This window comes from Acinetobacter sp. TR11, from assembly GCF_027105035.1.
In the GTDB taxonomy this organism is placed as follows: domain Bacteria; phylum Pseudomonadota; class Gammaproteobacteria; order Pseudomonadales; family Moraxellaceae; genus Acinetobacter.
Window position 1 is genome coordinate 2651166 of record NZ_CP114256.1, and the last position, 230686, is coordinate 2881851.

Annotated in this window: 242 protein-coding genes, 3 tRNA genes, 3 rRNA genes and 9 pseudogenes (1 of these 257 running past the window's edge); 119 read left to right on the forward strand and 138 right to left on the reverse strand. The window is 39.5% G+C overall.

The window, feature by feature from the left end:
* The 3 genes from O1450_RS12710 to O1450_RS12720 form a co-directional block, all read right to left on the reverse strand.
* Positions 1–199 carry the beginning of a sensor histidine kinase gene (locus tag O1450_RS12710; protein WP_269228720.1) on the reverse strand. 1079 nt of this gene lie to the left of the window's left edge, so the window shows 199 of its 1278 coding nt (coding positions 1–199); the start codon lies at positions 197–199; its stop codon lies beyond the left edge, outside the window.
* A 1502-nt stretch (positions 200–1701) separates the two neighbouring features.
* The gene (locus O1450_RS12715) at positions 1702–2775 is read right to left on the reverse strand and encodes a phage portal protein (protein ID WP_269228721.1); all 1074 of its coding nucleotides are present in this window, start codon (positions 2773–2775) and stop codon (positions 1702–1704) included.
* Positions 2772–4586 (reverse strand): terminase large subunit domain-containing protein, encoded by a 1815-nt coding sequence (locus O1450_RS12720; RefSeq protein WP_269228722.1) that lies wholly within the window; start codon positions 4584–4586, stop codon positions 2772–2774. Before O1450_RS12720 ends, O1450_RS12715 begins: the two co-directional genes overlap by 4 nt.
* 146 nt (positions 4587–4732) lie before the next feature.
* On the opposite strand from O1450_RS12720, the gene O1450_RS12725 reads away from it, so the two are divergent.
* The 26 genes from O1450_RS12725 to O1450_RS12845 all read left to right on the forward strand — a co-directional run bounded on the left by O1450_RS12725 (position 4733) and on the right by O1450_RS12845 (position 23375).
* Entirely contained in the window at positions 4733–5647 is a 915-nt protein-coding gene (locus tag O1450_RS12725; protein WP_269228723.1) for a GPO family capsid scaffolding protein, read from the forward strand.
* Positions 5648–5702: 55 nt separating this feature from the next.
* Positions 5703–6740 carry a phage major capsid protein, P2 family gene (locus tag O1450_RS12730; protein ID WP_269228724.1) on the forward strand — a complete coding sequence of 346 codons (1038 nt, stop codon included), beginning with the start codon at positions 5703–5705 and terminating at the stop codon, positions 6738–6740.
* Positions 6740–7651: a phage terminase small subunit gene (gpM, locus tag O1450_RS12735; RefSeq protein WP_269228725.1), complete on the forward strand. Its 912-nt coding sequence runs from the start codon at positions 6740–6742 to the stop codon at positions 7649–7651. Before O1450_RS12730 ends, gpM begins: the two co-directional genes overlap by 1 nt.
* Before the next feature lie 7 nt (positions 7652–7658).
* A complete protein-coding gene (locus tag O1450_RS12740) occupies positions 7659–8069 on the forward strand; it encodes a head completion/stabilization protein (protein WP_269228726.1) in 411 nt (136 codons plus the stop codon).
* Positions 8066–8272 (forward strand): tail protein X, encoded by a 207-nt coding sequence (locus O1450_RS12745; protein WP_269228727.1) that lies wholly within the window; start codon positions 8066–8068, stop codon positions 8270–8272. The genes O1450_RS12740 and O1450_RS12745 overlap by 4 nt, the downstream gene beginning before the upstream one ends.
* A 14-nt stretch (positions 8273–8286) precedes the next feature.
* Positions 8287–8622: a phage holin family protein gene (locus tag O1450_RS12750; RefSeq protein ID WP_269228728.1), complete on the forward strand. Its 336-nt coding sequence runs from the start codon at positions 8287–8289 to the stop codon at positions 8620–8622.
* Positions 8619–9164 carry a glycoside hydrolase family 108 protein gene (locus O1450_RS12755; protein ID WP_269228729.1) on the forward strand — a complete coding sequence of 182 codons (546 nt, stop codon included), beginning with the start codon at positions 8619–8621 and terminating at the stop codon, positions 9162–9164. The genes O1450_RS12750 and O1450_RS12755 overlap by 4 nt, the downstream gene beginning before the upstream one ends.
* An 11-nt stretch (positions 9165–9175) precedes the next feature.
* Positions 9176–9562: a phage tail protein gene (locus tag O1450_RS12760; RefSeq protein ID WP_269228730.1), complete on the forward strand. Its 387-nt coding sequence runs from the start codon at positions 9176–9178 to the stop codon at positions 9560–9562.
* On the forward strand, positions 9559–9996 hold the full coding sequence (locus O1450_RS12765; protein WP_269228731.1) for a phage virion morphogenesis protein: 438 nt from the start codon (positions 9559–9561) through the stop codon (positions 9994–9996). The genes O1450_RS12760 and O1450_RS12765 overlap by 4 nt, the downstream gene beginning before the upstream one ends.
* On the forward strand, positions 9996–10202 hold the full coding sequence (locus O1450_RS16570) for a Com family DNA-binding transcriptional regulator (protein WP_442865259.1): 207 nt from the start codon (positions 9996–9998) through the stop codon (positions 10200–10202). The genes O1450_RS12765 and O1450_RS16570 overlap by 1 nt, the downstream gene beginning before the upstream one ends.
* Positions 10153–10989, forward strand: a complete 837-nt coding sequence (locus tag O1450_RS12770) for a DNA adenine methylase (RefSeq protein ID WP_269228732.1) — start codon at positions 10153–10155, stop codon at positions 10987–10989. The genes O1450_RS16570 and O1450_RS12770 overlap by 50 nt, the downstream gene beginning before the upstream one ends.
* A 92-nt stretch (positions 10990–11081) precedes the next feature.
* Positions 11082–11597 (forward strand): phage baseplate assembly protein V, encoded by a 516-nt coding sequence (locus tag O1450_RS12775; RefSeq protein WP_269228733.1) that lies wholly within the window; start codon positions 11082–11084, stop codon positions 11595–11597.
* Positions 11594–11959, forward strand: a complete 366-nt coding sequence (locus O1450_RS12780) for a GPW/gp25 family protein (protein ID WP_269228734.1) — start codon at positions 11594–11596, stop codon at positions 11957–11959. Before O1450_RS12775 ends, O1450_RS12780 begins: the two co-directional genes overlap by 4 nt.
* Positions 11956–12855, forward strand: coding sequence for a baseplate assembly protein (locus O1450_RS12785; protein ID WP_269228735.1), 900 nt, complete (start codon positions 11956–11958; stop codon positions 12853–12855). Before O1450_RS12780 ends, O1450_RS12785 begins: the two co-directional genes overlap by 4 nt.
* Positions 12848–13372 carry a phage tail protein I gene (locus O1450_RS12790; RefSeq protein WP_269228736.1) on the forward strand — a complete coding sequence of 175 codons (525 nt, stop codon included), beginning with the start codon at positions 12848–12850 and terminating at the stop codon, positions 13370–13372. Before O1450_RS12785 ends, O1450_RS12790 begins: the two co-directional genes overlap by 8 nt.
* 18 nt (positions 13373–13390) lie before the next feature.
* A complete protein-coding gene (locus tag O1450_RS12795; protein ID WP_269228737.1) occupies positions 13391–14362 on the forward strand; it encodes a hypothetical protein in 972 nt (323 codons plus the stop codon).
* The gene (locus O1450_RS12800; RefSeq protein ID WP_269228738.1) at positions 14363–15895 is read left to right on the forward strand and encodes a phage tail-collar fiber domain-containing protein; all 1533 of its coding nucleotides are present in this window, start codon (positions 14363–14365) and stop codon (positions 15893–15895) included.
* 29 nt (positions 15896–15924) lie between these two features.
* Positions 15925–16554 (forward strand): hypothetical protein, encoded by a 630-nt coding sequence (locus O1450_RS12805; RefSeq protein WP_269228739.1) that lies wholly within the window; start codon positions 15925–15927, stop codon positions 16552–16554.
* An 8-nt stretch (positions 16555–16562) separates the two neighbouring features.
* Positions 16563–17603, forward strand: coding sequence for a LamG-like jellyroll fold domain-containing protein (locus O1450_RS12810; RefSeq protein WP_269228740.1), 1041 nt, complete (start codon positions 16563–16565; stop codon positions 17601–17603).
* A gap of 27 nt (positions 17604–17630) precedes the next feature.
* Positions 17631–18275 carry a phage tail sheath C-terminal domain-containing protein gene (locus O1450_RS12815; RefSeq protein WP_269228741.1) on the forward strand — a complete coding sequence of 215 codons (645 nt, stop codon included), beginning with the start codon at positions 17631–17633 and terminating at the stop codon, positions 18273–18275.
* The gene (locus O1450_RS12820; protein WP_269228742.1) at positions 18276–18782 is read left to right on the forward strand and encodes a phage major tail tube protein; all 507 of its coding nucleotides are present in this window, start codon (positions 18276–18278) and stop codon (positions 18780–18782) included.
* A gap of 44 nt (positions 18783–18826) precedes the next feature.
* Positions 18827–19168 carry a phage tail assembly protein gene (locus tag O1450_RS12825; protein ID WP_269228743.1) on the forward strand — a complete coding sequence of 114 codons (342 nt, stop codon included), beginning with the start codon at positions 18827–18829 and terminating at the stop codon, positions 19166–19168.
* 29 nt (positions 19169–19197) lie between these two features.
* Positions 19198–19287 (forward strand): GpE family phage tail protein, encoded by a 90-nt coding sequence (locus tag O1450_RS12830; protein ID WP_269228744.1) that lies wholly within the window; start codon positions 19198–19200, stop codon positions 19285–19287.
* An 8-nt stretch (positions 19288–19295) separates the two neighbouring features.
* Entirely contained in the window at positions 19296–21971 is a 2676-nt protein-coding gene (locus O1450_RS12835; protein ID WP_269228745.1) for a phage tail tape measure protein, read from the forward strand.
* A gap of 10 nt (positions 21972–21981) precedes the next feature.
* Positions 21982–22368 (forward strand): phage tail protein, encoded by a 387-nt coding sequence (locus tag O1450_RS12840; protein ID WP_269228746.1) that lies wholly within the window; start codon positions 21982–21984, stop codon positions 22366–22368.
* On the forward strand, positions 22365–23375 hold the full coding sequence (locus tag O1450_RS12845; RefSeq protein ID WP_269228747.1) for a contractile injection system protein, VgrG/Pvc8 family: 1011 nt from the start codon (positions 22365–22367) through the stop codon (positions 23373–23375). The genes O1450_RS12840 and O1450_RS12845 overlap by 4 nt, the downstream gene beginning before the upstream one ends.
* On the opposite strand, the gene O1450_RS12850 is transcribed toward O1450_RS12845, so the two are convergent.
* From O1450_RS12850 to O1450_RS12865, 4 genes are all read right to left on the reverse strand, one after another.
* Positions 23372–23539, reverse strand: coding sequence for a hypothetical protein (locus tag O1450_RS12850; protein ID WP_269228748.1), 168 nt, complete (start codon positions 23537–23539; stop codon positions 23372–23374). The two genes, O1450_RS12845 and O1450_RS12850, sit on opposite strands and share 4 nt — an antisense overlap.
* 58 nt (positions 23540–23597) lie before the next feature.
* Entirely contained in the window at positions 23598–23777 is a 180-nt protein-coding gene (locus O1450_RS12855) for a hypothetical protein (RefSeq protein ID WP_269228749.1), read from the reverse strand.
* 149 nt (positions 23778–23926) lie between these two features.
* The gene (locus O1450_RS12860; RefSeq protein ID WP_269228750.1) at positions 23927–24220 is read right to left on the reverse strand and encodes a hypothetical protein; all 294 of its coding nucleotides are present in this window, start codon (positions 24218–24220) and stop codon (positions 23927–23929) included.
* Between the two features lie 150 nt (positions 24221–24370).
* On the reverse strand, positions 24371–24670 hold the full coding sequence (locus O1450_RS12865) for a hypothetical protein (RefSeq protein ID WP_269228751.1): 300 nt from the start codon (positions 24668–24670) through the stop codon (positions 24371–24373).
* Between the two features lie 433 nt (positions 24671–25103).
* On the opposite strand from O1450_RS12865, the gene O1450_RS12870 reads away from it, so the two are divergent.
* On the forward strand, positions 25104–25298 hold the full coding sequence (locus O1450_RS12870; RefSeq protein ID WP_269228752.1) for a hypothetical protein: 195 nt from the start codon (positions 25104–25106) through the stop codon (positions 25296–25298).
* Between the two features lie 206 nt (positions 25299–25504).
* Here O1450_RS12870 and O1450_RS12875 read toward each other — a convergent pair whose 3' ends face one another.
* Positions 25505–26056, reverse strand: a complete 552-nt coding sequence (locus tag O1450_RS12875) for a hypothetical protein (RefSeq protein ID WP_269228753.1) — start codon at positions 26054–26056, stop codon at positions 25505–25507.
* A gap of 345 nt (positions 26057–26401) precedes the next feature.
* On the opposite strand from O1450_RS12875, the gene O1450_RS12880 reads away from it, so the two are divergent.
* Genes O1450_RS12880 through O1450_RS12895 form a run of 4 tightly spaced genes read left to right on the forward strand, consistent with a single transcriptional unit; the run spans position 26402 to position 27829 of the window.
* Positions 26402–26587 (forward strand): hypothetical protein, encoded by a 186-nt coding sequence (locus tag O1450_RS12880; protein ID WP_269228754.1) that lies wholly within the window; start codon positions 26402–26404, stop codon positions 26585–26587.
* Between the two features lie 10 nt (positions 26588–26597).
* Positions 26598–27293 (forward strand): hypothetical protein, encoded by a 696-nt coding sequence (locus O1450_RS12885; RefSeq protein WP_269228755.1) that lies wholly within the window; start codon positions 26598–26600, stop codon positions 27291–27293.
* On the forward strand, positions 27290–27622 hold the full coding sequence (locus O1450_RS12890) for a hypothetical protein (RefSeq protein WP_269228756.1): 333 nt from the start codon (positions 27290–27292) through the stop codon (positions 27620–27622). Before O1450_RS12885 ends, O1450_RS12890 begins: the two co-directional genes overlap by 4 nt.
* Before the next feature lie 9 nt (positions 27623–27631).
* Positions 27632–27829: a hypothetical protein gene (locus tag O1450_RS12895; RefSeq protein WP_269228757.1), complete on the forward strand. Its 198-nt coding sequence runs from the start codon at positions 27632–27634 to the stop codon at positions 27827–27829.
* Here O1450_RS12895 and O1450_RS12900 read toward each other — a convergent pair.
* The gene (locus tag O1450_RS12900; RefSeq protein ID WP_269228758.1) at positions 27777–28130 is read right to left on the reverse strand and encodes a helix-turn-helix domain-containing protein; all 354 of its coding nucleotides are present in this window, start codon (positions 28128–28130) and stop codon (positions 27777–27779) included. The genes O1450_RS12895 and O1450_RS12900 overlap by 53 nt on opposite strands.
* 136 nt (positions 28131–28266) lie before the next feature.
* On the opposite strand from O1450_RS12900, the gene O1450_RS12905 reads away from it, so the two are divergent.
* The 10 genes from O1450_RS12905 (at position 28267) to O1450_RS12950 (ending at position 34983) form a co-directional block, all read left to right on the forward strand.
* Positions 28267–28458, forward strand: a complete 192-nt coding sequence (locus O1450_RS12905; protein ID WP_269228759.1) for a hypothetical protein — start codon at positions 28267–28269, stop codon at positions 28456–28458.
* A gap of 271 nt (positions 28459–28729) precedes the next feature.
* On the forward strand, positions 28730–29137 hold the full coding sequence (locus O1450_RS12910; protein ID WP_269228760.1) for an ogr/Delta-like zinc finger family protein: 408 nt from the start codon (positions 28730–28732) through the stop codon (positions 29135–29137).
* Positions 29134–31860, forward strand: a complete 2727-nt coding sequence (locus tag O1450_RS12915; protein ID WP_269228761.1) for a toprim domain-containing protein — start codon at positions 29134–29136, stop codon at positions 31858–31860. The genes O1450_RS12910 and O1450_RS12915 overlap by 4 nt, the downstream gene beginning before the upstream one ends.
* Before the next feature lie 8 nt (positions 31861–31868).
* A complete protein-coding gene (locus O1450_RS12920) occupies positions 31869–32084 on the forward strand; it encodes a hypothetical protein (RefSeq protein WP_269228762.1) in 216 nt (71 codons plus the stop codon).
* A 65-nt stretch (positions 32085–32149) separates the two neighbouring features.
* Entirely contained in the window at positions 32150–32581 is a 432-nt protein-coding gene (locus tag O1450_RS12925) for a DUF2528 family protein (RefSeq protein ID WP_269228763.1), read from the forward strand.
* 3 nt (positions 32582–32584) lie between these two features.
* Positions 32585–33025, forward strand: coding sequence for a hypothetical protein (locus O1450_RS12930; protein ID WP_269228764.1), 441 nt, complete (start codon positions 32585–32587; stop codon positions 33023–33025).
* The gene (locus O1450_RS12935) at positions 33022–33420 is read left to right on the forward strand and encodes a hypothetical protein (protein WP_269228765.1); all 399 of its coding nucleotides are present in this window, start codon (positions 33022–33024) and stop codon (positions 33418–33420) included. The genes O1450_RS12930 and O1450_RS12935 overlap by 4 nt, the downstream gene beginning before the upstream one ends.
* Positions 33417–33770: a single-stranded DNA-binding protein gene (gene ssb / locus O1450_RS12940; protein ID WP_269228766.1), complete on the forward strand. Its 354-nt coding sequence runs from the start codon at positions 33417–33419 to the stop codon at positions 33768–33770. The genes O1450_RS12935 and ssb overlap by 4 nt, the downstream gene beginning before the upstream one ends.
* Before the next feature lie 215 nt (positions 33771–33985).
* Positions 33986–34696 carry a 3'-5' exonuclease gene (locus O1450_RS12945; protein ID WP_269228767.1) on the forward strand — a complete coding sequence of 237 codons (711 nt, stop codon included), beginning with the start codon at positions 33986–33988 and terminating at the stop codon, positions 34694–34696.
* Entirely contained in the window at positions 34693–34983 is a 291-nt protein-coding gene (locus O1450_RS12950) for a hypothetical protein (protein ID WP_269228768.1), read from the forward strand. The genes O1450_RS12945 and O1450_RS12950 overlap by 4 nt, the downstream gene beginning before the upstream one ends.
* A gap of 28 nt (positions 34984–35011) precedes the next feature.
* Here the strand turns inward: O1450_RS12950 and O1450_RS12955 are convergent, their stop codons facing one another.
* Together O1450_RS12955 and O1450_RS12960 are read right to left on the reverse strand one after the other, a co-directional pair.
* On the reverse strand, positions 35012–36070 hold the full coding sequence (locus tag O1450_RS12955; RefSeq protein ID WP_269228769.1) for a tyrosine-type recombinase/integrase: 1059 nt from the start codon (positions 36068–36070) through the stop codon (positions 35012–35014).
* A gap of 162 nt (positions 36071–36232) precedes the next feature.
* Positions 36233–36319: transfer RNA gene (locus O1450_RS12960), tRNA-Leu, on the reverse strand.
* A 181-nt stretch (positions 36320–36500) separates the two neighbouring features.
* Here O1450_RS12960 and queA point away from each other — a divergent pair.
* From queA to secF, 7 genes are all read left to right on the forward strand, one after another.
* A complete protein-coding gene (gene queA, locus O1450_RS12965) occupies positions 36501–37538 on the forward strand; it encodes a tRNA preQ1(34) S-adenosylmethionine ribosyltransferase-isomerase QueA (RefSeq protein ID WP_269228770.1) in 1038 nt (345 codons plus the stop codon).
* Between the two features lie 13 nt (positions 37539–37551).
* Positions 37552–38580, forward strand: a complete 1029-nt coding sequence (locus tag O1450_RS12970; RefSeq protein WP_269228771.1) for a hypothetical protein — start codon at positions 37552–37554, stop codon at positions 38578–38580.
* 31 nt (positions 38581–38611) lie between these two features.
* Positions 38612–39181 (forward strand): LemA family protein, encoded by a 570-nt coding sequence (locus O1450_RS12975; RefSeq protein WP_005193124.1) that lies wholly within the window; start codon positions 38612–38614, stop codon positions 39179–39181.
* A gap of 335 nt (positions 39182–39516) precedes the next feature.
* Complete coding sequence (gene tgt / locus O1450_RS12980; protein ID WP_269228772.1) at positions 39517–40647, forward strand: tRNA guanosine(34) transglycosylase Tgt; 1131 nt, start codon at positions 39517–39519, stop codon at positions 40645–40647.
* A gap of 108 nt (positions 40648–40755) precedes the next feature.
* Positions 40756–41088 (forward strand): preprotein translocase subunit YajC, encoded by a 333-nt coding sequence (gene yajC / locus O1450_RS12985; protein ID WP_269228773.1) that lies wholly within the window; start codon positions 40756–40758, stop codon positions 41086–41088.
* A gap of 51 nt (positions 41089–41139) precedes the next feature.
* Positions 41140–43041, forward strand: coding sequence for a protein translocase subunit SecD (gene secD / locus O1450_RS12990; RefSeq protein ID WP_269228774.1), 1902 nt, complete (start codon positions 41140–41142; stop codon positions 43039–43041).
* A 10-nt stretch (positions 43042–43051) separates the two neighbouring features.
* Complete coding sequence (secF, locus tag O1450_RS12995; protein WP_269228775.1) at positions 43052–44020, forward strand: protein translocase subunit SecF; 969 nt, start codon at positions 43052–43054, stop codon at positions 44018–44020.
* Between the two features lie 94 nt (positions 44021–44114).
* Here the strand turns inward: secF and O1450_RS13000 are convergent, their stop codons facing one another.
* The 17 genes from O1450_RS13000 to O1450_RS13080 form a co-directional block, all read right to left on the reverse strand.
* Positions 44115–44768 (reverse strand): 4'-phosphopantetheinyl transferase family protein, encoded by a 654-nt coding sequence (locus tag O1450_RS13000; protein ID WP_269228776.1) that lies wholly within the window; start codon positions 44766–44768, stop codon positions 44115–44117.
* Between the two features lie 196 nt (positions 44769–44964).
* Positions 44965–46374 carry a ribosome biogenesis GTPase Der gene (gene der / locus O1450_RS13005; protein WP_269228777.1) on the reverse strand — a complete coding sequence of 470 codons (1410 nt, stop codon included), beginning with the start codon at positions 46372–46374 and terminating at the stop codon, positions 44965–44967.
* A 176-nt stretch (positions 46375–46550) separates the two neighbouring features.
* A complete protein-coding gene (gene bamB / locus O1450_RS13010; RefSeq protein WP_269228778.1) occupies positions 46551–47693 on the reverse strand; it encodes an outer membrane protein assembly factor BamB in 1143 nt (380 codons plus the stop codon).
* A complete protein-coding gene (locus O1450_RS13015; protein WP_269228779.1) occupies positions 47693–48391 on the reverse strand; it encodes a YfgM family protein in 699 nt (232 codons plus the stop codon). The genes bamB and O1450_RS13015 overlap by 1 nt, the downstream gene beginning before the upstream one ends.
* 31 nt (positions 48392–48422) lie before the next feature.
* The gene (gene hisS / locus O1450_RS13020; protein ID WP_269228780.1) at positions 48423–49715 is read right to left on the reverse strand and encodes a histidine--tRNA ligase; all 1293 of its coding nucleotides are present in this window, start codon (positions 49713–49715) and stop codon (positions 48423–48425) included.
* Positions 49712–50827, reverse strand: a complete 1116-nt coding sequence (gene ispG, locus O1450_RS13025; RefSeq protein ID WP_004664888.1) for a flavodoxin-dependent (E)-4-hydroxy-3-methylbut-2-enyl-diphosphate synthase — start codon at positions 50825–50827, stop codon at positions 49712–49714. Before ispG ends, hisS begins: the two co-directional genes overlap by 4 nt.
* Positions 50828–50849: 22 nt before the next feature.
* Complete coding sequence (locus tag O1450_RS13030; protein WP_269228781.1) at positions 50850–51650, reverse strand: helix-turn-helix domain-containing protein; 801 nt, start codon at positions 51648–51650, stop codon at positions 50850–50852.
* On the reverse strand, positions 51641–52444 hold the full coding sequence (gene pilW, locus O1450_RS13035; protein WP_269228782.1) for a type IV pilus biogenesis/stability protein PilW: 804 nt from the start codon (positions 52442–52444) through the stop codon (positions 51641–51643). The genes O1450_RS13030 and pilW overlap by 10 nt, the downstream gene beginning before the upstream one ends.
* Before the next feature lie 17 nt (positions 52445–52461).
* Positions 52462–53697, reverse strand: a complete 1236-nt coding sequence (gene rlmN, locus O1450_RS13040; protein ID WP_269228783.1) for a 23S rRNA (adenine(2503)-C(2))-methyltransferase RlmN — start codon at positions 53695–53697, stop codon at positions 52462–52464.
* A 121-nt stretch (positions 53698–53818) separates the two neighbouring features.
* Positions 53819–54250 (reverse strand): nucleoside-diphosphate kinase, encoded by a 432-nt coding sequence (ndk, locus tag O1450_RS13045; RefSeq protein WP_003654870.1) that lies wholly within the window; start codon positions 54248–54250, stop codon positions 53819–53821.
* Between the two features lie 108 nt (positions 54251–54358).
* Positions 54359–54559, reverse strand: a complete 201-nt coding sequence (gene iscX / locus O1450_RS13050; RefSeq protein WP_004664895.1) for a Fe-S cluster assembly protein IscX — start codon at positions 54557–54559, stop codon at positions 54359–54361.
* A 94-nt stretch (positions 54560–54653) separates the two neighbouring features.
* Complete coding sequence (locus tag O1450_RS13055; RefSeq protein WP_269228784.1) at positions 54654–55205, reverse strand: phosphatase PAP2 family protein; 552 nt, start codon at positions 55203–55205, stop codon at positions 54654–54656.
* Between the two features lie 24 nt (positions 55206–55229).
* Positions 55230–56546 (reverse strand): glycosyltransferase family 4 protein, encoded by a 1317-nt coding sequence (locus tag O1450_RS13060; protein ID WP_269228785.1) that lies wholly within the window; start codon positions 56544–56546, stop codon positions 55230–55232.
* Positions 56547–56672: 126 nt separating this feature from the next.
* Positions 56673–57512, reverse strand: coding sequence for a symmetrical bis(5'-nucleosyl)-tetraphosphatase (locus tag O1450_RS13065; protein WP_269228786.1), 840 nt, complete (start codon positions 57510–57512; stop codon positions 56673–56675).
* Entirely contained in the window at positions 57512–58324 is an 813-nt protein-coding gene (gene rsmA, locus O1450_RS13070) for a 16S rRNA (adenine(1518)-N(6)/adenine(1519)-N(6))-dimethyltransferase RsmA (RefSeq protein WP_269228787.1), read from the reverse strand. The genes O1450_RS13065 and rsmA overlap by 1 nt, the downstream gene beginning before the upstream one ends.
* Before the next feature lie 32 nt (positions 58325–58356).
* A complete protein-coding gene (gene pdxA, locus O1450_RS13075; protein ID WP_269228788.1) occupies positions 58357–59325 on the reverse strand; it encodes a 4-hydroxythreonine-4-phosphate dehydrogenase PdxA in 969 nt (322 codons plus the stop codon).
* Between the two features lie 428 nt (positions 59326–59753).
* Entirely contained in the window at positions 59754–60383 is a 630-nt protein-coding gene (locus O1450_RS13080; protein ID WP_269228789.1) for a hypothetical protein, read from the reverse strand.
* Positions 60384–60646: 263 nt separating this feature from the next.
* Between O1450_RS13080 and rplM the strand changes: the two genes are divergently transcribed.
* Positions 60647–61075 (forward strand): 50S ribosomal protein L13, encoded by a 429-nt coding sequence (rplM, locus tag O1450_RS13085; RefSeq protein ID WP_004664909.1) that lies wholly within the window; start codon positions 60647–60649, stop codon positions 61073–61075.
* Positions 61076–61087: 12 nt separating this feature from the next.
* Positions 61088–61474, forward strand: coding sequence for a 30S ribosomal protein S9 (rpsI, locus tag O1450_RS13090; protein WP_004640839.1), 387 nt, complete (start codon positions 61088–61090; stop codon positions 61472–61474).
* A 67-nt stretch (positions 61475–61541) separates the two neighbouring features.
* Here rpsI and O1450_RS13095 read toward each other — a convergent pair whose 3' ends face one another.
* Complete coding sequence (locus tag O1450_RS13095) at positions 61542–62012, reverse strand: hypothetical protein (RefSeq protein WP_269228790.1); 471 nt, start codon at positions 62010–62012, stop codon at positions 61542–61544.
* Positions 62013–62232: 220 nt separating this feature from the next.
* Between O1450_RS13095 and O1450_RS13100 the strand changes: the two genes are divergently transcribed.
* From O1450_RS13100 to O1450_RS13145, 10 genes are all read left to right on the forward strand, one after another.
* A complete protein-coding gene (locus O1450_RS13100; protein WP_269228791.1) occupies positions 62233–62889 on the forward strand; it encodes a glutathione S-transferase N-terminal domain-containing protein in 657 nt (218 codons plus the stop codon).
* 11 nt (positions 62890–62900) lie between these two features.
* Entirely contained in the window at positions 62901–63326 is a 426-nt protein-coding gene (locus O1450_RS13105) for a ClpXP protease specificity-enhancing factor (RefSeq protein ID WP_004664913.1), read from the forward strand.
* A 17-nt stretch (positions 63327–63343) separates the two neighbouring features.
* Positions 63344–63991, forward strand: coding sequence for a hypothetical protein (locus O1450_RS13110; protein ID WP_269228792.1), 648 nt, complete (start codon positions 63344–63346; stop codon positions 63989–63991).
* A 380-nt stretch (positions 63992–64371) separates the two neighbouring features.
* Entirely contained in the window at positions 64372–64731 is a 360-nt protein-coding gene (locus O1450_RS13115; protein ID WP_256415301.1) for a roadblock/LC7 domain-containing protein, read from the forward strand.
* 146 nt (positions 64732–64877) lie between these two features.
* Complete coding sequence (locus O1450_RS13120; RefSeq protein ID WP_269228793.1) at positions 64878–65837, forward strand: hypothetical protein; 960 nt, start codon at positions 64878–64880, stop codon at positions 65835–65837.
* 8 nt (positions 65838–65845) lie between these two features.
* Entirely contained in the window at positions 65846–66388 is a 543-nt protein-coding gene (locus O1450_RS13125) for a GTP-binding protein (RefSeq protein WP_269228794.1), read from the forward strand.
* A gap of 32 nt (positions 66389–66420) precedes the next feature.
* Entirely contained in the window at positions 66421–66840 is a 420-nt protein-coding gene (locus tag O1450_RS13130; RefSeq protein WP_269228795.1) for a roadblock/LC7 domain-containing protein, read from the forward strand.
* A gap of 455 nt (positions 66841–67295) precedes the next feature.
* A complete protein-coding gene (locus tag O1450_RS13135; protein WP_269228796.1) occupies positions 67296–68642 on the forward strand; it encodes a sphingomyelin phosphodiesterase in 1347 nt (448 codons plus the stop codon).
* A gap of 14 nt (positions 68643–68656) precedes the next feature.
* Positions 68657–69586, forward strand: coding sequence for a lipase secretion chaperone (locus O1450_RS13140; RefSeq protein ID WP_269228797.1), 930 nt, complete (start codon positions 68657–68659; stop codon positions 69584–69586).
* Positions 69587–69701: 115 nt separating this feature from the next.
* Positions 69702–70169 (forward strand): hypothetical protein, encoded by a 468-nt coding sequence (locus O1450_RS13145; protein ID WP_269228798.1) that lies wholly within the window; start codon positions 69702–69704, stop codon positions 70167–70169.
* A gap of 32 nt (positions 70170–70201) precedes the next feature.
* On the opposite strand, the gene O1450_RS13150 is transcribed toward O1450_RS13145, so the two are convergent.
* The 6 genes from O1450_RS13150 to O1450_RS13175 all read right to left on the reverse strand — a co-directional run bounded on the left by O1450_RS13150 (position 70202) and on the right by O1450_RS13175 (position 78675).
* Positions 70202–72148 (reverse strand): acetyl/propionyl/methylcrotonyl-CoA carboxylase subunit alpha, encoded by a 1947-nt coding sequence (locus O1450_RS13150; protein ID WP_269228799.1) that lies wholly within the window; start codon positions 72146–72148, stop codon positions 70202–70204.
* Between the two features lie 76 nt (positions 72149–72224).
* Positions 72225–73055: an enoyl-CoA hydratase/isomerase family protein gene (locus O1450_RS13155; RefSeq protein WP_269228800.1), complete on the reverse strand. Its 831-nt coding sequence runs from the start codon at positions 73053–73055 to the stop codon at positions 72225–72227.
* A gap of 10 nt (positions 73056–73065) precedes the next feature.
* Positions 73066–74226: an acyl-CoA dehydrogenase family protein gene (locus O1450_RS13160; protein ID WP_050041381.1), complete on the reverse strand. Its 1161-nt coding sequence runs from the start codon at positions 74224–74226 to the stop codon at positions 73066–73068.
* Between the two features lie 88 nt (positions 74227–74314).
* Entirely contained in the window at positions 74315–75928 is a 1614-nt protein-coding gene (locus O1450_RS13165) for an acyl-CoA carboxylase subunit beta (protein WP_269228801.1), read from the reverse strand.
* Between the two features lie 3 nt (positions 75929–75931).
* The gene (locus O1450_RS13170) at positions 75932–76852 is read right to left on the reverse strand and encodes an SDR family oxidoreductase (RefSeq protein ID WP_269228802.1); all 921 of its coding nucleotides are present in this window, start codon (positions 76850–76852) and stop codon (positions 75932–75934) included.
* Positions 76853–76866: 14 nt separating this feature from the next.
* Entirely contained in the window at positions 76867–78675 is a 1809-nt protein-coding gene (locus O1450_RS13175; protein ID WP_269228803.1) for an acyclic terpene utilization AtuA family protein, read from the reverse strand.
* Positions 78676–78869: 194 nt separating this feature from the next.
* Between O1450_RS13175 and O1450_RS13180 the strand changes: the two genes are divergently transcribed.
* The 4 genes from O1450_RS13180 (at position 78870) to O1450_RS13195 (ending at position 81365) form a co-directional block, all read left to right on the forward strand.
* On the forward strand, positions 78870–79469 hold the full coding sequence (locus O1450_RS13180) for a TetR/AcrR family transcriptional regulator (RefSeq protein ID WP_269228804.1): 600 nt from the start codon (positions 78870–78872) through the stop codon (positions 79467–79469).
* Positions 79470–79477: 8 nt separating this feature from the next.
* Positions 79478–79861: a DUF2750 domain-containing protein gene (locus O1450_RS13185; RefSeq protein WP_269228805.1), complete on the forward strand. Its 384-nt coding sequence runs from the start codon at positions 79478–79480 to the stop codon at positions 79859–79861.
* 131 nt (positions 79862–79992) lie between these two features.
* Positions 79993–80610, forward strand: a complete 618-nt coding sequence (locus tag O1450_RS13190; protein WP_269228806.1) for a DUF6915 family protein — start codon at positions 79993–79995, stop codon at positions 80608–80610.
* Between the two features lie 17 nt (positions 80611–80627).
* Positions 80628–81365, forward strand: a complete 738-nt coding sequence (locus O1450_RS13195) for a hypothetical protein (RefSeq protein ID WP_269228807.1) — start codon at positions 80628–80630, stop codon at positions 81363–81365.
* A 55-nt stretch (positions 81366–81420) separates the two neighbouring features.
* On the opposite strand, the gene O1450_RS13200 is transcribed toward O1450_RS13195, so the two are convergent.
* The 14 genes and pseudogenes from O1450_RS13200 to O1450_RS13265 all read right to left on the reverse strand — a co-directional run bounded on the left by O1450_RS13200 (position 81421) and on the right by O1450_RS13265 (position 94521).
* The gene (locus O1450_RS13200) at positions 81421–82593 is read right to left on the reverse strand and encodes an acyl-CoA dehydrogenase family protein (protein ID WP_269228808.1); all 1173 of its coding nucleotides are present in this window, start codon (positions 82591–82593) and stop codon (positions 81421–81423) included.
* 93 nt (positions 82594–82686) lie between these two features.
* Positions 82687–83850, reverse strand: a complete 1164-nt coding sequence (locus O1450_RS13205) for an acyl-CoA dehydrogenase family protein (RefSeq protein ID WP_269228809.1) — start codon at positions 83848–83850, stop codon at positions 82687–82689.
* A 137-nt stretch (positions 83851–83987) separates the two neighbouring features.
* Positions 83988–84550 (reverse strand): annotated as a pseudogene (locus tag O1450_RS13210) (DUF4256 domain-containing protein).
* Between the two features lie 22 nt (positions 84551–84572).
* Positions 84573–84914: pseudogene (locus O1450_RS13215) on the reverse strand (GFA family protein).
* Positions 84915–84991: 77 nt separating this feature from the next.
* A pseudogene (locus O1450_RS13220) lies at positions 84992–85374 on the reverse strand (hypothetical protein).
* 83 nt (positions 85375–85457) lie between these two features.
* Positions 85458–85850: a putative signal transducing protein gene (locus O1450_RS13225; RefSeq protein WP_269228810.1), complete on the reverse strand. Its 393-nt coding sequence runs from the start codon at positions 85848–85850 to the stop codon at positions 85458–85460.
* A 92-nt stretch (positions 85851–85942) separates the two neighbouring features.
* Positions 85943–86057: ribosomal RNA gene (gene rrf / locus O1450_RS13230) — 5S ribosomal RNA — on the reverse strand.
* Between the two features lie 174 nt (positions 86058–86231).
* Positions 86232–89122: ribosomal RNA gene (locus tag O1450_RS13235) — 23S ribosomal RNA — on the reverse strand.
* Between the two features lie 385 nt (positions 89123–89507).
* Positions 89508–89583: transfer RNA gene (locus O1450_RS13240), tRNA-Ala, on the reverse strand.
* Positions 89584–89619: 36 nt separating this feature from the next.
* Positions 89620–89696 (reverse strand) — tRNA-Ile (locus O1450_RS13245).
* Positions 89697–89755: 59 nt separating this feature from the next.
* Positions 89756–91293, reverse strand: a 16S ribosomal RNA gene (locus O1450_RS13250).
* Together the 16S, 23S and 5S rRNA genes with 2 tRNA genes alongside form the textbook arrangement of a ribosomal RNA operon.
* A 409-nt stretch (positions 91294–91702) precedes the next feature.
* Positions 91703–92764 carry a DUF6670 family protein gene (locus O1450_RS13255; RefSeq protein WP_269228811.1) on the reverse strand — a complete coding sequence of 354 codons (1062 nt, stop codon included), beginning with the start codon at positions 92762–92764 and terminating at the stop codon, positions 91703–91705.
* A gap of 16 nt (positions 92765–92780) precedes the next feature.
* Complete coding sequence (gene pssA, locus O1450_RS13260; protein ID WP_269228812.1) at positions 92781–93614, reverse strand: CDP-diacylglycerol--serine O-phosphatidyltransferase; 834 nt, start codon at positions 93612–93614, stop codon at positions 92781–92783.
* A 49-nt stretch (positions 93615–93663) separates the two neighbouring features.
* A complete protein-coding gene (locus O1450_RS13265; protein ID WP_004658904.1) occupies positions 93664–94521 on the reverse strand; it encodes a 23S rRNA (adenine(2030)-N(6))-methyltransferase RlmJ in 858 nt (285 codons plus the stop codon).
* 119 nt (positions 94522–94640) lie between these two features.
* Between O1450_RS13265 and O1450_RS13270 the strand changes: the two genes are divergently transcribed.
* Positions 94641–95261, forward strand: a complete 621-nt coding sequence (locus O1450_RS13270) for a 2OG-Fe(II) oxygenase (RefSeq protein ID WP_269228813.1) — start codon at positions 94641–94643, stop codon at positions 95259–95261.
* A 55-nt stretch (positions 95262–95316) separates the two neighbouring features.
* Positions 95317–95844: a hypothetical protein gene (locus O1450_RS13275; protein WP_034600662.1), complete on the forward strand. Its 528-nt coding sequence runs from the start codon at positions 95317–95319 to the stop codon at positions 95842–95844.
* A gap of 25 nt (positions 95845–95869) precedes the next feature.
* Here O1450_RS13275 and O1450_RS13280 read toward each other — a convergent pair whose 3' ends face one another.
* The 4 genes from O1450_RS13280 to O1450_RS13295 all read right to left on the reverse strand — a co-directional run bounded on the left by O1450_RS13280 (position 95870) and on the right by O1450_RS13295 (position 100046).
* Positions 95870–96112: a DUF2789 family protein gene (locus tag O1450_RS13280; protein WP_241283369.1), complete on the reverse strand. Its 243-nt coding sequence runs from the start codon at positions 96110–96112 to the stop codon at positions 95870–95872.
* A gap of 158 nt (positions 96113–96270) precedes the next feature.
* Positions 96271–97257 (reverse strand): malate dehydrogenase, encoded by a 987-nt coding sequence (locus O1450_RS13285; RefSeq protein WP_269228814.1) that lies wholly within the window; start codon positions 97255–97257, stop codon positions 96271–96273.
* 167 nt (positions 97258–97424) lie between these two features.
* Positions 97425–98111, reverse strand: coding sequence for a ribonuclease T2 family protein (locus O1450_RS13290; RefSeq protein WP_004658910.1), 687 nt, complete (start codon positions 98109–98111; stop codon positions 97425–97427).
* Between the two features lie 27 nt (positions 98112–98138).
* The gene (locus O1450_RS13295; RefSeq protein WP_420002393.1) at positions 98139–100046 is read right to left on the reverse strand and encodes a lytic transglycosylase domain-containing protein; all 1908 of its coding nucleotides are present in this window, start codon (positions 100044–100046) and stop codon (positions 98139–98141) included.
* Between the two features lie 299 nt (positions 100047–100345).
* Here O1450_RS13295 and miaB point away from each other — a divergent pair, with 299 nt between their 5' ends.
* From miaB to O1450_RS13315, 4 genes are all read left to right on the forward strand, one after another.
* Positions 100346–101797 (forward strand): tRNA (N6-isopentenyl adenosine(37)-C2)-methylthiotransferase MiaB, encoded by a 1452-nt coding sequence (miaB, locus tag O1450_RS13300; RefSeq protein ID WP_269228815.1) that lies wholly within the window; start codon positions 100346–100348, stop codon positions 101795–101797.
* A gap of 39 nt (positions 101798–101836) precedes the next feature.
* The gene (locus O1450_RS13305) at positions 101837–102913 is read left to right on the forward strand and encodes a PhoH family protein (protein ID WP_005218240.1); all 1077 of its coding nucleotides are present in this window, start codon (positions 101837–101839) and stop codon (positions 102911–102913) included.
* Between the two features lie 72 nt (positions 102914–102985).
* Entirely contained in the window at positions 102986–103471 is a 486-nt protein-coding gene (gene ybeY / locus O1450_RS13310) for an rRNA maturation RNase YbeY (RefSeq protein ID WP_087537278.1), read from the forward strand.
* An 11-nt stretch (positions 103472–103482) separates the two neighbouring features.
* On the forward strand, positions 103483–103782 hold the full coding sequence (locus tag O1450_RS13315) for an antibiotic biosynthesis monooxygenase family protein (RefSeq protein WP_269228816.1): 300 nt from the start codon (positions 103483–103485) through the stop codon (positions 103780–103782).
* A gap of 72 nt (positions 103783–103854) precedes the next feature.
* Here the strand turns inward: O1450_RS13315 and O1450_RS13320 are convergent, their stop codons facing one another.
* Positions 103855–106047 (reverse strand): TonB-dependent siderophore receptor, encoded by a 2193-nt coding sequence (locus O1450_RS13320; protein ID WP_269228817.1) that lies wholly within the window; start codon positions 106045–106047, stop codon positions 103855–103857.
* A 278-nt stretch (positions 106048–106325) separates the two neighbouring features.
* Positions 106326–107213 (reverse strand): energy transducer TonB, encoded by an 888-nt coding sequence (locus O1450_RS13325; RefSeq protein ID WP_269228818.1) that lies wholly within the window; start codon positions 107211–107213, stop codon positions 106326–106328.
* 287 nt (positions 107214–107500) lie between these two features.
* Between O1450_RS13325 and O1450_RS13330 the strand changes: the two genes are divergently transcribed.
* The 3 genes from O1450_RS13330 (at position 107501) to O1450_RS13340 (ending at position 109745) form a co-directional block, all read left to right on the forward strand.
* Complete coding sequence (locus O1450_RS13330; RefSeq protein WP_004658922.1) at positions 107501–108181, forward strand: hypothetical protein; 681 nt, start codon at positions 107501–107503, stop codon at positions 108179–108181.
* 195 nt (positions 108182–108376) lie between these two features.
* Positions 108377–109081: a DUF3108 domain-containing protein gene (locus O1450_RS13335; protein ID WP_420001492.1), complete on the forward strand. Its 705-nt coding sequence runs from the start codon at positions 108377–108379 to the stop codon at positions 109079–109081.
* Positions 109082–109169: 88 nt separating this feature from the next.
* Positions 109170–109745 carry a xanthine phosphoribosyltransferase gene (locus O1450_RS13340; protein ID WP_269228819.1) on the forward strand — a complete coding sequence of 192 codons (576 nt, stop codon included), beginning with the start codon at positions 109170–109172 and terminating at the stop codon, positions 109743–109745.
* A 45-nt stretch (positions 109746–109790) separates the two neighbouring features.
* Here O1450_RS13340 and O1450_RS13345 read toward each other — a convergent pair whose 3' ends face one another.
* Positions 109791–110615, reverse strand: coding sequence for a YwqG family protein (locus tag O1450_RS13345; protein WP_269228820.1), 825 nt, complete (start codon positions 110613–110615; stop codon positions 109791–109793).
* 171 nt (positions 110616–110786) lie between these two features.
* On the opposite strand from O1450_RS13345, the gene thyA reads away from it, so the two are divergent.
* From thyA to msrA, 4 genes are all read left to right on the forward strand, one after another.
* Positions 110787–111629: a thymidylate synthase gene (gene thyA / locus O1450_RS13350; protein ID WP_046738249.1), complete on the forward strand. Its 843-nt coding sequence runs from the start codon at positions 110787–110789 to the stop codon at positions 111627–111629.
* Between the two features lie 21 nt (positions 111630–111650).
* Positions 111651–112160, forward strand: coding sequence for a dihydrofolate reductase (locus tag O1450_RS13355; protein WP_018677325.1), 510 nt, complete (start codon positions 111651–111653; stop codon positions 112158–112160).
* Positions 112161–112180: 20 nt separating this feature from the next.
* The gene (locus O1450_RS13360; RefSeq protein WP_269228821.1) at positions 112181–113236 is read left to right on the forward strand and encodes an Lnb N-terminal periplasmic domain-containing protein; all 1056 of its coding nucleotides are present in this window, start codon (positions 112181–112183) and stop codon (positions 113234–113236) included.
* Positions 113237–113574: 338 nt separating this feature from the next.
* Positions 113575–114099 carry a peptide-methionine (S)-S-oxide reductase MsrA gene (msrA, locus tag O1450_RS13365; RefSeq protein WP_269228822.1) on the forward strand — a complete coding sequence of 175 codons (525 nt, stop codon included), beginning with the start codon at positions 113575–113577 and terminating at the stop codon, positions 114097–114099.
* 47 nt (positions 114100–114146) lie between these two features.
* Here msrA and O1450_RS13370 read toward each other — a convergent pair whose 3' ends face one another.
* The 5 genes from O1450_RS13370 to O1450_RS13390 all read right to left on the reverse strand — a co-directional run bounded on the left by O1450_RS13370 (position 114147) and on the right by O1450_RS13390 (position 117862).
* Positions 114147–114551 (reverse strand): ExbD/TolR family protein, encoded by a 405-nt coding sequence (locus tag O1450_RS13370; protein ID WP_046738246.1) that lies wholly within the window; start codon positions 114549–114551, stop codon positions 114147–114149.
* A 1-nt stretch (position 114552) separates the two neighbouring features.
* Entirely contained in the window at positions 114553–115173 is a 621-nt protein-coding gene (locus O1450_RS13375; RefSeq protein WP_269228823.1) for a MotA/TolQ/ExbB proton channel family protein, read from the reverse strand.
* 42 nt (positions 115174–115215) lie between these two features.
* Entirely contained in the window at positions 115216–115965 is a 750-nt protein-coding gene (locus O1450_RS13380; RefSeq protein ID WP_269228824.1) for an energy transducer TonB, read from the reverse strand.
* Between the two features lie 245 nt (positions 115966–116210).
* Positions 116211–117074, reverse strand: coding sequence for a formyltetrahydrofolate deformylase (gene purU, locus O1450_RS13385; protein ID WP_269228825.1), 864 nt, complete (start codon positions 117072–117074; stop codon positions 116211–116213).
* 86 nt (positions 117075–117160) lie between these two features.
* Positions 117161–117862 carry a TetR/AcrR family transcriptional regulator gene (locus O1450_RS13390; RefSeq protein ID WP_269228826.1) on the reverse strand — a complete coding sequence of 234 codons (702 nt, stop codon included), beginning with the start codon at positions 117860–117862 and terminating at the stop codon, positions 117161–117163.
* Positions 117863–117983: 121 nt separating this feature from the next.
* Here O1450_RS13390 and O1450_RS13395 point away from each other — a divergent pair, with 121 nt between their 5' ends.
* The 4 genes from O1450_RS13395 (at position 117984) to O1450_RS13410 (ending at position 121952) form a co-directional block, all read left to right on the forward strand.
* Positions 117984–119438 carry a coniferyl aldehyde dehydrogenase gene (locus O1450_RS13395; RefSeq protein WP_269228827.1) on the forward strand — a complete coding sequence of 485 codons (1455 nt, stop codon included), beginning with the start codon at positions 117984–117986 and terminating at the stop codon, positions 119436–119438.
* A 168-nt stretch (positions 119439–119606) separates the two neighbouring features.
* A complete protein-coding gene (gene rpmB / locus O1450_RS13400) occupies positions 119607–119843 on the forward strand; it encodes a 50S ribosomal protein L28 (protein ID WP_004649871.1) in 237 nt (78 codons plus the stop codon).
* Between the two features lie 12 nt (positions 119844–119855).
* The gene (gene rpmG, locus O1450_RS13405; protein WP_003654787.1) at positions 119856–120011 is read left to right on the forward strand and encodes a 50S ribosomal protein L33; all 156 of its coding nucleotides are present in this window, start codon (positions 119856–119858) and stop codon (positions 120009–120011) included.
* A 225-nt stretch (positions 120012–120236) separates the two neighbouring features.
* On the forward strand, positions 120237–121952 hold the full coding sequence (locus tag O1450_RS13410; protein ID WP_269228828.1) for a cation:proton antiporter: 1716 nt from the start codon (positions 120237–120239) through the stop codon (positions 121950–121952).
* A 113-nt stretch (positions 121953–122065) separates the two neighbouring features.
* On the opposite strand, the gene O1450_RS13415 is transcribed toward O1450_RS13410, so the two are convergent.
* The 5 genes from O1450_RS13415 to O1450_RS13435 form a co-directional block, all read right to left on the reverse strand.
* Positions 122066–122245 carry a zf-HC2 domain-containing protein gene (locus tag O1450_RS13415; protein ID WP_050041726.1) on the reverse strand — a complete coding sequence of 60 codons (180 nt, stop codon included), beginning with the start codon at positions 122243–122245 and terminating at the stop codon, positions 122066–122068.
* Positions 122239–122859, reverse strand: a complete 621-nt coding sequence (locus O1450_RS13420) for an RNA polymerase factor sigma-70 (RefSeq protein ID WP_269228829.1) — start codon at positions 122857–122859, stop codon at positions 122239–122241. The genes O1450_RS13415 and O1450_RS13420 overlap by 7 nt, the downstream gene beginning before the upstream one ends.
* 2 nt (positions 122860–122861) lie before the next feature.
* Positions 122862–123614 (reverse strand): HvfC family RiPP maturation protein, encoded by a 753-nt coding sequence (locus O1450_RS13425; protein WP_269228830.1) that lies wholly within the window; start codon positions 123612–123614, stop codon positions 122862–122864.
* Positions 123565–124428 (reverse strand): HvfB family MNIO-type RiPP peptide maturase, encoded by an 864-nt coding sequence (locus O1450_RS13430; RefSeq protein ID WP_269228831.1) that lies wholly within the window; start codon positions 124426–124428, stop codon positions 123565–123567. Before O1450_RS13430 ends, O1450_RS13425 begins: the two co-directional genes overlap by 50 nt.
* 66 nt (positions 124429–124494) lie before the next feature.
* The gene (locus tag O1450_RS13435; RefSeq protein WP_005218272.1) at positions 124495–124803 is read right to left on the reverse strand and encodes an HvfA family oxazolone/thioamide-modified RiPP metallophore; all 309 of its coding nucleotides are present in this window, start codon (positions 124801–124803) and stop codon (positions 124495–124497) included.
* A gap of 160 nt (positions 124804–124963) precedes the next feature.
* Here O1450_RS13435 and O1450_RS13440 point away from each other — a divergent pair, with 160 nt between their 5' ends.
* Positions 124964–125575, forward strand: coding sequence for an HvfX family Cu-binding RiPP maturation protein (locus O1450_RS13440; RefSeq protein WP_269228832.1), 612 nt, complete (start codon positions 124964–124966; stop codon positions 125573–125575).
* A gap of 64 nt (positions 125576–125639) precedes the next feature.
* Here the strand turns inward: O1450_RS13440 and O1450_RS13445 are convergent.
* Positions 125640–126176 (reverse strand): annotated as a pseudogene (locus O1450_RS13445) (peptide synthetase); the annotation flags it as partial.
* 74 nt (positions 126177–126250) lie between these two features.
* Here O1450_RS13445 and O1450_RS13450 point away from each other — a divergent pair.
* Positions 126251–127410 (forward strand): IS3 family transposase gene (locus tag O1450_RS13450; protein ID WP_269228833.1). Its coding sequence is split into 2 segments (ribosomal slippage): positions 126251–126485 and positions 126485–127410, totalling 1161 coding nucleotides; the frame shifts between segments, so codons are not numbered across the junction.
* Here the strand turns inward: O1450_RS13450 and O1450_RS13455 are convergent.
* The 31 genes from O1450_RS13455 to O1450_RS13605 all read right to left on the reverse strand — a co-directional run bounded on the left by O1450_RS13455 (position 127370) and on the right by O1450_RS13605 (position 155210).
* Complete coding sequence (locus tag O1450_RS13455; RefSeq protein ID WP_269228834.1) at positions 127370–127759, reverse strand: hypothetical protein; 390 nt, start codon at positions 127757–127759, stop codon at positions 127370–127372. The genes O1450_RS13450 and O1450_RS13455 overlap by 41 nt on opposite strands.
* 696 nt (positions 127760–128455) lie before the next feature.
* Positions 128456–128719, reverse strand: a complete 264-nt coding sequence (locus O1450_RS13460) for a hypothetical protein (protein ID WP_269228835.1) — start codon at positions 128717–128719, stop codon at positions 128456–128458.
* A gap of 3 nt (positions 128720–128722) precedes the next feature.
* Positions 128723–129469 carry an N-acetylmuramoyl-L-alanine amidase gene (locus O1450_RS13465; protein ID WP_269228836.1) on the reverse strand — a complete coding sequence of 249 codons (747 nt, stop codon included), beginning with the start codon at positions 129467–129469 and terminating at the stop codon, positions 128723–128725.
* Positions 129466–129822, reverse strand: a complete 357-nt coding sequence (locus tag O1450_RS13470; RefSeq protein ID WP_269228837.1) for a hypothetical protein — start codon at positions 129820–129822, stop codon at positions 129466–129468. Before O1450_RS13470 ends, O1450_RS13465 begins: the two co-directional genes overlap by 4 nt.
* Positions 129823–129882: 60 nt before the next feature.
* Positions 129883–132372, reverse strand: a complete 2490-nt coding sequence (locus O1450_RS13475; RefSeq protein WP_269228838.1) for a phage tail protein — start codon at positions 132370–132372, stop codon at positions 129883–129885.
* 1 nt (position 132373) lies between these two features.
* Positions 132374–132790 carry an NlpC/P60 family protein gene (locus O1450_RS13480; protein ID WP_269228839.1) on the reverse strand — a complete coding sequence of 139 codons (417 nt, stop codon included), beginning with the start codon at positions 132788–132790 and terminating at the stop codon, positions 132374–132376.
* A 1-nt stretch (position 132791) separates the two neighbouring features.
* Positions 132792–135506: a hypothetical protein gene (locus O1450_RS13485; RefSeq protein ID WP_269228840.1), complete on the reverse strand. Its 2715-nt coding sequence runs from the start codon at positions 135504–135506 to the stop codon at positions 132792–132794.
* Positions 135507–135563: 57 nt separating this feature from the next.
* Entirely contained in the window at positions 135564–136421 is an 858-nt protein-coding gene (locus O1450_RS13490) for a DUF2163 domain-containing protein (protein ID WP_269228841.1), read from the reverse strand.
* Complete coding sequence (locus tag O1450_RS13495; protein WP_269228842.1) at positions 136418–137047, reverse strand: DUF2460 domain-containing protein; 630 nt, start codon at positions 137045–137047, stop codon at positions 136418–136420. The genes O1450_RS13490 and O1450_RS13495 overlap by 4 nt, the downstream gene beginning before the upstream one ends.
* 3 nt (positions 137048–137050) lie before the next feature.
* Complete coding sequence (locus O1450_RS13500) at positions 137051–139540, reverse strand: hypothetical protein (RefSeq protein ID WP_269228843.1); 2490 nt, start codon at positions 139538–139540, stop codon at positions 137051–137053.
* 66 nt (positions 139541–139606) lie between these two features.
* Positions 139607–140068: a zinc ribbon domain-containing protein gene (locus O1450_RS13505; RefSeq protein WP_269228844.1), complete on the reverse strand. Its 462-nt coding sequence runs from the start codon at positions 140066–140068 to the stop codon at positions 139607–139609.
* A 50-nt stretch (positions 140069–140118) separates the two neighbouring features.
* Positions 140119–140913, reverse strand: coding sequence for a phage antirepressor N-terminal domain-containing protein (locus O1450_RS13510; RefSeq protein ID WP_269228845.1), 795 nt, complete (start codon positions 140911–140913; stop codon positions 140119–140121).
* A 352-nt stretch (positions 140914–141265) separates the two neighbouring features.
* The gene (locus tag O1450_RS13515) at positions 141266–141568 is read right to left on the reverse strand and encodes a phage tail assembly protein T (protein WP_180031455.1); all 303 of its coding nucleotides are present in this window, start codon (positions 141566–141568) and stop codon (positions 141266–141268) included.
* A gap of 5 nt (positions 141569–141573) precedes the next feature.
* Complete coding sequence (locus O1450_RS13520) at positions 141574–141960, reverse strand: hypothetical protein (RefSeq protein WP_269228846.1); 387 nt, start codon at positions 141958–141960, stop codon at positions 141574–141576.
* Between the two features lie 74 nt (positions 141961–142034).
* Positions 142035–142508 (reverse strand): hypothetical protein, encoded by a 474-nt coding sequence (locus tag O1450_RS13525; RefSeq protein WP_269228847.1) that lies wholly within the window; start codon positions 142506–142508, stop codon positions 142035–142037.
* 8 nt (positions 142509–142516) lie between these two features.
* Positions 142517–142882 carry a hypothetical protein gene (locus tag O1450_RS13530; protein ID WP_180045031.1) on the reverse strand — a complete coding sequence of 122 codons (366 nt, stop codon included), beginning with the start codon at positions 142880–142882 and terminating at the stop codon, positions 142517–142519.
* Complete coding sequence (locus tag O1450_RS13535) at positions 142869–143348, reverse strand: HK97-gp10 family putative phage morphogenesis protein (RefSeq protein ID WP_269228848.1); 480 nt, start codon at positions 143346–143348, stop codon at positions 142869–142871. Before O1450_RS13535 ends, O1450_RS13530 begins: the two co-directional genes overlap by 14 nt.
* On the reverse strand, positions 143345–143671 hold the full coding sequence (locus O1450_RS13540) for a phage head completion protein (RefSeq protein ID WP_269228849.1): 327 nt from the start codon (positions 143669–143671) through the stop codon (positions 143345–143347). Before O1450_RS13540 ends, O1450_RS13535 begins: the two co-directional genes overlap by 4 nt.
* 261 nt (positions 143672–143932) lie before the next feature.
* Positions 143933–144229 (reverse strand): head-tail connector protein, encoded by a 297-nt coding sequence (locus tag O1450_RS13545; protein WP_269228850.1) that lies wholly within the window; start codon positions 144227–144229, stop codon positions 143933–143935.
* A 75-nt stretch (positions 144230–144304) separates the two neighbouring features.
* Complete coding sequence (locus O1450_RS13550; protein WP_269228851.1) at positions 144305–145606, reverse strand: phage major capsid protein; 1302 nt, start codon at positions 145604–145606, stop codon at positions 144305–144307.
* A 63-nt stretch (positions 145607–145669) separates the two neighbouring features.
* Entirely contained in the window at positions 145670–146419 is a 750-nt protein-coding gene (locus tag O1450_RS13555) for an HK97 family phage prohead protease (RefSeq protein WP_269228852.1), read from the reverse strand.
* Positions 146409–147662 (reverse strand): phage portal protein, encoded by a 1254-nt coding sequence (locus O1450_RS13560; protein ID WP_269228853.1) that lies wholly within the window; start codon positions 147660–147662, stop codon positions 146409–146411. Before O1450_RS13560 ends, O1450_RS13555 begins: the two co-directional genes overlap by 11 nt.
* A complete protein-coding gene (locus O1450_RS13565; protein ID WP_269228854.1) occupies positions 147659–149419 on the reverse strand; it encodes a terminase large subunit in 1761 nt (586 codons plus the stop codon). Before O1450_RS13565 ends, O1450_RS13560 begins: the two co-directional genes overlap by 4 nt.
* Positions 149416–149895, reverse strand: coding sequence for a P27 family phage terminase small subunit (locus O1450_RS13570; RefSeq protein WP_075167502.1), 480 nt, complete (start codon positions 149893–149895; stop codon positions 149416–149418). Before O1450_RS13570 ends, O1450_RS13565 begins: the two co-directional genes overlap by 4 nt.
* Positions 149896–149982: 87 nt before the next feature.
* Positions 149983–150489 (reverse strand): HNH endonuclease signature motif containing protein, encoded by a 507-nt coding sequence (locus tag O1450_RS13575; protein WP_331276165.1) that lies wholly within the window; start codon positions 150487–150489, stop codon positions 149983–149985.
* 73 nt (positions 150490–150562) lie between these two features.
* Positions 150563–150754, reverse strand: a complete 192-nt coding sequence (locus O1450_RS13580) for a hypothetical protein (RefSeq protein ID WP_269228856.1) — start codon at positions 150752–150754, stop codon at positions 150563–150565.
* Positions 150755–150936: 182 nt separating this feature from the next.
* Positions 150937–151404 carry a hypothetical protein gene (locus O1450_RS13585; protein ID WP_269228857.1) on the reverse strand — a complete coding sequence of 156 codons (468 nt, stop codon included), beginning with the start codon at positions 151402–151404 and terminating at the stop codon, positions 150937–150939.
* A gap of 354 nt (positions 151405–151758) precedes the next feature.
* The gene (locus O1450_RS13590; protein ID WP_269228858.1) at positions 151759–153525 is read right to left on the reverse strand and encodes a DUF5906 domain-containing protein; all 1767 of its coding nucleotides are present in this window, start codon (positions 153523–153525) and stop codon (positions 151759–151761) included.
* Positions 153522–154454, reverse strand: a complete 933-nt coding sequence (locus O1450_RS13595) for a primase-helicase zinc-binding domain-containing protein (RefSeq protein WP_269228859.1) — start codon at positions 154452–154454, stop codon at positions 153522–153524. Before O1450_RS13595 ends, O1450_RS13590 begins: the two co-directional genes overlap by 4 nt.
* Positions 154451–154936, reverse strand: coding sequence for a phage regulatory CII family protein (locus tag O1450_RS13600; RefSeq protein WP_269228860.1), 486 nt, complete (start codon positions 154934–154936; stop codon positions 154451–154453). The genes O1450_RS13595 and O1450_RS13600 overlap by 4 nt, the downstream gene beginning before the upstream one ends.
* 46 nt (positions 154937–154982) lie before the next feature.
* Positions 154983–155210 (reverse strand): hypothetical protein, encoded by a 228-nt coding sequence (locus O1450_RS13605; protein ID WP_179997242.1) that lies wholly within the window; start codon positions 155208–155210, stop codon positions 154983–154985.
* A gap of 228 nt (positions 155211–155438) precedes the next feature.
* Here O1450_RS13605 and O1450_RS13610 point away from each other — a divergent pair, with 228 nt between their 5' ends.
* From O1450_RS13610 to O1450_RS13660, 11 genes are all read left to right on the forward strand, one after another.
* Positions 155439–156158: a hypothetical protein gene (locus tag O1450_RS13610; protein ID WP_180078653.1), complete on the forward strand. Its 720-nt coding sequence runs from the start codon at positions 155439–155441 to the stop codon at positions 156156–156158.
* Positions 156159–156493: 335 nt separating this feature from the next.
* Positions 156494–156691 (forward strand): hypothetical protein, encoded by a 198-nt coding sequence (locus tag O1450_RS13615; RefSeq protein ID WP_269228861.1) that lies wholly within the window; start codon positions 156494–156496, stop codon positions 156689–156691.
* A complete protein-coding gene (locus O1450_RS13620) occupies positions 156688–156915 on the forward strand; it encodes a hypothetical protein (RefSeq protein ID WP_269228862.1) in 228 nt (75 codons plus the stop codon). Before O1450_RS13615 ends, O1450_RS13620 begins: the two co-directional genes overlap by 4 nt.
* Entirely contained in the window at positions 156912–157064 is a 153-nt protein-coding gene (locus tag O1450_RS13625; protein ID WP_164836591.1) for a hypothetical protein, read from the forward strand. Before O1450_RS13620 ends, O1450_RS13625 begins: the two co-directional genes overlap by 4 nt.
* On the forward strand, positions 157048–157239 hold the full coding sequence (locus tag O1450_RS13630; RefSeq protein WP_126038133.1) for a hypothetical protein: 192 nt from the start codon (positions 157048–157050) through the stop codon (positions 157237–157239). The genes O1450_RS13625 and O1450_RS13630 overlap by 17 nt, the downstream gene beginning before the upstream one ends.
* Before the next feature lie 53 nt (positions 157240–157292).
* Entirely contained in the window at positions 157293–157532 is a 240-nt protein-coding gene (locus tag O1450_RS13635) for a pyocin activator PrtN family protein (RefSeq protein ID WP_269228863.1), read from the forward strand.
* Positions 157522–157965, forward strand: coding sequence for a hypothetical protein (locus O1450_RS13640; protein WP_269228864.1), 444 nt, complete (start codon positions 157522–157524; stop codon positions 157963–157965). Before O1450_RS13635 ends, O1450_RS13640 begins: the two co-directional genes overlap by 11 nt.
* Entirely contained in the window at positions 157962–158597 is a 636-nt protein-coding gene (locus O1450_RS13645; RefSeq protein ID WP_269228865.1) for a 3'-5' exonuclease, read from the forward strand. The genes O1450_RS13640 and O1450_RS13645 overlap by 4 nt, the downstream gene beginning before the upstream one ends.
* A gap of 57 nt (positions 158598–158654) precedes the next feature.
* A complete protein-coding gene (locus O1450_RS13650) occupies positions 158655–159023 on the forward strand; it encodes a hypothetical protein (protein ID WP_000764236.1) in 369 nt (122 codons plus the stop codon).
* On the forward strand, positions 159023–159292 hold the full coding sequence (locus O1450_RS13655; RefSeq protein ID WP_269228866.1) for a hypothetical protein: 270 nt from the start codon (positions 159023–159025) through the stop codon (positions 159290–159292). The genes O1450_RS13650 and O1450_RS13655 overlap by 1 nt, the downstream gene beginning before the upstream one ends.
* The gene (locus O1450_RS13660; RefSeq protein ID WP_269228867.1) at positions 159292–159666 is read left to right on the forward strand and encodes a hypothetical protein; all 375 of its coding nucleotides are present in this window, start codon (positions 159292–159294) and stop codon (positions 159664–159666) included. The genes O1450_RS13655 and O1450_RS13660 overlap by 1 nt, the downstream gene beginning before the upstream one ends.
* On the opposite strand, the gene O1450_RS13665 is transcribed toward O1450_RS13660, so the two are convergent.
* Positions 159663–160856 (reverse strand): site-specific integrase, encoded by a 1194-nt coding sequence (locus O1450_RS13665; RefSeq protein ID WP_269228868.1) that lies wholly within the window; start codon positions 160854–160856, stop codon positions 159663–159665. The two genes, O1450_RS13660 and O1450_RS13665, sit on opposite strands and share 4 nt — an antisense overlap.
* A gap of 119 nt (positions 160857–160975) precedes the next feature.
* On the opposite strand from O1450_RS13665, the gene dusA reads away from it, so the two are divergent.
* Positions 160976–161995: a tRNA dihydrouridine(20/20a) synthase DusA gene (gene dusA, locus O1450_RS13670; protein ID WP_269228869.1), complete on the forward strand. Its 1020-nt coding sequence runs from the start codon at positions 160976–160978 to the stop codon at positions 161993–161995.
* Positions 161996–162004: 9 nt separating this feature from the next.
* Here the strand turns inward: dusA and O1450_RS13675 are convergent, their stop codons facing one another.
* Positions 162005–162400 carry a GNAT family N-acetyltransferase gene (locus O1450_RS13675; protein WP_269228870.1) on the reverse strand — a complete coding sequence of 132 codons (396 nt, stop codon included), beginning with the start codon at positions 162398–162400 and terminating at the stop codon, positions 162005–162007.
* Between the two features lie 336 nt (positions 162401–162736).
* On the opposite strand from O1450_RS13675, the gene O1450_RS13680 reads away from it, so the two are divergent.
* The gene (locus tag O1450_RS13680; RefSeq protein ID WP_004658972.1) at positions 162737–163219 is read left to right on the forward strand and encodes a hypothetical protein; all 483 of its coding nucleotides are present in this window, start codon (positions 162737–162739) and stop codon (positions 163217–163219) included.
* 30 nt (positions 163220–163249) lie between these two features.
* Here O1450_RS13680 and O1450_RS13685 read toward each other — a convergent pair whose 3' ends face one another.
* The 7 genes from O1450_RS13685 to O1450_RS13715 form a co-directional block, all read right to left on the reverse strand.
* On the reverse strand, positions 163250–164020 hold the full coding sequence (locus O1450_RS13685) for a tRNA threonylcarbamoyladenosine dehydratase (protein ID WP_269230475.1): 771 nt from the start codon (positions 164018–164020) through the stop codon (positions 163250–163252).
* A gap of 61 nt (positions 164021–164081) precedes the next feature.
* Entirely contained in the window at positions 164082–165269 is a 1188-nt protein-coding gene (locus tag O1450_RS13690) for an MFS transporter (protein ID WP_269228871.1), read from the reverse strand.
* Between the two features lie 110 nt (positions 165270–165379).
* Positions 165380–168136: an aconitate hydratase AcnA gene (gene acnA / locus O1450_RS13695; protein ID WP_269228872.1), complete on the reverse strand. Its 2757-nt coding sequence runs from the start codon at positions 168134–168136 to the stop codon at positions 165380–165382.
* Positions 168137–168263: 127 nt separating this feature from the next.
* Entirely contained in the window at positions 168264–169079 is an 816-nt protein-coding gene (locus O1450_RS13700) for a TatD family hydrolase (RefSeq protein ID WP_269228873.1), read from the reverse strand.
* Entirely contained in the window at positions 169079–169993 is a 915-nt protein-coding gene (locus O1450_RS13705; protein WP_269228874.1) for an RsiV family protein, read from the reverse strand. The genes O1450_RS13700 and O1450_RS13705 overlap by 1 nt, the downstream gene beginning before the upstream one ends.
* A 108-nt stretch (positions 169994–170101) precedes the next feature.
* Positions 170102–170929, reverse strand: a complete 828-nt coding sequence (locus O1450_RS13710) for a hypothetical protein (protein ID WP_046738517.1) — start codon at positions 170927–170929, stop codon at positions 170102–170104.
* A gap of 162 nt (positions 170930–171091) precedes the next feature.
* A complete protein-coding gene (locus tag O1450_RS13715; RefSeq protein ID WP_005218358.1) occupies positions 171092–172684 on the reverse strand; it encodes a peptide chain release factor 3 in 1593 nt (530 codons plus the stop codon).
* Positions 172685–172910: 226 nt separating this feature from the next.
* Between O1450_RS13715 and O1450_RS13720 the strand changes: the two are divergent.
* Together O1450_RS13720 and O1450_RS13725 are read left to right on the forward strand one after the other, a co-directional pair.
* Positions 172911–173822: pseudogene (locus tag O1450_RS13720) on the forward strand (IS5 family transposase).
* 187 nt (positions 173823–174009) lie between these two features.
* Complete coding sequence (locus tag O1450_RS13725; protein ID WP_269228875.1) at positions 174010–176235, forward strand: TonB-dependent receptor; 2226 nt, start codon at positions 174010–174012, stop codon at positions 176233–176235.
* Between the two features lie 127 nt (positions 176236–176362).
* On the opposite strand, the pseudogene O1450_RS13730 reads toward O1450_RS13725, so the two are convergent.
* From O1450_RS13730 to arsC, 5 genes and pseudogenes are all read right to left on the reverse strand, one after another.
* Positions 176363–176563 (reverse strand): annotated as a pseudogene (locus tag O1450_RS13730) (arsenical resistance protein ArsH); the annotation flags it as partial.
* 5 nt (positions 176564–176568) lie between these two features.
* Entirely contained in the window at positions 176569–177609 is a 1041-nt protein-coding gene (gene arsB, locus O1450_RS13735) for an ACR3 family arsenite efflux transporter (RefSeq protein ID WP_269228876.1), read from the reverse strand.
* Positions 177610–177616: 7 nt separating this feature from the next.
* On the reverse strand, positions 177617–178090 hold the full coding sequence (locus tag O1450_RS13740) for an arsenate reductase ArsC (protein ID WP_269228877.1): 474 nt from the start codon (positions 178088–178090) through the stop codon (positions 177617–177619).
* A 6-nt stretch (positions 178091–178096) separates the two neighbouring features.
* The gene (locus O1450_RS13745; protein WP_046738165.1) at positions 178097–178417 is read right to left on the reverse strand and encodes a metalloregulator ArsR/SmtB family transcription factor; all 321 of its coding nucleotides are present in this window, start codon (positions 178415–178417) and stop codon (positions 178097–178099) included.
* A gap of 58 nt (positions 178418–178475) precedes the next feature.
* On the reverse strand, positions 178476–178910 hold the full coding sequence (arsC, locus tag O1450_RS13750) for an arsenate reductase (glutaredoxin) (protein ID WP_269228878.1): 435 nt from the start codon (positions 178908–178910) through the stop codon (positions 178476–178478).
* A 260-nt stretch (positions 178911–179170) separates the two neighbouring features.
* Here arsC and O1450_RS13755 point away from each other — a divergent pair, with 260 nt between their 5' ends.
* Positions 179171–180319 carry an alpha/beta fold hydrolase gene (locus O1450_RS13755; protein WP_269228879.1) on the forward strand — a complete coding sequence of 383 codons (1149 nt, stop codon included), beginning with the start codon at positions 179171–179173 and terminating at the stop codon, positions 180317–180319.
* 109 nt (positions 180320–180428) lie between these two features.
* Here O1450_RS13755 and O1450_RS13760 read toward each other — a convergent pair whose 3' ends face one another.
* The 4 genes from O1450_RS13760 to O1450_RS13775 all read right to left on the reverse strand — a co-directional run bounded on the left by O1450_RS13760 (position 180429) and on the right by O1450_RS13775 (position 186508).
* Positions 180429–182489, reverse strand: coding sequence for an EAL domain-containing protein (locus tag O1450_RS13760; RefSeq protein ID WP_269228880.1), 2061 nt, complete (start codon positions 182487–182489; stop codon positions 180429–180431).
* A gap of 682 nt (positions 182490–183171) precedes the next feature.
* The gene (gene ilvC, locus O1450_RS13765; protein ID WP_004655853.1) at positions 183172–184188 is read right to left on the reverse strand and encodes a ketol-acid reductoisomerase; all 1017 of its coding nucleotides are present in this window, start codon (positions 184186–184188) and stop codon (positions 183172–183174) included.
* 104 nt (positions 184189–184292) lie between these two features.
* A complete protein-coding gene (ilvN, locus tag O1450_RS13770) occupies positions 184293–184784 on the reverse strand; it encodes an acetolactate synthase small subunit (protein WP_005162601.1) in 492 nt (163 codons plus the stop codon).
* Positions 184781–186508 (reverse strand): acetolactate synthase 3 large subunit, encoded by a 1728-nt coding sequence (locus O1450_RS13775; RefSeq protein ID WP_269228881.1) that lies wholly within the window; start codon positions 186506–186508, stop codon positions 184781–184783. The genes ilvN and O1450_RS13775 overlap by 4 nt, the downstream gene beginning before the upstream one ends.
* 507 nt (positions 186509–187015) lie before the next feature.
* Between O1450_RS13775 and O1450_RS13780 the strand changes: the two genes are divergently transcribed.
* The 4 genes from O1450_RS13780 (at position 187016) to holA (ending at position 192072) form a co-directional block, all read left to right on the forward strand.
* The gene (locus O1450_RS13780; RefSeq protein WP_269228882.1) at positions 187016–187384 is read left to right on the forward strand and encodes a DUF4124 domain-containing protein; all 369 of its coding nucleotides are present in this window, start codon (positions 187016–187018) and stop codon (positions 187382–187384) included.
* Between the two features lie 328 nt (positions 187385–187712).
* Complete coding sequence (gene leuS / locus O1450_RS13785; protein ID WP_269228883.1) at positions 187713–190352, forward strand: leucine--tRNA ligase; 2640 nt, start codon at positions 187713–187715, stop codon at positions 190350–190352.
* Positions 190353–190563: 211 nt separating this feature from the next.
* Entirely contained in the window at positions 190564–191073 is a 510-nt protein-coding gene (locus tag O1450_RS13790; protein ID WP_269228884.1) for an LPS-assembly lipoprotein LptE, read from the forward strand.
* A gap of 9 nt (positions 191074–191082) precedes the next feature.
* Positions 191083–192072 (forward strand): DNA polymerase III subunit delta, encoded by a 990-nt coding sequence (holA, locus tag O1450_RS13795; protein ID WP_269228885.1) that lies wholly within the window; start codon positions 191083–191085, stop codon positions 192070–192072.
* 2 nt (positions 192073–192074) lie between these two features.
* On the opposite strand, the gene O1450_RS13800 is transcribed toward holA, so the two are convergent.
* Positions 192075–192524 (reverse strand): bacteriohemerythrin, encoded by a 450-nt coding sequence (locus O1450_RS13800; protein WP_269228886.1) that lies wholly within the window; start codon positions 192522–192524, stop codon positions 192075–192077.
* 485 nt (positions 192525–193009) lie between these two features.
* Between O1450_RS13800 and O1450_RS13805 the strand changes: the two genes are divergently transcribed.
* From O1450_RS13805 to O1450_RS13825, 5 genes are all read left to right on the forward strand, one after another.
* Positions 193010–193837: an SIR2 family NAD-dependent protein deacylase gene (locus tag O1450_RS13805; RefSeq protein ID WP_269228887.1), complete on the forward strand. Its 828-nt coding sequence runs from the start codon at positions 193010–193012 to the stop codon at positions 193835–193837.
* Between the two features lie 107 nt (positions 193838–193944).
* Entirely contained in the window at positions 193945–195279 is a 1335-nt protein-coding gene (locus tag O1450_RS13810; RefSeq protein ID WP_269228888.1) for an efflux RND transporter periplasmic adaptor subunit, read from the forward strand.
* A 1-nt stretch (position 195280) separates the two neighbouring features.
* The gene (locus tag O1450_RS13815; protein WP_269228889.1) at positions 195281–197272 is read left to right on the forward strand and encodes a MacB family efflux pump subunit; all 1992 of its coding nucleotides are present in this window, start codon (positions 195281–195283) and stop codon (positions 197270–197272) included.
* 258 nt (positions 197273–197530) lie between these two features.
* Positions 197531–198928, forward strand: a complete 1398-nt coding sequence (locus O1450_RS13820; protein WP_269228890.1) for an efflux transporter outer membrane subunit — start codon at positions 197531–197533, stop codon at positions 198926–198928.
* A 49-nt stretch (positions 198929–198977) separates the two neighbouring features.
* The gene (locus tag O1450_RS13825) at positions 198978–199505 is read left to right on the forward strand and encodes a CbrC family protein (protein ID WP_269228891.1); all 528 of its coding nucleotides are present in this window, start codon (positions 198978–198980) and stop codon (positions 199503–199505) included.
* A gap of 146 nt (positions 199506–199651) precedes the next feature.
* Here the strand turns inward: O1450_RS13825 and O1450_RS13830 are convergent, their stop codons facing one another.
* From O1450_RS13830 to O1450_RS13890, 13 genes and pseudogenes are all read right to left on the reverse strand, one after another.
* The gene (locus O1450_RS13830) at positions 199652–200455 is read right to left on the reverse strand and encodes an enoyl-ACP reductase FabI (RefSeq protein WP_269228892.1); all 804 of its coding nucleotides are present in this window, start codon (positions 200453–200455) and stop codon (positions 199652–199654) included.
* A gap of 138 nt (positions 200456–200593) precedes the next feature.
* Positions 200594–201328, reverse strand: coding sequence for a Bax inhibitor-1/YccA family protein (locus O1450_RS13835; RefSeq protein ID WP_269228893.1), 735 nt, complete (start codon positions 201326–201328; stop codon positions 200594–200596).
* 370 nt (positions 201329–201698) lie between these two features.
* Positions 201699–201977, reverse strand: coding sequence for a hypothetical protein (locus O1450_RS13840; RefSeq protein WP_005162636.1), 279 nt, complete (start codon positions 201975–201977; stop codon positions 201699–201701).
* A 112-nt stretch (positions 201978–202089) separates the two neighbouring features.
* On the reverse strand, positions 202090–202593 hold the full coding sequence (locus O1450_RS13845; protein WP_269228894.1) for a DUF6586 family protein: 504 nt from the start codon (positions 202591–202593) through the stop codon (positions 202090–202092).
* A 72-nt stretch (positions 202594–202665) separates the two neighbouring features.
* Positions 202666–202998: pseudogene (locus O1450_RS13850) on the reverse strand (ASCH domain-containing protein).
* 33 nt (positions 202999–203031) lie between these two features.
* Positions 203032–203277, reverse strand: coding sequence for an RNA recognition motif domain-containing protein (locus O1450_RS13855; RefSeq protein ID WP_269228895.1), 246 nt, complete (start codon positions 203275–203277; stop codon positions 203032–203034).
* Positions 203278–203341: 64 nt separating this feature from the next.
* The gene (locus tag O1450_RS13860; RefSeq protein ID WP_269228896.1) at positions 203342–205321 is read right to left on the reverse strand and encodes an ATP-dependent helicase; all 1980 of its coding nucleotides are present in this window, start codon (positions 205319–205321) and stop codon (positions 203342–203344) included.
* 118 nt (positions 205322–205439) lie between these two features.
* Positions 205440–206012 carry an HdeD family acid-resistance protein gene (locus O1450_RS13865; protein ID WP_269228897.1) on the reverse strand — a complete coding sequence of 191 codons (573 nt, stop codon included), beginning with the start codon at positions 206010–206012 and terminating at the stop codon, positions 205440–205442.
* 146 nt (positions 206013–206158) lie between these two features.
* Positions 206159–207187: an IS701 family transposase gene (locus O1450_RS13870; RefSeq protein ID WP_269230406.1), complete on the reverse strand. Its 1029-nt coding sequence runs from the start codon at positions 207185–207187 to the stop codon at positions 206159–206161.
* Between the two features lie 107 nt (positions 207188–207294).
* Complete coding sequence (locus O1450_RS13875) at positions 207295–208053, reverse strand: hypothetical protein (RefSeq protein ID WP_269228898.1); 759 nt, start codon at positions 208051–208053, stop codon at positions 207295–207297.
* A gap of 91 nt (positions 208054–208144) precedes the next feature.
* Positions 208145–210784 carry a type I DNA topoisomerase gene (topA, locus tag O1450_RS13880; RefSeq protein ID WP_269228899.1) on the reverse strand — a complete coding sequence of 880 codons (2640 nt, stop codon included), beginning with the start codon at positions 210782–210784 and terminating at the stop codon, positions 208145–208147.
* A 33-nt stretch (positions 210785–210817) separates the two neighbouring features.
* Positions 210818–211267, reverse strand: a complete 450-nt coding sequence (locus tag O1450_RS13885) for a hypothetical protein (RefSeq protein ID WP_004659081.1) — start codon at positions 211265–211267, stop codon at positions 210818–210820.
* Between the two features lie 204 nt (positions 211268–211471).
* Complete coding sequence (locus tag O1450_RS13890; RefSeq protein ID WP_018677344.1) at positions 211472–211717, reverse strand: SlyX family protein; 246 nt, start codon at positions 211715–211717, stop codon at positions 211472–211474.
* 32 nt (positions 211718–211749) lie between these two features.
* Between O1450_RS13890 and O1450_RS13895 the strand changes: the two genes are divergently transcribed.
* Complete coding sequence (locus O1450_RS13895; protein WP_005051278.1) at positions 211750–213660, forward strand: ATP-binding cassette domain-containing protein; 1911 nt, start codon at positions 211750–211752, stop codon at positions 213658–213660.
* Positions 213661–213718: 58 nt separating this feature from the next.
* Here the strand turns inward: O1450_RS13895 and O1450_RS13900 are convergent, their stop codons facing one another.
* The gene (locus tag O1450_RS13900; RefSeq protein WP_269228900.1) at positions 213719–214246 is read right to left on the reverse strand and encodes an O-acetyl-ADP-ribose deacetylase; all 528 of its coding nucleotides are present in this window, start codon (positions 214244–214246) and stop codon (positions 213719–213721) included.
* 137 nt (positions 214247–214383) lie between these two features.
* Between O1450_RS13900 and O1450_RS13905 the strand changes: the two genes are divergently transcribed.
* The gene (locus tag O1450_RS13905; protein WP_269228901.1) at positions 214384–215322 is read left to right on the forward strand and encodes an LpxL/LpxP family acyltransferase; all 939 of its coding nucleotides are present in this window, start codon (positions 214384–214386) and stop codon (positions 215320–215322) included.
* A 272-nt stretch (positions 215323–215594) separates the two neighbouring features.
* On the opposite strand, the gene O1450_RS13910 is transcribed toward O1450_RS13905, so the two are convergent.
* Positions 215595–216704, reverse strand: a complete 1110-nt coding sequence (locus tag O1450_RS13910; RefSeq protein ID WP_269228902.1) for an endonuclease/exonuclease/phosphatase family protein — start codon at positions 216702–216704, stop codon at positions 215595–215597.
* A gap of 189 nt (positions 216705–216893) precedes the next feature.
* Between O1450_RS13910 and asd the strand changes: the two genes are divergently transcribed.
* From asd to truA, 5 genes are all read left to right on the forward strand, one after another.
* Positions 216894–218012: an aspartate-semialdehyde dehydrogenase gene (gene asd / locus O1450_RS13915; protein WP_004659097.1), complete on the forward strand. Its 1119-nt coding sequence runs from the start codon at positions 216894–216896 to the stop codon at positions 218010–218012.
* Positions 218013–218153: 141 nt separating this feature from the next.
* Positions 218154–219656: a FimV/HubP-related protein gene (locus O1450_RS13920; RefSeq protein WP_269228903.1), complete on the forward strand. Its 1503-nt coding sequence runs from the start codon at positions 218154–218156 to the stop codon at positions 219654–219656.
* Between the two features lie 61 nt (positions 219657–219717).
* Positions 219718–220896 (forward strand): FimV domain-containing protein, encoded by a 1179-nt coding sequence (locus O1450_RS13925; RefSeq protein ID WP_269228904.1) that lies wholly within the window; start codon positions 219718–219720, stop codon positions 220894–220896.
* Positions 220897–220940: 44 nt separating this feature from the next.
* A complete protein-coding gene (locus tag O1450_RS13930) occupies positions 220941–221909 on the forward strand; it encodes an asparaginase domain-containing protein (protein WP_269228905.1) in 969 nt (322 codons plus the stop codon).
* 16 nt (positions 221910–221925) lie between these two features.
* Positions 221926–222723, forward strand: coding sequence for a tRNA pseudouridine(38-40) synthase TruA (truA, locus tag O1450_RS13935; RefSeq protein ID WP_269228906.1), 798 nt, complete (start codon positions 221926–221928; stop codon positions 222721–222723).
* Between the two features lie 41 nt (positions 222724–222764).
* Here truA and O1450_RS13940 read toward each other — a convergent pair whose 3' ends face one another.
* Positions 222765–223772, reverse strand: a complete 1008-nt coding sequence (locus O1450_RS13940) for an AraC family transcriptional regulator (protein WP_004659105.1) — start codon at positions 223770–223772, stop codon at positions 222765–222767.
* Positions 223773–224001: 229 nt separating this feature from the next.
* Between O1450_RS13940 and infA the strand changes: the two genes are divergently transcribed.
* On the forward strand, positions 224002–224223 hold the full coding sequence (infA, locus tag O1450_RS13945; protein WP_001284370.1) for a translation initiation factor IF-1: 222 nt from the start codon (positions 224002–224004) through the stop codon (positions 224221–224223).
* 61 nt (positions 224224–224284) lie between these two features.
* On the opposite strand, the gene O1450_RS13950 is transcribed toward infA, so the two are convergent.
* Complete coding sequence (locus O1450_RS13950; protein ID WP_269228907.1) at positions 224285–224656, reverse strand: lysozyme inhibitor LprI family protein; 372 nt, start codon at positions 224654–224656, stop codon at positions 224285–224287.
* A 163-nt stretch (positions 224657–224819) separates the two neighbouring features.
* On the opposite strand from O1450_RS13950, the pseudogene O1450_RS16575 reads away from it, so the two are divergent.
* Positions 224820–225215, forward strand: a pseudogene (locus O1450_RS16575) (hypothetical protein).
* A 66-nt stretch (positions 225216–225281) separates the two neighbouring features.
* Here O1450_RS16575 and leuB read toward each other — a convergent pair.
* The 4 genes from leuB to leuC form a co-directional block, all read right to left on the reverse strand.
* Positions 225282–226361: a 3-isopropylmalate dehydrogenase gene (gene leuB, locus O1450_RS13955; protein WP_269228908.1), complete on the reverse strand. Its 1080-nt coding sequence runs from the start codon at positions 226359–226361 to the stop codon at positions 225282–225284.
* A 45-nt stretch (positions 226362–226406) separates the two neighbouring features.
* A complete protein-coding gene (locus tag O1450_RS13960; RefSeq protein WP_269228909.1) occupies positions 226407–226982 on the reverse strand; it encodes a hypothetical protein in 576 nt (191 codons plus the stop codon).
* Positions 226983–227128: 146 nt separating this feature from the next.
* A complete protein-coding gene (gene leuD, locus O1450_RS13965) occupies positions 227129–227776 on the reverse strand; it encodes a 3-isopropylmalate dehydratase small subunit (RefSeq protein WP_269228910.1) in 648 nt (215 codons plus the stop codon).
* A gap of 12 nt (positions 227777–227788) precedes the next feature.
* The gene (gene leuC, locus O1450_RS13970) at positions 227789–229207 is read right to left on the reverse strand and encodes a 3-isopropylmalate dehydratase large subunit (RefSeq protein WP_269228911.1); all 1419 of its coding nucleotides are present in this window, start codon (positions 229205–229207) and stop codon (positions 227789–227791) included.
* Positions 229208–229489: 282 nt separating this feature from the next.
* Between leuC and O1450_RS13975 the strand changes: the two genes are divergently transcribed.
* Both O1450_RS13975 and O1450_RS13980 read left to right on the forward strand, forming a co-directional pair.
* Entirely contained in the window at positions 229490–230155 is a 666-nt protein-coding gene (locus O1450_RS13975; protein WP_269228912.1) for a hypothetical protein, read from the forward strand.
* A 177-nt stretch (positions 230156–230332) separates the two neighbouring features.
* Positions 230333–230458 (forward strand): annotated as a pseudogene (locus O1450_RS13980) (helix-turn-helix domain-containing protein); the annotation flags it as partial.
* Between the last annotated feature and the right edge of the window lie 228 nt (positions 230459–230686).

Sequence of the window (230686 nt, forward strand, 5' to 3'; positions counted from 1 at the left end):
GCAAATTTTCTGCACAACAATGCCAAAGGTAGGGTTCCTGATGGAATGCGAGCAAAGCAGTATCTACTTGCATCAATTTACGGTTAAACTGTAAAAATTGTTCAAGTAAATTTTGCTCAGAATTCAAGCCTAAAGAAAGCGAAATTTTACAAGCACTTAACTTATCGGCTTGCTCTAATTCTAATAATTGAATAGCCATGCTCGCCTCTCGTATATTATCGTTATACGGTTATTTACAAATCACTAAGAAAAATGTCAAAACCATCACTTACTCTTAACAAACTTTAACATAAAAGGCAATCCATTATGGAACCAATTCGCAACAAAACGTGAACTTTCATGAAATTTAAACTTAAATTAAATTTCAAGAGAAGGGTTAGTTTCTAGGGACATACTGTACTTTTAAGTCATCATAAATCTCAATCAATGCATCCACGCTCAAAAATAATATTCCTGAAATAAAAGCTACGAAAATTCCAATAATAAGTGCCGCCAATATTCCTTTTTAAAGAAGCCAAGAATCAACATTAAATGCTTTAGAAACAATTATGATTTAAAATATATAAAGAATTCAAAATTATAAATGCTTCTAATATGAAATCTAAGATTTAACTCTTTGTTATCCTTTATTGTTAATAACATAATTTTTAATTAAAAAATTATAAGCATTAAAAAACCCCAAGCCTTTAGTACTAGCTTGGGGTTTTTGAATCTTGGTCCCGAGGGTCTGCACTTCAAAATTCTTATAAAACAACAAGCTATAGTTTTTTGTGTGGGTCTATGTGAGTGCCTATATAATTACAGTTAATTTAAGGATACTTGATGCGTTGGCAATACTATCAAAATAGGGGGAAAAATGACAGGCGTTTCAAAGTTGAAGTATCATTTAGAACTAGGTTACAAAGGTTATGAAATTTAATATATATACCTAACTATCTATAAATTAATAAGAAATATTGACTTTTAAAAGGTTACATAAAGGTTATTTATTGGTTACATGTAACCTAAAAAAAAGGTTACAAGGCATAACCTCATAAGCTAATGTTTTATAAAGAGATTATAGGGTTTTTATAACTTTCATAACCTCATGTAACCAATAAAAGGTTATAAATTAAATATATAAATATCAAAAACTTAATTAAAAAATATGAGTAAAATAAGGGTGTGTAACCTAAATCCATTTTTTGATTCTTTTCAATAAATCCATTCTTTTTGTGAGTATTTTTTATTCAATATTATGACTTTGATTCCCAAGTTTGGACTCGTAGTACTGATATGATGATTTCTCTGCATCAGTGCGCATCAAACTGCATCACTTCTGTTGAGTTATTTTCCGCATCTAAGCCACAGCACGTCTCCCTTTCAGGTAGTGATGCAATTGCATCTGTTTTGCTATATTTAGTGGGCAGGTGTGGCGTGGAGACAATTGCGCGCGCACAGTGACCAGACCAGTGCTTTATTTGAAAACTTCAACGCTTAAGACTTAGTGATCAGTGCTTCAGCCTAGTAGCTTGGGATTAGGGATTAGGGATTAGGGATTAGGGATTAGGGATTAGGGATTAGGGATTAGGGATTAGGGATTAGTTTCTTTTTGATATGCAATTAATACAATAAAATTAAATAGATAGGATAAATTAATGCTATAATTGGATGTCCAAACTCCATGTGTAATATAGGCAAAATACTTAAAAAAAATCCAGCTTAAGCTGGATTCTTCAGTGTATCAATCAAAGCATAATCATCAAACTTAACTACTTCAAAGCCAACTCGATCATTAATTGACTTCAGCATGTTTTGGTAATACAGGATCTCGTTGTAATAAAAAACCTTTGCTGCCTTTTCAATATCACCAAACCCACCAGCATTTTGAGGTACTACCCCAATTAATTGTGGTGGCGTTCGATGCCCTGCAAGTTGATCATCACGGCTTGCAATCTTGATATTATAAAATTCATCTTTAGCAGCAACTTCAGCAATCGGAATCACTTTTACACCATCTTTATTTCCACCAGGTGTATAGAGTAATAAATTCCTAAAATTCCCTGCTCCTTTTGAATTTTCCATTGCATATTCCAGATCGTCCACATCTTCTTGAGTCTGTAAAGCATCTGTCATATGTAGAATAAAACCAGCATGAGCACCATTTTTATAATAACGACGACGAAATAGAGTGGCAGCTTCATTCAGCAAAATTGCATTCACTGAACTTAAATAGTCTGGAACTCCATAAACTTCTTGTTGTGTGTCTGGCTCATAAATATGAATAATATCTTCGGGAGCAAATTCAAATTGCTTATTAATATACTGTGTAACTTGGAAGTAACGGTTGAGATCAAGACCTCGACGCATTGCTAAAGTAGGTCGTGCTGTAATCTTAATTATTCCGTTAAATCTATTTCGTTCTAGATGAGCATAAGTGTTTGCATAAAGTAATAAGTTCAACGCCAAAGCATTAAACTGCTGTCGACTCAATAATGGGTGTGGAATGAAAGTACTGCTTAAAATATTACGCTTAACAATCAAAGCACTGGTGTGATGACTTGTAGCTCTGAACAGTCTTGATGTTGCTTCAATATCATATGGAAGCTCATACCATTCTTGCCACTGGGGACAATGGCCGTACTGAAATAAAGTTTGACCATCTAATACAGGCTCAGGATCTCCAAAATTACCCATGATAATTTTTCTATTTGGAGGCTCTATATTGACTGGTGTTCGATCTTGAAAGAACCCAATTTTCTGGAGTGGCTGTTTAATTAAACTTGGTAGATTCATGATTGATATACCTTGATCCTTGTTTTCTTAGCTTTACTGATATTCACATCTGTGATGTCAATAATCGGTGCTTTTTCGAGTCCATTCATGATTGCCCAAGCAATGTCTCCATGACCTGTTTCGGCTGATCGAGTTGTCACAAGTGTTTTATGACCTTGCCCACTTGTAAGAGCTTTCTTAATTGATAAAAAAGATTTAGCAATTACTAATTTTCCAGCATCAAATTGCAATCGTCTTCTTTCTAGCAGTTCCTTAGCACGTAGTCCCATTCTGATTTTTAGTTCAGGGTTATAGTTAAGTCGTTTTAGACTAGGGAAGAAATTTGAGACATGTTCTGCAACAGAAATACCATTCCCTGTATTATCGATACCAATAAACACCACATTATAACGCTCGCAAATCTTCTTGATTTTTAATGCCTGTTCACTGGCTTTTAAACCTTTGAATTGATGTATTTCAAGAATACGATACGGACTTAAAGATGTTTTCGGTGGAGCAATAACTGCCAGTGCTGCATTGTCACCAGTGAACGAAGGGTCATAACCTAACCAGACTTCACCCTCATATGGCTTAGGTTGGAATGGATAAAAATCTTTCCAGACATTCCAAGAATCAACCATGTTTGTTTCAACGATTGACATCGGAAAGTATGATCCAGTGTCATCAATAAACTGGCATTCAAACAAATTCTGGAATTCATCATCAGGATATCTGCGTTTCAATGCTTCACGATTGAACCGGTCATATCCTGCATTTTCTGCATCAGTTAGCGTCACGATTTGGCGGATCTTGCCATCAGGACATACCTGAGGTCGTTTTAGTGCAGAATGACTAACATCAATTTCAACTCTATTTTTCCGATTACCATCTGTTCCAGCCCAGAATGCATAAGCATCATGCAGAATGCTCGAGGGCGTTGAAATGTATATTTCTTTATACATTTTCTGAGATGCCATCGCTCCAGCAACCTTTTGGAAAGTTGCAAACTTACGAATCCAGAAAAACTCATCAATGACAACATCACCATGACGGCCTTGTGCAGTTAGAGCATTTGTCCCCAAATAATAAATTGTCGCTTGACCTTGTGGGCCGTTAATTACAATCGGATCACCAGTTAATTCAAGCTCGATAGTTTCAAGAACAAAAGCACGGATATATTCGATAAACTGGAATGCTTGAGCTTTTGACGCTGATAAGAAAATCTTGTTTTTACCAGTTTTTAATAAGTCGATTAATGCCCATAAAGCAAAATAGAAAGTTGCACCAATCTGTCGTGACTTCAACATCATAAATATTTCAGCTTCCGATTTTTCAATCGTGTTGCCCCATTCATGCTGGAAGTCAAAGAAAATCTCTTTGAATGTATTTTCGAGGATCTCGAATTGTTCTTGTGTGATTTGGTTCTTCAGTTTCTTTTTACGTGATTTGGCATCTTTGTTACGATTTGCCAATTTCGGATTCAGATCAACTTCATTACCTTCACCCGACCGATAACGTTCAATCTTTGCAGATCGCTCAAGCATTCGCATAAGGAAGTCCATTTCCTTATAATTAGCATTGCTTTTGTTCTCTTTAAAAATTAACGTAAGAAAGCGAGCACGTAACCCAAGAGTTACATCATCGAAAATATCTGCTTTTTCCCAACCATCTCGTTGTTTCCAACTTTCAACAGTTGATCGCTTTTCGCTAATATAAGTAGAAATTTCGGAGACAGATAAGCCTTGAGCGAACAAAAGTCGCCCTTTCTGGCGTGATGTCATTGCATCAAAAAATGAGGGTGCCCCATCCGTGGGACTTAATAGTGTTTCCATAACGTTATTAAACGTTAATGCTAGTTTTCTAACTAAAGTATGAAGTCCGAATATGTTCTATTCGGACTTTTGACATTTGCAAAGCCTTTCACCAAAACATCAAACTTAAAGCCTATTCAAAGCACTCAGAATTTAATGGAGTAAAGATGACTGCTTTACCAGGCGAAGGCCGTGTTGAAAAACGTTTCAGAGTTGCAAGAGAAGGACAAACCGTTGATGGTCGCCCTTTAGAACGCCAAGAATTACTTGAAATGGCATCAACCTACAATATTGAATACTACGGTGGGCGCATCAATGTTGAGCATATTAAAGGTTGGTCTCCAGAACCTCCTTTTAATGCTTACGGTGACATCATCAGCGTGGAAGCAGTTGAAGAGAACGGATTGATGTGTTTATACAACACAATTTCAGCTCTCCCGAATCTTATTTCACTGAACAAAGCTGGTCAGAAAATTTACCCATCAATCGAGTTCTATCGAAACTTTGCTAATTCTGGCAAAGCGTATCAAGTTGGTTTAGGACTTACGGATGATCCTAACTGTCTCAATACTGAAGCAATCAAATTTTCAGCAAACAAAAATGTCGTAAAAACCTCACCAGATAAGGAAATCTTCATGAGTGAACAAAATACGCAAGATGAAAATAAAGGACTCTTGCAGCAAATTAAGGAACTGATGTCGCCTAAACCGAAACCAGTTGAAACACAAGATGATACAGTTGCTCAAGGTGTTCTTGTTGCATTAAAGGCAGTTACAGATCTTGCTAATGGGTTTGCAGAATTTAAAGTCGAAATTACGCAAAAACTAGATGGTCTTTCTACCCATACTGCGCAACCCCCAGCAACTGTTCCAAGTCCTGCTCCAGCTCCAGCTGTTCCGCCATCAACACCACCAGAACCTCAAAATTTTTCTAATCCAGCTGATGCATTTAATCAAGCATTACAACCATTACAACAACAGCTCAATACCCTGCAACAGTCGTTACAAACGCTTTCAACAACGCCAGTCAATACACCTCCTCCTGCACCAGGTAATGTTCAAGGTGGTGCTACACCTTACTAACTTTTCAGGATGAAAATTAGTAACAAACGCAATGAAATAAAAGGACTTAATTAACATGGCACGAGTTGTATTAAACGCATTAACGAAAGCAATATTCACTCAATATCAAAATGATATTGCTGGTTTAAATGGCGTTCCGAATGTTCGTGAAAATTTCACGGTTATCCCTGCTGTTGAACAACGCATCATTGCAGCTTATCAAGAAAGCGATGACTTCCTTCGTCAAATCAATATTTATCCAGTCGATAATCAAGCTGGTGAAAAAATTGGAATGGGCGTTGGTACAACCATTGCAAGCACAACCGATACTCGAACAGGACCTCGACGTCCAATTTCTGTTGGTGAAACAAAACATCTAGATTCTTATTTGTGTACGCAAACGAACTATGATGTTGCGTATAAATGGTCACTACTAAATGCATGGCGCCACCGTCCCGAATTTAAAAAGAATCTTGCTGTAATGGTCACAAATGCGATTGCTCTAGACAAGATTACTATCGGCTTTAATGGTATTTATCGAGCAGCCAATTCAGATCGTGAAGCTTTTCCACTCTTACAGGATGTAAAACGTGGTTGGTTGCAACGCATCCGTGAAGTTGCTCCTGAACAAGTTTATTCAGGTATCACGCCAGATGGGAATGGTGGTCATAAAATTACTGTCGGTCCAAATGGTGAATACAAGACATTAGATGGCTTAGTTGAAACTGCCATTCAAACGTTTATTGCACCTCAATATCGTCGACGCAAAGATTTAGTCGCGATTACTGGTAGTGGTGTTATTGCTGAGAAATACTTACCTCTTCTCGATCGCACACAAGATCCTACAGAACAAATTGCTGCACGTACAATTTACGCAAATCAAATTTTGGGTACCTTGCAACCAGTTTTACCACCGCAATTTCCTGAAAATACCATCTTTATCACAACATTAAAGAATTTATCTATTTACCTCCAATCAGGAACATTGGTGCGTAGCATTGTTGTAGAACCAGCTTGGGATCGTGATGTCGACTATCAATCGATTAATGAAGATTATGTCGTTGAAGATTACGACCTCTGCGTATTGTTAGAAAATATTGAGGTACAAGCCTAATGGGTCGTGATATTGGTTTGAATATGCGCCAACACCGTGAAAAACAATTGGTGTTGAAAGCTCAGCGAGAACGTGAAGCTCAACGTCCTTCACATCTTTTTAAAAAATCTCAACAGCAAATTGCCGTGGATCTCGCTTCAGGTTCTGATCAAACTGTTGAATCACTTGTTCAGCAGAATACGGATGGCTCTGTTTCAATTATTGAACAGAATATTGAACTTCGATTGCAAAGCTATTTAGATCAACTTAGCAATATTCGTGCTGTTGATAAAAAAGTGGAATTCAAGAAGCTGTGGCTTCCTGAATTTCAGGGTTTTATTGATGCTTCACTGGCTCAATCACCAGCCGAGCAAAATACTGCATTGATGTATTTAATGGCATGGGCTATTGATACTGACAATTTCAAACTAGCACTTCAAATTGGTCAGCATGGAATTTTGAATGGCATGGTTATGCCTGAAAAATTCAAACGCACCGTCGCTGAAGTACTTGCAGAAAATGTCGCTGAAGCTTGCATTAAAGATGTAGAGCTTGGCGTAGAAAATGCATCAGTTCTAGAATCCATTACTGAGCTGGTTCGTGGTGAAGATATTGTAAATGAAGCACATGCCAAAATTTACAAAGCATTTGGTCTAGCCATTTCAGAATCTCGACCAGCCGAAGCTTTAGAAGCATTTAAAAATGCATTACGTTTGCATGACAAATCAGGTGTTAAGAAAAATATCGAACAACTGGAGCGTCTACTTAAACGTAATACAACCGAGTCGTCCCACGACAAACCGAGCGACTCACAGGACGTAACAACAACTTCGGTTGATGCGACGACTCCTGTGTCCACCGCTCCCAATGTTATGGATACGCATTCAACAGATGGTTCATCATCTGATAGCTCACCAACTTCAAGCGAATAGGTGAACTATGCTGCTCAATAATTCATTGTCTGAAACCGTAGTTCAAAACCCACGTGAAGGCTATCCAAGCATTAGTGTGACTGAACTACTCAGCGAAGTACGTCTAGATGCATCAAAAGGCAATGAATTATTAGCTTCAAACATCGAAGCTGCAATGGACACGGTCAATAACCAATTAATCGGTAAACATTACCTCGTTGCACCTTTAACTGTAGACCAAACACGATTTTATAAACGTGCTGTTTGTAATGAAGCTGCTGCTGTGATCGCTGAAGATAATAAAGACTTTGATACAAGTTCTACAGGTCAAATACGTGGCGAAAATGGTCTGGATAAGGTAACGAGTCTTCGTCGCAATGTGAATTATGCGATTGCTGATTTGACAAATCGCAAACGTAACCGAGTGAGATTGCTATGACACGGATCGTCAAAGCAATGCAGAACGACACACTTGATACTGTTGCATATCGTGAATATGGCGATAAATCTGCACTCTATTTACCTGAAATCATGGAACTCAATCCACGTTTACACCATGTAATTTTAGCAACCCATCAACAAGTCTTATTGCCCGACTATATCAAGGCAGCAACGAACGAAACCCTAAAACTTTGGGACTAGATAAAGGAATATCTATGCCGTGGAAAAACCAAACATTTTTTGAGTGGTTGTATACCATTCTCATGAGTTACTGGTGGATCTTTGCCAGCTTTATTTTGACTGTACTTATCGCAGTTTTTCGTACAGCAAAAAAATATGGAAAGGTCGATTGGCTGGAAGCCATTATTTGTGGACTTCTGACGATTGCGATTTCAAGCAGTTTATCCTGGATAAATTTGCCCAATGAAGTTGGCATTTTTTTAGGCGGTGTCATCGGATTTAAAGGCACAAAATGGGTCGATCAGAAGTTTTCTGAAAAATATGATCAGACTTTTGGATCAAATTATCAAAATGACAAGGATGAGTCATGAATATAGATAAGCTTCTCGCAGATTTGATTGATCGTGAAGGTGGTTATGTCAATAATCCAGCAGATCGTGGTGGTGCTACAAAATACGGTATTACAGAATCAGTCGCTCGTTCATTCGGCTATAAAGGATCTATGCAAGATTTACCACGTACTCTTGCTGAACAGATCTATAAAAAAATTTATTGGCTCAATCCACGATTTGATCAAATCAATAATATTTCACCAGAAGTGGCTGAAGAATTGTTAGATACAGGTGTAAATTGTGGCGTTGGCTTTGCAAAGCCATTGTTACAACGTGCGCTCAATCTTTTAAATAATCAAGGTAAAGGCGGATGGGCTGATTTGACCATTGATGGAATTTATGGTGAAGCGACTCTGGCTGCATTACGCACCTACTTAAATAAACGTGGTACAGAAGGTACAGCTACGATCTGCAAAGTTCTGAATATTTTGCAAGGTAACCGCTACATTGAAATCTGTGAACGCAATCCATCCCAAGAACAATTCTTTTTCGGTTGGATTGCCAATCGTGTAGTCATTTAAGGATATGACGCATGAAAAAACTAGCCGAGCTAAAAAGTTATATTACAGACAAACAGCCTATTTTGACTGACGATAAAATACATATTTTTATTATCAACGGCAGCTATGTTGGTGGCTATTTAAACTATACAGCTCGGCTATTATTTCTTGATTGTCGTATAGATCCAATTCTCATACTTGCCTTAATTAAAAACTGGCTCAGAGAAAACAATCGACACCTTGATACAACCCAAATAAATGAAATTGAACTAAGTTTCAGCAGCGAAGTTATTGATACAAACACATTCGATCTTGAAATTGACTTTCCGCAAAGAGAGAAATTAAACGTAACACCAGAAACATATTCAATATGCCCAACACCTGTTTGGGATGATCAGCATGGATTTGTGGAAAAATGAATTTTTCAGCCTTAAACCATTGGTTAGATAGTCTTGCATTATCCCTCAGCTCAACAGAAATGCGAATGCTGATGCGAGTCATAGCACAAGGCTTACGAACACGTATGCGTGACCGTATAAAACAACAACAAAATCCAGATGGTACAAAATTCATTCCTCGTAAACGTGATCAGATCGGGAATATCCGCAGAACTGGAGCTATGTTCCAGCGAATCAATGCATATATAAAAACAGATTATTCAAAAGATCATGCAGCAGTTGGTTTTGCACACCGTACTGCCAAGATTGCACGAATCCACCAGTACGCACTCACTCGACGACCATCACCGATTGCAAAACCTGTAGCTTACGCAAAACGAGAACTTGTTGGTTTCAGTGATGATGACGTGAGCTGGATCAAAACCACTATCCTTGATTTTATGAGTAAAAAATAATGCGAGATTTTAGATGCACATGCGGAAGACTACTCGCACAAGTTGAAGATAAACCTATAACAATTATTATTAAATGCCCTCGATGTAAGGTGCTAAATCACTGGAACGCCTCGAGCGTCAGGTCAGACAGCCAAGAGCTGCAAACGGAGACAGTAAATGTCAGCAGCAAAGGTAAACAACCAGAACGAAAGCAATGTCACTTATAACCCATCTGGACGCTCATTCAGTGGCTGGCTTGGCGGTAAATCACAATTGGCTCGTACCATTATCGAACTTATGCCCGAACATCGATATTATTGCGAAGTTTTCGCTGGAGCAGCGTGGGTATTATTTAAGAAGACACCGAGTTACGGTGAAACTATTAATGATATTAATGGCGATCTAATCAACTTATACCGTGTTTTCAAATATCATCCCGATGCTTTGGTGAAAGAATTTGAAACGCAATTGATTTGTCGAGATGAGTTTTTACGTGCAAGATCTGAAGAATCGAAATCACTGACTGACATTCAACGAGCAGCTCGCTTTTATTATTTATTGCGAACCTGTTATGGTGCACGTATTCATAACCCAAGTTTTAGCTCCCATACGATCAGACCAGGTAATCTAAAACTTGGAGAAGATCTTCGAGAGTTTTTACAAACGATTCATCAGCGTTTGCAACGAGTTACGATCGAAAATCTATCATATGATCATTTGATCTTACAAAAAGATCATAAAGACATGCTGTTTTATTTAGATCCACCCTATTATCAGTGTGAAAAATATTATGGTAATGACATTTTCAGTCGTGATGATTTCATCAAACTTCGTGACATTTTAAAGAACATTGAAGGAAAATTTATTCTCAGCTTGAATGATGTACCTCAGGTCAGAGAAATTTTTGCAGACTTTTATTTCATTGAAAAGAAAATCCGCTGGTCTGTAAATGCGACTTCAACAAATGAGCAATTGGGTAATGAACTGATCATTACCAACTTTGCACCTAAGTAGTCCGAATACGTTCTATTCGGACTTTGGACATTAGAAATATTTTTTCAAAAAGCCCATGATCATTTTCATGGGTTTTTTTTTGATTTTTGAATATGTCAGATTCCGAAAATGCACGTTTGCTAAACAATGTAGCGAGTACAGGGACTGTTCTCGAAGTTGATGCTGCAAATAAAAAAATGCGTTTAGAGATAGGCGAAAATCAAACGGACTGGGTGAAAATTCCTGCGCTTGCTTGGGGTGCTCTGAAAATTTGGAGATGCCCATCTAAGGGCGAGCAGTTTGCCATTATTTCCGAGTCAGGAAATTTAGGAAATGCAGTTCCCATTATTGCAATTCCAACTGATTACGATGGCATATCTGGTACTGAAGATGAAATTATTGTGGACTTCCCTGCTGGTTCACTTTTGATTGATCAACAGACTGGGGAAGCAACATTCAAACTAAAAAAACTCACTTTCGATGTTGAAGAAGTTGAATTTACAGGCAAGGTACGTGCTCAGGATGAGATTAGCTCTGACAAGGATGTCAAAGCTGGCAGTATCAGTTTGAAAAATCACAAAACATCGGGAATTCGTAGTGGTAACGAAGTTAGTGGAGTACCACAATGATAGGGATGTCACGCACGACAGGGCGCAGCATCGATGATGCTACGCCCTACCTTTTACACATCAGACAATCAATTCAAGACATTTTGACCACACTCGTCGGCACAAGGATTTGCAGACGAAATTACGGCTCAATCGTTCCAGACTTAATTGATCAGCCCTGTAATGAAGCAACAAAGGTTCGTTTGTTTAGTGCAACGGCTACAGCTTTGATTCGATTTGAACCAAGAGTAAAAATTTCTAAAATTCAAATTATAAAGTTTGAAGATGTGGGTATTTGGGAACTCGAACTCGTCGGCACAACAACATTTAATCAGCGTGTCATTAACTATGTTGATCGCTTTGAATTGAGAGCAGCTGCATGAGCAATATTACTCGCGTCGATTTATCAAATTTGCCATACCCGAATGTATTGCAAGCTTTGGATTTTGAAGCCGAACTTGCGTTATGCAAAGCTGACTTTTTAGAACGTTATCCAGCAATGGCTGAAACGATCAATCTTGAAAGTGAACCAGTGGTGAAGCTGCTTGAAACGTTCGCATATCGTATTTTACTGAAAACACATGAAATTAATTCAAAAGCAAAAGCACTTACACTTGCTTATGCGGTTGGTTCTGATTTGGATCATTTGGCTGCTAATCGCGATGTCTATCGTCTACTTATACAGCCAGCAAATTCAAATGTTGTACCTCCCACCGAAGCTATTTATGAATCAGATGATGCGCTTCGTCGTCGTGTGCAATTAGCACCAGAACGAGCTGCTGCTGGATCAACAGGCGCATATCAATACTGGGCCCTTTCTGCGGATGGTGATGTAAGAGATATCAGCTTAATTACAAACAATGCTGGTCAAGTCGAAGTTTGGGTACAAAGTCATTCATCTGTAATTGCACCGCAAGCCTTGTTAAATCAAGTTGATGCTGCATTAGATCCAGAAACAAAACGACCAGCAACAGATGAAGTTTTAGTAAAAGCATCTGAGCCATTCGACTTCAGTATCAATGCGACACTCGTTTTATTTTCGGGTCCAGACTCTGCTGTTGTACTAGCTGAGTCAAATAAGCAGCTCAATAAATATCTAGAGCAAGTCAGCTATAACGGCTTCGATGTGACACGCAGCGGAATTTATGGGGCACTACATCAAGCTGGTGTTCAACGAGTAATTTTAGACTCCCCTCTTCAGGATATTGTCATTCCAAATAGCCGTTATGGGCGTTGTGTAAGTCGAAATATCCAAGCAGCGGAGTTTAGAGATGTCTAGCTTACTGCCACCGAATTCGACCAAGCTTGAAAAAAGCCTTGAATACAGTTCTGCTCGAGTTGAAACATTAGCTGTTCCATTTATTGAGCTAAATCGCTTCAGCGATTGCCCAGAATCACATTTGCCGTGGCTTGCATGGGAACACAGAGTCGAGTATTGGCAGCCAAACTGGACAGAACAACAAAAGCGAAAAGCCATTCAAGATGCAAAGATTTTTAATGCGCAGCGTGGCACAAGAGCATCGTTAAAAGCATTAATCAATACTGTCATTTCTGATTATGAAATTGTTGCTTGGCATCAACAAACACCAAAAGGACAGCCATATACATTCGTCATTAATGTTTCTGAAACCACGATCATAAGTATCGATCAACTTGCCCAGCTCCATACAGCAGTCGACTCAACTAAGTCGCAGCGCGATCTTTATGGTGTCAATGCAAATGTAAAAACAACAGGCAATTTCATCATCGCTGGTGCAGTTATAACTGGCGAACAAGTTTTATTAACAAGTCAATAATTAATAAGGAATATTAATATGACAGCAATGCAATCTCTAATTGATCAATTTGCAAATACTGAAGAAAAAATTGTTCAAATTGGATCATTTCAACCGCACACACTTGTGTGTGTACATCACAATCCAACGGATCTCGTTCTAAGCAATGAACATGATCATACGATCGCATCTGCAACAGTTGTATTACTCAATGATGGGCTTGAGCGAAGTGGTCTGAAGTTCAAACCAAATATTAGTAATATTTCACAAGAACATAATTCATTAAAATTGATTCTTGCTTCAACGATTAATCAAAGTATTTCTATTGAATACTCAAATTACCCAGCGAAGTTGGTGAATCTTGAAGCCAATAAACCAGTGATCATGAATATTGGTTCGATTTTTGGTATTCCAATGCTTGAGAGTACTACTAATTTTTTTGATTTAGCCGTTGATGGTAATCAACCAAGTAACGGCTGGACACTGACAAATGCAACGCTCAACGATGGCGTACTCACTTACACAGGCGGTTTGATTGAACAGCCAAACCAAACCCCTGTTGAATCCATTCCATCACTATTTGTATCTCGTACATTAAATATCGGTGAAACAGTTTCGATCGACATTAATCTGGCTTTAGTTGGTTTAACTCGACTTATGCTTTGTGCTGACTATGGTCAACGAGTCGGAAGTTGGAGTGACGATAGTGCAACTATTTTTCATTTTCAAAATAATGATAGCGTTATTTTATTTAGTGGTCGCTCATTAGGTGCTCAAACTAGTATCACAACTTTAGGTACAGGCTATACAGCTTCAATCACCAAAGTTTCTGCATCTGTCGTCAATTTAAGCATTATCAAAGAAGGTCAAATCGTATTAACACAAGATGCTGATTTTTCTAGTTATGGTTATGAAGGTCAATTTTCGCGGATTTGGCTTGAAATTGCCTTTGCTGATACAACGACCCAATTCAATGCTCAATTAGATGTTAAAGCACAAGGTATGCAATAAATGGCAGCCGTATATTATGTAACACCTACAGATTACGGCTTATCGCTCATCGCTGAAGCCCATGCGACTGAAAGCATTACGCTTTCAGGTTTCGTCATGGGCGATGCCAATGGCTCACCTTATGACCCTATTTCAAACAAAAGCCGAACAGCTCTAATTAACCAGCGAGCAGCAGTAGCTATTCAAAGTGTTCAAAGAGTCGGTACTAAAGTTGAAGTACGTGTGCTTGTTGGCAATAACGTTGGTGGTTTTAATGTTCATGAAATTGGTTTAACTGACTCAACAGGCAAGCTTGTCTATATTGGAAATTATCATGGTGGTTATAAACCACAATTAGCTGAAGGAGCAGCTGGTGAGATTCAGTACATTATTGTTATTCAACCAGACCAGGGCAGCCAAGTTTTAGTTCAAGCAATAAATCCAGTATCGGCTAGTCAGAGCTGGGTACTTGAGCAAATCACACTACATACCTCAGCAGCAGATCCACATCCGCAATATGCAACTGATATCGTGCTTGATGAATCTATAAATTATTTATTGGGTTTACTCTTACAGCATGCAACTGCTGCCAACCCACATCCTCAATACCTTTTAGCATCAACTTTTGGCGTAGACCTCCCCATGTCAGCCAGTGCAAACACGGCTATTGATGATAAAAATTGTGTTTTTGGTTGGAATGGTGAATCAGGCGCCAACTCGATGTTTAACAAAAGCATACGTTGGTGGAACGTGCATGACGAAACGGCAACCTTTAAACCCTTTAGAGCTTATGGATATTTCCTCCTAGCAATTTATTGTCAACCTGAGGGTGATGGTTATTTAGAGTTACGCATCTTCGATAAAAATGACGTAATGATCGCTGAGACTTTGATTTGGGAACGTCATGACACTAGTTTCGCTGAATATGTAAAACACATTTTTTATTTGCGTAAAGGAGACTATGCACAAGTCCGCATTCACGGTAAACCGTGGAATGATAGTTATGCCGAATATCGTGGTTCAGTTTATGTTGATGATCGTGTGAAAACCTTTAGCCCTGTCGGATATCAGTCTTCTGTTAATGCAGCCAATTCATCAGAGAATGGTTCTGTCTCAACAGAAACACCAATTGATTATTCTACTTTCCCAGCTTCTGAGTGGTCATACTTAAATGGTGACACCGCGCTTTATATCGCACTCAACTCGGATACAACCTTTGCTACACCTGAAAATCACGTCCCACATTACCATCGTGCTTTGTTTGCTGATCATCCTAACACTGAGCTTTGGATTGCGATTGAAGTCGGTAAACAGACGATTGAAACGCCAAGTGATTATGTGGTTTCAACGTCTTCAGTCGTGCGAGGTGATATTGATGCGACAGGCAATATCGTTACTCAAATTCCTTTCTCGATGCGAACCATCGAAGCAGCGAGTAACGAAACCATTATTTATCAAGTCGCTTACTATTTATCGGCAGTAACCAAAACGCATGGCTCTCCGTTTCCCGCTGGAAGCATCGATGGCATACACAAAATTTATGTTAAGCGATAATTTTTAACTGTTAGTTCAAAGGATTGAATATGACATTTCATCACGGTGTAACAGGAAATGAACCAAGTTCAGGACTTGTATATGTAAAAGAGACTGCGACTGCAGTCATCGGTTTAGTCGCATTTGCAGATGATGCAGATCCAGACTTTTTCCCAGCGAATACACCAGTTCGTCTCGGTAATATGAATGCTGGAATTGCAAAAGCTGGATATGAGGGGAATTTACGTCGAACTCTTGAGACTTTTCAAGCGATCGTCAATACAACTGTTGTCGTTGTTCGTATTCCAGATCCATTCACAATTGATGGCGATGAAATCTCATTAGATGATAGTAAAGTTATTGGCAGCACACTGCCTTCAGGTCAACGTACAGGCATTCAAGCACTTTTAACAGCGAAGTCTATTCTTGGCATTACGCCAAAAATTAACATTGCTCCAGATGTCGAAACGCCAGATGTAGTTCAAGCATTAATTTCAGTGAATAAAAAGTTGCGTGGCTTTAGCTATGTAACCCCACGTGATGCAAATGGAAACATTCTTGCAACGAAGGAAGCAGCTGTAGCTTATCGTGACTCTTTGGGTGAACGTGAATTAATGATTCTTTACCCTGAACTAATTAGTGGCAATGTATTGCTTGGAGTTGAAGACTCGGGGGAGTAATTCCCCCCATGGCTATAAGCTGTGAGGGGGCAACAAACGTAATGAATTTTAGTTACATCGCAGGTAACTGGAACATTTTTGTTGATGATATGGAGATACCTGTAGCGACTGGGAGTATTGGTCCTGCTTTAAGTCAAGTTTTGACCCAATACGGCAGCAAGCTAACTGGTGACTATGATGGGGTCATGACTATTCAGAATATTGATAATATTCCTCATCGAATAAAATTGGTTCCTGTTTCTGCTACAAGTTTTACTGCAAATACTGAAGAGAACCCAACATTCCTAGAACATAATGATGGAAGCTTAACATTCTGTTTAGCTTCAATTGATCAGGATCTATATACACCAGCAGTTCTTGCATTAAATCCTGTCGCTTATTACTTGATGGATGAAACTGAAGGTTCAGTTCTTAATGATTCTTCAGGTTCAGTTCTTAATGGAGAGATTCAAAAAACATCATTAATCAACTATCGAGGCGACATTTTAAGAAAAGGTTCAAAAGGTGGATTAGGTTTTAATCTAAGTTCAGCATCAGGAACAGCTCAATGCTATGTAAGTGATACAGTTGCAGGCGATACCTTTCGAAAATTAGCTGGTAATGGTAAGTCTTGTACAATCGCATTTTGGTGTAAACCAATAAGTGCAAAGCAATATAACTGGCTAGTTACATACGTATTAAACTCAACAATGGGTTACAACAACTTTAGATTGATCGCGTACGGAAATGACCCACTACTAGCGCACTCACCAGAAAGTGAGAATCAAACTTTTTCCGAAAATTTTGGACAAATGGTTGGAAAATCTAATTTTATTGTTTGGCGGAAAAATGCTGATGAAAACACATACTCGCTAACAGTTAATGGTGTGGTGAATACAGTTCATGGTGAATCATCGCCAGAACAAGTTGGTGAAGGTTTCTTTTTCCCAATGTCAAATGACTATAGCAGCTATGGATTGCGTGGTTATATGTCTGATATGTCAGTTTTCGACTATGCACTAACAGATGCACAAATCGCTAACTTGTACTCAAATGGAATGATCATTTAGATCTAATTAGTAACAAGGAGAAGGCTTATGCCTGAAGTTACACCAAAGCCAATTTATGGAGATGGCATCCTAAATGCTGCTGCTGTAGCAGCTGCAACCCGTGCCCATCTTGATAAAACAATCGGTTGGCATAAATCAATTTCAAACGTTGTTCTTATCGGCCCAACTGGTATTAGCCAAGTTGTCACATGGGATTTAGAAGATCCAGATACAGATGCTGGATATCTAAATAGTCATGAAATCACGACGATGATCCAACATAACGGTATCCGCTTCTGGGGCAACCGTACTCCTTCAGCAGACCCAAATTTTGCTTTTGAAGTTTTCGTTCGTACAGCTCAAGTGATTAAAGATAGCATCATCGAAGCATGCTTCCCTTTTATTGATCAAGTGCTTACACCATTTTTGGCAAAAGACATCATCGATTCAATCGATGCATTCTTACGTCGACTCTCAACAGGTAAAGAACGTCGTTTAATGGGCGGATCTGTTTGGTTCGATCCATCATTAAACCCTACTGAAAGTTTAATGAACGGAATGCTGTGCATTGACTATGACTACACGCCGATTCCACCTTTGGAGAACTTAAAATTGAATCAACGTATTACAGGCCGTTTTATGATTGATTTCAGTAAATTAATCACTGGTTCGGGCATTGAGGAGGCTGCATAAATGCTACCACGTACGCTTTATAACTTTAACGTCTTTACAAATTCAGTATCTTGGGCTGGTATTGCTTCAGAAGTAACACTGCCAAAAATTACAAAGAAAACTGAAGACCACCGTGCTGCTGGCATGATCGGTGATGTTGCCTTAACACTAGGCTATGAAAAAATGGAATGTGAAATCACATACGCTGGTTTCGATCCACTTCAGTATAGCCAACTGGGGATTTGTGGTGCTTCAGATCTGCCGATTCGATTTGTTGGTATCTACGAACGACAAGATACGTGCACAAAACAAAATGTAGAGATTTACATGCGAGGAAATGCGCATGAGTTTGATCCAGGCAATACCAAAAATGGCGAAAAAACTGAACATAAAATTAAATATGGAGTCAGCTATTATCGTCTCGAAGTCGATGGTCAAGTTACTTGTGAACTCGATTTCATCAATGGCATTGAACGATTTGGCGATAATGACTTAGGTCAACAACTCAAAAACTTACTTGGCTTGTAATCACAAGCCAACTTTTACTTTATTTTTTTTCTAAGGATAGAAAAATGGAAAAGACAAAAACTCAAATCGAAAACGCACGAGCGATCGAAAACCCAAATCATCGTTCAGTAACACTAGATCAACCGATTGACCGTGCTGGCACAATCATCACATCTGTTTCAATCATTAAACCGCTATCTGGAACGCTGCGAGGTCTAAGCCTTCAATCTGTATTGCAATGGGATGTGGACACTCTATTTAAACTTTTACCACGTATCACCCACCCATCACTAAATGAAACCGAGCTTAACAATCTCGAAGTGTCTGACTTAACAGCACTCACACTGGAAGTGACAAATTTTTTGCTGAGTGCAAAACAAAAATCCCAACTTCCGTCGACGATGTAATCGCCGATTTAGCAGTAACGTTTTATTGGATGCCTGTTCCTGTAGATCAACTTGACCTTCAGGAACTAATGCAATGGCATGAACGTGCAAGGATTCGCACACAAGCCGAGCAAGACTAAGGATAGTCATGAGCCAACTTAATTTAAGTGCTGTATTACAAATTGTGGATGAAGCTACACGTCCACTAAAGCAAATACAAAACCAATCAGAACTCAATAACGATAGTATTGAAAAGTTGACTCATACTATCAAGCAACTCAATCAAACGATGAGCTCTGGTCGGAACAATCAATACAACAATTCACTGCGACAACAACGCAGTGAATTTCAGCTTGTTAAAACAGCAGCCACACTTGTTAATAATGAATATCAGCGTATAACCAGAACGTTGGCTACACTCCACCAGAAAACACAACAGGTCAACAATAGTTTAAAAGAACATCGTGCAACTCTACGCCAAGATGCAAAAAGTATGGCAATTGGTGCAATTGGTGCTGGATATGCAGCTTCTATTCCATTAAAAGCCTTTGCAGATGCCGAAGATGCATCTATGAAGCTCAAAGTCTCTATGATGGATACCAGTGGGCAAGTTGCATCCGAGTTCAAACAAATTAATGAACTCGCAACTAAACTCGGATCACGATTACCAGGCACTAATGCCGATTTCCAATTGATGATGGCAACGCTAGTCCAACAAGGTATTAGCTTTAAATCAATTCTGGGAGGGACTGGAGAAGCAGCTGGTAATTTAGCAGTACTTCTCAAAATGCCATTCGATCAAGCAGCCGAATTTGCAGCAAAAATGCAAGATGCAACACAAACTGCCGAAAAAGACATGCTCAGTTTAATGGATACAATCCAGCGCACATCATACTTAGGTGTCGATCCAAGCAATATGTTAGGTGGTTTTGCTAAGTTAGGAGCTGGCATGAAAACCATCAAGCAACTTGGTTTAGAGGGTGCAAATGCAATGGCACCGCTTTTAGTCATGGCAGATCAAAGTGGTATGTCAGATTTAAGTAGTGCTGGAAATGCCCTTAGTAAAACATTCAAAGCCATGCTTGATCAGGGAAAAATCGACAAAGCACTCGCTGGCACAAAACTAAAAATGGATTTTAGTGATGGCAAAGGTGAATTTGGCGGTCTCGACAAAATGTTCAAAGAGTTGGAGAAATTAAAGAATTTCTCAACCCAAGACAGACTACCGATCATCTCTGATATTTTTGGTAATGATGCAGAAAATATCCAAATTCTGAACTTGTTGATTGACAAAGGACAGGCTGGTTATAACGACACTATTGCAAAGATGAAACGTCAGGCTAACTTGCAGACTCGTATCAATGCACAGTTAAGTACACTGACAAATCTATGGGATCAAGCCAAAGGTGCTGGCACAAATGCAATGGTATCTATTGTTGAAGCCATCGCTCCAGACATCAAAGAAGTGGTCAATCGTATTAGTGAAATTGCAGAAAAAGTTAGCACATGGGCTAAAGCAAATCCTGAATTAATCAGGCAGATTGCCAACATTATCAAAAAGCTAATTATTCTAAAATTAGCAACAATGGGAATAAGCTACACATTCAGTTTAATGTTTAGTGGAATATTTGCAATCATTCTAGGCATCACCAAACTGGGTGTTGCATTCTTTGTGTTGAATGCAATTGCAGATAAATTTGGTGTGAAATTACCAACAAAGTTCAGAGCTTACTGGACAGCAATCAAATACCTAACACGTCATATTTTTATTTTAATTCGCAGTGCATTTCCATTACTTGGTGTTGCAATTCGATTACTCGTCATGTCGCTTTTAACAAATCCATTCACACTTTGGATTGCTGGACTAGCGATTGTAATACGTCTGATCTATCAATTTAGACAGCCTATTGGTGCATTCATCACAGGTTTTGTACAAGGCTTTCAAGATGGTTTTGCAACAACGCAGCAAATCATTTCTGATTTTTGGGAGACTTTGAAAGCAAAATTTACTCCATTGCAAACACTTGTAAACTGGCTCAGTGAAGCATTTACAACATTCAAAGGTGTCATCAATGAAATTCTAACACCGATGCAAGCAACAAATGAGCAGCTTAATAACGCAAACAACTACGGTCATACAATGGGGATGTGGCTCAGCATCGTTGTTGCAGCATTAATTGCAATGAAAACAGCACTCACAGCCGTTGCAGCAGTACAAAGCATCTTGGTCTTTTTAAATGCTCTAAGAATCGTTTTTATTGGCAATGCTATCGCAGCATGGGCTTTTGTCGCACCATTTGCGCCGATTCTACTTGCGATTGGATTGCTTGCCGTTGCAGCATTCCTAATCATTAAAAATTGGCAACCAATCTCTGCTTTCTTTCAGAACTTGTGGGCAGGAATCAAAGAACGGTTTACTGGTGCAATTGATGCAATCAAATCAAAACTACAAGAATGGGGAACAGCTTTTAGTAATTTCTTCACATCAAAAATTCAAGCTGCGATTGAGAAGATCAATCTGTTGATCGGACTGGCAAACAAAATACCTGGTATCAATATTCCACAAATTTCGAATATTAATACCACAAATACAAGTAATGCTGGAACAACACAGACTAAGCCTTTAAAAGCACAAGTCATTCCACCGCTAAAAGCTGCTGGAGCTGCTGCTGCACCTGTAACTAACCATTTTGCAGCACCCAATATCACCATCACAGGCGTAACAGATCCGAAGCAAGTCGGACAAATCGTTGAGCAAAAACTGAAACTACAACAAAGTGCTCAAGCAGCTGCTCAACGACGAACATTCAGTGATAGAACGTAAGGACTAAAAAATGTTAATGGCATTAGGACAATTCCTGTTTACGACTGACGTTCTCAGCTTTGATGCACTACAACGTCAACGCCAATGGAAATATGCAAGCAATCAAGTCGCTAGAGGACGAGATGCTGTGCAATTTATGGGTGTGGGTGATGACGTTGTCACGCTGAAAGGAAAAATCTATGAAGAACACGGCTTTGGTAAACGACAAAGCATTGATGAATTGGCAGCGATGGCAGATCAAGGTCATGGTTATGTTTTGATAGATGGCAGCGGTTATATTTATGGTGTCTACAAAATTGATTCTATTGACGAAGACAAAGACACCTTTATCGATGTCGGTGTTTCCCGAAAAATTGACTTCAGTATCAAACTAACACATACGGATGATCAACCATGAGAACACCAATCTGCATACTAACAGCCAACGACAAGCCATTAAATGCACTTATTACAGCTCGAATCATATCTGTCAAAGTCACAGATAATCGTGCGGATGAAGCAGATCAGTTAGAAATATCACTCGATGACAGTGATGGCGCATTAGACTTTCCAAAACGAGGGGTAAAAATCAACTGTAAATTCGGGTGGCGTGGACATTCCATGCATGACAAAGGCGATTTTATTGTTGATGAATGTGGCTGGGGTGGGCCTGCTGATACACTGACTATTCGAGCTTCAGCAGCAAATTTTAAAAGCAACATCAAGACTGAAAAAAGCAAATCATTTCATCAAAAAAAATTAGGTGAAATTGCAAAAAGTATTGCTAGTGCAAATAATCTCAAACTCAATATAAATAATGAGCTTGCAAAAATTAACATTCAGCACATTGATCAAACCAATGAATCAGACTTGAACTTTCTCAGACGTTTGGCACAACAAAATGGTGCTGAAATGACAGTTAAGAAGGGACAACTACTTATATTCAAAGCAGGTTCAGGACTAACCGCTTCAGGAAAGAAACTTCCCAGCATCACAATCACTAAAAATGATGGTGATCAATATGATTACAGTGAGGAAGATAGAGATAGCGACTATACAGGCGTTTCAGCACGTTATACAGATCATGGAAAAGCAACAAAAAAACGAGTCACTTCAGGAAATCCAGAAGTGAAAGGCGGTGGTGATGATGCAAATACAAAGACAAAAGTATTAAAAGGAACATTTGCATCGAAAGATGAAGCACAGCGAGCAGCTGACGCAGAAATGTCAAAGAAACAACGCCAGAAAGCAAAATTTACTTTCAATACAGCATACGGTATTCCAGAAGTTTCAACTGAAACCCCTGTTACTTTACTTGGTTTCAAAAAACAGATAGATCAGCTTAAATGGATCGTTTCTAAAGCAACACATGATTACAGCTCAAGTGGATTCAAAACTGACCTTGAACTTGAAGCCAGCGTTTAAGTTTTAGCTTTGCTTTGCTCAAGCTTATCAGCATCAATAATTAGTTGGTTGATGGTCTCACTAGGTCGACCAGATTGCCCCATCAATCGTATGAGAGCTGCTCTAGATTCATCGCTAAGATAGACTTGAATACGTTTATTTAAAATCACTTTTTCATCTTTCATAAAACTCTCCAGTACGGAACGCAAAAAACCCACTTCCGTGGGTTATTTCTAAATTAATCTATTGGTCTAAAAACTGAATAATCTTGATTAGCTCATTATTAACATGTGTAAAACAAATTTCGTGAGCTTTACAGTGATGCTCGCATTCTTCAATTTCACTAACTAATTTTTTAATATCTTCTAGTTTATCATTAATACGTTTAACTTGATTTTTAACAATAATAGTTGATTCTGACATCTTAAATCTCCTACGCATCTAGGCGTTTTTGGTTGATTTACAAGGCTTTGCATTATTGCTTACCGTGAACACATATTCGCTCTGTACGTGAACAAAAGCAAGTTCTATTTAAAATAAATGATAATAAAAAACCCCTTTCGGGGTTTTATTTAATACTCTTTATTATTTCTAAAATACTCATCAGCCACTTTAACTAATTTTTTAATTTCACTATTCTGATAGCCTGAATTCATGTTTTGAACTTCTCTTAATATACTTTGCAAAGCACAAACTCCTTCTTTCGCTTCTCTACAATCAATATCTGTTGCAATTACGGCATCTTCAAACAAGTTATTTAACTCTGGAATAATATTTTTTGATTCATCGTTAAGTTTTTTAAACTTATCTCTGATCTCCATTAAATTATCTAACTGATCATAAATTTTTTCTAAGTTATTTAACATCTTAAATCTCCTACGCATCTAGGCGTTTTTGGTTGATTTTCAAAGGCTTGCACTATTGCTTACCGTGAACACATATTCGCTCCATTCAAGATTGAAAGCAAGCTCTATTTAAAATAAATGATAATAAAAAACCCCTTTCGGGGTTTTATTTTATATATCTATTATATCATTTAATGTTTCCTTATCTCGCTCAACTTGCTTAATAAGATCATTCCATTCTGAATAATATGTGTTATCTCCTAAATCTAATAATCTATCTAAGATACTTACAGCATTTTCTACTTCAACTCGTTTCTCTTTAATCATTCGTTTAAATGCGTGCTGAGCTTCATCTAAAAATGATATTGAGCCTACAAGCTCCTCAGTTATATCATCAGATATATCATTTAAATCACTTAAAGCTGAGTCAATTTCGTTTTTGATTTCGATTAATTCACGTAATACTGACATTCTAAAATTCCCTACGCATCTAGGCGTTTTTGGTTAATTTTCAAAGGTTTGCGTTATTGCTTACCGTGAACACATATTCGCTCTGTGTGCGAACGAAAGCAAGCGAATTATTATATTTTTCTATAAAAAAATTAATAAAAAAAGCCCATATAAATATGAGCTTTTTTCAAAATAAATCTTGCATTTTATTATAGGTGCACCTATAATATGATTATCAAGTGAGGTACTTGATAGACAACCTAGCAGTCTTAGATGCTAGTAACTCTTGGAGAGATGAGATGGGAACTTTAGTAAAAATCATCATCATCATCCTCTTAGTGTTGATCAGCAGATCAGCTAACTAAGAGAACGGGTTAGGTAGTTACAGCTACCTAGCCTCTCCAAGTTAAATCAATTTTAGAACATTATTTGGTACGAAGCAACAGAGGTATATATGGCTAAAACTCCTACGCAATTACAGAAAGAAAGTGATACAAAACGAGGTCTAAAACCCAAAGGCTACAAACTCAAGGAGACACTTATTGATGATATAAGTAAGTATTCAAAAGAGTTTGATATGTCACAAGGTGACTTAATTGAAGCAGCTATAAAGCTTTATGTAGAACATAGAAAAGGGAATCATAACTGATTCCCTTTTTTGTTAAGTAATTGTTTTATATCATTAGCTCATTATGAAACGATCAATGAGATCATAGTGAACTGATCAAATGAGTCAAAAAGAACTTTTCTTCTATAATAGAAATAATGAATAGAATAATAAATATATTAGTCTCGAAATATATAAATTTAAAAAATAAAAAAAGCACTTAAATAAGTGCTTTTAATACCATCTAATCAACGATCTATTTTCAATACACACATACCACCGATACAATTTGACACCGATGCTCTATAGCCTTTCAGCGTCACAGTTTCACCATCACCGCCAGCTGTGACCTTATCAACCAATTGAACAGCTTCATCACCAAGCAATGAATTAGCTAGACGCTGGGCAATTCTGACGCTCTCAGCACTTTTAACCTTTGCTGACTCGGTATCATTTGCAACAATCCAGCCAATGATAATCTCATCTTTGCTCAATTCTAATTGAGTACCGAAATCTGCAAATTTATAAATCTTTTTAGGCTTATTATTTGAATCTGTGCTGTCTATAGTTTTAAGCACTGGAACTCCAGCACTATTAATAATTTCCTTATCGCTATGTATATCAACCTGTTTAAATGACTCTTCTTTATTTTCAATTGGTGATACTTCAATAACGCCATCATGTTGAGTAACTTTTGTATTTTCATCAGAAAACTGCTCAGCATTGACTTGAGGATTGGACTGATCTGAACAACCAATAAACAAAAAAATGCAAAAAACTGGAAAAATTAATCTATTCATTTTCTTTAACCTATTAATAAAAATACTAAATTTTATTGTTTTTATATTCTCTCATCTTGTTATTGACTTAACAACTCAACAAAGTTACATTGTTAACAGCTTAACAAAAAAGGTTAAGTGCAGGCGTGGAAACCTGAAAATTACAAACAGGCGCATAAAAGTCCGCCATTGGGCTATTTTTTTGCGTAGAATTCGGCTTATGCCTTTTTTGGCAGGCTGAATAGGGTGCTCTTCGGAGCAGCCGTAACTGTTTGTACGGTAAATTTCCACCCCTATTCAGTCTGTCACCATCATTGTGGAAAGTGGTGGTGTCAGGTTTAAAAACTTGTCAAACAGGACAAAGCTATGAACATACGTTCTCTTGGTGCGAACACACGCACGTCTCAATCTCAAATTATCGAACACACACCAGTACACGATCCAGTCGCCTATCAGCTTCGCCAGAAGCAACTTCTCAATCGAAAAAAATTATTAGATACATTGGGTTTTCTAGCCTTCGTATTCACGGCACTTATCCTTTTAAAAGTATAAGGGTCTGCTCATGGCTAAAAATAACTTACTTCTAGAAATAGAAAATGAGTTCAATATGATTGCCTCGCCTACGCTTGCAAAAGCGTATGGCATGGCAGCAGCGACCTTTATTCAAAAGCTTCATTACATCTTGCTCAATCAAGCTAAAGTCGAACACAACAAGAAAAAATATTGGTATCACACCCTAGATGAATGGGTGAAATGCATCGGCTTTTATAGTGTTTCTACGATTAAAAGAGTCATTAAAAAGCTTGAAGTGGAAGGCATTCTGATTATTCAAAAACTAAATGACTGTAAGTGGACACGTACCAACTATTACAGCATCGACTATAAAAAGCTTCAGCAAATTTTTGCACCACAAGTAACTGAAGACATACCAAAGCAACCACCAGCCAAAGTTGCCAAAGAGCCACTTCCAGCACCAATAACACCTGAAAAAACCATCACTGGAGCTGCTCAACCACAACATGCTCCAGCTGCTGAAGCAGATCTATTGCACTACCCACTCGAATACCAACGTTTCTATAAATCACTACGACAAGCAAAGCTAGATATCGCTTTAGATGACCCACGGATTAAGCAATGGATAAAGCATTCTGCTAATGTAATTCGACAAATCTATTACGTGCGACAAGGCAGCATAACGCCAGCGTACTGGCATACGCCTGAACAATTAAAAATTATATTTATGGATGATAAACAATGAAAAATGATATTAATAAGATTCAATTCAATGTTTTTAAAGGAAAACTTACTAGATTTAGGTTTGCAAATGATTCAAAACGAAGAATTGGAATGACAGCTAGAAATCTTTACATAATGTTACAGTGCGATATAACATACAAACAATTCTGTATGAGCATAAAAGAATCACATTTACGCATTGATACTGACTACCAGTTCACGGATAAAAACGTACTTTTAAGCCTAAGTTCAGTGCAAGCGATCCTTGTTATGAGCAATTCAGAATTAAGCTGGCAGCTACATCATGCCCTTACCGACCTCATACATAACGGTTTTTCAGATTTGAATTAAGGGGTAACAATGGACATCGATTTACAACTAAGCCAACTTGTGGGTCAGTTAAATTTATTGGTGGATCTTACTGAAGATGCAAATGGTCAGCTAACGACTAGCTCCCGTGCATTGGCATCGACATTCCAAAACCTTTTACAGCAAGTTGAGAATATTAATCAGCAATATCAGAAGGAAATGAGGAAGCGAAACTCTGCGCCATCGTAAACAGCGCTTCGCGCTGGTTGACGTTAGTTTGCTTATATAACGCCAGCCAGTCTTTATCTCGTTGTGTTAAATGGTTAGCTGAATCACTGTTCTTCCCAGACAATATAAAAATCACATCAAAACCTAGTCCGAGCAATTTTTGTAAGTCATCAATTTTCATCATTCTTTTATCGTTTTCATAACGATAAACCGTTTGTTTGTCTAAATCGAGTTTTTCAGCCAATTCTAATTGTGTGAACCCGAACCTCAATCGCTCTTTTCCTAAACGAGAGCCGATACTATCGTTATTTTCTATATCCATTTAGTCTATTACCACTATGTTAAAATAGTCCAAATGGACTATTATTAAATCTAACAAGTTAACATCTCAACATATTAACAAAGTTAATTTTCCAAACACAGCTATAAAGCTGTAATTCTCATAGGAGTCGTCGACCATGACAACACTAGCACCTTCAGACGAAAAAAGAGTGCAGATTAGCTTCCGTGCACCTGAATCTCGTCGTAAACAAATCCGTATTGAAGCAGCACTTGTGGGACTAAACCCTAACGAATGGTTAGATCGTTTAGTCGTCAGAGAGCTAGAAGATTTGGATAAGAAAAAACCGAAAAATCAGGAAGCGCAATAATCGCATAAAAACCATAAATAAAAGCAAAGTCATCAAACAAATTTATAACTTCAAGCGGTACAAGAAATATGGGTAAGCGGTCTCAGGAAGTGCATGTCAAGGATGACAAATTAATTTGTAGTACATGCAATACACCTCTCCAGCTGCACGGAAGCGCAGCGATAAAGAATGAAGATCATCAATTCATTAGCGAATGTACCACTTGTAAGACTGTTATTCGCTTGAAGATTGAGGTCGTCAGAGTATTCAGCAAAAAGGCGGTGCTAGTGCTATGAGTAGATCTATTGGTATTTATTGCCCACATTGTGGCACACGTATGTACGTCAATGGACGTAAACAACCCTCTCCTGTTTTACATAAACTTGTTGTTTCATGCAAAAACCAACGCTGTTTAGCAAGTTACAACGCACACGTTGAAATTGTATCAGCGATACAAAAAAGCTTAACCCCTTCAGATGAAGTCAGTTCGATCCAAAACTTACACCCATGGTTCAAAGAGCTTGAGTTCCTTGTACAAAGTATTGAAGTCAATCCAAGTGCAGCAAAAGATTCAATTGGTCATATCAAAGGCTTTATTCAAGCACTACAGATTTGCAGCTTGATCGATCTATCAGAAGCACAGCGATATACACGACGAATTAACAATCTTTCACTATTTCCAACGGATATGACTCAATGAGCATTCAACAAAAAATTGATAGGCATCTAAATGACATCTTTCAGTTCAAGCTTGTAAAAGGTTGGTATCGTGAAGGTAGATGTCCACAATGCAACAAAAAATCTTGCTATACCCATGCTGAAAAACCACGCATCATTAAATGTAACCACCAAAATAATTGTGGTTACGAAGAGCACGTAAAAGAAATTTGTGCAGACTTATTTAAAGACTGGACAGCGGAATTCCCTAAAACGAAGGAAAATCCAACCGCCAGTGCCGATGCATACTTGGTTGAAGCACGAGGCTTGGACATTACAAAACTCAAAGGCATGTACACCCAAGAGATATTTAACAACGACAAAAAATATCCTGGTCAATACAGTGCCACAGTCCGTTTTAAACTCGCAGGGGCTGACAATGTTTATTGGGAACGCTTGATTGACCGTACCGAACGCTTTGGCAGTCAAAAAGCTAATATCATCAATAAATTCACAGGACTTTATTGGACCTATCACCAAAAATTTGATGACCTTTGTATCAGCAAGGAAGTATGGCTACCTGAAGGGATTTTTAACAGCATTGCACTCAGCTTTAATAATATTGTCAGTGCAGCAACCATCTCATCAAATAACTATCCAACTAAGCTCCTCGAGCAGATCAAACAACGTTGTGAAGTGCTTCAAGTTCCCCTCCCAACACTGGTATGGGCATTTGACAATGATGACGCAGGCAGAAAGGCAACTCGTAAATTTCACGACCGTGCAGTCGAAGATGGCTGGGACTCAACCGCAGCATTCCCAATACTTGCAAAAGATTCTGACCTTGACTGGAACGACTTACACGAACGTGGGCTTTTGACTGAAGCGGATGACCTTAAACGCTACCGCCATTTTGGACAGCTCCATATTGCAAAAAGTGAATATGAAGCGGCTCACCTCATTTACAACTACCACAACCAAAAGAAAAATACCTTCAGCTTTACACACCAATATCAAACCTATTGGTTCAGTTTAGACAATGATAAATATCAAAAAGAATATGACGTTCAACTACAGATAAAAGACTCAGCAAAAGAAGCAGAAGAAGAGGCACTGAAACAAGCAGGCAAAGTTGAACTGGTCTGTAAAGCCATCATCAAAGGGCTCTACTTTCAACGCAACACAATTACTGACGAATCATGGTACTACTTCAAGATCATTGATGGCATTAGTGATCCAGTCAATGCCACATTTACCACTGAACAATTCACATCAAAACAAAACTTTACCAACCGTCTACTCAATATTAGCAAAGGGGCTTGGTGGCTTGGTAATGACAAACAGCTTCAAACCATCATGCTCCGTGAAACGGATAAACGATATATCAAAGAAGTTAAAACCATTGATTTTATTGGCTATAGCAAAGAATACCGTGCCTATATTTTCAATAAACATGCTGTTTATAAAGGGAAAGTTATCCACATTAATGATCAGGATTTCTACAGAACAGGCAAAGTCGACGTAAAAACTTTATCAAACAGTCCAGTTGTACAATTGAATCCTGAACCATTCCAACCAACTTGGTGGCAAGACTTTTACCAAATTAACCGAGAAAAAGGACTGATTTTATTGGCATGGTGGACTGGATCATTTTTTGCAGAGCAGATCCGTGAAAAACACTATTCATACCCTTTTATGGAATATGTTGGTCAAGCTGGTGCTGGTAAATCATCTTTAATTGATTTTTTCTGGAAACTATCAGCACGAGTTGGCGCAAAAGAAGGTATCAATCCGAACAGCTCCTCTCCAGCAGCGATTCACCGTTCAATGGCACAGGTTTCTAATTTACCTGTGGTATTTATTGAGGGTGACCGCAAAACAGACCAAAAACAAGCAAAGCAGAAGTTTGATTGGGACGAACTTAAAGATGCATTCAATGGACAGAACATTCGCTCACGTGGTCTAAAAACATCAGGCAACGATACCTATGAGCCACCATTTCGTGGTGCGATCTTGATCAGCCAAAACGATCCAATTAATGCGACTGAAGCAATTCTCAGCCGTACATTACATATCTATGTTGATATGCAAGGGCATACATATGAAAAGAAACTGATTGCAAACCGTTTATATGGGATCGAATTTTCAGAAGCTGCAAAATACATGACGCATTGTCTAAAACAAGAAGACAATATTTTAAAAACGTTTTTTGAGAAGTTCGGAGAAATCGAAAAGGAATTTCACCAAAGTGGCATTTCACATACTCGTATTGCCCTATGTCATGCACAGATCTCAGCGATGATCGACGCACTCGCAGCGCATGTTTTAAAAGACACAATTGATCTAGAAGAAATATGCGATGCCAAACGCATGCTTGAAGAAATGGCACGTTCACGCATGAATGACTTATCAGATGATCATGTTCAAGTGAAGCAGTTCTGGGAAGTTTACGAATACTTAAATGGTATCAAACGCAACGCCAATTTCTCACTCAACCATCACAACCATAACGATCCGAACATTGCGATCAATTTAAACGAAATCTACAAAGCAGCATCAATGAATTATCAGGCATTACCTGACATTAACGACATGCGCACTCTGCTCAAATCAAGCAAAAAATACAAATTCATAGAGATGAATAAACAAGTTCGCTCAACCAGTTTCCCTGTTGATGAAGGCAAAAATGTAAGTGCCGACATCGCAACACCACGCAACGTCAAATGCTGGATTTTCAGCAATCCTAACCAGTTCAAACCACAGTAGAGGAATTTATGAATCAATCTTGTAATGATGGTCGCAACATAACTGAAGCTATTCTTCAGGTTCATGTATGTATTGCTACTTTAAAACAGCACAAAACAAAACAAGTCACAAAAGAGGCAAAAAAAGTTTTAACAGTAATTCGAAAAAACCTGAATTGGGAAAACTCCCCAGAACTGAGTCAGAAAGTCCATTTGTTACAAGGCATGCTTTATAAAGCAGTTTGATCACTAGCACACATACAGAAGCTGTCACTTCTGTATGTGTCACACAATCACAACGGAGCGCAATTATGCAAAACGATTCTACAGTAGAAACAGAACAAGCGGAAATCCCTGTCCATTTACAGTGCGAACCACGTACTTTTAAGGTCACTTATGACAAATTCAGCGATGTATGTGAACTGGAATTCACCATCATCATTAAATGTACTGACGAAATGCTCCATGAACACAATAATTTTTGGGCTGGTTATAACGATCGACTAAATGAAAATAATGGAGATATTGTCGCTGTCATGCTGAAAATGATAGCTAGAGATGTCTTTTATGCCTGTTATGAAGACAAAGCAAATGTAGGTATACCACCATATAAATGGGGAATAAATACTATTTTTCAGGAGGAAGGTTGGGATTGCAACAGTTTTGAAATAACCAAACTTCATTTTGAAAGTTATGTAAATGGCGATGATTTTGAAATCACACCTATTTCGGTTGAGGGATAAATCATGAATGTATCTACTAAAATTCGTGCAGACTATTCATCAGACATAGCTAAATTCGTAAAAAATGGCGGTGTAATTCATAAAGCAGTTAATACGAACAAATGTGAATTTAATCATTTTAATGCAGATAAGGCTGCAAAAAATGCAGAAAAGCCCAATAGTTTTCAAAATTCAATACTGCGTAAACGTGCAGAAAAGGAATCAAAAAAAAGTTATGTACCAATTGCAGCTTGCCGATCTTGCCTAACATCAGAGCGATCAGTTAAGTCAAATGCCTGTTTAGAATGTGATAGAAGAAGATTTAGAGCAAAAACACAGTTCAATGAAACCAAACTAAGTCAAATTATTGAATACCTTTATCAAACTAAACAATCAATCCTATTTAAAAAAGATGGGAAGACTTTTATTTTAAAAATTGAAGAACAAGGAGAGCCATCACAATGAATATGGCCGTATCAAATTTTAAAAAATCGGGTCGACCAATTAAGTTAAAAAGCACATATGGACCGTGGTGGGATTCTGAATTAATCGTTTTAGAAAGCATGCTAGAAGAGCATAAAACATTTACAGAAATTGCAGATGTGCTTGATTGCACACCTCATCGAGTACGACAAAAAGTTGAAATTCTAAAATCAAAAGGTCTACCACCAACAAAAGGTGGGCGACCTCGCCATCAATTCCGTCGTACTAGAGGCAGTTGGTGGGACTGTGAAGTAACAGTTTTAAAAGCGATGCTTCAGGATAAATTCAAAGTTCCATACATTTCTGAAGTACTGGATCGAGATACAAATTGTGTGCATACAAAAATTAAATACTTACAAATGAAGGGTGAACTATGAGAGGCGTAAATAAAGTTATTTTAGTCGGTTCTCTTGGTGCAGATCCGCAGAAAAAAGGTTTTCCAAATGGCGGATCATATGCCCAATTTTCAATAGCAACATCTGAAAGTTGGCAAGATAAGCAAACTGGGGAATGGAAAGAAAATACAGAATGGCATCGCATTGTTGCCAACGGGAGATTGGGCGATATCGCTGCACAATATCTAAAAAAAGGTTCAAAAGTTTATGTCGAGGGTTCTCTCCGAACACGATTGTGGAAAGACCAGAATAATGTTGAACGCTATATCACTGAAGTGAAGCTCAACAGCATGCAGATGCTCGACTCAGCCCCACAAGCAAACCCATATTAAGTGAGAATAATGAAAATGAACTTCGAACAAGTTGTGATTGCACGTGAAGCAATAACCGATAAACACGGTGCAGAAAAACCAGTTAAAAATGTCCAGGACTCTATGATTTGCCCAATTTGCAAAACTGGGGAGCTAAATTACAAAATTATGAGTTATAACGGGCACATACATGCCAGATGTACAACCGAAAATTGTGTCTGCTGGATGGAATAATTATGAGTTCAATCATTTTTGATACCGAAACAAATAAGCTACACGGTGACATCATCCAAGCTGCTTACATCAATATTCAAATTGATGATGGTGAGGTCAGCAATAGTGGTTCATTTATGCTGCAAAACTTCAAACCGAACGAAGCCATTGATTTCGAAGCAATGGCAGTTCACAACATCATCGCGGACGATCTTAAAGATTGCCCATCATTTACACAATGCTGCATCCCAAAAGTTGAGTATGTGATCGGACATTCTATCGATTACGACATGGAAGCTTTACAGCGAGCTGGTCAATTTGAACCGTTTATGAAACGTATATGTACACTTGCGATCATGCGTTACCTATATCCACAATTGAAGAGTCATAAGCTCGGAGTACTGTGCTATCAATTTTCTGAAAATTTGTCTGAAACAAGGGAGTTAAATAAATATAGTCACAATGCACTTACAGACTGCTATTTAACACAAGTTATTGTCGAGAATATCGTTAAAACTCAAGCTATTAAAACGATTGATGAGCTACACCAACTTTCAGAAAAGGCACGGTACCCTACTCATTTTTATTGGGGAAAATTTAAAGGTAGGAAAATTTCGGATATTGATTCAGTAGATTTAATCGAGATACTAAACAAAGAAAGCGATCGTTATGTATTAACGGCCATCGAAGAAGAGTTATATATTCGAGACCAATTGGAGCTTAAATTAGGATGACTGACTTAGCAATATTGGAAAAATTCTTCCTAAAAATGATGAAAAAAGTCGAGGAAAAACCAATTGTCCCGATGGAATATCAGCTTTGGGACGAACATGACATCGCTGCATATTTTAAATACTCATTGGAATATGCAAAACGTCACATCATTAGCAACGACAAATTTCCACCGAGTCGGGATTTACCTACTTCAGCTACGAACGATCGTACGGTACCACGCTGGAAAGCTATGGACGTGATCAAATTTGCAATGGCGTTTGATAAAAACACGCTGACATACCATTAAAAAAAGCCACCGAAAGGTGGCTTTTTTATTATTCCAATATTTTATTCTGAGTCTGATCCAGCTCGTCTACAATCTCATCATTGGTTGGGTTGTAATAAACAAGTGCAAACTTAGGGTCTTTCCAGCCGAACACTTTGCAAAGCGTTAATGCATTCTTTAAACGTCGAGCCATCAGAGATGCAGCTTCATGACGTGAATCATGGAAAGTGAGATCCACGCCATCCAGTCCAGCCTGTTTTCTTGCTTTTCTAAACAATGCATCTCTAGAGGAATCGCTGACTGTAAAAACTTTTGGAGATGCTTTTCGATCAATCTTCATAGCCAAAGTCCAAAGCTCAACAGCAAACGTATCTAATGGGACTTTACGTACGGTGCCATTCTTTGTATCGGGTAAAATGACCAGCCTCTTAGCCAGAAGTACTTCCCTCGGCAAACGATTTACAATTTCGCCAGATCTCATACCAGTTGCCAATGCTATCAGCCAAATTAATGCGACTTCCTGCATTTTTGTCTGTGGAATTGCACCAGGTATATATTTTAATGCAGCCAACATCTTTTCAATTTCAAGCTGCTCGATACGACGTTCACGATTTACAGGCTTCGGAGGCAATTTAACTTCAGAAACAAGATTATGTTGAATCCACTTTTTCTCTCTGCACCATGAAAAAAATGAAGACAACAAGGAAAAGTCTCGTCTAACAGTACTTGGCTTTAACGGTTTTATCGACCGCTTCATTACTTCGTCACGATAATCAGCTAAAAATTCGGACTTGTATTTCACTAACGGCCAATCAATATTTTTCAAAGTATTTTTGAAATACTCGATACGTTGTTTTTCTTTTTTTCCTGTTTTTTTATGTGCTGAGACTTCATTAGAATAACGAGTCAATGCTTCAGATAATGTAAGTACGACATCGGATCTCAATGCAGCTAAAGTCTGATTATTTAAAATAATGTCACGTTCAATTTGCTTCGCCCAATTCTTAGCAGCAAATTCACTTTGATGAACTTTGGTTTTACGAACATCGTCGACCTTTACTTCAGCTCGCCATTTCCCATTTTTAAGTTGATAAACAGACCTATACATACATACAAAACCAGTGTGGGGCGTGTGGGCATCGTGTGGGTGGGTATCCACAAAAATACCTAAAAATACTTAAAAAAAACGTAAACGTCAGAAACGACAAAGCCCCAAGTTCTTGTTTTATAAGAACTTGGGGCTTTGAGATAATCTGTTTAAGCTATCTAATGGTCCCGAGGGTCGGACTCGAACCGACACGTCATCTCTGACAGCGGATTTTGAGTCCGCCGCGTCTACCAATTTCACCACCTCGGGAAGAGTGCGATGCTTTGTGTTGCGTATCATAACCTGTTTGATTTTATTGTCAAACACTAACTATCGCTTATTGCTCACTTTTAAATCACTCAGATATTTTTCTGCTTATAAACACGTGAACTCAGCGATAAAATACAAAAAAGACTATACTACACCCAATTTTTTGCAATGTTTTAGATGTATGCAACTCTCCGACTTTTCATTTGATCTTCCTGATGAACTTATTGCTCGCTACCCACTAGATAGTCGTAGCGCATCTCGCCTACTCCATATTGATACTCAAGGTCAATATCACGATTATGTTTTCACTGATATTCTTGATTTACTAGAAGAAGGTGACTTGCTTGTACTAAATGATACTAAAGTCATGAAAGCACGATTAAAAGGCAACCGCGCTACAGGTGGCGCAATCGAAGTACTGGTTGAGCGCATGCTGGACACCCACACCGCACATTGCCATATCAAATCAAGCAATTCGCCTAAAGCAGGTGCAGAATTATATATCGGTGAAGATGCCGTTCCTGTCACCGTACAAGGTCGCCATGAAAATCTGTTTGTCGTAAAGTTTTCACAACCAATTTTGTCGGTACTGGATCAATACGGTCAACTCCCTATTCCACCATATTTCAATCGTGAAGCCGAAGAGATTGATACTGAGCGTTATCAAACTGTATTTCATGATCCTGAAAAAATTGCCAGTGTTGCTGCCCCGACTGCAAGCTTACATTTCGACCAAGACTTATTAGAAAAGTTAGCCGCTAAAGGCGTGCAAAAAACGTTTGTGACTTTGCATGTGGGCGCAGGAACTTTTATGCCTGTTCGTACCACGGACATTAGCAACCACATTATGCACAGTGAATGGTGTGACGTACCACAAGCCACGATTGATCTCATCTTAGAGACCAAGGCACGTGGTAATAAAGTGATTGCGGTGGGAACAACTGCGACCCGTGCCTTAGAGAGTGCTGCGCAAGCTAATCAAGGACAAATTGCGGCTTGGACAGGTGATACGCAAATCTTTATTTATCCAGGTTATCAATTCTGTATCGTAGATCGTTTGATTACTAATTTCCATTTACCAGAATCAACTTTGCTGATGCTGGTTTCTGCATTATCAAATCGAGACCACATTTTAGCGGCTTATCAACATGCTGTTGAACAACGCTATCGTTTCTTTAGCTATGGTGATGCTATGCTAGTGGATAAATTAAACAACTGATTTAAATAGAACAATGCCGATCGATACTGTAGAACAAGCCTTACATATAAGACGAAAAAAAAATGCGCAGGTTTTCCGCAATATTGCTCGGCTTTGGGATATAGGGCAAAAATCACATAGTGATCAAGATTTGCTGGATGCTTTACATCCGTGGCGTGATGATCATAGCTTATGCTTTTTTAATGTATTGCCTTTTATTTTAGGCATTGTGAGCGTCTGCACATTAGTATTTGGCTATTTTTTTCACCCACATATTCAGTATATCTTTAGCCTTCTCGCTGCCTTTTTGACTGGCTTTTTAGCGTATTTACTGTATGAGCCGAAAGAGCCACTCACACAGGTCATTACATATCTCGAACAACGCATGACCGTCTTACGCTATGGTCTGCAATTTCAACAGCTACCCGCTTATTTACCCATTCAAGCACAACCATTATTGGTGATCAGTAAATTAAAGCAATTCTTTCCATTGTTTAATCGTGGCACTGAATCTAACGAAATCACCCAATTTGCTTCAACTACATGGCATGATGGTACGACAGAACATCAAGTTTTATTGTTTCAATATCACTATGTCAGTGAACTACCCATTTTTCAGGAAGAAAATAGCAATCAGAAAATTGCCAAAGAAATTCACAAAGATCTATGGGGCGCTTTTATTTTTCAAATACCTGCTTCAGGAATCGCAGTCAGCAATAAACGTTCACGTTTTTTTGAACCATATACCAGTTCATGGCAAAGCAGCGATATTTTAATTAATCAAGAATTGAATATTTTTGGGGTCGATCAACATCAGTTGGCAAAAGAAATTAGCCCGAGTTTGACCTTAAAGCTACATGATTTTTTTCAACATTTTACTGGTGATTTAATTTATCATCATGAAGAGCAAATTTTGTGTTACCTCGGCGAACAAAACCTTTTCCAAACCGCCAGTAAACGTAGTGAAATCCATGATATTTCAGCATTACGTGGACATTTACGTACCATGACCATGCCGCAATATCAAAAGTTTCAACAGCTCATGCTGAATTTAATTAGCTAATCATTTAGCGATAACAATAAGGGGAATAGCGATGACAGGTTTACTGATTTTTTTGGGGATTTTTGTGGTGCTGATCGTATGGGGCGTTTCTATTCGCAACAATATCGTACGGTATTTTAATGCCACCAAACGGGCATGGTCAGAAGTTGCTAACTTTGAGCGTCAAAAAGTAAAGACTTTAGAGGCATTGGAAGCAACATTAGATCAATATACTCAGTTTGAAAAATCAACTTTGGAAAAAGTAACTGAATTACGCCAACAAATTCTGAATCTGAATGTCAATGATACCGATATTTCTCAATTACAACAGATTGAGAAAATGAGTAAGGAACTGATTCGTAGCCTCAATGTAGTGGTGGAAAACTATCCTGAACTGAAAGCTGATGCACTGTATAGCAAAATGATGGATGATATTCAGGAGCAAAACGAAAATGTTGGTGCAGCAATCACGATCTTTAACCGCAATGTTGAGTTATTTAATAACCAAATCGAAGTATTCCCAAATAACTTGATTAACACCCTAACCTTATCTAAAAAAGCCATTCGCCCATTTAAGGATAATCTTGCAACTGAAAATTTTGACTATAAACCGAATTTTTAAATATCAAACAAAGCCCTCCTCTTATCGTCATAAGGTATTCGCTATCGTGAAGCGGCATGGATGCCGCTGGTAGGGCTGCGGTATATGGATATACCGTCAGCCCTACAAAGGATTTTTGTTACTTTTCATCCTTGAAAAGTAAGGTCTACCTATACAAAAGATATCTTTTCTTGGAAAAATATTGAGGTTATGCCTTTTTTTAATTATCGGAAAGAAAATTAAAATTTTATCAATTTCATTTCTAGCTACATTTAGTAGTAGAACTACACGCCATAATCAAGGAAAATAGCCGCTTTTGATCAGCGAACTGTTTTTTCGCCTTGATGGATAGTGTCATGAAATTTGAAAAATTAGGTCAGTCGGGACGTGCCCGTCGTGGTCGACTTACGTTAGAGCATGGTGTGGTTGAAACACCTGTGTTTATGCCCGTGGGTACTTACGGTACGGTTAAGGGTATGTTACCTCGTGACATTGAAGAAATTCAGGCACAAATTATCTTAGGTAACACCTTCCATTTATATTTACGTCCAGGCTTGGAAGTGATTAAAGAGCATGGCGGTTTACACGAGTTTATCCAATGGGATAAACCAATTTTAACCGATTCAGGCGGTTTCCAAGTATTTAGCTTGGGTGCAATGCGTAAAATCAAAGAAGAAGGTGTTACCTTCCGCTCTCCTATTGATGGCTCAAAAGTGTTTTTGTCTCCAGAAATTTCAATGGAGATTCAACATGTACTCAATTCAGATATCGTGATGATCTTTGATGAATGTACCCCTTACCCTGCAACACATGAAGAAGCGCAAAAATCTTTGCAACTGTCTTTACGTTGGGCAAAACGTTGTAAAACCCACCACCATGATGAGCTTAAGAATAAAAATGCCTTATTCGGTATTATTCAAGGCGGTATGTATGAAGATCTTCGTGATGAATCACTTAAAGGTTTATTAGAAGTTGGCTTTGATGGCTATGCAATTGGTGGCTTATCGGTGGGTGAACCCAAAGATGAAATGATCAAAGTACTTGATTATTTACCAAACAAAATGCCACAGGACAAACCACGTTATTTGATGGGTGTTGGTAAACCAGAAGACATCGTTGAGGCAGTTCGCCGTGGTGTCGATATGTTCGACTGCGTCATGCCAACCCGTAATGCACGTAATGGTCATTATTTTGTCACGGATGGTCTGGTAAGAATCCGTAATAGTAAATATCGCCATGATAAAGGACCTTTAGACCCTCATTGTGATTGCTACACTTGTAAAAACTTTACGCGTGCATATTTATATCATTTAGAGAAGTGTGGTGAGATGTTGGCATCAATGCTCGGCACTATCCATAACTTGCGTTACTACCAACGCCTCACGCAAGGGATGCGTGATGCATTGGATAATGGCACATTTGATGAATATGTTCAGGACTTTTATGCACGTCGTGGCTTAGACGTTCCAGCGTGCCCTGAAGACTAATGTGAATGAATTGCATCAAGATTTGCGCCTGACCGCAAGACAAGGTACATTGCAAAACGAATTGGAATTTATTATTAATTTTTGACTTTTTAATTTTAGGAAATCGAAATGAGCTTTTTAATTTCTACTGCTCACGCTGCTCCTGCGGCAGCTCAACCTGCTGGCGGTATGGCAATGCAATTTGTCATGATTGCAGTATTTATCGCAATTTTCTACTTTTTGATCTGGAGACCTCAAGCGAAACGTGCCAAAGAACACCGTTCTTTAATCGAAAGCTTAGGTGTGGGCAGTGAAATCGTATTTGCTGGCGGTTTGATGGGAAAAATCACCAAACTTGATGGTGACTTTGCAGTCGTTGAACTCAGCCGTGGTGTCGATGTAAAAATTCAACGTGCGAGTGTCATTTCAGTATTACCTGAAGGCACACTAAATAACCTTTAATCATAAGATAGTCGTGCCTCAGCACGACTTTTTCATTTAAGAAGAAAGCGAATGCGTTACCCTGCATGGAAATATTTACTGATCCTTGTGGTACTTGTGATCAGTACGTTATATGCACTTCCTAGTTTGTATCCAGATGAACCTGCTGTCCAAATTTCAGGCGCGAAAGCAGGCACAAAAATAGATCAAACCATTGTGCAAAAAGCGGAGCAGATTTTAAAAACTGCCAACATTAGCAGTCACGACAATAGCTTCACCAATAATGCGGCATTATTACGATTAAACTCTTCAGAAGCACAGTTAAAAGCCAAAGAAGTGTTGCGCCGTGACTTAGGTGATGACTATGTGGTTGCACTCAACCTTGCACCAACAACACCAGAATGGTTGCGAAAGATTGGGGCTAAACCGATGAAACTCGGTTTGGACTTACGTGGCGGTGTACATTTCTTGCTTGAAGTCGACATGGATAAAGCGATTGGTCAGCGTATGGAAACATCTGCGACTGATTTGCGTCGTCAATTTCGTGACAACAAAATTAAATTTAATAACCTTGCTTTAAGTAATAACACCATTACGATCCAATTTGCTGACAATGCAGATCGTGATGCCGCGGCAGATTTTTTACGTCGTAACGGTAATGAGTTTACTCAACAAGCCGTTGCAACGACATCTGGCGCGACTCTAAAACTGAATTATACAGATACTCGTCGTCAAGAAATTCAGTCTTATGCAGTCAACCAAAACTTAACTACACTACGTAATCGTATTAACGAACTTGGTGTAGCAGAAGCATTGGTACAAACGCAAGGTAGTAACCGTATCGTGGTTGAGCTACCGGGTGTCCAAGATACTGCTGAAGCAAAACGTGTATTAGGTCGTACCGCGAACTTAGAATTCCGTTTAGTTGCTGACAGTAATGATCAATATATTGATCAATACACAGGCAAATATGATGGTCAACCACTTCCACCGGGTACTGAGGTTTTTGCTTATCAATCTCTGGACAGCGGTCGTCAACTTCTTTTACAACGTAATCGTATTTTGACAGGTGAGCGTGTTCAAAATGCAAGCTCTGGTTTTAGTCAAGATTCTGGCGGCGCTGAAGTAAATATTACCCTAGATACCGCTGGTGGTAAGCTCATGGCAGATGCAACACGTAATGCCGTGGGTAAACGTATGGCGGTATTGTTTATTGAAAATAAACAAAAGATCTCTTATGTTGCTGATCCTAAGACGGGTGCTCAAACTGAAGTACGCACACCATATACAGAATCTGTGGTCATCAATGCAGCAACCATTCAAGCTGTATTGGGCTCACAATTCCGTATCACTGGCTTAGATTCACCTCAAGAGGCAGCAGAACTTGCCTTGATGCTTCGAGCGGGCGCTTTAGCTGCACCAATGTACTTTGTTGAAGAGCGTGTCGTTGGTCCAAGTCTTGGTCAAGAAAATATTGATAAAGGGGTGTTATCTACCCAAATTGGTTTCTTGCTCGTTGCGATTTGGATGATCGTATTCTTCCGTCTCTTTGGCTTAATCGCAAACTTTGCCTTGGTGTTCAACCTTGCCATGATTTTGACTTTCATGTCATGGATTGGTGCTTCCCTCACCTTACCAGGTATTGCGGGGATCGTCATTGGTATTGGTATGGCAGTCGATGCCAACGTACTGATCTGCGAACGTATCCGAGAAGAAATGCTCTGGGGTGCATCACCGAAACAAGCCATTATCGCGGGTTATGATCGGGCCTATAACACCATTTTTGACTCGAACTTAACCACTTTCATCGTGGCATTTATCTTGTTTGCGATTGGTACTGGCCCAATCAAAGGCTTTGCGGTTACCTTGATGATCGGTATCGTATGTTCAATGTTTACTGCGATTACTGTGACACGTGCTGTCGTACAGCTCATTTATGGCAAACGCCGTAATTTGACTAAGTTGAGTATTTAAGGAGATTCACATGACTGATCTGACTCAACAAGACTCAAAACAATACGGTCGCCCAGATGATCTAAAAATCATTCCATTTATGAAGATTGCTAAGCCTGCTGCAATCTTCTCAATCTTGATTACCCTTGCGAGTGTTTTCTTTATTGTGACCAAAGGCTTAAACCTCGGTTTGGACTTTACAGGTGGTGTGTCTGCCGAGTTGAACTATAAACAAGCAGTTCAACCAGCTCAAGTTGCTCAAGCACTCGATAAAGCAGGCTTTAAAGATGCCGTTGTACAAACATTAGGAAGTAATAAAGACCTGATTGTACGTATGCCAGTGCAAGAAGATCTTAAAGTTGAAGATCTAAACGATACCATCACTAAAGCAGTCCAATTGCCAAATAACCAAGCAGAAGTTCATAAAGTTGACTCTGTTGGCGGTCAAGTAGGTAATGAGCTTTATATCCGCTCTGCAGGTGCGCTTGCACTTGCTTTGATCTTAATGCTGATCTACGTCACCATTCGTTTCGAGTTTAAACTTGCAATGGGTGCCGTAATTTCATTATTTCACGATATTGTAATTATCATCGGAACGTTTGCATTGTTCCAATGGCAATTTGATTTAACCGTGCTTGCAGCAATACTTGCGGTAATGGGTTTCTCACTCAACGATAATATCGTTGTATCGGATCGTATCCGTGAGAACTTCCGTAAAATTCGTGGAGCAACACCACGTGAAATTGTAGATATCGCATTAACAGAGACCTTGCGTCGTACAATCCATACCTCAATGACTCTATTACTTGTGGTTCTTGCCATGATGTTCTGGGGAGGTGATGGTTTACATTGGTTCTCAATTGCTATGTGTGTAGGTGTCTTTATCGGTACGTACTCATCTATTTATATTGGTACTGCATTTGCTTTATGGCGTGGTTTAAATCGTCAAGATTTTATTGTCCAAGTTAAACCTGAATTTGATGAAGAAGAAATTCCTTAAATCTAAATCATCGTAAAGTTCAAATCAAAAAAGCCAGCATAATGCTGGCTTTTTTGATTAAGATTAGAGCATGGGGTTGTACGTTCTTCATTTATCAATGTTGAATAATTTGAATCTGTGGAAACTGAAATCCGCGACAAGACTGCTCTGCACGCCATGCGATAGTCAGCACGATCTTCTGATTTAAAACAAAATTTTGATAAGCAAATGTTCCAATCAAAGGATGAGTACACATTCCACCATCATTTGATGGATGAACTTGTGTATTTAGACTATTTAAATCCAGTCTAATTCCAAAACCTGATGCCTTTAAAACCGCCTCTTTAGTGGTCCATACACGTAGCCAATATTCCGGATCTTGATCTTGTTGCTGCCAAGTTTGATATTCTTCAGGATGAAAGGCATGTTGAGCCAAGGCATCAAAACGGACTTTACGATCCAGCTCTTCCACATCAACACCAATCTCTTTCATACGTTCACTCATCGCCAAAGCATAGTATTGCTGACTATGTGAATGGTTAAATTCCAAGGTATGAGAGCTTAAAAATGGCTTGCCATATTCATGTTTTGAAAACTGTAAATCCTTAGTTAAACAATTTAATTGATCTGCCAAAAGTTGATTGCGATAGGCTTTGATCTGTTGTTTTTGATAATCATTAAACGATCTAAAATCTGAGAAATCTGCTTTATCTCGTTCAAGAAGTGAAGCCAATGCTTGAATATGTACTTCAATTTTACGTGCCACCATCAGCTTCACTCAACAAAACATCGTTCAATATAAACCTGATTGTATAAAAATTTAGAATATTATAATCAAGCTTATTTCGTTTAATCACCTATCTTAAGACTTCATTAATAAGTGCATGAGCAACTTATCTCATGACTCACATTTAAAGGCATAAAAAAACCCAAAACAATGTTTGGGTTTTAACAGCAAAATCAGCTTAACGCTTGAATTTTTTCTCAGCCTTTTTAAATTTCTGTACATAACGACGTTTACGTGCTGCAACACGCTCATCAACTTGAGATTTGCGACCTTCAAATGGGTTTTCTGAGGTTTTAAAATCAATACGCACAGGTGTACCTTCAAGCTTGTACACTTTACGGAACACATTTTCCAAATAGCGACGATAATCAGCAGGGGTTTTATCCACTTTGTTACCGTGAACCACGATTGTTGGTGGATTTTGTCCGCCCATATGTGCATAACGCATTTTAATACGCTTACCACTAATCATAGGTGGTTGATGCGCGTCAGTCGCGTCATTCAAAATCTGCGTTAATTTTGCTGGTGAAACTTTTAAATGCGATGAATCATAAGCACGATGGATAGTTGGGTATAAATCACCCACACCAGTTCCATGTAATGCAGAGATTAAATGTACTTTCGCCCAAGGAATAAAGTCAAAACGACGATCAACATCAAGCTTACATTGCTTACGATCATATTCGGTCATGTTGTCCCATTTATTAATGGCAATCACCATGGCACGACCAGCTTCTAATGCATAACCAATTAAATGTAGATCTTGCTCAACGACCCCTTCACGCGCATCGAGCACAACAACAATCACGTGAGCATCTTTGATCGCTTGTAATGTTTTCACGATTGAGAACTTCTCAATCATTTCATCAACTTTACCTTTACGACGTACGCCAGCGGTATCAATCAACGTATATTGACGACCATCACGCTCATAAGGAATATAAATTGAGTCACGCGTAGTACCAGGCTGGTCAAATGCAACTACACGCTCTTCGCCAAGCAAGCGGTTGACTAAAGTCGACTTACCCACGTTTGGACGACCAATAATCGCCAAACGCAAACCTGTATTTTTGTTATGTTCTTCAGGATTTTCATCTTCTGGCACTTCAGCTAATACTTCCTCAAGCATTTGCTGTACACCACGACCATGGCTGGCTGCAACTTGAATAGGTTCTCCCATACCAAGTTTATAGAATTCAACTAGCGCGGCTTCTGCATGAACACCATCAACCTTATTGGCAACTAAATAGACTTTCTTACCTAAGGTACGTAATTCACGAGCAATCTGTTCATCTGATGCCAACAAACCTGCACGCGCATCCACAACAAAAACAATAATGTCTGCTTCATGGATGGCAGTTTTTGACTGCTCCGCCATGTATGAGTCAATACCACCTTCATTCTCACCAATACCGCCCGTATCAACGACAATAAATGATTTATTTTGATACACCGCATCGCCATATTTGCGGTCACGAGTTAAACCAGCGAAGTCAGCAACCAAAGCATCACGACTTTTAGTGATTTGGTTAAATAGCGTTGATTTTCCGACGTTTGGACGACCAATAAGCGCGATAACGGGTTTCATAAATTAACCTTAATTCAGACGAGCCATCGTTGATGACATCGTATCAGAAACAGTATGGAAGATTTTGGTGATCAAATAATCACAATAAAAATTCGGGGTTTTGTTCAAACAAATACCCCGATCATTCTTTTATTAGCATTTGCTAATTAAACATTTTACCACAAGCTAAGGCAAAATTAACGATTCTGCCAAATGCTTAATGCACCTTTTCGAGTTGCAACGTAAAGCTGATTATCAATTACACGCAGTGAACGGACTTCACCACTGGTTTTCGCACGACCAATCAACTTCCCTGTATTTGGATCAATCAAATGAATAACTCCATCTAAATCGCCAACCACAAGGTTCTGTCCAAGCATCACAGGATTACTCAATTGACGGTTAAGTAATTCCTCATTCTGCCAAAGAAGTTCGCCTGTCGCTAAATTATAAGCTTTCAATTTTCCATCTGCAGTCGAGATAAAAACTTTATCACCTGAAACTTCAGCGCTATTGGTACTACTTGCTTCCTCACTCCACACCACACGCTGTGTTGCAAGATCAGTAGTTGTGACTTGTCCTTGGAAACTGGTTGTTACCAGATATTGGCCTGCAACAACTGGGTCACCGACAACATCAATCAGACGTTGAATATCCGAACGACCATCACTTACTGCAACTCGACGTTGGAAACGCGGCACGCCACTAATTACATCCAATGCATAAACATAAGCATTCGCGGATGCAACAACAACAGTGCGTTCATCTAAACGAACGGGTGCAGGTTGACCACGTAAACTAAACTGAACATTTGGTAATTTATATGCCCACACCTGCTGTCCAGTAACAGCATCATGCGCAAATACAGTCCCGTCATTTGCAATCGTAATAACCCGTCCCGATTGAATGAGTGAAGGAGACAAAATCGCACCAGATAATTTGGCAGACCATTTTTGGCTACCAGTAGCCTGATCTAAAGCAAATAACTCACCTTTACGATTACCAATAATGACAATACCCTCACCCGCTTCTACACCGGCAGTGAGTTCTTGCTTAGTAACCTTACTTTTCCAAAGACGCTGCTTATCTTTATAAGCAGAAACCTGACCATCTGGATCAATCGCAAAAATTACACCGTTATCTGTATCTAACTGCAAGCGCAAAGCTTCTGCTGCATTTGTTGACGAAACACTTTGAGAAAAGACCAGATTTAAGCCTTGCTGTTGCGTAATTTTTGGCAACGGATTCGGTTTCACTTCTTTTACTTTATTGGTTGAACATCCAATTAATAAAGCTGAAGCAATTGCAATTGCCAAAGGTAATTTTAGTTTGTTCTGCATTAAGACTCATCCACTTTGGTATCTAAGATCGGGCGCTCAATTTCAGGATCATCTACTAAAATACCAACGCTTTCGAGTTTAATTTGTAAAAGCTGACGCTCTTGTTTACGTTCAATAAGGCTATCCCAAGCACTTTGATATGCTTTTCGCGCCGATGCAGTATCTTTCTTTGCAACAAAAATATCACCACGTAACTCTTCTGCAGTTGCTTTAAACGCTGGTTCAGTCACGTTTGATAAGGTTTTCAGCGCCTCATCATATTTCTTTTGTGCTAATTGTGAATCCGCTAAACGTATTTTTACAATTTGCAGCAAACCCGCATCTTTAACTTTTGAGTTTTCAACTTTCTTTAATGCTTTTTCAGCTGCAGCATAGTCTTGTTTATCATAAGCAAGCTTCGCCAAGATAAATTGGGTCTGAATCGCCTGAACCGAGTTAGCATCATCTTTCACAATTTTATCTGCTGCTTCAGATACTGTAGCGAAAGCATTTGGTTGACCTGATGCAGCCTTAGCTTCGTCCATCAATTTTTGTACTTTCGCCGTTTGGCTCTGTGCCTCAGCTAAATTTTTCTTTTGCCAATACTCCCATCCGAAAAAGGCAATCAAGGCAATCAGAATCCCGCTAATCATGGCAGAACCATATTTTTTGCCAAAAGACTTTAATTGGTCGAGCTGTTCTTCATCACTTAAACTCATGTGATTGTCCTTTCCCTAAATATTGTGCAATTTATTGTTTAAATTTTTCGATAAAAAAAGATGTCAGCTCAGTTAAAGCGACCTGCGCCTGCTCACCCGTTGCTAGCTTTTTGACCAAAAGCTGTTGTGATTCCCACTCGCGCTCACCCAAAATCACTGCATAGATTGCACCCGATTGATCAGCCTTTTTCATTTGGCTTTTCATACTGCCTTGTGAACCTGTTTTCAGACGAATTGAGCTGCTTGCTGCTTCTAACTGGTCACGGATTTGCTCTGCTAATACTAAAGCTTTAGCTTGAAATGCAGGCTCAGCCAATAAGAAAACTTCACAATCACGTACTTCTTGGGCTTGTTCAACCTGCTCAAGCAACAACAGTAAACGTTCCATACCCATTGCAAAACCAACTGCAGGTACAGATTGATCTGCTTTACCTTTCAGTTGTCCTACCAAGCCATCGTAACGACCGCCTGCACAAACCGTTCCTTGTGAACCCAACATCGTTGTCGTCCATTCAAATACAGTTTTGTTGTAGTAGTCCAAACCACGCACTAACTTCTGATTAATTACAAACTCAACGCCTGCATCAGTGAGGTACTGTTGTAACTGTTGGAAATGATTGATCGAATCTTCTTTTAAGAAATCATGCAACTTTGGTGCATTTTCTAAAATCTTTTGTGTTGATTCAATTTTAGAGTCTAAAATACGTAATGGATTAGTACTTAAACGACGTTGTGAGTCTTCATCTAATGCATCTTTGTGCTGATTTAAAAACTCAACCAAAGCAGCACGATATTCCGCACGCTCATCCGTCTCACCTAAAGTATTGAGTTCTAGACGAACATTTGCTGCTACACCCATACGTTTCCATAGGCGAGCCGTCATTAAAATGATTTCTGCATCAATATCTGGCGTTGCCACACCAAAAGTTTCAACACCAAATTGATGGAACTGGCGATAGCGACCTTTTTGTGGCTTTTCATAGCGGAACATTGGACCCACATACCAAACACGCGGTGTTGCGCCACGCAATAAGTTATGTTCCAACATCGCACGCACACATCCAGCCGTACCTTCTGGACGCAAAGTTAGCGATTCAGGCGGAGTACCTTTATCAAAAAAGGTATACATTTCCTTTTCAACGATATCGGTTGCATCACCAATGGCACGCTTAAACAAACCCGTTTGTTCAACGATCGGTAAACGGATTTGTTGATAGCCATAAGCATCCATTAAAGATGCTAATTGTTGTTCCAGACTTCTCCAAGCAGCAGTTTGTGTTGGAAGGGTGTCATTAAAACCTTTGATCGCGACAATTGAACTCATGATGAACTACGAATAATTTCTTTAGATTTAGCTTCTTCAAGCTCTTGAACACGTTGACGAACCATTGTTTCAATTTCATCAACCAACTGATTTGTGTCAATTAAATGACTTTTTTCACCATTACGATAGACCAGTGAACGTGGTGATGCGCCAACGATACCGATATCCGCCTCTTTAGCTTCACCAGGACCATTCACTTTACATCCAATCACAGATAAATCCATCGGTGTACGGATATCTTCTAGGCGCTCTTCCAAAGCCTGCATCACTTGAATCACATTAAATTCTTGACGTGAGCAGCTTGGGCAAGCAATAAAGTTAATCCCATTTGAGCGTAAGCCCAACGATTTTAAAATATCAAAACCGATTTTAATTTCATCCTCAGGTTCAGCCGCGAGCGAAATACGCATGGTATCGCCAATGCCTTCCATCAACAGTCCGCCCAAGGCAATTGCTGATTTGACTGTACCCGTACGGTAAATACCTGCTTCAGTCACACCAAGATGCAGTGGATTATCTATCTGTTGAGACAGCAAACGATAAGCATCCATGGTTAAAAACACATTGGATGCTTTAACACTGACTTTAAACTCATGGAAATCTAAACGATCTAGAATATCAATATGACGCATTGCAGATTCAAGCAAAGCTTGTCCTGTTGGCTCACCATATTTCACTTGTAAATCTTTTTCCAATGATCCTGCATTGACCCCAATACGAATCGAAATACCATGATGTTTTGCCGCAGCAACAACTTCACGTACTTTCTGATCCGAACCAATATTGCCTGGATTAATGCGCAAACAATCTGCGCCATAGTCCGCAACTGCTAAAGCAATACGATGATCAAAGTGAATATCGGCAACTAATGGTACAGAGACTCGTTTTCGAATTGCCCCAAAAGCTTCTGCTGCTTCCATTGACGGTACAGAAACACGCATGATATCCGCACCTGCATCTGCACAGCGCTGGATTTGCGCTACAGTTGCATCCACATCACAGGTTTCAGTATTGGTCATACTTTGAACACTGATCGGGGCATCACCACCGACATACACTGAACCAACACGAATTTTACGTGTCGGACGGCGTTTAATTGGATTCACAATCATCGTATAGCTCTACTCTTTGGCATTAACGAGACAAACGGAATTCTGCTTTTCCATTAACCGTATATGGAGACAAAGATATTTGCTCCTGATTCAAGGTCAAGGATACAGCTGTTGCATCATCTAAACGAATTTGGAATGGTGATTCACCGCTCAAAGTTAACGTAGATGCTTGACGACCTGTTGCCAATACTTTACCTGTTGCATCAACAATATGCACAGATGTTGGTCGACTAAAGTTCAAAACTAACTGATCGCCAGAAGTTGTGTTCGTTGCCGTTCCCATCGGTATAATTTCGACATCAGAACTTTTTGCTTTCGGCGCTTCAACTTCAGCATTATCTTTGTGGCTAGATGTCCAATTTTGTACAGCCATCACTGCCAACCAACCTAAAACTAAAACAGCAGCTAAAATAGCAATACGCTTCAACCATTTACGGTTACGTACACTTTTCGAACCAGATAGTTTACCCATGATCTTGATAGGAGAATTATTCAAGGCATGGTTTGCTTTAAGGCCAGTATCATTAACATAAATTTCATCAAAACGCTGAATAATCACACTTGCGTCTGCATGTAAATATTTTGCATAAGCTCGATAGTAACCTTTGATAAAGGTCGCCTCAGGTAATGATTTATAATCATCTTGCTCTAATGCCGTTAATGTTTTAACGGGCATATTCAATACGCTTGCAATTTCTTCAAGTTCTTTCTTTTGTGCAATACGAATTTGACGCAAATACTCACCAGGTCGTTGAATATTTCCTAACGTTGACGATGGCGAGGTTGAGCCAGTTGGCTGATGTGAATTTGGATTTATTTCCATACGGCCTCAGTACTGTACTGTAATTGCAAATAACGTTGATATTCTGGACTATCAGGAAATAATGCTCGTAATTGATTCACTAACACTTGCATTCCTAATTGATCCGCACTCGATCGAGCAATGCGTATACCAATCCAAAGTGCACGCGCACCTTGGTTTTTTTGCCCCACATTACGAACATACTGTTCGTATAGTTGCGATGCATCTCTATTATTCTGTTGCAAATAGAAAATTTCTGCCAACTCTAACATTGAAATAGTTGCGTTACGATTTGCTTGTAGCGCTTGTTTGAATGCTTTTTCAGCATTCGCAACATCGCCTAACTTTAAATAGATTCGCCCTAAGTTTTCCAACGATTGAAATCGCTGTTCATAACCTAAGGTTGCACCTGCACGGGTAAATTGCTCAATCGCTTCATTATAACGTTGCATTTGATACAAATATGTACCGTAATTATTACGAGCTTGTGCATTATCTGGTTCTGAAGAAATCGCACGCTTAAAATAAGCATCTGCTTTTTCCATATTGGACTTACTGCCTTCTTGTTGCAGTAGAATCCCCATCATCATATTGGCGTTTGCATCACGCGAATCAATATTTAAAGCTTGATCAAGAGAACGTTTAGCGGAATCCAAATCACCTGTACGAATATATTCAGCAGCCAGTTGAGAACGAACTTGCACTGCCTTTTCTGGATCTTTTTTTAATCCTGTAGCAGATTGGCAAGCAGTTAACCCTAGTACTGTAAACACAACAGTTGGCACTATAATCGTTTTTAGTCGAGTTGTATTCAACGCTATATCCCCAAGTTTTATCCTTGTGTGCGCAAAATTTCTTGTCGTTGCGCCACTTTCTTCTTCCACTGTTCCGCACGACGCGTACGGTCAGCAACCTGTCCTACCAATTGACCACATGCAGCATCGATATCATCGCCACGTGTCTGACGAATCGTACACACAAATCCAGCGTCAGACAAAGTTTTTTGGAATGCAATAATTCGATTACGACTTGAACGCCCATAAGGTGCATGTGGAAATGGATTAAATGGAATCAGATTGATTTTACTTGGCAAGTTTTTCAATAATTTTAATAACTGTTGTGCATGCTCAGGGTGATCATTTACACCCTCCAACATCACATATTCAATCGTGACATGGCGACGTGAGCTTTCATTACCATCTTTAGCTAAATAACGTTGGCACGCAGCAATAAGTTGCTGTAATGGATATTTTTTATTAATAGGAACAAGTTCATTACGAAGTTCATCATTTGGCGCATGTAACGAAATTGCCAATGCAACATCAATATCTTGTGCCAATTGGTCAATTTTCGGAACAACACCAGATGTTGATAAGGTCACACGGCGTTTAGACATACCATAGGCAAAATCATCTAGCATCAATTGCATTGAGCTGAGTACTGCATCGTAATTAAGTAAAGGTTCACCCATACCCATCATGACCACATTGGTCACGGTACGCTCACGTTCTGCAACGGGCACATCTTCCATATAGGAATAATTTGCCATCCAAAGTTGACCAATAATTTCTGCGGGAGTTAGATCACGTTGGAAACCTTGCTTTCCAGTCGAACAAAATGAACAATCCAACGCACAGCCCACTTGCGAAGAAATACATAAGGTTTTACGCGCACCTGTTTTATCTTCTGCGGGAATCAGTACCGTCTCGACTAAAGAGCCTTCCCCGTCACCAACACGGAACACCCACTTACGCGTACCATCTTTAGAATAATTACGGTGTACCACTTCAGGCGCTTTAACTTCACAAATCTTTTCTAATTTTTCACGTAACTTGCCTGAAATATTACTCATTTCAGCAAAATCAGTGACGAAAAACTGGTGTATCCACTTCATGACTTGACTCGCACGAAACTTCTTTTCGCCCAAATCTTCAAAGAATTTTTCTAGTTCAGCCCGCGACATGCCAAGTAAATTTACTTTCTTATCGGCAGCTTGAACGACAGACGTAGTTAAAGACTGTTGTTTTTCATCTAAATTTTCTGATGAAACGACCACTACAGAACTCATGTATATTTACCTAAACGATATCAGCGCTAGAAAATGCTGTGTATTTTTCACACAACTCAATCTATAAAAAATAAAAAACCAGATAAGTAGTATACCACTTATCTGGCTTGAATACTTTGGATTAACGAGTGCGTGGGCAGATCTCGTTATCAGCAAAGAAGTAAGCGATTTCACGCTCAGCAGAAGCAACTGAGTCAGAACCGTGAGCAGCATTTTCGTCGATGCTTACAGCGAAATCAGCGCGGATTGTACCTGGAGCCGCTTCTTTAGGGTTTGTAGCACCTAAGATTTCACGGTGAGCAAGAACTGCGTTTTCGCCTTCAAGAACTGAAACAACAACTGGACCAGAAGTCATGAATGCAACTAAGTCACCAAAGAAACCACGTTCTTTGTGCTCAGCATAGAAACCTTCAGCATCAGCTTGAGAAAGGTGTTTCATTTTAGTCGCAACAATTTTTAAACCCGCTTTTTCAAAACGAGCAAAAATGTCACCAATGTGGTTTTTAGAAACTGCATCTGGTTTTACGATAGATAAAGTACGTTCAATCGCCATGATTGACTCCTATTTATGGTGTAAACTAAAAAATTTGCCGCATTATACCGATGTCATCGCTAATAATCAGCTTGAATCTGTAAAAGTTCAGTGATTTCTGATGTTTTTTTAACGAACTTCATCCAACCAAGCCATTTGAATCGCTTCAAGCAAACCTTCCGTCGACTTATTTGGGTCATCATTAAAGTCTGGTAATGCACAAACCCAAGCATGTAAATCAGTAAAACGAATCCATTGAGGATCTACATCTGGGTGTGCTTCAGTAAGTTCGATTGCGATATCAATCGTATCTGTCCAACGTAAGCCCATTTGATAACCTAATTAACAGTTTGTGATTGAGCGTACTTTAACAAATCCCAATATTTAAAAAATAGTCTTCTATCATTAAAACCCATTAAATTATTTAAAGAATGATATTGAAGCTTGGTGCCAACAAAATAATACAGCTAGCAACGGATGCACCAATCACAGCACCCACGATCACATCACTTGGATAATGTAATCCTAAAATCATGCGGGACAATGCAACCAGAATCGTAAATGGCAACATCAAGATTAATAACAACGGTTGGATATAGCCTAATGTAATGGTAACCATGACTGCATGCAAAGTATGACCTGATGGAAAGCTAAAGTGGTCTAGCGGTCGCTCGCCCAGTACAATCACTTGGTGAACTTGATAAGGACGTGGTCGAGTCGTTTTATGCTTTAAAAACTTATAAATCCCCGTACCAACAGAACCTGCAACGAGCAAATATAGAATTTGCAGACCGTATGCCAAACCTTGTGCGATCCATACTGATAACAACATGGCATACCAAAATGGTCCATCACCCAAACGACTAATCGTTTTAAAAAATAAGGCAATACGTTGTGACTGGGAGAGATGATTAAGGTATACACAGCCTTTTAGGTCTAAATCGAGCATTTTTATTTTTGCATTTTGAAATTTCATACTTTTCTCCTTTCTGAGGATACTTTAGGTAGAGTTCATAAGAGGTTCCTTCGCTACCTGATAAAGTGCTTGCTCTAGTTGTTGTACAGGAAATTGCCAACTGGTCTCTTGTACAGTTTCACTTGCTAATAAACCCATTTGTCTCAGTTCTGGGAGAGCTGGCAAATGACAAATGGATTGGGTTAAATCTGCGGTCTGCCCTAGAGGACTCAACCAGCCTGTAACACCGTGTTTGACATGCTGATGTGCACATACGTAGTCATAAGCAATCACTGGTAATCCGCTAGCAATTGCTTCTAGCACTACATTTCCAAACGTATCAGCTTGACTAGCAAATGCGAAAACATCTGCACTTGCATAAGCGGCTGAAAGATTCTTACCACTTAAGCTACCAGTAAAAATAATATCTTCTGATGTCGCTAATTTACTCAAACGAATACGATCAGGCCCATCTCCAACAATTACAAATTTTGTATTTGCACCTTGCTGTCTCTGCCAAGCATGGAAAGCTTTAATTAAGACATCAATTTCTTTTTCTGGCGATAAACGCCCGACATACAACATTACACGGGTATCAGCATCCCCCCCCCATTGTTGGCGTAATTGCTGTGAACGATGTTTTGGGGAAAACTTCGCAGTATCCACACCCCGTCCAACAACAACTAAAGGACAAGTCACACCAAATCCACGTAGTGCTTGTTCCGTGTATTGACTGGGTACACACGTGACATCTGTACTGTTATGGAACCATGTTAAGTAACGTTGAATCGGTTTGACTAAAAAAGCCAAGTCAAAGAAACGGCTAAAATCTTGGAAAGCTGAATGGAATCCACTCGATACTGCGATTTTTTTTGACTTTGCAGCTTGTAGCGCTGTTAAACCTAATGGACCTTCAGTCACAATATGCACCACGTCAGGTGCGAACTGCTCAAATGCTTTAGAGACTTTAAGATATTGTGGCCAACCAAATTGAACACTTGGGTATTTTGGAATAGGCTGAGACATCACCAAGCATTCTTGTTCAGGTAAAAATTCTGTACAAATCGCTTTTTGTATAGGTCTGACCAATAGAATTTTATGTCCAAGCCGTTGTAGCCCCTGACATAATTGCATCATAGATAATGCTACACCATTAATTTCTGGTGGCCATGTTTCAGTGACGATTGCGATTCTTAAACGTGGACGAACTAAATCACGAAGTTCAGCCAATTCATTTTGTTTATTTTTAAGTTGTTTCCTTTTAAAATGAAACTTAAAACTTTCTGGAAACGGTTCTTGCTTTAATAGAGATGTCGCGTATGTACTTTGCATATCGCCATCCATTTGTGTCGTTATTTTCATGCTGTTAGCTTATAAGTATTTTTTGACACTTTAATGATCAGCACATGACAGTTTTCTGACAGTCTTAAAATAAAAAATGCCCGATTTCAATATAAAAATGGGCATTTAAAAGAGATCACAGGTTGATCAAGCCAAAGGATTATCCACTGCGAAAAGTTGTTGATCTTCTAAACGATAGGCCACCAGTTGTTGCCCCCAAACACAGCCACCATCGATATTTTGAATTTTCTGGCTAATGGTTTTACCCTGCAACGCAGCCCAATGCCCAAAGATCAGTTGATGGGTTTGGGCTGCTTGGCTTTCAAACTCAAACCAGGGCTTAAACCCTGTTGGCATCGGTGCGTCTAACGCATCTTTAAATTCAAACTCTAGCCGCCCATCAACATCCGTCAAACGCATACGTGTTAAATAGTTGGTGATACAACGTAAACGAGCTGAGCCTGTTAAATCATCCGACCACAAATCAGGTTGAGCACCATACATTTCAACCAAAAATGCATCTAAAACAGATAAATCCTCATGTCCTACCGCGTGTTGAACTTCCTGAGCAAGCGCAATAGTTTTTTCGGCATTCCAAATACACGGCACACCTGCATGAGTAATTAAGGTCTGTGCATTTGGAGTTAGGCTTAACGGCTGTTTACGCAACCAATCAATCAACTCATCGCCATCAATCGCATCGATCACGTCCTGAGTACGATCTTTGGCTTTGGCTTTCTTAAATCCACGGGCGCAAGCAATCAAGGTCAGGTCATGATTACCCAGTACAGCTGCTGCAGCGCCACGATCAGCCAGTTTTTTAATAAAGCGTAATGCACCGACCGAATTTTCGCCACGTGCAACCAAATCACCCGCAAACCATAAAAAGTCTTGGTCTGGGTCAAAACGTATTTCTTTCAATAACGCTTTCAATGCCTCGAAACAGCCTTGCACATCACCAATGACATAGTTATAGCGTTTAGACATTAAGACACCATCTGATCAGAAAGTGCGACAAAATCAGCCAAACTCAAGGTTTCTGGTCGTGCCATCGGATCAACACCAGCTTTTTCAAAACCATCTTCAGCCAACATACCTTTTAAGCTATTGCGTAAAGTTTTACGACGCTGGGTAAAAACATGTCCAACCAAGCGAGCTAATGCCTTTTCATCTTTTGCTACGATCGGTTTAACGTCATAAGGTTCCAAACGAAATACGGCTGATGTCACTTTGGGTGGCGGATTAAATGAACCTGGTGGCACTTCAAATAAGAAAGTTGGTTTACAGTAATACTGGATCATCACCGATAAACGACCATATTCTTTCGTATTGGGTACAGCCGTAATACGATCAACCACTTCCTTTTGCAACATGAAATGCATGTCTTTAACTTTGTCGCCAAACTCCAAGAGATGGAACAACAAAGGCGTAGAAATGTTATAAGGCAGATTACCAACGACACGAAGTGGATGACCGTCTTGAAATAATTGCGTGAAATCGTATTTTAATGCATCAGCTTCGATAATGGTTAGACGTTCAGGATGTGGCACACGACCTGGTAAACCTGCTGCTAAATCACGGTCAAGTTCAACCACAGTCAGAGCGTCACACTCGCCAATTAAAGGTGAAGTCAATGCGGCTAAACCCGGTCCGATTTCGACAATATTCTCGCCCGCACGCGGATTCACTGAACGTACAATTTTGGCAATCACACGTTGATCATGTAAAAAGTTTTGACCAAAACGTTTTCGAGCCTGATGCCCTTCATCTTTAGGGTTTAGGGCATTAATTTGATACATAATAATTCCAACGTGAATAATTTACCCGCCCATTACTGACGGGCTAAATCAAGTGCTAAATCCACTGCAACATGCAAACTTGATGCTTTTGCCTGTCCAGTGCCTGCAAGAGAAAGTGCTGTACCATGATCGACCGAAGTTCGAATAAATGGCAAGCCTAATGTAATGTTTACTGCTTCACCAAAGCCTTGTGATTTTAACACAGGTAAACCTTGATCGTGATACATTGCTAAAACAGCATCCGCATCTTTTAGATTTTCTGGGGTAAATAAGGTATCTGCAGGCAAACAAAGACTCATCCCTATACCTTGTGCACGATAGCTTTCTAGCACTGGATTAATCACCTCGATTTCTTCTCGACCTAAATAACCATCTTCACCTGCATGTGGATTTAAGCCACAGACTAGAATGCGTGGTTGTGCGATTTTAAATTTGCTTTTTAAGTCTTGAATCAGAATATCAATCACTTGATGCAAACGCTCTTTAGTAATCGCATCAGGTACATCCCGCAACGGTAAATGTGTGGTTGCCAACGCAACACGCAATGTTTTAGTCGCCAACATCATTACCACACGATCCACACTTGCAAACTCTTGGTAATACTCAGTATGTCCACTAAATAGAATGCCTGCATTATTAATAATCGACTTTTGCACTGGCGCTGTAGCAACCCCTACACTCCGCCCTGACAAGGCATAGTCAGCTGAACGGCGTAATTGCTCTAACACATAAGCTGCATTGGCTGAATCTAACTGACCTAGAATAACAGGTTTTGCTAAAGGCACATGCTCAACGAAAAGCTGCCCTGCTAAATTCGACTTTTTCTCGCCTTGAAATGGAATGAGTTCAACATCAATATTTAACTGTTTGGCGCGCTGTTGCAACATCTGGATATCAGCCAGAATAACGATCGGTCGCTCATCAACACGGTTTGCTAGACTTAGACAAATATCTGGTCCAATTCCAGCTGGCTCGCCAGAAGTGACATACAAAGGCAACATGACTCACCAATTCTAATTTAAGCATTACATTATAGTTTACCGAAAGTTTTTTATTTAGAAAGTTTTGCAAATGTATACCCATAAGATTGGCTAAATATCCAATAGACAAACCAACACCAATAAAAAACAATCCACTAAACATATAAGCAAAAGTTTTTGAAAAAATATGAAGTAAAATTTACAAGCTGATAAACAATAAATTTATTTTTATCAATAAATACAGCAACATAAACTATAAAAATAAAATTTAAATACGAATAAAGAAAATAAATAGGAATAACATTAGAGCGATTAGATGCCCAACATAACGCTGATGAAGCACTTGAAATAATTATTCATCAAATTCTACTCTCGCTCAGCACGCCCCTCCTACATAAGAAACAATAAACAAAGAGAATAAAATTAAAATACTGAACAATTTAAAATTTTTAAGGCTTTTTCGTTTTAGGCAAATTTTCAGGCACTAGATTAGAAGGCACAAATTCAACTTGACGAGTCCACGGGTTAATTTTTGGTTGTACCTTTTTCTCAGGTTGAACAACCGCTATCTCTTGTTTCTTTTCTACCGCAACAACCACAGCACTACTCGGCTTCTCTACAAATGGATTTGCAATCGGCTCTTTTTTGTCTATAGGTTGCGGCTGCTGTACGAGTTGTGGTTCTTTCTTCTCTGGTAATGGAGCTGTATTTACTGGATGAGAAGTATAAGGAGAAGCGATTGCACCTTGTTTTACCACAGTCTGCGATGATTGTTGATGTACTTGAGGATTTGGCTGAACCGACGAACTTGGTGATTGAGCTAAAGGATTCGTCTGATCATCAGGAATTTCAATCGCTTTCATTTCAGCAGTCACCATCATGGCGGGATCAACATGCTCGCCACGACTTTCCAAGACTTCAACTTTACGACTTTCCCCCTCTTTAGGTTGAAATTCTGAATAATTGGTCACACTCCCCTGATCGACCCATTTATATAAACGTCGTGCGTTCGCTTGTGTAGAACTAACACCTATTAATATGACAACTACAACAATTTTTGTAGAAAACGATAAATTCATCAAATTCCCCAAAAGAAGAGGTAAATACTTCTATTTATTTCAAATAATTGATTCAAAAATAATAGGTCAAATACCACCGCCTCTCAAGCCAAAAAATGTAGCTCAAAATTAACGGTTATATAGTTACAAAATCAGTCACATTGCAGCAAAATATGACATTAACAATGAATTGTTCTTGTATGGTTTTAGAAATTCATATAGAATTCGGTCTCCTTTTGTTTGGGCGATTCCTTGCTCAAACCAACTATAATAGGTAGTGGTTAATGAAAACTCTCAGCGCTAAGCCTGCTGAAGTTCAACACGACTGGTATGTTGTTGATGCTTCTGGCAAAACTTTAGGTCGCCTTGCGACTGAAATCGCTCGTCGTTTACGCGGTAAGCACAAAACTTCTTATACTCCTCACGTTGACACTGGTGACTACATCGTTGTGATCAATGCTGAACACGTTCAAGTGACTGGTAATAAATCACTTGATAAGAAATACTATCGCCATACTGGTTTCCCTGGTGGTATCCGTGAGACTAACTTTGAAAAGTTAATCGCTCACAAACCTGAAGCAGTTTTAGAAAAAGCTGTTAAAGGTATGTTACCAAAAGGTCCTCTTGGTTATGCAATGATCAAAAAAATGAAAGTGTACGCTGGTAGCGAGCATCCTCATACTGCTCAACAGCCACAAGTTTTGGACATCTAAGGGATACAGCACATGGCTACTAATTATGGTACAGGTCGCCGTAAGACCGCAACTGCACGTGTTTTCTTATCAGCTGGTACAGGCAAACTCGTAATCAACAATCGTACTTTAGAGCAATATTTCGGTCGTGAAACTGCTCGTATGGTTGTACGTCAGCCTTTAGAGCTTTTAGAAGTTACTGAAAAATTTGACCTTTACATCACTGTTAAAGGTGGTGGTATTGGTGGTCAAGCTGGCGCTATCCGTCACGGTATTACTCGTGCATTGATCGCTGCTGACGAAACTTTAAAACCTGCTCTTCGTCAAGCTGGTTTCGTTACTCGTGATGCTCGTGAAGTTGAACGTAAGAAACTTGGTTTACGTAAAGCTCGTAAACGTCCTCAATTCTCTAAACGTTAATCGTTTTACGAATTGGACAAAAAACCTCGGATTTATCCGAGGTTTTTTTATTGACCTAATCATCATATTAAATTTCTACATAAATCTCATAAACACACTTCAATTGATCATGTTGCCCAGTCTGCTCATCTATACTTTTCAATTCTTCAATATAGTATGAGATGTGAATTTCCTTTCCGACTCGATAATATTTTTTTTGCGACTTAACATTTAGATGCATCCATTCCATAAAAATCTCATTCGACCCATCGACTTTGATATCAATAACATTTGGTTTACGGCATCCATCCATATTATTGGTTGCATAAACTCTTACAATACGCCCCATAATTGTCTGTCGTGGAATCACACCCTTCTTGAGATTAGATATCCACACGTCGGAACCAAATAAACCAAAAGTGCCTTTTAAGCCCACGTCAGGAAATTCAGGATCCAATGTTAATTCTTGGGCACCTTTCACATATTCAGGATCCTGCTCAATACAGGGAATAGCTGAATACAGTTGTTTTATTGTTTTTGACATGTTTTTAATTGGCATAAAATTTATCTGAGTATAATTTTTTATCACTCAAAATTATAGATCAAAGAGATATAGTCAAACCACTTTATTATCCATACATGATTCGAAAAAAACTCGAAATAACTCATCGACTGAGTTGTATTAGTTTTATAATGATTTGACTATATCATTAAAGTCCCAGTGATTTTACTGCTCAGTTTTAGTATTCTATCCGATTGACTCAGCTCAATTTTGGTAAATGAACATCGAAAATACGCCTATTCAAGGCATTACGCTTTACAGTCATGCAGATGATTTCCGCTCACACTGGATTCGTTTCTTATTAGCAGAAAAACAAATTAAATATCAGCTCATTATCACTGATCATGAAGATGAAGATTTGGCTGATCTCAACCCTTACAATCAACTTCCTATGTTGATTGAACAAAATCTAAAACTTTTTTCAACAAATATCATTAGTGAATATCTGGATGATCGCTATCGTCAAAATAAGCTTTATGCGGATGCTCCAATGGCCAGAGCGGAGCAACGTCAATATATTTGGCGTTTTGAACAAGATTGGTTCAAGCTTGCAGATCAAATGCTTAGACATGCCGATACGCTGAACCCGCAAGAAAAACAAAAAGCCCAGAAAGAACTTAGAGATACGCTTATTTCACTTACCCCATTATTTCAACATTTTCCTTTTTTTATGTCTGAGACATTTTCAATCTTAGATTGTGTACTGGCACCAATTTTTCTCAGATTAAAAAGTATGGGAATTGAACTTCCACCGCAACATTGCCGACCTATTTTTTTATATTGTCATCGTGTTTTCAGTCGCCCATCTTTCATTAAATCAATGACAGCTCAAGAAAAAAACAGCTACAATGATTTAATTCCTATGATTAAATAAGCTTGTAAATTATGTCAGATCAATTAAATGTTACGCCCACACGCCCTTATCTTGCACGTGCCATTTATGAATGGATTTGTGATAACCAATTGACGCCTTATTTACTCGTTGATGCAACACAACAACACACAGATGTTCCTCAACAATTTGTAAAAGATGGACAAATCGTTTTAAATCTAGCACCACATGCAATCCATCAATTTCATATGGATAATGATGCTATTTCATTTTCTGCTCGTTTCGGTGGGGTCGCAAAAGATATTTATGTACCTATTCGCGCTGTTTTAGGGCTCTATGCTAGAGAAAATGGACAAGGTTTATTTTTTGATCCAAGCGAATATGGTGATATTCAAGAGACTATAGAAACTCCAATAGAAGATAAAAAGCAAGAAGCCGAACCAAATAAGAAAAAACCTTCTCTCAGGATTCTAGATTAAAAGCGAGGAAATGCACGATGGCATTTGACTTAGTTCAATACTTTTCTGAACAAATTAAACTCCAAAAACCACAGCTCTTTGATCAATACTCATCAAAAGAAAGACTTTATTTTATTGATGAAGTGAATATGCTTGCTCTTGGACAGTTGGTCAGTCTTTGGAAAAAAGATAATAAAAAACTTTATCAGGAAATAAAAGCATCTGATCCCCTTTATATCCAAGGAATAGCTAGACATCTTACAACCTCTGCATATAATCAATCCGCTTTAAGCGCTTCTGAGTTAGAGTCAAGTATTTCAGAAATACTCACTTTACAATTCGTAGAATTAAATCAATTAGACCAAACAGGTAGCTTTGGTCAAACAGGTTTAAGTGAGCTTCTCTTAGGTCAAATAGAACATCTATCTGGACAAGCAGAAGATTGGGTTTGGTCAACCAACCAACTCACTGAACTTTTAGGTTCAAAACCAGTCATACAGCAAGAAGTTTCTCTAGAGACAACGATACAGGAATTTAATCAAATGGTACATCAAGCACAACATACTGAAGAAATTTCAACTCCAGAACCAACTACACCGACATGGTCTTTTATTATTGCACCTATAACAGCACTTATTATTTTATTATTTTTATATTGCAGCTACATTCAGCTGACGACTATTTAAACATATTAAAAATGATAAAGAAAGTATATTACTTTCTTTATCAAGTACTTAAATATATTTAAATCATACTAAAATAACAGAAACTATATAATTATAAAGATTTACATTTATTTACAATCAAAAAAATAATTTAAACCACCCTATTTTTGTGACAAAAATCACGTTTTTTCTTTAAAATATGGTTTTATATACGTTTTTGATTTATTTTTTTGACAAAAACTGTCATTTATTACCAATTGTATTATTTTAAGTCTGTTTAAGTATTATTGATTTAATAAAAGAGTTTCCTATAATAAGGTTATCTACTTTTGAAAACGAATCAAAAGCAAAAGTAGGGAATATAAATTCATAAACAAGATGTATTAAGTAGAGATAAAATCATGGCTAAAATTTCATTAGAAAGCTTAACAAATATTGATGGTTTCGTTGCAGCAGCGTTGGTAGATACAGAAAGCGGTTTGGCGCTGGCAACTCAAGGCGGGGGCGCACTTGATTTAGAATTGGCGGCTGCGGGTAACACTGAGGTTGTTCGAGCAAAACGTCGTGTTGCAAACTCACTCAAACTTAATGATGACATTGAAGATATTCTAATTACACTTGGTAAAGCATATCACCTAATTCGACCATTAGAGAGTAACGGAAATTTATTTCTTTACCTTGTATTAGATCGTAGCAAATCAAACTTAGCAATGGCACGCCACGAATTAAAAACGTTCGAAAAAGAATTAGACTTTGCTTAATTAAAATCTTAAGTTTTTTTAAAATTAGACTTCTTATATTTATTTTAATTATAAAAATTAGAATTATATAAGAGGTCTTTTATCATTCTTAAGTAAAAGTATAATTTCGTTCAATGCAATATTTTATAAAACATTAAAGTGATACTATGAATGGACATTGCATTAATATCGCAATTTCAGGTATAAGTTTAAAAGTTTCAGATGAACTAAAAATAGAACTTAGAAAAACAATACCTCATGAATTTGGCATTAATTGGATTAACATTGCCGATCCAAATATCGACTTACTACTCATAAACGAAAATTTTTTTGATACTGAAGGTATACAACGTATTATTCAACAAAAACAATTACCATGTTTAAAAATTTCTAAGGGGCAAGGTTCTTGCCAAATCGAGGAGGACAACACACTCTACCTTCCCGTTCAACAAACGGATGCCTTAAAGAATTGGATACAGCTTAGATTGCTAAGTTATATTTCTAATCAACAACCTAAAAATGATTTTCTATCTAATCATAACGCTGTAAGTGAAAAGTTTTTAAAGGATATGCTAAACCCTGAAAATGCTCGTCTTCATCTTTTTGATGATCATGGGACTTTAGCGATCATTGATACGCGTAGTCAGATTGCATGGTTAGAACCAACTCGCATACACACGCAAACCAATCATAGCTTTAAATATGAATTTGCCACCACTTTTGATTTCACAAAAGTTTCTCGTAAAGTTGAATATGACTTACAGGATTGGTTATGGAATTTATTTTGGCATTCTTTAGAGTTTCAAAAACTTGCGCCGAATGAAAATGAATATTTTAAAATTGAACATTGGCCTCAACCTAGTCAAAGTGCGGATCGAAAAATTACACTTTTGCTTTCAGCATGTTTTATACAAGGAGCCCAACTTTCACAAGTTGCAACGCAATTAAAAATCCCAATTCAAACGGTTCAACAATTTATTGCTGCCTGCATCATTTCAAATAATGGAGACATTATTCCAGCAACAGAAAGTCATTATTTGAAATCAGAAGCAACCGAACAGCCTGTTGAACAACACAACTTTTTTAATAAATTTTTCGGCAAAATTAGACGCCGATTTGGGCTTTAAGGAATTATATGATTTTACAACAATATAAGATTGTATTTGCTGGAAGTATGGGTGCTGGAAAAACTGAAGCGATAAGATCACTTTCTGAAGTTCCAGTACTCGCAACTGAAGCATTCAATACAGATAGTCAGGCTCATAATAAAATGCAAACTACGGTTGGCATTGATTATGGTGAAATTACCTTAGATGATGGTGTCAAAATCGGACTATATGGCACACCTGGTCAAGCCCGTTTTGATTTTATATGGCCAGTTATTTGCCAAGGTGCTCTTGGTGTTATTATTTTAGTAGATCATAATAGTAAACTCCCACTTGATGAACTTGAGGGATATTTAGATACATTTAAAGACTATACAAAAAATATATCAATTGGTATTACTCATATTGATGAGAACAAAGGTCAAACAACTTCAATTTATAGAGATTGGTTGATTCAAAATGAATATCAATACCCTTTGTTTTTTATCGATGCCCGAAAACAAGAACACATATTGCTGATGGTTGAATCCTTAATTGCAGCATTGGAAGTCAATCTCAAAGCAACGAACTAAATGACTTAATAACTTTAATAAAGAGAAAAATTATGTTCAGTATCCCAAGCCAACAACGCACTGCGCCAAAAGAACTCATTCAATTAGCAAAAACACAGGCGAATGACATTTTAACGAATATCCGTGGTATTGATTACATTATGCTTTGTTCTACGGATGGCTTTGAATTGGCATCAATCTATAAAAAGAATCCTTATAACAGCACCAAGTTAGCTGCTGTAAGTAGTTCAATTTTAGCAATGGTTAGTGCATTTTTAAATGAAATTCAATTGAATGGATGTCTGAGTATCACGCTTGATGCTGAAAATGGTAAAGCAATCCTAACTTCGATTCCTGCACCACACCATCCAATGGTGATGGTGACATTAAGTAATAAAGATGTTCTTTTAGGACAGTTACTTTATAGCTTAAAGCAGGCTAGTGCAGCAATTATGGATGCAGATCAAGCTTAATTTTTCTTCTAAAAAATCTGAAAGTGAGATGCACTTTCAGATTTTTATTTTCAAAATCGAAAATACTTGCCTCACTCGCCTACTCTATCCATATGATTAAAAAATACCATTGATAAATTTATGCATTCACTTGCTTAATTTTTAATTATATATTTTTATAAAATTTTTTTTCATAGAGATAAAAAATACTATTTTTTCAATAAATAAAAAAATAGCACCAAAATAAATCATTTTTTTAAGCACTTATTTGATAAAAATCACATTTATATAATTTAAAATGAATCAATTATCAATAAGTTCAGATAAATGGTTGGTTTTTTACATGCGTTGGCAATATATTTTCATTATTATAAATTTCGAACAAATAACAATCATTAAATTTTCGAAAATGAATGTTTTATAATTATTGATTGTCCTTTGTTCATTTATCATTATGCACTATGGAGAGATGTATTATGGGGCTGAGAAGCTTAAAGTTTGGCGCAGGGTTTGCACTACTTTTAGGAGGTCTTGCTTCGCAAGATGCAGTTGCTGATTCTTATGTATTTGTAACCAATACCACACCACAAACTGTTTCTGTTCAAATTAATCAAACAGGGACACATATTTTACAACAAGGAAATGAATGGGCACAGGAAGCAACACAAATTGCCCCATACGAAACTAAACGCGTACTTCGTATCAATCGCTATACGGGTCTAAAATCAGGAAAAACCTATAATTTCGATACAGTTGTAAGTACAGGTAATTCACAAGTCACGTTGAAACAAACAATGACGGGAACTTGGTCAGGTAGTACGATTAAGCATGGTATTCAAACGGCGACTACTACTTCACCATGGTATTCAGACCGTGATATTCACCGAATCAATACAACTTACGCTGGTTTATCTGCACAAGCCGCAGTAAAAGCTGAATATACTGGAGGCTATGATGATTTCCATTACACCATTCACCAAAATACAGTTCAAGAACCTGTTTCAAGCAACGCCAATGAACTAAAAGTACTGACTTATAATGTATATGCTCTGCCAATGGTTGCAAGCAAGATCAGTGAACGTTTGGCTGAGTTACCAAATCATTTAAATGGCTATGATGTGATTATGATGCAAGAAGCTTTTGCTTCTTCTCGTACAGGTATGCTGAATCAATTAGCACAACAATATCCATATCAAACTCATATCCCTGTTGGTTCAGGTTATAACTTATTTGATAGTGGTCTCGTCATCGTCAGTCGTTATCCAATCGTCAAAACTGCACAATTGATCTATCCAGATTGTACAGGAACGGATTGTTTTGCTGATAAAGGCGTGTTGTATGCTGAAATCATTAAAAATGGTAAAGCCTATCATGTGACTTCAACACACACTGCATCATTTGATACCGATGAAGCACGTGCCCTTCGCCAAGTCCAATTCAAGCAAATTCGCCAGTTAGTCAATCAACAAAATATTCCAAGTTTTGATGCAGTGTTGATGGGCGGTGATTTCAATGTCAATAAACTGTTATGGCCTCAAGATTACCAAAATATGCTGACTAATCTCAACGCAACAGCAGCGCCAAGTACAGGTTATACCGCATCGACATTTGATCCACGTGTCAATAAATTAGCGGGCGCGGCTGGTTCAGGTGGCACTGCCGTTGAATATTTAGATTATGTGGTGGCTTCAAATACACATCGCCAACCTACACAATCTCGTAACGATGTGCGTATTTTACGTACCACAGCAGATCCTTTGTATATGACTTGGGATCTCTCAGACCATTTCCCAGTCATGGGACAATTTAATTACAGTCCATAACAACGGAACGCTGTATGAACAAAAGACTATTGCTGACAATTATTATTGTTTTAGTGGTCTTGGTCGGAATTGTAGTTTGGAAGAGCACCGCCTCTTCCGCTGCAATTCAGCAAACCAAATCCACCTCATCATCTGAAAACTCATCTATACAGATGAACGATCCAAATATCTCAAATAAAAATAAGGATGAATTGCTGCAAGACGCTTTATTAAAGCAACTGAAAGTATTACAGCAGCAGCCTGGCAATATCACAGAATTCCTTAATAATTTTAAGGCGAATTGTACAGTGACTGATTGTAATGCAGCTTTAGCAAAAGCCTTAGCGAATTACCCTGATCAGAAATTTGCGCATTTAGTTGAAAATTTACTTAAGCGTATGCCGCAATACGAGCAACAAATGCAAAGTACAGTCTTATCGACTTCTTTATCGCCTAAACAACGTTTCGAAGCATTGTGGAAACTCAGAGAACAGACTTTAGGGCAAGCCGAAGCGATGCTTGGTTTTGGGCAAGAACGTAATTATGCAGACTATCGTTTTGCCTATAATGATTTAGCTCAGAATCAAAGATTGAGTGCGGAACAGCGTCTAAAAGCTTTTGAGGAATTACAGCGTCAATATCCTGATGCAACGAAACAGGAAAGCAAAATGGGGCTTTATGAACAAGCGATTCAATTACTGAATCAAAGTTCAAATAATCCTGCTGAGATTGCAAGTTTGAAACAGAAATTGCAGCAGCAGTATTTAACCGAACAAGAACGACAAGATATTCAACTTCGTGATCAACGTGAAGTTCAACAGCAGCAGCAGGTCAATCAATATCAGCAAGCCGTGCAACAGCTCCAACAACAAATGCAGCCGTTAAAATTGCAGCTTTCAGATGCAGAATGGCAAAAACAATATGAAACCCGTTTGCAAGATTTACGTCTCAAAATGTTTTCTTAATCATCATTTTTAAAACCATCTGTATCATGAACACAGATGGTTGAATATACGTTTTAATCAAATATTGTGGTATTTATAAAAATGAAAATGAAGATTATTGATGGAAATCAAAGGAATGAACTATCCAAAATTTCAACATGACTTAAATATTGCACTGGAATCAGAAATCTTAGGAGAATTAATTTTTCTGAATGCTGCTCAACATGCTCGTTCCATAGAACAACAGCAAAAATGGAAAAGATTGGCACAACTGGAAACTCAAACGCTTCAACGGTTAGAAGATTTCTTAGCGCAACAGGGTCAGACTGCTTCAATTCGACCACACATTAAGTTGCAAGCGAAAGTATCAGGTATCGCGATGGCAAAGCTTCCTTGGAAAATTGCGATGCATTTACTCAAACAAGGTACAAAACCTTTTATGGAAACGTTTGAGAGAATGAATCAACATGCCAATGCAACGACTCAAGAATTTCTTCGATACTTATGGGTACATGAACAAGCATTAGCTGAATTTGCAACCCAAGAATTAAAGGGAAATTCCTCACACTCACTCGTCGCGGTTGAAAAGCTATTAAAAAGCTAGGCGTAGATCCTAGCTTTTTAATTTACACATTTTTATGCAATCGCGACATTTAACAGTAATTGTCGTTTTTTCACTTGTTGACCGACTTGACCAATCAGCTCATCAACGACACCATCTACATCAGATTTAATCTGTTGCTGGATTTTCATCGCCTCCAAGATCAATAAGGTTTGTCCCTTAACAACTGTGTCTCCAGCATTAACCAATAGATTCACAATCGCCCCATCCATCGGCGCACGAATTTTACCATCCCCTACCACTTCAGCAGCTTCAGGTGCGGCATAGGTGATATTTTCAATCACTAAATTACCATTCGCTGTATCTAAATAGAGTTGATTTTGATCAAGTACATAACTCAACTTTCGACGCACACCATCAACGTTATAAATGATCTGAGTATCAGTTATTTCTACAACCTGAATCGTACAGTGTTGATCACATAATCGCACGGTGACTTGCTGTTGATCCATTTCGACTTGTAGTGACAGTTGTTGATCTGCACATTTCAATTTTAATGGTAGTGGCGTTGCAATACCTGTTTGCCATGCCGTTTTTGAAGCCTTGTATTGCGCAAATAGTGTTGCTGCAATCGCTAGACTTTCAAGAGTTGGAACTTGTTGATGTAGGCTGACGTCATCCTGAAAATGCTGCTGGATAAATGCAGTATTGGTATCACCCGCCACAATAATCGGATGACGCAATAAATTCACCAAAAATTGTTTATTGCTATTTACACCAAGCAATACACAATCATCAACAGCACGCGCCAATAGACGAATAGCATCTTCACGGGTTTTACCATAGGCAATCACCTTCGCCACCATTGGATCGTAGAATGGGCTAATTTCGCCCGCCTCTAACATACCATGATCAATACGGACATTAGGCAACGCCGCAGGCTGCCAACGTAATACTTTTCCCGTTTGTGGTAAGAAATCCTGACGTGGATCTTCTGCGTATAACCGCACTTCGATCGCATGTCCATTTAAACTAAGTTCATGCTGCTGCAAAGGTAAAGTTTCACCATTGGCGACACGGAGTTGCCACTCGACCAAATCTAGTCCCGTAATCATTTCTGTCACAGGATGCTCAACTTGTAAACGAGTATTCATTTCAAGGAAATAAAACTCACCAGACTGATCCAGTAAAAATTCAACTGTACCTGCGCCGATATAATCACAGGATTTTGCCGCTGCAACGGCTGCTTCTCCCATTTTTTGGCGTAATTCAGGTGTCATCACTGGACAAGGTGCTTCTTCCACCACTTTTTGATGACGGCGTTGAATTGAACAATCTCGTTCAAATAGATAAACATAGTTACCATGCGTATCACCAAAGACTTGGATTTCCACATGACGAGGAGCAATTACCGCTTTTTCAATGATCAGCTCACCTGAACCGAAGGCATTTTCAGCCTCTGAGCGTGCGGTTTTTAAAGCTTCCAACAAATCAACAGACTGATGCACCAAACGCATACCACGTCCACCACCACCAGCAGATGCTTTGACCATCAATGGAAAACCAATTTTTTCCGCTTGCTCAGCCAAGTATTCAATATCTTGTTGATCACCCTCATAACCAGGTACACATGGCACACCTGCCTCAATCATGGCAATTTTAGATAAGCGCTTGCTGCCCATTAAATGAATCGCAGCGGCGTTTGGCCCAATAAAGGTGATACCGTTGTCGCTACAAGCTTGGGCAAAATCGGTATTTTCAGACAAGAAACCATAACCAGGATGGACCGCATCTGCGCCTGTCTTTTTGCAGGCTTGAATAATATTGGTGATCGACAGATAGGATTCTGAAACTTTGGACGCACCGATGTAAACTGCTTCATCTGCAACCTTAACATGGCGGGCATTGGCATCTGCATCTGAATATACCGCTACCGTCTGATAACCCATCGCTTTGGTCGTTTGCATCACACGCACGGCGATTTCACCACGATTTGCGACTAAAACTTTTGAAAATTTCATTTTTAAATCTCCCCTAGCCCCTCTTTAACAAAGAGGGGAACAATGGTACTTAATCAAATCCCTATTGTGGGAGATCTCAGTTAAACCAACTCGGATTACGTTTTTGAATAAATGCCATCGTGCCTTCTTGACCTTCTACGCCGCCAACCGCTTGAGCAAACTGCTGTGCAGCATCATCAAGTAAAGAATCTAGAGGCTCATTTAACGTCCGATGTAGCAATGCTTTGGTATTTCGAGATGCCAACGGCGCAGCACGTTTGATCTGTTGAATAGTATCCGTAAGCAATTGCTCAAGCTCAATATCATCACGCACAACTTCGTGTATCACACCTAACTTCTGTGCAGTCTCACCATTAAAACGTGAACCTAACAATGCCAAACGACGGGCTTGGGTCAACCCAATCCGTTTCACTACGAACGGTGCAATTTGTGCAGGTAATACCCCAAGCCCTGTTTCAGGTAGACCAAATTGAGCATTATCACGGCTAATCGCAACATCCGAGACACAGGCTAAGCCAAAACCACCGCCGAGCACTGCCCCTTCTAAAATTGCAACAACCGTTTGCGGAGCTTGATCAACTTGCTCAATCATCGCACCAAAACGGCGGTTAAAATCTACATAGGGTTGCAAGCTACCTACATTGGCTGCTTCAACACGCAAAGCTGCCATATCTTTAATATCACCACCCGCACAGAAATGCCCGCCTTTACCACGCAAAATTACCGCACGAATAGACACATCATCAGCAATAACAGCAAAGACCTGTTGAATCGCATTGACCATGTTTAGACTCATGGCATTACGGCTTTCAGGTCGATTCAGCCACAGCGTTAAAATACTGCCTTGTTGTTCAAGCTGGATACTTTCATCTACTTGTAAATCAGTAAGAGAAGTTGAAAGTGTCATTTTTCTTCTCCTAGTTTTTCTGTTTCTTCGGCAAAATATCCATCAGCTTGCAGATAATTCCGAGCATAATTTCATCCGCACCACCGCCGATCGAACCTAGACGACCATCGCGATATAACTGTGATGCAGGGTTCTCCCACATAAAGCCATTTCCACCCCAATATTGTAGGCAGCTATCAGCGACTTCTCGAGTTAAGCGGCCTGCTTTGAGCTTTGCCATCGAAGCCATCATGGTGACATTTTCACCTGCAATATGTTGTTCACATGCTTGATAAGTGAGTGCTTTTAGCGCTTCAACTTCAGTCATCAATTCAGCAAAACGGAAATGTACATATTGGTTATTGATGAGTGGCTGACCAAATGTCGTCCGTTCTTTCGTGTAATCAATCGTTTGTTGAATCACATTTTCCAAACCACCGACAGCATTTGCACATGCCCACATACGTTCTTCCTGAAACTGCATCATCTGCATCATGAAGCCCATACCCTCAGCACCTACAAGATTGCGCTGTGGTACACGTACGTTATCGAAATAAACTTGAGCCGTTGTGGTGGAGCGCATTCCTAGCTTATTCAATGGTTCTGAGAAACTAATGCCTGCGGTTTTAGCAGGAACAATAATCATTGATTTATTGACATGTGGTTTGTCATCAGAGGTATTGGCAAGTAAACAGAAGAAGTCCGCTTGCAGTGAATTAGTAATCCACATTTTGCTGCCGTTAATCACATAATCATCACCATCTTTTTTTGCTGTGGTTTTGACTGCTGCAACATCTGAACCTGCATGCACTTCTGAAACTGCAATTGATGCCACATATTCGCCACGAATCGCAGGATTCAGAAACTCTTCTCTCAGTTCTTTACTACCAAAACGAGCAAGTGCGGGTGTTGCCATATCAGTTTGCACACCAATCGCCAACGGTACACCACCACATGCTGCACGCCCTAATTCTTCTGCCACCACAAGGTTATACGAATAATCTAAACCCAAGCCGCCATTTTCTTCGGGCTTACAAATACCTAGCAAACCTAAATCTGCCATTTTCTTAAAGACTTCATGAATCGGAAAGCGTCCTGCTGCTTCCCACTCAGGAATAAATGGATTGAGTTCGTTTTCTACAAACTGACGTGCGGTACGGCGTAATGCTTCATGCTCTGCGGTAAATTTCATTATTTTTTTCCTTAAATTTAATCTCCCCTAACCCCTCTTTGAAAAAGAGGGGAACTCCTCCCTTTTAAAGGGAGGTCGGGAGGGATTTTTAAAATCTAGACACACCAAAACGAGTTGGATTTAACTCACGTTGCTGTGCTTCATAAATGGTCTGTAACAAAAAGATCAATACTTTACGCGTGTCTCTAGGATCGATAATGCCATCGTCATGCAACATTGCTGTATTAAATAAAGCGGTCGATTGCTGTTCCAATTTCATCGAAGTACTTTGTTCTAGAAAATCCAACATCTGTGGATTCGGTTCCATACCTGAAGCTTTCTGTTTACCCTCAGCTACGATACGTAACACTTTTCCTGCCTGTGCTGAACCCATCACCGCCACATGTGAATTTGGCCATGCAAAAATAAAGTTAGGCGACAAACTACGGCCACACATCGCATAGTTACCTGCCCCATAAGAACCAGCAGCAATGATCGAAATTTTCGGCACAGTGGCATTAGCAACTGCTTGGATCAGCTTAGAACCATGCTTAATAATGCCGTTTTGTTCAGCATCCGTTCCGACCATAAAACCCGTGGTGTTATGCAAGAATAAAAGTGGACGTTGGGTTTGTTCACAAAGATGAATAAACTGTGCGGCTTTCACTGCACCTTGTGGTGTGATTGGTCCATTATTGGTGATAATTCCAATATGTACCCCACCCATTTTTGCCCAACCGCAAACAGTAAGCGCATCATATTCTTGTTTAAATTCTAAAAAATCTGAATCATCAATAATCCGCGCCACGATTTCTTTCATATCCAAAGGTTGCTTCGGATCTTGCGGAATAATGCCTAACAATTCCTCGGCTGAGTAACGAGGTTCTTTATAATCCTGATCGAGACTTTTGGTTTGTTCTTTCCAGTTCAAATGCTCAAAAATTTCACGAGCAATACGAATGCCATCAGCATCATTTTCAGCTAAATATTCAGCTACACCAGAAACCTGAGTATGCATTTCTGCACCACCGAGTTCCTCAGCGGTTGCCACCTCACCTGTTGCTGCTAACAATAATGGTGGACCAGCCAATAACATTTCTGTTTGCTTACGGACGGCAATCACATAGTCAGATAGACCTGGTTGATATGCACCACCTGCGGTGGCATTACCATGCACAACTGATATTTGTGGAATCCCTGCCGCAGACATTCGTGCCTGATTGGCAAAAGTCATCCCACCATAAGTAAACACTTCTGCTGCATAATTTAAATTTGCGCCACCACTTTCGGTCAATGTCACAATCGGCAACTTTTGCTCAAGCGCAATCTTTTGTAAGCGTAAGGTTTTTTGTACACCCATCGGTGACATGGTGCCACCTTTGATTGCACTATTACTGGCAGTGACCAAAGCACGAACACCACTGACAAAACCAATTCCCGCGATAATACCTCCACCCGCTTCAGAACCATCTTTATCATCATGCATGTTGTAGCCAACGAGACCACATAACTCCACAAAAGGTGAATCAGCATCGAGTAGTAACCGCACACGTTCGTGTGGAAGAATTTTGCCTTTCTTATCAAACTTCGGTTTTGCTGCATAAGACTTATCAATGCCTTTTTGCTGTACGGCACGCACCTCTGCAATTTGGCTTAATAAAGCATCTCTATTTTGTTGATATTGTTCACTACCGACTGCAATTTCAGATTGAAGAATAGTCATGATTTAATCCTTATTTGCATCTTGCGCTTGGGCAGATTGTTGCTCTGCTTTTTCAATCTGATCTTTGAGTACATCAGGAATAAATGCACGATGGAAGCCATTAAAAGACTGGCTATTCGTTGCATCTGCTAGCGGATACATTCGTGTTCCTTGAGAAGCAGCGCCATCAACTCTTAATGTCACTCCAGAAACAAATGCAGCAGCATCAGAGAGTAAATAACAAATCGCTGAAGAAATTTCCGACTCTGTCCCCATCCGTTTTAAGGGCACATTACCTGCCAAACTTGGAATAATAAATTTGGCAAAGTCACCACTGTAGTTATCCATACCAGAAGAAATAATCCAACCCGGTGCGACACAATTGACCCGAACGCCTGAACGCCCCCACTCGACTGAAGCGGTTTTAGTCAGGTTATCCACACCTGAACGTGCTGCACCAGAATGCCCCATTCCTGGCATACCGCCCCACATATCGGCAGCCATATTGACAATACTACCGCCGTGTTTTGCCATCCATTGATTATAGGCTTCACGCATCAGGTAAAAAGTTGAATGCAGGTTATTACGTACTACAGCATCAAAGCCATTGGCAGAAATACTTTCAAGTGCAGATGGAAATTGCCCACCTGCGTTATTCACTAAACCATCGAGCTTGCCAAATTTTTCAATCACTTCAGCAATCATGTTTTTGACTTGTTCTTCATCACGGTTATCACAAACGATGAAATGGACTTTGCCGCCATCCTCTAAAATTTCTTGGCTGACTTTTTCTAGTTTTTCAATTTTTCGCCCTGTAATCACCACTTGTGCACCCAAAGATGCTAGTTCATGTGCGGTACAACGGCCAATACCCGAACCTCCGCCTGTCACGATAATCACTTTGTCAGTAAATGCATCTGCCCTGAAAATTGATTGGTAACTCATTTACATTACATCCTTTAATATTTTTCTAACAATTGTGCTGGCACTTTCACTGGCATATCCAATAATTGCTGTGCAAATGCCTTACCTTGTGGATCAATCCGCAGACTGGCAATTCCACCACCACCTAATGCATTTTCAAGCATAAAGTTCAGTGCATGCATGGCTGGCAGTTCATAACGAATGACTTTTGATTTGTCTGGATCAAGTACATGCTGCATATAATCAGCAACATTTTTCTCAGTTAATGCTGCTCGAATCCAAGGTAAGTACTCAGTCTTTCGTGCAATCACACCAATATTGCTATGGTTGCCTTTATCACCACTTCGTGCATGTGCTATTTCAATCAAAGGCACTTCAATTTCATCACCTTGATAAATTGCGACTTCACCAATTGGGTGTGGAACATAATTTTGTGTCGCTAAGCCTGTTGGAATCTCAACAGCATGACGTTGCCCTGCAAAATCGACCTCAACCTTGATTTGATCTTTATCAATTAGGAAAGAGAAAAGCTTCACTACTGCCGAAGCTTTAGGACGACCACCAACAATCCCCGCCAATGCAGGTGCCATACCTGTGGAAGCTTGGGCAATTTCCGAAGCAAAGAACATACAGGCTTCTTTAAACATGTGTTTCACAGCAATCTTGACCACTACCTCACGACTATCTTTCACTCTCGCATGCGGGCCATAAGTACTTTCGATACCCAGAATTTCAATTGATTTTTCACTAAATGGCGGAACAGAACGTAAAGCCAATACACGTTCACATTTATTTAGAATTGAATTGGCAATCGTTTGAGCTTTTTCAGGTGCTTCACGACCCGCGATTAAGAAGCTCACTAAAACACGATAACCATCCGCATAGGTAGCACTGACTTTATATTGCTGCGTTGGTGCACGACCTGTTGCACCTGTAACTTTTACCCGATCTTCACCGATTTGCTCTAAATGAACTTGGCTAAAATCAGCCGTCACATCAGGAAGTAAATAAGCTTGAGGATTACCAATCTCATAAACAATTTGTTCTGCGACTGTTGCTGTTGAAACCAAACCACCTGTACCTTGTGGTTTAGTCACGATGAAAGAAGAATCCGCACTGACTTCCACGATTGGGAAACCCATATTGTCAAAGCCCTGTACTAAGCGCCAATCCGTAAAATTACCGCCTGTACATTGAGCACCACATTCAATCACATGCCCTGCCAATGAACCCTGTGCCAACTTATCATAATCATCGAGTGACCATTTATATTCATGCAGTAATGGTGCAAGTACCACAGCCGAATCAACCACTCGACCTGTAATCACAATATCCGCGCCCAAATCCAAAGCGTCACGGATCGCAACCGCCCCTAAATAGGCATTACTGCTGGCTACATGATGTGGTAAAGCCTCACCATTAAACATTTCCTGAACATTTTGTTTCAGTAACTCAGCATGTTGAGGTAATACATCATCCCCAAGTACCACAGCAACTTTTAAATCTAATCCTTTTTCATCAATGATTTTTTGTAAAGCATCACGACAAGCGAGAGGATTAACACCCCCAGCATTACTAATGACTTTGATTTTTTTCTCAGCAATTTTCTTAATCAGTGGCGACATCACACGGCTAACAAAATCTAAAGCATAACCATGATCTGGATCGGTCATCATTGCCTTTGCCATGATCGACATAGTAATTTCTGACAAATAATCAAAGACTAAATAATCAATATCACTCAGATGCACCAACTGAAAAGCGGCTGTGTTGGTATCCCCCCAGAAACCTGATGCACACCCAATTTTGATTAGCTTCTGATCATCCTGCTTGACACTTGTCATGAGTTTTCTCATTTTTATTTCTAAGTTGCTCCAACATTACCAAGCAAGTGCTTGGTTTGTAAAGTGCATAATGATATGCTGTATTGACAAAAACAGAAAAAATCAAGCAAATGCTTGTTATAAAAAGATAAGACAATTCATGAAATGAATTTTGTTACAATGCTCACCAAATTTAATAGGATAGACGGACTGGCATGATCGCAACTTCAATTGAGCAAATACCTAAAATTGTATGTTTTGACGATAGTCCACGTGGGCGTTTATTGCTGGGTGCTGCTTATCTATTTTATAAACAAGGTTATGACAAAACCACGGTTCGACAACTTGGTGAATTTATTGGTATTCAGTCAGGTAGTCTTTTCCATCATTTCAAAAGCAAAGATGACATTTTAGCGACTGTCATGGAACAAACCATTATTTATAACTTTGCCCGCTTAAAAGAAGCAGCCGAACGTTCAAATGAGCCAGAACAACAATTACGTGATTTAATCAAAGCTGAACTGATTTCTATTACAGGCGATACAGGCGCAGCAATGGCCGTATTAGTCCATGAATGGTTTGCCCTATCTAAAGAGAAGCAAGACTATCTTTTAAAGATGCGTAATGAATATGAGCAAGTGTGGCTCAATGTGATTGAAAAATTACGTGCTCAAGGCAAAGTTAAACATGATGCATTTATTTGGCGTCGATTAGTTGGTGGTTCTATTTCTTGGTCGGTCACGTGGTATAACCCAGAAGGTAAAGTCAAAGTGGATGAACTGACTGAAATGGTTTGGGAAATGGCGATCAAATGAGTTATCACATGCATCCAAAACAACTTGAAAATGTATTTGCTTTAACAAGCAAACAGCGTTATGAACATTTTATTTTAAAAGTTTGTGATTGGGAGGAACTTTGGATATTAGAGGATAATAACAAAGATTTTCTGATCATTACTCCTCAAGAGGATCTAGCATACTTACCAGTATGGCCTCATGCTAACTATGCATCAGCTTTTCATGAAGTTTATCCATCCTTTAGACCATCTCGAATAGAGCTGGATATCTTTCTTGAAAAGTGGCTTCCAAATTTAAATAATGACGGTTTAAAAGTAGGAGTGTTACCTAATCTAGGAACAACCGTTTGGATTATAGATCCTCTCGATTTAAAAGAAGAATTAGAAAATGAACTAAAGCAATATGAATAATTAAAAAAAATTACTCAAAATCACTTTCAATGCACGACATAATTTAACGCACAAATTATTTTTGATCTTTAAGTTAAAACTCAATATTGCTATTCTCTTTGAACATCAAAAGATTACAAGAAATAGTAAAAATGAATCCAGTTCAACATGCCAATATTTCAGTGAAACGTCGTGGGGGCGAGCTTGAAGATTATATTGATATTCATGCGCTCATCGACAGCACTAAAATGCTCTGTACCGACAATCGCCATCGTATCCTGCATACTTTTTGGGGCGTTCAAGAGGTGATCATTCCGATTTTTGGACATCACTTTGAAAATAGTGCGGGAAATAGCATTGAAGTTAAAGACCTTTGTGAAAAGGATCATCTGTTAGTGGATTTCCATCACCGCTTTATTCCAACGATAGGAGACTTCGTTGCTGCAATGCAGGATATTCCGACTGATGGACTGGCTAAACGCCTCGAAAAATTCCATTCAGATGTGATTGATGACCCAAAGCTATCAGCAACACTACTCTCTCCATTATCAGTGACAGGACAACTAAAATCTTTACTGATCACTCACAATAGTTGGTTTATCAATACCATTCTTCCCATGATGGGAAAAAGCGAAGCTAAATTTATTGATTTTGATATTAGTCCAGACTTTTTTTTCAATCCAATGCGTTTTGAACTCTGGATGGACAATGGGATGGTCGTCCCGCCAAGTGCAGCCAAACTGCAAGAATTAAAAACTAAAATTGCTTAATTAAAGGGGAAACAAATATGAGCAATATGCAATACGTGATTCGTCAAAACGACTTTGCTTACAATGATGAATGGCATCTGACCAATTGCGTTTCAACTGGGGCGATCAAACAGATTTATACAGATAAAGCTGACGCTGAAAAGGCATACAAATCATTAGTCGTTGAAGGCTTATACTATGATGAATTATGTAACTATGATATTGGCAACGGTGAAGCAGATGATGAAATCTACGAAAAACTTGAAGCTTTAATTTTAGAAAAAACAGGAAAAACTTTTAATATAGATGATGGTGAAATTCCTAAATTAAATGAAGATGATGCTTTTGAATTTGCTAAAATCTCAGGTATTGTCTGGTACCAATTATTGGAAATTGATGCATCACAGCCCTGCTATGTACTCTGGATCAACTCTGAAGAAGACTATTTTAGTGGTTACGAAACTGGCAGCATTATTTCTAGCCAAAATGAAAATTTTAGTGATGTGTCGTGGGAAGCCAATATTTATGCGATGGACTATGAGTTTGAAGCTTTGATGGACAAACCACTTGCAGAGTTAAGCGATAGTCCACTATTACTCAAACAGTTTATCGAACAAACTCCAGATATTCGTTACGATGCTGAAAAAGACAGCATTGAGGGTATTGCACTCGACAACATAAAATTTATTGATATCAAAGCACTAAATTCATTTCTAAAACAACCTATATTTGAAATCCGCCAAGTCTCTTTAGAAGAATTAGCTGAACTAGAATAAATTTGAAAATAAAAAGTGCGGAAATTAACCGCACTTTTTATTCGCCATGAAGGTATTAATAGCCTAACTGCTTACTAATCAAATCCTTCATGATTTCTTCAGCACCACCGCCAATCATATTCACTTTCACTTCACGATAAATTCGTTCGGACTTGGTTCCACGCATAAAACCCATTCCACCTAAAGTTTGCACAGCAGCATCCGCACAAAATTGCATGGTACGTGTCGCTACATTTTTTGACATCGAAATTTGTGCAATGAGGTCTGCCCCTTGCAGCTCTTTTTGTCCCATTCGATAAGCTGTATCTTCTAATAATGCTCGTGTTGTGGTCAATTGTGTTGCCATATCTACAAGTTTGTGGCGAACCACCTGATGATCTACCAAGCGCTTCCCAAAAGTCTGTCGCTGCTTTGCCCAATCCAAGGCTTCCTCATAACAGACCAAGGCATAACCATATGCCATCGCTGCTAGCCAAAAACGCTCCATATTAAAGTTATTCATAATGACTTTAAAACCTGCATTTTCCTCGCCCAACAAATGGCTAACTGGGACTTTGACATTTTCAAAATGCAAATGTGCAGTGTCTGATGCCCACCAACCCATTTTTTGTAAAGGTGATTTGGTTATTCCCTCACTATGCGCATCAACCAATAACATAGAAATCCCTTTGGCACCTTGGGCATTCTGATCCGTCTTTACAGCAACCGTATAATAATCAGCACGAATCCCTGAGGTAATAAAGGTCTTTTCACCATTTAAAATATAATGGTCTCCTTCTCGAACTGCTTTGGTTTTAATTGCTGCTACATCAGAACCGCCACTAGGCTCGGTAATCGCCAAGGCTGATATTTTTTCGCCTGCAATAATCTGTGGCATAACGTCATTACGAATCTCAGGTCGAGCAAAATGATGAATGGGTGGTGTTCCAATGCTATGAATCATAAGCGAAATATGTACACCACCAGATCCAGCTTTTGCCATCTCAATTGCTGCCAACATGACATAAAAGGCATCTGCATCGGGAATGCCACCATGTTCAGCATCATAGCCGAGACCCATTAAACCGATATGTGCAGCCTTTTGATAAAGTTCTCGTGGAAATGTTCCTGCCTCGTCCCATTCATTCACATAAGGTGATATTTCTTTCTCTACAAAACGTTTGACACTGTCTGCAAAAGCCCGATGTTCTGATGTGTAATAAATCGGGTTAAGTGATAAACCATCCATGTCTTTTTCCTAAATTATTATTTAATGCATTCTTGTTATATGGATAAGGCTTTAAACCTGTTTACTCTTGATTTAAAGCCTTTAAAATTTGGATTAATAGCCCAGTTGGCGACTGGCAAGGTCTTTCATAATTTCCTCTGCACCACCACCAATCATGTTCACTTTCACTTCACGATAGATACGTTCAGATTTTGTACCACGCATAAAGCCCATCCCTCCTAGAGTCTGCACTGCGGCATCAGCACAAAATTGCATGGTTTGTGTTGCTACATTTTTAAGCATGCAAATTTGTGCAATCAGTTCATTACCCTGCAATTCTGGTTTTCCTAAACGATAGGCTGTATCTTCCAATAACGCACGAGTTGAAGTTAAACGTGTCGCCATATCTACTAGCTTATGACGAACAACTTGATGATCAATCAAACGCTTACCAAATGTTTGTCTCTGCTTTGCCCAATCCAAAGCCTCCTCATAGCAAACCAACGCATAACCATAGCTACTGGCTGCAAGAAAAAATCGCTCCATGTTAAAGTTGTTCATGATGACGAAGAAACCCATATTTTCGGCACCAAGTAAATTTTTGGCTGGCACTCGTACATCATCAAAGTGCAAATGCGCTGTATCCGATGCCCACCAACCCATTTTATCTAGCTTTGATTTTGTAATGCCTTCACTATGCGCATCAATCAGCAACATTGAAATACCATTAGCGCCCTTCGCATCGGGATCAGTTCTTACTGCAACAGAATAATAATCCGCACGAATACCCGATGTAATAAAGGTCTTTTCACCACTGACAATATAATCATCACCATCTCGAACCGCTTTGGTTTTCAAAGCCGCGACATCAGAACCACCACTCGGTTCAGTAATTGCCAATGCAGAAATTTTCTCTCCAGATAAAATTTTTGGTAATACTTCAGCTTTTACTTCTTCTTGAGCAAAATGCTGAATTGGTGGTGTCCCAATCGTATGTGAAAGCAATGATGCCGCCAATCCACCTGACGCACACTTCGCTAATTCAACAGAGGCAAGTAAAGTATAAAATGCATCCGTGCCCGCAATACCACCATAATTTTCATCGAAGCCAACACCGAGCAAGCCTATATCAGCTGCCTTTTTATAAAGCTCACGAGGAAAGGTTTCCGCTTCGTCCCATTCATTGATAAAAGGACTAATTTCCTTTTCAGTAAAGCGCCTAACACTCTCAGCAAAGGCTAAATGTTGCTCAGTGTAATATAAAGGATTGAGTAGCATGCTTACTTCCTAGTAATTATTGATCATTGTTTTCGAGTATTTAGTGAGCACTAAGGTATCAAAACCATAAAAACCAAGCAAGCGCTTGGCATAATTTAAAATTAAAAAATTTTAAAAGCTTGATATAAAATACAAAATTATATTTTTAGTCGGCCACGAAAACCACGAGTCGTATAATAAGATTGTGCACCATTGCGGTAAGTAAAAACTTGTCCATAACAACAATCACAAAAAATAGCACCACCTTTTTCCCGAATATCATCTGGCGTTTTCACCCAACTCGAAGTCTTTAAATCAAAATATTCAACAGACTGTAATTGTTTATATTGTTCTTCTGTGAGCAATTCAATACCTATTGCCTCTGCAACTTCAAGCGCATTATTTTCGGGCTTATGTTCTTTACGTGCATCTAAAACAACGCGATCATAACAAAGACTTCTACGCCCTTTTGGCGTTTCTATAGCACAATCATAAAAGACAATTTCTGATAATTTTGAGTCAAATGAAACGATATCTAGCTCTCTGCCTGTCTCTTCCATTTGATTCAACCCCCATAGCTTTTGAGGTTTCTGTTTCAACTGATCTTCAATATCCACCCAATTTAAAGCTTGATGCCGATACATATTTTCTTCAAAACGTTTTTTAGGATCTCGAACAACACCATCATCTGTTCAGCATTTAATTGCTTTTTCTTGGTCATTTTTATTCTCTAAATTTAAGCGTTAAACCGAACGACCATCAAAATGATTAATTTTAATACTTTCTAAATCTTTGATATATCTGATATTAATGACATACATCTAATTGGCTTTTGGGTCAATACCAGTTGCATAAGGATGGATACTGTAGATCTTACAAAAATGATGGTCGATCACATGCTTATTAAATTGGTAACGAGTTAAAATATCTTCTTGAACTGAGATATCAATTTTATCTGTCGGTAAGAACCACAATAAAGAACCTTTTCTTTGGCAGATCGAGCAGTTACACGACATTGCTTCAGTCAAATCACCTTGTGCAACAAAAGTGATTTTTCCACAATGACAACTTCCTTTATATTCCATCTTATTGTCCTTTTTATAATGTTCTACTGTATTAAACAAAGCTGGTTAAATGATGTCCACTTAATTTAGTTATTTCTTTAGCAATACGAAAATGTAAGTTGATGCCGCCATTTATATTCCAATCGAGCTAAAGCACCAACAAAGACAGCCTCTCCAGCAATATGGATCACTGCAAAGATTGTCATTTCCTGCCAGAATCGCCAAAGCATAACCAGACAAGCCAAGAGCCAGATGCTATTTGCAATCACCAAAATATTGATGAGGAACAGTGCGCGTTTTTTATAATTGGCGAGTGTAAATTAATAACATGCGTATAAGAGATTCACGCAACCCACAAAAAAATAAACCCTTTGAGTAAATGATAAAGTTGACTTAACCATGGTGCAGCAAGCAATACGATCAGCCCAGCAAATGCAGCCGCAGTGCAATCTACCCATAAAATATTTTTCTGAATATTTATAACTTCAATGCTCTTTTTATTTTAATTTGAGCATATACAGATCATTGGTGATTTAAAACATCTTGCTTATTTGCTATACGACATTAACTCCAGAAATGTTGGCACTGCCGACACTTCATTCCATTTTTATAAGAAAAGAGCGGAAAACTCAACAATAGGAAAACCACATAAGCGGGGCGTTTACTTTCTGTATAAGGTTGTATATCGGTACTGCCACACTTAGGACAGCTTTCACTTGCTCCAAATTGTTGTTCTACTTCTTGGCTAAAATCTTGAGCCAGTAATGCTTTAGCCTCTTCTGCATAGCTTTCAGGAACTAACAGTCGAACACCACCTAAAGCATTGGAATAAAGCCAATCCATATTAATAGTATGTTCATTTTCAATACGTGCTGGAATTTCAGCTGCTTCTAACTGAGTTTTAGCAATTTGAGCTTCATATGGAAATGAAAAGCTTTGTACTACGATCCAAGTCATATCAGAAAGTTCTTAAATAAAGACCAGTATATAAAACTCTGGATGATAAAAAACACCCCCAACTGTTAGGTTGGGGGTGTTTTAGAATTAAAAGCTGGCGATGACTTACTCTCACATGGCAAACGCCACACTACCATCAGCGCTAAGAGGTTTCACTTCTGAGTTCGGGAAGGGATCAGGTGGTTCACTCTTGCTATTGTCGCCAGCAAACTGTTTATGGATACTTGCTTTGGTCTTATCTATGCCAAGGCTTTTTCCAAATGAGTTATTAACGGATTAGATATTGAGTCTAACTTTGTGTTCAGCATTTTAACTAGTTTTCACACTAAATCAAGTTATGTATTGAATTTATCTTGAATACAACAACTGTTTGGGTGTTGTATAGTCAAGCCTCACGAGCAATTAGTATTGGTCAGCTTCACACGTCACCGTGCTTCCACACCCAACCTATCAACGTCCTAGTCTCGAACGGCTCTTTAGAGGAATAAATTCCTAGGGAAATCTTATCTTGAGGTAGGCTTCCCGCTTAGATGCTTTCAGCGGTTATCCCTTCCGAACATAGCTACCCGGCGATGCGACTGGCGTCACAACCGGTACACCAGAGGTTCGTCCACTCTGGTCCTCTCGTACTAGGAGCAGATCCTCTCAAATTTCCAGCGCCCACGGTAGATAGGGACCGAACTGTCTCACGACGTTCTAAACCCAGCTCGCGTACCTCTTTAAATGGCGAACAGCCATACCCTTGGGACCTGCTTCAGCCCCAGGATGAGATGAGCCGACATCGAGGTGCCAAACACCGCCGTCGATATGAACTCTTGGGCGGTATCAGCCTGTTATCCCCAGAGTACCTTTTATCCGTTGAGCGATGGCCCTTCCATACAGAACCACCGGATCACTAAGACCTACTTTCGTACCTGCTCGACTTGTGGGTCTCGCAGTTAAGCGCGCTTTTGCCTTTATACTCTACGCGTGATTTCCGACCACGCTGAGCGCACCTTCGTACTCCTCCGTTACTCTTTAGGAGGAGACCGCCCCAGTCAAACTACCCACCAGACATGGTCCTCGCCCCGGATTACGGGGCAGAGTTAGAACCTCAACATTACCAGGGTGGTATTTCAAGGACGGCTCCATTGGAACTAGCGTTCCAACTTCAAAGCCTCCCACCTATCCTACACAAGTAAGGTCAAAGTTCAATGTCAAGCTGCAGTAAAGGTTCACGGGGTCTTTCCGTCTAGCCGCGGGTACACTGCATCTTCACAGCGATTTCGATTTCACTGAGCCTCTGCTGGAGACAGCGCCGCCATCATTATGCCATTCGTGCAGGTCGGAACTTACCCGACAAGGAATTTCGCTACCTTAGGACCGTTATAGTTACGGCCGCCGTTTACTGGGGCTTCGATCAAGAGCTTCGCTTACGCTAACCCCATCAATTAACCTTCCAGCACCGGGCAGGCATCACACCCTATACGTCCACTTTCGTGTTTGCAGAGTGCTATGTTTTTAATAAACAGTTGCAGCGGCCTGGTTTCTGTGGCTGCCAATAGCTCAGGGAGCAAGTCCCATCACCGTCAGCAGCGTACCTTCTCCCGAAGTTACGGTACCATTTTGCCTAGTTCCTTCAGCAGAGTTCTCTCAAGCGCTTTGGTCTACTCGACCTGACCACCTGTGTCGGTTTCGGGTACGATTCCTGTGTAACTGAAGCTTAGAGACTTTTCCTGGAAGCATGGTATCAGCCACTTCACTGTACAAGTACAGCTTGCTATCAGTTCTCAGCATAGAGTACCCCGGATTTGCCTAAGATACATGCCTACAACCTTCCACCTGGACAACCAACGCCAGGCTGACTTAACCTTCTCCGTCCTCTCATCGCATTACACAGAAGTATTGGAATATTAACCAATTTCCCATCGACTACGCCTCTCGGCCTCGCCTTAGGGGTCGACTCACCCAGCCCCGATTAACGTTGGACTGGAACCCTTGGTCTTTCAGCGAACGGGTTTTTCACCCGTTTTGTCGTTACTCACGTCAGCATTCGCACTTCTGATACCTCCAGCATACTTCTCAATACACCTTCATCGGCTTACAGAACGCTCCCCTACCACTTGACTATTGTCAAATCCGCAGCTTCGGCACATAGTTTTAGCCCCGTTACATCTTCCGCGCAGGCCGACTCGACTAGTGAGCTATTACGCTTTCTTTAAAGGGTGGCTGCTTCTAAGCCAACCTCCTAGCTGTCTATGCCTTCCCACATCGTTTCCCACTTAACTATGATTTTGGGGCCTTAGCTGGCGGTCTGGATTGTTTTCCTCTTGACTACGGACGTTAGCACCCGCAGTCTGTCTCCCGGATAGTACTCATTGGTATTCGGAGTTTGCATCGGTTTGGTAAGTCGGGATGACCCCCTAGCCGAAACAGTGCTCTACCCCCAATGGTATTCGTCCGAGGCGCTACCTAAATAGCTTTCGGGGAGAACCAGCTATCACCAGGCTTGATTAGCCTTTCACCCCTATCCACAAGTCATCCCCTGGCTTTTCAACGACAGTGGGTTCGGTCCTCCAGTTAGTGTTACCCAACCTTCAACCTGCTCATGGATAGATCGCCTGGTTTCGGGTCTATACCCAGCAACTAAACGCCCTATTAAGACTCGATTTCTCTACGGCTCCCCTATACGGTTAACCTCGCTACTGAATATAAGTCGCTGACCCATTATACAAAAGGTACGCAGTCACCGAACAAGTCGGCTCCCACTGCTTGTATGCATGCGGTTTCAGGATCTATTTCACTCCCCTCACAGGGGTTCTTTTCGCCTTTCCCTCACGGTACTGGTTCACTATCGGTCAGTCAGGAGTATTTAGCCTTGGAGGATGGTCCCCCCATATTCAGACAAGGTTTCACGTGCCTCGCCCTACTCGTCATCATTGTGTGTGCCCTTTCGTGTACGGGAATATCACCCTCTACGTTCGCACTTCCCAGAGCGTTCCACTAGAACACACACAACTTAATGGGCTACTCCCCGTTCGCTCGCCGCTACTAAGGGAATCTCAATTGATTTCTTTTCCTAAGGGTACTGAGATGTTTCACTTCCCCTCGTTCGCTTCATAAGCCTATGTATTCAGCTTATGATACCCGCCTTATAGCGGGTGGGTTCCCCCATTCAGAAATCTCCGGATCAAAGGATATTTGCCGCCTCCCCGGAGCTTATCGCAGGCTATTACGTCTTTCATCGCCTCTGACTGCCAAGGCATCCACCACATGCACTTAATTACTTGACTATACAACCCCAAACAGTCGTTAACACATACAAGTCAGTGTTAGCGTTGCAAACTTAATTGCTACTATTCGTTGTCTGTGAACTTAATCACCATACAGCTTCAATCTAAATTCATATACCAAAACGCTTGATTCAGTGTTTTTGCTAGTTCTCAGATTAAATATTAATTTAACAATTACTTGTTATCTTCCTATTTAATCGAGTTTGAACAATTTATTTCAGACTCAAATTCTAATCTGTTAATGATTAACTACAGCCTCGTCAGCTTGCAGTAAACTGTGATAAATCACAGAGATTAATAAACCAGTCAAATTAGACTGTATTCACTAAACTCTATAATCTTCTTAGCTTTGAATTAATTTTGTTTTAAAAACTCTTTTAATTCATGGTGGAGACTAGGAGAGTCGAACTCCTGACCTCCTGCGTGCAAAGCAGGCGCTCTACCAACTAAGCTAAGTCCCCAGCTTATCACTTAATGAACGATATATCTTTCAGATTTGGTGGGTCTGACAAGACTTGAACTTGTGACCCCACGCTTATCAAGCGTGTGCTCTAACCAACTGAGCTACAGACCCTCAGATACATCTTCGAAGAACAACTTGTTGTGGATTCTTACCGATCGTCAATCTTTCGTTAAGGAGGTGATCCAGCCGCAGGTTCCCCTACGGCTACCTTGTTACGACTTCACCCCAGTCATCGGCCACACCGTGGTAAGCGTCCTCCTTGCGGTTAGACTACCTACTTCTGGTGCAACAAACTCCCATGGTGTGACGGGCGGTGTGTACAAGGCCCGGGAACGTATTCACCGCGGCATTCTGATCCGCGATTACTAGCGATTCCGACTTCATGGAGTCGAGTTGCAGACTCCAATCCGGACTACGATCGGCTTTTTGAGATTAGCATCCTATCGCTAGGTAGCAACCCTTTGTACCGACCATTGTAGCACGTGTGTAGCCCTGGCCGTAAGGGCCATGATGACTTGACGTCGTCCCCGCCTTCCTCCAGTTTGTCACTGGCAGTATCCTTAAAGTTCCCGACATTACTCGCTGGCAAATAAGGAAAAGGGTTGCGCTCGTTGCGGGACTTAACCCAACATCTCACGACACGAGCTGACGACAGCCATGCAGCACCTGTATCTAGATTCCCGAAGGCACCAATCCATCTCTGGAAAGTTTCTAGTATGTCAAGGCCAGGTAAGGTTCTTCGCGTTGCATCGAATTAAACCACATGCTCCACCGCTTGTGCGGGCCCCCGTCAATTCATTTGAGTTTTAGTCTTGCGACCGTACTCCCCAGGCGGTCTACTTATCGCGTTAGCTGCGCCACTAAAGCCTCAAAGGCCCCAACGGCTAGTAGACATCGTTTACGGCATGGACTACCAGGGTATCTAATCCTGTTTGCTCCCCATGCTTTCGTACCTCAGCGTCAGTATTAGGCCAGATGGCTGCCTTCGCCATCGGTATTCCTCCAGATCTCTACGCATTTCACCGCTACACCTGGAATTCTACCATCCTCTCCCATACTCTAGCTGACCAGTATCGAATGCAATTCCTAAGTTAAGCTCAGGGATTTCACATCCGACTTAATCAGCCGCCTACGCACGCTTTACGCCCAGTAAATCCGATTAACGCTCGCACCCTCTGTATTACCGCGGCTGCTGGCACAGAGTTAGCCGGTGCTTATTCTGCGAGTAACGTCCACTATCCCAGAGTATTAATCTAGGTAGCCTCCTCCTCGCTTAAAGTGCTTTACAACCAAAAGGCCTTCTTCACACACGCGGCATGGCTGGATCAGGCTTCCGCCCATTGTCCAATATTCCCCACTGCTGCCTCCCGTAGGAGTCTGGGCCGTGTCTCAGTCCCAGTGTGGCGGATCATCCTCTCAGACCCGCTACAGATCGTCGCCTTGGTAGGCCTTTACCCCACCAACTAGCTAATCCGACTTAGGCTCATCATTTAGCGCAAGGTCCGAAGATCCCCTGCTTTCTCCCGTAGGACGTATGCGGTATTAGCATTCCTTTCGGAATGTTGTCCCCCACTAAATGGCAGATTCCTAAGCATTACTCACCCGTCCGCCGCTAGGATCAGTACCGAAGCACCTCACCCCGCTCGACTTGCATGTGTTAAGCCTGCCGCCAGCGTTCAATCTGAGCCATGATCAAACTCTTCAGTTTAAAATCATTAGTAGCTTATGGCTACAAATCTTGGCTCATCAATTTTCTGACTAAAAATTCGCTCAAATAAACTTCGAGAAATTTCTACCTTTCAATCAATGAAATATTTTCGATCGATCAACCAGTAAAAATCCACACAAGTTGTTCTTCTATTCTCTTAATGATCTTCTCGATGATTCGTCATCATCAAGCTAGGTCGGCTATGTTACTCTAATCTAAACTAAAGTCAACAGGTAATTTCGATATTTTTAAACCCACCAATCAATCCAAGAATCTAACCCTTCTAGCCAAATCCTTGTTTCTCAACAAGTTTTTATCTGCATCACCGCCGATGGATGTGCATTCTACAGCATTTCAGATCACATGCAAGGGCTTTATTCAAACTTATTTAATTTATTGCATCAACCGATTATTTTTTACACAAATAAGGCTGAAAATGTGCGATTTGGTCGATTATTTGCTCAGTTTTATTTTTTTCTTGCCAGTGTAAAGGTCTGCAATCGATATATTCACAGTATCCAGCGCCCTCATAACTCTCATTGTTCCATAAGAGTTGATAGTGAAAGCTGCCCACATAACCTGCTGCCAAACCAAATTTATAATCACCTCGACTTTGTGCTGTTAGTTGAAAGACAACCGCATCCTTTTCTGAATATTGCCAAATGAATTCTCGTGCCAAATACATTTCACCTCCATTTGGTGTTTGTACTTTTGGATAAACACGGCTGACATCAAAAATGACTTCATCATCATAAAGTCGAGATTGCTGCTCATTCGACTGAATTTCAATGCGAGAAAAAATAATGCTATTCCACTGGTTTCTGAGTTCGGACAAAATAATTTGCAAATCTGCATTAACCTGAATGATTTGATAGGTAAAAAAATGAAAGGCTATAAAAGGTAAATAAATGGCTCTAGCATGTTTCAATATACCCTGCGCTTCAATTTGATACTTTTGTTTTTTATAGGTGATTTCCCCTTCACATTGGCAACGCACATACCAATAATCGCCAACTCCCCATTGTAAAGCTGAATGATTTTCTATTTCAGAGTCAATATTCACTTTGAGTTGACAACCGAGCTCCTCATCATCACGCTTAAAATAATAATTTGGGAAATCAACTTGGATTTGATCTACATCTAAAAACTGATAACGGTCTTGTTCTAATTGACAATGCTCTTTGGCACTATAACTTTTGAGATGCCCAACAGTTGATACACTACTACTGACCAAAACTGTCGCAGTATCAATTGCCGTCGTAGTAATAGCACTGGCGTTATAACAAATCGGAATGCGAGGTTGACCGATTAGACTAATAAAATTTAAGTAATGAAAGGGCTCAGGTAAATTCGGCAGAATTAAAGCTTGATAAACAATTTTAAATAAGCCTTTTGGCGGATAGAAAGTTAAAGCTTCTGACTTATTGAGGTTCAGCCGCTTTAATTGATTGTTATTCATCAATATTGGCATACTGAACCTCTCTTTTCTAAGTTATTATTTTTGCTTCATTCTTTTTAGCAAATAAAGTCGTTACAAAGCCTGAAAGTACATAAAGAATGCATACAATCAAGATTCCTACTGGAATGTTGTACGTGATTGCGGCAAAAATCAAGACCACAGGCAACATCACAACAAAAGGTACACGTTTACGATCCATTTGTTTAAATGAATAGTATTTGATATTTGAAATCATAAGTAAACCAACACCAACCATCACAACGGAGTTGATTATTTGAATCACAATATCTTTTAAATCAAAAACAAATGGGAAATCACGACCGACCCACACCACTGAAATCACAGTAACAGCAGCTAATGGGCTCGCAATTCCAATAAAGTAACGCTTATCCACCACACCAATTTGTACATTGAAACGTGCTAAACGAAATGCAGCACACGCGGTATAAATAAAACAGCAGGCTAAACCGATACGTCCAAGGTCATGTAAACTCCAGCTATACATCAGAATCGCTGGTGCAACACCAAAAGCTAATAAGTCAGAAAGTGAATCATACTGCTCACCAAATGCACTTTGCGCACCGATTGCGCGTGCAACTCGCCCATCTAATCCATCAAGTAATGCAGCTAAAAAGATTGCGTAAATCGCCTGATTAAAATTACCATTCATACTCGCAATAATGGAGTAAAAACCAGAAAGTAATGCTGCTGTAGTAATAAGATTAGGCCATAAATAAATACCACGGCGTTTTACTTTTTGCCCTTCATGCGTTTGTTCTTCTTCTTCTACTTCAAAGGTGATGCCATCAAAAGAATGATCTTCTTTATTTAAATCAGCATCAGGTTTAAGAGAATTTGTCATTATTTTCAATTCCTCGAGAATATTTTGACTTCTTTAGTGGCGAGATGGGTTATTCACCCACCAACCAACGCACAGCGGCATGACCACCATTTTCACTCATACGTAAATGCGGAAATAGCCATTGTAAGGCTTGGTCTGCATCTTCAGAGAATTTCCAAGGCGGGTTAATCACAAGTAGACCACAACCATTCAAGCCAACTGGCGTGTCATCAGGCCAAACACAAATTTCACAAATTAATTGGCGACGAATTCCTGTTTTGAACATTTTCTTTTCAAAACGTTCAATCATGGCGCGATCTTTGATTGGATACCACACTGCAAATACACCCGTCGGCCATTTTTTATGAGCGGCTTGAAGTATTTCAACCAATTGCGGAAAATCTTTACGCTCGATTTCGTATGGTGGGTCAATCATGACCAATCCACGTTTTTCTTTAGGCGGAATAACACCCATCAGACCTTCATAAAAATCACGCTCATGCAAGCCTGCACGTTTATCGCGAATATTAAAATACAATTGTTGAAACACATCACGCTGCATTTCAAATATAGTTGCTTTATCAATATCACGCATGCCTTCAAGCGCAAACCAAGGTGAACCTGGATAAGCGCCTTTACCTGAACCTGCACGCATATCTTCAACAATTTTAAGATATTGTTTTATGCCTTCAGGTGCATTACGTTTAATCGAATCATCAAGCTTGACCAAACGGTGGATACCCGTTAAAAACTCACCTGATTTTTGTGCTTCAGACGTAGATAAATCATATTTACCTGCACCACCATGGGTATCGATATATCGATAAGGTTTATCTTTAGCATTTAAACGAGCGAGCAGTTGAAGCAAAAGTACATGCTTCATAACATCGGCAAAGTTACCCGCATGGAAATGGTGACGGTAATTCATGTTGACAATTATTCCTCAATTCAAAGGATAGTTTAACATGAAAGAAAAAAGTATTCTTTAGCGTTGATGTGATCATCTAAAATTGCACTGTAATCAACTTATTAATGAACTGGAGTTCTATGCAACAAACCTCTTTCACAAGTTCATGGAACTTAAATCAAATTTTAGATGATTTAAATGAATTTGGTTTTGCTCTAATTGATGATGTCTACTCGGCTGAATATGTGGAATCTCTAGTACAAGAATGTAGCACCCATCTTGCTGAATTCAGAGCAGCAGGAGTACAAAACGGCGTTGTCAGTCATATCCGTAGTGACCATATTCTATGGATTGATGGTCAGTTACCGATTGCCCAACAGCATATCCAAGCTTTAGAAGAGTTCTCACAAGCGTTAAATCAGGCGTTTTATCTTGGGATTAAAGAAGTAGAAGCACATTTTGCCTGCTACAACGCGGGTGAATTTTATGCTTTACATCGTGATAATCCTCAACAAAAAAATGACCGAATGATTTCGACCGTTTTTTATCTACATAAAGATTGGCAGGAAGATTGGGGTGGACAATTACGCTTACAGGACAAAAAAGATCAGTGGCATATTATTCAACCAATATCAAACCGCCTTGCAATTTTCCAAAGTGACTTATTGCACGAAGTTCTGCTTTCTAAACAACAACGTCTATCGATTACTGCATGGTTACGCAGTGGAGGCTCAATCTGGAATCAGGGCCAAGCCCTTTAAATTCCTGAAAACAGCCTTATATACCTAGGCATAACTGACCATTCTGGATCAATACATGTCGAACGAGACGAAACAAGTCATTGCACGAATTGGTGAAACTGACCAACTCTTTTTAGAGAACAATAGTCCTGAACTTGCTTTAGAGCGTGCTGATCTGCGTTTACAGCTAGTCGTACTCAGCCATGTACGTCAGGAACAATTACACTTCTTACAGGAAGCAATCGTACTGTTGGAACAAGCACGAATTGAATACGACGAAATGCCATTAAGCTTGTATTTGAATTTGTCTTTATGTTTAGCTAAAGCATATATGATTTACTTCGAGCTCACTAAAGAGCAGCGTTTTGCTTTAATTACACAGCAAATTCTTAAACCTTTGGCATATACAGAACACCTAGAGATTTATTTCTTCTTGGCTTACGCTTCAGCTGCGAAGCAAGAACCAGCATTAACACGGTATTGGCTAACGAAATACGTATCTTGCTTAGAACATGATTTAGAGTTATTGCAGCTTCATCCTGCTTTTGGTGAAGTCCGCAAAGAAGAATGGTTTAGTACCCTATTACGCAATAAAGCTCACTGATGTGAGCTTTATTTTTATTGAATCATTACTTGGTACTGTCTACATGCAACTGTTGATTCAGTTCATCAATCACAATGGCCCATTCATCATCTTTGTCCCAATGACTTTTTAGAAAATCTCGCTGACCCGCGCTCCAGAACTCAGCTTCATGCAATTTCTGATCAGCACTAAGCTGATGCGTTTTCACAAAACTTTCAATTGCAGCATCATCTGCCCCAAGCCCTAATTGTTCAAATAAAAGCTCCAATGTCGGTTGTTGTTCAAACATTATTATTCTCCAAGACAAGTTACTTAATAGAAATAATTTAACAGTAATACTGCTAACATACAGAAAGATGCCTATATTTTCTTGTTGTTTTTTGTGTGTACTTAGCATAAAAAAAGCACCTTATGAAAGGTGCTTTTTCAATCTATCAAACTGATAAATTAGTTCAACATGTCTGCAATTGCAGCACGTTCTTCTTCAAGTTCATTTAACGTGAAGTTGATACGCTCACGGCTGAACTCGTCGATTTCTAAACCTTGAACGATTTTGTATTCACCGTTTTCAGTTGTTACAGGGAAACCAAACATAACGCCTTCTGGAATACCATAAGAACCGTCAGAAGGAATACCCATAGTTACCCATTGACCATTTGTACCTAATGCCCAATCACGCATATGGTCGATTGCAGCATTTGCAGCAGAAGCAGCAGAAGACAAACCACGCGCTTCGATGATCGCAGCACCACGTTTACCAACTGTAGGAAGGAATACATCTTTATTCCATTCTGCATCGTTGATTTTGTCTTTTAAGCTTTCGCCATTTGCAGTTGCAAAACGGTAGTCAGCATACATTGTTGGAGAGTGGTTACCCCAAACGGTCATTGTTTCGATATCAGAAACAGCAACACCCGCTTTTTGAGCAAGTTGAGTTAACGCACGGTTGTGGTCAAGACGTAACATTGCTGTAAAGTTTTTCGCTGGAAGATCTGGAGCAGATTTCATTGCAATATAAGCATTTGTATTTGCAGGGTTACCTACAACCAATACTTTAACATCACGGCTTGCAACTTCGTTAAGTGCTTGACCTTGACCAATAAAGATTTCGCCATTTACTTTTAATAAGTCAGCACGTTCCATACCAGGACCGCGTGGACGTGAACCAACTAATAAAGCATAGTCAGCATCTTTAAATGCAACTTTAGGATCATCAGTCCCGATCATGCCTGCCAATAAAGGGAAAGCACAGTCATCAAGTTCCATCATTACGCCTTTAAGCGCTTGTTGAGCTTTCTCAAAAGGAACTTCAAGCAATTGTAAAATTACAGGTTGATCTTTACCTAACATTTCACCGCTTGCGATACGGAATAATAAGCTATAACCAATTTGACCTGCAGCGCCTGTAACGGCAACACGAACGGGTTGCTTCATGTGATATTCTCCAATGAGATGCGTTTGCACAATTGAACGCTAAAGTGGTTCAATCGAATTATCATAAACGGCAAATATTGTACTCTAAAGCAAACACAGATGCATTTAAAAGAGAATGGATTTCAACAAAAGTCTGATAGAAAATACAAATTAATTGAAGAAAAAGCTTAATAACTGCCTTTAATTGTAAATTCATTTGGACATCCCGTCACAATATGACTTGCACATTGTTTGTATTGCCCATTTTTTTGATAACACACCCGAATCTCAGTCAAAATAGAATCAAATTTTGAAGACTGACAAGTAAAGCGAATTCCTGTAGGAGGTAATGAGGGGTTTAGTTTCATGAATTGTTGTCGAAGGTTTTCTTTTTGAACTTCAATGGTATTCGGACTCGTTAAATCAGCAGGTACTTTTAAGCGCTCAGCAAAATTAATAATCGTTCTAAAATATTGACTAGCATTCATCGACATACATCCTCCAACATCTTGCCAAAGTTGCACACGTGCATTTTCATCGGGCATTACACGCGCCACAACTTTAGCTTGCAAGGGAGATAATTTCGCAGAAGTTTTAGTGGAACAATCCCGATTTAAAGGAACTTCTGGCAATAAGCTTGCGATAGTAAGAGAATAACCCTCTAAACATTTACGCTGTTTTTGTCTTGATGAATCAAAGGAACAAGCTGCGGGAGTCATTTGAACATGCATCACATAACCCGAAATATCAGGGTTCTCTGCAGCATGTAACGGCGCAGCAAGTGACATAACCAAGTAACAGATCAAGATCTGCAATGATCGAACTAACCGTCCCTTGAATAAATTCATAAATTTCATCAAATATAAAAACTTCATTATTTCAAATTAAATGTCTTTGCTTCTTTAAGGTTCATTGCGCACTGGTATTGTCCCCATCCTTTTTTCTAAGGATTGCGCGCCTAACCCTAACACAACACCATAATGCGTCGCATTGGTCATCACATGTTTGACGTAATCACGTGTTTCCAACAATGGAATAGTTTCTGTGTATTGATCAGCCGCCATGGTTTGAAAATCTGGCTGCCATCGTTTTGCACGATTTGGGCCAGCATTGTAACCTGCTGTTGCTAATACAGCATTGCCACTCAGCTGGCTTTGAATCATTGACAGATAGTATGTCCCATAACGAATATTGATATTCATTTCACTGAGAGCCGCTGGGTTATAAGTTTCACCCATTTGTCGTGCAACTAACTTTGCAGTATTCGGCATAATTTGCATTAAACCACCTGCACCCACATGTGAACGTGCTGATGTAACAAACCGACTTTCTTGGCGCATTAAACCATATGCCCAAGCTGGATCAATACCAGCATTGTAACTGTGACTCGTGACATTACTACGGTGTGGTGTTGTATAACGGTAAGTATCATTATGGCGCGAGGTTGTACGGTCTGCGGCATAGATTGCTCGGTCATACCAACCAATATCATGCGCTTGCTTAGCGGCAGCTAAAAGTAAACCATCATCATGCTGCAAATACGCTTGGCGGACTGCCCAATTCCATTCGCGATTAATGTAATTTGCTGGTGCATCAATATTTTTTAACGCGAATGCACGTTTAAAGTGGATATTTTGGTTTAAACGTTGAATATCTTGTGAACTTGGTTGCTCGTTATAAGGCTGATGATTATAACGTTCACCTAAACGATCTTTGGCTAGCAAGTTATGATAATCATCTCCACTTTGTGCCAGCTTACGGTAAATCTGTTGAGCAGCTTGCTTTGAAGGAGCATCTGAGCGCTGCTCAGACGCACGAGCAAGCCAGTACTGCCAACGATCTTCTTGTTTCTGCGTGATTGACATCGCATCAATTGCACGAATTAAACTTTCCCAAGCACCAAAACGAATCGCTTGGCGCGCATAAATTTCTGCTTCTTCTGGACTAAACGGATAACCATAACTTTGATCATAGGCATTTAACACTTCTCGGTTAAAGCCATTCTTCATGACCGTCGTTCCACCCACATAACCTATCGTGCGATATAAATATTTTTGTACAGATTGAGGAGTATCTTGTGCAACACGCTGAATATTTCCTAAAGCATTGGTGAAATCACTGTCTGCGACACGTCCCAATGCAAAAATTAGATATGCATAATCAGTATCGCTAGCTTTAGGAGCATTCCATAAATATGCCAATGGATTCGCTTGGATCTGATTCAACTGAGCCAAGGACAAATCCAGACCTATCGTTTGAGCAGTCGCAATCGCTAAACCAGATTGACCTGCTCGTAGTTGTCCCCAAAGTCGTTGTTGACGATCTTGAGCAGTCATCAGAGGACTAGACAACATCAGTCGCCCTAAACCATTACACGATTCAGGCTGTGTACTTGTCGTTAACCAAATATCTTTATATTCAGCAAAAACCAGACTATCACCCGTTTTGGCACGGACTTGTGCAACCGCACAACTCTCTTCTTGGTCAGGATTAGTGACATAGCTGAGTACAGGTTTTACTTCATTAAAACTGGCTTGTTTTACTTTTTCCTCGACATAATCTGCTGCTAATTTTTCAGCCATCGCTGATTGCGGATAACGTTGCGCAAAAGCGATAATTGAAGATGCGGGTTGTAATCCAAGATTGTTATTGAGTTTCCAATATTCTGGATAATAGCCTAGCGCATCATTTTGCATTTCATATTGGTATTGATCGAGCAATGCAACATTGCCAGAACTTGCAGCACGTAGAGCATCATTAAATTGTTCGTCTAGAGCATATACTGATGAGCAGATCACCACACCTCCCATCGCAACAAGTCGACGGAAGCTTTTCTTATTATTCACTTTATTGCTAACCATTGTTGTAAATTGGGGATGTTTATTCATCTTCATCAATACGTTTGCTCAATTTTGCCCGCCATTATAGTGTAATAAGTCTAAGTTCCAACTATTGTTGTGTTATGTAACTTACTGATTCATATTCATTAAAATTTATCCATTTTTATTCACAAACTGTCCATTTTTGTCAGTTTTTTATTCTCTGCGTTCTTGCAAAAATACTGCTATAATCCGCGGTTTGTTTAAATCCACCTTGTTTAGGAGCCTGCATGACGGTTCAAACATTCATTCCAAATGCTGTAAAAGCTGCTTCAGAAAACACTGTTACCCAGCCAACGCACACCACTGATGTTTCAATTAAAAAGTTATATATTGAAACACAAGGGTGTCAGATGAATGAGTATGACAGTCATCGTATGGCAGACTTATTGGGTGATTCACATGGTTATGTACTCACCGACAATCCAAATGATGCAGACATTCTGCTCATGAACACCTGCTCAATTCGCGAAAAAGCACAAGAGAAAGTGTTCAGTGGCTTAGGTCGTTGGCGTAAACTCAAAGAACAGAATCCTGATCTAGTGATTGGTGTCGGTGGCTGCGTTGCATCTCAAGAAGGTGACAATATTCAAAAACGCGCGCCGTACGTCGATATGGTATTTGGGCCACAAACATTGCATCGTTTGCCACAAATGTTGGATCAACATCAAGCTCAAGTTGAAAAACCAAAGAAAGAAAAAATCAAATTAGTTGATATTTCTTTTCCAGATATTGAAAAGTTTGACTTTTTGCCTGAGCCACGTGTGGAAGGCTTTAAAGCATTCGTTTCAATCATGGAAGGTTGTTCGAAATACTGTTCATTCTGTGTCGTACCTTATACTCGTGGTGAAGAGGTTTCTCGTCCACTCGATGATGTATTGGCTGAAATCGCGGGCTTAGCTGAAAAAGGCGTGCGTGAGATCAGCTTGCTTGGTCAAAACGTGAATGGCTATCGTGGTGAAACGTTTGAAGGTGAAATTTGCACTTTCCCTGAACTGCTGCGTTTAGTTGCAGAAATTCCGGGTATTGGACGTTTACGCTATACAACTTCTCATCCGCTTGAATTTTCTGATGATTTAATTCAATGCTATCGTGATTTACCACAAATGGTTTCACATTTACATCTGCCAGTACAAAGTGGTTCAAACGATGTACTGCAAGCCATGAAACGTAACCACACCATTGATGTCTACATCGATAAAATTGCCAAATTACGTAAAGTCCGCCCAGATATGCATTTATCTAGCGATTTCATCATCGGCTTTCCAGGGGAAACAGATGAACACTTTGCTGAAACCTTACAGTTCATTAAAGATTTAGATTTTGATCATTCATATAGTTTTGTTTACTCAAAACGTCCGGGAACACCTGCATCTGACCTACCTGATAGCACCCCTGAACAAGTCAAAAAAGATCGTTTAGCACAAGTACAGCAAGTGATCAAACAATCTAGTATTGATAAAACAGATGCCATGCTCGGCAAGATTGAACGTGTGCTGATTGAGAAAGTTTCGGATAAAGATCCAAATGTATTGGTTGGCACAGCAGACAATACTCGTTTGGTTACATTTATCGGTGATGCGACATGGGTTGGACGTTTTGCAGAGATTGAGATCACTGAAATTAAAACTTTAAATTTAGTTTATGGTGAACTCTTGAATCTTGAACCTGACGTGGCGTAATGTAAGGGTATTCTTACAAGTCAACAAAAAGGGTTTCTCTTGACTGCAGCGATTCGACGTACAGTAACGTTCCCTGAAATTTCCATGGAACGTTTGAAAAGCATGCTCGGTGCGTATAACGGGCATTTAAAACAAATCGAACAACGTTTAGATGTCAAAATTACTCACCGAGGCGATGCCTTTTATCTAGACGGTGATATAGAAACAGTTGAAAGAGCCGAAGCACTATTGCAACGGCTTTATCAAGAATCAGAAATTTCCTCACAAATCAGTGCCGATGTTTTACATTTGATGATCCAAGGTTCACAGACAGATCGTGATTTCATGGATGATTCGGAACAAGAACATACAGGCTTAGATAGCGTTTGGCTGCAAACTCGCAAAGGGCGAATCAATCCTCGTGGTGCCAATCAAAAACGCTATGTACAACGTATTTTACAAAGTGATATTTCCTTCGGTATTGGCCCAGCAGGGACAGGTAAAACCTATCTAGCAGTTGCTGCTGCTGTTGATATGTTAGAACGTAATGAAATCCAACGAATCTTACTGGTTCGTCCTGCGGTTGAAGCTGGCGAGAAACTTGGTTTTCTACCGGGTGACTTGACCCAAAAAATCGATCCCTACTTACGCCCACTTTACGATGCTCTATATGAAATGCTGGGTTTTGAAAAAGTGGCCAAACTGATTGAACGCCAAGTGATTGAGGTTGCTCCGCTTGCCTACATGCGTGGACGCACGCTGAACCATTCATTCGTCATTTTAGATGAAGCACAAAACACCACACCAGAACAGATGAAAATGTTCCTTACCCGTTTAGGGTTTGGTTCGCGTGCTGTGATTACAGGTGACGTGACACAGGTTGACTTACCTCGTGGGCAACAATCGGGCTTAGCACAAGCATTACGTGTACTGGAAAATGTACATGAAATTCATATCACTCGTTTCCATTCCCGTGATGTGGTACGACATCAATTGGTACAAAAAATTGTTGAGGCCTACGAAGGTTGGGACAGTGAACAGCAACGCCTGTCTGCTGAAGCTCGTGCTGAACGCAAAGCCAAACAAGAAGCATTGATTGCAGAAAATGATTCTGCGGCAGATGCGCAACACATTTAAAAATCCCCCTCACTCCCCCTTTTATTGCAATACTTTAATCGCATATCAGGGGGACGATTTTAAGGATCTATTTTGAAAATCAATTTAAGTCTTCAACAAGACTTTCAAGCGAATGAATTACCACTAAAACGTGGTCAAATTAAAAAGCAGATTGAAACCACACTCCGTCATGTCGGTCTCGACGTAGACTGCGAAATCGGAATTGCCTGCGTCGACCTCGCAGAAAGCCATGAGCTGAATCTGCAATATCGTGAAAAAGACAAACCGACCAATGTATTGTCTTTTCCAAGCGATATTCCTGAAGAAATGCTCAACTTACTGGATGCTGAACCTTTAGGTGACTTGGTGATTTGTATCCCTGTGGTTTTACAAGAAGCCTCTGAACAGCAAAAAACACCTATTGATCATTTCACCCATTTACTGGTTCATGGCGTTTTACATTTACTTGGCTACGATCATGAAACCAGTGAAGCTGAAGCTGAAGAAATGGAAGCCTTAGAAATTGAGATTCTAAAAAAACTAGGGATCGCCAACCCTTATCAAGCAGATGAAAGCTAATTTAAGACACTATGTATATCGTTATTTTTAAAGCTACGATCAAACAACTTGATGCAACTTACTCTGAAATGGCACAGAAGCTGAGAAATAAAGCCTTGAGTCAATTTAACTGTGTCAAATTTGAAGCGTGTAGTGAAAATGGTTTTGAAATCGCGTTGTCTTACTGGAACAGTCTTGAAGATATCAAGCAGTGGCAACGCGATGCAGAACATTTAGTTGCTCAGCGTTTGGGCAAAGAAAAATGGTATCAGGATTTTAGTGTGGAAATCTGCACAGTTGAACGTGCTTATTCAAATCAAAATAGCTTGTGAATAGATGCAAACTTATCCACATCTTCAATAAAAAACGGCTGAATTCAGCCGTTTTTTTATTTCTCAAGATAATTAGAATTGGTAGCGTAGCGTCAAAGTCACGTTACGAGGTGAACCATAGACCATACTGTTACTCCCAATACCCGTATAATATTTTTTATCAAATATATTATTCAAGTTAACCTGCGCTTTGATATTTGAATCAATATCATAGCCCACCATTAAGTTTACTAAAGCATATGCATCTTGGCTAATACGTTGACTGCCTTCTCCAGTATAAAATTTGCTCTTATAGTTTAGCCCACCACCAACACTCCATTTATCGAGCGTATATTTGGTAAAGAGATTGGCACTGGTTCTTGAAGACATAGTTTGAACTTCTTCACCTTTTGCATCTTTGGCATTGAAATGTGCAACACCAAAACTCAGGTTCCAGTTATCTCTAATTTCCCCATCTAATTCAAACTCAACCCCTTTACTTTCAACACCATCCACACTGCGATAAGCTTTTTCATTGGTAGGGTTGCCATTTGCATCGGGTACAAAAACACCATTAATCTCTTCTGCAACATTATCTTGTTGAGTTTTAAATACTGATAGAGCTGCATTCAGCTTCCCATCCAAAAACTCGCCTTTTAAACCAGTTTCATAGCTTTTACCTTCTCTTGGATCAAGGTATTGGCGATTAACATCTCTTTTATCTTCTGGCTTAAAGATACTGGTATAACTTGTATACCAAGAATAATTATCAAGAAAATCAAAAACTAAACCCGCATACGGCGTGACTTCATTATTAAATTCTCGATTGCCTACACCATCGTCACTTTCATATTTCCAATTAGATACACGAACACCTGTAATTAACTTCAATGGCTCTAATAAGCTAAACTTGCCTGCAAGATAAGCACCTGTTTGTGTGGTCTTATTTGGAGGTTGATACAAGTTATTATTCTGAATTGCGCCAATTAATGGAATATTTGGATGATCAAAATCGAGTACAGCACCTGATGCAATCGGCGGCGTTCCTGAATACCACTTATCTTTCTTGCTTTGGTTATACATAAAACCTGCAACAATTTCCTGCTTTACCCCCCCCAGCATAAAAGGTGCTGAGAGATAGGTATCAATATTATTTTCTTTGGTCTTTGTTATATCTGACCAAGTCATCAATGAACCAAAACCCGTATTGGTTGCTTTATCTACTCGCCCAGAGTTTGGAACAACGTTTCCGTCACTGTCATAACTTGAACCTAGATATAATAAAGCCGTGTCTTGTTTTACTTCGCGGTAAGCGTAGTTCACATTCAAATTGATATCGTTAAATAGATTCTGCTTCAATGTCGCAAAAGCCGTGGTGGTATCCGTATCCCAAAACGTCCAATCAGAAGAAACTGTTTTCGAACGGTCAAAATTAGTTCGTGTACCATCGGTATAGAAAGCTGGTAACCCTCCCCAACGTACACCATCCCTCTCTAGGTTTTGATAACCAGCACCTACAGAAACATAGGTTTTATCCGTGATATCAGCATCAACCACCACATAAGCAACATTATTAGTTTTTTCGTAGCGATCCATATACGAATCCGTATCCTCGTGCTTCACGACGACACGACCACGGACACTGCCATCGGCATTTAATGGTGTGGAAATATCTGCTGAACTTGACCATGCATTCCATGAGCCCAAAGAAGTGCTGACATTCCCTGTCAACTCTTTCGCATTAGCATGTTTTCGAATCATGTTAATTGCAATTGCAGGATTCCCAGCACCTGTCATCAAACCATTTGCGCCTTTCACCAGTTCAACCCGATCGTACATGGTTAAATCAGGATCATTGGCTTCCATTCCAACATTGCTTGGAACACCATCAAACAGATAATAGTCAACATCAAAACCACGTGCTGTTGGGTACTGACGTTCATCCCACTGGTTCACAGTCACGCCTGTGACGTTATTTAACAAGTCCTGAAACGATGTAATATTTGCATCATCCAAATACTCACGGGTGAGAACTTTGACCGATTGTGGTGTTTCTCTAAGCGATAAATTGAGTTTGGTCGACGTATTGGTACTTTTAGCTGTATAACTTTTCTTTCCTTCAGTTACAGCAAAAGCCCCTTCTTCTGCTTTGATGGTAATCGTTGGCAATTTTGCATTTTCTTTAGCTTCTTCTTCTGCAAAAGCCAATGAAGGTAACAGGATCGCAGCCATTGCCAATACCAGTGGGCGGGCTTTAAACAGGTTTAAAGTTGGAGGTTGATGCATGAAATATGTCCTTATTGCAAGGGAACGGTCTTGAAAACATGCATCTCATTCCCCCGATAAATTTAAAGAAGGATGCATTCATTTTCAAAAGGAGAATTAGCTCAAAATATAATGCAAATGATAATTGTTTTTGTTATCAATTCAAGCTCTAACGATTAAACTCAATTATTTGTTTTTTATCTAATAATCTAAATTATATGTTTTTCTAAAAATTAATACATTGATTTTTATTATTTTATTTATTTTTATAAAATACAACAAAAAAGAAGTACACTCTTTTAATGTACTTCAAATTCCGCATCGACAGGATCAAAGCGCCATGTTCGAATAATTCGTAATTCAGAAATGTCCTTTTTCATATTGTTATCAAAGGGTCCAAAAGGTGCTCCACGGCGCACCGAAGCTTTTGCCGCTTCATCTAAAATGGGATGTCCAGAACTTTCTATAAGACGAATTGCTCGAATTCCACCTTCGGCATTCAGAATGACCATTAAACGCACTTCACCCGATAAATGTCGTTGTTTCGCTTCATCTGGATAATAACGATTACCATATAGTTCAACTTTCTGACGAAATTTATCAAGATAAGCTGCTGATGCATCTTGTTTTGCCTGAATCCCATCTACTGTTTTAATACGTTGTTTACGACTAAAATTTTGCTGATGTTGTAAATATTGTGCTTCCAAGCTCGCAACCATCGCGGCTTTGGCTTGAAATTGACTCTGTAACTCATCTAAGGTTTTTTTACGTTCAGTTTGCTCTGCTTGCTTCTGCCAGCTTAAAACCGTCATGAGCACTTTTTCTTCAAATTTTAATTCTCGTTTTTGCTGGACTTTCTCTAAACTCTCGAGCTCTGACTCTCCTGTTGTCGCATCTGCTTCCATCGGAGCTGGCATATCACTCGACATACGATGTGCTTCACGAAAATCACCTGAACCTTTTTGATCAGCTTGCGCCAAGAAGTCGGCATCTTTGACTTTTTCTTGACTTGTACGAACCGTAACTGCGATTTCTTTGGTTGATGTATCTGTAGGTGATGGCATTGCGAACTGAATTGCAAGCACAGCACCATGTAGAAGCATTGCTAACGCAACTGCCCCGATAAAAATTGGATCTTGCCACCAGTAAGGGGACAGTACTGAACGAAAATTTCTTTTATTCCACATGGCATTCAAGCGACAAAATATGTCTCATCCCCAACAGCAATCACCGTATAAAACCAAACTAATATTCAAAATATTAAAAAAATGTGATCCACTTATAGTCACAGTGTTTCCGTACCATCATTTTATGAAAATGTATCAATTAATTTTGCTACACTGCAAGTCAGAAATTTATTTTTATTTTTTAGCTAATACAAAGATCGTGGTATTGCCGTCAGATTTATTGATGATTGAGTTCGGTTAGAAACATCAAAAAATCTATAATCAATTCACTTTCTGGAACAACTTTTATGCAAACGCTAATTTCATCCGTTGTTAAACGTCTACGTAAAGTTTACCAAAAAGCAGAAGAATTCATTGAAGAAGAAAGAGAATTTGCACTTTCACAGGTATTTGTGAATGCAACAATGGAGCGTTATGTCACAGAAAAAGTTGGAATTATTCAAGATCTACACGCTGATCTATATGATGGATGGCTACGTTTATATTCCACGATTGATGTTAAAGGGCTACATACCACCTTATCCGTTGATTTAAAACTTATTCAGATGGAAATGAATAAAGATGTTCAACTGATGGTGTTCGAACAAATTAGTAATACACAAGTGATTGAAGCATCATTTAAGAATATTTTCCAAAAATGGGGATTTTATATTGCGATTTGGTATTACCAAAAATTTCGTGATGAAGATCCTCTAGGAAAAATCTTAGAGCATTTTGAAGTTGTTTCAGTCAAAGATGAATTGCTTTATTTAGATTTAAATCGCTGGTTTAAAAAGAAACCGAGTATTATTGAAACGCTGAGCAAAGTTCATGTAAACCGCGCCAGAGTCCGTCCAGCCGAACTGATTGTTTGGGGGAACGTCAATTTGGCTGCCATTTTGTATCCGCCAAATGAAGATGACTTTGATGAAGAAGGATTAGATGACACAGAAGTCACGCCAATTCAGCAAAAAGACACTAGAAAATAATCGTATTGAACAGGGTGGTATGAATTTCAGATTTATGCCACTTACTCAAATACCATCATGATTTATACGAAAAATTAACAAGCATTGAGTAAAAAACCTGATTTTTTCTTCATAATCTACAGGCATAATAACGACAAATCGTAATGATAAATGAATGATTGCTCATTGATGATCATTCAAAGGATATATAGTGTGATGACAAAGAAATTATTGAAAGTAGTGAGTATTACGTCGGCTGCCCTGTTCAGTGTCAGCATGTCTAGCCATGCTCTAGCAATGGCACCTTTCCAAGCAAGCTATCAATTTAGCTACAACAACAAAAACCTCGGTTCAGCGACACGTACACTTTCGCAACAAGGAAATAATTGGACCTATCAGTTTAGTGCAAAAGCAGGCGGAATTGCCTCAGCCTCGGAAACAAGTCAATTTAGTTTTGCGGATAATAAGATTACATCACAAAAATTTAGCCGTAGCAGTAAAATTTTAATTCACAACAACACCATGAGTATTAACTTTAATCCAAACACTAAAGTTGTGAATACGAAAAAAGATGACACTGCTCGCTCATTCCCATGGCAAGCAGGTGCGTTAGATGAGTTGAATGCTGAATTGCAAATCCGTGAGGATTTAAAAAGTAATTCACTTAGAACCAAATATTTAATTGCTGATGCAAAAGCCTTAGATGAACGCCGTTTTGTTAAGCAAGGCACTGAAAACATCAAAACCAATTATGGGACGTTCAGCACCATTAAAGTCGTTATGCAACACGATAAACCAGAACGTAATACGGTATTTTGGTTAGCACCAAAACTGGATTATCTCCCTGTAAAAATGGCACATAATGATGGTAAATCGTCTTATGGCTTATTATTAACAGGCTATTCGGGTAAAACCAACTAACCATCTGGTCAATTTTAGCTTGCAATTTTTTAGATGCTTTTTAAAATATGCCTTTGCTTGAAAAAGCATCCGTTTAGAGGATTCTCCCGTGTACGCTTTAGAACAGAAAATCTTAAATGAAGGTATCGTTCTATCTGATCAGGTTTTGAAAGTTGATGCTTTCTTAAATCATCAAATTGACCCCGTGTTAATGCAACAGATTGGTAAAGAGTTTGCTGCTCGTTTTAAAGATGCTGGCATTACTAAAATTATTACGATCGAAGCTTCTGGAATTGCACCTGCAATCATGACTGGCTTGGAGCTGGGTGTTCCAGTAATTTTCGCGCGTAAATACCAATCTTTAACACTCAAAGATGATCTTTACCGTTCTAAAGTGTTCTCGTTCACCAAACAAACTGAAAGCACCATTGCGATTTCAAACAAGCACATCAACTCAAGTGATAAAGCACTTGTAATTGACGACTTCTTGGCAAATGGTCAAGCGGCATTAGGTTTAATCGATTTGATTCACCAAGCAAATGCTGAGGTTGTTGGTGTTGGTATCGTGATTGAAAAGTCATTCCAACCAGGTCGTGATGTGTTACTTGAAAAAGGCTATCGTGTTGAATCTTTAGCGCGTGTTGAGTCTTTGACTGATGGCAAAGTTACTTTCATCAGTGAATAAGTTTTTAAAATAAAAAAGCGGATGAGTGATCATCCGCTTTTTTATTTAGTAACAATCCCAGTTATATAGCACTTTGGAAAAGTCTCGTTTCTTTAAGTCTTCAGGGTGAATAAAGAAATTCCCCACACCTGAATCTCCCCACATAATCTCATTCTCTGCATCTTCGCTATCCAACTGAAATAGTAGAATATAATCCTGAATATTTGCATTATATTGACGTGGATCAGTTTGGGTGAAAAATGGATAACCGCCTAAACGGTGTCCACTTGCAGATAAAAGTTCATGATAAGGTTCGATAAAATCATCTTCAAAATCACCACCCTCAAATTGATCTTCAAAATCATAAAGGTCTTCAGTCCCTAAGATTTTCGGCGCAAAAGCGAAATCACCCAAACTGATTGGTTGCGTAGTTAAGGTAAATTCAATCGAGTATTGTCCAGTAAAAGGTAAATAATCCTCTTCACCCAACTCAAACTCAGAAAAATCCTGTCTTAATTGTGAAGTATCCTCGATCACTTGATCAAAGTATAAAACCCTAAAACCAGATTGCTGCTGTTGGTCGTCGAAATTCATCCCGTACAAATCATCTGCAGCAATATAGAACTGTAAAATTCCCTTGTCTGGGAAATTAGGTAAACTTGGAATTTCCGCAAAATTAAACTGAGCCAATAAAGCAAGAGGATTACCATTAGAATCTAAAGGATAAGCAGTATCCAAAGGTAAGTACGGTTCTCCCCCAATCTTACTTTGCCATACAGTCAAGGCATCGTTTGAACTGAGCTGTAAAGTTACTGTTGGCAAAATAGTAGCTGAAATTTTTTCTAAGAATGGCTGCAAACTGTTCGGCAAACTTTCTGGTTTAAAATTCATTGTATTCATTACCCATGTCGTTATTTATAGAATCTAATATAAAACAATCGGCTATACTGGAACAGAGCATAAAGATTCGACTGCGACAATCAATGTCGCCAAATTCAAAAGATATTTATCACATAAATTCTGATAAAATCAGCGCGTTCAAAAGCAAAGATAGGCGTGAAGATGCAAACATACCTGAACCTCTTACAACATATCCTCGACAATGGTGGCGATAAAGGCGATCGTACAGGTACGGGTACACGTTCAGTATTTGGTCATCAAATGCGTTTTGATCTTTCTAAAGGTTTTCCACTATTAACGACCAAGAAAGTACACTTTCGCTCTATCGTGATTGAACTACTATGGTTTCTAAAAGGCGATACCAACGTTCAATATCTCAAAGATAATAAAGTCAGCATTTGGGATGAATGGGCAACCGCGGAACAAACTGCACGTTTTGGTCGCCCTGAGGGTGAACTTGGTCCTGTTTACGGGCATCAATGGCGCAACTTTGGCGCAACCCAAAATGAAGATGGTAGCTATCAGCAAAATGGTTTTGATCAGATCCAATGGCTTGTGAATGAAATTAAAACTAATCCAAATTCACGTCGTTTGATCGTTTCAGGTTGGAACCCAAATGAAGCTGCTAAAGTTGCTTTACCACCTTGCCATACCCTGTTTCAGTTTTTCGTACAAGATAACAAACTGTCATGCCAACTGTATCAACGAAGTGCTGATGTATTTCTTGGTGTGCCATTTAATATTGCCAGTTATGCCCTACTTACACATATGATTGCTCAAGTTTGCGGCTTAGGTGTAGGTGACTTTGTTTGGACAGGCGGTGATACTCATTTATATGCCAATCACTTTGAGCAAGCACAGTTGCAGCTTACACGTGAGCCGCTACCCTTGTGTCAATTAAAACTCAATCCCGAGATTACTGATATTTTTGACTTCAAATTTGAGGATATCGAAATTATTGGCTATGAGTCACACCCTGCTATTAAAGCACCCGTCGCAGTTTAAATCGATCAGAGAGAATACAAAATGGCATGGCAAGGTCTTGAAGTTGTACACGTAGTCGCAATGGATAAAAATAACTGTATTGGCAAGGGCAATGCTTTACCGTGGCATATCTCCGCTGATCTCAAACACTTTAAGGCAATTACCCAAGGTGGTGTTGTGATCATGGGGCGTAAAACCTTAGAGTCAATGGGACGCGCACTTCCAAATCGTGTGAATTGGGTCATCACGCGTGATTTAGATTGGCAATTTGAGGGTGTTAAGGTTGCTCATAGCATTGAAGATGCTTTAACTCATGCACTTACAGACGTACAACACTCTGAAAAAGCATCTTTATTTATTATTGGAGGTGGAGAGATTTTTACTCAAACCCTTGCGATTGCCGATCGTCTTGAATTAACCCATGTTGATTTAGATGTACAAGGCGATGCACATTATCCAAAAATCTCTGAGGATTTTCGCAAAGTAAACTCAGAACAACACATTGATGAAAAATCAAATATTGCTTTCGAGTTTGCGACCTACCAAAAATAAAAAATGGATCGCGCGTCATCATGCATAATATTGGATCACGTGAGTTTTTACTGGCGTTAGGCATTGGGCTATTACATAGTTTTTTTGCCTTATTTGTGATCCTCTCCAGTATCTGGTTATGTCTGGCATTCTGGATTCAACATCCTTTTGGAACAATCTTTAGCCGAATCATTATCATTTTTTGGGCACTGTTTGCACTCAGCCTACTTGGTGTTTATGTCAGTGGGCATATTTTTAGTCGCCGCACTGATATTTTAATTTACTGTGTTGCCTTCGCCTGTTCACTGGTCTGGTATTTTTCATTAGAGGCTCGCCAAGATCGTGACTGGAACCCTGAAGTCGCTGAGCAGCTTACTTACCAAAAGCGAGGCAATCTAGTACAGCTGCATAATGTGCGTAATTTTAATTGGCATAAAGATGGCACTTATGACATTCACTGGGAAAATCGTACAATTGACCTAGATAAAATTACAGGTGTCAATGTCATCACATCCTACTGGATGGGACCTCAAATCGCGCATACGTTGGTGAGTTTCGATTTCTCAGATCAAAAACCTTTGGTTTTTTCTATCGAGATTCGCAAAGAAAAAGGAGAAGAATTTTCCGCGATTGGTGGCTTTTTCCGTAAATATGAACTCAGTTTAGTGGCTTCTGATGAAAAAGATCTGATTTATACGCGAAGTAATATTCGTCATGAACAAGTTTATTTATTTCCAATAAGAATGCCTCAAACCGAACGTAAAGCGTTATTTATCGAATATCTACATAAAGCAGATGAATTACGTGCTGAAGCAAAATGGTACAACACGCTTACAAGTAATTGTACAACGCTCGTTTTTGACATGATCCAAGCGATCAACCCACAAACTTTACCTAAAGATTATCGTTTACTGGCTTCAGGCTATTTACCCAATTATCTTTTTGATCTACAAGCACTCAATCAAAATTATAGTATGAAAGAATGGTATCAATTGGCATGGATTAATACACGTGCTGAAAAATACGAACAACAACCAGATCAATCCAGTGAATATTTTTCGAAAATCATTCGGCATGGATTACCAAAAGCAAATTAGTGCATTTCGCTTTTTAACAAAACTATACTGAATCTCCTTCTGTAGTCCATCTTGATTGATTTAAATCAATCAAAATACATGTATTCACTTGATGATCGCGAATCCACAATCATCCTCGCAAATTATTGCAAGATCGTGGATAGAAATGCCACATCATGAATACATAGGAAAATATGCTAGGGCTTAGGTGAATTTTTATGAAATTTATAAGGGATACTGAATCAGTTATTTGATTTTGTGACATAAAAAGCTAAATCTCTAATTGATAATGGGCTTTTACTTTTCAGTGACTTCGTATACTTTAGTAGTATTCTTAGAATTAAAAATTGGGAAAATTTATGCAACAAGCATTATTCGGTGGAGGTTGCTTTTGGTGTGTAGAAGCTGTTTTTCTACAACTAAAAGGCGTCGAAAAAGTTGTGAGTGGTTATGCTGGTGGTATCGTTCACAATCCAAGTTATGATCAAGTTTGCCAAGGTAATACTCAACATGCAGAAGTTGTATTGATTGACTTTGATGAACAGCAAATCAATTATACTCAACTTCTAAATGTTTTCTTTACCACCCACGATCCAACTACGTTAAACCGCCAAGGTAATGATATTGGCACTCAATACCGTTCTGTTGTCTATTATTTTAATGATGAACAAAAGCAGCAAGCGGAGAAAATTATTCAAGATTTAGAAAATGATGGTCTCAATATCGTAACTGAACTTAGCCTAGCGCCAACATTTTACCCTGCTGAAGAATACCATCAAAATTTTTATGCCCGTAATCCATCACAAGGTTACTGCAATTTTAGCATTCCCCCAAAACTGTCAAAATTACGTTCAAAATATCTGGAACTACTCAAAACAGAGTAAGCATAAAAAAAGCAACTCACTGAGTTGCTTTTTTTATGAAACAAATTTTAGTTTTCACTCACAAATGCAATATCACTCAGCCCTGCTTCACTCGCCCGTGACATGACTTGCGCTACTGTATCGTATTTTGATTCTTTATCAGCACGTAACTGTACTGTCGGTTTTGTTTCTGCTTTTCCTGCTTCTTGGAAACGCGTCTGTAACTCATCCAAACTAATAATTTGAGCATCCCATGCCACTTCACCTTTTTCATTAATACTGATGGTGATTGCTTTTGGTGGTGGGTCTACAATGTCAGCGGTCGTTTTTGGTAAAGCTAATGGAATTGATGGGTTAGCAACCGTTGCTGTGACTAAAAAGATAATCATCAATACCAACATAATGTCGATCAGAGGAATAAGATTCATCTCATTCATGCCACTGTCGTGGTCTTCACCCAATTGAAAGCCCATCTTAAGCTTGACCTCCAACTAAACTTTGTTGAGTCGCTTTAGTTTCTGTCTTTACAGGTGTTTCTTGCTGCAACATCGTATCAATTAACAAGCTATGTGCTTGATCTTGTAAATCATGCGCTAAACCACGATTAAAACGCACACAAATGTTGTAAGCCAATACCGCAGGAATCGCCACAGATAAACCCAAGCCAGTCATGATCAATGCTTCACCAACAGGAGTTGCAACTTGAGCTAAACCCGCCTGACCACTTGTACCTACCGCAACCAATGCATGGAAAATACCCCAAACTGTACCAAATAAACCCACAAATGGCGCAAGTGAAGCAATCGTTCCAAGAACAGATACACCTTTTTCTGCTTGAGATTTTTCTGCAGAAATTTGGCGAAGCAATGCTTGTTCAGCAACTGCTTTACGTTGTTCAAATGATAAAGGCTGTAACTTAGATTTAAGCTTAGCCAAAGCTTGAACAAGTTGAGTATAAGCTTGTTGTTTTAATTGGCGTGTTCCTAATAGACGTAGAATAAAGATCGTCCACGTTGCAATCGACATTGCTAAAAGGATGAAATACAGTGTTTTACTTACTGCATCTGCATGTTGCCAATAAACTGAAAAGTTCATATACGAACTCCTGATTTAATCTGTCACTAGGACGCAAATTTATTAAGGATTAAACTCAAACGGCTGCTCTGTTTTGATTGGATAAGCAATACCATTTTCCATATACGGTTTAAATTTCGAACTTCGTATCGCACGCAAAGTTTTTTCATCAATATTAGGCAAACCACTACTACGTGTAATACGTACATTCGTGATTTTGCCTTTCTCATCAGCCTCAATATACACACTAATTAAACGAGTTTGATTCTCTAAATCTTTAGGTGTAAATGATACTTTTGGAGATCGACTCCACTGAATACCTGACCCACCAATTGAAACTCGTTTTGGTGATGGATCAGCAGCAGGTTGTGGTTTCGCAACTTCCTGAACGGGTTGTGGTTTTTCAACCACTTTTTCAGTCACAGTGGTCACGACCTTGGTTTCAACTTTAGGTTCAATCTTTTGTTCAGTTTTTTGAAGAACAGGTTTTGGTGCCTCTTTGACCTGTTGAACCTTTTCAATCTTTTTCGGTGGAGGTAAAGGTTTTTCAACAACTTTAACTTCCTTCACCTCTTTTTTAGGTTCAGGTTTTGGCTTTTCTTTAGGTTTCGGTGGTTCAGGTTTTGGTGGTTCTTTAATCTTAACGAACTTCACCTTAAGCGGTTCTTTCTCGATTGGTCTTAACTCAATCGTTTTCATGTGGCTCACCGCCCACAGAACTCCTACATGTCCAATCACAACTGCAACTAAGGCAGCGATGATTTTCTTTTTCATCGGGTGTGGCATGTTGAATATCGCAGGAGATTGACTCATAAGAATCTAAGTACCTATATAGATGGTGACGTTTTACAAAGTAAAAACGATTTCACGCATCGGATAGAACAATAAAAGTGGCATAATAATAAATGAGAAGTGTTTTCATTTGCAACTGGTTTTTTGTGAATCATGCTCAACAAATTGATAAATATACACTTAATAAAATAAAATGTTATAACATAGCAATATCAATGTAAAAAAAGCATGCTTTAAAGCATGCTTTTTTAAAAATTCTATTTGATTTAGAAAACAACCGTTTTATTACCATCCACAATAATTCGATCTTCTAAATGCCATTTTACAGCGCGAGCCAATACATTACGCTCAACGTCTTCACCTAACTCACGTAATTGCTCTACATTGTAATCGTGGCTAACACGTTCAACATCTTGCTCAATAATTGGGCCTTGATCAAGATCAGCAGTCACATAATGTGCTGTTGCACCAATCAATTTCACCCCTTTCTCATACGCTTGCTTATATGGATTTGCACCAACGAAAGCAGGTAAGAATGAATGATGAATATTGATAATCTTCATTTCCCACTTGGCAACAAAGTCTTCACTCAAAATCTGCATATAACGCGCCAAGATCAATAGATCATTGCCCTGCATCATGTCATTAATTTGTGCATAAGCTTCGACTTTATTGTCTTTATTGACTGGTACTACATGGAATGGAATACCAAAATTTTCAACTGATTCACGCAAATCTGGATGGTTTGAGATGACTTGGGTAATTTCACATGGCAATGAGCCACGTGCATGGCGCCATAATAATTCCAATAAAGCATGGTCCACTTTAGAAACGAGAATACCCACTTTCTTTAGTTCACCCACAAAAGTCAATTTCCATTGCATTTCATAACGTTCAGCAACGTTGGCAGCAAAGGTTTGCATCAATGCTTCTTTACGAGAATGTAAATGATCAAGTTCAAACTCAACACGCATGAAATAACGTCCGCCTTGAGCTTCTGTAGCATACTGATCAAGTGCGGTAATATTTGCTCCCTGATGATACAAAAAGCTCGATACGGCTTGCACGATTCCTGGCTTGTCTTCGCAAGTAATCAATAATCGTGCAGTGTGGGCGGTCGTCGTGTTCATGTGGTTAATATCACTTATTGGAATCAAAATTAAAAATCAAGCCGAGCATTCTAGCTCTTTTTTGCTTGTGACTAAATACCTATCACTTATTCATCACTATCATTTTTCAGATTAGATAAACTCGCAAATAAGTCAGATGGGCCTAAAGACTTTAATAATTGTTCATACGTTTGACGACTTTCACCCATTAAATACGGGCCTTCCAAGAACACCATTTGTCGTAAAGCTTGCCATACCCATTTTTCTTCCAAATGGTTGTTATCACTGATATGCCCTGACATATACAAAAAGTTAGTCCAGTTGGTGAGTACAATCCACAAGTTGATAATCAACGCTTCAATTTCCGAATCGGTCATCTTCATCAAACCGGCATCCACAAAGGCACGATAAATTTTTTGCCCTTGCTGCATCACCTGCCCCGCAAAACGCGGATATATTTTTCTGAAGTCTTCATTATTTTCAACAAGATGATAGACGTCACGGTGAATAAAGCGATAAGCCCACAATTGATTGCTTAACACTTGAAAATAGCTAATTTTATCATTGGCATTTAAAGGTCGATCTGTTGGTAATGCCAGCATTTCCAAGGTTTCAGCCTGATACTGCTGTGCTAATTCTTTAATAATTTCCTGTTTATTACGGAAGTGATAGTACAGATTGCCTGGGCTAATTCCGAGTTCAGCAGCAATATGATTGGTTGTGACCGAACGTTCTCCACGCTCATTAAACAACTGCAAACTGATTTGCAGAATTCTATCTTTTGTTTTATTCGGTTTAGCGTGCGACATTGAGTTTAACCATCTATAACATTATCAATAGGTTATAAAACAAACCTATAAAGCGACTTGACACTTTAGAGTATTTACTCTAAAAATTAAAAAATAATAAGCTTTCTTTTGGTCCACTCCTATGAACAGTCAAACAAAAACAACCGCTATGACACCTCATGTTGATGTGAAACGGCTACATGATTTGCTTGAACAGCAAAAAGCAGCTTACCAACGCCATCCTGTGCCAAGCGCCAAAGAACGTATTGAACGCTTAGCTCGACTTAAAAATATCTTGGTAAAATATCAAGATCAATTTGCTAACGCAATTAGTCAAGATTATGGCAATCGTGCCATTATGGAAACCAAAATTGGCGAAGTTCTAACATGTTTAGAACATATCAAATACTATAGCAAGAACTTAACTGAGTGGATGAAGCCCTCTAAGCGCCATATCAGCATGTTACACCAACCTGCAAAAGGCTGGGTACAATATCAACCATTAGGTGTCATCGGAGTCATTGCTCCGTGGAACTATCCATTATTGCTCTCTGTTGGCCCACTGATCTGCGCATTAGCTGCGGGTAATCATGCCATGATCAAGATTTCGAGTGCATCTTCTCAGTTTGGTGCTGTATTGGAAAATGCACTTGCTGAAGTGTTCCCTCAAGAACTGGTTACGGTTGTCAATGGTGGTGGCGCAATTTCAGATGCATTCAGCCACTTAGCATTTGATAAATTAATTTTCACAGGTTCAACGTCTGTCGGCAAAACCGTGATGGCAGCAGCATCACAGAACTTAGTTCCTGTCATTTTAGAGTTAGGTGGAAAATCGCCTGCTCTTGTACATTCGGCAATGAATATTCGTGATGTGGCACAACGTATCGCGGTAGGTAAACTTTGGAATGCAGGGCAAACTTGTGTTGCGCCAGACTATATGTTTATTCCGAAGGGTAAAACAGCGGAATTCACCAAGCATTACAATGACTTTGTCAACACGATGTATCCAACCCTACGTGATAACAAAGACTACACTTCAATTGTGAACGATAAACAATACAATCGCTTACAAGGCTATTTAGAAGATGCACGTGAGCAAGGTGCAACGATTGTAGAGTTGAATACCAAGAAAGAATCATTAACTGAAGTTCGTAAAATTGCGCCAACCTTACTTACAGGCGTAACCACTGAAATGGAAATTATGAAGAATGAGATCTTTGGTCCAATTCTTCCTATTTTAGAATATGAACATATTGAAGATGCTATTCAGTTCATTAATAGTCGACCACGTCCACTGGCATTCTACTATTTTGATATTGACATGGCTCGTGCTGATTATGTTGCAGGACGTACCCATTCAGGACATTTTGGTATTAACCAAACCCTCACTCATGTAGCGCAAGATGATCTCCCATTTGGTGGTATTGGTGCATCGGGTATGGGCAAATATCATGGTAAAGAAGGCTTCTTCAGCTTCTCTCATGAGCGCTCTATGATGTCAAACCCTGTAAGCCCTAAACTCTACAGTTTAAAATTCATTCTACCACCGTACAACAAACCAACACATAAACTGCTTTTGAAAACACTATTCCGCTAAGCTGATCAAGGCATGATCTATCACACCAGATCATGCCCTGTTTTTACCAAATTCGCTTGTCTTTTAATCGTATTTTTGGTATAAAACGCCCCTTGAATGATTTCATCCGTTTACTTGAATGGCTAGTTGCACGAAACGGTGCTATATAAACTAGCAATGGAGTTCACCATGTCTAAGGTTTGCCAAGTTACCGGCAAGCGTCCTATCGTTGGTAACAACGTATCGCACGCAAACAACAAAACCAAACGCCGGTTCGAGCCGAACCTGCACCACCACCGTTTTTGGTTAGAAAGCGAAAAGCGTTTTGTACGTCTTCGTTTAACCACTAAAGGTATGCGTATTATTGATAAATTGGGTATTGAGAAAGTTGTTGCTGATCTCCGTGCTCAAGGTCAAAAGATCTAAGGAGTCTGAACAATGCGTGATAAAATCCGCCTCGTTTCTACAGCTGGTACAGGTTATTTCTATACCACTACTAAGAACAAACGTACTATGCCGGAAAAAATGGAAATCAAAAAATTTGATCCAAAAATCCGTCAACACGTAATCTTCAAAGAAGCTAAAATTAAATAATTTTAGTTTTCTTAAAAAAACGACTTCAACTGAAGTCGTTTTTTTTTTGCTAAACAAAATGTTTTAGCTAAAATAAAATGAATCACTATCTCATAATTTTTTTTGATAAATAAAAAAATTGTCATCAACAAATCCGATTTTACTTGTTACAATTTATTCGCTGTTTTCTTGGCATGTTTTATGCTGAATTATTTGTACCTTAACCGCAATGATTAAGGAGTTTCAATGCCTCATGATGTTGATTTAATTATATTACTTGCCGTCGGTTTCGGTATAGCACTTATTTTTGGCTATATAGCCGCACGTTTACGTCTACCACCATTAATTGGTTATTTGGTAGCAGGTATTATTATAAGCCCAAACACCCCAGGTATCGTGGCAGATATACATCTCGCCAATCAACTTGCCGAACTCGGGGTAATGTTCTTAATGTTTGGCGTAGGGATGCATTTTTCCCTCAATGATCTATTACAAGTCCGCCGTATTGCGTTACCAGGTGCAATTCTACAAATCGCCGTCGCAACTTTACTTGGTATTGGTGTGTCTATGTTTTGGGGCTGGAGTTTTGGTTCAGCACTCATTTTTGGTTTAAGTCTTTCTTGTGCCAGTACTGTGGTCTTACTTAAAGCCTTAGGCGATCGCGGCCTACTCGACTCTGTCAATGGTAAAATTGCTGTGGGTTGGCTGTTAGTTGAAGACCTCGTTATGGTCTTGGTCTTGGTACTGTTACCTGCAACAGCTGTTTTACTTGGCGGACATCCATTAGCGGGGGCTGACCCATCTCAAAATATTTGGATCACTATTGGACTGACATTACTGAAAGTAACAGGCTTTATTGCCTTTATGCTGATTATTGGTAAACGTCTCATACCGATGATTATGCAACGTGTTGCTCGTTTAGGTTCACGCGAGTTATTCACGCTCACAGTCGTTGCGTCAGCTGTTTCAGTTGCTTATGGTTCTTATGCTGTTTTCGGCGTTTCTATGGCATTAGGTGCATTCTTTGCAGGCATGGTGGTGAAGGAATCTGATTTTAGTCATAGAGCAGAAGAAGAGACGCTTTCATTGCGTGAAATCTTTGCGATCTTATTTTTTGTTTCAGTGGGAATGTTATTCGATCCAAAAATCTTGATTGAACAGCCCTTACATATTTTAGCTGTCGTTGCCATTATCATGATTGGTAAGACTTTAGCAGCGATGGCTTTAGTTTTATTCTTCCGCTACCCAATTAATACAGCTCTCACTGTAGGCGCTAGTTTGGCACAAATTGGTGAGTTTTCATTCATTTTAGCAACATTAGGCTTGTCACTCGGTCTACTCACCCTAGATGCACAAAACTTGATTCTTGCTGGCGCATTATTTTCAATAACTTTAAATTCATTTGTATTTTCAGCGATTGAACCCGCTCAACGCTGGATACGAGAACGCTCACATTTAGCTCGCTTATTAGAACGCAGTGGCGACCCGCTTGCCATGCTTCCAGATGAAGTTGATCAAGCTTATTTACGTGATCAGGTGGTGATCATTGGCTATGGTGGTGTAGGACGCCGCATTAGTGAAAACCTGATGCAACAGAATATCAAGGTCGTGATTGCTGAAGAAAATCGTGAGATTGTTGAAAAACTGCGTGCCCAAGGAATGGCTGCTGTAAGCGGTGAAGCGACTGAACCTTATGTACTCATACAAGCCCATATTCAACATGCTCGTTTATTGGTTATTTCCCCTATGGATATTTTAGATATTCATCGTATTGTCGATATTGCAAAGCAATTGAATCCTGAGATTCAGGTCTTGATCTGTGCTGAAAGCAAGGAAGAGGCTGCTGTTATTCGCGATGAAAATATTGGTGAAGTTTTCTATGCGAAAGAAGAAATGGCGAAGAATATGAGCCATCATATCTTGAACCAAATTGAGCTTGCTCATCAAAGTACGTTACATTAACAATCTATTTTCAAATTAAAGCATCTAATACCAATTATTCAGATAGTTGGTATTTTTATCTTTTAAATTTCAGTCTTATGATTTAAAGCTAAAATCCACATACTTAATAACATTTAACCCTCGTATTTGCTAAACGCTTTTGAAAGCTGGCGAAGTGTTTTGATTTGTTTGCCATAACGGCGACAAGAACGACAAGCAAATAAATGTAATTGTAGATTGCTCTGCTCTATAAACTGAAGTGGTCTATCCTGTTTCTCGGATATTAACTGTGTTGCTTGTCGGCAAGTTAGCATGAGCAATCCTCCTTAAGTAACCATTTATTTTCTAGACATTCACGTAATCTAGTTCGGCTTCTATACATCAAGACATTAAAATTTGAGACAGTAATCTCTAGCCTTTCGCAAATTTCATCTGAACTGAGTTCATTTACTTCTCGTAACATAAACACCTGCGCATATTTAGCAGGCAAATGATTCAAACAAGCATCAAAAACAATCCAAAAATCTTGCTGTTCCATCATTTCTTCAGGGCTTTGCCACGCTTTAGGTGCTTGATATTTATGCCAGTGGCCCGAAGCATCAAATAACTCGTCGATACTCAACTCATTATCTTGTTCATCAAATAATTCAGTCATCGTCACCAATCGAGACTTTTGTCGGATCAGATCAATGATCTTATTTTTTAAAATCGCAAAAACCCACGTTTTAAACGCCGCTCTTCCTGAAAAAGAGTCTAAATGTTGCAAAGCACTCACTAATGCTTCTTGAACCACATCTTCAGCTTGCTGAAATGAGGACAGTTGTAAAACAGTAAACTTCAGCATCTGTTGTCTTAAATCCATTAGAAATTCAGGATTTTCAAGCTGATGTAATATCTCTTGATTATTATTCAATTCAGCCTCAGACATGATCACTTCCTATTACTGTTCTGAGAATGATTTAACAAGCCTAAATTCGTGAGTGTTGCTGCCAACTGATGCAGTTGTATTGTAATCTCTTGCTCAGAAAAAGTTGGTGCAATTAATTTAATTAAGTCATGAAGCTCAAGCTCTGAGTATATCTTTAGGTTCATTTGCTCAATCAACATCGCAAATAAGGGAGACAATCTTTCCAAACAAATCTTATCCTGATGGTCTCGCCAAACCATAATTGCGCTTGGCATTACTTCAATATCTGTCAGCGTTGTATCAACCGTCCAAGCATAAACAGGATATTGATAGACCAAGATCCACACTTTATGTCTGAGTTGCCAACTTGTCTTTTCAACAATGTTAATGTCTTCAATTTCAAGCGTATCTAAATACAACTCCAGCCACTCAAACTGTAACAACTCTTCTAGCCAAGGATATTGGCTTAAAACTGGATGTCGGTTTTCAGTCAAATAATCTCTAAATTGCAACGAAATATCATTATAGAAAGGTGACTGGCATTTAGCTTTTTGAAAAAATTCTTCCAATAAAAGCTGCCATTGATCCGCAGGTAAAATAGAACGAGCTATGGGATAAACTAAATTTATAAATGAACACATATTGTTGAACAATAAATCTCGATAAATCTGCATTTTCTCAAGATCACATATTTTAGCGTGTTCAGCATTTGGTACACGAATCCAATTACAGAATTGCTGCTGAGTGGTTTGGAAAGTGCTTTCTTTGAGCACCATAACCGTTCTCCTGTTGCTGCATCGTTTTAATTGTTGTCAATTCTTGCTGTAATTGTTGCCATGATGGAATATTAAAATCTCTTTCCAACAAGGTTGGTTTAACGCCACAATGTTGATAACTAAATTGCAATAGCTGCCATACAGGATCACAAATTTCGGCACCATGCGTATCAATCAATAAGCTTTCATTCATTTGTTCATGCCCAGCAATATGCATATAACGTATGCGTTCTTTAGGCATCGCTTGGATAAAGCCATGAGCATCACTGCCATGATTGATACTATTCACATAGACATTATTAACATCAAGTAATAATTCACAATCTGCTTGCTCAAGTACTTCACAAACAAACTCAGCCTCACTCATTTCTGCATTTGGCATTAAATAGGTAGATACATTTTCAATAACGAGGCGCTGCCCTAAAATGTCTTGAACACGTAAGATACGCTCAGCGACATATTTGACCGCAGCTTCAGTCATCGGTATCGGTAATAGATCATATAAATACCCCCCATCAGAGGTATAACTGAGATGCTCAGAATAGATGGAAACTTGATACTGCTTTAAAAATGCTTTGATCTGTTGAATAAATTCAATATTTAAAGGATGAGGTCCCCCAATAGAAAGGGACAGACCATGACACACCAAAGGTGATTTTTCAGTACATTGAGCCAACAACTTGGCATGTCGCCCACCAAAACCCATCCAATTTTCTGGTGCAACTTCAATAAAGTCTGGATGTGATTCCGCATTTAAAAAGGTATCAATAAAATCACGCCTTAAGCCTAAACCAACACCATTCAATGCAGTCATGCTGTTTTCCTTTTTGAATTGATACCGACAATTTGAAATATATCGGTATCATTCGGCTGATCTAAACTATTTAGCACCACACTTGCCATCTGCAACTTTTTTATCTGCACCACATTTTGCATCAGCAGTTTTCTTAGCTGCCCCACACTTCCCTTCTGCTGATTTTTTATTTGCCCCACATTTTGCATCAGCAGACTTTTGTTGTTGTTTTGCCTTATTTGCACCACATTTGGCTTCGCCACATTTCCCATCAGCAGCTTTCGATGCATGAGACTCAGTTGTAGTCGTGGTTGGTGCAGCAGATACGTGAGTGATGCCTACAGCAGATAAAGCCAATAATGCAGCGACTGATGTGATTGAGTTTAATTTATTCATTTTTGTATTCCTTGTAAGATAATTGCTCGGTTTGTACGGAGGTACATTAAGTTAGACGGAGTAAAAGACGATTTATTACAGATCAAATGAAAAAAATATGTAAGAAGTTCCATGTTCATCCGACTAATAACTATTCAACAGTACTCAATGTGAAATTTCCATGAAAAACTTTATTTATTTTCTAACACAACATTATCAAAAAATTTCTCACTGTATAAAACATTTCGATGGAATTGCTGCACTAGCACTCAGATTATATTTAGTCCCCATTTTTTGGATGGCAGGAAGCAATAAACTCATGCATTTCCAAGACACGATTGAATGGTTTGGTAATCCTGATTGGGGACTCGGTCTACCATTCCCTACATTGATGGCAGGTCTAGCAACCTCAACAGAGTTGGCTGGTGCAGTATTGTTAGGATTAGGTTTATTCACTCGCTTTATCAGTATTCCACTCATCATCACAATGTTGGTAGCAATTGTAACAGTCCACTTACCCAATGGTTGGCAAGCCATTGCCGATCCAAATGCACCATTTGCAAATGCCCAAGTTCTCGCATCCACTGAGAAGTTAGAAAAAGCCCATGAGATTTTACAAAACTACGGTAACTATGATTGGCTCACTGCAAGCGGATCATTTGTCATTTTAAATAATGGTGTTGAATTCGCAGTGACCTATTTAGTGATGTTACTCGCTTTAATCTTTATCGGTGGTGGACGTTATATCAGTTTAGATTTCTGGATGAAATATCATTTAACCAAACGCTTATAAGCCCTATGAAAGGCTTAGAATATTCAATTGATTTCATGTATTCGAATATTCTAAGCCACAGAGCTTATTTATGTTTCCAAGGTACTGCTGGTGAGCCAATCCATGCCGATTTGGCAGGAATATTTTCACCTTTCATCACTAAAGTTAATGGTCCTAACACAGCATGATGACTGACATTGGCATTATATAAAATGATACTTCTCGCATTCACGACCACATCACTTCCAACATTTACTTGACCAATCTTCATAATACGATCTTCAAATAAATGTGTCTGTGGACCTGAAAAACTATTAAATTCAGCGCGATCTCCAATATCAACACAGTCGAACTCTGTAATATCCGCAGTATCCATATAAACGTCTTTCCCTATTCGAACCCCCAAAATACGCAAGAAGAATGGCAGCATTGGTGTTCCTCTTAAATAATTTAGGAAATTTGGAATCGCGACTGATTCATATAAACTTGTGATTCCTTCACTTAACCAAACAAACATGGTCCACATTGGCGCTGAACGAGGTTGGTAGCGTCCAATTAAAATCCACTTCAATAAAGCCACGATGATAAAGCAACCCACACCATACAATAATCCTGCGAGAGTTTGATCCTAGCCAAAATAATGGACAGCATGTCCCTCTAAAGATAACGTAACTTCAATCTTTGGAGATCCAAGAAATGGCTAAACGTTTTAGTCCGGAATTTAAACAGCAAGCAATTGATCATGCACTTTCAAACTCCCACGACCCTATAGCTGCAATCGCCCATAAATTAGGTGTGGGTTATTCAACCTTAGATAAATGGATTCGTGAAGCCAATCCAGTAGGTTCAAGCAAACGTCAACTTTCTCCTGAACAACAGCGGATCTTGGAATTAGAAAAAGAAGTCAAACAGCTCAAGGAAGCCAATGACATCTTAAAAAAAGCGCATGTGTACTTTCTGACAGATCATGCCAAGAAAAGTACACGGTAATTCAAGATATGGATGTGAATGAAGTCACTGTGTCTTCTGTCTGTAAATGCCTAGATGTCAGCACTTCAGGCTATTATGCCTGGCGAAAACGCCAGACCAATACAGCGCAGAAATACAATGATTTAAAAGTTGTATATTGGCAGCATCATGCGCGCTTGGGTGCACCGTCATTGGTACATGACATGCGTGATTTAGGTTATCGCATGAGCGAACGTACCGTTGGAAGGATGCTAAAAAAGCTTGGTTTACGTAGTAGGATTGCACGTAAATACAAGCATACGACTGATTCAAACCATCGTTTGTCTACAGCATCAAATTTGTTGGATCGCCAATTTACAGTTACTCAGCCTAATAAAGTTTGGACAACGGATATTACCTATATCCGAACTAAAGAAGGCTGGCTGTATTTATGTGTGATGCTAGATCTATTCAGCCGTCGTATTGTGGGTTGGCAAACCAGCCATCGAATAGACCGCCAATTGGTGTGTGATGCGTTTAATTATGCAATGGCTCGTCAGGGTTATCCAACGGGTGTCATGGTGCATTCGGATCAAGGTAGTCAGTACTGTAGTCGTGATTTTAGGGCGCTATTATTGACGAATAACTGTATTCAAAGCATGTCTAGACGAGGAAACTGTTGGGACAATGCAGTGACCGAAAGCTTCTTCCATACCCTGAAGGGGCATGTAGTACATGGCAGTGTATTTTCTACGAGAAAAGAGGCAAATGCTATCTTGTTTGAGTATATTGAAGTTTACTACAATCGAATCAGAAGGCATTCTGCAAATGGCTGGTTAAGTCCAGAAGCCTTTGAACAGAAATATTTCAAGAATTTAGAGGGATCGGTTGTCCACGATACTGTCTAGGATCAAATGCGATAATTGCAACAGTGAGTGTATGTTGGCTAGGCATAGACGAACTGGAACTGTGGTGAATCAAGGTGTGCCCTAATCCAAGATCGAAAGGTCTAGGATGATGATAAAATGCGTGTAATAACTTCACAACAAATGAAGATAGAACGACCATTACTACGGTTTTAAAATACTGAAATTGATATTTTTTATCCTTAAATAGCAATAAAACCGTTAGAAAAATCAGAAAAGTCCCTATCAGATTATATGATGAGAACATAGCGGCTTTCGCAAAAAATGAGTTTTCTATAGCACCAGAATTAATCCAGTTAAATATACGAATATTGATCTCTTCAATAGACATTGCCTATCAATCCATAAGGGCTTTATGCGAGATAGACTAAAAACACGAACTTAAACCAAAATTAACTCTTATTAAATAGATGAAAATAGAAGCTACGCCCACTGTAGACACCATTAACAGAATTAAAGTCATTCCAATGAGTTAACACCTGAACGATGCTAAATAGCATTTAAAAAAATTTCAACGGATGTGCAGCATCAATACCGTCCGAAATGTATAGATTAAATATTTGTGGTAGTATTGCGCGCGATTGGAAATCTCTTAATCAAGCTAGAAGAGTTTCGTTCTTTGATGCTCACTCTCAATGTATCCCAATATTTAGTCATAGTGTCTGTTCGATCAGATCAATCGGTTGCGCTTTGCCTAAAAATGTTTGGACATACATCAGTGATGAATTCTTACTTTAAGTTTATTTCCCACTATTTGTCATAAATAGTCCATTTTCCAATCCGCTCCATCATTTCATTAGGTTGTTTAACACTGAATAAAGGCATGATTTTTTATGAATATTGAAAAAACTCAGACACCACGAATCAGTGTTGCCCCGATGATGGATTGGCAGCAAATAATTAATAATTTTAATTTATTCAAAAATTTATATATTTCATAAAAAACAATAGTTGCAAAATAGTTGCAAGACAAACAAAAAAGATGCCCTCAGTCCGAAGACCGAGGGCATGTGTAAAATTGGACCACTTAAGAATAACGCTTGCTGTTAAATACGGACTTTGCGAAGTCAATAAACGTGATAATCACATTCGCCCAACGTTCCCAATTCTGGCCAAGATCCGCCACGAATGATTTCACAAAAGCCAATACCCATGCCTTTTTATCGGCACCTGAATCACGCTCTTTTTCCGCTGCATCCATAGCATTGACAGTCGTTTGAACGATTTCACGCCCAACACCATATGCATCCACAATGGGAGAAAGTGTGCTGGCAATAGTTAATGCCGCCATGTGTTATGCCCCTTTTTCATATTCAATTAGAACCTTGGCCACAGCTTTTGCTGCAATCCAATATCGTGCCTGAAACGCTGCCAATTCAGCTTCATTTGAAATGAAACCTAATTCAACAATCAGACCACCAGCATTGATGTATGCCAAACTTCCCCGCGCCGATTTGCTCTGATCAATCCAGCCATTATCACCACGCAAACGACTTCCCAAAGCACTTGAAACAGCTGCTGACAAATCCTGAGCCAATTTTTTGTCACGAGGCAGTGCTATCGTTTCAACGCCATTCGCCTGTTTTGAAGCTGCTGCATTCATGTGGAATTCAACCGAAACTGATGAGCCTTTAATCAGTTTTAAAGCTGACGATAACGGATCATTTCGAGTACTCGTACCGTCCGTTTTTGTTGCAATTCCTGCTTCTTGCAAATAAAAAGCCACTGCATTACGGAAATTTGTCACAAGCTCAGATTCTTTGATCTTGCCATTTACTGCACCAGGATCAGAGTTACTGTGGCCAGCTGTCACAGCCACAAAACCCAAAGGCTGATGCAAACTTGGCTGATACCACTTTTTACCAAGCCATGATAAAAATACCATCACTCCGCCTGTCACATAGGCATGGTATTCAACAGGAATCAATTTAAAATCCACTGCCCATTGCAGCGCAGGAATAAGCACAAGCAATAAAAAAGCTCCCAATACAGGGAGCTTGACTGACAAAAATTGCCATGCATTTTGTTCTATAAATTTCATTTATTCATTTCCTCAAGTCGAGTGACTTTTTCTTTAATCAGTGATTGATCTTGATTGATTTGTATAATTGATGAACCTACCCATGCACATAATCCAATGAGTGAACCACCACATAACCCAAGTAGAAAGCGTAGAACCCCAATACCTCCATCTTGTGCTGCTGATTTTTTTTCAAGACCTGAAACCTTCACATCAAGCGCATCGATGTCTTTCCTATTTTCTTCCCCTGCAGTTTTCTGTGCTTCATTGATAAAGGTCAATCTAGTCACATGATCCGATAACATGCGTATATCTGATTGCATATTATCAATTTTCTTTTCAAGCCTAAGGCCATAACTCTCATTTTCAGACATCTCGCCCCTACCTTTGGCAATAAAAAAAGCACCCCTAAAGGTGCTTTATGGTTGAAAATTTTAACTATCAGCAGTTGCTTGTGTGATTCGTGTTGAATAGTTCCACGAGGTCGGCTTCCACATGTCCCGCGCAGCAACACGCACATAATATGTGGTCGTCGATTGCAAGCCAGTAATCGTGCAAGCATTCTCAGTACCTGTCCAAGATGCTGCTAGTGTATCTGGATCGAAGTTTGCATTTGGACTGACCCAAACCTGGTAATCTTTCAGATCAGGCACTTCACTTGGAATCCAAGTCACTGTGATCGAGTTTGCTGTTGCCGATGTGTACACGTTCAACAATTGTGGCGGAACTGGATTACTGATATTCAACTCAGCAAAAGTACTGACAATCGAACCGTTTTTACTTGCGACACGCACTGTATAAGCACGTTGAATACCGTCGATTTTCGCCTCTTCCATACTGTACGAATAATCAGTATTCGTGGTTTCAACCGTACGAAGCAATACACCGCCTGAAAGAATCTGCACAACATAACCAGACGCACCTGCTGCCGGTTGCCATTGCACTTTGAAACTTGTACCGATGAATGCAGATTGAAGTGATAAACCTTTAACACCTGCAGGACGACCACCATTGATGGTGTAACTATATGCCGTCACTTCATCCAAAGTTTCTTCTTTTTGCTCAAGACCATTAAAGCTTGTGAACTTCAAATAAATCTGTTTGCCGATCATATTTTCATTGTAATCGTGACTAAAAATGGCACGGTCAATACGAACAAATGATTCGCCTGCATTATGTGGCCCTGCATCATCGAAACGACCACGAAGCATTTCACTTAATGTATAACGCCCTGATCCATTCAGTGTTGCATCAACGTAGTTGATATATTCATCACCCACTTTACACAACGTTGCATCAATTTCAGCATCTTGAAGCGTACCACCAAAGATTTGAGATGATGTATTCAACTGAACTTGCATCGATGTGTCATCTGCATCAATGGCTGAAACTAGGGCACCATATCGAGCAGACCCATAGATCGTACCAACTATTTCATAAGTTGTATTATCCAGGCTGACCCAGACGTTACAGCCACCCCAATTGATGCCACCGGATACTGCCACCCAGATCTGATTTTTACCATCCGTTAATTCTAAAGGAGGCTCAAAAATTGCCGGTGCATTGACGTTGCCTGGTTCCTCATTGCCACCTTGGTACCCGTTTGATGATTGAAGATCGTACTCAACTGCTGAACGAGATCCGACTGCTAACTCTTCAGCTGTAATCGAAAGTACACCCTCTTCATCTTCTTCAACTCGTGTGATTCGTACTGGAAACTGATTCAAACCTAAGGATTCATCCGTAATCGTGACAATATCCATTGGTTCAAGTCGGCAGTACTTCCAGCCTAATTCAAACTCATATTCATTTCGAACATAGAGTTTTCGCTGTAATAGCAACTGCACTGCATGGCGAGCAATTTTTGGTTCACAGAAAAAGTCGAACTTGACTGGATCTTGTGTACGCAGACCAAACATTTCAATGTTTGCCTGGTCTTTGGCCTCAACTGTTTCCGTGTTGTACTGGTTGAAGCGATTCACGTACTCGATTTGGCAATGATTGTATGCATCGGTATCACGGCTTCGACGCACACGCACAGGCTGATCTTCACCCAGAAAATCGTCATCAGTCAGGTGATATACCGGTTCAAGATCTGGCGTAAATGTCACACCATTCCCTGTCACTGCACTGTCACCGTATGAACGGATTTTCAAACCGTCTGGACTCGGTACCACTGCACAATTCACTGCTTCCACAATTTCATTGATGATTTCGAATGCTTCACGCTGTTCTGTCAAAGCAGGACTGATCAACAAATTGGTTGCTGTACAGTAGGTCCGAAATTCAGATAAATCTGCCATATTCAAACTAGGTGCTGCACCGTACCGTGGATTTGTGATGAAGTCTTCAATCACGTCAGCGGGATTCGCATCATGAATCGTTTCTGAGAATGTAATATCGCTAATCACTTCAAAATTATGATTCGATAAGCTGGCACTCCCCCCCAGATCGTAGTTGGCACATGCGACATAACCGAGAAATGGATAGTGCAATGCCTGGTCAGGATGCTTTGATGGGAGATAGCCCCAAACAGGATTATGATCACCATCAAATAATTCAAACCCTAGCTGATCAATGGGTTTAAGCTGAATACCGCCTTCCGTTTTAGGAACAATCTGTTCTTTGTCACGCCAGATAATCCCAATATCTTTGATTTTATTTTCACAAAGCCCCAACATGAAGGACGCGCTATAGGTATAAGTCGTGTTTTTGGTTTTTACGCCACCACCCTTACCACCTTGCTTTGTCGTTGTTGTATGGGCTGTGGCTGTAAAATCACCATACCAGAACATATTCGCAGCAACACGGTTTTTACCGTAAACCAAAGGCTGGCAAAGACCATAGGCTGATTGCTGGATACGCATTGAATTGATACGTTTGTCAGATGTGCTGACTGTACCGCCACCAAAAACACCACCCATTTTATAGCCCTCTTAAACGATAAAACCCGGCAATTCGCCGGGCTAAACTTCCTTTGGTTCCATCTTGAAGGATGACCCCCTGATGGATATATGAGTGGATAATCGTTGGCCACTCGACGACAATTGCAGCATGACTGATACACTTGCCAAAATGATAAAGAACAATATCACCAGGCTGAGGATCGTTTACCTGCTCACAAAAGTTTTGAATGTGCTCAAGATAGCGCTGCCCCATCTGGTGCATATGCCAGTCAGGTGGGTATGGGCCTGGATCGTAATGATCAATCAGCCCTACTGCTTCGTAAACCTCACAAAGCAGTGTTGCACAATCGACACCGACACCTTTGACACGCCCTTGGTGATGGTATGGTGTGCCAAGCCACGTTAGGGCTTCTGTAACAGCCTCTAAATTTTTCATATCAACTCAGCTTAATCATGACAGAAGCATAGCTACCCATAACTGAACAAAGCAGACCGCCATCGCTCACGATTTCACTATGTAATGTGAAGTTTGCATGACTATCAATTACCTCGGCAGACTTACCATTGAACATTGAAGGCAACGGTAATTTCAACATGGAAGCGCTTTGATGAGTATCGAGAACCACAAAGATTTCACCATTATCCTCATACCAAGTATAGATTGTTGCTTGTGGAAGAATAGCTGGATTATAAATAGCTCGATATGAAACAGCATTTACTACAGTAGCTAGATTGCCAACTAAAGCTTTTGGGTAAACTTTCTTAGTTGTTGGATTGTTAAAGAAGCCTGCATCTGTTGTATTCTGTCGAACACTTGGTTTCGTTGCTCCGCGAGTTAGGCTGTAACCAAGCACCTGCCCAAACTCTTTATTTGCCCCGTTTTTTACTAAGTTCAACACACGATCTGGTGGGTTTGTTGTATCTAACCAGTCTGTTTTAAGCATACTGATCAATGCAGTATTGGTCGTTGCATCTATAGTCGCTGACAAGTCATAAGACGTTCCGCTAACAGTAACAGGCTTCATTTTATTTGCATATTCAATTAATGTTTTACCTGAATAGCTCAACGGATTCGCCTGAACCAAGCCAGCAAAACTGAAATTGATATTTGCTTTTTTATGAAGCTGTGTTGACACAGTACAACTACCGTTTAGTGCATAACGATAATTCACACTTACTCTAACATCAGAAGTAATCGAGTCTACGCTTAGATTTTGCTCTGTCGTTGTTCCAACTCGGCTTTGCAAATACGATAAAATAGACACAGGATTCATAATGTCATAGTTATCAATGAACTCGATAGATTCAACATCATAAACACCTGCTGCCATTAGGTCTTTGAAACCATCAGCAACAATCTTTTTAGTATGATTATTCACAGCTGAAAGAAGCTGAGTCAAGGTGTCTGCACTTGGAGTAAATGAAGCTGTATTAGTTGCGCCTGTGCTGTGCGTGAGTGCTAAACCGTTCAGTGAAGTTGTAACAAACTGCCAATACGTTGATCCAGTATTCTGACTCACTAACCAAAGCTTGTTTACGTCTACTATCCGAACAATCGTGAAAATATTCGCGCCCTGTGTCCAGCGAGAACCAACATCGGCATACGTTTTACCGTGAGCATTAACAGTTACTTCATGAACAATATAAGCACCATGATTCGCCCCGATGTATGTGCCATTATAATTTAGCGGTGCAGCGTCATCGCCTTGTGATACTAAAACAGTACCGCTTGAGAATGCAGCGATTACACCATCCTTTGTGGTAGATTTTGGAATAGTACGTACTGACCATGGATTAATTACATTATTCGACCAGACTGCGTTTGTACCGTATCGAACTTGCTGTACTAAATCCAAAGTATCACTGAACTTTGTACGAATATATGCATCAGTACCATCTAATGTCACAGCAAACGTGTTGCCTGTAGTTGCCACTGACGGTTGAGTAGTTGGTAAAGCACTTTCTTTTAAAACCATCTTTGTAGCTGCATTCGGGTTGTATGCCTCGAAAGCGGTTTTAACGCTCCCAAGCTCAAACTGCATGGAGTTTACAAGTGCATCAAATTGAGCTGTTGTATGTGTAGAATACTCTGCCATCATTTGCACGTATGCAATTTGAGAGTTAGATGGGATAGTAAAAGTGACTGTTCTCTTACCATCGCTGTAAGAAACACCAGATGGTGGAGTAGGGTTTATTTTTTCATAAGCTGAACCAGCTGACTTGTCAAGACCCAAATACGAACCATCTGCAGCAAACGTATAAATTAAATCTCTAAAATAGAAACTTGAATTAACTGGTATCCAAAACGTATAGGTTTTACCAGCCTGGACAGCCACTTTGCTAAATGCAATACCGTTTGCATATGTTGATAACGTTCCATCACTATATGAAATAATTTTCCCATCAGTTGATAATGCTGGGTTGAATATATTTTTTTGTCCCACATATTCAAAGGCTTGACCTATTTTGGTTACGTCAGCACTAACTTGGTTCAACTGATTTTCAATTGGTTGCAAATTGACAGTTTCCTCAGGAGATATAAAATCTGTGTTTATACCGTCTGCGATAAACGGACTGTGCACGTGCATTTGACGTGTTGTTGTTGTTTGCAAAAATGCAATCAATCGGATCTTTACAGCTCCAGATACGACGCCTGTTGAAGTCGTACGAAATACTTTTTTACTAATTGCACCGGATATTGCAGTCTGTGCATAGCTTGCTGCCAAAACTGAGCCATTGCTTGATATTTGCTGAATCCCAACATATCCGTTGCTTCCAGCATCAGCATCCTCAATTGTCAGGCTTCCTGCAAACTCGCGAGTAAAAAGCGATGCATCAAAATCCCAGTAAGCTATTATCTGTCCACCTGTTGATGCACTGACGAGTTTTAATTGCTTAATACCGTTTCTGGTGACAATCGTAGCAGTGCCACTAGTATAAGTCGGCATTGTTTTAAATAAAACCTGCTCTAATGACAGTTTATTTGGATTTGAAATTCGTCCAAGCTCTATCGTCTGAGTCTGTTGCTGAGCGAATTCTTTTGTTTCAATTTTAACTTCGCCAACTCCCTCAACTAATTGCGCCAATCGCTGCTTCATTTGCGTATTAGTGGCAGTTGGATCTGTAATTTCAGCAACCGTAGGTAAAGGCATTTTCTCACCCCATAAAAAAACCCAGCATCTGCTGGGTATGGATTAATACAAATTTAGTTAAACTGCGGTTTCTGGTACCGGAATAAATGGCGCACCACGGAAACGAGAGAAATTATTAAAACGGTTTTGGCAAGTTTCTAACCGTTTATCACATCCTGGATAAACCTTGATTCGTTGTCCTGTCTGCGGTGCTTCCAACAATGGCAAAGTCAATAACAAAGCGCCTGATTCATGCATGCGAATCGTCCGTTTTAGACCAGCATTGCCACCGTCTAAAAACTCAATTACGCCTTGCGTGAACCAACCCTGTGGCTGATTCACCTGGCATAAAATTCGTGCTGGAGTACTGCCCGTTTCAATGGTTGTTTGCACAATAAAGTTTTGTCGTAATAGACCACATGCACTGTCAAACAATGTATTGGTACAGCTTGGCTGATATAGGTTTCTTGGCATTTGCACGTTCAATTCGTCCAGATCTGACGCAACACTGGCTTGAATCGAATTACGATCTAAGTCAGGCTCAATGATTCGACCCTCGAACAGCTTAATGGTGCCGGCACTGGTATCTGTTGGTGTATTCATGTCCATAAAAATACGTTCCAACTTAAATCGAGCACCATCAAGCTGACCGTTATGAAACGCTTGAACAACATTGATGCCGTTCCATTCATTATCATCAATACAATCAATGCTGATCGATAAATTATCAACCTCAATACCCAGTGACAGGCTAATTCCTTCACGACTGATGATGGGACCACTCGAACTATATGTTTGACCTGCAACAGTCAAATCAAAGTCATAATTCGTATATCGGAATTCATCACCTTGAACAGTGGTGATGGTATAGAGATCTGCCATCACAAACTGATCAGCATCAAGTAACGCAATTAGTTTTGCAGAAGCTGCTCTCATACTTTATTTCCCAAAGATCCAATCAAGGTGACTTCACCTTTCCATAAGCGATAACTAAACAGCGTAAAAGCTTGTCCATCATCAGCAAATCGGCAACGATAATAAAATGTGCCTTTCACTGAAAATTTATGCCCGGCTTTCAATGGCTTTGTTGCTTGAACTAGACCACTTTTGCTGACTGTAATTTTCGTGTCATCCCAGAACAATTCGTCATCGTTATCGCTCCAAAATTGCTGATTGTCATCTTCATTCCAAAATGTGGGATCAGCATCAAAAGCCACTTGCGATTGTGTATTTCCAAGTGGCAACTGCCCCTTGTAAAGCTGAAATGAAGTCTGAGTGCCATCACCATTGAAGATGCATTCATATTCATTGTCCCAAGGCATTTTGAACAGGAACGAATCAAAAGCACCGCGACGAGCAATAAAGAAATCTTCAATTGCCTGAAGTTCGCCTTTCCGTTCCTGAAGACCTGGCAAAGTGAGTGAAAACTCATATTTCGGCACAGCTTGATAACTTGCACGCTGTTCACGACCATTTACCGAAGTCATAATTTTGGTATTGAACATCGGCTTTCGCGTCAGGTCATAACCAATTCTTAAGTCTGGAAATAAAACATCAGACATCATTTATCTCCCAAAATTACGTGCATAGCCTTTCATACTGCTGGCAACGTGCCGATTGTGTTTTTTCAGTACACGTTCAACACTCTTACCATCCAAAGCGTAAATATTGTTTACTTCAGGTTGCATCATTGGCATATCGTATGCAGGTTCACGATTAGTTCGACGGATCTCATCGAGCGTGCTATCAAGTTTTGATGATGTTTGCTCTTTTAAGACACGTTCACCTTTATCAAGCCACCAGCTGCCTTCTTCTGGAATTCGATCAATACCATCATGCGCCATACCGGTTGGCTGGAATGATACAGATCCAATCATTGCAGCCTGAGCCATTTGTAATGCCACAGCACCCGCTGCCAATCCTGGAGCAATGAATGGACCGACCACTGGAATAGCTGAAGCCGATGTCATTACTGCTGAGAACGTTGCAGGCGCATTCATCATGACTTGAGCAATCGCCATCGCTTTTTGCACAGCAAACATGGCTTGATAAGCTTTGGAGTTTTCACCAAAGACTTGAGCCATAACACCTGCTGCGCCTTGGACATAGCTCATGCCCCATTGCAGTTGCATGTTGGCACGAGAACGGAAATACTCTTGCTCAATAAACTGCATGCGGTTGTGATGAGCTTGCCAAATCGCTTCACGTTCTTCAGCGGTATCTGCCAACGCCATTTGAGCGTCAAACAGCTCCTGCGACTGATCTGTACGCGAAAAACGCTGTTGTGACAAAGCATGCTCTTCACCCTGCCCTGTCATGTCTGAATACGTGCCACCCCATGCAGCCATGGCATCATTCACACGAGATCGTTTTTGATCCTCAATGTGTGCCAGTTCTAAACGGTATTTATCGTCCAATGCCTGTTTACGCAGATCTATCTCATTTTTATTTAATCCACGTTGTGCATCCAAACGAAGCTTATTAATACGCAATTCATCAGCAAGCTTTTCTTCTTCAGTTTTACGGTGCTCATATAGCTCATTTTCAAGCTCAGCAACGAACAGTTGTTTACGTGATTCAGCTTGAGCTTTAGCTAAAGCTGAATAGCGATCTTTCGCTTCGATCTTTAAAGCCGCTTGATGAATTTCAGCTAAGTCAGATTTCAGGTCTTCTTCTATCCGTAAAAGTTCATCCCCATATTCATAAATGAGTCGACTTGCTTGTTCTAAAGCTCTTTTTCTTAAATTTTCCTGCTCTTGCAGCTTTCGATTCAACTCAGCTTGTGCTTTGCTCTCCTTACTTGCAGCAGTAGATGCCTCATTCTGTTTATCTATCCAGTCTTTTGTTCCTTGAGTTGCTTTAGCTTGAGCATCATTACTTTTACCGTAAATATCTGCCATTTTAGCTGCTGCTTCAGAAGTAGCATTATCAAAAACTTTACCAATCATTGCAGCGCCTTCTTCTGCAATTCTTGCATTCTGATCTTTCATATCAGCAATAACACTATCGGGATTTTGAATATCTGCTGTTATAAGTACAGAAGCTTTAAATAATTTAACCCCGGGAAGTTTGTCATACCATTTTGCACTTTTAGCCTGAGCAGCCTGATCTACTACATTCATTGCACTAGTTGCTGAAGCAGCAACACCTGCCATTGTATTTGCAACTAAGTTAACGGTGGTATATAAACCCATTGCGATAGCAGCCACACCACGGAGTACATTTGCCAAAACCTCACCGCCATCCGCCATAGCTCGTGCTTCTTTATCACCAGTATTAAATGCATCGGCAATATCTACAAAAGCAGGAATAACAGCCTGAACAAGTTGAGTTTTTGCACCCTCAAGTTGCATTTTCAGCAATTCGGATTGAACTCGAAATTCGGCAGCTTTTTTAATTCCGTATTCATCTAAAATAACGCCAGTGCGCTCAGCAGCATCACCCCATAATTTGATCTGTTCAGCATTATTTTTATATAAAGGTAAAAGCATCTGGGATTCAGATGCAGCGCTTTCCATTAAGTAATTTTGCTGATCTTGAGAAAGATTTGCTTCCTCCATTTTTTTCACATACAAGCCCATTGCTTCAGGACCAGATAACGCTGCCATTTGTTTAGCAAGCTTCATTGCACCTGCTGCACTTCCTTCCGTTTTCAATGCAACTTGTTCAAAAAAATCCAAAGCACCGCCACCCCCAACCGTGACAAACTCTCCAATTTTTTCGTTAAAATCCTTGTAAATATCAGCAAGCTGCTCAGTTTCAAGCCCAACTTGTTTAGCCGCAATACCATATTTTTGAATTTCAGTTGTTGATGCTTGAGCTTTATATGCAGCAATCTCTATTTGTTTTGCTTGTTCTATTTGAGCATCGATGGCCTGATATATCTCATGTATTGTAAAAGCCCCCGCAATAGCAGCACCTGCTTTCTTAGCAGCACCTACTATTTTTCCTAAAGATACTTCAGAAGTATTTTGAGCATTTCTCATACCTTGTTCAAAGTTTGCTGTGTTTGCATCCAGCAGAATTTGAATCCGACTTAAAATATCACCTGACATAAATTTCACCCATAAAAAAACCACCCAAAAGGGTGGCTTTTTAATAAAACTTAAATTTGATGCAAATTAACTAAAACTCACACCGTCACAATATTTGTTCCAAAGTTTCTCAAATTGAGAATCAGATATACCATGACCCTCAATATTAATGTCTTTTAATAAAACAATACGTTTATAACCTGTATATGCTCCAAAACTATTTTTGGCATTCACCTGACCACACGGTTTTCCTTTATAGAAATTCACTTGAGCACTTTCAGGGTCTTTCATTGAATTTTTAATAGCCATATGTGCTTGAATCTGTCTCGCAGTCATCAAATCCTCTTCCGTGAGTGGCTTACTACTTTGAACCTTTGTAGGTTCAGGCTCAGGCGAAAATAATGAATAGATACCTGCAATCGCCAATAAAACTGCTAAAAACATTACAAAACTAGATGTTTTCTTTGGCTGTTTTGCACCGCACTGTGGACAATTTTCAGCTTTATCACTTACTGGTGAACCGCATTCTTTACAAGGTTTAATCGCCATTCTAACCCCCTATATTTATAAGAGGTTAGAATATACACAGCTTTTAAAAACTAATTCAAGTTCAGCTGGCTATGCAAACGCTGCTTTAACCAAGAAAATCCATCATCAGTTAGCTTAATTAAATCTACCGCCCTGCCATCTATAATGATGCTATCAATTAGAACCAGCCCTAACCGTTTTCCACGTTCCGTTACCGACCAGATCACAGGTGCATCACTAATATAAGGCACCCGTTTAGTAATAAAGTGACTACAAAGCAGTTCATACTCAATCGTGCTCACAGGCACATTCAGCAATTTGCTGGCTTCATAAATATCAATTGCGTACTGGTTTAGTTTGTAATCCAGATAACGGCATTGATCTTCCATACTGCTGATTTTATCCCGCAGTTGATCAATCATGTCATCATATTGACGAAACATGCAGTGGTATTTCAGTGCCAACGCTTCATGTGCATCTTTGCGGACATATTCTGACAAGTCCACAGGCTTACGTGGTTTTGGCATAAAATGCTGATACAGCACGTCATAACATTCAAGTTGATATTTGATCAATGTATCTTTAATTTCAGGTCGAACCTTATTGGCATCAACACCCATCAACCAGCCGTTTAACATTCCCAATGGCAATGCAATGTACTCTTGATCACCACCATTAGAGGGTGAGGTCATCATGACCTTACCTTTAGACAATACAGCATTTCTATTAATACGTTTCTTCTGAGAGTTCCAATCTAAGCCAATATTTTCGCAAATTGGCTTCATCAAAACGTATGGTTTATCGCCCTGCATGAAAACGGGCACTTGTTGATTATTAAATTTTACGATTTTTGATTTAGTATTCATGATGATTACTCCATAAAAGGAATTTTCACCACCAAACTCACGCTAATAAATATGGTGGCGGATTAGATAGGATTAGCGTTACCAGTCATCATGAGTCTGGCGCACCGAAGTGCTCCTACCTAACCCGCCATAGCGGGCACTTTCTACAAGTTGTAAAAAGCTATAGGCAAAATAAAACCGCCATAGCGGTCATTGACCATGATGAATTTTTTGGACGCTAACCCAAACACTGGATTTTGCCAGTGCTTTTTTAGATTAATCCAAAACCGCCACAAGGTGCAATGCCTAAAAAGGTAATTTAACTGCCCTAAAAGCAATTAAATATGATTGTTTAAGGCTGTTTTAAACATCCTTATGCTTTTGACTTGGCACTTAATGCTCCAAACACTGCTTTGATGTTACGCATGACTTGCTCTTGATCAGGTTCAGGCTCTGCTTTATTGCGATTGAACACAGTGAAATCACGTAATGTCAGTTCATTTTTCACTTGTAAATCTGCAAGTGTTTTACAGACATTGGCAAATAATGCATCTTCACGTAGAACACCGATTGGCTCGAATACTGAAAATGCTTTCCAGTACTCGAATTCCTCAGCACTCATACTGCTCATCAACTCGTTTACGGTCCGACCCAACCGCAGTGCGAGCTGAAACATAAACATTAGCTCTGGTCGTTCGCGGAGTTTTTTAGTTCTTCAGGCTCCACCTCTTTGTTTGCCTGCTGTGCAATCATTTCAGGCGTTACACCAATTGCTTGCAGTGCCACTTTGATCAATGGATCTGTCACGTATGTTGGAAGGTTATTAATATCGTCCAACGATAATTTTTTAAAAATATGTTCTTCAGTTTCGGGGTCAAATACAGTTGTTTGCAGTAAAAGTGCATTGCCTTTCGAGTCTTCAAGGCTTTTACGCTCATTAAAATATTCAGCACGTTGCTTCATGGTTAATGAAGTTAGGACACCAACACTTCCTACATCTTTAATTTCAACAATTTCTGATGTTTTTTTACCAACTGTTGCCAAGAATGCATTTACTAAATTAGACATGATTGCCTCTCATTTTTTTAAATAAATAGAATGAAAAAACCCCGTCGAAACGGGGTCTTTTTGAAATAAATCGATTAAGGTCCTGATGGAGGAGGATTAATCACCGAAACACCATTTTCTAAGTGGTCAACAGCACCAGAGATGGCAATCGTCAGCGCAACACGGTTTTTCTTTGAAGCTTCACGAGATGGTGCAAATTTGCTAATCGATCCGCAAAACTTATATGAAGTTTTTGCTTCATCAGGTAATTTGATTTCCCAATCAAAGCAGTCACCAGCAATGAAGGCACGCTCCAATGTCACCTGTTGATCATCATTAGTACGTTGAAGTAAGCCTAATTCGATATTGCCGTAATCAATGACACCAGCTGCCAATTTTTCAGCAAATTTTGATGTCACAGAAGTCACATCATCTGTTGGACGTTCACCTGCAGGTAAAGGCAAATCCAACACATCTGCAATTAATGTTCGAGTAGGGAAAAGCGGTGCTCCAGTCACATGGAGTTCGATCCCTTGGGAATCAACTGTTCCCGCTGCGCAATCAGTCATAGTGTCTCCTAACAACTGTTATCAGATTGAGTCATGTAAAAATCGATTTGCTGACAGTGCAGCAAGGTTTCAGTATCATGTGATCCACGCTCACCAGCTGGCGTGCATTCACAGTACGGATTCTGTTTTGAAAATAATTTCTTAATTTGATTGGCACGCTGTGATGCTTTCAATTTTTCATGATGATAGACATTCACTTGCATGCGGACATAATCAATGCCCGTCCAACCTGTTACATCGTTTTGCGGTACCGTGCTGATGTCTTGAAAGGTGACATAGCCATCTGTCAGGTCTTCACCTGCAGTAATGGGTGCAGGTCCACACTTAAATCCAGCACCACTCAGCAGTACATTACAAATTTCAATCGCCAGCATCTCCATTTCCTCCCGCACTTGCTCGACGTTGAATAACATCATCGACATAACTGCGATATCGATCTTTAAATCGCTGCAAGGCTTCTGATTTTTTTGTATCAAAACCTGGACGTATAAAAGGAATAGCAGCCATATTGGGTGTACCATACTCCAAGAAACGCCAATAAAATGCCTTGTTATATTTTATTTGAAGTGCCACACCACGGCTTTTCTCAAGTTTTACTCTTTTTCTCGAAATCGCTTTTTTTAATCCACCAGGCTTAACTTTATCTTTTCGACCATTTCGATAGCGGATATATTCTGATTCAGCCTTAGGTGCTAAACGCTTTACTTCTTTTACTATCGGGCTAAGCGCATAACTAGCTGCATTCATTACATACTGTTGTTGCTTTGCTAGACTCACTAATCTGGTCAATTGCTTTGTAAGATCGTCTAAGCCCTCAATTTCCACAGACGTCTCAATCATATTTTCCCCACGGCACACATAATTCGATGCTTGGCACGACTGACCGGCAAGATGCCGGTAATCGCATAAATGTTTTGGCTGTCTGCATCACGCAACTGATGTTCAGGCAACAAGTCTGGAAAATCTTCAGGTCGGTAATTAATCTGAACGACTAAAGCCGATCCCATCGCACCAGAGGATGAAAATGCTGAAGTACTGACAGGTACTTCACCACCGTAAAACTCACCGATCTTGTTCCATACCCACTTTTTTTGACCTGCACTGTCTTTTTCTTCAGTACGTTGCAGCACTTCGTATAAATGGTCTAAATCGCCTGATTGCATAATTCATTTCACTCATATTGCCAACGAAACCATTTTTTAATTTTCATCTTATGAAAATCATGCGTACATTCATGCTCAGTTTTTCTGATGAGAGATCGAATAATCATTAGATTTAAAATCAAATGTTCTCGGTAATTCTTAATATTCATCCCTTCACCATTTTCAGCATAGTGACAATTCTTTTCATAGAATGAGGAAGGCAACACCCCGAAATAAAGTGATTTAAAAATGGCATAAGCTCTTTGTTTTCTTGTTAGCACATCACACCCCCATTTTTCGGTATGGCAACAGGTACATTTCAACTGCTTGGTTGACGTAGAGATTGACTTCCGTTTGAGCTGCTCTGTTCTCGTACATATCGGTGATGATCAACAAGGCAGCAATGGTCAAATCTTCATGCAACTTGCCTTCCACCAGTACTTCTTCTAGCGGTCGGTCTAAGAAATTTTGAATATGTTTGAGAGCTGCTTTTGTGAGTAATCCGATGTAATCATCATCACGGTCATGTAGAACACGTAACTGTTTTTTGACAATGTTGGGGTCAATTAAATCACTCATAAAAATAGCCTTTTTGCGACACGAAAAGAGTTAAAAAAAGCAGCCCCGAAGGACTGCTTTTCATTGTTTATCGAATTAAGGACCGACAGGAGGCACAGGCAAGTCACCTGCAACACATGCATCAGGAATTTGAACGCCACAACATGCACGCATTTCTGCACGCAAGGTACCTAAGTTTTTACGGAAGTTGTCTTTATCTTCAGTTGATAGCTCAACTGCGACATCTTCACGAATAAAGCCCGCGATACCTAAAGAAATATTACCGACCCAATATTTACCCAACGTCATTGCAGCTGAAAGCACCACTGGTAAACCCCAAAGAACAGGCTGAACTGCTGCACCAGGTGAACCAAAAATGTAATGGCCATCTTCACCTTTCAAACGTTCGATTTTGCCCCAATCTTCAGGATTCAAAATCACCGCTTCAGGCAATAAGCCAGTTGAACCTGCCTTATATTTTGCACGGCTAATCACATCAACAGCTGTATCATCTGCTTCCGCAGTCACAGTTTCATGGTTGCCAGCTTCAAGTAAACCACTGAATGATTTAGCAGTACCGCCAGAGACTCCATCACCAGCTACGATGTAAGCTTCAAGTTTTAGACGCACACCGTATGCCAAACGACCTTCAATATATGCTGCCAATGTCGGCATATCTGCCATCGTTTGCAACGAAATATTGATCCAATGCGCCACGGTACCCGCTTTAAGATCAACAACTTCAAAGGTTAAGTTAGATTCTTTCTTTTCAGTACCTTCAGGCGCAAGTTCTGCCATGATCTCGTATGCAGATTCTTGTAATAATGGCACCAATTCAGCTGTAATTGGAGTGAAAGTAATCCAGTCCAAAATTGTAAGCGGACGCTCTACTGTACGACTTAAATCGTTTTGAGCGAGTGATGCAGTCTTACCCATGCCTGCCAAGGTCACGATGTTACGCGCTTGAACACCATCTAAACCAAATTTACCGCGAGCACGGCAAATTGCATTGGCTTGATCTGCGACTTCTTTATTTCGGATCAGCAATGATGCAACGGTGTCAGGATCTGCACCACGATGTTGAACACCATCAACCAATTTTTGTTGCAGTTCTTCGATTTCACTTGCCAATTTTTTGTTTTCTTTGGCGCGTGTTTCAAGTTCTTCTTGAAGATCTTCTGGCACACCTTCCAAACGCTGTAAAGCATCGTTATAACGTGTGATCAATTTATCCAAATTGGCCATACGTGTCTGAAGGTCAGCACATGCTTGGTTGTAGTCTTCAGCCGTCTGACGATCACGGGCATTCAAACCGATAAATGGAGAAAGTGGCTGAGCTGATTGAGTTGCGATTGCGCCCATTGCTAAAGCAACTGCAGTTTTTGAAAGTGCTTTCATATTTTTTTCCATGCATAGAAAATGAAAAACCCGCTTTAAGCGGGTCAGGATTTAAAACGAAAATTAAACGGTTATTTGATCCAAGAATGCCAAAGGATCTTTTTTCGGTTCAGTTTTTGGCGGTGGATTTTCTTTTGGCTTATGCACATCGGTTAAACGTGCAATCAGTTTTTTCGAGTAATCCCCAGCCAAGCCCAGCGAACGCAAAAGTTCTTCAGCATCATCTTCTGATTCAATCGCTTCAATGGTCTGATCATTGATCACACGCGCTGAATCATCCGATGGCTCATCCACAACACTGATTTCATACATATCAGCTCGACGAATTTCAACATGCGTGCCTTTATCGTCATAGTCCAAGTCACCAACCGGATAGAATGCAATTGAGAATCCATCCACTGTGCCATGTTGGACCATGGCAGCGACATCACGGGCAATGGCTAAGCCTGGTGTAAATTCAAGTTCAACATAAAGACCGACATCATCTTCTTTCAGAACTGTATATTTACCAATACGCATGGCCAGCTGTGCATCGACATACCAAAGTCGCCAACCATGATTGTAATACGCATGAATTTTCTTGGTTCCAGCAGCAAATGCAGCACAAACTTCAGCAAATGCACCACGAATGAATTTTTCACCGTGGTAATTGATTGAATCCCATTTCACCGCATAACCGCTAATCTTCACGATACCAGTTTTTTCGTCCTTGTTGATAAATCGTAAGTTATCCGCAACGACAGGCATTCGACGACAATGCACTTTTGGCATGTTTGGCGAAAACTTATTCCGCACATGCAGTTTATTTTTCATCAGCTTTCGCTCCATAAGTACCTTTTTTCATACGTTCAGCAGTAGTCATATTCACTGGTGCCAATAGAAAATCAGCATTTTCAATCGGTGCATCACCCTCTTCACGCCTGATTTCGTTCATAGTGGCTTGACCACTCAAAATTCTGTCTTTGTTTGCAGTGATTCGTGAAAGATAAGAAGCTCTCAACAAGTCTTTGGTCTTGAACTCAAATTCGTAATCATCCCACTCTTCACGCGGAAGCAAATGAATACGGATACTTTCTTCGATACGTTCCAGATATGGGCGTAAACCAAATTTGTAAAATCCATCGATAATTTGCTCAATACCACTGCCCCATGCTGTCGCACCTTCAGTCAAGTACACCAAGATTGGTGGCACACCAAAGTATCGACAGGCTTCTTCAACTGACATTTTTCGAATTTCAATCAATTCAAGATCTTCAGGCGTAAGGCTAATTTGTTCAAACTGCATCCCGCCTTCAAGTACTGCCAAATCACCATCATCACCATTGATCAAAATATCCAATTCACCACGCAAAACATCACGCTGTTCTTTTTTTAGATATTTATCCGTTTTCAATGCCCCTGTTGGCTTGGCACCGTTCGACATCAATCGAGATGTTTTATCATTCCCAGCAAGACCAATGCCGATGGATTGAGCACCATAAGCAATGGGTGACATTCCCATCAATCCCGTGCCAAAAAGTTTGACATGCCAAATATCCTTTTCAGAATATTCGACTTTCTGACCATTGATTTGACACTGATAAATCGGATTGCCTTTATCGTCTAACTTCAGATCCACCGACCCAGAGTTAATAATCTGAATACTGGTGAGCTTTTTTCCGATGTAATCACGCTTGCCAAAGCTATTGCCTGCGACAAGGTTCAGCATCAGCTGTTCAAAAAACTCAACACGGGTCTGATAACGGTTCGGCTTGTTGTTCAGCAATCGAATCAAGTCATGATCTTTAATTTGTGTTCGCGTTCCATCCTTATTGATCTTGAACATTTGCAAAGGCAACGTGGCCACTGACTCAACAAGAATCTTAACGCAGGCAAAAACAGCACTGAGCGTCATCGCACTATCAAAGTTGACAGGCTTAGCCGTTCTCAAAGTAGAAAGGGGACGATCATGTAATGTCGCCCCCCTTTTGTCTTGCTTTGGTCCCGTTCCGCGAACATTCAGCTTATCGCGATTTGTTTTATCACGAATTTTTGGTTTATCGCGTTTTTTACTCATCGCTTAGCTACCTTAATCATGTCATTTAACCAGTCATCAATGTTTCCATCTTCTGCACCTGGTACCAAGTCGAAAACGTCTAACTTATCCCAAAGCATTGCCCGTGTAGCACCAATAATCGCTGCCACAGCTGCGTCAATTTTTCGTGCTTTATCAGGCTTACGTGGGAAAATGTTATTGTTGTTGTCTTCTTTAACTTCAATATTACAAACACACCATTGCAGCAAAGGATTGCCATCATGATGAAGCCGTCCATCGCGGATTAATTCTTCAATCCAGCGCATACCAATACTTAAAGGATTGACCTTTTGAGGAACCTCAATAGCCTCCAATCCATCAGAAATCAGATCCTGACCAAATTGTGCTGCATTCCATGGGTCAAAACCAATTTCATACATATTGGCTTGCAAATGACTTTCGATCACATCTTTATAAATCTGTGAAAAGTCAGTGACGTTCCCAGGCGTTTCAATCAAGTGACCACTTTCGACCCAATCCAAATATTCATCTGGACGTTTCTGACCATCCATTGCACGTCTTTGATTTACCACATTGGAATTGATGTACTGATGCGCAAAAATATACCAATGCACACGACCATCAATGAGTTTTGGATACCATTTCACGTAACCTGCCAAGTCCATTTTGCTTGCCAAGTCCAAACCACCAAAAGAAATACAACCTTTGAATTGATCTTCAGTGACACTCGGATCTGCGATCAGCTCCCATTCACTGGAGGCAATCCAACTGTCTGCACCTTGCACCCATTCATTCAAACTTTTCTGTCTGAATCGGCTTTCTTCAGCAGCGGTTTTGATCTTCTTGTATTTGCCTTGCAAGTAATTCGTGTCAAAAGCAACGCCCATACTTGGATTGGCTTTTGGCCAAACATCAGGATTGCGCCAATCGTCACCTTTATCGATGGTGAAAATGATGCCGAAATAACGCTCTAAATTATCTTTACCATACAAAATATCGACAACTTTGCAGCGCTCACGCCAACAGACCCCGATTTTATTACTGCCTGCTGTGGTAATACCCAAAACTAAAGGCTCACGACGAGCAATGACACCATCTGCCATGATGTCGTAAGTTTCAGAATCCTTGTGTGCATGGATTTCGTCAAGAATGGCACAATGGACGTTTTTACCGTCCTTACTGCCTTCTTTGTCTGTCGCAATCGGACGGAAAATACTATTGTCGTTGCCAGTGGTCGAACGGATCTCATACTGAGTCGTTTCAATACCAAATGTTGCTCTTAATTCAGCATTCAGCAGTACCATCTGCTTGGCATCCTGCCACACAATTTTTGCTTGGTCATAATTGGCAGCTGCTGCATAAACTTCAGCACCCGCTTCCCCATCACCGCATAACATGTACAAACCAATGGCAGCAGCAAGGGTCGATTTTCCGTTTTTCTTGGAAATTTCGACATAAGCATCAGTAAAACGTCTGATCCCGTCCTCATCTTCCCAGCCGAAAATGTTACCAACAACGAAAACTTGCCATGGATCTAAGATGAAATGCTTACGTGCTAAAGCACCTTTCCAGTGATGCAAATTTTCAATGAATGAGCACACATGATTCATGCGCTCTTCACTGAATGAATATGGAAAATCGTGGTCGTTTTCTTGGCGTTTTAAATCATTTAGAAAACGTTTTACTGCTAATTTTTCAAACTTTCCCGCAATTCGTACACCTGTTTGCACGTCTTTGCAGTACTGGTGCATGATTTCTAAATAATTTCTTTCGCTCATGATCGTCTACGCACTGTAAATGCACTCTCTGGTTTCGTTGGTTCAGGCGTTTCAAACCCAAGACCCAATTGCTGACTCTTATCCGTCTGAGCACCACGCATACCACTTCGAGAAGCTGGAGTCAGACCAAATTCTTTGGACAGTCGCAAAATATCATCATGCAGTCGGTTTCTTAATGTGAACCACACGGATTGGACCTTAAATTTATTTGGTGTCTCATCCACGAAGTCATCAACGGTCTGTAACTTGGCCAAGACAGCCTCATAGTCAGAAATATTTCGACAGAGCAATGTAAACGCTGCTCCATCCACCTCACTAAGCAGACCAACTTCAACAAGTTTTGGTCCCAACTCTTCCCAAACTGCATTTGCAACTTTGGTCAAGCCTGCAGGCTTAGGCGGGATTTTTGCCTTTACTGCTACCTTCGGTTGCAGTAGTTCAGATCCAGCTTGGAATGTGAAATCTTTATCAGTCATAAATCACCTCTGATACCCCCCTCCCTTTTGATTTTTTCTCACGGAGAGAAAATTTCATGGGGGGGCGGTCTTTAGCGGGAGGTCGGTTTAGACTTTTGACCCCATATCCCCTTGAATATTTTTAAAATGTGAAAAATGCAGTTGCTGTATCTTCATGCCGTTGGATACTTCAAGAATCTTTTCATTGAGCACATCGAGCACTTCCCATTGATCCTGATCAGTACAACCAAGTCGGCTGAGGATCACATCGTTTGTAATCGTCAATAGATCGCCAACTTTGAATGGACTTTTACGTTCAGGATCATTCACTGCTTTGGTAGCTACTGGCATCCAAGCACCGCGATCTTCTGATGCAGTCTTGATGTTATGGTGTGTTTCACATAACGGTTGCCAGTTTGATTTGTCCCAGAACAGATCCTTATCGCCCTTGTGTGCAACGATATGATCGACCACCGTTGCAGGCATCACGTAACCCTTGCGACGACACTCAACACACAGCGGATGTTCCAACAAGAATTGGTCACGATGTTTTTTCCACTCGGCATCATAGCCACGTTGATGTGCAGTCCCGCGATCACGATCACGTTGCTTCACTCTGCTCTGATGTTTGTCGCAATATCCTTTGTTCGATGCAAAGTCCTTACAGCCCGATGACAGACATGGACGCTTAGCTTTCTGGGGTGCTTTGTTCATGTTTCACCGGAGTAACTTTGATGGAACGTTTAATAATTAATTCACGCAGTTTCTGTGTTGCTTTCAGTTGAATGATCTTGTCCACTGCATGAAGCGCTGTGAGCAATACCATTCGACGTTTAGGCATCTGCACTGAGATGCGAACGATCATCTGATTGTTTGCCATGCGGTCATCCTTAAAAAAAGACTGTATGCCCTGCCCCGCGCCTGACATACAGCCATAAAAAAAGAGCCTCTGGGGAGAGACTCTTAAGAACTTACAGCGCTTTAAATACAGTTTTGCATTGTGGAGAAATGTAGTTTATTTCTGGCTCACCTGTCAATACATAAAATCAACTTTTAGGTGATTTAATATATTTCATTATCCATCAGTTTATTTATTTGTCTCTTAACCTTTTGCATTGCATCCTTCAAATCAACCGCTATATCTTTTCGATAATCATCAATCAAACTGCCAACCACTCGTTGGATCTTCATTCGAGACAATCCAGCAAGAACAGCACGGTTTCTTTCAGATGGCTTGTATGTTGCTGGACATGCGAACAGTTCAATCAATGCAACACGCAATGCAGTGGCATGATCAATATGATTTTGATAGCAGTATTCAGTCTCAAGTACCTGAGCCTGTTCAGTAATCACTTCAATCGTATTGTCACCGAAGGCATACATACGGATCAACTTCGCTTGTTTTGACGATAAACGTGCATAACTGATCGCCAGTAATACATCTTCACGGGTCAATGCACCAAAATTACCGCCACCGATTGCATCGAAATTTGTTGTTTTTGGATTTAACAAACGCAAATATTTTTCCATGATCACTATCCTTGTTGATTTTTTAAGCTAGTGTTACGGGTAAAGTCTATTTTGTTACGGCATAACTTTGATTTGTTACATGTAAAAAAATTAAAAATATAATAAAAACAAATGTTGTTACGGGTGTTACGGGTGTTACGGGCTGTTTCCTCGCACGTAAGAAAAATATTCTTATCTTTAGAAATAAGAATTAGCAGATTGAATAATTTTTTTTTCACGCGTGCGCGCGCGCATAAGCCCGTAACAGGTGTAACAAGGTCGCTGAAAGTGAGATGGTGTAAGTCTTTGACAGTGTTACGGGGTGTTGATTTAACCCGTAACAGACCCGTAACACCCGTAACAATTATTGATATTTTATATTGTGTTAGGGACATCATGATCTCCTTTTAACTTAGCACGAAATTCTTTCACTTGTCCACTCAGCCAATCTGCTCTTTTTACGCCTTCAGGTGGATTAGCAGTAAAGACCATGCGCCTTTGCACCTCTTTGCGTCTTTCCTGATAACCAGCTCCAGTGACAACATCCTCATAGATCCGTCCATGCCCTTTGGCCACGACACGCTCAGATGCAATCAAGTTTAAGAACTTGTTAGATGGAATCGCTTTTTCTCCATTCTTATGGCACCACTGACGATAAGCCATATACAAATCATCTGAGAGACAACAAACAAATGGATGCTCTAATAATCCTACACGCCAATCATCTAAGAATAATTTCCAGCCTGGTAAACCGAACTGAATGATTTTCTGTTTGGCCTTGGTCATTGGTGGCTCAGTGTATGGGGTGAAGTCCGCCAGATCCATCGACAACAAGTAGGTATAGAAAGCACTGATTGCTTTACTGTCAGGTTCAAGACAGTTTTCAATCAATCCTTTTAGTTCATCACCTAATTTTTGATTTGGTTCGAGTACCAAGAATCGACGGTCACGTTCTTCAATAGCCAATGGCTGTACTTCATTGGATAAGAACACACAGTTGATGTGGTTATTCTGCGAATAGCCTGACATAAACTTTTTCTCGATACGGATCTTTTCACCCGTGATCATGTGTTTGATCAGACCCATCATGCCGAACTTGGACTTATTGTTAAATATTTCTTCAAATAAGCAGTACAACTTACGCTCAGCCCAATCTGTATAAATGGATTCAAGACCATTTTGACCCAATGTGACAGAGTACTTTTCACCATAAATCCGTGTCATGATCTTTTCAAAGAATAGGGATTTACCCGAACCTTGCACGGCACTGCACAGCAAAACAGATGTATTCATTTTTGCACCTGGATGTTGCAGAGGATAAGCGAGCCATTTCATCAGCCATTCATAAGCAGCCGTTTCACGACCACATAAAAATTTGACCAAGTTAATAATTGGTATGCACAGCTCCAACGCATCGGAAGTTTGAACAATCTGATTTTTATCATCCAGCATCGGTGAAATGTCCATGCCGTCATAGGTATTGATCTGACCTTCACTGATATGCATGCTTGGGACAAAGACCAAATCTTCATGCCAAATCATGCGTTTTTCTCTAGACTTTGCCCATACATCATAAGCACCTGCCCAGTTTTCTTTCATAACATCCGTGCCGACAAGCTCACGACGAAATGTATCCCAACATGCTTTTTTACCTTCAAGCATAATGAACCTTTCGATCATCTCTTTTGCTTTGAGATGACCTTCATCCGTTGCACGTCCAGCTGCATCATCTGATGAAATGGTTTTACGTTTTGGATGTGAATTCCACTGATCAAAGACTTTCTTGCCACCTAACATGGTCTGAAATGCGGTTTTTTTCCAAATCTTTTTGCCGTAATCATCCCAAACGTTGGTTTCACCTTCAATTAAGCAGAAACGGGCAATCCATTTTTCCATTTGATTTTCAGGTGAAGGCTCAGATTGAGCAGTATTTTCCTGCGAAATACCCGCGCCCCCACTTTGTTCAACAACATCGATTTGTTCAAAATCGGGATCTTGCCCCCAAAAATTGTTGGTTGCATTACTTGGGGGTGCGGGGGAAATCTGAATAGAAGAAATAGCTGAACGGATCTGCTTTCCGACTTCGTCGAGTCCGCAATTGACATGCAAATCGTTGAAGTCTGTATAGACCTTAGAATTCATGCAACTGACTCCTTAATTTTGGTGAAATCAGGCAGTACAATGATGCCACCTGTTATGGCTTGTGCTTCTTCGGCATACTTTAATCCCGTATTTTCTTTAGCTGAATCATCATCTGCACAGTAAACAAACACAGCATTCGGATATTTTTGGCGCAATACTGCACCCACTTTTGGTAAATTATTTGCAACGAATGAAAGCGCGACTGGATGACCTGTTGCCATGTGAATAGACATTCCTGTGGCATAACCTTCAGCAATACAAATAATGTAAGCGTCATACAGATCCGGCTGTACCTCACCGATGACAAAGAAACACCCCCCAGTACGACCACCACTTTCTTGAATAAATAGTTTTTGCCCATCAGGTGTGATGGTCTGCACGTTCCAAATTTTGCCGTGCTCATCATATGCAGGGATCAGAAGGTTGCCGTCATGCGTAATCTTGATTTTAGGGTCTTTATCAACTTGCTTATTCTTTAAGTACAAACTGAAATCACCCTGATAAGCATTGCGGAATGTACTTTCTGCTTTACGCGCGATGTTTTCACGCATCTTCTGTTCAAGTTCACGTTGCTCTTTTTCACGGTATTCGCGTTCTTTACGCCATTTTTCACGGTCTGCATCTGTGATATTTGACGTTGCATCAAGTCCAACGATTGCAGCAACTTCTGCTATGGATTCAGGAAAGGACAAGCCCGTCACTTTTTGAATCAAACTAAAGCCATCACCAGCGCTACATTGTTGACAGAAATAATCACCGTTGCCATTCTTATCGTCATACCAAAAGCGATCACGGCCACCACATGCAGGACAAGGCGTTTTTTTCTTGAAGCGAACTTCAATGTTAAATCTTGGAAAAATCGTATCCATCCAAAGGCCTTGCGCCTTGGCTTTTACGTCATCCAATTGAAATTTAGGCTTAATCATCATGCCACCTGCTCACGCTGTTTTTTGACCATCGCAAGCAAAGATGTCGCCACTCGAACAAGATCCAGTACTTCCTGATAAATCTCGTTTTCTTCAACCTTAGTGATCCGACCGTCTGCTACTGCATTCGCTATCGACTGAGCTAATGCACCCTGCTCTTTTGCTAGTTCACCAACTCGACTTAAATAACTCACCTGATCGAAATTTTCTGAAACTTTTGGAAATTCAAACCAGCCCGCATTGCCATGAATGGCACATATACTATCCATAATCCCTGGATCACGAGTTTCAGCAAGTACTGCTTCAAGATGATAAATATTGGCCTTATGGGTAGTGGTAGTAGGACATAGGGAATTTCTAAAAGTGGTTAGATTCCAACAATTCTTTTCAGCAATATACGACATCAATGATTGATCACCATCTCCATAAACTGCTGCACGTAATGCCAAAGAGAGTGGCAAAACCTTATCTTTATTATTAATCATGATTTTAGCCTCATTAAATAATCATATTTACTCATGATGAAATCACCTACGCTTTACTTAAGTCATATAACCAAGAGACGAATTCATGCTTAGAAAAATCACCACTAGAAGCAAAAACCAAAGCATCAATCATTTCAGGACGTGGGATTTTTTTCTTGTAAATCAAATGTCTTTTGATGTAATTCGGTGTAGTTCCAGAATCTTGAGAAAACTTGACCAAGCGCTCATCAGACATTTGCAAGATATATTCATTAAAATTGAAATCAACTTTCATACAACTAAATCACCTTAAAGGTTATTTATTTTGTTGCATTATTGATTTTTTAATTATTGAAAGTCAACACCTAATAGGTGATTTAAGTATTTTATGAGTGATTTTTTTTCATGTGATTATGCTTGATAATCACCGCATAGCAATAAGTAAAAGTCTTCAGGAGCCTGATGGCCCTGAATTAAAGGCGGAGGAACATCAACCTCAATATTTGGTGTATAGGTATTTGAAATGCAAATGACTGTTTACGAGACTCGCAAAAACAACCTGCTCAACATGTTGGAATTCTATGAAAACAGAAGAGCTTTTTGTGAAAAATTAGGTGTTGAATACAATCACTTAAATCAATATTTAGGCAAAAATAGTAAAAAAAATATTGGTGATAAATTTGCCGAAAAAGTGACTGAAGCACATGGCTTACCACTAGGTTGGCTAGATCACCCCCAAGATATTCTTACCATTAAAAACATTGTTCAATCTAACCACGCGACAGATCATGTCGTATCAGATAAAAAAATTAGAAATAAATCAACTAATCACCCTAGTATTGATCAAAACGATGTGCTTAGAATAGTGCCACTTAAAAACATTTTAAAAATGTCCAAAGGTGAAGAGTTGGCAGTCAGCGATAATATTGAAGAAGTAAAGAACATTAATCTTCCAGCGGGTATCAATAATCCAATAGCGTACTTGATTCGTGGTACAGGATTTTCAAAACCATATCGAAATGGTTATGCAATTGTGTGTGAGTTTGCAGGTATACCGATACCTGGTGAGGAAGTCCTAATATTTTGTAAAGATGGCTCAATTTACGCTGGTGAATTCCAACGTGAAGAAGATATATTGATAAGCATTGATTCAGTTGATGGTTCTAATGATCGTATCCTTAAAGATAAGATTGCACGAATTTCTCCAGTGAAAATGTTTATTTCTCCGAGCCAAATTAAGTAGCTTAAATATGATTAAAAGGTGGCAAATGCCACCTTTTTTTTATTCCTAAAATTTACTTTTAAGTAATTTTATTAAAAAAAATATTCTTTCGTACAATAAATCAATGCAACAAAATCACCCAAAATTTAACTTAATCACCCAATAGGTATTGACAAGGTTGATTTTATAAATCAATAATTCACCTATCAAATAACCTATAAGGTGATTTATTTAATGAAAAAATCAACTTTTGACACAATCATCATCAACCGTCTTCACGCTGAAGATTTCGCTCAGCCAGCAAAGATCAATCTTTTTGCTCGTATCTGGAGAAAGCTATGTGTCGTGAAAACAGCATGAACCAGATTAACGCAGCTATCGAAAATTTACTTAATGCACTTTCAAGCGCTGCATTACTGGATGCCCAATCTCAAGCCTTAGCGTTCATTCAAGCAGCTTTTGAAGCTGAAGAACTAAGTCAAATTGAAAAACAGACTTTGGAAAAAAAAGTACGTCGTATTTACCGAAACCAACTTATTGAGGAATCAGCATGAATCAGCACCCATGCCAGGATAAATGTCCAAATTTCACGGATGAACAGTGCTGCCATTGCTTGATTGCTGAAATTGAGCAGCCTGAACCTGAAGGCTGTGAACATCATCCATCAAAATGCTGCGAATGCATGCTTAAAGAAATTGATGAAGAGTATTTGAGCTATTTGTCTGATGAAGAAAAACATTTAAATGCAGCACTAAAAGCTGTGGAGTATGTGTCATGAACGAATATGCACCGTTTTACATTATTGCTTTTATGTTCGTTTTCTCTGTTTTTATTGTCTTAAAAGCGTATGAACATCAACTCAAGCTCAAGCGAAAACAAGCTGCATTGAAGCAGCTGCTGGAGAACGACGATGCTGCAATTCACTGATTTAAACCACACTAAGCACATTATCAATATGAGCAATGTGAACAACGTGGTGATCCGTAATAACAATGGTGCGCATGTGATTACTTTTCACATGCCTGGTCAGCATGTGGTACCTGCAACCGTTGATGTAAAAACGGCTGAACGTATCTTCAAGGAACTAGGGGAATTGAAGTGAAAGGTAAATTTGCTCCAGTTATCAACACGTACACGATGCTTGTGTTGCGCTACATGTCTCCAGTGGTACCGCTTGAAAATGTGGTTGAAGACTACTTGAGCCACATGTCACTTGAAATTGCCAAACGTAAAGCAGTGAAACAGGAATTACCGTTTCCTGTGATCCGTTTGGGCGAAAAACAAAAAGCATCTTGGATGGTCAATTTGGCAGACCTTGCTGTGTATATCGATCAGCAAACTGCATTGGCTCAGCACGATCATAAAGCCATGAATGGTGAACAGTATGCACACTAATTTGGACCATGACATTTTACGTAAAAAAACTGAATCAAGACGACTTGATATTCAAGTTCGCTGGTTCCTCCGTAAGCAAAAAAAGCAGTGTCCAGATCAATTACCTGCAGGCTATTCAGCTCTGAATGACAAGTCAAAACAGAACGAATGGACAAGCTCACAGCATGCCATGCGTCAGACCATGACAAGCTCAGTCAGTAAAAAACGTCCTGTTTTAAAAACGATTGAAAAGCCTTTAACAGTTGAGCAACAACGTCAAAAGTATAACTTTGATGAAAAGCACAAAGCACTGGATGCTGATCTGGATACTTTCACGGGTAAATGCTTAAAGCATGGAGAAACACTTTTCAAAGTCTATAAATCAAACCAAAAACATCACTGCATTGCATGCAAAGCAGAAATTATTCAACGCAAAAAGGAATTGGCAGCATGACTAAAAAATTAATGATTGATTGTGAAACTTTAGATGTTGGTGAACGCCCTGTTCTACTTAGCATTGGTGCTGTTGTTTTTAATGATCAGCAAATCTTACATTATTTTGATGCTGGTATTAGTACGGAATCGACCACTGATTTTGATGTGAGCCAAGACACTTTGGACTGGTGGTCTGAACAAAGTTTGGCTGCTCGTGAGCAAGCATTTTCAGGTACTGAGAACATAAAAGATGCATTGATCAGATTAGTCAATTTTTACACTCAACATGAATGCACTGAAATTTGGTCAAAAGGTGCCTTAGCTGATATCCGCTGGATCAATAACGCATTAGACCATTTCGACATTGAACGCCCTTGGAAGTACTACAAAGAATTTTGCTTTAGAACACTACTCAAGACTGTTTCTAAATTAGATTTGCCATTTGTTGGTATGCCACACAACGCACTTGATGATGCTGTTCACCAGGCTAAACAGTTTATTCATATCAAGAACATTCAGAGTAAACAGTCTCAGATCCTGATTGAACAAGGTCAGCGCTTTAATGAAATGGCGCAAAAAGTAGCTGATTTGGAGTTCAAATTACTGCAAAAGGATGAAGCTTGTGACCGAATTCTTTTTGTTGATCTTTGAAATCATGCTTTTAGCAAATGGCACTTTATTTATTAAATACAAAATGTGGGAATGGTAATGAAACTCGAAAATGCACAAGAACAGTTGTTAGAACTGAGTCCTCTAAAACTCAGCCAACAATTTAGCCGTGATGATCTTTTAGATCTACGTGACCAACTCAAAGCCAAACGTGCAGGCTTGATTGAAGCCAAGGACAAATGCAAAAACGGCAATTCAATTGCTTTACTGAATATTGAATTGTCACAAGTCAATTCTATGCTGACACGCATCAACCAGACTGTCACTTTGCTTGATCAAGATGCCAAGATCATGAAGAAAAATAATCACTCAGCGCAGGAGCTGGCGATGCGTTTTTTCAAGGTGGCTGAAAAGGAATTGGACTCGAAGACATTTAACAAAATTAAAGAAAAGGCAAAGGTGGCTTGATGGAAAATCTTATTAAGGTCAAAGATATAAATATCAGCACAACACCAGGTCTTATTGCTCAAGATGTATTTAAAAAGGCCGTTTCACCAGTAATCACAGTTTTAGAAAAAGAAGGTCGTGAATCAGTAAAAGAATTCACTTTCTGTTCAATGTGGCTTGCAATGGGCTTGTATATAAACAATTTAAGCACTTCTGATGCAGAGAAAGCATTAAACCACGTAACCTCAAATGTGATTAAAGAGCTCAAAAAAATGCGAGGTGAAAAGTGATGGATAATCAGAAGGAAAGAGAAATTTTTATTGCTGAAGTTCGACAACTTGATTCGTTTAATTTTTATGAATTTAGTGTGTCTCCTTTTGAGTTTGATGAAGAATCAAGAATATTTTACTTTCCGCCCACTCAACTCTTGTGGGAAACATGGAAAGCAGCCAAAGCTCAAACTGCAGTCAAATTAGATAGAGACACAGCACGACAAAAATTGGCAATGATGTGGCGCGGTGAATCCACTGAAATTAATGGACGAACAGTGATTTTTAATGAGTCAGGTTGTTTTGATGTAAGACAAGATTTTGGTAGCGGGCATTTTTCTCAATCGCTTAAAGCTACACTCGATTACCTATTTCAACAACGACAAAGCCTCTAAATAGAGGCTTTTTTAATGGCTTCAGCAATGCCCGTTATTTTGGCCACTTCAATCGCTTGCTTATATGTGAGCAGATCCTTTCTAATAATATCTAAATTGACATAGCGTTTCAGACTATTCCAGTCATCGTGCAAAGTGTACTGCTGGATCTGTGGTACCGTTAAGCCCTGCTCTGCCAAACGTGTTGCTGCCTCATGGCGAAGGTCATGAAAACGTAAATCATCAATGCCCGCTTGTTTCTTAATTTTCTGCCAATGACGTGCAATATTTTCCTCATGTGTTGGGATCAGGTACCGATCATCACCACCACGTAAAAGCATTTTTTTACGGATTTCAGGCTTGAGTAATTCATCAATAATTTCAGCTGCTTCATCTGACACCACAAACCATTTGTCATTGTTCTTTTTCGTTGGATGCTTCACTGCCTCCAGATACCATTTTTTGTGCTCACGATCATAATGCTGTATTTCAAGCCGTGGCAATTCACCTAAACGACGACCCGTGTAAATATCAAGCCACATAATCAAGTACAAAGGCGTATTTGAATAATTCTTTAAATGAAAATCCATGTACGCATACGTGGTCAGGTCCTGCAATTCTTTGGTCGTTGGCAACCTGTTACGCTCTTCAGACTCAGAAATCACACGAGACTTTCTTAGACCTTTAACTGCTTTTTCATATTCATTGAAATCAATCTCGACACCCCAAAGCAGTTCAGCATGATCCAATACTGATTTGATGCACTGGAACTCGAAAAGAATAGTACTCGGCTCAACAGGATCTAAATCATAATTTTCATTTTTATAGCCATCACGTCTACGCAAAGCATGTTGTGCATAGTCAGTACGCTTCAGATCCGACAATGACTTTTGAGAAATATCGAACTTTTTCAGCATCTCTAATGTAAATGCCTTAGTCCTGCCATAGTCTGAAATTTCAGCTTTATACCTGGTAATTGCGGATGCCAAAGACATAGCTGCTGATGCCACAGCATCTTTGTCGGTTGACAACAAGTGAGGATTCTTTTCTAATCTGTCCTCTTCTCTTTTTAGCCACGCTTTTGCCAAAGCTCTGGTACTAAATGTTTCAGTATCAAAGTACTCGATACCCTCACTTGGCTTGCGAATATTGATCACAGCTTTGTATCTGGTACCTTTAGTTTTGGATTTTAACTCTGTGATATAGCCCATGCTTGCAACTATTTCTTAAATGAACGGGGAATGGTTGCAAATATAGTTGCAAGAGTTACAAAAAGATAGGAAAAGATGCAAATTCATCGTAAATGATACGAATGCTAATAGGTGCTTAAATGACTGATTTAAAACAAAACACTGATATATCAAGGCTTCCACGTATATCCGTTGCACCCATGATGGATTGGACCACAAAAGACTATCGTTTCTTTGCCCGTTTATTTAATCCCAATGTCGTGTTGTATACCGAAATGGTCACTACAGGCGCGATTATTTACGGTGGTGCTAATCGCCATCTCGATTTCAATCAGCAAGAGCATCCAATTGTGCTACAACTTGGCGGCTCAAATCCACAAGAGCTTGCTACCTGCACCAAAATGGCCGAAGACTGGGGTTATAACGAAGTTAATCTGAATGTCGGCTGTCCAAGTGATCGCGTGCAAAACAATAAAATTGGGGCTTGCTTAATGGCTGAACCCAATTTAGTTGCAGAATGTATTCATAGTATGCAAAAAGCAGTATCGATTCCTATAACTGTAAAGCATCGTATCGGGATTGATGACATGCAATCTTACGAAGAAATGCTGCATTTTGTTGATACGGTGGCATCAACAGGCTGCACACATTTTATTGTACATGCACGTATTGCGATCTTGCAGGGCTTATCGCCGAAAGAGAATCGCGAAGTTCCACCATTACGCTATGAAGATGTCTATCGTCTAAAGCAAGAACGCCCACATCTAACCATTGAGATTAATGGCGGTATCAAGACCTTTGAAGAAACACAACAACATTTACAGCATGTTGATGGAGTCATGATTGGTCGTGAGGCATATCATAATCCGTACTTATTGGCGGAGATGGGTGAACTTTGGAATTTGGAAGCACCTAATCGTTTTGAGATCATGCAGCACATGATGCCTTATATTCATCAACGCGTTGCTGAAGGTGCTCCACTTTCGATTATCACTCGCCATATTCTAGGTTTATTTCAAAATCTACCAGGCGCACGTAAATGGCGTCAGGCCCTCAGTGGTGGAAATGCCAAAACGATTGCTGATATTGAAAATGCAATCATCAATATCCAAACAGCGATGCAACGTACTGAAGATTACGTTCGAGAACATCAAAGTTAATTTGATGTTCTACGCATAACTTTTGCACATCGGAATATAGCGTAATCCGAAATTTTCATAAACGGGCTGTGCATAACAACTAGAATTCACAGTAATTTTTGAATGTTGCTGAGAAAGTTTATCTTCTAAAAACATCCAAAGCTGACGACCTATTCCTTGCTGTTGTGAATCCTGCTTAACAAAGAAATGAATCAAATGAGAAGGTTGTTTATAAGCAATCACACCAATAATGGATAACTCTTTCTCGAAAACAAAATATTCAATGCTTTGCATTTCAAGTAATTTCTTAATCATATCCTGACTAAATTTTGCTTCACCCTCTGCATTCAGTGCAAAATCTTTTATATATGGCTGAATTAATTCTACTATTTGCTTGATATCTGTTGCTTGTGCTGGACGTATCACTTGTTATTCTTTCCATTTTTCACTTTAATAAACAATAGTTTATTATTTTTTAAATCACAAAGCTTTGTTTCTTTGAATCAGCGCTTGCGTATATTTTTCAATCAAAAAAGAAATATAATCTTACAAATCATTTTATTCAAACTAATTAACAACTAAATTAATGATAATAAAAAAGATTCTTTATGTGATTTTTACGCTAAGTTCCTCACAACACCCTCAAAAAGTTACGTTATTACATTGCAAATAAGTTTTTTTAAGATTTATCGCTTAATATCTGCGAGCCACGGAATTTGGCGACCGCTTCAAAGTTGTTTTAGGATTGGTTGAGATTGAACTATGATTTATGATGCACCCTCATTAGATTCGATGATGCATGCACAGACTCAAAATGCAGTCATTATGCTCAGAGAAACTCCCGCAGATATTACACCGCCATACGCATTATCCAAGAATTCGCAGCAAATTAACTTACAGAAGTTTTCAGATAAACTTTCTCGTGTTTCCTCATTTCATAGTTCAGCAAAGTGTGCCAAATCAATTCGTATCGCATTACAAACAGCGGGCGCAAAAATTGCACAACATCCTATAGCCGCCTCAGATTGGGGTGGAACGCTACAAAAGATTGGCTATAAGCAAATTGACCCTGCTTTTGATAACCCAATGCCAGGCGATATTTATATTATTCATCGCACCAAAAAACATGTTTATGGTCATATTGCCGGTTTTACAGGCTCACAATGGGTTTCTGATTTTAAGCAGACTAGCTATGACGTTTATAAAGACAAAAACGTCACTTATACTTATTACCGTCTTGGTTAATAAAAGCCTGAATCAAAGCCTAAACGAACATTATGTTTTAGGCTTTTTAGCATCTAATTTTTTCAGCACTTCAGCCACCGCCACCATGGCAAAGCTTGAAGTCACCACCACTGCCGAACCATAACCGCCACAACGCAAGCCAGCACTTGGGCAAACTTCTGCGCTTGAAAATGGGTTATCAATCGAATACACGCAAGTGATTCCGAATTTCTCTTTGGGCTTTTTGCAAATCCCTTTTGAACGCAGTTGCGTGCGTAACTTTGCCAACATTGGATCTTGTTCGGTCTTGGACAAATCTGCCACGCGAATCTTCAGTGGATCGAGTTTTCCTCCTGCTCCGCCTGACACAATCAACGGGATTTTGTTAAAACGACAATGCAGCATTAAGGCAAGTTTGGCTTTGACGTCATCAATACAATCCAAAACAATGTTTGGCACTGGGTTTAGAATCTCTTTGACATTTTCAGGCATCAGATAATCATCAATCACGTTTACTTTCATACGTGGATTAATTTGACGACAGCGCTCTGCCATCACTTCGATTTTTTCTTGTCCTAGTGTCGAACTCATCGCTGGCAATTGACGGTTGATATTGGAGGCTGCTACCACATCCATATCGACTAAGGTCAGTTCACCAATCCCGGTACGTGCCAGTGCTTCAACTGCCCAACTGCCGACGCCACCAATCCCAATCACCATGACATGACTGTGTTCATAATGCGAAAAGGCAGTTTCTCCATAAATTTTGGCGACACCCGCAAAACGGCGCTCATATTCATCATTTACAGAAACATCGGTCATCACAGTCGTGGTCTATCTTTGCAGTCAAAGCACTATTTTACCGTGTTTAACTGATTTTAGGTTAGCCCCGTGAAACTTTACTTGATGGTTGATCTCGACGAATTAAAATCACCAATAAGATAAAAACGATCAGGCTCATGCACAAAGCCAACAGGTTTGCATTGATCCATCCGAGGCTACTCAAAATCGGTGCAGGTAAAAATGCTCCTAATGTTGCAAACAAAGCAATTCCTGTTTCATTGATACCTTGAACACGATGTTTTTGCTGCTCGTTAAGACCAGCTAACAAGGTTGATGCACCTGAATAAGCAAAATTCCAGCCCACGCCCAACACGATCAAGGCAGCATTAATATAGATACCGACCTGTCCAAACATTGGAATTAAAGACGATAGCATCAACAAAACAAAACCAACATAAATCGTGGTATGCGTTCCCCAGCGTTGTATCAGCTTTGACACAAAGAAAGATGGGATAAACATGGCCAATACATGTAACTGAATCGAGATCGAAGCATAATGAAATGAGTGATGCTCCTTGAGGTGCAAGGAGGACATAATCATCATGACATTCATAATATAGTAGGCAAATGCTCCGCTGATCACCGCAGCAATAATCAAAGTACTTGGCAGTTTGCTACGCTGGGTTGGTTCAATTAGCACCTGCTGTGTTTGCTGGCGTTGAAATTTTTTGTTCCATAGATACAAAGTCGGAGATAGTAACAAAGCCAAGACACTAAAGATGAAATAGATCGCAGTGAAATCGGGTAAACCTGCTACCTGCTGAAATTGAATTGCCAATATGGGCGCAATAATTGCTGCAATCACACCGCCCGAAATGACCATCGCGGTGGCTTTCGGAATTAAATCTGTTGCTAGCCGATCAGAAGCAGCAAAGCGATAAAAATTCGCAGTTGAGATAAATAAACCCAGTGAAAAATGGCTCAGGCATAATAGATAAAACTGTTGCTGCTGTAGAGCCAGATAGCCCCAAATACCGGCCAAGAATAGGCAGACACAACCAAATTGAAATACCACATGCCGACCAAACTTTTTCATTAAAAAAGAAAAAATAAAGGTGGTCAGTAACATCGCTAAAAACTGCAAACCATACGGAACCGTAGCCAAAGCCTGTGTTGGCGCTAATTTCAATCCCACAATTGCAGCTACAGTAACAGACAGAACAGCAGCAATTAAGTTAAATGCCTGCGCAGCCAAAAGGTAATAAACATAGCGTGGTAACTGATTCAAAGCCTTTATCCAATTTAATCGGGCTTGACTACCTTAACGCTGAATGTTTGAAATTCAAACAAAAAAAGATGAAAGACCAGCTTTCATCTTTGATTTAAGAGTGTGTTTCGTTATGCAGCAATCAGATTGCGTAATACATAATGCAAGATACCGCCTGCTTTAAAGTATTCCACCTCATTCAAGGTATCAATGCGGCATAACACTTTGAATTGGTCTTGACCGCCATCTTCTCGTACCACCTGAATATCTAGCGTTTGATGTGGTTGGATATCATCAGATAGGCCATGAATCGACAGTACTTCACGGCCAGTGAGGTTCAAGGATTGACGGGTTTGCCCATCCACAAACTGCAATGGAAATACGCCCATGCCGACCAAATTAGAACGGTGAATCCGTTCAAAACTTTCAGCAATGATCGCTTTAACGCCTAAGAGATTAGTCCCTTTTGCAGCCCAATCTCGTGACGAACCTGTGCCATATTCCTTACCTGCAATAATCAGCAACGGTGTTTTCTGTTGCTGGTACAGCATGGATGCATCATAGATCGCCAGCTTTTCACCTGTTGGAATGAAAATGGTACTTCCACCCTCTTCACCACCCAGCATTTCATTCTTAATTCGGATATTGGCAAAAGTTCCGCGCATCATCACTTCATGATTACCACGTCGAGAACCATAAGAGTTGAAATCTTTCGGCTCAACCTCCTGTTGCTGTAAATAGCGTCCTGCTGGACTGTCTTTCTTGATATTTCCTGCTGGAGAGATATGATCGGTGGTGACTGAGTCTCCCAACACCGCCAAGATGCGTGCCTGTTCAATATTGCGAATGGCCTTCGGAGGCTGATTAATTTTCTCAAAAAATGGCGGATGTCGAATATAAGTCGAATTATCCTGCCACGCATAAGTTTGGCTTTGTGGAATCTGGATCGCCTGCCAAGTTGAATCACCATCAAACACCGCTGCATATTCTTTATGGAACATGTCAGTATTCACTTTTTGCAGTACTTGATCAATTTCAAACTGACTTGGCCAAATGTCTTTCAAATAAACATCTTGTCCATCTTTGCCTTGTCCAATTGGTTGGGTGGTTAAATCAGTACGGATATTCCCCGCTAAACCATAAGCCACGACCAAAGGTGGAGACGCCAACCAGTTGGTTTTTACCAATGGATGAACACGTCCCTCAAAGTTACGGTTACCTGAAAGCACCGAAGCCACATTCAAATCATGGCACTGAATTGCTTCTTCAATCGGTTCAGGTAAAGGCCCAGAGTTACCGATACAGGTGGTACAACCATAACCAACCAAGTTATAACCCAACTCATCCAAGTATGGTGTTACACCTGCAGCCGCTAAATAATCAGTGACCACTTTAGAACCTGGTGCCAATGAGCTTTTCACCCAAGGTTTACGTTGTAAGCCTTTTTCAATAGCCTTTTTCGCCAGCAAACCAGCTGCCAGCATGACACTTGGATTGGAAGTGTTGGTACATGAAGTAATCGCGGAAATCACCACATCGCCATGATTCAATGGATACGATTTTCCATCAATGGTACAAGCAGGTTCTTCATGCGCTAAATTCGCTTTCTTGGCTTCAACAGCCGTACCTCCGCCGCCTTCATTCTCTAAACGTTCTTTGGCTTCTTTGGCTGGTTTTAAATTCAGCTCCATCAACGCATTAAACGTTTTCGGAACATCGCCCAACAAAACCCGATCTTGTGGGCGCTTTGGCCCCGCCAGACTGGCTTGTACGGTACTCATATCCAGACTCAAGGTATCGGTAAATACAGGTTCATCGCCTGCATGACGCCATAGCCCCTGTTGTTTACTATAGGCTTCAACTAAATCGATACGTTCTTGTTTACGACCAGTTAGGGCTAAATACCCCAATGTCACGTCATCAATCGGGAAGAAACCACAGGTTGCACCATATTCAGGTGCCATATTGGCAATGGTGGCACGATCTGCCAAAGGTAAATCAGCCAAACCATCGCCATAGAACTCAACAAATTTACCCACCACGCCTTTTTGACGCAGCATTTGGGTAATGGTCAGAACCAAATCGGTCGCAGTAATGCCTTCATTCAATTTGCCTGTGAGTTTGAATCCAATCACTTCTGGAATCAACATGGATACAGGCTGCCCGAGCATTGCTGCTTCGGCTTCAATACCCCCCACACCCCAGCCTAAAACCCCTAGTCCATTGATCATAGTGGTATGTGAATCTGTTCCAACTAAGGTATCTGGAAAGGCAAACACCTGACCTTCATCATCACCTAACCAGACAGCTTGCGCTAAATATTCTAAATTGACTTGGTGGCAAATCCCTGTACCAGGTGGCACCACACTAAAATTATTAAAGGCAGATTGTCCCCAACGCAGGAATTGATAACGCTCACCATTCCGTTGCATTTCAATTTTAACATTCTCGGCAAACGCATTTTCATCAGCAAAATGATCCACCATCACCGAATGGTCAATCACCAGATCCACAGGAGATAAAGGATTAATCAGATTGGGGTCACCGCCTGCTTGAGACATTGCGGCACGCATCGCAGCCAGATCGACCACTGCTGGAACACCAGTGAAATCCTGCATTAACACCCGTGCAGGGCGATATTGAATTTCCTGATCAGAACTTTTGGTTTTCTGCCAATCGACCAAGGCCTGAATATGCTGCACTTTTACACTTTTTTGGTCTTCAAAACGAAGTAAATTTTCGAGTAAAACTTTTAAAGACTTTGGCAATTTATCAATATTGCCAAGTGTTTCGGTTGCTCTAGCTAAACTATAAATTTGGTAGGATGTCGAACCAACGGTGAGTGTCTGTAATGCATTAAAACTATTGATTTTGCTATATCTAGCCATTCGGTTACCCTCCCAGTATTGGCGAGTTTATTTATTATGATGTTCTTCCTTTAATGTAAGCCTGTTTAGAAAAGAGTGTGTTCCCTTTTGGTTATCTTATTTTTAACGAGATTATTTGCTTATTCTCTTAAAATTTAAGTCGCAACGCAGTCAGTGAATTTTGCCAAAGTTGTGCAGCCAGCTGTAATTCAGGCTGGTTAAGGGACTGAGCCAAACTCTCCAGCACATAAGGTAAATTCACAGGGGTATTACGGGTACGATGCTCGCTCGAAGTTTGGCAACACAACGGTGTCATATCTGGACAATCGGTTTCGATCACCAAGTTTTCACTGCCTATCGCTTGTACCACTTGATGCAGTTTTTTGGCATTTGGATTGGTAATTTGTCCTGTCACCCCAATTTTAAAACCCAGTTTAACCAAGGCTTTGGCTTCTTCGACACCACCACTAAACGCATGGGCAATGCCACCCAATTTGAATTTTTGTGTTTTTAAAATGGCAATGGTTTCTGCATGTGCCTTACGGATATGTAATAACACTGGTTTTTGATACTGCATTGCCAATACCAATTGCTCACTAAAATAGTGCTGTTGCTTGGCAAACAGTTCGGGTTGTTTATGTTGTTTTAAAAAAGTATCTAAACCAATTTCGCCTACAGCCACACAGTCATGCTGCTTTAAGACTTGCTCAAGCCGCTGTAAATGTTCTGGCTGATGTTGTTCAATATAAAATGGATGTAAGCCAGGCGCCAGATAAGAACATGGCACATTTTCCCAAGCGTGTAATTGTTGATGAGTGTTGATCAGTTCATCGAATCGTGATTCAACAAAACCGATTAACACTAAAGCATCGACCCCAACCTGCTTTGCTTGTTCAGCCAGATGCTGCCGATCAATATCAAAATCGGCAACATCAAAATGGGTATGGGTATCGAACAGTTGCATTAACTTTGACTTGGAGTACTTGCAGCGGGGGTAGATGCTGCTGGCGTATCAATTTTTGGTAAATATTCAGGTTTTAAAACACCCTGCAATTCACTAAATGGAATCACTAATCGCGGTAAACCGACGACATAGGGACCAATCTCATATTCGCCATATTGCAGAATTAAACCCTGTTCACCCAATAAGAAATTATCGGTGACTTGGAATGGCCAAGCCTGTTCATATTCTTTCGGATCAGTGGCGAGTTTTGAATCGACAATCCACACTTTAAAGGCTTCATGTGCCAGTTTGTCTAAAGTTGCTTTTTGCTTCGGCAATAATAAATCATGCAATTGAATCTGTTTTTGGTTCGCTAAATCAAAGTTATAGTAGCGTTGTGAGGTTGAACCATGCGCTCCACCCAAATAACTGCTGCTATTTAACACTACAGTTGCCAGCTTGCCTTTCGGTTGCAAAATTTTAGGCTTAATCATCAGACTGATCTGATGACTACTACTGAGCGCTTTTAACTCTTCATCAATCTTTACAAAAGCATTCGCATAGGCTTGTGCTTGAGTATCTAAACCTGTTTTTTGTTCAGCCGTTTTGGGTGCGGATGCTGCTGCGGTATCAGCATCAACGACATCGAGCATTTTACTCAGTTGATTGAGAATCTGTTGATCCAGTAACTGATCAATAAATGGGAAATTACTTTGTAATCGTTCAACTGTGAAATCTGGACAAGTATTGCCTTTACATTCAGGTAAATTTACCTGCAATTTCACGGTTTCACCACGCAGAATTGCCTCAGCAGTTTGCTGTACCACTGGCGGATCTGTCGGTTTATCCTGTGATTCTTTCGGCTCTGATTTCGGCTGGCAAGCAGCAAGCAAAATCGCACCTGCAAGAATGCTATATTTATAAAATGCTTTCATTTAAAACCTATCAGTATTGTTATTACACAAGATTTTTAAATGCTATCGAAGTTAAAGCAAAACCGCTATAAGCGCATGCAATTTCTATACGAAACTCAAGCAAGTAGATTAAAACATTTGCTGATAAATTTCAGGTTGTAGCATCTGTTTGCTTTGTTCAGTGGTTAAATAAATATCCAACTGTGGTGCATCTTTACTGATTTCATTGGCACGATAATGCAAACCGATTCCTTCTCCATCGAAGAACCAATCTGCCTGTCCCCAATACAGTTTTTTAGGAACTTGTTTCTTCACTTCTGTACTTTGTTTTTCAATCCATTGTTGATAGTGTGCTTGAATAATATTATTTAATTCATTTTGCTGATTTTTCTGTATCACATCGAGTACTGTTAGATTTTTCTGTAACTTACGATCAGCGACGAAAAAGTAAAATCTGTCTTTAACCGCAATATCTTCTTGCTGTGTATCAACGCCAATTTGCAACAACACGTACTGATTACGCTGTGAAGCAATACGTGTTGTTAAGCGCAGCTCATACGCTTTATTTTTAGAATATTTATCTTGCCATTCATCTGACTTTTTCACATAAGCATTCACGGCTTGCTGTAAGGTTAAATTCTTGTTTTGCTCAATTTGTTGTTGAATCACATTGGCCTGATTTTTTGCAATCCATGTGTTAAGCCACGCATCTTGGGTTTTGATAGTTTGAATATCAACATCAATACAGTTCTTCTTTTCACAGAACGGTAAGGCATAATCGGCTTTGGCTTCTTGCATATTGAGGTATGGCAGGACTTCGGCTTTTTCAGTATGCGTTGATACTTGATTTTTGTTTTGAGCTGTATCAGTCTCATTTTTTTTAGGATGATCACATGCCGTTAAAGCCATCATTCCAATCATTATACTGACAGCAAAAAGTGGTTTTAAAGTATTCATCTCATCATCCTTTATTTTAATCCCTCCCTTACGCTGCTACAACCGCAGCTCACCCTTTATAAAAGGGAGGAGCATCACGAATCTAAATAGTTATAGAACTCATGAAAAAGTCCCTTTTTTATAAAGATGGGTGAGGAGCGTTAAAGCTCCGCAAGGGAGATTCTAGTGTTCTCGTGTGTTACGGAACTGAATATCTGGCCAGCGTTCTTGCATTAACTGCAAGTTTACACGGCTTGGTGCAAGATAAGTCAGATGACCACCGCCATCTACCGATAACTGATCATGCGCTTTTTTCTTGAACTCATTGAGAATTTTTTCATCATCACAATGGACCCAACGTACCGTATGAACACTGACAGGCTCATAAATACAGTCAACTTTATATTCTTCTTTCAAACGATAAGCGACCACATCAAACTGTAACACACCGACTGCACCGACAATCAAATCATTACTAATTTGAGGCATAAATACCTGTGTTGCACCTTCTTCAGATAACTCTTTCAAACCTTTTTGCAATTGCTTAGATTTGAGCGGATCACGTAACCGAACTCGGCGGAACATTTCAGGTGCAAAGTGTGGGATACCTGTGAAATGTAATTTTTCACCACTGGTAAATGTATCGCCGATCTGAATCGTACCATGGTTATGCAAACCGATAATGTCTCCAGGCCAAGCTTCTTCCAAATGTTCACGTTCACCCGCAAGGAAGGTTAATGCATCGCTAATACGTACATCTTTACCGATACGCACATGATTCATTTTCAAGCCTTTTTCATATTTACCTGAGCAAATACGCATAAAGGCAATACGGTCACGATGTTTCGGATCCATATTGGCTTGAATTTTAAAAACAAAACCAGTGAAACCCTCTTCATTGGCATCTACTGTACGTTCTTGTGTTGGGTGTGCTTTTGGTTCTGGCGCCCAATTGATAAATGCATCAAGCACATGATCTACTGCAAAGTTTCCTAAGGCCGTACCAAAAAGTACTGGCGTTTGTTTACCTTGTAAAAATAATTCACGATCAAGTGGTTCATTGGCCATTTGAACTAACTCAAGTGATTCTTCAAAAGAAGCCCAAGCTAATTCACCCACTTTTTCACGAATATCAGCATGATCATAACCATCACGCACCTCAATGTCAGTAATCGTCGAGCCAAAACCTGCTTTATAAACATATAACTTGTTTTCAAGTAGGTTATAAACCCCTGCAAAGTCACGCCCCATGCCTAAAGGCCATGTAATTGGGACACAGCGAATATTCAAAACGTTTTCAATTTCGTCAAGCAATTCTAGAGGCTCGCGAATTTCACGGTCCATCTTGTTGACGAAGGAAATGATCGGTGTGTCACGCATACGACACACTTCCATCAATTTAATCGTACGTTCTTCGACACCCTTAGCACCATCGATGACCATTAATGCAGAATCTACTGCGGTCAAAGTACGATAAGTATCTTCAGAAAAGTCTTCATGCCCAGGTGTATCAAGTAAGTTAATGGTATGACTTTTAAAAGGGAATTGCATGACAGAAGTGGTAATCGAAATTCCACGCTCTTTTTCCATTTCCATCCAGTCAGATGTCGCAGCACGATCCGACTTACGACTTTTAACCATTCCAGCAACCTGAATAGCTTTGCCCCATAACAGAAGCTTTTCGGTCATCGTGGTTTTACCCGCATCGGGGTGGGAAATGATCGCAAAGGTACGTCGTTGGGCAACTTGTGCCGCTAATTCGTCTTTAAAACTCATGAGAAAAATCTTCAATATGTACACAGTTACGTACACATGACTCGATATGTACCATAACTGAAAAGTGAGAATTCGAAATTGGCACAATTGTAGCAGATTTAGTGAACTTGTTTATTGATTGTTGATATGTACCAAGTTATCCACACAAAGCTTTATTTGTTAACAACCGAATGGCTTTATTGCACAAAGCTATTCTTGAAGGCTTCTTCAGCAATATAATTTCCAGATGAAGAAGTCTGCACCTAAAATCTACCGTACAACCAATTGGTCTTCGTATAACCAAGCTTTAATCAAGCGAGGAAATATTTCAATCTGGTTTGATTCCAAGACCAATGGTATGCACAGCCACAAGGCAAATACGGACGAAATCAAACTTATTCCGATACAGCGATTCAATGCTGTTTAATGATCAAATCTCTATTCCGTCTTTCTTTACGCATGGTCCCAGGCTTTGCTCAAAGCCTGATTAAACGCTGTGGTTTGAATTGGACAGCACCAGATTACTCCCCGCTCTGTAGACGACAAAAGCATATTGATATTGCGATAGGCTATCAGAAAAGTCGTGATGGGTTGCACCTACTCGTCGACTCTACAGGGTTAAAATTTTTAGGTGAAGGCGAATGGAAGCGTAAGAAACATCAGCCTGAATATCGTCGCTAATGGCGCAAACTTCATATCAAATACGAGCATTTCATCTCACAACAAACAATGTGAGTGATTCACAGGTGCTTGGTGATTTGCTTGATCAAATTCCATTGGATGAACGAATTGATTCAGTCGATACAGATGGTGCTTATGACACAAAGCACTGCCGACAAGTCATTTTAGATTGAGATGCACATGCAGTCATTCCACCTAGGAAGAATGTAAAGCTTTGGAAAGATAAGAAGTTGAGATATTTAGAGAGAGGAATGAATTATTAAAAACAGTCAAACGGCTAGGTAGGTCACTTTGGAAAAAATGGTCTGGTTATCATCATCGAAGTTTAGTGGAAACCAAAATGCATTGCATCAAATTATTAGGTGATAAATTAACAGCAAGGAGTTTTCCTAGTCAGGTGAATGAGATTCATGCATGTGTAGCAGTTTTGAATAAATTCACAGTATTTGGTCGACCTCATACCCAAGTTGTCACTTGAATTTAGCTCAATTAGGATAGCATTGTCTTTCAAACCTTTGTGCAACAAAGCCTATGTACGACGACAACTTATTTGTACATAAAGCCTATATTTCCGCCTATCCGACAAATAGTTCAGTTATAAATTGAAATTATTATTAAGAATCATTATTATTCTCAAAATTTTTCTCATATCTGTGTGAACGATTATGTCTTTTATCAAATCACGTAAGAAATTAGTATCTTCCGCAATTGCATCTTCACTCTCCGTGATTGCAGTACCAGCCATCGCTCAAGATCAGCCAGTACAACTCCCAACGATTCATGCACAAGCACAACAAGAACAAGGTTTAAAAGTAGACCAATCATCTAATCGTAAATTCGTTGCTCCTCTTTTAGATACCCCAAAATCAGTTTCAGTTATTTCAAAACAATTGATTGCGGATACTCAAGTCACGACTTTAAGCGACGCACTTCGTACAGTTCCAGGGATCACTTTAGGTGCTGGTGAAGGTGGTAACCCAAATGGTGACCGTCCATTTATTCGTGGCTATAACTCAGAAAGTTCAATGTATGTAGATGGTGTCCGCAACGCAACTTCTCAAAACCGCGAAATGTTTGCTGTTGAACAAGTTGAAGTCACCAAAGGTTCTGCTTCCTCTTTAGGTGGTGCTGGTTCTGTTGGTGGTAGTGTGAATATGATTTCTAAGGTTGCTAAAAAAGGCGATGCTTTAGAAGGCTCGATCTCAGGGGGTACAGATAATTATGCACGTATCACTTTAGACGGAAACAAAGATTTCGGTAATGGTATCGCAGCACGTGTCATTGTGATGGGTCATCAAAACGAAAAAGCAGGTCAACAAGATGGTGCTGAATATAAACGTGCAGGTATTACACCAAGCATTACCTTTGGTCTAGATGGTGATACAAGAGCAACTCTAAGCTATTACTATTTAAAATCCGATGATACGCCTGACTCTGGAGTACCTTATAATTATGATGCTATAAAAAAAGCAACAGTAGGCAAACCAGTAAATGTTAAACAAGGTATTTATTATGGTTTACATAGTCGCGATTTCCAAAAACAAGAAAATCAAATTGGTACTATTAAAGTAGAACATGATTTAACAGACAACCTAACGCTAAGTAATACGGCTGTTTTTAACAAATCAACTAATGACTACCTTTGGACTCAACCAGATGATTCTAAAGGTAATGTATTGAATGAGAAAGTTTGGCGTCGCATTAACTCACGTATTACCGATACTGATATTTTTACTGATCAGCTTTCTTTAACTGGTCGATTTAATACTGGTGCAATCAAGCATAAATTTAGTACTGGCGCGGAATATAGCGATCAAAAATCAGATAAAGGTAGCTATACAACAAAGTACCCAGGTTATACAGGAACAACAACAGGTGGTTTTAATAGTGATTGCAAAATCAATGATGCATGGTGTACATCTTTAACAAACCCTAACTCAAAAGATGAATGGTTAGGCTCTATTATTGCAAACCGTAATACAACAACGACCACGACTAAAGTTACATCTATCTACTTATTAGATAATATTGAATTTAGCCCACAATGGTTACTTGACTTGGGCGCACGTTGGGATAAGTTCGATACAAAACAAGTAACTAATGCAACTGGTGCGAAGATTGAAAACAAGAAAGATTTTTTTACGTATCAAGCTGGTATCACGTTTAAACCTGTTGAAAATGGTTCGATTTATACAAGCTATGCAACATCAGCTAACCCTGTAGGTGTTGATGGTGGTGATGGTTCTGAAGCTATCGGCCAAGCATATATGGATTTGAAGCCTGAAGAAGCACGTACCATTGAATTAGGAACGAAATGGGATCTTCTCAGTGATCGTTTAAACCTGACAGCTGCAATATTCCGTACCGAAAAGCAAAATACACGTATTCAACTTGATGCTGGTACTTATACGAATGGTGGTGAAAGTAAAGTTGATGGTATTGAACTTACCGCAACTGGTAAAATCACTGATAAATGGGACATTACCGCTGGATATTCTTATTTAGACAGTGAAATGACCAATCCAGGCCCATCATGCACCCGTACTGGTGTATGTACTTATCCAAACCCAGCTCAAGGCAAACAATTACCAAACGTTCCAAAAAATAGCGCTACGCTGTGGACAACTTACAAAGTATCACCTCAACTAAGCCTAGGTGCTGGTGCATTAGGTATGGATAAAGTTTATGGTGATACAGCAAATACTAAATATGTGTCTGGTTATGTTCGCTATGATGCAATGGCACGTTATAACGTAAACAAGAATGTTGATTTACAGTTAAATGTAAATAATTTATCTGATAAACGTTATTTCACTAAAGCTTATCAATCACACTATGCCACTGAAGCGGAAGGTCGCAGCGCAGTATTATCAATTAACTTCAAATACTAAGACCTAAGAAGTCCATCGTTAAACGATGGATTTCAATGAAAAAATAGCCTCATGATGAGGCTATTTTTTAATCACCACATAATGGATAAACATTATAAATTGCATTGATTGACACATTTCGATAACGCTTAGAATGAAAGATTTTTACTTCCGCCCCAAAATGCTCCAAGATGCGCCCTGCCTCCATTACTGCTAGGTGACTATAGGAACGTTCACGATTCGAACCATACAACAATAAAATGCGTGGTGCATGATTCAAGGGTTGCGCTTGCACTTTTTCTAAAGTGGGTTGATCAATCAAATTCATATCTACATTTGGAAGAGTCATCACAATTACACCGATTTAAAATACTTTTTTCTGAGCCATAAAGACACACTGACTAAAGCAATCAGCACAGGCACTTCAACCAATGGACCAATCACAGTGGTAAATGCCACAGGTGAAGCTAAACCAAAGGTCGCAATGGCGACAGCCAATGCCAATTCAAAGTTATTACCTGCGGCAGTAAAAGAGATTGCGGTGGTTTTAGGGTAATCATTACCCATCCATTTGCTCATAAAGAAGCTCATGAAGAACATCACAACAAAGTAAATCGTCAATGGAATCGCTATACGAATCACATCGAAAGGTAAGCTCACGACATCAGCACCTTTTAGGCTAAACATCGCAACGATCGTAAACAGTAATGCCAACAAACTTAAAGGACTGATCTTCGGCAAAAAGACATCTTGATACCAAGCGAGACCTTTGGCTTTCACTAAAATCAATCGCGTCATGAAACCAAGAAAAAAAGGAATGCCCAAGTAAACCAGCACCGCATGGGTAATCGTCCAAAAATCTACATGGATGACTTGTCCTGCAATACCAAAATAAGGTGGCAAGAAAGTGAGGAATAGCCAAGCATAACTACTAAAGAATAAAATCTGGAAAATACTGTTAAAAGCCACCAATGCCGCAACATATTGATTATCACCACAGGCTAAGCCATTCCACACCAAAACCATCGCAATACAGCGTGCTAAGCCAATCAAAATTAAGCCCGTCATATATTCTGGGTAGCTGTGTAGAAAAATAATCGCTAATCCAAACATCAAAATAGGCGCAATAATCCAGTTTTGAACCAAAGATAAAGTTAAGGTTTTTTTATCTTTAAATACTTCAGGCAACGCCGCGTAATCAACCTTTGCTAAGGGAGGATACATCATCAAAATCAAACCCATCGCAATTGGAATATTGACGGAATCCACACTCATTTTGTCTAAAGCAACAGAAGCTTGAGGTAAAAACACACCGATCGCAATTCCCATCCCCATGGCAATAAAAATCCATAGGGTTAAGTTACGATCTAAAAAGGATAATTTTTGTTGAGCCATGATGTTCTCATTCAATATCTGAGATGTGATTGATTGCAGCAATCAATTCAGGACGAGACATATTGGTGGTATCCAATGCAAATAAAGCATCTAAACGGCGGTTGATATGATCTACAGTTACTTGGAATGCCTGTAATTTTTCTGGTTTAGGTACATCTAAATGTGAAGGGTCAGCCAAGCCCCAATGTGCTTTGATGGCACTGCCTAAATAAAGTGGGCAAGCTTCCTGAGCCGCAGAATCACAGACCGTAATCACCACATCTGCCTGATATTGTTCACAGTCATCAATGGTTTTACTCCACAAACCATCAGTTGAAAGGCCTAAGTTTTCAAGCGTTTCAATCGTCAGTGGATGAACCTGTCCAGAAGGCTTACTACCTGCACTATATGCTTTCCAATTTTCAGGTGCACGACTGTTAAAAAGTACTTCGGACAAAATGCTGCGACAGCTATTCGCAGTACATAGAAAAATAAATTTCATGCGCTATTACTCACAATAACTTTTAATTTGGAGAGACTGAGATTGGTTACTTGCGGAAGTTTGTTCACGTACCAAGAGATTGAGTAATTCATGACACCAAGCAGGCAACTCTGGATGAATGCTGTAATACACCCACTGGCTTTGTCGTCTGTCTTGCAATAAACCTGATGAACGTAATAACGCTAAATGTCTAGAGATCTTTGGTTGACTGAGTTGTAATTTTTCAGTCAAGTCACACACACATAATTCTTTATGCTCAGCAACTAAAGTGACAATATTGAGACGTGTTTCGTCCGCTAAGCATTTAAAAAAATTCACTTGATCCATCTTCACTTCCTATTTGCTTATATGAATATGTAAATTTCCATATATAAAAGCCAAATTTTTAATTTACGCGTTGCCCATTTTCATCAATCACCTGCTCACCATCCTCTTTAGTAAAAGCACCCTTCTGTGCAAATGGCAAAATATCTAAGACAGCTTCGGATGGACGACTCAAGCGAGTTCCTAACGCCGTCACCACAAATGGTCGATTAATCAAAATAGGATATTCCAGCATAAAACTGATCAATTGCTCATCGGTCCAATCTTCACGATCTAATGCTAGATCACGATAAGGATCAACATTCTTACGAATCGCTTCTCTAACCGTTAAATTGGCATCTTGAATCAGTTGAATCAACTCACTACGCGTAGGCGGTGTAATCAAGTATTCAATAACATTTGGCTCAATTCCTGTATTACGAATCAAAGCCAATGTGTTACGTGAAGTTCCACATGCTGGATTGTGATATATCGTCACATCTAATGAAATTGCCATCGAATTAAGACCTAATTAATTTTTAAATTCTTTATATATGAATTTTCATATATATGCAAATTCATATATCCAACACCTCGATTAAATCAGTTTACCTGCTGTCTCTTTTTCCAAAACTTTAAAATTCAATCGTGTAAATTACAGAATATTGTCTCAAGTTGATCATTTTGGAATACAAGTTAAGCAAATGAGTCACTGAGCTTAGAGACTTTTTCTTCTAATATGCGGCTACACAGTTGTAACCATAGAGTTCTTGCACGATGACTCAATTGCCTAAAGTTAAAGATACCTTTGTTAATGCTAAAACAGCCCAATCAATCTTAAAAACGCGTGCGGGTAAGCAAGCTGCACAAGTATTTTCAAATGCGGCAGATCGTTTCTTGAGGGGACATCAACTGGCATTGTCAGGAAAAACACCTTTTGAAGTCGTTTATGAACGTGAAATTATTAGCTTACGGTTTTACAAGGCAAATGTAGAATCGGGTGAAAATAAACACCGTGTACCACTCGTTATTATTCCCCCATTAGCAGCGAATACCTTAGTGTTCGATTTGTTTCCTGATCGTAGTCTCATTCGTTACTTTCAAAGCCAAGGTTTTGATGTGTATATGATTGACTGGGGCACACCAAGCCGTAAACAAGCTAAATATAATTTCGGTACATATATCAAAATCTTTATGCCCGACTTTATCAGCAAAATTCGTGAACATAGCGGACAACAACAACTATCACTGTATGGTTGGAGTCTCGGTGGAGCTATCTCACTTTGCTATACCTCATTATTTAAAGATAAAAATATTAAGAATCTAATGATTTTGGCATCACCAATTGACACTCATCAATCAGGTTATATTGGCAAGCTTTATCAAAAGTTAAACACACCAGCGCAATGGGTACGAACCAATACTAATTTTCGAATCCGTCAAATTCCGAGCCGCTATTTCCATATTCATGGTTGGCAAAATACGCTTGGATTTAAGCTCACAGATCCAGTAGGTAATTTTAAAAATTATTGGCAATTACTGAAAAATTTGAACGATCGACAATTTGTCATTAATCACGCAACATCAAGTTCGTTTGTTGACAATATGCTCGCCTATCCTGGTGGTGTAATGCGCGATATTATTTTACGTTTCTGGATTGATAACGAACTTTCGACAGGTCTCGTGAAATTTGGAGATCAAACTGCTGATTTTAAAGATATTGAATGTTCACTACTTGCTGTTGGTGGGGATACTGACATTATTGTGACTGCAGAAGCTGTACGACCATTAATGGATTTGATCAGTAGCCAAGATAAAACCTTTGAAATCGTTCCCGGTGGTCATATGGGTTTGGTTTCAGGTAGCCAAGCACCACAAGTAGTTTGGCCTGTAGTTAGCGCATGGTTGCAACAGCGCTCAAATTAAGTGCTTATAATTGCTAAAATAATCAAGGCTGTGAATCTCTTTTACTTGAAAAGATATGAGCAGCCTTTTTCGTGAATAGATGATATAGATATCGTAAAGTCAAAATAAATTAAGCAAAGTTGTGACGATTCAACACTAAATTTTCAACATTTACAGGTATACCCAATAAATAACCTTGCAATTGATTACATCCTAAATTAGTCAAAATATCAGCTTGTTGCTGTGTTTCTACACCTTCAGCTGTGACGATTAAGCCTAACCTAGCGGCAAGGTGAATGATACTTTCTAGAATTGCTTCTTCTTTCGAATTTGGTTGTAAATCTATGAGAAAACCGCGATCAATTTTAAGCTCATCAACAGGCAGATCTTTTAAATATAAAAAGCTTGAATAGCCAGTTCCAAAATCATCAATGGCGATCCGAATTCCCAACTTACGTAAGCGTTCTAAAGTGCGAATACTTGAATCAATATGATGCATTGCTGTTGATTCAGTGATTTCTAAAATAAGATTGTGGGGCTGAATTTGATATTGTTCTAAGAGCTGTTCTAATACGTTAAAAAGTTTTTTATTTTCAAATTGTAATGCAGATAAGTTGACGGCAATTGGATAAAAAGGACTATTACTTCGTTCCCATTTTTGAATCTGCTGACAAGCTTGCTCCAATGCCCAATAGCCCATTGGAATAATTAACCCTGTTTTTTCAGCACCTTCAATAAACATTTGAGGAGTCAACAAACCTAAGCTTGGATGCTTCCAGCGAATGAGCGCTTCAACACCACAAACTTGATAATTCGCAGTGAATTTAGGCTGATAAAATAAAACAAATTGCTGCTCATCTACCGCTTTATACAAATCATTAATTAATTTGGATTGACTACGGACATCTTGCTGATCTGTAACGGAATGGAAAACAGTAAACGTATTCCGCCCCTGTTCTTTAGAGGCCAACATTGCTACATCTGCATTAATTAATAAATCCTGAACATTCGTACCGTGCTCAGGATACATCGCGATTCCCAAACTTGCAGAAATATTAATTTCTTTTGTCGCGATCAGATATGCTTCTTGAATAAAATGCAGAACTTCTTCTGCCAGTAACATCGCTTCATTAAGATCAGTGTTTTCAGAGACCAGTACAAACTCATCACCACCAATACGAAATAGCTTATGGCTTGAACTTAATTTTTCATGTAACCGATTAGCCATTTGAATTAAAAGTTGATCACCAATATGGTGTCCAAAAGCATCATTTACCGATTTAAAGCGATCTAAATCTACATATAAAAATGCTGCTTTTTCTTCTCGTAAACGATGATGGCTGAAGATTACTTCTGCATAATCTGTCAAATATAATCGATTCGGCAACTTTGTTAATGAATCATGTAGTGACTGAGTTGCTAATTCTTTATTTATTCTAACTAATTGTTGATTACGCTCTTCTAATCGGGCTTCTAAAACTGCGACAGCAAAACCAGCGACAAACACTAAACTGGTAATAAAAATAATGGTAAATAATAAAACGGCTTGCTCTGTTTGTGCTGAACCAAGTGCTTCCACAAATCCTGTATCAAAATAAGTGGCTGCCATACCCGTGTAATGCATACCTACAATACTAAAAGCCATCAATATTGCAACGACAGCCTTTAATGCAGTTTTATATTTAACAGCGGTTTTATATTTAAAAACAAATAAACAGCTCAAACCAGAACCACATACAGCGATGAGTACTGAACAAATCACGAGTAATGGATCATATCTCAATTGATGGTGCTCAACTGAAAGCGCCAACATCCCCGTGTAATGCATTCCAGATATCCCTAGCCCTAAGAATAATGCACCTAAAATCAGACGTGGCATAGGTAAAGTAGGTCTAGTCGTTAGCCAAACAGCAAATACCGAAGCAGTTGCGCCTATCAAATATGAAAGCACAGTCAAACTAATATCAAAATGATAGCCTTCAGGTAAATGGCTCGCAAGCATTCCAATAAAATGCATTGCCCATATTGCCAAGCCTAAAGTCAACCCACTCGTTACTAAAATGCTTTTCTCAAACTTTTTATAAGCAGCTTTAAAAACGAGTTCTTCCATTGAAACTGCAGCATAACAAGTCGCTACTGCAACCAAAATGGAAACGATGACCCATGTGCTATCGTAATCAACGTGAACCATAAAGGACTTCCATGATTATTCAGTACTTTTTTTTATTTGTTGAGCGAATTGCTCGAAATCAGAACGATCATTAACACTCAAAAAAGATACAAATTGTGTATTCATAAACTTTCCTTAACAATAACATCATCTAGCATAAGGTCAAGTCTTTTTCATTTTATAAATCAATAGAATAAAAACATGTAATCATTTCAAACCAATGAAAAGACTTGCTTTTTTATTGTACTTTTTTACCGAAAGACCAATTTATTTTTGCTAGGTGTTTTAGTATTTAAGTAGTTACTTCTTATTTGTTTTAAACTGCACGATGAACTTAAGTCTCATTGCAGTTTTGTTGTTTTTGTCATGTATTAAGTACGATGTAAAGTACTTGGCTTATAAATATCTTATGCCTTTTTAATGTCAGTATTGTTATAACTCTGTTATCAACAGCATTAAAAAACCTCATTTATCAACAAGAGGTTTCTTTTAACTCAGAGATAAAACTTAGTTTTCTCTTTGTCTACGATTTTGTTTGCTTGAATCCCGAGTAGGGTCTCCTACGCAAGGAGCAGGGAAATAGAAAAGCATCGCTTTTCCCCTGTGCAAGAGTAGAGCTATGTTTAACCAATGCGTAACATTAGAATGATCCAATAAAAAACCCTTGTAAAAACAAGGGTTTTTTTAAAGATTAAACTAGAACTTAGTTTTTCTCTTTATCAACGATCTTGTTCGCTTGAATCCAAGGCATCATCGCACGTAACTTATTACCCGTTACTTCGATACCATGCGCAGCGTTTTGACGACGACGAGCAGTCATAGATGGGTAATTTAACGCACCTTCTTGAATGAACATTTTTGCATATTCACCAGATTGGATACGTTTTAATGCATTACGCATTGCTTCACGAGACTGTTCGTTGATTACTTCAGTACCGGTCACATATTCACCGTACTCAGCGTTGTTAGAAACTGAGTAGTTCATGTCAGCGATACCGCCTTCGAACATTAAGTCAACGATTAACTTAAGTTCATGTAAGCATTCGAAGTAAGCCATTTCTGGTGCATAACCAGCTTCAACCAAAGTTTCGAAGCCCATTTTAACCAATTCAACCGCACCACCACAAAGAACTGCTTGCTCACCGAATAAGTCAGTTTCAGTTTCTTCACGGAAAGAAGTTTCGATGATACCTGTACGACCACCACCTACACCTGAAGCGTAAGAAAGCGCTACGTTACGTGCATTACCAGAAGCATCTTGGTGAATTGCGATTAAGTCAGGAACACCTGAACCACGTTGATATTCAGAACGTACAGTATGACCTGGTGCTTTTGGAGCAACCATGATTACGTCTAAATCTTTACGTGGAACAACTTGGTTATAAAGAATAGAGAAACCATGAGCAAATGCTAAAGTCGCGCCTTCTTTAATATTCGGCTCAATCACATCACGATAAAGTTGAGATTGGAACTCATCTGGAGTCAAAATCATCACTAAGTCAGCTTGAGCAACAGCCGCTGGAACTTCAGATACTTTAAGACCAGAATTTTCAGCTTTTTTCCAAGAAGTAGAACCTGCACGTAAACCAACAGTTACGTCAACGCCAGAGTCTTTCAAGTTAAGTGCGTGAGCATGACCTTGTGAACCATAACCAATGATTGCAACTTTTTTGCCTTGGATGATTGATAAGTCACAGTCTTTATCGTAAAAAATTTGCATCTGTTTTCTCCGCTAAAATTTTTGTCATTTCCCTTGTTTTACAAGGATAGATCCTTTGAAACTTCCCAATTCTTGCATTTCTATATGAAGAATTGGGGAAGCGATTAAATACTTAAAACTTTTTCACCACGTGCGATACCAGACACACCAGAACGTACAACTTCTAGAATGGTATTTTCAGCAAGTGCATCAATAAAACCATCAATCTTTTCAGTTGTACCTGCGATCTGAATCGTATAAGTGGTTGGTGTTACATCAACGATTTGGGCACGGAAAATATCAGCTGTACGCTTAATTTCCGCACGAGCGGCACCTAAAGCTTTCACTTTAATCAACATAAGCTCGCGCTCAATATGTGCACCTTCTGACAAATCAACCACCTTAACCACTTCAACTAATTTATTCAGTTGTTTTGTGATCTGCTCGATTTTGTGATCATCGCCATAAGTTGTCAGCGTCAAACGAGATAAAGTTTCATCTTCAGTTGGCGCAACGTTTAAAGTCTCAATGTTGTAACCACGTTGAGAGAATAAACCGACCAAACGAGAAAGCGCGCCTGCTTCATTTTCTACAAGTACAGAGATAATGTGTCTCATGCCGTGCGCTCCCCTTTACCTAACCACATATCTTTCATCGACTGACCTGCAATCAACATTGGATAAACATGTTCTGTACGATCAACCATGACATTAATGAATACACATTTATCATTAATTGCCATTGCTTCAGCCAGTTTAGATTCCAATTCATCTGCATGATTGATTTGAATACCTACATGACCATAAGCTTCCATCAATTTTGCAAAATCAGGTAAAGAATCTACATAAGAGCTTGAATGACGCCCTTCATAGTTCATGTCTTGCCACTGCTTCACCATGCCTAAAGCTTGGTTATTCAAGCAAAGAATTTTTACATTTAAGCCATATTGCTTACATGTTGATAATTCTTGGATACACATCTGAATTGATGCTTCACCTGTAATACACACGACTTGTTGATCTGGGAATGCAAGCTTCGCTGCCATTGCATACGGTAAACCAACACCCATCGTGCCTAGACCACCAGAGTTAATCCATTGGCGTGGACGTTTGTATTTGTAGTAGTTTGCACCAAACATTTGGTGCTGACCTACGTCAGACGTAATGATCGCTTCACCATTGGTCACACGATCAAGCGCTTCCACCACTTGTTGTGGTTTCATTTCACCATTTTGAGCTGCTTCATAGCGTAAGCCATGAACTTTACGCCACTCATTAATCTGAGACCACCATTCAGCAATTGCTTCCGGATTTGGCTTAGACACATTCATCTGTTTAAGCTGAGCTAACATTTCTTGAAGAACTGGTTCAACAGCACCAACGATAGGAATGTGCGCCATGATCGTTTTAGAAATGGTCGCTGGATCTATATCAATATGAATCACTTTCGCATTGAGACAGAATTTTGCAGGGTTATTGGTTACACGGTCATCGAAACGCGCACCAATGGCCAAAATCACGTCTGCATTATGCATCGTCATATTGGCTTCATAAGTACCATGCATCCCTAACATACCCACAAATTGTGGATCATTACCTGGGAAAGCACCTAAGCCCATCAATGTATTGGTTACTGGATAACCCAATAGATGCGCAAGTTCAGTCAATAGTGCAGAAGCATTACCTTGAACAACACCACCGCCCGTATAAATAATTGGGCGTTTAGCAGTGATCAGCTCATCAATTGCTTTGCGAATTTGACCTGAATGTCCACGTGAAGGCGGTTGATATGAACGCATCTTCACTTTTTCAGGATATTCGTAGGCAAATTTTTCTGCTGGATTGGTGGCATCCTTAGGAATATCAACAACCACTGGACCTGGACGGCCAGAAGCTGCGATATAGAATGCTTTCTTAATAATTGCAGGAATTTCGCTGGCATGACGCACTTGGAAACTGTGTTTTACGATTGGACGAGAAATACCAACCATATCTGTTTCTTGGAATGCATCTTCACCAATTAGGTGACTTGCAACTTGTCCTGACAAAATCACCATTGGGATTGAGTCCATATAGGCAGTTGCAATAGGAGTAACAGTATTTGTTGCACCTGGACCAGAAGTCACAAGAACAACACCTGTTTTACCAGTTACGCGCGAGTATGCATCTGCCATATGACCAGCAGCTTGCTCATGACGTACAAGGTAATGATTAATTTTGTCTTGTTGAAAAAGCGCATCATAAATATGTAAAACTGCGCCGCCTGGATAACCAAAAACATGCTCTACGCCTTCGTCCGCAAGCGCACGAACGAGCATTTCACCACCAGATAAAAGTTCCAACGTGATTCACCCTAGTGTTAGTACAATTTATGGGAGACATAAATTGTATTTTCATTCATTAACTTATGCACTTTTCTAAGTGTGCGTATTCTACTCGTTTTTGCTGCAATAGGAAAAATTTTCTGACTCATCAGCCGTATAAGCTGTTATTACATCTCGAATCAAAACATGTTGGGATAAACATATTTCAAAAAATCATTCTCTCGGCTAGAAAGAATGTCCATTGCAAACCATGACATTTATTCGAAGGGTGATCAAATAAGCGCATATAAAACTAAGCAAGCATTTTTGTTGCTTTCATACACAAAGTCAAGAATAAAGAAAAGGTTTTTTTAGAATAATTTTTAGCTGTTGTTTTTTTAATCTCTCAGTTCAAGGTGATTTATCGATCCAAATGCCCATTTATCAAAAAACTATTTTCTTTTTATACAAAAATAGGCATTGTGATTGGCTAATTCAAACATTTTGATCGAATATAGACGAAATTCTTTTGGGGGAGATCAAATTATGAAACCATCATATTTTAAAACAAGCCTATACGCTGTCGCAACTACGACTCTGCTTCTTTGTTCTAGCCAAAATTATGCTCAGCAGTACTACAAATGGATGGATGCTAATGGTTCAACCCATTACACCACGACGCCTCCACCAAAAGGAGCAAAACGATTAGATAAAATTTCCACTTATGGAAGTAGCACTCAAAATGCAATCCCGCAGAAAGCACAGCAACCTCAAAACGAAAATCAACCGTCTGAAAGTCAACCCAATCAAAATATGACTCGACCACCAATAGATGAAATACCTCAAGCGCCTGCTGCTGCACCACCTATTCAAACACCTGTCACAGCGCCAGTGAGAGTAAAACCAAATCTTTAGACTGTTTTAGTCGGTTCAAACAAGGTGACTATTTTAGATTTGCCACCTTGTTTGGGTAAAATAAAAATATTATTAAAAAACAAATTAATATATCAATACTGTTTCAATATTTACAGATTATTATGAGGGCTGTATTGAAAGCATCTTCATCTAAAAAAGAGAGCCTTTAACAAATTCAAAGATACTCACTTTTTAAAAATACCCCAACTGGTTTCCACTCGCATCATTTAGAAGATAAAATCCTCAGCTAAAAACTGACATCCGCCCCTATTTTGCGCTATGCTGTGCGGCAATCTTAACTTTAATTTTTGTTGTATCGCATATCCCTATGACGACTTCTCACATTGACTCCGAATATCAAGCAAGTGCCATTGAGCCTCAAGTTCAACAAGACTGGGACAATCGCAAAGTTTTTAAAGTTGCAGACACTGTAGAGGGCAAACATCGCTATATCCTGTCGATGTTCCCCTACCCAAGTGGCAAACTGCATATGGGGCATGTGCGTAACTACACCATTGGTGACGTGATCAGCCGTTTTTATCGTTTAAAAGGTGAAACGGTATTACAACCCATGGGTTGGGATGCATTTGGTTTGCCTGCTGAAAATGCAGCGATTGCACACCAAGTTGCACCAGCAAAATGGACTTTTGAAAACATCGCATATATGCGTGACCAATTAAAGAAATTGGGCTTGTCCGTCGATTGGGATCGTGAGTTTGCGACCTGTACACCAGAATACTACCACTGGGAACAATGGTTATTCGTACAACTTTATAAGAAAGGCTTAATCTATCGTAAGCTTTCAACCGTGAACTGGGACCCCGTTGACCAGACTGTACTTGCGAATGAACAAGTTGAAAATGGTCGTGGCTGGCGTTCTGGTGCATTGGTTGAAAAACGCGATATTCCAATGTACTACTTCCGCATTACCGACTATGCACAAGAATTATTAGACGATTTAGACACATTAAAAGACGGTTGGCCACAACAGGTCTTAACCATGCAACGTAACTGGATTGGTCGTTCGACAGGGATGGAAATCACCTTCCCTTCTGCCAATACTGAAATTTATGCAGATGGTCTAACTGTTTATACCACGCGTGCTGATACCTTGATGGGTGTGACCTATGTTGCTGTTGCAGCAGAACACCCTATGGCACTTAAAGCGGCTGCCCTCAAATCAGAAGCAGGCGATCCTGAACTTGCTGCATTTATTGAAGAATGCCGTATGGGTTCAGTCGCAGAAGCTGATTTAGCCACTGCTGAAAAGAAAGGCATGGCAACAGGCTTATTCGTGAAGCATCCAGTTACAGGTGAAGATCTCCCTGTTTGGATTGCGAACTATGTGTTGATGTCATACGGTTCAGGCGCTGTAATGGCAGTTCCTGCACATGATGAGCGTGATTTTGAATTTGCCAATAAATTCAATTTAGCAATCAAACAAGTGATTGATGCCAAAGGTGCTGATGATGCTGAATACTCAGCAACTGAATGGCAAGAATGGTATGGTTCTAAAGAAGGCAAATTGGTAAATTCTGGCGAGTTTAATGGTTTAGCATTCCAAGCCGCTTTTGATGCCTTCCTTGCAAAATTAGAACCACAAACTTTAGCGAATGCTAAGGTTCAATTCCGTTTACGTGACTGGGGTGTTTCTCGTCAGCGTTACTGGGGTTGCCCAATTCCAATGATCAACTGTAATAGCTGTGGTCAAGTCACCGTTCCAGAAGATCAATTGCCCGTAGTATTACCAACTGACGTCGTACCAGATGGTTCAGGTAATCCATTGAACAAGATGCCTGAGTTCTACGAAACCAAATGCCCAAGTTGTGGTGGCGATGCACGTCGTGAAACCGATACTTTGGATACGTTCGTAGAATCATCTTGGTACTATGCACGTTATGCATCTCCAGACTTTACTGGCGGCATGGTAAAACCTGAAGCGGCGCAAAGCTGGCTTCCTGTGAATCAATATATCGGTGGTGTAGAGCACGCAATTCTGCACTTACTTTATGCGCGTTTCTTCCATAAGTTGATGCGTGATGAAGGCGTGGTACAAGGTAATGAACCATTTACCAACTTGCTCACTCAAGGCATGGTTTTGGCAGACACCTTCTACCGTGAAGCAGAGAGTGGCAAAAAAACTTGGTTTAACCCTGCTGACATCGAATTAGAACGTGACGAAAAAGGTCGCATTCTATCTGCGAAATATTCAGGTGATGGTCAGGAAGTTGTGATCGGCGGACAAGAAAAAATGTCTAAGTCGAAAAACAATGGTATTGATCCACAAGCCATTATTGATCAATACGGCGCAGATACTGCTCGTGTCTTCATGATGTTTGCTGCACCACCTGATCAATCATTAGAATGGTCAGATGCAGGTGTTGAAGGCGCAAACCGTTTCTTGAAACGTGTCTGGCGTTTAGCAGCGGGTTTCCTTGAAAAAGGCAATCAGGCGACTGTGATTGATACTGCAAATCTTTCTACAGACGCACAAGACTTACGTCGTAAAACGCATGAAACCATCCAAAAAGTGGGTGATGACATCGAACGTCGTCATGCGTTCAATACTTCTATTGCTGCATTAATGGAGTTATTGAATGCGACCAATAAGTTTGAAGCAAAAGATGACAATGATGTAGCCGTTGCACGTGAAGCAATTACAACTTTATTGACCTTACTTGCACCATTTGCACCACATTTAAGTCAAACACTTTTAGCACAGTTTAGTATTGATATTAATACGACACTGTTCCCACAAGTGGATGAATCAGCGTTAACCCGTAATACGCAAACGATTGTTGTACAAGTGAATGGTAAACTTCGTGGTAAGTTAGACGTCGCAGTCGATATCTCTAAAGATGAGTTATTGGCTTTAGCAAAAGCACTGCCAGAAGTGCAACAATTCTTAACTGGTCCAACCAAGAAAGAAATTGTCGTTCCGAATAAACTTGTTAATTTAGTGGTTTAATTTTCTGCTTAGACTCCCTCTCCTCTCAGGAGAGGGCTAGGGAGAGGTTATTAGCTTCATCCTAACCCTTCTTTAAAAAGAGGGGGGATTAAAAGCAATAAACAAAACCTCATCAAAGCCCGCTGTTATTCAACGGGCTTTGATTCTAAAATGTGGTCAATTTATCAAGATTAAATCTTCCATATTTGTTGGAATATCATAAGGACAAAGCATGCATTTAGTTCAACGTGTTGCAGCAGTTGTATTAACTTTAGGTCTAAGTGCAGGCTTAGTTGGCTGTGGCTTTCATTTAAAGGGAAGCTATCCAACGACAACACCATTGGTTTATAACAAACTCACTTTGGTTTTACCTGACAATACCGATGAACTCGAAAATCGTTTAAGTATCTATCTTAGTGCTACAGGCGTACAACTCAGTAATGCCAATGATGCCTATGTACTTCGTATTTTAGATTACACGCCTCGTCGCCAGTTATTGAATGGTAAATTGACTGAAGTGCTATTACGTTTAACCGTGACTTTCCAAATCGAAGATCGCCAAGGTAATAAAATTACTGAACCACGCACACTCACCGCATCACGTACTTACCAATATGATGTGGCAACAGTAAACACCGATAACCAACAAGAAGCTTATTTGAATCGCATCGTGATTGATGATATTGCTCAGCAAGTGACACGTCAGATTGCAGCCAATCGTTTACCCAAAGCTCAACCATAATTACTTTTTATGAAGTTAGATTATGTTCAAGCATTAAAACGTATCAATGAAGCCCGTGGTGCATGGATCATTCATGGGCAAGAACCTTTGCTTGAGCAAAACTTACTTGATGCTTTTCGTAAAAGTTGGCAACAACAAGAAGTTGAACGTCAGCGTCATGACATTAGCAGTGTTAATGACTGGAAAAATGTCTTTAATGCGCTGAATAGTTTATCGCTATTTTCACAACAACTCGCCATTGAAGTACATGGCAATATCAAGCCCGACGCCAACGGCTTAAAACTGCTGAAAAACTATATTCAACATAATGAACATAACTTATTGCTGATCGTTTTGCCTAAACAAGACAGCAGCAGTTTGAAGTCTGCTTTTTTCCAAGTCGTCGAAGCAAACGGTGTGGTTGTGCAACTTGCAGCAGCGTATCCACAAGACCGACAAAAAATCTTAAATTTAGAAGCAGAAAAATTAGGCATTCAGCTAAATAATGATTCTTGGCAATGGCTGATGCAGCATCATGAACATAATTTACTCGCAGCTAAAAACAGCCTAATGCGTGTGGCAGATACCTTTCCTGATATACAAAAAATTCAGATTGAACAGCTATATGCTTGTTTGCAAGATCAATCACGTTATACCACTTATGATCTGAGCGATGCGCTACTTGCTGGTAACTTCGCGCAATCCATTAAGATTTATCAATATTTGATTGCCGCTGGTGAACCTGACAGTCTAATTTTGTGGACATTGAATAAAGAAATGCGTCTTCTAATGCAACTCTTTGAGCAGCCCCATAATGCGATACAAATTGGTATTTGGAAAACTAAAGTATCCCAATATCAACAAGCTTTACGTCGTCTAAATCCAAGACAGTTCTTGCTTTGGCCTGAACTGTTGTTGCGCATTGATGCTGCAATCAAAGGGATGTCTAAAGAAAACTCAGAGCATCTTATGCTACAGGCGGTCGGAGAGTTATGTGGCAACCGCCTGTTTCCATCATAATTTTAGCTAAATATACGAGAGAACCAGCTCTTTCCTTTGGTTTGTTCTTGGGTGCGTAAATATCGAATCATATTATCACGCACAGCATCGACATAATCCTGATCATCATGCTGTATATGATTAATCAACCATTTTGAGAGTAATCGATATAAATCATTTTCAACTGCTTCCCCTTTTTCAAAGCGTTGACGATAATCATTCAGTCTTTTGACAAATAAATCATGTATACCTTTATGCGAAGGTAAATATTGATAATTAACCTGCATTAATAAGTTTTCTTCAAAGCTAAAATGTGATTGCGTGTAATCAATTAGATCTTCCAATACGTCTTGAATCTTGGAGCGATGACCACTCACCCGAATTTCTTCTAATCTATTGATATAATCTAATATTTGGCGATGCTGATGATCAATTACATCGATACCAATATTAAAGCTTTCTTGCCATTCCATTTTATTTCCCCTGTGAATTTTCCTATCAAATCACTTGTACTTATTTGCATATTTTTTATGACTTTATTACTTAGATTAAAACCATAAAAAAAATATGGCATTAGATCTTACAATTTTTACAATCTTAAATCCATAAAAAAATTAAGGTTTTATTAAATTTATTTACCTCATATTAAAAATAAATATAAGAAATTGAAATTTATAATTATTATTTTAAAAAAACTATCCTAATAAAAATATAGGGGGTGAATTAGAGACCTAACTCATTTTGAATGAATGATATAATTCAACCTACTTTAAATACATAAACGTGATCTTTTCTGAATCAAGATCGTCTCATCTATAGAACTCAATAGGTCATCAATCACCGTTAGATCAATCATCAGCAGCAAGTCAAAATTCACTCAATATTTCTCAATTTTTAGAGTAAATTATGCTGAGATCATCTCAATAAAATATAATGACATAGGATAAGAATACGGATCATGCAGCAGCTCAGCCCCATCGAAATTGGAAGAATTAAAAGTTTATTCTCAAAAGCCGATAGCCTAATTATCAGTGCGGGTGCAGGTATGGGCGTTGATTCAGGTCTGCCCGACTTTCGAGGCAATCAAGGCATGTGGCGAGCTTATCCAGAACTCGGTAAACAACGTATCGACTTTACCGAAATAGCCAATCCAGCAGCATTTAAATTTCAGCCACATTTAGCATGGGGTTTTTATGGACATCGTTTGGCACTATATCGTCAAACCATGCCACATCAAGGTTTTAATTTACTCAAACAACTGGCTGAAAGGTTAGCACTACCCTACTTTATATTTACTTCGAATGTTGATGGGCAGTTTCAAAAAGCAGGTTTTGATCCAAACCAAATTTATGAGTGTCATGGCTCTATCCACCATCTTCAATGCTCAGAACCTTGCCAACTCAAAACATGGTCAGCAAATGAATTAACGCCTGAGATTGATCATCAAAATTGTCAATGGCTAGGAAAACTTCCACTATGTCCACATTGTGGAACGTTATCCCGTCCAAATATTCTGATGTTTAATGATTATGCTTGGGTCAGCCAAAGACATACTCAACAAGCAAGACGCTTAGAAATTTTTTTAGAAGCCCACAATCACCCTATCGTCATTGAAATAGGTGCAGGTACAGCGATTCCAACAGTCCGTTATTTTAGTGAGCGTTTCGTACCACAACTCATCCGAATCAATCCTCGTGAAGCAATACTTCCATCCAAGGAAGGAGTCTCAATCGCAGAAAATGCAGTCATTGGTATTCAAAATATTTATCAGATTCTAATCAAATAATTCCAATAAAATTTGATAATAATTATCATTCTAGATTAAAAATATCCACGTTTTATCCTTATTTCGCTTTTATACTGGTTTGAGTTTCTAAATCTCGATCTGTTGCCATGCCAAAAACAAGTTCTAAAAAAATACCATTCAGTAAAATAATAATGATCGCTATCGGTGTCGCGATTATTGCAGCCGTTGCATGGTTTTTCTTTAAACCTAAAGATCAAGCACCACAATATATTAGTGCTGAAGTCTCTAAAGGTGATATTGAAAATTCGGTATTGGCAACAGGTGTGCTTGAAGCAACCAAAATGGTCAGCGTCGGCGCACAGGTTTCAGGTCAAGTGAAAAAAATGTATGTACAGTTAGGCGATCAAGTCAAACAAGGTCAACTGATTGCACAAATTGACTCGATTCGCCAAGAAAATGAGTTGAAAACAGCCAAAGCCAGTATTCAAAATCAACAGGCTCAATTGGCGGTACAACAGGCCAATCTAGCCAAAGTTGAAGCTGAATATAAACGTCAACAAGCCATGTTTAGCCAAGATGCAACTTCACGTGCAGAACTTGAAACAGCACTAGCGAACTTTAAAACAGCACAAGCTCAAATTGCAGCAATCAATGCGCAAATTGAACAATCTCGTTTAACCCTCGCAACTGCGCAAGAGAATTTGGGTTATACCCGTATTGTTGCTCCGATGGATGGGACAGTGGTTGCCATTGTGACCGAAGAAGGTCAAACGGTGAATGCCAATCAAACAGCACCAACGATTGTGAAATTGGCAAAGCTCGACAACATGACCATCAAAGCCCAAATTTCTGAAGCCGATGTGATGAAGGTTGAAAAAGGTCAAACGGTTTACTTCACCACATTAGGCAATAGCGATAAAAAACATTACGCACAGCTACGTCAAGTTGAGCCTGCACCAAACTCAATTAACACCGAAACAACCAATACCAGTTCATCTTCATCAAGCACAGCCGTGTATTATAATGCTTTGTTTGATGTTCCAAATGAAGACGGTAAGTTACGTATTGATATGACTGCACAGGTCTATATTGTTTTAGCTGAAGCGAAAAATGTGCTGACGATCCCTGCTGCTGCCATCCAAACTAGACGTTCAAACAAAAAAGAAAATGGCAATAATTCGGTTGCAACAGATAAAGTAAAAAATACCGATACTCAAAAAATGCAACAACCGAAACGTCTCGATTTGACTGAAGCTGAAAAAGCCTTGATTGCTCAAGGTAAAGCATCCACAGGCATCGTACGAACCTTACAAGCAGACGGGACAGCTCAACCACAACCTGTGTTAATCGGCCTTAACAATCGTGTGACTGCACAAGTGCTTAGAGGTTTGAAACAAGGCGATCAAGTGGTGATTGCAGATGCAACTGATAGCTCAAACGAATCAGCAAAACGTAGCAATCAACGTGCAATGAGAATGTAATATGACCCAAGATCAAATACGTTCTTCACAACCATTACTTGAGGTCAGCAACCTTACCCGTGAATTTCCCGCGGGCGAAGGAACAGTACAAATCCTCAAAGGCATTAATTTAAAAATTTATGCCGGTGAACTGGTTGCAATCGTCGGGCAATCAGGCTCAGGTAAATCGACCCTGATGAATATTTTGGGGTGCCTCGATAAACCAACGGCAGGCAGCTATCAAGTCAGTGGTCGAGAAACACGTCTACTCGAAGCAGATGAACTAGCACAACTTCGCCGTGAATATTTTGGCTTTATTTTCCAACGTTATCATTTGCTCGGTGATTTAAGCGCCGCAGGTAATGTCGAAGTTCCTGCGATTTATGCAGGTGTGGACAGCCAACTTCGCCAACAGCGTTCGGCTGAGCTACTCTCAGAACTAGGACTTGAAGAACGCTTACATCATCGACCAAGCCAGCTATCTGGTGGTCAGCAACAACGTGTGTCGATTGCACGTGCGCTGATGAATGGTGGTGATGTGATTCTTGCCGATGAACCCACAGGTGCATTAGATAAGAATAGCGGTGTCGAAGTGATGCGCATTCTGCGTGAGCTGAATGCCAAAGGCCATACCATTATTCTGGTGACGCACGATCTCAATGTTGCCAAAAATGCGACCCGTATTATCGAGATCAGTGATGGTAATATTATTTCAGACCGTGCCAACGTACCTGAAAATGCAGATACCGATTTAGAACATCAAACCCTGCAACGCTCATCACAAAAGAAAACCTCGGCTTGGCGGTCTTTTTTCGATCGTCTCGGTGAAGCATTCCGCATGGCACTACTTGCCATGAATGCCCACCGCATGCGGACTTTTTTAACTATGCTCGGGATTATTATCGGGATCGCATCCGTGGTCTCGGTGGTAGCTCTCGGTAATGGCTCACAAAAGCAAATTCTAGAAAATATCAGTAGTTTGGGGACTAACACCATTACCGTGTATCAGGGTCGTGGTTTTGGTGATAATTCACGCGCCTCCCAAGTGAAAACACTAGTGCCTGCCGATGCGGATGCGCTAGCTGAACAACCTTATGTCGATGGGGTCAGTCCATCTGCCAATACCAGTGTGACGCTACGCTACAAAGATACCGAAGCATCGGCAACCGTAAATGGTGTCAGTGCTGATTTTTTCTATGTCAAAGGCATGACCTTTAAGTCGGGACAAGCTTTCGATAAAGACAGCGTCACACAACGTGCGCAAGATGTGGTGATTGATACCAATACTGAAAAGACTTTCTTTGCAGATGGTACTAATCCTGTTGGTCAAGTACTGCTGTTAGGTAGCGTACCAAGTCGAATCATCGGCGTGATTGATGCTCAACAAGGCTTCATGGGTAGTTCTGACAGTTTGAATGTTTATTTACCTTATTCAACGGTGATGAGTCGCATGTTGGGGCAATCCAATGTTCGTAGCATCATTGTTCGCATTAAGGATGAATACCCAAGTAGCGCGGCTGAAAATGCAATTCTAACCTTGCTGGAACAGCGTCACGGCGCGCAGGACGTATTTACCCAAAACTCCGACAGTATTCGTGAAACCATCCAGCAAACCACAGCCACAATGACCCTGTTAATTTCTGCAATCGCCGTGATTTCTCTTGTGGTTGGTGGAATTGGCGTGATGAACATTATGTTGGTCTCTGTGACTGAACGAACCCAAGAGATTGGGGTACGTATGGCGGTTGGCGCACGACAAAGTGACATTTTGCAGCAATTCCTGATTGAAGCAATTTTAGTCTGCTTATTGGGTGGTGTACTGGGTGTGCTGCTTTCTTTAGGGATTGGGCAAATTATTGGACACTTTGCCAAAGGCATCATTGAGATGAGTTATTCAACCACCTCAATCATAGCGGCTTTTGTCTGTTCAAGCATGATTGGTATTGTATTTGGCTTCTTGCCAGCACGAAATGCAGCACAACTCGATCCAGTTGCTGCTTTAGCGAGAGAATAAGCATCAAAAATTGATCTCAGAAATAAGATACTCGGGAATGTCATCCGCAACCTGCGTGGTATCAACAAGATATTGTTTCTGTGAAAAGTTAGATAAATGAAAAAATAGAACAGGTTTTGCGGATGACGATGGTTTTGCCTACTTTTCCCGAAAGAAAAGTAGGTCGAGCCGAAGGCTTAAACTGAAAATGGATGAGAACTCGATAAGACACTGTCTCGATAATCATGCTCTTTCAAATTATTAAGGGAATGACGATCAATGTTATTCAAACAACATAAAATCGCACTTGCACTGGTACTCACTGGCTCCTTGGCTGGCTGTTCTGCCGTGGTGAAAACACCCTATAACGCCCCAGCAGTCCAAGTACCTCAACAGTTTCAGTATGATGTGCAAAAAAATAAGAATGTGAATCTCACCGATCAATGGTGGACTTTGTTTAATGATACTCAACTGAATCAGTTGGTCGAACAAGTGTTGGCTAAAAATAGTGACCTAACTGTTGCAGGAATTACCCTTCAACAAGCTCGATTACAGGCAGGTTTGGCTGAAAATAAACAAGGCATTCGCACCAGTTCGAGTGTTTCCACAGGTCATAACTATGACCTCCGTTCAGGCAATGGAAGTGATCGTGGTTTATCGACCAGTGTTGGCGTTAGCTATGAACTCGATTTATTTGGCAAGCTCGCCAATCAAACCGAAGCAAGCCGTTGGGAAGCCTTAGCCAGTGAGCAAGACTTGCAAGCCACAGCCCAAAGCTTGGTTGGGACAACAGCAAAGCTATATTGGCAACTTGGCTATTTGAATGAACGTTATCAAACCATTCAGCAAAACTTGGCTTCGACCCAAAAAATCTATTCTTTGGTGCAATCACAATATAAAGCGGGTGCGGTTTCAGGTTTAGATTTAACACAAGCGGAACAATCGGTACAAAGCCAAAAAGCCAGTTTAAGCCAAATTGAGCAGCTTCGTGTTGAAGCGCGTACTGCGATTGCTGTATTGCTACATGAACCTGTTCAACAACTGAATATTCAAGAGCCTACACAACTACCTCGCAATGCTCTGCCGAATATCGCGGTTGGACTCCCTGCTGATATTTTATCGCGTCGTCCAGACTTACAAGCTTCTGAATTACGCCTACGCAAAACCTTAGCCAATAAAGATGCGACCAAAGCCAGTTACTACCCTTCGATTAATCTCACAGGTAATCTAGGTTCTTCGAGTACTTCATTGACACAACTGTTAAAGAACCCTGCTTTAACTTTAGGGGCAAGCCTGAGTCTACCTTTTCTTCAATATAATGATATGAAGAAAGATATTGCGATCAGTGATCTTGAGTATGAAAAAGCCATTACTCAATATCGCCAAACGCTGTACCAAGCTTTTGCCGATGTAGAAAATGCCTTGTCGAATCGCACTCAACTGAATCAGCAAGTAGAATTGCAACAACGCAATGTCGAACTTGCGAATAAGACCGAAAGATTGACCGAAGTTCGTTATCGCAATGGTGCAATTGCATTAAAGAACTTATTGGATGCGCAAGAAACCACACGCAATGCACGACTCAGCTTAGTTGAAACCAAGCAGAATCAATACAATGCCTATGTGACGTTAATGCAAGCACTTGGCGGAAGTCCTGTGAAAGAACTAACTGAGTAATAGCTTAGTGGCCGTAGTTTTATATAGTTAGCTTTAATTGAGGGGAATAATGGAACTTCCTACATTTAAATATCACCCAGATCCGATCAAAACAGGTGCTATAGAAGTAACAAGTGCAACGTGTGAGTGTTGTGGTATTGCTCAGGGCTTTAGGGCTACTTCTACAATTTACGCTAAGGAGCAAGTAGAAACTATTTGTCCTTGGTGTATTGCTAATGGCTCGGCAGCTGAAAAATTCGATGGTGAGTTTACTGATTCACATCCACTACTAAAAGCTGGACTTGATACAGCTATTGTAAAAGAAGTCTGTGAAAAAACTCCAAGTTTTAATTCATGGCAACAAGAGGTGTGGTTATCACATTGTAACGATGCTTGTGAATTTCATGGTGATGCAGAAAAGCTCGACTTATTAGAAATAACAGGAGCTACGTTAAAGACTTTCTTAGAAAAACAAAAAATTAACCAAGATCTATGGCAAGAGATAGTTACTTCCTACGAAAAAGGTGGAAACCCTTCAGTTTACAAATTTAAGTGTAGAATCTGTGGCATGAGAACTTACAGTATGGACTTTGCGTAAGGCGAATAAACTGTTTAAGAGGGATTTATAACACATGATATTTTCTATCTAAAATTTAAACTGATTACATCGCATAACATAGCTTCGTCTTCTAAAAACAAAGCCGCTATAAAAGCGGCTTTATCAAATAATTTAGACTAATCTAATTATTCATCATCCATCATTGATTGGCTCATACCTACAGTATTGAAACCACCATCAACATATAAGATTTCACCCGTAATACCAGAAGCCCATGGTGAGCAAAGGAATAATGCTGCATTACCCACTTCTTCAATCGTTACATTACGTTGTAGCGGAGCAATCTTTTCATTAGCATCTAACATTTTACGGAATGATTTAATACCAGATGCAGCCAATGTACGGATTGGACCAGCAGAGATCGCATTCACACGAATCCCCTCTTTACCCAAGCTTAGTGCTAAATAACGCACACCCGCTTCTAACGATGCTTTTGCCATGCCCATCACGTTATAGTTTGGCATCACACGCTCAGAACCTTGATAAGTCAAGGTTAATAAACAACCTTTACGTGCTTGTAATAATGGTTTAGCCGCACGAGCCATCGCAACAAAGCTATACGCGCTAATGTCATGTGCAATTTTAAAACCGTCACGATCCGTCACGTCGGTAAAGTCACCATCTAGCGTATGTGCAGGTGCAAAACCAATCGAATGCACAACACCATCTAAACCATCCCAGTGTTTTGCTAACTCAACAAAAGTATTGTCAATTTCTGCATCAATCGCTACATCACAAGGGAAAACCAGTGTTGAACCAAACTGTGCTGCAAAGTCGTCAACACGCTTTTTTAGCTTTTCATTTGGATAAGTAAATGCTAACTCTGCGCCTTCACGGTGTAATGCTGTCGCAATACCGAAAGCAATTGATAATTTACTTGCAATACCAGCAATTAAAAAACGCTTACCAGCTAAAAGTCCTTGTGACATCTTATTCTCACTCGAAAAATTTTCACCACATCATGCCAATATTCCGTCAGTTGCGGAATTGCATAATCCACCTTTTTACAATCTTGCATAAAAAAATCGCCTGATAAAAGGCGATTTATATTTTATTTCAGTTTTGACTTAGTCATCACCTTGAATTAGGCTTAATAAGCGCATGAATGAATAGTACATCCACACTAAAGTCGCAAGTAAAGCAATCGCACATACCCATTCAAATGCTTTAGGAGCACGTTGTGCTGCTGCATTTTCAATAAGATCAAAATCTAAAATCAGATTAAGTGATGCAATTACTGCAACAAATGCAGCAAAACCAATACCTAACCAATTGCTTTCAAAAATGTAAGGAATACTTGAACCGAAGATCAAACTCAAAACAATTTGAACAACGAAAACTAAAGCAATCGCAATAGAAGCTGAAATTACAATTGCCTTAAATTTTTCAGTCGCACGAATAATTTGGAATTTATACAACGCAAATAAAACCAAGGTTGTCACAAACGTCGCAAGCAAAGCTTGTAAAGGAACACCAGGAAATTTCAACTGAAAAATAAAAGACACACCACCTAAAAATGCGCCTTCAAATAAAGCATAAGGAATTGCTAAAGCTGGTGCAGTGTTTGATTTAAAAGTGGTAATCAAAGCTAAAATTAAGCTACCAATAATTCCAACAATTGTTGCAGCATAGGCAATTGAAAGATTAGCAGTGATTGCACAATAGAAAAATAGTGCCATTCCCAATGCAGCTGCAATCACTGTCAATAATACTGACTTCTGAATAGCACCTTGAATGGTCATTGGCTCAGTTATATCAGTATAGGTTTCCACCCGAGTTAAAATTGGATTATTACTTTGCATGTAAGCTCTCTTTTTATAGTAAGCAAATAAAAATTGAGTTTATGATATTTTTTATTCAATCCCAATATTTTTTACATTTAATAAAGCTTTAATTTTTTTGCAATTTATTGATAGCTAATCCATTAAAAATATATGAAACAAAGTACTTGATTGCAAAATTAAAGCACATTTTATGGCTATAACTTTCATTTCGTAGCGAGAACCATAAGCTTTTATTTACAATCTAGATCTCTTTATACCAAGTGAATTAATTGTAATAAAATCTGAAAATCTGTATTCATCTAAGTCACATAAGCAATAAAAAAAGGAGTCGCATTTTAGGACTCCTTTTTAAATCATTTTTAGATTAGAGTGAAATATTACAGCCCTTTTAGCTAAAGTGCTGCGGTTGCTCATCAATAACTTCTGCTTGTAACTGATTCATCTGTTTTTCCAACAAACCAAATAAAGCGGCTTGGATCATATGCTGTGCAACGGTTGGTGTCTGATCACCCAAAATCTTTTTAACATCTTCACTAAATTGAATTTTAACCAAAGGCTCTGCTTCCGAACCTGCATTACGCAAGGCAAGCTCTCCGCCTTCAAGTTGAACTAACTCGAGAACGGCTTCTTGGCTACCAAATAACTCTTTTAACTGTTGCATTGACATACAATTACTCCATGTTTCTACATGGTGGCAAAGCGCTACTGCTCTTTGCAATCTCACGTCTTATTTATATAAGTGCTATTCACTCATATTTCAAGTCTATGTTCTACTCGAATTAAAACTCAACCATTTCATTACGAAAACCGTCAATCAAATGGCTTAAATCTCTATGCCATTCTCGTAATATTTTCGCATCGGGTAACCATGCTTGCGGGCTTTGAGTCACTTTAATAATCAAATTCGATGAGGTCTCATTTTCAGGCTCTGGTGCTGTTGGTTCTGGTGCATACTGACATAAACGATAAGTACGTTTGAGTTCTGCAATAAAACCATCTTTAGCAAGTTGCTGTAATACTGAAACTTCTGGTGAGACTTGTCCTTTAACTGCCATCTGCTCTTCAATCGACTTAAAGGTCGGTTGCAAATCATTTAAACGATAATAGCGTACCAATTCTTGTAAAAACGCTAAAATTGCCCCGTGTAAATGAAATACTGCTGCCTCACGATATGCCTGCGCTTGTTGAATATGGTCTGTTTGCTCAGCTTGTTGACATGCAAGTCGGGCAAAATACAATTTTTGATTGGTACGATCAGCATGGTAGCGAGCAACACGAGACATAATAAATCCCTTTTTCAGTTCATTTAAATCAGGACTGATTGTAAAGCGAATTGATGCTGAAACAAATAGCACTCACAATATCAATTCAATACGATAAAGTTTACGTTTTGCTATTGTATGTTGTGGTTGGGCGAAAGGGCGAATATTACTGATGAGCCAAGCAAAATAGCCTTAAGTCCAATAAGAGGCACATGCAATTTCCACTTCATGTGCTTGCCAAGGACGTACCACTTCGATATCAACCAAAGCAACCGCCCTCCCCATTTCTTCATCACCATCCTTTGTTAAAAAATTCAAATTTTCAACAATGACCAGATTTTTCAGTGGCAAAGTTTCGGGCTGCCATGAGCGAACTTCAAGCGTTTTAATTTTCTTCGCTATTCGCTCAGCATTTGGTGCAACAATTGATAAAGCCGTATATTGCTTTTAAATTGATCATTAAGGTTTATCATCCGCAGCTTTGACACGAATGCCTTGGCTTTTTACTTTCAAGGTGTTTAAACCTTTAATTGCTTTAATCGCTTCACGTGGATTTGGCATTTCAACAAAACCAAAACCTTTCGATTTACCCGTTGCTTCGTCTTTGACCACGACACAAGACTCAACTTTTCCATATGCTTTGAATAAGTCGAGAATTTCCGCATCAGTCACATTACGGTCTAAATTACGAACTAAAATTTTCATGCTAAAACCTAAAAGATGATTCATTGTAGAATCAATGAATCAAAAGAAATTGAATCTGCCTAGTTTAATCGAAATCAATCCCAAAACCTAAATTGATTGCAGCCGTGCGAGAACGATTGCTTTGGCCATAGCCACGTGGAATATCTCGATGAATCTGAACATCGACTAAATGTTGAGGTAAATCATTGAGGAAGTAACTTTCTATTTTTCTTCCTAGCTCATCATATTGATCTTGTGACCATAAATTTAAATTCTGTTTGGTCAAAATCAATTCATCTTCTGCACGTGTTAAGGCCACATACAGCACACGACGCTCTTCTTCAACATCATCAAAATCGCCTTGTGCACGTGCATGAGGATATTGATTTGGAGAAACATGTGGCACATAACAGACTTTTTGTTCCGCCCCTTTGGCTGAATGGATGGTAATCAGCGTCACTAAATCTTGGTCAGGCGTTTTATCAATTTCTGAGATCGAAATTGGATCAAGTACGTATTCCTCTAAGAACTCCACAAGAGCACTGTGTTTACGTGCCAATTGCTTGACCAAATCAAAGTCTTTAACACGGCGTGACCAATCTTTAGTTTTATAGTTATTTTCCAGCTGTTCATTTAGCGCATCCAGTGCAAGGCCTATACAAGCTTCAACATGCTGCTGCAATACATCGAGCTGCATCAAAATTAAAATCGCCTGTTGTGGTACTTTGCCATGTCGCTCTAAACGTTGGCAACGGGCTTCGATATCAGGCAGTTGAATCAGTTCTTGCGCCAATTTACTAGCACCCACATCACCCACGCCATCCCAAAGCGTCAGGAAACGCATCCAAGCCAAATCATCCTGTGGATTAACACTGACCCGAAGCAAGCTCAATACATCTTTGACATGCGCCAATTCAAGCAGTTTTACCCCACCAACAAAACGATAAGGGATATTGGCTGCAATCAAAGCACCTTCCAAATAACGTCCACTAAAACCTGAGCGCAACAACACCATATGTTCTGCCCAAGCCGCACCTTGCATATGACGACGATTCAAGTCCTGAATAATCCAATTGGCTTCTTCAAACTCATTACTCAAGATATGCAGTTGTGGCTTTAACCCTTTGCCTCGATAGGCCTGTAGATGTTTGTCATATCCAATTTGGCTCTGCTCCAGCAGCCAATTGGATAAATCTAAAATACCTTGAGTCGAACGATAATTCATTTCTAAAGTCAGCACATCTGCATCGGGTACACGTTCTTTAAAATGATGGATATTTTCAAAATCTGCGCCACGAAAACCATAGATCGACTGTGCATCATCCCCTACGCAAAATAGTTTCACCTTGCCAACTAAAGGCTGAAGCAAAGCCCATTGCAGTGGATTGGTATCCTGCATTTCATCAACCAATAAGGCAGAGCAGAAACCAGTGACCCACTTCACTAACTCTGGTGAACTTTGCAAATGCACGGCAATAATAGATAGGATGTCATCATAATCTAGAAAATTACGTTCTTGCTTGCGTTGCTCATAGGCTTTCATCAATTCAGCAATTTGAGCTTTATACTCAACCGCCTGGGGTAACTGCTCAAGCAATGCATCTGACAGTTTAGTTTTGGTATTCCGCGCATAAGAATACAGATCGCACAATTCCGCAGCTTTCGGCAACACATTACCTTTATCTTTACCACGCAATAAGCGGAACATCAGCAATTGATCATCTCGATCAATAATACTGAACTGGGTCAGCCCAAAAGCACGTGGATTACGACGCAATAGATACATGCAAAACGTATGGAAAGTTGAAGCGCGTAAGCCCTTGGCCTGTGCGCCCATATGTTGTTCCACCCGCGTGACAATTTCACTAGCCGCACGTCGGGTAAAAGTTAGAATCTGAATTTGTTGTGCTGGCAAACCTTGATCAATTAAATATGCTGCTCTTGCCACGATGGTTTTGGTTTTACCACAACCTGCTCCAGCCAAGACCAGACAATTTTGTGCCGTGGTTGTGGCTGCTTGTTTTTGTTGTGGATTCAGTTCATCAATTAGCTTGGCAAGCGTCATACAATCGGTCAATTAAAAACGAAAGACTATTTTAGCAGACTCAAGCCATTGAAATGTTTCCGACTACAAAAACAAAAAGAGCATGTGTATTACATGCTCTTAGTTTTAACTTGATCGTTTAAATTGTGGTTGAGCTATGTGGTAACTGCTTAATTGCACCCGCAAAAGTCAGGTAATTAATCCCTTGGAATAAAATATCAATTGCAAGGAATATCCCCAACACCCAAAACGGTGAATCAGGTGATGATAAAATCAGAACCCCAGTTAATAAAGTCAAGATGCCTGAAAACAGTACCCAACCCCAACCAGAAATCGGTCTAAGAATAAATGCATTTGCAGTTCGGATCACCCCTGCAATAATAAGCGCAATCGCTAAGAAGCTGGTTAAGACCACCGCAGTAATCACAGGTGTGGTAAAGGCAAAATAGCCTGCTGCTAAATACAGTACACCAAACAAAGCCCACAACCAACGTGTGCCCCCTTTAAATATCATAAATGCGGCAATAAAATGTAAAATGCCACCAAGCATCATTAAGACACCAAATAAAAGTACAGCAGATAAAGTTGCGAATGGTAAAGCTGCTAAAAGAATTAAACCGAAAACAACCAATAACACACCCAATAACAGATACCATTTACGGTCAGCGTGGAGCTGATTACGAATCAAATCATTACCCACGGTTTTCATCATTATTTACTCTTTTATCATCAATGTTCTATTTATATTTTGAGCGTCTTTGAAATGTTTTTCTGTATAAGGCATGTTGATAATTAATGATGGAATGTCAGAAAAACATGTGTTTTATTTCATTATTTTTCTTTTATAGGACTTACGCACTATAAATTTTCCAACTTTTGTGGCAGCAGATAATTCTTGTCTAAAATAAAACCATCAATGAAGCTCTTGATGATTGGTCTAAATAAACTCTTCTGCCACTGATAAATATTCATAAAAATATCATTCCATTGTATTTGTTGTACCTGCACATAAGCCATTAATGATGCAAAAATATGATTGTGAATGAGCTTCATTCGCCTAACCTGAAATTTTTCAATATGACATACCTGTTTAATGACTCGGTGATATTGCTCAATCTTCCAATGACTTGCATGTAAATCTTGAAACCGATCTAATGTTAAATACTCATTAGGATCATAAACAATATAAAACCTCTGCTGTTCTTTGAGCTGAGTCTTAAATAATTGTACAAATCCAAAGTCTTTGAGCCACACTGTTTGACCATTTTCAAATGCAGGTAGTTGCCTAATCTGATGCCAATTCCCTTTTTCAAGGGATACCTTTCGATTACTGTCGATACCAAACATAAATCGAATACCATGATTTCTTATGGTTTTTAGATTTGAAGTTGAAGCATACCAACTATCGCCTGTGACATAAGAAATGTCTGCGCCCCATTGAAGAACATCATTCAACATGTCTAGAAAGTAGTCATTTTTAGTCTTATTTTCAGATTTATCATAGAGCCTAAAATTGATCGGCACATTTTTACCCTGCAAATCTGTCGCATACAGTGTAATGAGATTGATACCTTTCACTGAACGATGATGTTTACCAGACCAGAAAAAACCAACTAAATCCATATGTTGACTATAAGGTTTATCTAATACGGTATCATCCACACTGACAATAAGTTTATTATTATCAATGTATTGCATAGCTTCGTGATATAAATCTTGTGGGCCGTAATTTTCACGCTCCAAGAAACGATTCACACTGTCGTGAGAGATTTGATAGGTATCTGCAAGTTGCGTACAACTTATAGAATGTGGTTCTGTCATAAGAAATCCCATATAGATGGGTAAATTACATTGAGCTGTTGAAGCATGTTTAGTTTGTCTGATCACTTTGATGTTATACAGCTTATTTATCATTTTTTTATACTGTCAATGCGTAAGTCCTATTTTAGTAAGTTATGTGATCCCATGTGAGTAAAGTTAAACTTATCCACAATTTATTTGATCCAGCCTATTTCTTGTGCAGTCAGCACACTGATCACGGTTTGTTCTAAATCATTTGGCATTTTACTTTTGTGCTCGGACAACGGAATCCGTCCTCCCATAATTTCAGCTTCAGTCTGTGGATAGAGCGGCTGTTTATCTGCCTGTGCATAGCCAATCGGGAAAATAGGTTCACCATTGGCTAAGTTATATTTATCGGTCGCGCCAAAACCGTGCAATAACTCATGCACCAACACTACATTATTTTGCTGTGTCTGTTTAGCTGAGGCAAACAGATTGACTGAACCAATTCGTCCACGTTCCAGCGCAGTTGAGTGCTTGAGTTCCCGATTTTGCTTCGGATCATAGAAATTCAGATATAGAGTTAAACTCGGTGAACCATCAATCGATTGATGCTGCTTCCATGCATAAAAGCGAAACTTTAGGCTCCATAGAATATTATTCAGAATACTTGGCTGCTCAGACATCTTCGGTGGTGCTTGTTGCAATTCCCGTCCGATTTGAACCATAAAGTAGCTGCTTTGCTCTCGATATTGCTGGCTGTTTTTTTCTAAATATTGCTTGACCTCGGAAAAGTTATCTTGCTGTAATTTTTGAATATACTGCTGTGTTGTAGCTAAACCATCGGCATTAATCGGATGCAACAATACATTAATCGGCTGATTCCAATCCTGATTTTGATCACGATAAGTATTGATCGCAACAATTAACAACACCAGCGATAAGCATGCAACTCGGATATTTTTCCACATGAACTTCTTCCCCAACCCAAAGTCATTATTATTTTTCTTTACTCAATAAAAAATGCCAGCAATTGCCAGCATTTTCTTAACACTTAAATAACTAAGCTTCTACCCATTTTCCATTTTGGAACACTAGACTCCACTTGGTTTGCTTACCTTCAGCAGTTTCAGAACCAACATACTGCTCTTGATTCTTACGGCTAAACTTCACTACAGTTGGATTACCTTCAGGATCGACATCAGGTGCTTGTAGTAAAAATTGATATTTAGCATCGAGTTGATCTGCAACACTACGTAGTTCCGCCACTTTTGGTGCTCGTGTCTCACGAATTTTCGGGAATTTACTTGCAGCCAAGAATAAACCAGCAGCACCATCACGTAACACGAAGAAATCATCATGCTTAGCTGAACGTAAGTGTTCCATTTTGATTGGATCAACACGCGGCGGTGCTGGTTGACCGCTCTTTAATACTTTACGGGTATTGTCACAGCTTGAACAAGCGAAGTACGGACCAAAACGACCTGTCTTTAACTGCATATCACCATCACATTTATCACATGGAATGGTTGGACCGTCATAGCCCTTAATCTTGAATTCGCCTTCTTCGACTTCATAACCATCACAATCTGGGTTATTACCACAAACATGCAATTTACGACCACCATCGACTACATAACTGTCCATTGCTGTACCACATTTAGGACAACGGTGTTTCGACATCAAATCAGCAGTTTCAGCACCATCATCATCCGACAATGCCGCCAAAGACTCGACTGGTGTTAAGTTAAGTGTGCCTTTACAACGCTCTTTCGGTGGCAGGTTATAACCTGAACACCCCAAGAATACACCCGTTGTTCCAGTACGAACTTGCATTGGACGCGAACATTCAGGACAAGATACATCAGCAACTTCGACAGGCTGATTACGGCGCATGCCGCTTTCACCCTGCGCATTGGTCAAACGTTTCTTGAAGTCACCGTAGAAGGTATCCAGTAGCTCTTTCCAGTTACGCTCACCCATTGCAACACGGTCTAATTGACCTTCTAAATCAGCAGTAAAAGCATAATTCATCAGGTTATTAAAACTTTCATCCAAACGGTCTGTAACGATCTCACCCATCTTCTCGGCAAAGAGACGACGGTTTTCCAGTTTTACATAACCACGTTCTTGAATGGTCGAAATAATCGCAGCATAAGTCGATGGACGACCAATGCCTTTTTTCTCTAATTCTTTCACCAAAGACGCTTCAGTAAAGCGTGCAGGTGGCTTGGTAAAATGCTGACTCGGATCAAGTTTTTCTAACTTAAGTACTTCACCCACTTTCACCGCAGGCAATAAAATATCATCATCCGATTTATTGGCACCACGAACACGGGTAAAACCATCAAATACCAGTGTACGGCCTTTCGCCTTTAACTCAACATTTGACGCTTCAACAGTCAACGTCGAAGATAAATATTCTGCTGGTGTCATTTGACAGGCAACAAATTGACGCCAAATCAAATCATATAAACGCTGTGCATCCCGCTCTACGCCCGCAAGTTTATCGCCAGTCAAACCAACATCTGAAGGACGAATGGCTTCGTGGGCTTCTTGTGCACCCGCTTTATTGCCGTAGCGATTTGGCTTGGCAGGGACGTATTTTTCACCAAAATTTTGTTGAATATGATTACGCACCATATTCACAGCGTCATCACTCAAAAAGGTAGAGTCTGTACGCATATAGGTAATAAAACCACCTTCATACAAACGCTGCGCCAGCATCATGGTTTTCTTCACAGAGAAACCTAAACGCGTACTCGCTGCTTGTTGTAAGGTTGAAGTGATATACGGTGCGCTCGGATTAACTTTGGTTGGTTTATCTTCACGCAACGCCACTTTATATTCAGCATCTTTCAATACACTGAGTAAGGCATCAGTTTCAGCTTTATTTTTAAGCTTAAGTGTTTTACCTGCTTGCTTAACTGCTTCTAAGCGAATGTCTTCTTTGTTGGAAATGGTATCTGCAAAAACTTGCCAGTATTCTTCTGGAATAAATGCACGGATTTCACGTTCACGTTCAACCACCAGTTTCACAGCAACTGACTGGACGCGTCCTGCCGATAAACCACGGGCAATTTTTTCCCATAGTAATGGCGACACCATAAAGCCCACTACACGGTCGAGGAAACGACGTGCCTGTTGAGCATTCACACGGTTTAAATCAAGTCGTGTTGGCTGTTTAAATGCTTCTTGAATGGCGTTCTTGGTAATTTCATTAAAGACCACACGATGGTAGCGACTATCATCCCCACCAATGACTTCTCTTAAATGCCAAGCAATCGCTTCCCCTTCTCTATCCAAGTCCGTTGCGAGATAGATTGCATCTGCATCTTTAGCGAGTTTTTTCAGTTCAGCAACGACATGTTCTTTACCTGGAAGCACTTCATATTGCGCAATCCAGTCATGTTCAGGATCAACCCCCATACGATTAATGAGTGCAGTTTGAGCTTTCTCAGCTTTCTGTTCTTCTGTAAGTTTAGCGCGTGTTACAGGCTTTTTTTCAGTAGACTTTGCCCCACCGCCTGTTGGTAGATCACGTACATGACCCACCGACGACTTCACCACAAATTGTGACCCTAGATATTTATTAATGGTTTTCGCTTTTGCAGGCGACTCCACAATCACTAAGGCACGTTTCGTTGCAGCAGAGGCTGGTGCTGCTGTGCTTTTTGAAGCAGAGCGTGGAGTATTCGCCATAATAAATCGTTTTTCCTATAATTAATCAAATAATTAGCGCTGAGCTAATTCATGTAAATATGCTTTCATTGCTTCAAGCTGAGTGGCTCTTAAATCAGTTTCTTCATCCCAATATAGCCCGACACAGTTCGCCTGCATATCAATAGCATAAACTCCTGTTAATGCAATGGGTGAATCATTAAATTTCTGATCCCCTTGAACAACTTGAAGTTTGCCATCCACGACTCTTGCACGCATTAAAGCTAAACGACCTTCTGGAATCAGTACACTATAATAAGCCACCATACTGGCACGCTTTTCAGAAGCCATTGGAATTTTCGTCCAGTCAGGTGCGACGATTAAACGTGGATGTAATCCCATTTTCCGAGCCTGATCTCGCATCATCCCCAGTGCTTTTTCTCGAGGACTCACGCGTAGACCAAAAATTGAGCCTAATACAAATAATACAATCGCAACTGTAATCCAAATTCCAACATTACTCATAAACTAGCCCAAAACTTTCTTTTATTAGCGTTACATAACTTGAATCAAAAACGCAAGTTTTCCTTGCTATTCTATTCAGAATAAGAAGTTAAACCTGACGATATAATCGTAATTTCACGTTGTTATTCTGAAATTTAAAAATATTTTTCCCTAAGAGCATGACTAAGTTTTAACTCAGATCCTTATTATTCAACATCTATATGATCAATAATGCGGTGGTTTATCACTCATTGGATCAAAAGGCGCAATCCCTTCTGATAAATCTGATGATTCAACTCGACGATATAAAAGTTGCATTTGTTTTTTTAAAATTGCGATTTCTTGAGTCTGAATCGCAAGCTGTTCATTCAATTGTTCAACTAAATCGTCTAAAAATGCAATTCGGACTTGCAAATCTTCAATGGGTGCGGACAATGACGCGTGATCATCACAATTTTGTTGTTTAGTCATTTCAGACCTCATCTGAGCTTTTAGGAAACATTATGGCCTATATTACTTTAAGGGATGTCCACCTCGCATTTGGTGGGCCTGCCCTACTCGACGGCGCGAACTTTAACCTAGAACGTGGCGAACGAGTCTGTTTAATCGGTCGTAATGGTGAAGGTAAGTCTACTTTACTTAAACTGATTGAGGGAAGCTTATTGCCTGATACAGGTGAAGTTTCAATTCAAAATGGTTTAACTGTTTCAATGTTAGCCCAAGATGTACCAATGGACTCAGGTAAAGTGGCTGATATCGTGGCAGATGGCGCAGGTGAAGCGGCGGCTGTACTTAAAGCGTATCACGAGGCAAGTGATGCTTGTGTGTTGGGTGATATGGAAGCCTGTGATCATATGGGAATGTTACAACACAAGCTTGATCAGCTTGATGGTTGGGCATTAGAAAATAAAGTAAATTCGATTCTCAGTAAAATGGGACTTGATCCAAATGCCGATCTAGCCGATTTATCGGGTGGCCGTAAGCGTCGTGTATTATTGGCACGTGCATTACTGACTCAACCAGATGTGCTATTACTTGATGAACCTACCAACCATTTAGATGTAGAAAGTATTGAATGGTTAGAGAAATTCCTGCTTGATCAAAATAATCTAACCTTATTATTTATCTCACATGACCGTTCATTTGTAGACAGCATTGCAACCCGTATTGTTGAACTAGATCGTGGTATTTTACGTAGCTATGAAGGTAACTATTCACGCTATTTAGATCTTAAAGCACAGCAAATGGAAGCAGAAGAAAAACAAAATGCTTTATTTGATAAAAAATTAGCTGAAGAAGAAGCATGGATTCGTCAAGGCATCAAGGCTCGTCGTACACGTAATGAAGGTCGTGTTCGTGCACTAAAAGATTTACGTGAGCAATCCAAAGCTCGTCGCTCACAACAAGGTAAAGTGAGCATGGCGACCCAAGATGCCAATCGTTCAGGTAAATTGGTATTTGAAATTGAACATTTAAGTGTCACCTTTGGTGATAATGCGCCGATTATCAAAGATTTCTCAGCACTGGTTCTTCGTGGAGATCGTATCGGTTTAGTGGGCGATAATGGTGTCGGTAAAACCACACTGATTAAAGCTATTTTGGGTGAAATCGAACACGCAGGTTCAGTTAAAACAGGTACTCAATTAGAAGTTGCTTATTTTGACCAACTACGTAACGCCTTAGACCTTGAAAAAACAGTGATGGCCAACGTTTCTGAAGGTTCTGATTTTGTTGATGTAAATGGTAACCGTCGTCATATCTATAGTTATTTACAAGACTTTTTATTCTCACCAGAGCGTGCACGTACACCAGTGAAAGCACTGTCGGGTGGTGAGAGAAACCGTATCTTATTGGCAAAACTGTTATTGAAACCATCGAACTTAATCGTGATGGATGAGCCTACCAATGACTTAGATATGGTGACACTTGAGTTGCTTGAAGAGATGTTATCTGAGTATAAAGGCACTTTGTTATTGATCTCACATGACCGTGCCTTTATGGATAATGTCGTGACTTCAACGTGGGTTTTTGACGGCAAAGGTAATATTGATGAATACGTTGGTGGTTATCAAGATTACTTAGAACAACGCCCAGATGACAAAGTTGTCGATCAAAAAAGTGATGTTAAGAAAGCGCAAGCCAAAGCAGAAGCGGCTGCCGCCGCGGCATCAGCGCCTAAAAAAGTCAAACTCAGTTATAAAGACCAACGTGAGTTAGAACAACTTCCTGCTGAAATGGAAAAACTTGAAAAAGAACAAGCAGAACTTTCAGCAAAGCTTGCAGATGGTTCTTGGTTTGTCTCTGACGCTAATGCTGCAACTTTGGCGAGCCAACGTTTAGCAGAAATTGAAGAATCTTTGCTTGAGAAGTTGGAACGTTGGGACATCTTAGAAAATATGTCGAAAGGCAATTAATCAGATGATGAGCATCTATCCATAAATGATAGATGCTCTATTAAAATCCAATGAGTGCTTAGATTTCAAAATCATCTTTTAATGAATGATAAATATTAAAATTTTCATCATCAAAACAAACAAAAATTACTTCTTGGACTGACTGACTTTGTTTTAACTCGTCATTAATCACTGTAAAAGCGATTTGAGCAGCACGCTGTTTAGGAAACCGATAAATTCCTGTTGAAATATTTGGAAAGGCGATTGTTTTTAAACCCAGATGATCAGCGAGTTTAAAACTATTACGATAAGCATTTTCTAATAAAATTGGTTCGTTTTTCTCACCATTTAACCATGTTGGTCCAACAGTATGAATCACATATTTTGCTGGTAGATTCCCCGCGGTGGTCATGACCGCTTCGCCAACTGCACAACCACCTTGCTTGGCACGAATCTTTTGACAATCTGCCAAAATCGCTACACCACCACGACGATGAATTGCACCATCTACACCTCCACCACCTAATAGTGAAGTATTGGCCGCATTAACAATTGCATCTACCGTGATTTGGGTAATATCTCCTTTCATTATTTTTATACTTTTCAAAATCTTCTCCTCTTTATCAGAGCTGTTTAATGGCTGATTTACGCTACAACAACTGCGGTTTTATTTAACATTTAAATTACTAAACCGACTTCATGCTACACTGCTTCAAAATTCAACGTTATTCATATTTAGAGTTTATGAGTCAAAAGCAGTCTTATATCCCTGGCGAGTTTCAATGGGAATTTTTACTCCCTAAGTATTGGAAAATCTGGATCGCCATCACTTTTCTCATGCTCTTAGCAATCTTACCTTGGGCAATTCAATGGCGCTTGGCACATGGTTTAGCCTCATTATGCTGGCACTTGCTCAAATCACGTCGAAAAACCACAATCAGAAATCTGCAAGTTTGCTTCCCTGAATGGTCTCCTGTTGAGGTTGAAGCACAAGCAAAACAAGTGTTTGTCGACATGATGTTGGGGGTATTTGAAACATTAAATGCTTGGTATTGTCCAAATTGGTTTAAAGGACGCCATAGTATTGAAGGTCTAGAGCACATCAACTCAGCCAAAGCACAAGGCAAAGGTATCTTATTGCTAGGTACACACAGTACTTTATTGGATGCAGGTGGTTATATTTGTGCTCAATATTTTGAGCCTGATGTGGTCTATCGTCCACAGAATAATCCTATGTTGGATATGCTGATTTATCGTTGTCGCGCAACCATTTATCAACAGCAAATTGATCATGATGATATGCGTGGCTTGGTTCGTCGCTTAAAAGATGGCGGTGCGATTTGGTATAGTCCAGACCAAGATTTTGGCTTAAAACAAGGTGTCATGGCACCTTTTTTCGGTGTTCCTGCTGCCACTGTTACTGCACATCGTCGTCTATTAAAAATCTCCAAATCTGTTGCAATCCCGCTTTATTTTTATCGTTATGGTGATGTTCGTAATCCACAATACAAAGTTCTGATTGAGCCTATTGTTGAAAATATGCCCAGTGAAAATGAACTCGATGATGCAATTCGGGTGAATAGAATCATTGAGGCTCAATTGCGTATCGCACCAACTCAATGGATGTGGTTCCATCGCCGTTTTAAAACTAGGGCTGAAGGCTACGAGAGTATTTATAAATAAATTAAAACCCGAGTTTCGCATCCTGCAAAACTCGGGTAAATGAGGTTGTGCTTTCACATCATTTTTTATTATCTTGCTTCCATCGCATGCATCATATCCATAATACGTTTTTCCATTTCAGCGTCGCTATCCTTAATCGGAAATCCTTTCCTGCATCCTTGTGCTGATGTATTTAGAATAAACCTTTTGATCAAACTCGACTATTCGCCGTAGACTTAAATCAATGTACGATATTGCTTACATCACGATATTTGCCATTTCATTCTATTGAGTCACTTATAAGGCTGAGCCAATTCATCAACAACTTGCTTGTGCTCTTGTTCTGCTTTTTCTATACCATCCCGAATCGCTTCTTCAGCCTCTTGTTCATCTTCAGCGCTTTGTTCTAGTTCTTCCTGCTGTTGCTCAAAAATACGACCCGTCTGTAAAACGACATATATTGGAAAATGATCAGAACCTATATGAGATAAGCGTTTCATTTCCACTAAGCCAAAGTCGGTACTATGAAAGATATGGTCTAAAGACCAACGTAAAAGTCGATAGTCTGCGTGAAAAGTATTCATGAAATAGCGACCTACCCGTGGATCTAGCAAGCCACTGATTCGTTGAAATAATCGCGTGGTGCGTGACCATGCCACATCATTAAGATCTCCCATGACAATACAACTTTCATCTAAATCTTTAATTCGATCACCAACCATTAAAAGTTCAGCATCTCTTAGAGTTGAATCTTTGGCTTCAGTTGGGCTTGGTGGTTTAGGGTGCAAACAATATAACTGTACTTGGATACCTGAACGTAATGTTACCGAGGCGTGTATAGATGGAATTTCATCGCTTAAAATAAATTTAATTTCAGAATCATCTAAACGTAAACGGCTATACAAATGCATGCCATATAAATTATCCAATGGCACTGCAACACGGTAAGGATATTGTTTTTCTATAGGCTGTAATGCATCTTGCCAGTTTTGATCCGACTCTAATGTCAGTACTAGATCTGGTTGTAAATCATCAATATGTTTCAACAATAAATCATATTGATGATTAGGTGTAAGCACATTAGCAACCAACAAAGAAATTTGCTGCTCTGGATTTAATTGCCCTTGTTTCACCTGCTGAACTTGTTTACGCCATATTGGCGTGTAAGGCAAAACCATTTTTAATTGGAATGCGACCGCTGCGATAAGCCCCAAAAGTAGTACTTCTCGCGTTAAAGTCCATTCTGTTTGCATAAATAACAAACCCAATAGGGCGATTATTCCTATTGCCAATATTTGCAAACGAGGAAAATCTGCACCGCGAAACCACCATTCATCACGAGGAATCAAAGACCACAGGCTCAGCCAAATAACCAGTACCGCACAAAATTCGATCCATATCATGTTAATTGTACTCTTAGGGTTATCTTGGATTTTTTAAAGAAGTTATAGCTTTATCAATTTTTTATCTAATACAAACAAGTTATTCCACTCAATAAAATTATCGTTTTATTTACGTAAAGCTTGCAGTTGTGGTCGCTTTTGATACACTCAAACCCCTTTAAAGTTTTTTACATACCGAGGCACAATGACATGAAAGTAGGTCTGGTCGGTTGGCGTGGGATGGTTGGTTCTGTCCTCATGCAACGTATGGTTGAAGAGAATGATTTTGCTCACATTGAGCCATTCTATTTTTCTACCAGTAATGCAGGTGGCGAAGCACCTTCATTTGGTGGTAAGACTGCACCAGCACTTATGGATGCGTCAGATATTAACAGTCTGAAGCAAATGGATGTCATTTTAACCTGTCAAGGTGGTGATTATACATCTGAAATTTTCCCTAAGCTAAAAGCTGAAGGTTGGGATGGTTACTGGATTGATGCAGCATCTACACTACGTATGGCAGATGATGCGATCATCGTACTTGATCCGGTCAATTTAAACGTGATTAAAGATGGTTTAGTCAACGGCACTAAAACTTTCGTTGGCGGTAACTGTACCGTTTCTTTAATGTTGATGGGTTTAGGTTCTCTGTTCCAAAATAATTTAGTGGAATGGGCAACTTCGATGACTTATCAAGCAGCTTCTGGTGCGGGCGCGCAAAACATGCGTGAATTGATCACTGGTATGGGTTATTTATATAACAATACTAAAACGTTATTGGATGATCCAAAATCTGCAATTCTTGATATTGACCGTCAAATTGCCGAGTTACAACGTGGTGAAGGTTTTCCAAAATCTAACTTTGGTGTGCCATTAGCAGGTTCATTGATCCCATATATCGATAAACAGCTTGAAAGTGGTCAATCAAAAGAGGAATGGAAAGGTCAGGTTGAAACCAACAAGATCTTAGGCAATCAACAGATTGTTCCTATTGATGGTCATTGTGTTCGTATTGGTGCAATGCGTTGTCACTCTCAAGCCATTACTTTGAAGTTGAAAAAAGATGTTGCGCTTGATGAAATCGAAGACATGATTCGTCAATCAAGCCAATGGGCGAAAGTGGTTCCAAATACCCGTGAAGCCTCTATGACTGACCTTACTCCTGTTGCTGTAACTGGTACTTTAACTGTTCCAGTTGGTCGTTTACGTAAGCTCAATATGGGTAAAGAATATTTAGGCGCATTCACTGTGGGTGACCAATTACTTTGGGGTGCTGCTGAACCTTTACGTCGTATGCTTCGTATTTTGGTTGAATACAAGAACGCTTAAGCAAAAACATTTAAAAAACAAAAGCCGATCACATTTGATCGGCTTTTGTTTTTTATCAAACATGAATATTTTACAATTCATTTACATCACGGTAATGTATACTTTTGAATTGACTAAAACATCACTTTTTCATGGATCGAGATGACTGTTTATAACAAATTAAAAGTTGCCATTTTAGCCATCATTTCTTCGCAACACCTTTATGCGATTACACTCGATCCATTGCAAATCCAATCTGCACCTGGTGAATTACTCTACGCAGAAATGAGTTTTCATCAAGCCGATCCTACCGCAAAATTAGATGTAGGCTTAGCAACACCTGAAGATCTTTTAATGATGGGTGCTGCTCATCAGCCTCCGAGTGGCCTAAATTTTTATACACGCCGTAATTCACAAGGTGAAGGGGTGATTGTGATCACTTCTACACGTCCAATGACAGACAGTGAACTTAATATTATTCTTAAAATACAAGAAAGTGGTGCAGCACATTTAAAGCATATTAAGCAGCCTATAGGACAAAGTTCAAGAGCGATATCCGCTAAAGCAGCTGCAAATGAAAAAACGCTTTCACCTAAATATATTGTCAGTGAAAAAGATATTGCACTCAATTTGCCCGAAAGCACTCGCTTCAGTTCACCAATTGCAACAAATGCAAAAGAGCTTAATTTAAAGCAAGAAAATTTATTAAATGTCTCCTCAGCTTTACCACCAATATTAAATAGCTCACAATCAAAGCAAAGCTCTCCAGTAGCAATATCTGTTGTTACAACGCCGATACCAAGCCAAAATCAGGACACTGCAACTGCAAAAATTAACCCTAGAATCGAAACAAATAATATAAATACGACTGCACCAGTAAAAATTGAATCAAATCCAACGCCTACCATGACTAAACAGCCTATTGTTCAAGTCGCAGCTCAGCCAGTTCAAACTGCGAGCCAACCACCTACACCAATCGAAAAAGAATCAAAACCACTCGACAAAAAACCAGTTGAACCACAAGAAAAAATTAAGAAACAACAACCTACGCAAGATACACAACAAGTTAAAAAGAAAGTACCAGCCACAAATAGCAACTCCATGACTGCATCTAATAACTCAGCTCAACAGCATGTCGTGCAGCGTAACGAATCTTTATGGAGTATTGCGCAACAAATCGCATCACAAACACAACAGCCTGTTGCTAAAGTTATGAATCAGATCAAAGCACAGAATAAGCATGCTTTTATTGGTGGTAATGCAAATCGTTTAAGACAAGGGTCTCGCTTAAATTTCAATCTAAATACAACACTATCCCGTCAAAATACAGCAATAAATCAAATAGCAGCACAGGTAACACATCCTCGATCAGGTCAAGCCAAATATCGCCTACAGCAAGCTGAAATGTCACTAGTCGCTGAAAGTAACCAAGATTCAAGCAATGGAAGTGCGAAAAAAGACACATTACAGCAAAAAACCAGTGCAGATTTATCATTAAAAGTTATGACAGCACGAGAAAAAACCGTTACATTACAAAGAAACGTAACACAGTTAGAATTGGCATTACGTAACAAGGAACAACGTATTCAGCTATTAAATGCTCGGCTTGCAGAGTTACAAGATCAGTTGAAAGTGCAGCAGGAAACTAAAAAGCCAACACGCTAGGTTACGAGAAGATTCTCATAAATTTGCACCAAAGCGGCTCTATCTTTAAGGGGTATAGATCATGTCAACTATAATAATTGTACTGCTAATCGTTGCATTAGTTGTTGCAATCGTTTTAAAAAAACGCAGTGACAACCAAAATACTGCAACACCTAAAAAAGGTGCTACAGCAAAATCAGCGAAAAAAGCAGCGACAACTAAAACTTCACGTACGACATTAGCACGTGAAGAACAGGAATCTGTTCCAGCCGCCGCAACCGCGATTCCAGAGTCTTTACGCCAGAAAATTGAACAGCAAATTCAAAGTGGCAATTATCAAGGCGCGGAAGCACAAATCAATCAGATTTTAAAACAAGATAACTCCCAACATGAGTTATATTTATTTCTCCTTGATATTCACTTAGCTCAAAAAGATGATTTTGCAATTGATCAATTGATCAAACATATTCATGCTTTGAAACTTGATGATATTGCTGAAGCTGCTGAAGCAAAGCAACGTGAATATGAAAAAAATAAACAACCTGATGCAATTGAGTTCAATTCAGGCTCAAGCCATTTCCAGCAAACCAGTACATCAGATAGTTTAGCAACAGAGCAAAACAACGCAGATTTTGACGCATTAGCGGCATCAAAAACGTCACAATCATTTGATGACTTACAATCTGGATATGTTGCACCAGCAGAAGAAGTTAAACCAGTTGAACCAGTCCCAGAAGTTCAGCCATTAGATTTTAATTTTTCCTTTGAGAAAAAGGAAACAACCGAAGCTACACCAACAATCGAGCAACAAGAGAATAAAGAGCCTGCTCCTTTAGAATTCTCATTCAATTTAGATGCTGCACCTGCAACTCCTCCTGTAGTTGAAGAAGCAAAGCCTGAATTAGATTTCAATTTTTCAAACTTAGAAGTTACAGAACAAAAAACTGAAGCAGCACCAACGTTAGATTTTAGTTTTGAACCGACAGAAAACAAGCAAGTTGAAGTTACGGAATCAGTTGTTGAACTTGAACCTGTTCAAACCACGCCTCAAACTACATCTGTTGCAATCAACGACCCTCTTGTACAATCATTTCCTGATTTACAACAACTTGATGAAGCACAGCTCAATCTAGAACTTGCTGAGCAATATATTGAATTGGGCGCTTATGATTCTGCACGTGAATTATTAAAAAATAGCCCGTCATTTAATGCAGAGCAACAACAACATTCACAAAGTTTACTGAATAAAATAGCTTCCTGAATTTGATCGGTCTAATATAAGCAGTCTCTCAGACTGCTTTTTTTATGATGAAAAAAATCGCTTTAATTTATATGGGTGGGACGTTTGGTTGCGTTGGTGAACCATTGATGCCAATGCCAGAACAGGATTTTCTACCTTTACTAGCTAAGATCATTCCACATCATTTACAGGTCGAATGTTTCGCTGCGCCTAGTATCAAAGACAGTAGTGCCTGCACTGCAACGGATTGGCTAAAGTTGGTACAACAAATCCAGCAATTGCAACTCAATGGTTTTCAACATTTTGTCATTATTCATGGGACAGACACTTTAAGTTACGCTGCAGCAACACTTGCTCGTTTCTTGGGACATTCTTGTCATGCCATCATTACAGGTAGCCAATACCCATTATTGAATGTTGAAGGCAATGATACCCGTGAATTTACAGATGCCACAGGCAACCTATATTTGGCATTAGAGCAAGTCATCTCTTTGCCAACTGGTGTTTATCTGGCATTCCATGAACAAGTTTTTCACGCACAAACGACCTTAAAAGCACATACCACTGAGTTGGATGCTTTCGTCGGTGTTAAAGCAGATCAAAGTTGTCAAACCACAGCAGATTTTCTTGTTGTTCAAAATGAATATATTCAGCAAGCAACTGAACTCAGCATCTTAAATTTGATGTTGCAGCCGATTGCAAAAGAACAACTCATTCTACAGTTAAAAAATATTCTGCTTAACCCACCAAATTTCTTGATTCTACAAGGATTTGGCACAGGCAATATTGCAGTAAATGACGAAATTCTGATGCTGTTTGAGCAACTGTATCAAAAAAAATGTCTGCCTATTATCAGCACACAAGTGACCTTTGGGCAACTAGATCAACGTTATGCCGTCAGTTCATGGATTCAATCTGCCAAAGTTTTAATCAATGATTGCCATAGCCATGCTGATTTATATGCAAAAGTCTTGCAAATCTATTTAAAATATCCGAGCCACGAACAATGGTTCGCGAATTGGCATCAGCATTAATATTTGAGGTTAAAACATGCAACGTTATGCAATCGGTATTGAATTTTGTGGCACGCAATACCGTGGTTGGCAAACCCAGCAGGCTGGCGTTGTAACTGTTCAGGAAACCATCGAGAAAGTACTGAGCTGTATTGCCAATCAGCCCATTATTTTGCATGGTGCTGGCCGTACGGATGCGGGTGTGCATGCAACCAATATGGTGGCTCATTTTGACACCGAAGCCATTCGCCCAGAACAAGGTTGGATTCGTGGTGCAAATAGCCAACTTCCAAAAGATATTTCAATTCAATGGATTAAACGCATGGATGAGAATTTCCATGCACGGTTCAAAGCGATTGCTCGACGTTATCGCTATGTCGTCTATAACGCACCCACCCGTCCTGCACTATTGTATAAACAAGTCACTCATCTTTATCAAAAATTAGATGTACCGAAGATGATTGTCGCTGCATCCAAATTTGAGGGAACGCATAACTTTGAGACTTTCCGAGCTGCTGCATGTCAATCCAACCAACCCATACGTCATGTAAAACACTGTCGTCTATTTGAACATGGACGCTATTTAGTATTAGATATTCAAGCCGATGGATTTTTACATCATATGGTACGGAATATCATGGGATGCCTGCTTGAGATTGGGCAAGGTATGTACGATATTGATCATATCGATACCATGTTTGCCGCAGAAGACCGTACCGCTGCAGGCATTACCGCCCCACCTGATGGTTTATATTTTATTCAGTCCTATTATCCTGATGAGTTTGATTTACCACAGCTGCCTTTAGGTCCCCAATGGTTAAATCTGCCTAAATAAAAAAAGCCTTATCGAGAGATAAGGCTTTTTTCTTAGAAAAATTAGCGCTGTTTACGCTTACGATATTCGACAGGGGTTTCATTCGTCCAACGCTTAAATGCACGATAGAACGTACTTGGTTCAGAAAAACCCGTTAAATACACAATTCTTTCTACACTTTCATTGGTATTCGCCAATAATTTCTTCGCTAGACGGCAACGATAATCTGAAAGGATTTGCTGGAAGCTCGTATTCGCCTCGCTAAGCTGTGTTCTTAAGCGGCGTGGCGTGATGCTTAATTGAGCTGCAACTGTTTCTAACGTAGTTTCACCACTTTCTAAAGTTGAACCAATCGCGCGGCGAACTTCACCAACCAAATCATACCGCGCAAGCTCTTGTAGTTTCTCAATCGCTAGTTGTTCATGTAATTGTAATAGTTCTGGTTCAGCTTGCCACAAGGGGTAATCAAGCACTGCCACATCAAAATAAAGACGTGTCGCTTTTTGTCCTAAACTAACAGGACAACCATATACTCGGAAATATTCATCATCATCAGCACCATCACTAAAATTAAAGTCGATGTAAATTGGCTGAAACTGACCTTCAGTAATAAATTTAAAGAAACGTAAGATGCCTGACATAGCACATTCAGAGAAATGGCGATTGACTAAATTATCTGACCAAAACTGTTCACCGTTGGTGAGATAACAACGACCATCTTCAACTACGAGTTTTGCATCAAAAGCATCACTGATCAGACGTTGATAAGCTAAAGCTCGTTTTAGGCCCTCACCAAATGTTTCACTACTAATAAATAGATGCTCAATCACCTGACCACGATAGAGTGGTAAATGCTCACCTAAATGCAATCCAATATCAGGATCATTGCTGACTTCCTGTGCAGCAATCCAAAATGCATTTTGCGCACTTAATGGCGTTCTGGCATTGGTATCAATTTGATTTAGCGCTACCCCTGCTTTTGTTAGAATCTCTTCAGTTGGCAATCCTGCTTTACGAATTGCCTGATAACCAAAGCGCAATACAACTGATGCATCTGTTAACTGACCCACTCAGTGCCCTTCCCTGTAGATACGTTCTTGTAACAATAACAACAATTTTAGATTAACGTTGATTGACCAAACTGACAACAATATTCTGCTTCTTTTGTTAAAAAAAATTGTCAATTGTCCGACAGTTTTTATGAATAAAGATCTAAAAGGTTTACATACGCTTCACCTTGTAAAATTCAAATAAATTGACTATAATTTGCCCCTTTCCAATTTGATCATCAGGTAGGCTATGGCCAATAAAGAGGAACTCATTGAGTTCGAAGGCGTTGTCACCGAAACGCTTCCTAATACGATGTTCCGTGTACGTTTAGAAAACGGTCACGAAGTTATTGCTCACATTTCTGGTAAAATGCGCAAACACTATATCCGTATTTTGACGGGCGACAGTGTAAAAGTAGAAATGACACCTTATGACTTAACAAAGGGTCGTATCACTTATCGCGCGCGCTAAGAGATTCGTGAATGCAAAAAAGCCACATTTTGTTTGTGGCTTTTTTTATGCTTGATTCTTATTACTCACTCAAACGTGTTGTTTTACACCCTACCGTTTGACACTCACGCAATCTTTCCTCTAACCAATGATTACGCTCTTGTGTCGTCGTAAGTCTACATTGCACGCTTACGCTATTTTTTTGATCATCAGTACATTCTGCATCTCGATGATGAATCCATGCGAGCTGAGACTTTTTAAGAATCTTTTGTTGTGTCTCATCGAGTTGGTGACGTAATTGCTGGTAATTTTTATTTAAATCAGCATCAGCACTCGCATAAATTTTATTCGTGCAATAAATATCATCATACGTATTGCGTGCCTTATCACAATTATCTGCATGACTGAATGTTGCTAAAGCGCCACACATCAGTCCAAATATAAATTTGTGCATCAAGTTTTCTCAATCGCTTAATATGCTATCTATCTAAGCACATTTGAACTCAATTGAATATTGCCTAAAAATAGACTAGTTTGTATATTTTTATCAATTCACACAAATGAACTCGAAACCAACATAATTTAAGGATTGAATAAAAATAGATGGGAGGATAAGGATTGATCAAAATGAAAAATTTAAGTATTTGTTATTTATAATTATATTATCTTTATAAGCATGTACCACTGCATACCAAAATCGAAGCAGCCTACCTGATTATTTACAACTTTTTATTGGGCAATCTGCAACCATAATCCAACAGCAGTTCGATTTAAAACCTCTAGGTTTTCAGACTATCGCCCAACCAATCAAACAAAGCAATCAGCTGATTTACACTGTCATTCACCCAATTCCTATTGCTCAATCGGCTGAACTTAGTGTTCAAAATATACCAATTCAAAGTGCTGGCAATACAGATAGTACTTATGATCTCAATTTAAAATGTCACATCATTTTTGAGCTAGACCAACAGCAAATTGCTCACTCTATTCGCTATGAAGGCAAGGCTTGTTAGTTCGCCCATATACATTAAGTTATAAAAAAACGCAGCCTAAGCTGCGTTTTTAATTGGCTATAATTCTTAGTTAAGTGCTGAAACTACAGCTTCGCCCATAGCATCTGTACCAACTTTTGTCATGCCTTCAGACATAATATCCGCTGTACGTAAACCTTGATCTAATACTTGACCTACAGCATCTTCAATTGCTTTTGCTGCAGCTTCTTCACGGAAGGTATAACGTAACATCATCGCAACTGAAAGAATAGTTGCCAATGGATTAGCAACATTTTGACCAGCAATATCTGGTGCAGAACCATGACATGGCTCATACATACCTTTGCCATTTTCATCTAAAGATGCAGAAGGCAACATGCCGATCGAACCTGTCAACATTGCTGCTTCGTCAGATAAGATATCACCAAATAAATTACCTGTAACGATCACATCAAACTGCTTTGGTGCACGCACTAACTGCATCGCGGCATTGTCAACATACATATGTGAGAGTTGAATATTTGAATATTGTGCTTGCTGTAAATCAGTAACCGTTTGCTTCCACAATTCAGTCACTTCCAATACATTGGCTTTATCAACCGAGCATACTTTGCCACCGCGCAAGCCTGCTAGCTCGAATGCAACTTTGGCGATACGCTTGATTTCACTTTCTGAATAAACGTCGGTGTTATAGCCTTGTTTTTCGCCATTTTCTAATTCGCGAATACCACGTGGTTGACCAAAGTAGATCCCCCCTGTTAATTCACGAACAATGAGGATATCCAAACCAGCAACGATTTCTGGCTTCAAACTTGAAGCATCAGCCAATTGCGGATAAAGAATCGCAGGACGTAGATTAGCAAATAAGTTCAATTCACTACGAATTTTCAATAAACCACGTTCTGGACGAATCGAACGTTCAATGGTATCCCACTTAGGACCACCAACCGCACCCAATAAAATAGCATCTGCATTTTTAGCTTGTTCGCTTGTTACAGTTGGATACGGTTCACCATGAGCATCAATTGCTGCACCACCCAGTAAACCTTGTTCCCATGTCAAACCTAAATTAAATTTTTGATTCACCTTAGTTAGTACTTGCTCAGCTGCACCAACAATCTCAGGACCGATACCATCGCCTGCTAAAATTAAAATATGTTTAGACATTTATTCTTCCAGTTTCATATATGCAGCGTTCATACTGCAAGCCGATTAAATTTTTTTCTCAACAAACTCACCCAAACCTGTGCTCACATCATATGGGCGACAGAATCGACGAATCGTATGCTGTTCTTGTTGCAAATCTACACATAAAGGTTCAGGTATAGAAACATTTAATAAACTACCCGAACGATATGCACGGTCTCGGTACATTTTAAAGGTATAGCTTTGATGCGGCTTGAACGCATGAATCACATGGAAGGTTTCAGCTCGGTCTGGTGAAATAGGATAAAAGCGAATGACTACTTCATATTGTTTGGCTGGGACATTTAAGTAGACTTGTTGATTTCTACTAAAAACCGAACCATGCAATCGTACAATCCCTCGCTCCATCGCCTGTTGGCTAATACGGTGCGATTTGGCATCGATCACGGCAATATCATTGATTCGTTCAAACTCACAATTTTCGACGCCAGAACAATACAAAGTTGCATTTTCCGCTTTATTGCCTACTGTATTTTGGGCAATACGAACCTGATCAACCATATTCGTAGAATTCTGACATGCGGTTAATGTCATACCAACACCTAAACACAGCAAAATACTGCGAGCGAGTCTTCTTTTCATTGTTCAAGCCCAGTCCTATATCATGCAAACATGCAAGCGAAATATCTACTCGCATGTTAACAAGAGTTCCATATCTGCGCTATGGCTATATTTAAAATGTACTAAAACATTAAACTATGTTTATATTGATGAAATATAAATAAAACTTAAGCTTCTATCTCTTGAAACACCCAAGGACGTATTTGTTTTGCCTTGGCTTCAAAAGCGCGAATATCATCTGCCACTTGCAAAGTTAAGCCAATATCATCCAAACCATTTAATAAGCAGTGCTTACGGAATGGATCAATTTCAAATTTAAATGCTTCACCTGTTGGCGTGCGTACTTCTTGTGCTTCTAAATCAATCGTAAGCTGATAGCCGTCTTCAGCACATTCTTTGAATAACTGATCCACGATCTCTTCAGATAAGATCACAGGCAACATGCCATTTTTAAAGCAGTTATTAAAGAAAATATCTGCAAAGCTTGGAGCAATCACGGTACGGAAACCATACTCATTCAAAGCCCAAGGTGCATGCTCACGGCTTGAACCACAACCAAAGTTCGTGCGTGCCAATAAAATCGTTGAACCTTGATAACGCGGTTTATTCAACACAAATTCACGGTTAATTGGACGTTTGCTAATATCTTGCCCTAAATAGCCTTCATCTAAATAACGCAATTCATCAAATAAGTTATCGCCAAAACCTGTACGTTTAATTGACTTCAAAAACTGTTTTGGAATAATTAAATCAGTATCAACATTTGCACGATCTAAAGGTGCAACAATACCTTGTTCTACAGTGTATTTTTTCATGATTTTGCTCCTTTAGAATGTACGTACATCAACAAAATGACCTGCTATTGCAGCCGCTGCAGCCATTGCTGGGCTCACTAAATGTGTACGACCACCGTTACCCTGACGACCTTCAAAATTACGATTCGAAGTAGATGCACAATGTTCGCCTGGTTGTAATTTATCAGCGTTCATTGCTAAGCACATCGAACAACCCGGCTCACGCCATTCAAAACCAGCGTCTAAGAAAATTTGATCCAAGCCTTCTTGTTCTGCTTGTTGCTTCACCAAACCTGAACCCGGGACAATCATCGCCTGTTTAATACTAGATGCAACTTTACGCCCTTTCACGACATCTGCCGCAGCACGAATATCTTCAATACGAGAATTGGTACATGAACCAATAAATACACGATCTAATTGAATATCAGACAACGCTTGACCAGCAGTTAAACCCATATATTGATAAGCACGAGTCCAGTCATTACGCTGAACATCATCTTTTGCTTGTTCTAAAGTCGGTACTGCTTGCGAAACAGGGATCACCATTTCTGGAGACGTTCCCCAAGAAACTTGTGGCTCAATCTCAGCGCCATTCAATACGACAACCGCATCAAATACTGCATCTTCGTCTGAATGTAAGGTATTCCAGTATTCTACGGCTTGATCCCACTGCTCACCTTTCGGTGCATAGTTACGATCTTTCACATAAGCAATGGTTTTGTCATCAACAGCAACCATACCTACGCGAGCACCCGCTTCGATTGCCATGTTACATACGGTCATACGACCTTCAATCGACATATCACGGAACACTTGACCGCCAAACTCGATGGCATAGCCTGTACCACCAGCTGTTCCAATCTTGCCAATAATCGCCAACACCACATCTTTCGATGTCACGCCATTGCCTAACACGCCATCAACACGAACCAACATGTTTTTTGATTTTTTCTGTACTAAACACTGAGTTGCCAACACATGCTCAACCTCAGAAGTTCCAATACCATGCGCTAAACAACCAAAAGCACCATGTGTCGCAGTGTGTGAATCGCCACATACCACGGTCATACCCGGCAAAGTTAAACCTTGCTCTGGGCCTACCACGTGGGCGATACCTTGACGAATATCATTAATACCAAATTCAACGATATTAAAGGTCTTACAGTTATCATCTAAAGTTTGAACTTGGATACGAGACGTATCATCTTCGATCCCTGCAATGCCTTGTTCACGCTCTTTTTTCGAGGTTGGAACGTTATGGTCAGGTGTTGCGACATTGGCACTTAAACGCCATGGCTGACGATCAGCAAGTTGTAAGCCTTCAAATGCTTGAGGACTAGTCACTTCATGTAATAAATGACGATCAATATAAATCAAGCTTGAACCATCATCACGTTGCTTAACTAAATGGTCATCCCACAATTTGTCATATAATGTCTTGCCTGCCATGTCGTCGCTCTCCAACGTGCTTGTCATAGGACTGGGTAACTAAATCTTAAATTTATTATAGCAATGCTTTCACATAAATCTAATTTATCATTTTTATTAGTTATCAAACTTTTTGGAATGATTTTATTGATAAATTTTAATGTGCTTTATATAGATCAACCATTAGATAAAATGCACATGCATCTATAATAACTCATAAAAATAGTTAACCCCGAAATAACTAACTTTGTATAATCCTTCAGAAATTTATAAAACAACTTACGCTTTCAGGATACAAAATCAATGCAAAAACTTATACTCCCATCTTTTCTTATATTTGTAGCCCTATCGACTGGATGTGCAAGCACCCAAACTCAAAAACTTAATATAAATGCTGTAAAAGCATCAAATCCCACATCCGTGATTATCTCTAAACGAGAGAAACCATATTTCTTAGCAACTACGGCATTAAATGTACAGTTTGGTCTTCTTGGAGTAGCTGCTCAGATATCTAGTGGCAATAAGATCATTAATGAAAATCAAGTAGAAGATCCTGCGATCTATATCGCCAATGAACTAGCAAAAACACTAGAGAATCAGCTAGGAATAACGCATATCACAACAAGCACATCTATGACGAATACGAATAATGTTAAAACACTTGCTGAACAATACAAAGGTGCAGATATTTTATTAGATGTTCAAACAACCTACTGGCAGTCTATTTACTACACTTCAGATTGGAATAACTATCGAGTTTTATACGCTGCAAAACTAAGACTAATTGATACCAAAAGTCAAAAAGTCCTTGCTGAGAGCAGTTGTTCAAAAAACCAAGATGACAAAAAAAATTCACCATCTTATGACCAGTTAATTGCAAATAATGCTGCTGTATTAAAAGCTGCACTTAAATCACATGCAGATGAATGTATCAGCGAGTTTAAAACAAATGCTTTAAGCTCAATCTAAAATTTCATATTAAAACTAACCCAAAACACGCGTTTGGGTTAGCCTGTTACAAGTAGAATTAAATTTTCCTTAATATAAATGGTTTTCCATATTCATTTTTTATAAGACGACTCAACAAGGAATTGCTAAATATGGGTATTTATAAATATTACCTCTCTTGATGCATTCGTAAAAGTCATGGAAACAGGTTTGATCTCCATTACAACAGAAAAACTGTTTATTCCCCAGTTTACGGTTACTAAACGTATTCATAGTTTAGAAGCATACTTTGGTGCAAAATTATTTGAATCTGCAAGTCTAGGCACGTAATCCACTCTCTATTGCCTAATAGGTAAAGTTTAACAGAATAAACAAGGTGAAATTCAGCTTATCCACTCTCCCACTTCAAATGAAAGATCTAATCTTTCACCATAAGTATTTAGTGACTCATCTCGTTATTTATAAATCCAATCATCATAAATCGAAATTTCCTTTTTACTTTTTAAATGATAATGATTATTATTTATATAAATAAAATTTATTTGGTGAGCA

Excerpts from the sequence above, each read along its gene's own strand:
- O1450_RS13865 (WP_269228897.1), bottom strand. The coding sequence starts at position 206,012 with ATGATGAAAACCGTGGGTAATGATTTGATTCGTAATCAGCTCCACGCT.
- arsB (WP_269228876.1), bottom strand. The coding sequence starts at position 177,609 with ATGGCTCAACAAAAATTATCCTTTTTAGATCGTAACTTAACCCTATGG.
- truA (WP_269228906.1), top strand. The coding sequence starts at position 221,926 with ATGCAACGTTATGCAATCGGTATTGAATTTTGTGGCACGCAATACCGT.
- O1450_RS12910 (WP_269228760.1), top strand. The coding sequence starts at position 28,730 with ATGAGTAGATCTATTGGTATTTATTGCCCACATTGTGGCACACGTATG.
- O1450_RS13640 (WP_269228864.1), top strand. The coding sequence starts at position 157,522 with ATGCACACTAATTTGGACCATGACATTTTACGTAAAAAAACTGAATCA.
- O1450_RS13590 (WP_269228858.1), bottom strand. The coding sequence starts at position 153,525 with ATGAATTCTAAGGTCTATACAGACTTCAACGATTTGCATGTCAATTGC.
- O1450_RS13630 (WP_126038133.1), top strand. The coding sequence starts at position 157,048 with ATGCTGCAATTCACTGATTTAAACCACACTAAGCACATTATCAATATG.
- purU (WP_269228825.1), bottom strand. The coding sequence starts at position 117,074 with ATGAACACGACGACCGCCCACACTGCACGATTATTGATTACTTGCGAA.
- O1450_RS13890 (WP_018677344.1), bottom strand. The coding sequence starts at position 211,717 with ATGACTAAACAACAAAATTGTGATGATCACGCGTCATTGTCCGCACCC.
- O1450_RS13565 (WP_269228854.1), bottom strand. The coding sequence starts at position 149,419 with ATGAGCGAAAGAAATTATTTAGAAATCATGCACCAGTACTGCAAAGAC.
- O1450_RS13460 (WP_269228835.1), bottom strand. The coding sequence starts at position 128,719 with ATGGCGGCATTAACTATTGCCAGCACACTTTCTCCCATTGTGGATGCA.
- O1450_RS13135 (WP_269228796.1), top strand. The coding sequence starts at position 67,296 with ATGGGGCTGAGAAGCTTAAAGTTTGGCGCAGGGTTTGCACTACTTTTA.
- O1450_RS13055 (WP_269228784.1), bottom strand. The coding sequence starts at position 55,205 with ATGAAATTTCAAAATGCAAAAATAAAAATGCTCGATTTAGACCTAAAA.
- arsC (WP_269228878.1), bottom strand. The coding sequence starts at position 178,910 with ATGGCAATTTCATTAGATGTGACGATATATCACAATCCAGCATGTGGA.
- O1450_RS12780 (WP_269228734.1), top strand. The coding sequence starts at position 11,594 with ATGATAGGGATGTCACGCACGACAGGGCGCAGCATCGATGATGCTACG.
- holA (WP_269228885.1), top strand. The coding sequence starts at position 191,083 with ATGAAGTTAGATTATGTTCAAGCATTAAAACGTATCAATGAAGCCCGT.
- O1450_RS13060 (WP_269228785.1), bottom strand. The coding sequence starts at position 56,546 with ATGAAAATAACGACACAAATGGATGGCGATATGCAAAGTACATACGCG.
- O1450_RS13280 (WP_241283369.1), bottom strand. The coding sequence starts at position 96,112 with ATGTTTGAACAACAACCGACATTGGAGCTTTTATTTGAACAATTAGGG.
- O1450_RS13875 (WP_269228898.1), bottom strand. The coding sequence starts at position 208,053 with ATGTGGAAAAATATCCGAGTTGCATGCTTATCGCTGGTGTTGTTAATT.
- O1450_RS12850 (WP_269228748.1), bottom strand. The coding sequence starts at position 23,539 with ATGAAAGATGAAAAAGTGATTTTAAATAAACGTATTCAAGTCTATCTT.
- O1450_RS12835 (WP_269228745.1), top strand. The coding sequence starts at position 19,296 with ATGAGCCAACTTAATTTAAGTGCTGTATTACAAATTGTGGATGAAGCT.
- O1450_RS13320 (WP_269228817.1), bottom strand. The coding sequence starts at position 106,047 with ATGCATCAACCTCCAACTTTAAACCTGTTTAAAGCCCGCCCACTGGTA.
- O1450_RS13185 (WP_269228805.1), top strand. The coding sequence starts at position 79,478 with ATGCATCCAAAACAACTTGAAAATGTATTTGCTTTAACAAGCAAACAG.
- O1450_RS13830 (WP_269228892.1), bottom strand. The coding sequence starts at position 200,455 with ATGTCACAAGGACTTTTAGCTGGTAAGCGTTTTTTAATTGCTGGTATT.
- O1450_RS13290 (WP_004658910.1), bottom strand. The coding sequence starts at position 98,111 with ATGAAGTTTTTATATTTGATGAAATTTATGAATTTATTCAAGGGACGG.
- O1450_RS13530 (WP_180045031.1), bottom strand. The coding sequence starts at position 142,882 with ATGCTGGCGATTGAAATTTGTAATGTACTGCTGAGTGGTGCTGGATTT.
- O1450_RS13485 (WP_269228840.1), bottom strand. The coding sequence starts at position 135,506 with ATGCCTTTACCTACGGTTGCTGAAATTACAGATCCAACTGCCACTAAT.
- der (WP_269228777.1), bottom strand. The coding sequence starts at position 46,374 with ATGAAACCCGTTATCGCGCTTATTGGTCGTCCAAACGTCGGAAAATCA.
- msrA (WP_269228822.1), top strand. The coding sequence starts at position 113,575 with ATGCAACAAGCATTATTCGGTGGAGGTTGCTTTTGGTGTGTAGAAGCT.
- O1450_RS13150 (WP_269228799.1), bottom strand. The coding sequence starts at position 72,148 with ATGAAATTTTCAAAAGTTTTAGTCGCAAATCGTGGTGAAATCGCCGTG.
- O1450_RS13855 (WP_269228895.1), bottom strand. The coding sequence starts at position 203,277 with ATGAAAATTTTAGTTCGTAATTTAGACCGTAATGTGACTGATGCGGAA.
- O1450_RS13715 (WP_005218358.1), bottom strand. The coding sequence starts at position 172,684 with ATGAGTTTTAAAGACGAATTAGCGGCACAAGTTGCCCAACGACGTACC.
- acnA (WP_269228872.1), bottom strand. The coding sequence starts at position 168,136 with ATGGCTAGATATAGCAAAATCAATAGTTTTAATGCATTACAGACACTC.
- O1450_RS12820 (WP_269228742.1), top strand. The coding sequence starts at position 18,276 with ATGCTACCACGTACGCTTTATAACTTTAACGTCTTTACAAATTCAGTA.
- O1450_RS13430 (WP_269228831.1), bottom strand. The coding sequence starts at position 124,428 with ATGACTGCATTGAATGGTGTTGGTTTAGGCTTAAGGCGTGATTTTATT.
- O1450_RS13170 (WP_269228802.1), bottom strand. The coding sequence starts at position 76,852 with ATGAGTTACCAATCAATTTTCAGGGCAGATGCATTTACTGACAAAGTG.
- O1450_RS13570 (WP_075167502.1), bottom strand. The coding sequence starts at position 149,895 with ATGACTGATAAAGATTTCACATTCCAAGCTGGATCTGAACTACTGCAA.
- rsmA (WP_269228787.1), bottom strand. The coding sequence starts at position 58,324 with ATGTATCAAATTAATGCCCTAAACCCTAAAGATGAAGGGCATCAGGCT.
- O1450_RS13505 (WP_269228844.1), bottom strand. The coding sequence starts at position 140,068 with ATGGCGATTAAACCTTGTAAAGAATGCGGTTCACCAGTAAGTGATAAA.
- O1450_RS13420 (WP_269228829.1), bottom strand. The coding sequence starts at position 122,859 with ATGTCTGAGGCTGAATTGAATAATAATCAAGAGATATTACATCAGCTT.
- O1450_RS13000 (WP_269228776.1), bottom strand. The coding sequence starts at position 44,768 with ATGGTGGCACGTAAAATTGAAGTACATATTCAAGCATTGGCTTCACTT.
- O1450_RS13335 (WP_420001492.1), top strand. The coding sequence starts at position 108,377 with ATGACAAAGAAATTATTGAAAGTAGTGAGTATTACGTCGGCTGCCCTG.
- O1450_RS13475 (WP_269228838.1), bottom strand. The coding sequence starts at position 132,372 with ATGGGTGGTGTTTTTGGTGGCGGTACAGTCAGCACATCTGACAAACGT.
- O1450_RS13500 (WP_269228843.1), bottom strand. The coding sequence starts at position 139,540 with ATGTCAGGTGATATTTTAAGTCGGATTCAAATTCTGCTGGATGCAAAC.
- O1450_RS13820 (WP_269228890.1), top strand. The coding sequence starts at position 197,531 with ATGTTATTCAAACAACATAAAATCGCACTTGCACTGGTACTCACTGGC.
- O1450_RS13560 (WP_269228853.1), bottom strand. The coding sequence starts at position 147,662 with ATGAGTAAAAAACGCGATAAACCAAAAATTCGTGATAAAACAAATCGC.
- secF (WP_269228775.1), top strand. The coding sequence starts at position 43,052 with ATGACTGATCTGACTCAACAAGACTCAAAACAATACGGTCGCCCAGAT.
- O1450_RS13200 (WP_269228808.1), bottom strand. The coding sequence starts at position 82,593 with ATGGATGGTTTATCACTTAACCCGATTTATTACACATCAGAACATCGG.
- O1450_RS13835 (WP_269228893.1), bottom strand. The coding sequence starts at position 201,328 with ATGCAAAGTAATAATCCAATTTTAACTCGGGTGGAAACCTATACTGAT.
- dusA (WP_269228869.1), top strand. The coding sequence starts at position 160,976 with ATGACTGATTTAAAACAAAACACTGATATATCAAGGCTTCCACGTATA.
- leuB (WP_269228908.1), bottom strand. The coding sequence starts at position 226,361 with ATGTCTAAACATATTTTAATTTTAGCAGGCGATGGTATCGGTCCTGAG.
- O1450_RS13895 (WP_005051278.1), top strand. The coding sequence starts at position 211,750 with ATGGCCTATATTACTTTAAGGGATGTCCACCTCGCATTTGGTGGGCCT.
- pdxA (WP_269228788.1), bottom strand. The coding sequence starts at position 59,325 with ATGTTGCCTTTGTATGTCACTTCTGGCGAGCCAGCTGGAATTGGACCA.
- O1450_RS12840 (WP_269228746.1), top strand. The coding sequence starts at position 21,982 with ATGTTAATGGCATTAGGACAATTCCTGTTTACGACTGACGTTCTCAGC.
- O1450_RS12970 (WP_269228771.1), top strand. The coding sequence starts at position 37,552 with ATGCCGATCGATACTGTAGAACAAGCCTTACATATAAGACGAAAAAAA.
- O1450_RS12930 (WP_269228764.1), top strand. The coding sequence starts at position 32,585 with ATGAATGTATCTACTAAAATTCGTGCAGACTATTCATCAGACATAGCT.
- O1450_RS13635 (WP_269228863.1), top strand. The coding sequence starts at position 157,293 with ATGTCTCCAGTGGTACCGCTTGAAAATGTGGTTGAAGACTACTTGAGC.
- O1450_RS13905 (WP_269228901.1), top strand. The coding sequence starts at position 214,384 with ATGAGTCAAAAGCAGTCTTATATCCCTGGCGAGTTTCAATGGGAATTT.
- O1450_RS13455 (WP_269228834.1), bottom strand. The coding sequence starts at position 127,759 with ATGTCTATTGAAGAGATCAATATTCGTATATTTAACTGGATTAATTCT.
- O1450_RS13145 (WP_269228798.1), top strand. The coding sequence starts at position 69,702 with ATGAACTATCCAAAATTTCAACATGACTTAAATATTGCACTGGAATCA.
- O1450_RS13755 (WP_269228879.1), top strand. The coding sequence starts at position 179,171 with ATGACTCAATTGCCTAAAGTTAAAGATACCTTTGTTAATGCTAAAACA.
- O1450_RS13780 (WP_269228882.1), top strand. The coding sequence starts at position 187,016 with ATGAAACCATCATATTTTAAAACAAGCCTATACGCTGTCGCAACTACG.
- O1450_RS12815 (WP_269228741.1), top strand. The coding sequence starts at position 17,631 with ATGCCTGAAGTTACACCAAAGCCAATTTATGGAGATGGCATCCTAAAT.
- O1450_RS12775 (WP_269228733.1), top strand. The coding sequence starts at position 11,082 with ATGTCAGATTCCGAAAATGCACGTTTGCTAAACAATGTAGCGAGTACA.
- O1450_RS12905 (WP_269228759.1), top strand. The coding sequence starts at position 28,267 with ATGACAACACTAGCACCTTCAGACGAAAAAAGAGTGCAGATTAGCTTC.
- O1450_RS13160 (WP_050041381.1), bottom strand. The coding sequence starts at position 74,226 with ATGAAATTTACCGCAGAGCATGAAGCATTACGCCGTACCGCACGTCAG.
- O1450_RS12790 (WP_269228736.1), top strand. The coding sequence starts at position 12,848 with ATGTCTAGCTTACTGCCACCGAATTCGACCAAGCTTGAAAAAAGCCTT.
- O1450_RS12925 (WP_269228763.1), top strand. The coding sequence starts at position 32,150 with ATGCAAAACGATTCTACAGTAGAAACAGAACAAGCGGAAATCCCTGTC.
- O1450_RS13470 (WP_269228837.1), bottom strand. The coding sequence starts at position 129,822 with ATGTCTGAAAATGAGAGTTATGGCCTTAGGCTTGAAAAGAAAATTGAT.
- O1450_RS13620 (WP_269228862.1), top strand. The coding sequence starts at position 156,688 with ATGAATCAGCACCCATGCCAGGATAAATGTCCAAATTTCACGGATGAA.
- O1450_RS13355 (WP_018677325.1), top strand. The coding sequence starts at position 111,651 with ATGGCATGGCAAGGTCTTGAAGTTGTACACGTAGTCGCAATGGATAAA.
- bamB (WP_269228778.1), bottom strand. The coding sequence starts at position 47,693 with ATGCAGAACAAACTAAAATTACCTTTGGCAATTGCAATTGCTTCAGCT.
- O1450_RS13615 (WP_269228861.1), top strand. The coding sequence starts at position 156,494 with ATGAACCAGATTAACGCAGCTATCGAAAATTTACTTAATGCACTTTCA.
- O1450_RS12935 (WP_269228765.1), top strand. The coding sequence starts at position 33,022 with ATGAATATGGCCGTATCAAATTTTAAAAAATCGGGTCGACCAATTAAG.
- secD (WP_269228774.1), top strand. The coding sequence starts at position 41,140 with ATGCGTTACCCTGCATGGAAATATTTACTGATCCTTGTGGTACTTGTG.
- ilvC (WP_004655853.1), bottom strand. The coding sequence starts at position 184,188 with ATGCAAATTTTTTACGATAAAGACTGTGACTTATCAATCATCCAAGGC.
- O1450_RS13645 (WP_269228865.1), top strand. The coding sequence starts at position 157,962 with ATGACTAAAAAATTAATGATTGATTGTGAAACTTTAGATGTTGGTGAA.
- O1450_RS13810 (WP_269228888.1), top strand. The coding sequence starts at position 193,945 with ATGCCAAAAACAAGTTCTAAAAAAATACCATTCAGTAAAATAATAATG.
- O1450_RS13030 (WP_269228781.1), bottom strand. The coding sequence starts at position 51,650 with ATGGAAATAAATCCAAATTCACATCAGCCAACTGGCTCAACCTCGCCA.
- O1450_RS13495 (WP_269228842.1), bottom strand. The coding sequence starts at position 137,047 with ATGTCTGATGTTTTATTTCCAGACTTAAGAATTGGTTATGACCTGACG.
- O1450_RS13520 (WP_269228846.1), bottom strand. The coding sequence starts at position 141,960 with ATGTCTAATTTAGTAAATGCATTCTTGGCAACAGTTGGTAAAAAAACA.
- O1450_RS13345 (WP_269228820.1), bottom strand. The coding sequence starts at position 110,615 with ATGAATTTTAAACCAGAAAGTTTGCCGAACAGTTTGCAGCCATTCTTA.
- O1450_RS13325 (WP_269228818.1), bottom strand. The coding sequence starts at position 107,213 with ATGTGGAATAAAAGAAATTTTCGTTCAGTACTGTCCCCTTACTGGTGG.
- O1450_RS13440 (WP_269228832.1), top strand. The coding sequence starts at position 124,964 with ATGAAAAACTTTATTTATTTTCTAACACAACATTATCAAAAAATTTCT.
- O1450_RS13270 (WP_269228813.1), top strand. The coding sequence starts at position 94,641 with ATGCAACAAACCTCTTTCACAAGTTCATGGAACTTAAATCAAATTTTA.
- O1450_RS12825 (WP_269228743.1), top strand. The coding sequence starts at position 18,827 with ATGGAAAAGACAAAAACTCAAATCGAAAACGCACGAGCGATCGAAAAC.
- O1450_RS13435 (WP_005218272.1), bottom strand. The coding sequence starts at position 124,803 with ATGAATAAATTAAACTCAATCACATCAGTCGCTGCATTATTGGCTTTA.
- O1450_RS13660 (WP_269228867.1), top strand. The coding sequence starts at position 159,292 with ATGGATAATCAGAAGGAAAGAGAAATTTTTATTGCTGAAGTTCGACAA.
- asd (WP_004659097.1), top strand. The coding sequence starts at position 216,894 with ATGAAAGTAGGTCTGGTCGGTTGGCGTGGGATGGTTGGTTCTGTCCTC.
- O1450_RS12715 (WP_269228721.1), bottom strand. The coding sequence starts at position 2,775 with ATGAATCTACCAAGTTTAATTAAACAGCCACTCCAGAAAATTGGGTTC.
- O1450_RS12860 (WP_269228750.1), bottom strand. The coding sequence starts at position 24,220 with ATGTTAAATAACTTAGAAAAAATTTATGATCAGTTAGATAATTTAATG.
- rpmG (WP_003654787.1), top strand. The coding sequence starts at position 119,856 with ATGCGTGATAAAATCCGCCTCGTTTCTACAGCTGGTACAGGTTATTTC.
- O1450_RS13925 (WP_269228904.1), top strand. The coding sequence starts at position 219,718 with ATGTCAACTATAATAATTGTACTGCTAATCGTTGCATTAGTTGTTGCA.
- O1450_RS13815 (WP_269228889.1), top strand. The coding sequence starts at position 195,281 with ATGACCCAAGATCAAATACGTTCTTCACAACCATTACTTGAGGTCAGC.
- O1450_RS13680 (WP_004658972.1), top strand. The coding sequence starts at position 162,737 with ATGATTTATGATGCACCCTCATTAGATTCGATGATGCATGCACAGACT.
- O1450_RS13375 (WP_269228823.1), bottom strand. The coding sequence starts at position 115,173 with ATGAACTTTTCAGTTTATTGGCAACATGCAGATGCAGTAAGTAAAACA.
- O1450_RS12920 (WP_269228762.1), top strand. The coding sequence starts at position 31,869 with ATGAATCAATCTTGTAATGATGGTCGCAACATAACTGAAGCTATTCTT.
- O1450_RS13295 (WP_420002393.1), bottom strand. The coding sequence starts at position 100,046 with ATGGGAGGTGTGGTGATCTGCTCATCAGTATATGCTCTAGACGAACAA.
- O1450_RS12770 (WP_269228732.1), top strand. The coding sequence starts at position 10,153 with ATGTCAGCAGCAAAGGTAAACAACCAGAACGAAAGCAATGTCACTTAT.
- ispG (WP_004664888.1), bottom strand. The coding sequence starts at position 50,827 with ATGATTGTGAATCCAATTAAACGCCGTCCGACACGTAAAATTCGTGTT.
- O1450_RS13120 (WP_269228793.1), top strand. The coding sequence starts at position 64,878 with ATGAATGGACATTGCATTAATATCGCAATTTCAGGTATAAGTTTAAAA.
- O1450_RS13825 (WP_269228891.1), top strand. The coding sequence starts at position 198,978 with ATGGAACTTCCTACATTTAAATATCACCCAGATCCGATCAAAACAGGT.
- ssb (WP_269228766.1), top strand. The coding sequence starts at position 33,417 with ATGAGAGGCGTAAATAAAGTTATTTTAGTCGGTTCTCTTGGTGCAGAT.
- O1450_RS13360 (WP_269228821.1), top strand. The coding sequence starts at position 112,181 with ATGCATAATATTGGATCACGTGAGTTTTTACTGGCGTTAGGCATTGGG.
- rlmN (WP_269228783.1), bottom strand. The coding sequence starts at position 53,697 with ATGAGTTCTGTAGTGGTCGTTTCATCAGAAAATTTAGATGAAAAACAA.
- O1450_RS12830 (WP_269228744.1), top strand. The coding sequence starts at position 19,198 with ATGCCTGTTCCTGTAGATCAACTTGACCTTCAGGAACTAATGCAATGG.
- O1450_RS13380 (WP_269228824.1), bottom strand. The coding sequence starts at position 115,965 with ATGAGTCAATCTCCTGCGATATTCAACATGCCACACCCGATGAAAAAG.
- O1450_RS12945 (WP_269228767.1), top strand. The coding sequence starts at position 33,986 with ATGAGTTCAATCATTTTTGATACCGAAACAAATAAGCTACACGGTGAC.
- O1450_RS13740 (WP_269228877.1), bottom strand. The coding sequence starts at position 178,090 with ATGAAATTTATTTTTCTATGTACTGCGAATAGCTGTCGCAGCATTTTG.
- O1450_RS13490 (WP_269228841.1), bottom strand. The coding sequence starts at position 136,421 with ATGAGAGCAGCTTCTGCAAAACTAATTGCGTTACTTGATGCTGATCAG.
- O1450_RS12900 (WP_269228758.1), bottom strand. The coding sequence starts at position 28,130 with ATGGATATAGAAAATAACGATAGTATCGGCTCTCGTTTAGGAAAAGAG.
- O1450_RS13580 (WP_269228856.1), bottom strand. The coding sequence starts at position 150,754 with ATGGCAAACAATCAGATGATCGTTCGCATCTCAGTGCAGATGCCTAAA.
- O1450_RS13845 (WP_269228894.1), bottom strand. The coding sequence starts at position 202,593 with ATGTCTCGTGTTGCTCGCTACCATGCTGATCGTACCAATCAAAAATTG.
- O1450_RS13425 (WP_269228830.1), bottom strand. The coding sequence starts at position 123,614 with ATGGTGCTCAAAGAAAGCACTTTCCAAACCACTCAGCAGCAATTCTGT.
- O1450_RS12950 (WP_269228768.1), top strand. The coding sequence starts at position 34,693 with ATGACTGACTTAGCAATATTGGAAAAATTCTTCCTAAAAATGATGAAA.
- O1450_RS16570 (WP_442865259.1), top strand. The coding sequence starts at position 9,996 with ATGCGAGATTTTAGATGCACATGCGGAAGACTACTCGCACAAGTTGAA.
- O1450_RS13275 (WP_034600662.1), top strand. The coding sequence starts at position 95,317 with ATGTCGAACGAGACGAAACAAGTCATTGCACGAATTGGTGAAACTGAC.
- ilvN (WP_005162601.1), bottom strand. The coding sequence starts at position 184,784 with ATGAGACACATTATCTCTGTACTTGTAGAAAATGAAGCAGGCGCGCTT.
- O1450_RS13605 (WP_179997242.1), bottom strand. The coding sequence starts at position 155,210 with ATGAAAGTTGATTTCAATTTTAATGAATATATCTTGCAAATGTCTGAT.
- O1450_RS13885 (WP_004659081.1), bottom strand. The coding sequence starts at position 211,267 with ATGAGTAATGTTGGAATTTGGATTACAGTTGCGATTGTATTATTTGTA.
- O1450_RS13395 (WP_269228827.1), top strand. The coding sequence starts at position 117,984 with ATGAACAGTCAAACAAAAACAACCGCTATGACACCTCATGTTGATGTG.
- infA (WP_001284370.1), top strand. The coding sequence starts at position 224,002 with ATGGCCAATAAAGAGGAACTCATTGAGTTCGAAGGCGTTGTCACCGAA.
- yajC (WP_269228773.1), top strand. The coding sequence starts at position 40,756 with ATGAGCTTTTTAATTTCTACTGCTCACGCTGCTCCTGCGGCAGCTCAA.
- gpM (WP_269228725.1), top strand. The coding sequence starts at position 6,740 with ATGGGTCGTGATATTGGTTTGAATATGCGCCAACACCGTGAAAAACAA.
- O1450_RS13510 (WP_269228845.1), bottom strand. The coding sequence starts at position 140,913 with ATGAATACTAAATCAAAAATCGTAAAATTTAATAATCAACAAGTGCCC.
- O1450_RS13960 (WP_269228909.1), bottom strand. The coding sequence starts at position 226,982 with ATGAAAAGAAGACTCGCTCGCAGTATTTTGCTGTGTTTAGGTGTTGGT.
- O1450_RS12870 (WP_269228752.1), top strand. The coding sequence starts at position 25,104 with ATGGCTAAAACTCCTACGCAATTACAGAAAGAAAGTGATACAAAACGA.
- queA (WP_269228770.1), top strand. The coding sequence starts at position 36,501 with ATGCAACTCTCCGACTTTTCATTTGATCTTCCTGATGAACTTATTGCT.
- O1450_RS13265 (WP_004658904.1), bottom strand. The coding sequence starts at position 94,521 with ATGAATTACCGTCACCATTTCCATGCGGGTAACTTTGCCGATGTTATG.
- O1450_RS13545 (WP_269228850.1), bottom strand. The coding sequence starts at position 144,229 with ATGAGTGATTTAATTGACCCCAACATTGTCAAAAAACAGTTACGTGTT.
- O1450_RS12865 (WP_269228751.1), bottom strand. The coding sequence starts at position 24,670 with ATGTCAGTATTACGTGAATTAATCGAAATCAAAAACGAAATTGACTCA.
- O1450_RS13155 (WP_269228800.1), bottom strand. The coding sequence starts at position 73,055 with ATGACACTTTCAACTTCTCTTACTGATTTACAAGTAGATGAAAGTATC.
- O1450_RS13800 (WP_269228886.1), bottom strand. The coding sequence starts at position 192,524 with ATGGAATGGCAAGAAAGCTTTAATATTGGTATCGATGTAATTGATCAT.
- O1450_RS13480 (WP_269228839.1), bottom strand. The coding sequence starts at position 132,790 with ATGAAAAATTTAGAGGCTGTTACAGAAGCCCTAACGTGGCTTGGCACA.
- O1450_RS13700 (WP_269228873.1), bottom strand. The coding sequence starts at position 169,079 with ATGCAACTGTTCGATACCCATACCCATTTTGATGTTGCCGATTTTGAT.
- O1450_RS13555 (WP_269228852.1), bottom strand. The coding sequence starts at position 146,419 with ATGAAAAATAAACTGCATGTGCGGAATAAGTTTTCGCCAAACATGCCA.
- O1450_RS13950 (WP_269228907.1), bottom strand. The coding sequence starts at position 224,656 with ATGCACAAATTTATATTTGGACTGATGTGTGGCGCTTTAGCAACATTC.
- O1450_RS13190 (WP_269228806.1), top strand. The coding sequence starts at position 79,993 with ATGAATCCAGTTCAACATGCCAATATTTCAGTGAAACGTCGTGGGGGC.
- O1450_RS13805 (WP_269228887.1), top strand. The coding sequence starts at position 193,010 with ATGCAGCAGCTCAGCCCCATCGAAATTGGAAGAATTAAAAGTTTATTC.
- leuS (WP_269228883.1), top strand. The coding sequence starts at position 187,713 with ATGACGACTTCTCACATTGACTCCGAATATCAAGCAAGTGCCATTGAG.
- O1450_RS13535 (WP_269228848.1), bottom strand. The coding sequence starts at position 143,348 with ATGATTGAGACGTCTGTGGAAATTGAGGGCTTAGACGATCTTACAAAG.
- O1450_RS13330 (WP_004658922.1), top strand. The coding sequence starts at position 107,501 with ATGCAAACGCTAATTTCATCCGTTGTTAAACGTCTACGTAAAGTTTAC.
- leuC (WP_269228911.1), bottom strand. The coding sequence starts at position 229,207 with ATGGCAGGCAAGACATTATATGACAAATTGTGGGATGACCATTTAGTT.
- O1450_RS13465 (WP_269228836.1), bottom strand. The coding sequence starts at position 129,469 with ATGAAATTTATAGAACAAAATGCATGGCAATTTTTGTCAGTCAAGCTC.
- O1450_RS13255 (WP_269228811.1), bottom strand. The coding sequence starts at position 92,764 with ATGCCAATATTGATGAATAACAATCAATTAAAGCGGCTGAACCTCAAT.
- thyA (WP_046738249.1), top strand. The coding sequence starts at position 110,787 with ATGCAAACATACCTGAACCTCTTACAACATATCCTCGACAATGGTGGC.
- O1450_RS12975 (WP_005193124.1), top strand. The coding sequence starts at position 38,612 with ATGACAGGTTTACTGATTTTTTTGGGGATTTTTGTGGTGCTGATCGTA.
- O1450_RS13125 (WP_269228794.1), top strand. The coding sequence starts at position 65,846 with ATGATTTTACAACAATATAAGATTGTATTTGCTGGAAGTATGGGTGCT.
- O1450_RS13610 (WP_180078653.1), top strand. The coding sequence starts at position 155,439 with ATGCAAATGACTGTTTACGAGACTCGCAAAAACAACCTGCTCAACATG.
- tgt (WP_269228772.1), top strand. The coding sequence starts at position 39,517 with ATGAAATTTGAAAAATTAGGTCAGTCGGGACGTGCCCGTCGTGGTCGA.
- O1450_RS13710 (WP_046738517.1), bottom strand. The coding sequence starts at position 170,929 with ATGAATACTTTAAAACCACTTTTTGCTGTCAGTATAATGATTGGAATG.
- ndk (WP_003654870.1), bottom strand. The coding sequence starts at position 54,250 with ATGGCGATTGAACGTACTTTATCTATCGTAAAACCAGATGCAGTTTCT.
- O1450_RS13165 (WP_269228801.1), bottom strand. The coding sequence starts at position 75,928 with ATGACTATTCTTCAATCTGAAATTGCAGTCGGTAGTGAACAATATCAA.
- O1450_RS13370 (WP_046738246.1), bottom strand. The coding sequence starts at position 114,551 with ATGGGCTTTCAATTGGGTGAAGACCACGACAGTGGCATGAATGAGATG.
- rplM (WP_004664909.1), top strand. The coding sequence starts at position 60,647 with ATGAAAACTCTCAGCGCTAAGCCTGCTGAAGTTCAACACGACTGGTAT.
- iscX (WP_004664895.1), bottom strand. The coding sequence starts at position 54,559 with ATGGGCTTACGTTGGACAGATACGATTGATATCGCAATCGAACTTACT.
- O1450_RS13390 (WP_269228826.1), bottom strand. The coding sequence starts at position 117,862 with ATGTCGCACGCTAAACCGAATAAAACAAAAGATAGAATTCTGCAAATC.
- rpmB (WP_004649871.1), top strand. The coding sequence starts at position 119,607 with ATGTCTAAGGTTTGCCAAGTTACCGGCAAGCGTCCTATCGTTGGTAAC.
- rpsI (WP_004640839.1), top strand. The coding sequence starts at position 61,088 with ATGGCTACTAATTATGGTACAGGTCGCCGTAAGACCGCAACTGCACGT.
- O1450_RS13550 (WP_269228851.1), bottom strand. The coding sequence starts at position 145,606 with ATGAAAGCACTTTCAAAAACTGCAGTTGCTTTAGCAATGGGCGCAATC.
- topA (WP_269228899.1), bottom strand. The coding sequence starts at position 210,784 with ATGGCGAATACTCCACGCTCTGCTTCAAAAAGCACAGCAGCACCAGCC.
- O1450_RS13540 (WP_269228849.1), bottom strand. The coding sequence starts at position 143,671 with ATGCAATCAGGCGATTTAGACCATTTATACGAAGTGCTGCAACGTACT.
- O1450_RS12890 (WP_269228756.1), top strand. The coding sequence starts at position 27,290 with ATGAAAAATGATATTAATAAGATTCAATTCAATGTTTTTAAAGGAAAA.
- O1450_RS13315 (WP_269228816.1), top strand. The coding sequence starts at position 103,483 with ATGTATATCGTTATTTTTAAAGCTACGATCAAACAACTTGATGCAACT.
- O1450_RS13930 (WP_269228905.1), top strand. The coding sequence starts at position 220,941 with ATGATGAAAAAAATCGCTTTAATTTATATGGGTGGGACGTTTGGTTGC.
- O1450_RS13975 (WP_269228912.1), top strand. The coding sequence starts at position 229,490 with ATGCAAAAACTTATACTCCCATCTTTTCTTATATTTGTAGCCCTATCG.
- O1450_RS12845 (WP_269228747.1), top strand. The coding sequence starts at position 22,365 with ATGAGAACACCAATCTGCATACTAACAGCCAACGACAAGCCATTAAAT.
- O1450_RS13790 (WP_269228884.1), top strand. The coding sequence starts at position 190,564 with ATGCATTTAGTTCAACGTGTTGCAGCAGTTGTATTAACTTTAGGTCTA.
- O1450_RS13685 (WP_269230475.1), bottom strand. The coding sequence starts at position 164,020 with ATGACCGATGTTTCTGTAAATGATGAATATGAGCGCCGTTTTGCGGGT.
- O1450_RS12915 (WP_269228761.1), top strand. The coding sequence starts at position 29,134 with ATGAGCATTCAACAAAAAATTGATAGGCATCTAAATGACATCTTTCAG.
- leuD (WP_269228910.1), bottom strand. The coding sequence starts at position 227,776 with ATGAAAAAATACACTGTAGAACAAGGTATTGTTGCACCTTTAGATCGT.
- O1450_RS12955 (WP_269228769.1), bottom strand. The coding sequence starts at position 36,070 with ATGTATAGGTCTGTTTATCAACTTAAAAATGGGAAATGGCGAGCTGAA.
- miaB (WP_269228815.1), top strand. The coding sequence starts at position 100,346 with ATGACGGTTCAAACATTCATTCCAAATGCTGTAAAAGCTGCTTCAGAA.
- O1450_RS13110 (WP_269228792.1), top strand. The coding sequence starts at position 63,344 with ATGGCATTTGACTTAGTTCAATACTTTTCTGAACAAATTAAACTCCAA.
- O1450_RS13140 (WP_269228797.1), top strand. The coding sequence starts at position 68,657 with ATGAACAAAAGACTATTGCTGACAATTATTATTGTTTTAGTGGTCTTG.
- O1450_RS13080 (WP_269228789.1), bottom strand. The coding sequence starts at position 60,383 with ATGAATTTATCGTTTTCTACAAAAATTGTTGTAGTTGTCATATTAATA.
- O1450_RS13920 (WP_269228903.1), top strand. The coding sequence starts at position 218,154 with ATGACTGTTTATAACAAATTAAAAGTTGCCATTTTAGCCATCATTTCT.
- O1450_RS13745 (WP_046738165.1), bottom strand. The coding sequence starts at position 178,417 with ATGGATCAAGTGAATTTTTTTAAATGCTTAGCGGACGAAACACGTCTC.
- O1450_RS13115 (WP_256415301.1), top strand. The coding sequence starts at position 64,372 with ATGGCTAAAATTTCATTAGAAAGCTTAACAAATATTGATGGTTTCGTT.
- O1450_RS12805 (WP_269228739.1), top strand. The coding sequence starts at position 15,925 with ATGACATTTCATCACGGTGTAACAGGAAATGAACCAAGTTCAGGACTT.
- O1450_RS12810 (WP_269228740.1), top strand. The coding sequence starts at position 16,563 with ATGGCTATAAGCTGTGAGGGGGCAACAAACGTAATGAATTTTAGTTAC.
- O1450_RS13665 (WP_269228868.1), bottom strand. The coding sequence starts at position 160,856 with ATGGGCTATATCACAGAGTTAAAATCCAAAACTAAAGGTACCAGATAC.
- O1450_RS13585 (WP_269228857.1), bottom strand. The coding sequence starts at position 151,404 with ATGGAAAAATATTTGCGTTTGTTAAATCCAAAAACAACAAATTTCGAT.
- O1450_RS13595 (WP_269228859.1), bottom strand. The coding sequence starts at position 154,454 with ATGATGATTAAGCCTAAATTTCAATTGGATGACGTAAAAGCCAAGGCG.
- O1450_RS12895 (WP_269228757.1), top strand. The coding sequence starts at position 27,632 with ATGGACATCGATTTACAACTAAGCCAACTTGTGGGTCAGTTAAATTTA.
- O1450_RS13105 (WP_004664913.1), top strand. The coding sequence starts at position 62,901 with ATGTCAGATCAATTAAATGTTACGCCCACACGCCCTTATCTTGCACGT.
- O1450_RS13410 (WP_269228828.1), top strand. The coding sequence starts at position 120,237 with ATGCCTCATGATGTTGATTTAATTATATTACTTGCCGTCGGTTTCGGT.
- O1450_RS13860 (WP_269228896.1), bottom strand. The coding sequence starts at position 205,321 with ATGACGCTTGCCAAGCTAATTGATGAACTGAATCCACAACAAAAACAA.
- O1450_RS13705 (WP_269228874.1), bottom strand. The coding sequence starts at position 169,993 with ATGAAAGCATTTTATAAATATAGCATTCTTGCAGGTGCGATTTTGCTT.
- O1450_RS12750 (WP_269228728.1), top strand. The coding sequence starts at position 8,287 with ATGCCGTGGAAAAACCAAACATTTTTTGAGTGGTTGTATACCATTCTC.
- O1450_RS13100 (WP_269228791.1), top strand. The coding sequence starts at position 62,233 with ATGAACATCGAAAATACGCCTATTCAAGGCATTACGCTTTACAGTCAT.
- O1450_RS13130 (WP_269228795.1), top strand. The coding sequence starts at position 66,421 with ATGTTCAGTATCCCAAGCCAACAACGCACTGCGCCAAAAGAACTCATT.
- O1450_RS12885 (WP_269228755.1), top strand. The coding sequence starts at position 26,598 with ATGGCTAAAAATAACTTACTTCTAGAAATAGAAAATGAGTTCAATATG.
- O1450_RS13225 (WP_269228810.1), bottom strand. The coding sequence starts at position 85,850 with ATGACTTGGATCGTAGTACAAAGCTTTTCATTTCCATATGAAGCTCAA.
- O1450_RS13910 (WP_269228902.1), bottom strand. The coding sequence starts at position 216,704 with ATGATATGGATCGAATTTTGTGCGGTACTGGTTATTTGGCTGAGCCTG.
- O1450_RS13760 (WP_269228880.1), bottom strand. The coding sequence starts at position 182,489 with ATGGTTCACGTTGATTACGATAGCACATGGGTCATCGTTTCCATTTTG.
- O1450_RS12855 (WP_269228749.1), bottom strand. The coding sequence starts at position 23,777 with ATGTCAGAATCAACTATTATTGTTAAAAATCAAGTTAAACGTATTAAT.
- O1450_RS12795 (WP_269228737.1), top strand. The coding sequence starts at position 13,391 with ATGACAGCAATGCAATCTCTAATTGATCAATTTGCAAATACTGAAGAA.
- O1450_RS12765 (WP_269228731.1), top strand. The coding sequence starts at position 9,559 with ATGAATTTTTCAGCCTTAAACCATTGGTTAGATAGTCTTGCATTATCC.
- O1450_RS13285 (WP_269228814.1), bottom strand. The coding sequence starts at position 97,257 with ATGAAGCAACCCGTTCGTGTTGCCGTTACAGGCGCTGCAGGTCAAATT.
- O1450_RS12720 (WP_269228722.1), bottom strand. The coding sequence starts at position 4,586 with ATGGAAACACTATTAAGTCCCACGGATGGGGCACCCTCATTTTTTGAT.
- O1450_RS13525 (WP_269228847.1), bottom strand. The coding sequence starts at position 142,508 with ATGACTGATTGCGCAGCGGGAACAGTTGATTCCCAAGGGATCGAACTC.
- O1450_RS13065 (WP_269228786.1), bottom strand. The coding sequence starts at position 57,512 with ATGTCTAAACGCTATAACTATGTCATTGGTGATGTGCAAGGCTGTTTC.
- O1450_RS12745 (WP_269228727.1), top strand. The coding sequence starts at position 8,066 with ATGACACGGATCGTCAAAGCAATGCAGAACGACACACTTGATACTGTT.
- O1450_RS13840 (WP_005162636.1), bottom strand. The coding sequence starts at position 201,977 with ATGTCAATGCAACAGTTAAAAGAGTTATTTGGTAGCCAAGAAGCCGTT.
- O1450_RS13195 (WP_269228807.1), top strand. The coding sequence starts at position 80,628 with ATGAGCAATATGCAATACGTGATTCGTCAAAACGACTTTGCTTACAAT.
- O1450_RS12755 (WP_269228729.1), top strand. The coding sequence starts at position 8,619 with ATGAATATAGATAAGCTTCTCGCAGATTTGATTGATCGTGAAGGTGGT.
- O1450_RS13515 (WP_180031455.1), bottom strand. The coding sequence starts at position 141,568 with ATGTTTCAGCTCGCACTGCGGTTGGGTCGGACCGTAAACGAGTTGATG.
- O1450_RS12880 (WP_269228754.1), top strand. The coding sequence starts at position 26,402 with ATGAACATACGTTCTCTTGGTGCGAACACACGCACGTCTCAATCTCAA.
- hisS (WP_269228780.1), bottom strand. The coding sequence starts at position 49,715 with ATGAGTTCAATTGTCGCGATCAAAGGTTTTAATGACACCCTTCCAACA.
- O1450_RS12785 (WP_269228735.1), top strand. The coding sequence starts at position 11,956 with ATGAGCAATATTACTCGCGTCGATTTATCAAATTTGCCATACCCGAAT.
- O1450_RS13655 (WP_269228866.1), top strand. The coding sequence starts at position 159,023 with ATGGAAAATCTTATTAAGGTCAAAGATATAAATATCAGCACAACACCA.
- O1450_RS12875 (WP_269228753.1), bottom strand. The coding sequence starts at position 26,056 with ATGAATAGATTAATTTTTCCAGTTTTTTGCATTTTTTTGTTTATTGGT.
- O1450_RS12760 (WP_269228730.1), top strand. The coding sequence starts at position 9,176 with ATGAAAAAACTAGCCGAGCTAAAAAGTTATATTACAGACAAACAGCCT.
- O1450_RS13015 (WP_269228779.1), bottom strand. The coding sequence starts at position 48,391 with ATGAGTTTAAGTGATGAAGAACAGCTCGACCAATTAAAGTCTTTTGGC.
- O1450_RS13415 (WP_050041726.1), bottom strand. The coding sequence starts at position 122,245 with ATGCTAACTTGCCGACAAGCAACACAGTTAATATCCGAGAAACAGGAT.
- O1450_RS13625 (WP_164836591.1), top strand. The coding sequence starts at position 156,912 with ATGAACGAATATGCACCGTTTTACATTATTGCTTTTATGTTCGTTTTC.
- O1450_RS13650 (WP_000764236.1), top strand. The coding sequence starts at position 158,655 with ATGAAACTCGAAAATGCACAAGAACAGTTGTTAGAACTGAGTCCTCTA.
- O1450_RS13095 (WP_269228790.1), bottom strand. The coding sequence starts at position 62,012 with ATGCCAATTAAAAACATGTCAAAAACAATAAAACAACTGTATTCAGCT.
- O1450_RS13175 (WP_269228803.1), bottom strand. The coding sequence starts at position 78,675 with ATGACAAGTGTCAAGCAGGATGATCAGAAGCTAATCAAAATTGGGTGT.
- O1450_RS13725 (WP_269228875.1), top strand. The coding sequence starts at position 174,010 with ATGTCTTTTATCAAATCACGTAAGAAATTAGTATCTTCCGCAATTGCA.
- O1450_RS13180 (WP_269228804.1), top strand. The coding sequence starts at position 78,870 with ATGATCGCAACTTCAATTGAGCAAATACCTAAAATTGTATGTTTTGAC.
- O1450_RS12800 (WP_269228738.1), top strand. The coding sequence starts at position 14,363 with ATGGCAGCCGTATATTATGTAACACCTACAGATTACGGCTTATCGCTC.
- O1450_RS12730 (WP_269228724.1), top strand. The coding sequence starts at position 5,703 with ATGGCACGAGTTGTATTAAACGCATTAACGAAAGCAATATTCACTCAA.
- pssA (WP_269228812.1), bottom strand. The coding sequence starts at position 93,614 with ATGACAAATTCTCTTAAACCTGATGCTGATTTAAATAAAGAAGATCAT.
- O1450_RS13205 (WP_269228809.1), bottom strand. The coding sequence starts at position 83,850 with ATGCTACTCAATCCTTTATATTACACTGAGCAACATTTAGCCTTTGCT.
- O1450_RS13600 (WP_269228860.1), bottom strand. The coding sequence starts at position 154,936 with ATGATTAATAATAAAGATAAGGTTTTGCCACTCTCTTTGGCATTACGT.
- O1450_RS12740 (WP_269228726.1), top strand. The coding sequence starts at position 7,659 with ATGCTGCTCAATAATTCATTGTCTGAAACCGTAGTTCAAAACCCACGT.
- O1450_RS12725 (WP_269228723.1), top strand. The coding sequence starts at position 4,733 with ATGACTGCTTTACCAGGCGAAGGCCGTGTTGAAAAACGTTTCAGAGTT.